This window comes from Microbacterium galbinum, from assembly GCF_023091225.1.
GTDB classification, from domain to species: domain Bacteria; phylum Actinomycetota; class Actinomycetes; order Actinomycetales; family Microbacteriaceae; genus Microbacterium; species Microbacterium galbinum.
On record NZ_JAHWXM010000001.1, the window covers coordinates 2,480,473 to 2,706,821 of the forward strand.

Genomic DNA, 226,349 nt, shown 5'->3' on the forward strand with positions numbered 1-226,349 from the left:
CTTGCCCTGCGTCGGGGCGATGACGACCTCGGCGGGGATGCCCGGTGCGATCACCGCGGCGGGGATGCCGGTGAGCACGCCCGCCTTCGTCGCGCTGGTGGTGAACGCCTTGAGCGCCTTCTTATCGAGGCTCGTGACGTAGGTCTGGAACTGCAGGGCGATCGCGTCGAAGCTCTCGTCGGGGATGCTCGGGTGCGAGATCAGCACGGTGTCGACCGTCTGGTTGCCGTTCTTGACCTGCAGCCCGGTGTAGCGCTGCTTGCCGACCCAGCCGCGCGACTGGAAGTCGGTGAAGAGGTTCGCGCCCGCGTTCTTGCGCGTCGCGAAGTGCACGATCAGCAGGATGATGCCGAGCGGCACGAGGATGAGCGGGGCGAAGGAGTAGACGTACGACCACACCTCGCTGCGTCCGCTCGAGTACTCGAAGAGGTCGGGGCGGAAGAGCAGCTGCGGGATGTACTCCCACGCCCAGTCCACGGCCTGACCGGTCGAGAAGAGGTTGAACGCGAACGCCGCGGCGCCGAGCCCGAGGCTCGTCCAGCCGAGGCTCGAGACGGTGCGTTTGCCGTCGACCGCCTTCGCGAAACCTTCGGGCGTGGACAGTTGGTGTTGGACGGTAGCCAGGGTCATGCGCCCGAGCATAGCGAAACCTGTGCGGCCGCTATGGCAGTGGACATGGGGAGTAATCCCCACCGGGGTGGCCGGCATCCGCATGCAAGAGATGCCGGCCACCTGCGGTGGACGACACCCCCATGCCGCCCACCTGTGGCCTCGATATTCCCGGATCGAGGGCGGAAGCGAAGACCGAGACTCCGCTTCCACATCTATTGACGGATGGAGTGCAGGAATCTGTCGCAGATTCCGGAAATCAACCGACGGCGGATTCGAGCTGCCAGCGGATCTGCTCGAGCGCGGCGGCGTTCTTCTCGGCGTCGTGCGGGCTGAACGGGCGGTCGGGCGCGACGTCGAGCGAGATCTGCACCTCGCACCCGCGGCGCATCGGGGTCGAGGTCACGCCGACCTCCATCTCCCAGTTCCAGATCGTGCGCTTCGTGCGGAATCGCAGATGCTGTCGCGAATCGTCGACCTGCAGATCGGTGTGCTCGCCGCCGATCACGATCTGTTCGACGGCGGCGGCCACGGCATCCGCGTCGGCGTGCACGTGGAAGCGCGCGTGCGCGGCGGAGTCGGGCGCGGTCAGCGAACCCGGTGACCAGAGAGGGATTCCCTCGCTCATGTCGTCGTTCCTTTCCCCGGTTCGAACGATGCGGGCGCGATGCCCCCTTAGGAGACGAGCGAGGGGGCGATTTCTTACGCGGGTGCTCGAAATCGAGCCGGATGGGACGGAGTGCGACCGATCGCGAGGCCGATCTCGTCATGTGGATGAGGGGGCGTGCGTGTGAGGCGACGCCGGCGCGATGCGAGGGGGAACGGTCATGGATCAGTGGAAGTGGAATCTCGGGCAGGCGGGGATCCTGTTCGTCGGCGCGATGGTGTTCTCGCTCGTCATCGCGGCGGTCGGCGCCAGTTGGTGGGTGGCACTCGTCGTGCCCGCGGCGTTCCTGTCATCGGGGATCATGCTCACCCGGGCGCTGCGCGAGCGCCGTCGTGAGCGTCGGGTGACCCACACGGAACGGCGCCCGTGATGACGACGTTGGCGTATCTGCTGCAGGGGCTCGTGTTCCTGGTCGTCGGCGGCATGCTCCTGCTCGCCTGCGACGATCGGCACGTCATCGAGGCGATCCTCACGCTGATCCTGGTGTTCTCGATCTCGGCGCTGGGGTTCTCGCTCGCGCTGCGCGAGCGGGCGCGCGAACGCGCGACGCCGCGCCGACCGAGCAGTCGCCGGTATTGGGCGGTGGCCGCGGCATCCGATTCCGTGCGGGGCGAGGGCTGAGGGGCGGGCGGATGCCGCGCTGGCGCTGGTTCTTGGTGCAGGGCGTGCTGTTCCTCGCCGCTGGGGTGCTGTTCGGGCTCGCGCTCGTGGTCGGATCCGCGGGGGTATGGGTGGGGGTCGCCGCGCTCGTCAGTCTCGTGATCGCCTCGGTCGCCCTGTTCCTGGGGTGGCGGGAGCGGCGGCGGATGCTCGACGAGGAGGCGCGGTCACGGCGACGACGCCGGGCGTGAGGGGCCGGGCGGCCGCGTCAGGTAGCCGGGTCGAACCGGCGGCCCTCTCGCTTGGCGGGCTGCAGCATGAGCACGAGCAGGAAGAGACCGCCGACGGCCGGGAGGAACGACAGGAAGAACCACGCCCCGGCGAGGCCCGCGTCGTGCAGGCGGCGCCAGGTCAGGCCGAGCCACGGCACCACGAGCGCGAGGGCGATGACGCCGCCGATCGCGGCCCCGAGCGGGATGAGCAGTGCGGCCGTCGGGTCGTCGAGGATCGCCGCGCCCGTCGTGCCGACCGGCATCGCGGAGTCGAGGTCGGTGCCGGCCGAGACCGTGAGCTGGCTGGTGATCGAGTGCGTGATGCCGGAGGTGAGGCCCACGGTCAGGAGGGCGTTCGGCACGAGCGTCACGAGGAAAACGAACAGCGCCACCCACCAGAACTCGCTCTTCGAGGCCCGCCCGGTGAACGTCGCGAACTGACGGAAGAACCGGCTCACCGCCTGCGCGAACGTCGCGCGGTACAGCGGCTGGGACAGGGGAGCGGATGCTGCGGACATGGGTCTCCTCGAGGGTGGGCCGAGACCATCCTCTCGCGGAACAGGGAGATCAGGGCGGCGACGGCTCAGGGCTCCCGGTGTCGACGGACCACCGCGTGGATGCCGTAGCCGATCAGCGCCGGGAGGATGCAGAGCAGCGCGATCTGCAGGACCGGATCGAAGAGGGGGCGATTCCAGAGGAACACGATGCCTCCGGGCATCGCGGCGGAGAAGAAGATCATCGCGCCGAGGTTGCAGGGTCGCGCCGGGCCGCGCGCTTCCCGCTTGTGGCGACGGAGGCGGCCGAGGGTGAGGCCATACGCCAGTGAAACGAGTGCCAGTGCGATCGCGACGGCGATGCTGATGGTCGTGGCGAGCTGGTCGGTCATCGCGCTCCCTCCGAGATCGAGCGATCCTCGTGAGGAGCGGTCGAGCGGCTGGCCCGCACATGGCCGATGATCCCCGCGACGCCGGCCCCCACGACCGCGGGCAGCGCGATCAGGAGCAGGTATTGCAGCCAGAGGGGCTCGATCGCCGGGTACTTCCACAACCAGAGAGCGCCGATCATCACCCACATCGGAACCAGCATCGCGATGGTTCGCCTGTTGCGGTCGAGCCTGCCGCGGCATCGTGACGCGATGAGCGTCCCGGCGATGAACATCCAGAAAGCCAGCATGATCGCGTAGAGGGCAGGAACAACGGTCTCCCACATGGGGATCCCCTTTCGCTCGTCGACCCTCCCCAGGATGGACAGCGAGTCGGCGACGATACGGACTGATTCTGGACGGCGCCTGAGTGGCGGCATCCGCTCATCGAGACGCGTGCGAGCGTCGGCGGCACAGAGAAGAGGGAGGGCGTTGGGGCGCCCTCCCTCGGGATCCGGTCGTGGGGACCTGGATCGGATGCCGGCGGGGAGGCCGGCTGCCGGCGGGGAGGCCGGCGAAGGCAAGAAGCCCTTCACTGGTTAAGACGCCGTATATCGGTTTTCGTGACGCGACCACCGGGGTGAGTTTTCGGCGGGTCCGGGGTGAGAAGCCGATGCCGGGGACTACGCCGAGACGGGCAGCGACCGGGCGGCGTCGTGCAGGCAGTCGATGAACGCGGTGAGAACGGGGCTCCCGGCCCGGGCCTGGCGAACGGCGAGCAGCTGGGTCGTCGGTGAGCCGGCGAGCGGCACGACGGCGATCGACGGCGGCACGAGCTGGCGCACCGACTCGGGCAGGATGCTCGCACCCATGCCCGCGGCGACGAAGCCGAGCGCGGTCTCCTGGTGGGCGACCTCTTCGATCACTCGGGGCGTGCGGCCGCTCGCCCCGAGCACCTCGGCGACGCGATCGACGAAGCCCGGCATGAGCGCGCGGGGGTAGGTGATCATCGGTACACCGGTGATCTGCTCGGCCGTGACCTCGGAGAGGCCGGCCAACGGATGGTCGACGGGCAGGCAGGCGACGAGGCGCTCCTCGAAGACGACCTCGCAGGTCAGGGGAACGGATGCCGGCCCCTGCGGCGGCACCTCGTCACGCACGATGCCGACATCGAGCGTGCCCTCGCGCAGCCGGGCGAACTGCTCGCCCGAGGTGAGCGGAACGAGGCTGAGCGTGACCTTCTCGCGGCGGGCGCGGAAGAGCTGCACGACGCCGGGGAGCAGGGTGTAGTTCGCCGAGCTGACGAAGCCCGCGGTGAGGTGACCGGCGAGGCCATCGACGTAGTCGCGCATGTCGGAGCGCACCGATTCGACCTCGTCGAGGATGCGGCGGGCGCGCTCCTGCAGATGCCGGCCGGCCGGGGTGAGCGAGACGCGACGGGTGCTGCGCTCGAACAGCGCGGTGCCGACCTCCTGCTCGAGCCTGCCCACCTGCACGCTCAGCGGGGGTTGCGACATGTGCAGCCGCTGGGCCGCGCGGCCGAAGTGGAGCTCGTCGGCGACGGCCATGAAATAGCGCAGTTGACGGAGCTCCATGAGGGCACGATACGTGTCTCGTATTACCGCTCCGTTACGGGAAGATTGCGAGCGAAAAGGTATCAATAACGCATTTGACCTGGGGTTATTCGCACGGTTTCCTGGTGCTGGAGGAGTACCCATGACCGAGGCATCCGCATGACCGCCCCGCACGTCGCTCTCTTCCATGTGCGCACCCACCGGCCCCGCGCCGCCGCCGGGTACCAGGCCCTCCTCGACTCGCTCAACGAGGCGGCCGTCGCCGCCGTCGAGGGGCTCGGATGGACCGCCTCGCTGCACGCCGCGGCCGAAGACCCCGAGCCCGAGCTGCGGCAGGCCTCGCGCGAGGCCGATGTGGTCGTGATCCTCGGCGGCGACGACATCGAACCCGGACTCTACGGTCAGGAGGACCGTCGGCCGCGAAGGTCGCCGTACGAACGCCGCGCAGACCGGCTGCAGATCGCCGTGATCATGGATGCCGTGGGCGCCGGGCGCCCGCTGCTCGGACTGTGCCGGGGACATCAGTTGCTCAACGTCGCCCTCGGCGGGAGCCTGTTGCAGCACGTTCCCGGGCACCGGGGGCCGGGGGCGGAGCCGTTCATCGCCACGACGCTCGACTTCGCGGCCGTCGCGCCGGGGCTCGCGCCGCCCGCGCTGTGCACACACCATCAGGCCATCGACGAACTCGGCGAGGGGTTGATGGCGCTCACGCGATCCGACGACGGCGTGATCGAGGCCATCGCCCACGAGACCCTGCCCCTGCTGGGGGTGCAGTGGCATCCTGAGCATCCGCTCACCGCTGCGACGCAGTTCGGCGCGCTGCTGCGGGCGGTGCATGCGGGGGAGTTGGTGGCGTAGGAGTCCCGCCCCGTGTTACGGAGGAGTTCTCGCGTAACGGAGGAGCGTTTGCGGCATCCGATCCTGCGTTGCGTGTGATCTCCTGCGGAGCGGGGCCCTTCGTCTCGCTGCGCTCGCTCAGGAGCCGGGTGTGTCGTGGGGCGCTTCGACAGGCTCAGCGACCCGGTAGGTGGCTCAGCGACCCGGTTCGGGACGGGTCTAGACGCCGGTGCGGACGACCGTGACGCCGCGCTCTTCGATGCCGGCGGCGGTGGCGTCGCTCAGGCCCGCATCGGTGACGATCACGTCGAGGTCTTCGAGGTCGAACACCCGGTAGCGGCCGAACGAGCCGTACTTCGAGCTGCCGGCGACGAGCACCGTCTCGCTCGCGCTCTCGATCGCCGCGGTCTTCGGTGCGATCTTCGACTCGGTCGGGGTCGTGACGCCGCGGCGCAGATCCCACGACGACGACGAGAGGAACGCGATGTCGATCGACAGTTCGTGCAGTGTGAGAGCGGCGAGGCGCCCGGTGGTCGACTGGTTGGCCTTCTCGACGCGTCCGCCGATGGCGATGATGTCGGCGGTGGGGTGGTCGAGGAACGCGGCGATGATGGCGAGGTCGTTGGTCACGACCGTGAGGTCCTGCACCGTCTCGAGGTGCGGGCGCATCGCCTGGATGGTCGTGCCGGCGTCGAGGTAGATGGTCATCGACTCGGTGACGAGGGATGCCGCGTGGCGGGCCATCGCGTCCTTCTCGGCGACGTCCTGACGAGCCTTCTCGAACCGCGACGGCTCGGTGACCAGGCGCGAGGCGATCTTCGCCCCGCCGGGGGTCGCGAGCACGCGGCCGGCCTCTTCGAGCACGGCGATGTCGCGCCGGATCGTCATGTGGCTGACGCCGAGGATGCCGGTGAGCTGGCGGTAGCTGAGCACGCCCTCGCGGCGCAGGTGCTTGACGATCAGCTCGCGCCGCTGCTCGGGGATGAGCGGCGTGGCGGTGGCGTCGTCGGAGGGGGTCATGTCGTCGTCAGCCTAGCGAACGAGGGTGGATTCCTCGGTCCAGGGAGTGCCCCAGCGATCGGCGAGGGCGCGCACGTCTTCCGGCGGCAACAGGCGGCGGGGCTTGCCGTCGGTGAGCAGCGCGATGCGGCACGCCTCCTCCAGCTCGATCGCCGCTTCGACGGCGGCATCGAGGCCGGGTGCCGAGACGATCTGACCGTGGTTCGCGAGCAGTGCGGCGCGGAACGGGCCGGGCAGCGCGAGCATCTGCGCGGCGAGGTCGGGGTCGCCCGGCACGCGGAACGGCACCAGCGGCGTCTGGCCGACGCGCATCACGAAGTAGGGGGTGAGGGGCGGGATGGCGCTGTACTCGGACCATGGCTCGAGGCAGCTCGCGGCGACCGCGAACGGCGAGTGCAGGTGCACGACGGCGGTGTGCTCGACGTTCTTGGCGTAGAACCCGAGGTGCAGGCTCAGCTCTTTCGACGGCTTCGCGCCGCGCAGGTGCTCACCGCCACGGGTGACGACCGCGATGTCGGCGTCGGTGAGGCGGCCGAGGTCGGTGCCGGTGCCGGTCATGTACACGACGTCGTCGACGCGGATGCTGACGTTGCCGCTGCTGCCGGGGCTGATGCCGGCGGCGGCGACGCGTGCGCCGGCCGCGATGAGTGCGTCAGTGGGAGTGGTCATCGAGCGCCCTCCAGGCGGTGGTGAACATGTCGTCGGCGCCGAAGTTGCCCGACTTGAGAGCGATGGTGACGGGGCCGTGCGCGGTTTCGGCGCCGCTCCAGCACACGCCGGGGGCGATGCGCGGTCCGATCAGCAGGCGCTGGATGCCGAGGCGCTGCACGACCGCGCCCGAGGTCTCGCCGCCGGCGACGATCACCTGGGTGACGCCGAGTTCGGCGGTGGCGCGGTCGACGATCGCCGAAAGCACTTCTTCGATCCGGCCGGAGACGGTGTTGCCCTCGGGGCCGCGACGGATGTCGTCGAGCGACCCGACGGTGTAGACCAGCGGGATGCTGTCGGCGTCGAGCGTCTCGAGCCACGAGACCGTGTCGGCCACGACCTGCTCGGGATCGTCTGCGATCGCCTCGATGTCGAGCTTGCGGCTGGGGAGCGTGTGAGCGGCGTGCGCGATCTGCGCGCGGGTCTTCGCCGAGGCGCTGCCGCACACGATCAAGCGGCGGCCGGGGGTGACCTCGATCTGGGAGAGGGTGCCGGGGCGCGGTCCGGTCATCCCGAGGGCGAGACCCGCCCCGCCGGTGACGACGCGCCAGTCCGAGACGGCGGTCGCGATGGTCTCGAGATCGGCGTCGGTCATCGCGTCGACGACGGTGTAGCCGGCCGGCTCGGAGCCGAGGGTGCTGCGCAGGGCCGCGGGGCCCGCCCACACGGCATCCGCCCCCACCTCGTGGATCGGGCGCGCGGTCTGAGGGGTGAGGATGTCGCGCAGGCGCGACTGCGTCATCGGTGTGAGCGGATGCTGTCGCATGGGGGAGTGCTCGAGGAGCTCGTCGTGCACGAACAGGTGTCCGCGGTAGACGGTGCGGCCGTTGTCGGGGAACGAGGGCACGACGATCGTGCGGGTCTCGCCGAGTTCGTCGAGCACGGCGTCGAGGATCGGGCCGATGTTGCCCTCGGGTGTGGAGTCGAAGGTCGAGCAGTACTTCACGTAGTAGCGGCGGGAGCCGAGGGCCTCGAGGGCGCGCACGGCGCGGAGGGACTGGGCGACCGCGTCTCCGACCGGGGCGGTGCGGGTCTTGAGGGCGACGACGACGGCATCCGCATCGCCGAGCTCGGCCGGGTCGAGCGGGGCGTCCTCGATCGAGACGATCGCGCGGAACCCGCGCTGGCGCAGCGCGATGGCGAGGTCGGTCGCGCCGGTGAAGTCGTCTGCGACGGCGCCGATGTCGATCACGGTTCCTCCTCGGGAGTGGGTGCCCCCATTCCATCACGTGTGAACTGTTGTGAACAAATTTGAGAAATGTTTACGACTGTGAAACAGTGTTCGAGGCCGCAGGGAGAACCCGCTCCCGCTGCACTCGTACGACCGCACGGAACGTCCCGTGCAGAGGGGACCACCGATGACCCGCGCTCCTATCCGCGTCGCTCTCACCGGCGCACGCGGAGGTTTCGGCCGCACGTTCCTCTCCCAGCTGCGCTCGATCGACCGTATGACGGCCACGCAGCTCATCGACCCCGATGTCGACGGCGTGCGCACCCTCATCGCCGACCTCGGCGGACTCCCCGACGCCGAGCCGATCCCCGGCCACGATGACATCCGTTGGGACGAGATCGACGTGCTCGTCGAGGCTTCCGGTCGCGTCGAGGCGGGCTACCGCTACGCCGCCGAGGCCATCGAGCGCGGCATCCACGTCGTCATGGTCAGCAAGGAGATCGAGAGCGTCGCCGGTGTCTCGCTCTCGCGCGCCGCCCGCGCCCAGGGCGTCGGCTACCTGCCCGGCGACGGCGACCAGCCCGCCAACCTGCTGCGCCTGCTCGACTGGGTCGAGCGCGTCGGCCTCGAGGTCGTCGCCCTCGGCAAGTCCGGCGAGTACGATCTCGTCTTCGACCCCGCCACCGGAGTGCTCGAGCAGCAGGGCGAGCGGATCGAGGCATCCGCCCTCACCGACCACCTGTTCCTCGGCGACGACATCGACAAGACGCTCGCCGCCCGGGCATCCGTCGTCGCACCGCTCAAGCGCGCCGCCGCCGCCGACTCCTGCGAGATGGCCGTCGTCTCGCTCTACGCCGGCGCCACCGCCGACACCGAGCGCATGCACTACCCCGTCGCCCGCCCCAGCGAGCTGGCCGACATCTACGCCCGCCGGGCGGACGGCGGCATCATCGGCACCGACCGCACGGTCGACGTGTTCTCGGCATTGCGCCTGCCCGGCGAGACGAGCTTCGCCGGCGGCGTGTTCGCGATCGTCACCACCGGTGACCCCGAGACCTGGGACCTGCTCGCCGGCAAGGGTCACATCGTCTCGCGCTCGGGTCGTTACGCCTGCATCTACTGGCCGTACCACTTCATGGGCGTCGAGACCCCGCTCACGATCGACGCTCTGGTCGAGGGCACCTCGACTTTCGCCGAGCCCCGGCACCACACGGTGCTCGCCGCCCGCGCCGCCCGCGCGCTCGCCGCGGGAGAGTCGTTCGAGGTGCGTGGTCACCACCACGAGATCGACGGCGTCGCACCCGTCATCATCGATCGGGCGGATGCCGTCACCGACGCCGATGACACCCTCGCGGCCGCGTACTACCTGCTCTCCGGCGCACGCCTCGTGCGCGACATCGCCGAGGGCGAGCTCATCCGCCTCGCCGACCTCGCGGGCGTGGCCGACGACGTGCGCACCGCCTTCGTGGAGGGCGTGCGGCTGTGAGCATCGAGACAGCTCGCCGGATCCAGGACACGCGCCTCCCCGAGGGGCACGATCTGCGCATCATCGACGCCCACCACCACTTCTGGGACCTCGACGGCGACGGCCACTGGCCCTGGATCCAGGACGAGTACAACGAGCAGTTCTTCCTCGGCGACTACAACGCCATGCGCCGCACCTTCCTGCCGCGCGAGTACCTCGCCGAGACCGCGGGCTGGACCATCCTCGGCACCGTGCACTGCGAGGCCGAGCGCAGCCGGAGCGAACAGGTCGCGGAGGACGACTTCCTGCAGGGGCTCAGCGACGCCACCGGCGGACGCTTCCCGATCGCCGCCGTTGCTCACGTCGGATTCCTGCAGCCCGACCGCGATGAGGTGCTCGCCGGGCACGCGCAGCGCTCCATCGTGCGCGGCATCCGCTCGAAGCCCGTCATCGCCGCACGAGCCGACGAGACCGCGACCGGCCCCGGCACCCTCCACGACCCCGCGTGGGTCGAGGGCATCGCGGCGCTGGCGGCGCACGGGTTCTCGTGGGACCTGCGCGTGCCGTACTACCACCTCGCCGAAGCAGCCGACGTACTCGCGGACTTCCCCGAGTTGACCGTCGTGATCAACCACTGCGGCCTGCCGCTCGACCGCGACGCCGACGCCCTGCGCGTCTGGCGCGACGGCATGGAACGCCTCGCCGCGCTGCCCGGCACCGCCGTCAAGGTGTCGGAGCTCGGCCTGTACCGCAACCGCTGGGACCGCTCCTCCAACGAGGAGGTCGTGCGCGACACCCTCGCGATCTTCGGCGCCGACCGCGCGTTGTTCGCCTCCAACATGCCGGTCGCGACCCTGACCGCCCCCGACTTCGACGAGGTGATGGACACGATGCTCACCGGCGCCGCCGGCCTCGACGCCGCGGGACTCGACGCCCTCTTCCACGGCACCGCCGCGCGGGTCTACCGACTCGACGTACCCGCCGTCTGACCCGTTACCGCTCACCCGAAACCCTCTGACACCCCCCTGAACCGACGAAGGACCCTCATGACGACCGTCAACGACGACAAGCTCTTCCGGAAGGTGATGCTGCGCGTGCTCCCGCTCGCGATGCTCGGCTTCTTCCTCTCGTACCTCGACCGTGTGAACATCGGCTACGCGCAGGCCACCATGAGCGCCGACCTCGGCTTCTCGAACGTGGTCTACGGTCTCGGTGCCGGACTGTTCTTCATCGGTTACTTCATCTTCGAGATCCCCTCGAACCTCATCCTCGCCAAGGTCGGCGCGCGCAAGTGGATCGCCCGCATCATGATCACCTGGGGCCTGATCTCGGGCCTCATGTTCATCGTCGACAGCGAGTGGATGTTCTACCTGCTGCGCTTCCTGCTCGGTGTCGCCGAGGCCGGCTTCATCCCCGGCATCCTCTTCTACATGGCGCACTGGTTCCCCGCCAGCCGCCGCGGACGCGCCTGGGGCATCTTCTACATCGCGCTCGCCTCGTCGGGCCTCATCGGCGGCCCCGTCTCGGGCTTCATCCTCAGCGGCATGGACGGCGTCTGGGGCCACACCGGCTGGCAGTGGCTGTTCGTGATCGAGGCGATCCCCACCGTGCTCCTCGGTGTCGTCATCCTCTTCTGCCTGCAGGAGGACTATCGCAAGGTCACCTGGCTCACCGAACCCGAGCGCGATCGCCTCGGCTCCCTCCTCTCCGCCGAACGCGTCGACGAGGCCGAGACCCCTCTGCGCAAGGTCTTCACCAGCAAGCTGATCTGGCTGCTCACCGCCGTGTACTTCTCGTACAACTTCGCCCTGTACGGCATCAGCTTCTGGCTGCCGACCCTCATCGGCGACCTGGGCATCACCGACACCGTGCAGATCGGCTTCCTCAGCGCGCTGCCCAGCCTCGCGGCGATCATCTCGATGGTCACGTTCGGCTACCTGTCGGACCGCGCCGGCGAGCGCCGCAAGTTCATCGCCGCAGCCTTCCTGCTCAGCGCCACCGGCTTCGCGATCTGCATCATCGCGGGCACCGACCCGGTCTGGGGAATCATCGGCCTGTGCCTCGCCAACGCGGGTGCCCTGTCGATCCCGGCGATCTTCTGGAGCTTCCAGACCTCGATGCTCGCCGGCACCGCCCTCGCCGGCGGTATCGCGCTCATCAACTCGACCGGTAACCTCGCGGGCTTCGCCGCACCGTACCTGATCGGCTTCGTGAAGGACACGACCGGCGTCGCGACCGTCGCCCTGTACATCACGGGCGGCATCATGATCGTCGGCGCGATCCTCACGATGACCGTGCGGCAGCATCGCGCCGTCGCCACGGCGAAGGACCTCCCGTCGGAGCTCGTCTCGAAGTAGACCCCCCGCTACCGAGACCGGCCGAGCCCCCGCAGACAGCGTGTCTGCGGGGGCTTCGTCGTGGGCGGCGGCCCGGTTTCGAGGAGTGGGTCCCTGAGCTTGTCGAAGGGCCCCTCCCCGCGGAGCTGCGTCTCGTGGGGGACGCTTCGACAGGCTCAGCGACCCAGCGGTGCGGCTCAGCGACCCAGCGGTGCTGCTCAGCGACTCGGTGGCGCGGCTCGGTGACCCGGTCGGGGACTGGGCCCCTGAGCCTGTCGAAGGGCCCTGCCCGACGAGACTTATCCCCAGGCGGGCGAACGCGCCGTTCACGGCATCCGACAATTGCCCATGGCCTGGACGTACATCCTCCGCTGCAACGACGGATGCTTCTACACCGGAAGCACGAACGGCGATCTCGACGCACGCGTGTGGCAGCACAACCACGATGACGAGCTCGCGGCGCACTTCACTCGTGTCCGCCGACCCGTCGTGGTCGTCTACGCGGAGAAGTTCGACACCGTGGACGCCGCGTTCTTCAGGGAGAAGCAGATCCAGGGCTGGAGCCGGGCGAAGAAGATCGCGCTCATCGAGCAGCGGGGCGAAGATCTGCCGAGGCTGTCCCGTTCCTCGGGGAGGGACGCTTCGACAGGCTCAGCGACCCAGTAGTGCGGCTCAGCGACCCAGCCTCTGCAACTGGGTCCCTGAGCTTGTCGAAGGGGCCCGCCGCTGCACCCGAAACGCGCCGGAAACACCTTCTGCCCACGCCTGTCATCTGCGGGGTCGGACGCGTATCGAAGGCACATTCCTGTGCGGACAACATGGGACATCGCCCCATAGCAACGGCCCCGCGGCGGCATCCACACTGAACGACAACAGGCCGGTGGTGTGCACCGTCCGCGGAAGAGACGGAGCATCATGGAGTCGTTCGAGGTCGCAGTCGTCGGGATGGGAGCGCTCGGCAGCGCCGCCACCTACCACCTGGCCCGTCGTGGAGCGAAGGTGGTCGCGCTCGAGCAGTACGAGCTCGGTCACGTGCGGGGAGCCTCGCACGACACCTCGCGCATCGTGCGGACCTCGTACGGATCCACCGCCTACGTGCGCCTCGCCCAGTCCGCGTACCGCGACTGGGCCGATCTCGAGGCCGAGTCGGGCGAGCGCCTGCTCACCATCACCGGCGGGGTGATCCTCATCCCCTCCGACGGCCCGTACTCGGCATCCGATTTCACCACCGCCCTCACCGAGTGCGACGTCGCGCACGAACTGCTCTCGCCCGCCGAGGTGCAGGCGCGCTGGCCGCAGTTCCGCGTGCCCGAGAACGTCGAGACGGTCTACACGGCCGACACCGGCATCGCCCATGCCTCCCGCACGGTCGCGACGCTGCAGATGCGCGCCCGCGTGCACGGCGCCGACATCCGCGACCGCACCGCCGTCGAGCGCCTCACGCCCGACGGCGACGGCGTGATCGTGCACACGTCGAACGGCGACATCCGCGCCGGCAAGGTGATCCTCGCGACGGATGCCTGGACGAACACGCTCCTCGACCCGCTCGGTGCGACGATCCCGCTCGACATCATGCAGGAGCAGGTCAGCTACTTCCGCCCCGCCGAGCCCGAGAACTACGATCGCTCGGTCTTCCCCGTGTGGATCTGGGAGGACGACGAGTGCTACTACGGGTTCCCGACCTACGGCGAGCCGACCATCAAGGCCGCCCGCGACGTGTCGGAGAACCGGATGACGCCCGAGAACCGGTCGTTCGTCCCCTCGCCCGAGCTCATCGAACAGCTCACCGGATTCATGCACGACGTGATCCCCGGATCCGGCCCCGAACTGCGCACGGTCACCTGCCAGTACGCGCTCACCAAGGACCGCCGGTTCGTGCTCAGCGCGCTGCCGCAGCACCCCGACATCATCGTCGGCCTCGCTGCGGGTCACGGCTTCAAGTTCACGCCGGCCCTCGGTCGGGTGCTCGCCGAGCTCGCCCTGGACGGCGAGTCGACCGACGACCTGAGCGAGTTCGCCGCGGCGGACTCGATGGTCGTCTGACCCGCCTGCCCGCGGCATCCCGATCGCCGCGCCCTTCTTCCGCCCCTGCTATGGAGGTTTCGCCCATCATGCGACCGTTCCCCTGGGCCGCCGCACCGTACAGACGCCCTCGCGCGCTGGGTAGCGTGACCGCCATGTCATCGACGACACCCTCCGTTCTCGGACCCCGCACGCACGCGACAGCGGGCGCACGCGACCGCGTGATGAGCACGGGGGAGTGACACGACGGTGACCCGCTATATCATCCAGCGCATCCTCTCGTCGCTGTTCGTGCTCTTCATCCTCTCGATCATCGTGTTCTCGATGGTGAGGATCATCCCCGGCGACCCGCTCGCCGCGTTCGTCGACCCGGCCAACCCCGACCCCGCGAAGCTCGAGGCCCTGCGCGCCGAGCTCGGTCTCGACCAGCCGTGGATCACGCAGTACTTCTCCTGGCTGCTGGGCGTCGTGCAGGGAGACTTCGGCCGCGCGATCACCGTGCCGGGCGAGGTGTCGACCCTCATCGCGACGCGCCTGCCGCTCAGCCTCACCCTCGCGGTGATGGCGACCGTGTTCGGCACCGTGCTCGGCATCCCGGCCGGTGTGCTGGCCGCGACCCGCTGGCGCCGCCTGCCCGACCACGTCGTGCGCGGTCTGTCGTTCGTGCTGCTGGCCACGCCGCCGTTCGTGCTCGGCACCGTGCTCATCCTGGTGAACTCGCTCACCCTCCGACTCCCGCTCGTGGGATACGCGGGGGCGGCGAACGATCCCCTGCGGGCGATCGGAGTGCTGATCCTGCCCGCCCTGTTGATCGGCATCGTGCTCGCCGCGATCGTCGCCCGGTACACGCGCGGCACCCTGCTCGACACCCTCGGTCAGGACTTCGTGCGCACCGCCCGCGCCAAGGGCGCCTCGCCCGGACGACTGGTCGGCCGGCACGCGCTGCGCAACGCGCTCATCCCGGTGACGACCGTCATCGGCATCGAGCTCGCGGCGCTCGTCGGCGGCACCGTCGTCATCGAGGCGGTGTTCTCGCTGCCGGGGATGGGCTCACTGCTGCTGACCGGCATCCGCTCCTCCGACTATCCGATCATCCAGGCCACCGTGCTGCTGATCGGTGTCGTCTACGTGGTGATCAACTTCGTGGTCGACCTGCTGTATCCGTTGATCGATCCCCGAGTGAGGGTGCACACGCGATGACCGTCACAAGAGAACTCGCCCTCGCCGAGGTCGCCGGCAAGCGCCCGGCCCGCCGCAAGTTCGGCCCCGCGTTCTGGAGCGGCGCCGGCATCCTCGGCGTCATCCTGATCCTCGCCGGCTGGATGACGGTCGCGCCGCTCTACGATCCGTTCGTCGCCTCGGGCCCTGCGCTCGCCGCGCCGAGCCTCGACCACATCCTCGGCACCGACAACCTCGGCCGTGACACGTTCACCCGCCTCGCGCTCGCCGCCCGCACCAGCCTCATCATCTCGGGGGCGGCCGCGCTGCTCGGCGCGGTGATCGGCACCTTCTTCGGTCTGGTGGCCGGGTACGTCGGCGGATGGGTGGATGCCGTCATCATGCGCGTCGTCGACGCGGTGCTCGCCCTGCCGGCGATCCTCGTCGCCCTCGTCGTCGGCGTCGTGATCGGCAACGGGCCGTGGCCGCTGATCCTCGCTCTCGGGCTCGTGTTCGCCCCCGGTTTCGCCCGGGTGATGCGGGCTCCGGTGATCGCCCTCCGCGAGCGGGACTTCGTGCTCGCGGCGACCCTCAGCGGCGTGCGCCCGGCGCGCGTGATCGTCGAGCACCTGCTGCCCAACGTGCTCACCCCGCTGTTCGTGCAGTTCGCCTCGGTGGCCTCGCAGGTCGTGCTGATCGAGGCGGCGCTGAGCTACCTCGGCCAGGGCGTGCAGGCGCCCGAGCCCTCGGCCGGCCGCATGATCAGCGAGTTCACCCGCTTCATGCAGCTGCAGCCGCTGCTGATCATCCTGCCCTCGCTGGTGATCATCCTGCTGTCCGCCGCGTGGAACCTCCTCGCCGACGGAATGCAGGACTACCTCGCCCCGCGGCGCGAGCCCGCCTTCTCGCTCGGGCGGCGCACGAAGCGCCGCGGCCCGGCGAACCCCGACCGCACCACCACATCCACGCAGCACACCCGAACGGAGTAGAGGTATGAACAGACGACACTGGGCAGGGGTGGCGGCACTCGCCGTCGCGACCCTGGCGATCGCCGGATGCACGTCCGGCGGCGGTACCGGCACCGGCGGAGAGGATGCCGGTGACCCGGTCGCCGGCGGAACCCTCACGTGGGGCGTGCCCGCCGAGCCCTCGGCCGGCGGCATCGACCCGATGGTGGCCTCGGCCATCGCCGCCGAGGTCATCTACTCGATGGCCTACGACACCCTCCTCACCCGAGACGACGACGGCACCATCGAGCCGGCCCTCGCCACCGAGTGGGAGCAGACCGACGAGACGACGTGGGTCTTCCAGCTGCGCGACGACGTCACGTTCGCCGACGGCACCCCGTTCGACGCGGGTGACGTCGTCTACTCGTTCGAGACCCGCAAGGACGGCGGCACGAACGCCACCTACCTCAGCCTGATGGACAGCGTCGAGGCCACCGGCGACTACGAGGTGACGTTCCACTTCAGCGCCCCGGACGGCACGTTCCTCGACGCGGTCTCCGCGCGGCAGACCTTCCTCATCGTCAGCGAAGAGGCCTACGGCAACGCCACCGAGGAAGAGCGTCAGACCACGAGCGTCGGCACGGGCGCCTACCAGGTGACCGAGTGGAACCAGGGCGTCTCGGTGACGATGGAGAAGAACGAGAACTACTGGGGCGAGGAGCCCTACATCGACACGATCGTGTTCGAGCTGTACCCCGACGAGAACACCCTGCTCGCCGCCGTGCAGCAGGGCAGCGTGCAGGCCGCGTCGTTCATCGACGGCAGCCTCGCGCAGCAGGCCGCCTCGTCGGGCTTCACGCTCGGTGAGGCCGCGTTCCGTCAGAACCTCGCCGTCTACGTGAACCCGGAGTCGGGTCCGCTGGCCGACGTCGACGTGCGCCGCGCCTTCTCGCTCGCGCTCGACCGACAGGCGATCGTCGACACCGCCATGCTCGGCAACGCCGGCATCTCGTTCGTGCCGCCCGCCGGAGACCCCGGCGCCACCGACGCCACGAAGCTCCCGTACCACGAGCGCGACGTCGACGAGGCGAAGCGTCTGCTCGAAGAGGCCGGTCAGCCCAACCCCGAGATCACCCTCAGCTACATGGGTGACGTCGCCGCGGCGCACCACCCGGTCTACGAGATGATGCAGCAGCAGCTGGCCGAGGCGGGGATCACCCTCAACCTCAAGGCCACGCCGCTCGCCGAGATCTCGCCGATCTTCACCACCGGCGAGTCCTGGACCGACCTCGTCGCGATCCCGGGCAGCCCGCGCGCCTCGGCGGCCTACTACCTCGAGCCGGTGCTGCTCGAGGGCGGCTATTACAACCACTGGGACGGCAACCCCGACGCCGAGAAGGCCCGCGAATTGCTCGTGCAGGCGAAGTCGGCGGCCACCCCCGAGGAGTACAACGAGCTCGTGGCGGAACTCGCGACCGAGGCGGCCGACAAGGCGCTCGAGTTCGTGCCCGCCGCGGTGCCGGTGTACTTCGAGGTCTGGGACAGCAACAAGCTGCACGACTACGAGAACGACGCGTTCTACGCGCGCTCGGCTCTCGACCACGCCTGGTTGACGCAGTGACACCCCGCCCCGGCGCCTCTTCCCCCCCGGAGGCGCCGGGGCACCCCTCCCCGCTTTCTCTCCCGTATCGATCACAGAAGCGAGTCGCGCATGACCGACGCCACCGACGCCCTCCGCGTCGAAGACCTCAGCATCGCCTACGGCAGCGCCCCGCCGTCGGTCTCCGGCGTCTCGCTGCGCGTGCGCAAGGGCGAGATCGTCGGCGTGATCGGCGAATCCGGCAGTGGCAAGTCGAGCATCGCGCTCGCCATGATGGGGCTGCTGCCCGACTCGGCCCGCGTCACCGCCGCGAGCATCGACGTCGCCGGCTCCGACATGAACGACGCCACCGAGCGCGACTGGGCCCAGGTGCGCGGGGTGAAGGCATCCATGGTCTTCCAGGAGCCGATGTCGGCGCTCAACCCCTGCATGCGCATCGGCGCCCAGATCGCCGAGGTGCTGCAGATCCACGGCAAGGCCGACAAGAAGCAGGCGCGCGCCCGGGCCCTCGAGATCCTCCGGCTCGTGCAGATGCCGGATGCCGAGAAGCGCCTGAACTACTACCCCCACCAGCTCTCCGGCGGTCAGCGCCAGCGCGTCGTCATCGCGATCGCCGTCGCCGCCGGCCCCGACCTGCTGGTCGCCGACGAACCCACCACCGCGCTCGACGTGACCGTGCAGGCGCAGATCCTCGACCTCATCAAGAGCCTCCGCGACGAGACCGGCATGGGCGTGCTGTTCATCAGCCACGACCTCGGCGTCATCGGCCAGCTCTGCGAGAGGGTCGCCGTGATGTACCGCGGACGCGTGGTCGAGACCGGTTCGGCCCGACGCGTGCTCGAGGACCCGCGGCATCCGTACACCCGGGCGCTGCTCGAGAGCATCCCGCGGCCCTCGGTGCCCGTGCGCTCGCCGCTCGCCGTCATCCCCGCCGTGAACGACTTCGACAGCGTTCCCGCCGTGCTCGAGGAGGCATCGTGACCGACGCCCTGCAGACCCCCGCAGCCCTTCCCGACGACGTGCTGCAGGTGAAGAACATCACCCAGCGATTCGGGCACGGCGACAACGTCATGACCGCCCTCGACGACGTGAGCCTCAACGTGCCCCGCGGCGAGACGCTCGGTCTCGTCGGCGAATCCGGGTCGGGCAAGAGCACGCTCGCCCGCGCCATCCTGCTCATGCGCAAGCCCACGCTCGGCACGATCGAGTTCGACGGCGCCGACGTCACCGGTATCCGCGGTCGCGCCCTGCGCACGCACCGCCGCCGCATCCAGATGGTCTTCCAGGACCCCAACGACTCCCTCGACCCGCGTTTCACGGTCGCCCGGTCGATCGCCGAGCCGCTCGTGGCGGCGGGCATCGGCCAGAAGGAGCGCCGCCGCCGGATCGCCGACTCGCTCGACCGCGTGGGACTGCCGATGGATTCCGCCGGACGCTACCCGCACGAGTTCTCGGGTGGACAGCGCCAGCGCATCGCGATCGCACGGGCCATGGCCGCCGAACCCGAGTTCGTGGTGCTCGACGAGCCCACCTCGGCGCTCGACGTGTCGGTGCAGGCGCAGGTGCTCAACCTGCTCGTGCAGCTGCAGAAGGACACCGGCGTCACCTACCTCTTCATCACCCACAACCTCTCGGTCGTGCACCACATCGCCCATCGGGTGGCCGTGATGCACCAGGGGCGGGTCGTCGAGGAGGGCACCGGCGAGCAGGTCATGAACGCTCCGCAGCATCCGTACACCCAGAAGCTCCTCGAATCGATGCCGGTGCTGTACCGGAGCTGAGGGTCTCTTCGAAAGGGGTCGCACATGCGCGTGCAGAGACGCGGCGACAACGAGCACGACTGGGAGCTGTACCACGGCGAGGGCCGGATCGGCATCGAGTGGTACTTCCGGCAATCGACGTCGCTGCCCACGTCGGTCATGATGTACCGGCTCGAGCCGGGGGCCGAGGAGGGGCAGCACCATCACCTCGACGACGACCCCACGAGCTGCTCGCCGAACAGCTCCGACGAGATGTACATCGTCACGCGCGGAGAGGTCGTGATCACGGCGGGTTCCGATCGCCGGGTTCTGCGGGTGGGTGACGCCTTCTACGCCCCCGAGGGCATGCGGCACGGGGTGCGCAACGAGTCGGATGCCGTCGCCGAGCTGGTGCTCGTGTTCGGGCCTCGCGGCCCGCATCCGTTCCCGCAGACCGGGGTCGAGGCGTTCGACGCGGAGGGTGAGCGGTAGGAGGAGCTGGGTCCCTGAGCTTGTCGAAGGGCCCCACCGCGCGGCATCCGTGCGGGATCCGTTCGGGAGGAGTTCGCGGCCTCGGCAGGATCGGAACGGCGGATGCTTCCTGCGGAGGCTGTGTTCTCCTCCGTTGGTGAGGGCCGTCAGCCGACGACGCTCCCGGCCATGAGCAGCACGACCGCGGCCATCGCGACCACCGGCACGCGCGCCCGCCAACCGGAGACGCGGGGTAGCACGAGAACGGTGAGTACCGCGTATCCGATCGCGGCGATCGAGGCGATCACCGGGAGTCCGCCGGCCGCCAGCGGTGCGCCGTGGGAGTGCCCGGTCGGGGCGAGCTGAGTGCCCTCGCCGGTCGGGATCGACGCGATCTGCAGCACGGCCACGAGCAGCAGCCCGAGAGCGGTGTGATGCGCCGACCACCCGCTCCGGGATGCCCGCGACGCCCGCGCGCGCAGCGCGGTCAGCACGAGCGCCCCGACGATCATCAGCGCTGCCCAGAACACCGGCGCGAGCCACAGTCCGAGCCACGTGTCGATGACCCCGATGAGCGCGACGACGCATGCCGCGACCTCCGCTGTACGTGGGTGCGCGGGGGTGGAAGCGTCCGGGGTCACGTGCTCACATCCCGGGCGGCGCGGGCTCGACCTCGGACCCGCGCGGTGCGACGGGTGCGGCCTTCGCGTCGGGCGCGAGCCGGCGTCGAACCGCGATCGAGAGCACGGCGGCGATCACGCACAGCGCCGCGCCGCCCCACCAGGCGTAGGTGTAGGTGCCGAGACCGTCGCGGATGAGGCCCGCCGAGAGGGCGGCGATCGCCGCGCCGATCTGATGCGAGGCGAACACCCATCCGAAGACGATCGTGCCGCGGTCGCCGAAGATCTCGCGGCAGAGTTTGGCGGTCGGGGGCACGGTCGCCACCCAGTCGAGGCCGTAGATCACGATGAACAGCACCATGCTCGGGTGCACGGCGTCGGAGAGCAGCCAGGGCAGCAGGGCGAGGGCCGCGCCGCGGAAGGCGTAGTACGCGACGAGCAGTTTGCGCGGATCGAACTTGTCGGTGAGCCAGCCCGAGGCGATCGTGCCCGCGATATCGAACACGCCGACGACGGCGAGCAGCCCGGCGGCGGTGGTCGTCGGCATGCCGTGGTCGTGCGCCGACGGGATGAAGTGGATGCCGATGAGTCCGTTCGTCGTCGCACCGCAGATCGCGAACGCCGCTGCGAGCGCCCAGAACGACCGGTGCTTCGAGGCGAACACGAGGCCCTCGATCGCCCGCTTCGCCGCGCCCCCGGTCGCGCGCACCGCGGGCACGTGGGTGTCGGGGTCGGCGCCGTAGGGGAGTACCCCGCGGTCTTCGGGGTGGTCGCGCAGGACGAACCAGACGATCGGCACGGCGAGCAATGCGGCGGCGGCGATGACGAGGGATGCCGGGCGCCAGCCGCTGCTCTCGGCGAGGGCGGCGACGGGTGGGAGGAAGATCAGCTGGCCGGTCGCGGAGCCGGCGGTGAGGATGCCCATCACCAGGCCGTTGCGCTTGACGAACCACCGGTTGGCGATCGTGGCGGCGAAGACGAGCGCCATCGATCCGGTGCCGAGTCCGATGAGGAGGCCCCAGAAGATCAGCAACTGCCAGGAGGCGGTCATCAGGATGCTGCCGCCAGCGCCGAGCGACACGAGCAGCAGCGCGATCGCGACGACCTGGCGCACGCCGAAGCGGTCCATGAGGGCGGCGGCGAACGGGGCGGTGAGGCCGTAGAGCAGCAGGTTGACGCTCACGGCGAGCGACATCACGCTCGTCGACCAGCCGAAGTCCTCGTTCAGCGGCACCATCAGGGCGCCGGGTGCGGCGCGGAACCCGGCCGCGGCCAGCAGCGCCACGAACGCGACGGCGGCGACCCACCACGCCGGGTGGATGCGGTGTCGTCGGCGCGGGGCGGGAGCATCGGTCTCGGGAATCGTCATCAGTTTACTTTCTTGAACGAAGTAGTAGCCTGGACCCATGAAAGCACACGGCAGGGGCGGAGGTCGAGCACATGGCGTTGCGATCTGACTGGTCGGAGGAGTTCTGCCCGATCCGGCGGTCGCTCGACGTGATCGGCGACCCGTGGGTGATGCTGATCATCCGCGACGTGATGCAGGGACCGCGGCGTTTCGACACCCTGCGCGACAACCTGAGTGTGTCGGAGGCGGTGCTCGCCCGGCGCCTGCGCGACCTCGTCGAGGCGGGGATGCTCACCCGCGTCGAGCAGGACGACCCCGACGGGCGCACGCGTCAGGGCTACGCCGCCACGGATGCCGCGACCGAGCTGCTGCCGGTCCTGCAGCAGCTCGCGATCTGGGGAGAGCGGCACACGGTCACCCCGGTCGGCGGCGGCCACATGGCGCTCATCCACACGGTCTGCGGCGAGGAGACGACCCAGGGTCAGATCTGCAGCGCCTGCGGCGAGGAGTTGACGGCCGACCGCATGATCTGGGACCGTCCCTGGCGCCCCGAGGCTCCGGCCCTCGACCCCGCCGGCCGGCTCGTCTGAGTCGCCGTTCCCCGCACGACTTCGGAGATTCGAGACGACACGCCGGGGCGAAGCATCCGTTTCCGGGGTGTCGCGGCCGGAACCCCGAAGTTGTGCGTGGGGGACGCTTCGACAGGCTCAGCGACCCAGTGGGGTGGGCTCAGCGACCCAGTGTCTGGAGCTGGGTCCCTGAGCTTGTCGAAGGGCCCACCCCCCGAGCATCCGTTCGGGAGGAGTTCTCGCGTTCGGCAGGATCGGAACGGCGGATGCTTCCTGCGGAGGGTGCGTTCTCCTTCGTTGGTGAGGGTGGGGGCCCTTCGTCTCGCTGCGCTCGCTCAGGAACCGGTCGACGACGGGTCGCTCGATGGCATCCGTGATGGGCGGAGTTCTCGTCGTTGGGCGGAGTTCTCGGGCCGATGCTTCCGCCCGACGGGGAGTTCTCCGCCGGAGTCGCGCGTGGGGACGCTTCGACGGGCTCAGCGACCCAGTGGGGTGGGCTCAGCGACCCCGTGTCTGGAGCTGGGTCCCTGAGCTTGTCGAAGGGCCCACCCCCGGGCATCCGTTCGGGAGGAGTTCTCGCGTTCAGCAGGATCGGAACGGCGGATGCTTCCTGCGGAGGCTGTGTTCTCCTCCGTTGGTGAGGGTGGGGGCCCTTCGTCTCGCTGCGCTCTTCGCTCAGGAACCGGTTCCTGAGCGAGGAGCGCAGCGACGAGACGAAGGGCGCCCCAGGCACTGGGTCCCTGAGCTTGTCGAAGGGCCCCGCCCCGCGGCATCCGCGCTATGGATGCACCGATCGGTCATAGAAGCCGCTTTTCATGCCTCAGAACCGGCATTCATGACCGATCGGTGCACACAGGGGCGCAACGCTATGCGGCGGGGCCCTGCAGGCGCTCGCGCAGTTCGTCGAGGCGCACGGCGATGCCGATGCGGAACATCCGCTCGTCGTCGCGCCATCCGGCACCGAGCACGTGGTCGAGGCGGTCGAGGCGCTGCAGGATCGTGTTCGTGTGGAAGTTGAGGGCGCGCGCCGTGCGGGTGGGGCTGGCGTTGTTGCGCACGAACGCCCGCAGCGTGCCGAGCAGATCGGCGTTGCGTTCGGCGTCGTACTGGCGCACCGCCCCGATCGTGTCGCGCAGGAACGCCGACAGCCCCTGCGCATCGGTGTCGAGCACGGCCGAGTAGGGCAGGAAGTCCTCGACGCGCGCGGTGAGATCGGCGAGCTCGAGCGCGGCGAGCAGGCGCGCGGTGCGCCGGGCGGCGAGGAACGCCGAGGGCAGCGGACCCTTCGCGGGCGGCGGTACGACGACGGTCACCGCCTCCTGGATCGCGGAGGCGACCTCCCTCCGCAGGCGCTCGGGATCGACGGGGCCGCGGTCGCTCGCGAGGGCGGCGACCACGAATCCGCGGTACTCGCCGACCAGCGCACGGTCGTCGAGCGAGCGCACGACGGCGCGCGCCGCGGCGGTCTGCTGATCGCCCGGCACCGCCAGCAGCAGCAGGGAGTCGAGGGTCGCGAGGTCGACGCCGAGGCGCCGCGCACGCCGCTCGACGTCGGAGCGCCGCTCGGGCACGTCGTCGAGCAGGTCGGCGATCAGTTCGCTGCGCACGCGGTGGTCGGCTCCGGATGCCGCCTCCTGCTGCAGCTCGAGCAGCGCCCCGACCTGGGCCGCACGCTCGACGGTGCGGAAGTCGACGGCGCCGAGTTCGAAGGCCCCGTCGCCGAGCAGGAGCGCCCCGAAGTGGCGGTTGCCGGCGGTGAGGGCCGAGACGGCGCGCACGCCCGCGCCCGCGACCGGTACGCAGTGTCCGTTGCGGCGGCTCTCGGCGAGGGCGTCGCGCACGGGCTCGTCGAGCGACAGCATCCCGGGGGCGAGCGGCAGCCCCGCGGCGGCGATCACGTTCTCCTGCGCATCGATGATCGCGACCGCCCGGCCGAGGGCCGAGGCGAGGGTCTCGGCCACCGGGCCGAACCCGCCGCCGGCGAGCACCGCCTGCACGAGCTCCTGATGCACGGTGTTGGCGCGGTCGCGCTCGACGAGGTGCGCGGTGAGGCTCTCGAGGGTGCGGCGGCTGGCATCCTCCGACAGCTGCAGCTCGCGCAGCGTCTGCGTCGTCTGCAGGATGACCGAGGCGTGGTCGGCGAGCGCCGACAGCAGCGCGACCTCGTCGGGGGAGAACTCCTTCGTCTCGCGGTTGCCGACGAACAGCACACCGAGCACGTCGTCGCTGCTGAGCATCGGCACGCCGAGCATCGACACCAGGCCCTCGGCCGAGACGGCGTCGTCGATGCCGGTGTCGTGGCGGTCCTCGGTGTAGGCGGTGTAGTCGGCGACCCACTGAGCGGTGCGCGACTCGACCACGACGCTCGCGAGGCCGCGACCCGGGGGCACGCGCAACTGCTGGAACGAGGCGCTCACCGAACCGCTGGTCTCGCGCACCCGCAGCTCGGAGGTGTCGGGATCGAACTCCGACAGGTAGGCCAGGTCGACGCCCATCATCTCGCGGGCGCGCTGCACGAGGCGGGCGAGCACGGCGTCGCTGTCGCGCAGCTCGGCCAGCTCGCGAGCGCTGGAGAAGAGGGCGGTGAGCTCGTGCTCGCGGCGGCGCAGACGCGACAGCTCGCGCTGGATGCGGGCGACGCGCTCGGCGAGGAGCGCGGCATCCGCTTCGCTGGCCCCGAGCGCGCGGAGGGCGTCGCTGACACCGGTGGGGCCGACGAGTTCGGGGTCGTGGGCCGCATCGAGGAGCGAGGCGATGGCGTCGTCGTGCTCGGGCATCTTCGTCCCTTCGGGGGAGGGCGGCGCCGACAGGCGCGTGACTTCAGTGTCGAGCATGAGCGCGGTCGCCCTCAAATCAGGTCTTTCAGCTGCGACCCTCGGCGCGCGCGGCGGTGCGCAGGAGTCCGGCCGCGAGTTCGGGCCACAGCTCGTGGGGGATGAGGTGCCCCATGTCGGGGTGCACCTGCAGTTCGGCGCCGGGGATCGCCTCGGCGATGTCGACGGCGGATGCCCAGTGCAGCACGTCGTCGTCGCGGCCGTGGAAGACGAACGTGGGCGCGGTCACCGACCGCAGGGCGTCGAGGCGCTCGGGCGCGCGCGTGAGCGCCGCCCACTGCCGGGAGAAGCCCTCCGGGTAGTAGCCGCGGTCGTAGGCCTCGCCGGTCGCGCGCACGTGCCACTCGACCTGGTGGTCGAAGCGTCCGACCGGTGCGGCCTCGAGGGCTGTGCGCGTGAACGCCACGGCCTGCTCGCGCGTGACGCGCACGGGCGCCTCGGCGAGCTCGGGGCGCTCGCCGTGCGCGACCCAGCGGCGTGACTGGCCCGGGATGGTCGACAGCAGCCCGAGGCTGAGGATGCGCTCGGGGTGGTGGATCGCGAGCATCTGCGCCATCATGCCGCCCATCGAGTGCCCGGCGACGTGCGCCTTCGCGACGCCCAGATCGTCGAGCACGCGCAGCACGTCCTCGGCCAGATCGATGAGGTCGTAGCCGCCGTCGACGTCGTCGGCCCCGCCGAAGAGCTGCGAGAGTCCGGTGTCGCGGTTGTCGAAGCGCACCACCCGCAGGCCGCCGGCGGTGAGGATGCCGATGAACTCCTCGTCCCAGCTGAGCAGCTGGGCGCCGCCGCCCGAGACGAGCACGAGCACGGGGGCGTCGGCGGGGGCATCGGCCCCGGCGAACACCTCGTAGTACAGGCGCACATCGGCGGAATCGGTGTAGGGCATGCGTACTCCTCGCGCTCGGGGGACCCGCGGTCCGCGCTCCGGGTGATGGTGCGAGTCTAGGTTCCGCGATCGGGCGGGGTGATGTGTCGACCGCATACAGCGGGGCCCCGAGGATGAGTGTTCCACCCATCGTCCCCCCTGCCGCCCGCTCCTAGTGTCTTCCTTGACCACAGCGCCGATGACCCGGTCGCTGTCCCGAAGGAAGGTGGCCGATGTCGATCAACAGCCGAATCTCCGGACTCCGCGATCACACCCCGGATGAGCGCCTCGCGCTCGTCGCGCAGGGTGCGGAGCTGGATGCGGATGCTCTGGGGGCGCTGCGCCCCGACAGCGGTCTCTCGCTCGCTCAGGCCGACCACATGGTCGAGAACGTCGTGGGTCTCATCGCGGTGCCGGTCGGTGTCGCCACGAACTTCACGATCGACGGACGCGACCGCCTGATCCCGATGGCCACCGAAGAGCCGAGCGTCGTCGCCGCCGCCTCGAACGCCGCCCGCATGGCCCGCGGTCACGGCGGCTTCACGACCTCGTACACGGGCGATGTGATGATCGCCCAGATCCAGGTGCTCGACGCGATCGACCCGCACGGCGCGCGCTTCGCCCTGCTCGAGGCGAAGGACGAGCTGCTCGAGCTCGCCAACCAGCAGGACCCGATGCTGGTCTCGCTCGGCGGCGGGGCGTTCGACATCTCGGTGCGCGTGCTCCCCACCCGCGCCGGAGTGCAGGTCATCGTGCACCTGCACGTCGACGTGCGCGATGCGATGGGCGCGAACGCGGTCAACACGATGGCCGAGGCGATCGCCCCGCGTATCGCCGAGCTCGCCGGCACCCGCACACTGCTGCGCATCCTCACCAACAAGGCCGAGCTGCGCCTCACCCGCGCCCGTGCCGTGTTCGACGCCGAGCTGCTGGGCGGTCCCCAGGTCGTCGACGACATCGTCGCCGCGAGCGCGTTCGCCGAGGCCGACCCCTACCGTGCCGCCACGCACAACAAGGGCATCATGAACGGCATCACCGCGGTCGTGCTCGCCACCGGCAACGACACCCGCGCGGTCGAGTCGGGCTGCCACTCGCACGCCGCCCGCGCCGGCGGATACACGGCGCTGTCGCAGTTCGAGAAGGATGCCGACGGCAACCTCGTCGGCACGATCGAGGTGCCCCTCGCCGTCGGGCTCGTCGGCGGTGCCACCCGCGCGCACCCCACCGCGCAGGCGTCCGTGAAGCTGCTCGGCGTCGAGACCGCCCGCGAGCTGGCGAGCGTCATCGCCGCCGTCGGCCTCGCCCAGAACCTCGCCGCCTGCCGGGCGCTCGCCGCCGAGGGCATCCAGCGCGGACACATGACCCTGCACGCGCGCACGATCGCGGCATCCGCGGGTGCCGACGTCGACGAGATCGGCGCGGTCGCCGCCCGGATCGTCGCCGACCGCCGCATCCGCGTGGAGTACGCCCGCGAGGTGCTCGCCGAACTGCGCGGGGGCGGGGCCGGCGCATGACCGCCACGGTCCCGGCGCCCCGGGTGATCCGCGAGGACGGGCTCCCCGCGCGCGTCACCGTGTTCGAGGTGGGTCCGCGCGACGGCCTGCAGGCCGAGACCGACATCATCCCCGCCGCCGTCAAGATCCAGCTCTGCCGTCGGCTGTACGCGGCCGGTAGCCGTGACCTCGAGGTCACGAGCTTCGTGCCGCCGACCTGGATCCCCCAGCTCGCCGACGCCGAGCAGGTCGTCTCCGGCCTCGAGGTGCCCGCGGGCGCCCGCGCCGTCGGGCTCGTGCCGAACCTCCGTGGCCTGCAGCGCGCGATCGACGCCGGCATCCGCGAGGTGTCGGTGGTCGTCAGCGCCACCGAGTCGTTCGCGAAGGCCAACCTCAACACCACTCGCGCAGGCGCCATCGACCGCGCGGTCGAGGTGATCGCCGCGGCGACCGCGCAGGGCATCCCCGTGCGCGGCTACGTCTCGATGGCCTTCGGCGACCCCTGGGAGGGGAGCGTCGACACGGATGCCGTCACCGAAGCCGCCCGCGCCCTGCACGAGGCCGGTGCCCGGAAGATCGCGATCAGCGACACGATCGGCGTCGCCACGCCCGGTCATACGATCGCGGTCATCGAGGAGGCGCTCGACGCCGGTATCCCCGTCGAGGCGATCGCCCTGCACCTGCACGACACCTACGGGCAGTCGCTCGCGAACGTGCACGCCGCCCTGCGACTGGGCGTTGCCGAGTTCGACGCGTCGGTCGGCGGGCTCGGCCGTTGCCCCTACGCCAAGGGCGCGACCGGTAATCTCGCGACGGAGGACCTCGTGTGGATGCTGCACGGCCTCGGCATCGAGACCGGACTCGATCTCGAAGCCCTGGCCGCCACCACGCTCTGGCTCTCCCGCATCCGCACCGTGCGGCCCGCGTCGAACGTGGCCCGCGCGTTCGCGGCCGCCGGACTCGACACCCCCGAACCCGCACAGGAGGTCACTCCCGCATGATCGACACCACCCTCCCCGCCCCCGGCGCGCTCGCCGGAGTCACCGTGATCGACCTGTCGCGCGTGCTCGCCGGCCCCTACGCCTCGCAGACCCTCGCCGACCTCGGCGCGACGGTCATCAAGGTCGAGAACCCGCGCGACCCCGACGTGTCGCGCGGCTTCCCGCCGTACCTCACCGACGGCGAGGAGGAGTTCAGCGCGTACTACGCCCAGTACAACCGCGGAAAGCTCGGCGTCGGTCTCGACCTCGCGACCCCCGAGGGCAAGGAGGTGTTGAAGGACCTCGTGCGCGGCGCCGACGTGCTCGTCGAGAACTTCCGCCCCGGCACCATGGAGAAGCTCGGTGTGGGCTACGAGGTGCTGCGCGAGATCAACCCGCGCCTGGTCTACACCGCCATCTCCGGCTACGGCCGCACGGGGTCCCGCAGCAAGCGCCCCGCCTTCGACAACACGGCCCAGGCCGCGGGCGGCATCTGGTCGATGAACGGCTACGCCGAGCATCCGCCGGTGCGCGTCGGCGTCACGATCGGCGACCTCTCGGCGACCCTGTTCGCCGTGATCGGCACGCTCGCCGCGCTGCGTCACGCCGAGGCCACCGGCGTCGGCCAGGTCGTCGACGTCGCGCAGGTCGACAGCATCGTCGCCCTCACCGAAACCGCTGTGGTCGACTACACGGTCACGGGCAACGTCGCGTCGCCGCAGGGCAACGCGCACGCCTGGGTGCGGCCCTACGAGCTGTTCGACTGCGCCGACGGTCAGGTCTTCTTCGGCGCGTACACCGACAAGCTCTGGAACGCGAGCTGCGACCTGTTCGGCACCCCCGAGCTCAAGGACGACCCCGAGATCGACACCATGCGCAAGCGGTTCGAGACCGATGTGTACGAGCGCCGCGTCAAGCCGATCGTGGCGGGCTGGCTCGCCTCGCGCACCAAGCAGGAGCTCGAGGACCTCGCGGGCGACGTCGTGCCGCTCACCGCCGTGAAGACGATCGGCGAGGTGGTCGATGACCCCGGCACGGCCGAGCGCGACATGATCGTCGAGGCCGACTACGGCGACCTGGGCGTGCTGCGCATGTTCGGTCAGCCGATCAAACTGTCGGAGACGCCCGCGACCCCCGCCCGCACCGCCAACCGCTTCGCCGAGCACGCCGACGAGGTGCTGGCGCGGTTCGCCGGGTACGACGCCGCGCGCATCGCCGAGCTGCGTGCCGCCGGGGCACTGCCGTGAGCACCCCCGCGCCCGTCGTGCGCACCGCGCCCATCACCACCGACACCGTCGAGGCGTACCGCGGCACGTTCGCGGCAGCCGATCCGGCGCTCGCCGCGGGCGACCTGCTGCCCACCGCCTGGGAGGGCGTGTTCTTCCCGTTCGCGGTGCCGCTCGCCGACCTGCGCCCCGACGGCACCCCGGCGCGTGACGGCGTCGTGCCCGAGATCGATCTGCCCCGCCGCATGTACGCGGGCGAGACGACCGAGTTCCTGCGACCGATCCGCCTCGGCGACGAGGTCGTGCAGACCACGTCCCTGGGCTCGGTGGTCGACAAGACCGGTTCGCGCGGGCGTCTGACCTTCGTGGACATCGTGCGCGAGTATGCGGTCGCTGGCGAGGTGGCGGTGCGCAGCGTGTGGCACGACGTCTTCCTCGAGGCGGCGGATCCGGATGCCCCTGCCCGCGCCCCGCGCCCCGACCCGTCGATCGCGGCGGAGGGGGAGTGGGTCGAGGAGCTCACGCCCGACGCCCGCCAACTGTTCCGGTTCTCGGCGCTCACGTTCAACACGCACCTCATCCACTACGACCGGGCCTGGGCGCGCAACGTGGAGGGCCTGCCCGACCTGCTCGTGCACGGGCCGTTGACGCGCATCCTGCTGATGGACGCCGCCCGACGGCACACGCCCGAGCGCGTCCCCGCGCGTCTCGACGTGCGGGCGATCGCACCGGTGCTCGTCGACCGGCCGCTGCGTCTGGTCGGACACACCGCGCCCGACGGCATCCGCGTCACCGCCGTCGACGCCGACGATGTCGTGCTGGCCACCGCCGACATCACCTGGGCCTGACGGCCACCCCACCCCCCCACCTGGAGACACCGTGAGGCACAACCCCGATTACGCCCTCGACGACGTCGAGACCGTGCGCGCGCTCGTGCGCGAGAACCCGTGGGCGACGATCGTCAGCCACGTGCCCGGCGAGGGTCTCGTCGCCTCGCACTACCCGGTGCTGCTCGAAGAGGATGCCGAGGGCATCTCGATCGTGAGCCACGTCGGTCGCCCCGACGAGCGCCTGCACCAGCTCGGCCGGCACGAGACGATGGTGATCGTCTACGGACCCCAGGGCTACGTCTCGCCGAGCTGGTACGGCACCTCGCCGGCCGTGCCCACGTGGGACTTCGCCGTCGCGCACCTGTTCGGCACCCCCGAGATCCTCTCCGACGACGAGAACCTCGCGGTGCTCGACCGCCTCGTGAGCTGGTTCGAGAGCCCGCTGCCCGACCCGTACCTGATGCATCGCACGCTCGAGAACACCGCCTACGCCGAGCGCATCGTGCACGGCACCGTGGGCTTCCGCCTGCGGGCCACCCGCATCGAGGCCAAGGAGAAGATGCACCAGGACAAGTCCCCCGAGGTGATCGCGCGCGTCGTCGAGGCGCTGCGCAACCCCGGCCCCTATGAGAACCCGAAGCTCGCCGATCGCATCGCGGATGTGAACCGCGACGTCCTCGATGGAAAGGAAGTGACCGCATGACCGCGTTCGTCGGAGTGGGTGACATGGTCGAGTGGATCTCGCGCCGCGGAGCCGAGACGATCATGACCGAGATGGCCGACACGATCGAGGCGGACTTCCGCCGGTGGGAGTCGTTCGACAAGAGCGAGCGCGTCGCCAATCACACGCCGTTCGGCGTGATCGAGCTCATGCCGATCAGCGACCCCGACGTGTACGCGTTCAAGTACGTCAACGGCCACCCGTTCAATCCGGGTCGCGGGTATCAGACGGTGACGGCGTTCGGTGTGCTCGCCGATGTGCACAACGGTTACCCGGTGTTCCTCGCCGAGATGACGATGCTCACGGCGCTGCGCACGGCGGCGACGTCGGCGATGGTCGCCCGCAGGCTCGCGCGCCCCGACTCCACCACCATGGCGATGATCGGGGCGGGCAGCCAGGCCGAGTTCCAGGCTCTCGCGTTCCGCGAGGTGCTGGGTGTCTCGCGGTTGCGGATCTACGACGTCGACCCTGCGGCGTCGGCGAAGTTCGTGCGCAACCTCGCCCCGCGCGGGTTCGACATCACGGTGTGCGCGTCGGCGTCGGAGGCCGCCGCCGGCGCCGACATCGTCACGACGTGCACGGCCGACAAGGCGGTCGCGCAGGTGCTGACGGATGCCGATGTCGCCCCGGGCATGCACATCAACACGATCGGCGGCGACTGCCCGGGCAAGACCGAGCTCGACCCGCGGATCCTCGATCGCGGTCCGGTGTTCGTGGAGTACACGCCGCAGACGCGCGTCGAGGGCGAGATCCAGAACGTCGCCGCCGACTTCCCGGTCACGGAGTTCTGGCAGGTGCTGAACGGGACGGCTGCGGGACGCACCTCGCCCGAGCAGGTGACGATCTTCGACTCGGTCGGCTTCGCGATCGAGGACTTCTCGGCGCTGCGCCACCTGCGCGCCGACCTCGTGGGCACGGGGCTGGACACCGAGATCGACCTCGTCGCCGCCCCCGAGGACCCGAAGGACCTCTTCGGCTTCGCGACCTCGCCCGTCCCCGTCGCCTGACCGGCGGCCCCGCCCGCCGACCCCGACCATCCCCGCGCGTGCCGCGCGCCGAGAGGAGCAGCATGACCGAGTCCCTCACCCTGCGGGACGTGCGCCCGTACGACGGCGGTGAGCCGGTCGACGTGCTCGTGCGCGACGGAGTGATCGCCGAGATCGGCCCCGCCGGAACGGTCGTACCCGCGGGCGAGGTCGTCGAGGCGGGTGGTCGCTGGATCGGCCCGGGGTTCTGGGACGCGCACGTGCACTTCACGCAGCACGTGATCCGTCGCCGGCGCCTCGACCTCACCGAGACCCGCACCGCCGACGACGTGCTCGACATCGTGCGGCGGGCGCGCGCCGAGGGCGCCCCGCTGAGCGACGGGATGCTGATGGGCTACGGGTTCCGCGACGGGCTGTGGCCCGTGCCCGCCTCGCTCGCGGCCCTCGAGGCCACGGTCAGCGACATCCCGGTCGTGCTCGTGAGCGGCGATCTGCACTGCGGCTGGATGAACCGTGCCGCGGCCGCGCGCCTGGGTGTCGAGCTCGACGAGACGGGGCTGCTGCGCGAGGGGCCGTGGATCGGCATCCTGCATGATTTCGACGAGGCCGCGCAGCTGCCGGCGGATGCCTATGCGGATGCCGCGTCGGCCGCCGCCGCCCGCGGCGTCGTGGGAATCGTCGAGTACGAGAAGACCGACAATATCGCCGAATGGTCGGCGCGCACGGCGGGTGGGCTCACGAGCCTGCGCACCGACATCGCGGTGTGGCCCGACCTGCTCGAACAGGTGATCGCCACGGGCGTCCGCACCGGCGACATCGTCGACGAGGCGGGTCTGGTCACCTTCGGCCGGCTCAAGGTCGTCGTCGACGGCTCGCTGAACACCCGCACCGCCTGGTGCTGGGACCCGTACCCCGGCATGGACCCCGGCCACCCGCACGCCTGCGGCATGGAGAGCGTGCCGATCCCCGAGCTGCGCCGCCTGCTCGAACGCGCCCGCGGCGCCGGTATCGAGGCCGCCGTGCACGCGATCGGCGACCGCGCGAACACCGAGGTGCTCGACACGTTCCAGGCCCTCGACATGAAGGGCGTGATCGAGCACGCCCAGCTCGTGCGAGACGACGACTTCGCCCGCTTCGCCGCGCTCGGCCAGATCGCCAGCGTGCAGCCCGAGCACGCCATGGACGACCGCGACGTCGCCGACCACCACTGGGCGGGCCGCACCGGTCGCGCCTTCGCGTTCGGTTCGCTGCACCGCTCGGGCGCGACCCTGCGCCTGGGCTCGGATGCCCCGGTCGCCCCGCTCGACCCGTGGATCTCGCTCAGCGCGGCCACCGCGCGCAGCCGCGGCGACCGCGACGCCTGGCACCCCGAACAGCGTCTTCCGCTCGACGTGGCGCTCGCGGCATCCGTTCGTACCTCGTTCGCCGTCGGGCAGCCCGCCGACCTCGTGATCGGCGACCGCGACCCCTACGCGAGCGACCGCGACGAACTGCGGTCCATGCCCGTCGCCGCCACCCTGCTCGGCGGCCGCTTCACCCACCGGGAGCTGTGATGACCACTTTCACCAACGGCCGTGTGTTCACGGGCGAGAGCGAGACCGCGTTCGCCTCGGCGTTCCGCGTCGTCGACGGGATCGTCGACTGGGTCGGCGATGCGGCGGACGTGACCGATGCGGATGCCGTCGACCTCGGCGGCCGCACCGTGCTGCCCGGACTGCTCGACAGTCACACGCACCCCGCGCTGCTCGCCGGAACCGCGGCGGCCGCGGAGTGCTTCCCGCCCGCCGTGCTCAGCGCCGACGACCTCGTGCGCGTGCTCGACGCGCACGCCGCGACGATCAGCGGGGCGGATGCCTGGGTGCTGGGGCGCGGATTCGACGACACCAAATTCCCGGAGGGGCGGATGCCGACGGCCGCCGACCTCGACCGCATCGCCACCGATCGCCCGGCGCTGGTCTGGCGCTGCGACGCGCACTCGGCCGTCTGCAACACCCGCGCGCTCGAGATCGCCGGCATCACCGCCACGACGGTCGACCCCGAGGGGGCGCGGTTCGAACGCGACGCCGACGGCAACCCGAACGGGGTGCTCACCGAGATCGCGGCGGTCAACGTGGTGGCAGCCTTCATCCCGGCGCAGAGCCGCGACGAGCAGATCGATGCGATCGTGGCGATCGGCGACGAGCTCGCCTCACGCGGCATCGTGGCGGTCTGCGACCTGCTGTCGTCGCGCATCGACCGCCCGCTCGAGACCTTCCGCGCCGCCGCCGAGCGCGGCCTGCGCACCCGCGTCGCTCTGTACCCGGGGTGGGACCCGGAGGCGCCCCTCGGGGAGCTGACCGACGACGACCGCACCGGGCCGATCCGCATCGCGGGCGTGAAGGTCGTGCTCGACGGCGCGTACTCCAACCGCACCGCCTGGGTGCACGAGGCCTACCCCGACTCCTGCGACCACGGCCTGCGTCTCGTCGACGACGCCGACGTGCTCGCGGCCGGCGACTGGGCCCGCCGCAACGGCGTGCAGCTCGCCGTGCACGCGATGGGCGACCGGGCGCTCGACCGCGTCGTGGAGCTGTTCGAGGATCAGGAGCCGTGGCTCGACGGCATCCCCTCGGTGCGCATCGAGCACGCGACGATCGTGAGCGACGCGTATCTCGCGCGACTGGGATCGGGGCGGATGTCGTTCGGCATCGCCACGCACACGGTGTTCTTCTTCGCCGAGTACGACGGGTACGAGAAGGCGCTGCGCGTCGAGCAGGTGCCGGATGCCTACCCGATCGCGCGCCTGTACGCGGGGCTCGAGCCGCTGGCACTGTCGTCGGACCGGCCGGCCACCGCGTGGAGCGGAGCCGACGATGTGATGCTCTCGGTCGAGGCCGCCGTGCGGCGCCGCACCTACAACGGCATCGAGTTCGGCGCCGAGGCGGCGATCACCGTGCCGCAGGCGCTGCTGCTGTACACCTCGCGGGCGGCTTCGCTGTCGCCGCTGGAGGGTGTCGGGCGCCTCGTACCGGGGCTCGACGGCAGCTTCGCCGTGCTCGACCGCGACGTCTTCACGGTGCCCGACGACGAGATCGCCTCCGTGCGCGTGGCCGAGACCTGGATCCGCGGCGAGCGGGTGTTCGTGCGCTGAGGCTGGTGGGGATTCCTGCGACGCTTCGACAGGCTCAGCGACCCAGGAATCGGTTCCTGCCCGGAAACCGGGTCCCTGAGCCTGTCGAAGGGCCCACCCCGCGCCCCGTTCGGTGTGCGCAGCACCCATCGCCGACGGCATCCGCTCGTCGATAACCTCGCTCGGGAGCGAAGGGGCGACGATGACTGACGGAGATTTCCGGCCGCTCGAGGGCGTGCGCGTGATCGACTTCACCCGGCTGCTCGCCGGGCCGTACGCGACCATGACCCTCGCCGAGCTCGGCGCCGACGTGATCAAGGTCGAGCAGCCGGGCATCGGCGACGAGACCCGGCACTGGGGTCCGCCGTTCGTGCACGGGGCGAGCGCGTACTTCCACGCGATCAACCGCGGCAAGCGCAGCATCGCGCTCGACCTGGCCGACCCCGCCGATCGCGAAACGGCGCACGCGCTGATCGGCACGGCGGATGTCGTGGTCGAGAGCTTCCGCCCGGGCGTCGCCGACCGACTGGGGATCGGTGCCGACGCGATGCGCGAACGGTTCCCGCGGCTGGTCTACGCCTCGATCAGCGGCTTCTCGCAGGAGGGCCCGCTCGCGGCCGAACCGGGCACCGCGGTGGCGGTCGAGGCCGAGTCCGGGCTCATGCACGTGACCGGGTACGAGGGAGCCGATCCCGTGCGTTCCGGGGTGGCGATGGTCGACATCGCGACCGGGATGTCGATGATCAACGGCGTGCTCGCCGCTCTTCTCGAACGCGGGCGCACCGGTGTCGGCCGTCGGCTGGAGTTCTCGCTGTTCGCGACCGCGCTGAGTTCGCTGGGCACGGTGATCGCCGCGACATCGGCCGGCGGACCCCCCTCGAAGCCGTGGGGCAGTTCGCACCCGTCGATCGTGCCGTACCGCGCGTTCGCGGCATCCGATGGTCATGTCGTGCTCGGCGCGACCAACGACGCGATGTTCGCGCGTCTCGTGGCGGCGCTCGACCTCGGTGCCGTGCTCGGTGGGCCGGAGTGGGCGGGCAACCGGGCACGGGTGGAGGGGCGCGACGAGCTCGAGCGCATCCTGGCCGCGCGGGTGGGATCGTTGCCGCTCGAGACGGTGGTCGGATGCCTGCAGGCGGCGCGTGTGCTCGTGGCGCGCGTGCGCACCCCCGAGGCGGCGGCCCGCGGCCCGCAGGCGGATGCTCTCGGCTTGATCGAGCACGACGACGGGGTGTCGATAGCCCGGTCGGCGCTCGGCACCAACGGCACGGTGCGGCTGGCACGCGCGCCCGGTCTCGACGCCGACGGCCCGGCGCTCCGCGCGGAGCTCGGTCGCTGACCGGGAGACGGGGCTACCCGGCGCCGAGCAACCTCACGCGGCAGGCGAGCTCGACGGCGAAGCGGGCGTCGGGATCGGCGAGATCGATGCCGAGCAGCTCGCGGATGCGCCGCATCCGGTACCCCACGCCGTTCGGGTGCAGCATGAGCTCGCGGCCGGCGTGCACGAGCGACCCCTCGTGGGCGAGGTACACGAGCAGGGTGCGCACCGACTGCAGCGCGCGCTCGGGGCCGAGGTCGTCGAGCGGACGCAGGATGTCGTGCAGCAGTTCGCGGCTGATCGGCGAGGCGTAGACGTCGAGCAGCACCCGCCGCAGGCCCGTGACATCGGTGAGCTCGACCCCGCCGAGGCGCCCGGCGGCGATCGCCGACTCGGCCGCGATGCGCGCCTCGGCCGCCGACTGCCGCAGTCCCAGCGCGCCGACCTGCGGGGTGCCGAGCCCGAGCGTGTAGGCCCAGTCGGAGCCGGCGATCTCCTGCGCCCGCTCCTGGATGAGCATCGCGACCTCGCGCACGCGGCGCTGATGGTCGCCGGCCCCGTGCTCCTCGGTGCACACGAGCAGCAGGTCGTCCTGCAGGAAGGCGACGTGCCACATCTCCTCTCGCGCCTCGACGAGCTGCAGCGCGAACAGTTCGAGCGCGGGTTGCACACTGCGCGGCGCCCGGGCGTCGGGGTCGGTCGTGCCCGTCGGGGCGAGCCAGGCGACCGCGTGCGACTGGGGGAGGGGCAGCCCGAGACGCGCGGCCTGGGCGACGAAGCCCTCGGCGCGCGAGGGCTCGGCGAGTACGAGTTCGACGAGCAGGTCGGCGCGCGACTGCGTGGGGGCGAACCGGTCGCGGCTCTGCCGTTGCGCGACGCGCGAGAGCAGCGAGGCGATCACGGGCAGCGACACCTCGGTCGCGCCGTCGGTGCGATCCGCCACGAGGCGCCCGATGAGCACCTCGCCGATGAACACCGCATCCGCATCGGTCCACGCCACGGCCTGGTCGGGGGCGATCGACAGGGCGACCCCGAGAGCGCCGCCGGCGACCGACAGGATGCTCTCGGTCGTGCTGTCTGCGGATGCCGCGGCCTCGGTCGCGAGGGCGATCGCGTGCGCGCCGCGCATCATCGCCTCCGACGCCCCGCCCGAGATGGCCCGGTCGATGGTCTTCGCGAGGTCGGCGGCGCCCACGCCCACGGCCGAGAACACGGGTACGCCGGCACGCTCGGCGAGCACGCGCGCGGTCTCGGCGAGTGTGAGCGGGGCGGTGAAGACGAGGCCGGCGAGGCCGCGGGCGCTGGCCTGCCGCAGGGCGACGTCGATGCGGAAGGGCGGTGGCTGCTCCTCGCCGTCGATGATCGCGAGGGTGCCGGTGGCGAGGGCGTCGAGGCGGTCGACGGCGGCGAGGTCGACGCGCACGATCTGCCGGTCGTCGACGGGGCCGGCGTGCGAGCGCAGCCCGAGTCGGTCGGCGTCATCACGCAGATCCCGCAGTGTGTACTGTGCCATGCGCACAGTATGCCCGGAATCACTGGATGCAGGAAACATTGCCGGGAGGTGAACGGCTCCGTACCGTGAACACATGGCCCAGACTTCCTCCGTCGCACGCACCGCGGCTCCGATCACCGAGATCACGGCAGACGACATCGCCGCGCTCGGCGTCGGCACTGCGATCTTCGGCACCGGCGGCGGTGGCGCCGTCTACACCTCGCAGATCATGGTCGAGACCGCGCTGCGCGAGCACGGCCCCGTGCGCCTGGTGCAGGTCGACGACCTCGGCGCCGCCGACGTCGTCATCCTGATGTCGGGCATCGGCGCCCCGACGGTCGGCATCGAGATGCTGGCCGCGAAGGACCAGATCCACGCGCTGCTCGCCGAGGCCGAGAGGCTGCTCGGCCGCAAGGTCACGACACTCATGGCGGCCGAGATCGGGGGAAGCAACGGCGTGCAGCCGATCGGCTGGGCCGCCCGCCTCGGCCTGCAGATCCTCGACGCCGACGGCATGGGCCGCGCGTTCCCGGATGCCGCGATGGTGGCGATGAACGTCGCCGGCGTCCCCTGCGCATGGGCCGTGCAGAGCGACGTCGTCGGGAACATCTCGGTCATGAAGACGGTCGACCTGCACTGGCTCGAGCGTCACGCCCGCGCCCTCACCGTCGCGAGCGGCTCGATCTGCATCGGCGCGCACTACCCGATGACCGCCGACCAGGTGAAGGGCTCGGTCATCGAGGGCACGGTGAGCGCCGCTATCCGCGTCGGCCACGCCCTGATGTCGTCGTCCGATCCGGTCGCCGCCGTCGCGGCCGAGCTCGACGCCCGGGTGCTCATGACCGGCAAGATCACCGACCTCGACCGCCGCACCGTCGGCGGGTTCGTGCGCGGCTCGGTGACGATCACCGGCACCGGCGCCGACCGGGGCCGCCTGCAGCGCCTCGAGCTGCAGAACGAGAACCTGCTCGTGCTCGAAGACGGCGAGGTGCTGGTGAGCGTCCCCGACCTCATCACGATCATCGACGCCGAGACCGGCCACGCGATCACCACCGAGATGCTGCGCTTCGGCCAGCGCGTCTCGGTGCTCGCGTGGGCCTGCGACCCGATCTGGCGCACGCCCCGCGGCCTCGAGCTCGCCGGGCCCCTGGCCTTCGGCTACGACTTGCCGTACGTCCCGTTCGAAGGAGCGACCCGATGACCGCCCGCGACCTCTCCATCGGCGTCGACGTCGGCGGCACGAACACCGACGCGGTCGTGCTCGACGGCGACGGCCGGGTGCTCGCGTGGACCAAGCGCGCCACGACCGATGACATCACCGGCGGCATCCGCGCCGGCATCCGCGACGTGCTCGCCGCGATCGGCGACGACCGCTCCCGTGTCTCGCGCGTCATGCTCGGCACGACCCACGCGACCAACGCGATCGTGCAGCGCCGCCAGCTCGACCGGGTCGCGATGATCCGCCTCGGTGCGCCGGCCGCGACCGAGTACCCGCCGCTGACCGGCTGGCCCGACGACCTCGTGCGCATGGTGCTCGCCGGCGCCACGATGCTCGGCGGCGGCCACATGGTCGACGGCACCCCGATCGCCCCGCTCGACCGCGACGGCATCCTGCGCTTCGTCGACGGCCTCGACGACTTCGATGCGATCGCCGTGGCGGGCATCTTCAGCCCCTCGTCGCCCGAGCAGGAGCTCGAGGTCGCCGACCTTCTGCGCGGCCACCTGGGGCAGGACACCCGGGTGTTCCTCAGCCAGGACATCGGCCCGACGGGTCTGCTCGAGCGTGAGAACGCGACGCTCCTCAACGCCGCGCTCTACAGCGTCGCCCGGTCGGTGACCGAAGCGCTGGTGACGGTCGTCGCCGAGGAGGGTCTCGACGCGACCACCTTCTTCGCCCAGAACGACGGCACCCTGATGTCGCTCGACTACGCCGCGCAGTACCCCGTGCTCACGATCGGATCGGGCCCCGCGAACTCCATCCGCGGCGCCGCGTACCTCTCGGGCCACGACGACGCGATCGTGATCGACGTGGGCGGCACGACCTCCGACCTCGGGGTGGTCGTGGGCGGTTTCCCCCGTGAGTCGACGCTGCCGCGCGAGATCGGCGGGGTGCGCACGAACTTCCGGATGCCCGACATCCTCAGCGTCGGCATCGGCGGCGGCACGATCGTCGACGTCGCCTCGGGCCGCGTCGGCCCGGACTCGGTCGGCTACCGCATCGACCGGGAGGGCCTGCTGTTCGGCGGCTCCACCCCGACGCTGACGGATGCCGCGGCACTCGCCGGCAGCCCCGTCGCCGGTCGTACGCTGCCCGGGCTGTCGTCGCAGGTGACCGAGGCGCTCGAGCAGGCGCTCGCGAAGGTCGCCGATCGTCTGGAGGAGGCCGTCGAACGCCTCTCCCTCGGCCGCATGGACATCCCCCTCGTCGTCGTCGGCGGCGGCGGATTCCTCGTTCCCGACAGCCTCGCGAGCGCCGGCAGCATCCTGCGTCCCGACCACGGCGGCGTCGCCAACGCCGTCGGCGCGGCGATCTCGCTCGCCGGCGGCCGAGCCGATCAGATGGCCCCGATGGGCGATCGCGACCAGGCGATCGAGCAGGCATCCGAAGCCGCCATCGCGAAGGCGATCCAGGCCGGCGCCGACCCGCTGCAGGTGTCGATCGTCGAGGTCCTCGAGACGCACGTTCCCTACACCGCCCAGCCCACCGTCAACGTGACGGTCAAGGCCGCAGGCCCGCTCGCGCGGCTCTCGGCCGAGGTTCCGGTCCGCTGACCGGAAGAAGAAGACCACAGCATCCGCAGCTCCACCCCCTCACCCGAAATCAGGAGATCGCTATGAAACGCAGTACCGCAGTACCCGTGGCCGCCGTTCTCTCTGCGCTTGCGCTGACACTGACGTCCTGCGCGGGCTCGAACGATCAGTCCGCGCCCGCCGAGGGCGACTACGTCTCCGGCGGCACCTTCGTGACCGCCGTCGGCGACGACCCGGGCGACCTGAATCCGCTCAAGGCCGTCTCGCCCGACACGTTCGCGGTCGTCAGCCTCGCCTACGAATCGCTGATCGCCGTCACCGACGAGGGAGACCTCGTGCCCTGGCTCGCCGAAAGCTGGGAGGAGACGGGCACCGAGGTCGTCTTCACCCTCAAGGACGGCATCACCTGCACCGACGGGTCGGAGTTCACAGCGCAGACCGTCGCCGACAACCTCAACTACAACGCCGACCCCGCCAACGCGACCTTCTCGTACGGCTCGGTCATCGACGAGACGATCTCGGCCACCGCCGACGGTAACGTCGTGACGGTGACGAGCACCGAGAACAACCCGTTCCTGGCCGTCAACGTCGGCACGATCATGCTCGTCTGCGACGCCGGCCTCGCCGACCCGACCACGCTGTCGGACGCGACCGACGGCACCGGACTCTTCGGCCTGAGCGACGTCAAGCCGGGCGACACCTACACGTTCACCAAGCGCGACGACTACACGTGGGGCCCCGACGACGTCACGAGCGAGACCGTCGGTCTGCCCGACACGATCCAGGCGCGCGTCGTCACCGATGAGAGCACGGCCGCCAACCTGCTCGTCTCCGGCGAGATCAACGCGGCGACGATCTCGGGCGCGGACCGTGCCCGTCTCGACGGCGCCGGACTCACCCACTCGGGTGTGCGCAACCCCGTCGGAATGATCCTCTTCAACGAGAAGGAGGGTCGTCCGTTCTCCGACCCGCTCGTGCGCGAGGCGCTGTCGATCGCGATCGACCGCGACGAGGTCGGCACGGTGATCGCCGACGGCGAGGCACTGGAGTCCGTCTCGCTGGTGACCAAGAACCCGCTGCTCTGCGTCGCCGACGGTCCGAAGTGGGAGCTGCCCGACACCGACCTCGACCGGGCGGCCGAGCTGCTCGACGAGGCCGGCTGGACGGTCGGCTCCGACGGCACGCGCACCAAGGACGGCCAGCCGCTGACCATCAAGTTCGTCTACAACGCCCCCACCTCGACGCACGCGGCCGCGGCCGAGCTCGTCAAGGAGACGTGGGACGAGCTGGGCGTGACGACCGAGCTGTTCGCGAACGACGCGGCGGCCTGGTCGGAGCAGCTCTGGTCGACCTTCGACTGGGACACCGGCTGGGTGCAGGTGGCACCGGGCGGCCCGGTCGTGCTGTCGACGTTCTTCGACGGCGCCACCCCCGACCAGGGCGGTCTGAACTTCATGTGGGTCGACAACCCCGAGTACTCCGCTCTCGCCGCCGAGGCCTCGAGCGCGAGCCCCGAGGAGACCTGCGGCATCTGGCAGGACGCCGAGGCCGAGCTCATCAACCGCTTCGACGTGTTCCCGGTGACCGACAACATCCTGCCGACCTACCAGTCGGGCGCGGTGTTCGAGCAGCCGAACTTCATCCAGCCGACCTCGATCCGGATGCTGGGCTGACATGACGACGACTCCTCCTCCCGCGACCGCCGAGGTGGTCGACACCACCACGGCCGCCTTGGCGGCGCGGGTGGAGGAGCGCCGCCTGCGTCGGGGTCTCTCCCCGCGCACCGCGTTCCTGCTCCGCCGCCTCGGCCGGCTCGTGATCTCCCTGGCCGTGGTGATCGTCGCGTCGTTCCTGCTCATGTACCTCGTGCCCGGCGACCCCGTGCGCGCGGCGCTGGGTCAGAGCGCGACGCCGCAGCTCGTCGAGGCGACCCGCACCCAGCTCGGCCTCGACCGGCCGATGTGGGAGCAGTTCTTCCGCTTCATCGGCGGTCTCTTCACGGGCGACCTCGGCACCTCGGTGCGGTTGCAGCGACCGGTGGCGGACGTGCTCGCGCAGCGCTTCCCGACCACGCTGCTCCTCGCGGTGCTCGCCTTCATCATCGCCGTGATCGGGGCGCTGCCCGCGGGCATCGGTGCGGCGGTGCTCGCCCGCTCCGGCCGTCGCCGCGGCCTGTCGATGACGCTGTCGGCCGTGCTCGGCATCCTGATCGCCGTCCCGAGCTTCCTCGTGGCGGTCGGTCTCATCTCGCTGTTCGCGGTGCAGCTCGGCTGGCTGCCGGCGGCGGGATGGGGAAAGCCGGCGGATGCCGTGCTGCCGGTCATCGCCCTCGCGATCGGCCCGATGGCGTACCTCGTGCGCATCGTGCAGGTCGAGATGCTGGCGGTGCTCGACACCACCTACATGACCACCGCCCGGGCCAAGCGCCTGCCGCGGCACCTGATCCACCTGCGGCACGCGCTGCCGAACATCGTCACCGCGTCGCTCACCGTCGGCGGGCTCATCCTCGCCGGCCTCACCGCCGCGACCGTGCTCATCGAGACCGTGTTCGCGATCCCCGGACTCGGAACCATCATGGTCTCGTCGGTCGGGGCCAAGGACTACCCGATGGTGCAGGGCGTCGTCATCGTCTACGCGCTCATCGTGCTGGGCGTGAACCTCGTCGTCGACGTCATCCTCGCCACCATCGATCCGCGCTCGTCGATCACGGAGGGCTGAGACATGTCCGTGCGCAAGAAACTCCTCAACGCCACCGCGATCTCCGCCCTCGCCGGCAGTGCGCTCCTGGTGTTCCTCGCCGTCGCCGGTCCCACGATCTGGGGCCCGGGCGCCGACACCACCGACGTCTCCTCGCGTCTGCTCGGCGCGAGCGCGGTGCACCCGTTCGGCACCGACGAGCTGGGTCGCGACATACTCGCCCGCGTGCTCACCGCGACGCGCCTCACGCTGCTGCTCACGCTCGGCGCCACGGCGATCGCGCTCGCCGGCGGCATCGTGTTCGGTCTCGTCGCGAGCATCCTGCCCAAGTACCCGCGGCGCTGGTTCACGGGCCTCCTCGACATCCTGCTCGCGTTCCCCTGGCTGCTGATGGTGCTGTTCTTCACCGTCATCTGGGGCGCGACGGCGACCGGGGCGATGCTCGCGATCGGCTTTGCGGGCATCCCCTCGTTCGCCCGTCTCGTGTACAACCTCGCCTCCTCCGTGTCGGGCCGCGACTACGTGCGGGCCGCCCGCGTGGTGGGCGTCGGGCCGGTCGGCATCCTGCTGCGGCACGTGCTGCCGAACATCGCCAACCCGTTCTTCGTGAACGCCGCCGCGACCGCGAGCGTCACGCTGCTGTCGTTCGCCGGTCTCTCGTTCCTCGGCCTCGGGGTGCAGGCGCCCGCGTACGACTGGGGGCGGATGCTGCAGGAGGGCATCCTGCGCATCTACGTGAACCCGCTCGCGGCGATCGGCCCCGGCATCGCCATCGTGCTCGCCGGTCTCGTCTTCACGCTGCTCAGCGAAGCCGTCGCCGGCACCCGCGGCTCGGGCTTCCGCGCCGTCGCCGCCCGGGCCGCCGGCGGGGTGACGATCACCTCGCGCCGACGAAACCCGGCCCCGGCCGCCGCGGCGCCCGAGAGCGACGTGGTCGCCGAGATCACCGACCTGCACATCGCCTTCCCCACCGCCGACGGCGGCGTGGTCGAGCGGGTGCGCGGCGTCGACCTGCGGGTCGCCCGGGGAGAGATCGTCGGCATCGTCGGCGAATCCGGGTCGGGCAAGTCGCTCACCGCGATGGCGCTCGCCGGGCTCCTCGGTGACGACGCGATCATCACGACCTCGGCGCACCGCTTCGACGACCTCGACATGACCGGGCAGCTGACGGCATCCGATCGTGCCCGCCTGGGCGTCGAGCTCGGCATGATCTTCCAGGACCCGCTCACCTCGCTGAACCCCGCGCTCACCATCGGGCGCCAGCTCACCGAGGTGCCCGAGGTGCACATGGGCATGCGCCCGAAGGAGGCGCGCGTGCGCGCCGCCGACGCGCTGACCGCCGTCGGGATCCCGGATGCCGCGAACCGGCTGAAGCAGTACCCGCACGAGTTCTCGGGCGGCATGCGTCAGCGGGCCATGATCGGCATGGCGCTCACCGGCAAGCCGCGGCTGATCATCGCCGACGAGCCCACCACCGCGCTCGATGTGACCGTGCAGCGCCAGGTGATGGGCGTGCTGCACCGGGCGCAGGAGGAGACGGGAGCGGCGATCGTGTTCATCTCGCACGACATCGCCCTCGTCTCGGCGTTCTGCGACCGGGTCATCGTGATGAAGGACGGGCGGGTCGTCGAGGCGCTCTTGGCCGGCCGCATCCGGCAGGACGCGCAGCATCCGTACACGCAGGCGCTCATCGCGTGCCTCCCCGACATGACGAGCGACCGAACGCAGCCGCTGCCGGTGATCCCGCCGGAACTGATGCCCGAGGCGTTGGACGACTCCGCGCCGACGGAGGAGCCGTCGGATGCCCGCGAGGGCTCCCACGACGGTGCCCACGAGAAGGAGGTGCCGGTGTGAACGCGCTCGAGATCACGGACCTGAGCGTCCGCTACGGCCGTACCCGCGTGGTCGAACGGGTGAGTCTGTCGGTGCCGAAGGGCCGCACGGTCGGACTCGTCGGCGAATCCGGGTCGGGCAAGAGCACGATCGCGGCCGCCGCCGTCGGGCTCGTGCGCCCCGAGTCCGGATCGATCCGCGTCGACGGCGTCGAGACGGCGACCGGTGGTGCGGCCGCACGCCGCGCACGCCGCCGTATGCAGCTCGTCTTCCAGGACCCGTTCTCGGCTCTCGACCCGCTCATGCCCATCGGCGACTCGATCGCCGAGGCCCTGCGCGCCACCGGCCGCCGCTGGACCCGCGCCGAGCGCATCGCCCGCGTGCGCGAACTGCTCGCCCAGGTGCACCTCGACCCCGACCGCGCGGGCGAGCGGCCCGGTGCATTCTCGGGCGGCCAGCGTCAGCGCATCACGATCGCGCGCGCCCTCGCGGGCGAGCCCTCGGTGCTCATCGCCGACGAGGTCACCAGCGCCCTCGACGTCTCGGTGCAGGGCGCGATCCTCAACCTGCTGCGCGAGGTTCAGCAGGAACTGGGGCTGTCGATGCTGTTCATCTCGCACAACCTCGCGGTCGTGCGGTACATCAGCGACGAGGTGTGCGTGATGCGACATGGCAAGCTGGTCGAGGCCGGGCCGACCGAAGCACTGCTCGCGAACCCCGCCGACCCCTACACGGTGGACCTGCTCGACGCAGTCCCCGTTCTCGGCGAGAGGATGCAGTTCTGATGGGTTCCGGTTCGGACGCGGGTTCTGGTTTCGACGGCGGGTTCGGGGGTGCGGCGGAAGAACTGCGCGCGCACCTCACGGCCGTGCGGCGCGAGCTGCACGGGGCGGTCGAGATCGGACTCGACCTGCCGAACACGCAGGCGATTTTGCTGCGTGAGCTCGAGGGTCTCGGACTCGAGATCACCGTCGGGCAGTCGCTGTCGTCGATCACCGCTGTGCTGCGCGGCGGGCGTCCGGGCCCGGTGGTGCTGCTGCGGGGCGACATGGACGGACTGCCCATCACCGAGGCATCCGGTCTGCCGTTCGCCGCGACCTCGGGCGCGATGCACGCCTGCGGCCACGACCTGCACATGGCCGGAGTGCTCGGTGCCGTGCGGCTGCTGGCCGCCCGCCGCGACGAACTCCCCGGCACGGTCGTGTTCATGTTCCAGCCCGGTGAGGAGGGGCAGGCCGGCGGTCGCATCATGATCGAGGAGGGCGTGCTCGACGCCGCCGGGGCGCGGCCGGTCGCGGCGTACGCGATCCACGTCGACAGCGCCACCCCGCGCGGACAGCTCGTCACCCGCGAGGGCGCGATGATGGCGAGCGCCAGCGCGCTGCGCCTGACCCTGCACGGCACCGGCGGCCACGCCGCCTTCCCGCAGCTCGGCATCGACCCGGTGCCGGTGGCGGCGCAGCTCATCCTCGCGGTGCAGACCTTCGCCGCACGCCGCCTGCCCGCCACCGACCAGGCCGTGATCTCGATCACGCGCCTGAGCAGCGACTCCGAGGCGAGCAACGTGCTGGCGGCGACCGTCTCGCTCGAGGCCAACATCCGCACCCTGTCGATGCAGACCCTCGACACGGTGCGCGAGCAGCTGCCGGTGATGCTGGCGGGGATCGCCGAGTCCAACGGATGCCGGTTGGAGTCGGAGTTCATCGCCTCGTACCCCGTGACCTACAACGACCCCGCCGAGACTCGCGAGGTGCTGGAGGTGCTCGACGAGCTCGTCGGGGAGGAGCGCGTGATCCGGCTCGCGGCGCCGTCGATGGCATCCGAGGACTTCTCTTACGTGCTGCAGGAAGTGCCCGGCGCCCTCGTGTTCGTCGGTGCCGCCCCCGACTCGGGTCCGATGCCGCTGCACTCCGAGCAGGCCATCTTCGACGACGAGGTGCTTCCGCTGCAGGCATCCGTCCTCGCCGAGCTCACCTGGCGCCGGTTGCTGCGCGGCTGAGGCCGCCCGTCTCGCGGTCGTGCGCGTAACGGAGGAGATCTCGCGCAACGCAGGATCGAATCCAGCGGATGCTCCTGCGGAACGCGAGATCTCCTCCGTCGTGCGCGGCCCTTCGTCTCGCTCCGCTCGCTCAGGGACCGGTTCCTGAGCGAGGAGCGCAGCGACGAGACGAAGGGCCCGCGGATGCCGTGGCGCGGAGAGCCATACCGAGACCACAGGTGTATGCGCCTGAGACATAGGCCCGTGCCTCCCGCCCTGACAGGCTGATCCCTGGCCGGCGTCAGCGGAGACGCCGCGGAAAGGGAACCCCATGACCTCGGCATCCACCGCCCGGCGCGACGCGCCTCCCGCGGAGCGCTCGCAGATCCGTACGATCGTCGCATCGAGCGTCGTCGGCACGACCGTCGAGTGGTTCGACTTCTTCGCCTACTCGACGGCGGCGGCGCTGATCCTCAACAGCCTGTTCTTCCCCGACTACGACCCGCTCGTCGGCACGATCCTGGCGTTCGGCGGTATCGCTGTCGGGTACTTCGGCCGCCCGCTCGGGTCGATCGTGTTCGGGCACTTCGGCGATCGCATCGGACGCAAGCGGATGCTCGTCATCTCGCTCGTCCTCATGGGTGTCGCCACCTTCCTCATCGGTCTCCTGCCGACCTACACCGCGATCGGGGTCGCCGCCCCGATCCTGTTGATGGTGCTGCGTTTCGTGCAGGGCTTCGCTCTCGGCGGCGAGTGGGGCGGTGCGGTCCTGCTCGTCGTCGAGCACGCCGAGCCGCGTCGTCGCGCGTTCCTCGGCAGCTTCCCGCAGGTGGGACTCGCGCTGGGGCTGACGCTGTCGACCCTGGTGTTCCTGCCGCTGGTCGCGCTCCCCGGCGACGCCTTCCAGGCGTGGGGCTGGCGGGTGCCGTTCCTCATCAGCGCGGTGCTGGTGCTGGTGGGCCTGTTCATCCGTCTGAGGATCAGTGAGACCCCCGAGTTCGAGAAGATGCGCGATGCCGGTAAGGCCGCCCGCGTGCCGCTCTGGGAGACCCTCAAGACCCACCCGGGCCAGGTCGTCTTCGCGGCCCTCAGCTTCGCCGTCATCGGTGCGGTCTTCTACATGCTGTTCACGTTCAGCCTCACCTACGGCACCCAGTTCGTCGGGCACACGCAGCCCGAGATGCTCACGATCGCGACGATCTGCTCCCTGCTGGCGCTGGTCGGACTCCCGCTCGCCGGGTGGCTCGCCGACCGCTTCGGCGTCGCGAAGGTCTTCGCCTCCGGCACGATCCTCTCGGTGCTCCTGGCGTTCCCGGCGTTCTGGCTGATCGACACCGGCAGCCTCGCCGCCGCATACGTCGCCTACATCGCGACGACGATCGGCTTCTGCGCGACCTACGGCACCCTCGGCGTGCTCTACGCACAGGCGTTCGACGTGCGCATCCGCTACACGGGCATGTCGCTCGCGCTCGGCATCGGCACGATCGTGGGCTCGGCGTTCGTGCCGATCATCTACCTCGAGCTGCTCGACGTGTTCGGCGGCTCGTGGGCGATCGCCCTCTACATGGTCGTCGCGGGCATCGTCACCCTCGTCTCGGTCACCCTGCTCCACCGCCTCTCGCGTCGCGCCGCTGCGCGTGCCGCCGCTCCCGCCCCGGAAGGATCCTCTCGATGATCGATGACGCCACCCGCGCCCTGCTCGCCGGACTCGGAGGAGTGGATGCCGCTCCCGGCTCACTCGCGGGGGTGGTGGTGGTCGACGTCACACGCGTCGTCGCCGGGCCCTACTGCTCGATGATCCTGGCCGACCTGGGCGCGACGGTCATCAAGGTCGAGAACCCCGGCGACCCCGACTACACGCGCACCTTCCCGCCGATGCTGCCGCGCGAGGATGCGGAGCCGCTGAGCGGATTCTTCGCGCAGTACAACCGCAACAAGCTGGGCGTCACGCTGAACCTGAAGAGCCCGGGTGCCGCCGAGGTGCTCGACCGGCTCGTCGAGCGCGCCGACGTGCTCGTCGAGAACTTCCGCCCCGGCACGATGGACCGTCTCGGGCACGGCTACGAGCGTCTGCGTCGGGTGAACCCGAAGCTCGTGTACGCGGCGCTCAGCGGCTACGGCCAGTCGGGTCCGTACCGGCTGCGCCCCGCCTACGACAACAGCGCGCAGGCCACCGGCGGACTGTGGTCGATGAACGGTGAGGCCGGTGGGCCGCCCACCCGTGTGGGCACGATCATCGGCGACCTCGCCGCCAGCCTCTACGGCGTGATCGGGGTGCTCGCGGCGCTCCGGCACGCCGAGCAGACGGGCGAGGGGCAGCTCGTCGACATCTCGCAGCAGGACTCCGTCCTCACCCTCACCGAGAACGCCGTCGTGTCGTACACGGTCGACGGTGTCGTGCCGAAGCCCCTCGGCAACCAGCATCCGTTCGTGCGCCCCTACGAGCTGTTCCCGTGCGCCGACGGCTTCGTGTTCTTCGGCGGGTACACCGACAAGTTCTGGCGCATCTCGTGCGAGACGTTCGGCAGCCCGGCCGACTGGAACGACAATCCCGACCTGCACGGCATGGCCACCCGCTTCGATGCCGAGGTCTACCAGGAGAGGGTCAAGCCGATGGTCGTGCGCTGGTTCGCCGACCGCACCAAGGCCGAGCTCGAGGCGCTCGCCGGAGACCTCGTGCCGCTGAGCGCGGTGAAGGACATCGGCGAGGTGGTCGAGGATCCGCAGATCGCCGCGCGCGGCATGATCGTCGACAACGACTACCCGGGCCACGGGTCGCTGCGCACCTTCGGGTCGCCGGTGAAGCTCGATCGCACACCCGCGCAGACCGCGGGGCTCGCGCCCGACATGGGTGAGCACACCGATCGGGTGCTGGGGGAGTTCCTCGGCTACTCGGCCGACGAGGTCGCCGCGCTGCGCACGGGAGGCACGATCTGATGGGCATCCGTCTCGACCGCACGGGTGGCATCGGCGTCATCACGATCGACCGCCCCGAGAAGCTCAACGCGTTGACGCTCGCGATGTACGACGAACTCGGCGCCGCGTTCGCGGAGGTGCAGGGCGACCCGCGCATCGGCGTCGCGGTGCTGACGGGGGCGGGGGAGCGCGCGTTCTGCGTCGGCGCCGATCTGGGCGAATCGATCCCGGCGCTCACCGAGGAGCGCTTCGACATCAGTGAATGGGATGCCGCGCACCAGAAGCACTCGACGCTCGAGAAGCCGGTGGTCGCCGCGATCAACGGACTGTGCCTCGGCGGCGGGTTCGAGATCATGCTGTCGACCGACATCCGCCTCGCCTCGGCGGATGCCCAGTTCGCGCTGCCCGAGACCGGTGTCGGCGTCGTGCCGGCCGGGGGTACCCTCGTGCGGCTCATCCGGCAGATCCCCTACGCGTTCGCGATGGACCTCATGCTGCGCGGCGACCGCATCGACGCCGAGACCGCGCTGCGGTACGGGCTCGTGAACCGGGTGGTCGAGGCATCCGCTCTGCACGACGAAGCGATCGCCGTCGCCGAGCAGCTGCTCACGAAGAGCGCCACAGCGCTCGCGACCGTGAAGCGGGCCGTGCGTGCGCTCGCCGACCTGCCCGAGTCCGAGGCGTTCCGCCTCGAAGCGGTGCTGGGCCAGCAGGCGTTCGCGAGCGACGACGCCCGCGAGGGCCTCGCCGCCTTCGCCGAGCGCCGCCCCCCGCGGTTCCCGTCGCGGGGCTAGCTGGTCCCTGAGCCCGTCGAAGGGCCCTTCCGTGTGACTGGGTCCCTGAGCCTGTCGAAGGGCCCCGCCCGCATGACTGGGTCCCTGAGCCTGTCGAAGGGTCCCACCCCGGGCGAGTGGGCGTGGGAAGGTGGGGGTGAGAGGAGCCTCATGGCCGAGAACACCGCGTCCGCGCTCGTGCGCGAGGTCGTCGCGGCTGCGCGCGCCGAGCCGGGGGAGCGGATGCTCGCGCTCACGCAGTTGCTCACCGAGGCGGATGCCGCGGTATCCGATGTCGAGGAGATCCTCGCCGCGGTGCAGGAGTCGCAGCAGCAGACCGCACGGCTGCGGAGGCGCACCGTCGAACTCGAGGCGCTCTTCTCGACCGCGCGCGAACTCGTGCGACTGCAGGACGTGACCGACGTGCTGCGCCGCCTCGTTCAGCGCGCGCACGAACTCATGGGCACCGACGTCACGTACCTCTCGGAGGTCGACAACGCGCAGGGCGATCTGCGCGTGCGGTACTCGGCGGGCACGGTGACACCGGAGTTCCGCGACCTGCTCGTGCCCGCCGGGTTCGGCCTCGCGAGCCTGGTCGCCGACTCCCGCGAACCGGTCTGGGTGCGCGAGTACACGCGCATGGCGGATGCTCCGCACGACCCCTCCATCGACGATGCGGTCGCGCGCGAGGGGCTCGTCTCGTTCCTCGGCGTGCCGCTGGCCGTCGGCGACGAGGTGCTCGGAGCGCTGTTCGCCTGCAACCGGTTCGCCCACGACTTCACGCCCGACCAGGTGCTGCTGCTCTCGGCGTTCGCCGATCATGCCGCCGCCGTGCTGCACAGCGCCCGCGTGCTGGCCGAGAGCGCGGCTGCTCGCGCCCGCGCCGAAGAGGCGTACGGCGAGCTGGAGCGCCACCTCGCCGCGACGCAGATCGTCGGCGGCATCCATGAAGAGCTCACCGCCGCCGTCGTCTCGGGCGCGACCCTGATCGACCTCGTCGCGACGGTGTCGGATCGCCTCGGGCGGCGCGTGCGCGCGGTCGACGAGACGGGGCTTCCCCTCGATACGGGAGCGGACGCCCGTGCGGGCCTGCCGCGCCGCAGGCCCCTCACCGATGCGATCCGGGAGAGCCGGGCGAGCGGGCATGCGGTCGCGGTGGTCGACGGGGAGCTCCGGTGGCTGGTGGTCGCGATCCTCGGTGCCGACCGGGTGCTCGGTGCGATGGTCGCCGATGACGAGGACGCCGTGCCCGACGACGTCGCCCGCCCCACGCTCGAGCGCGCCGCGCAGGTCGCCGCTCTCGTCTCCTTCAAACGCGATGCCGTCTCGGCGATCCGCGCCGAACGCCGTGCACGTGTGCTCGGTGCGGTGCTCGACGGTTCGGCCGAGGCATCCGTTCTCTCCGCCGAGGTCGTGCACCCGCTCGTGGGCGCGGCGGCGATCGATGTGCGCGGGCGCGAGGGTGCGCTGACGGTGGCCGCGGATGCCGTCGGCGACCACGGCCTCGTCACGGTGCGCGAACACGGGCTCGTGGTCGCGTGGACGGCATCCGTCGACGGGCCCGGGGCCGGGGCCGGTCTCGTGGCCGCGACCGAGCGGGTGCGGCGGATCCTCGCCGAGAAGCTCGACGATCCGTCGGTCACCGCGGTCGTCGGCGCGACGGTCGACGGGGTGCCGGCGCTACGCGCGTCGGTCGAGCGTGCCGTGCGCGATCTGCGGTTCCTGGGGCCGCTCGGGGTGTCGGGGGAGACCGTGCGGTCGGACGACTTCGCGCCGTATCACGTGCTCTCCTCGGGGGAGCCGGAGGCGGCCGCCCGATTCGTCGACGGGGTGCTCGGGCCGGTGCACGCGTGGGACGAACGGCGCGGCACGGCGCTCGTCGACACCCTCGTCGCCTACTTCGACGCGGGGGAGAGCCGCCAGGGGGCGGCGACGGCGCTGCGCGTGCACACGAACACGGTGCAGCAGCGGCTCGACCGGATCTGGACGCTGCTCGACGGCGACCCCGCGGATGCCGAGTACCGGTTCCGCCTGCAGGCCGCCGTGCGACTCGAGCGCCTCCGGCGGGAGTTGCTCGGGCTTCCCGGTTCCTGAGCGAGGAGCGAAGCGACGAGACGAAGGGCGCCGACCCTAGCCCACTCGCCCTCGCAACTCACCCGTGTGACGCAATCTGACGCACGGTGTCGCCCTGTGTAGCCCGGGGCGACCGGCATCCGCAGGCCTGGATAGCGTCGGAAGCCCGTGCCGACCCGAGAGGACCCATCGTGGCATCCGGAATCCCCCGTCGCCTCGGCGCTGCCGTCGCAGCAGCCGTCGTCACCGCTCTGACCCTGACCGCCTGCGCCTCGGCCGCCCCCGAGTCCTCGGGTGAGAACGGCGAGCCCGTCACCGGCGGCGACCTCGTCGTCGCGGCTCGCTCCGAACCGCCGCAGCTCAACCCGCTCGTCGACCAGATGGGCGGCGCGCACGTGCTGACCCCGGTCGTCGACTCCCTCGTGTGGGACAACGGCGACGGCACCTACGGCACGTGGCTCGCGACCGACTGGGAGGTGTCCGACGACGCCCGCGTGTACACGTTCACGCTGCGCGACGACGTGACCTTCCACGACGGCACCCCGTTCGACGCCGAGGCCGTGAAGGTCAACTTCGACTACGTCGCCGACCCGGCCAACAAGTCCACGGGTTCGGTCGCGAAGCTGGGCCCGACGGCCGAGGTGCTCGACGAGTACACCGTGCGCATCACGCTCGAGCAGCCGGAGTCGAGCTTCCTCACGCTGATCGCCGCCCCGTACTTCGGCATCGTGTCGCCGACACAGCTGCTCGACGACCCCGACTCGCTCGCGTCGACCGTGGTCGGTACCGGTCCGTTCGTCTTCGACGAGTGGGTCAAGGGCCAGAGCATCAGTTACGTGCGCAACGACGACTACGACTGGGGCCCCGAGGGCACCCACGAGGGCGCCGCGTACCTCGACAAGATCACCTACCGCTTCCTGCCCGAGGACCAGACGCGCTACAACGCGCTGCTCACGGGCGAGGCCGACATCGTCGACTACATCGCTCCCGAGTACGCCGAAGAGGTCAAGGCCGACGACCGCTACGAGTCCGACGAGTTCCTGCTGCCGGGTGTCGGCTTCACGCTGCACCTGAACACGCGCACCGCCCCGTTCGACGACGTGAACGTGCGCCGTGCGTTGCTCACCGGCATCGACCGCGAGGCGATCGTCAAGAGCGCCACCTTCGGCGCGTACCCCGTGCAGGAGTACCTGGCGACCACGACGCCCGACTACAAGACCGACCTCGAGAACGTCATCGAGTTCGACGCGGATGCCGCGGGCGCGCTGCTCGACGAGGCCGGCTGGACGGGAACGGATGCCGACGGCTACCGCACCAAGGACGGCGAGCGCCTGAGCACCACCGTGCCCTACGCCGACAACGACCAGCTCGCCCAGCGCACGCTGGAGCAGGTGCAGATCGACGCGAAGGAGCTCGGCTTCGAGCTCGTGCTGCAGCCTGTCCCGGCGGCGGACTTCTCGCAGCGCCTGTACACCGGCGAGTACGGCATCATGCCGTCGTTCCAGTCGGAGGCGACCGGCATGCAGCTGTGGCGCCTCTACGGCGGCGACAACGTGTCGGACGGTTCGTCGATCGGCTCGAACGCGTCGTTCCTGGCGGATGCCGAGCTCGACGGCATCCTGGCCCAGGCGCGCGCCAGCGCCGACCCGGCCGCCCGCGCCGACTTCTACGGCCAGGCGCAGGAGCTGCTGCCCTCGCTCGCCCCGTCGATCCCGCTGTACTCGCGGGCCCGCGTGGTGGCGTGGCAGCCGAACGTGCACGGCGTCGCGTGGGACTACGCGTGGCCGCAGCCGTACCTGTTCGACGCCTGGAAGAACTGAGTCGCGCGGGGTGACCGCCCTGGGATGCTTCGACAGGCTCAGCAACCCAGGGCGGTCGCTCTCCCTGAGCCTGTCGAAGGGTCCCGCCCCGGTACTGGGTCCCTGAGCCTGTCGAAGGGTCCCGCCCCGGTGCTGGGTCCCTGAGCTTGTCGAAGGGTCCCGCCCCGAGACGCACACGGAGGAGGAACGACATGAGCACGGTCTGGCGAGTACTGCGCCGTCTCGGCGTGAGCCTGATCACGCTGTGGGGTGCGGCGACCCTCACGTTCTTCGCGCTGCGGCTCGTGCCGGTCGACCCGGCGTTCGCGATCCTCGGCGCCGGTCAGCAGCAGGTCGACATCAGCCCCGAGGTTCTCGCCGTCGTGCGGCAGGAGTACCACCTCGACGAGCCGCTGATCGTGCAGTACTTCCTCTACCTCGGTCGTCTGCTGCGCGGAGACCTCGGCATGTCGTACGTGCAGGAGCAACCGGTCGCCCCGCTGCTCGCCGCGCAGGCGGGTCCGACGATCGCCCTGGCGCTCGCCGCGATCGTGCTCGCCGTCGTGATCTCGCTCGCCGGCGGTGTGCTGACCGCCGGTCGCCGCCTGCCCAGCTGGATCTCCTCGGGCGTCGAACTCGTGCTCGCGTCGACCCCGGTGTTCTGGCTCGGCTTCGTGCTGATGCTCGTGTTCGCCGTGTGGCTGCGCGCGCTCCCCATCCTCGACAGCGGTGATCTGCGCTCGCTCGTCCTCCCCGCCCTCACCCTCGCGCTGCCGACGGCCGCCCTGCTGCTGCAGGTGCTGCGGCAGTCGCTCGACGATGCGCTCGAGCAGCCCTTCATCCTCTCGGCCCGTGCGCGCGGTCTCGGGTCGCTCGCCGTGACCGTGCGGCACGCGCTCCGTCACGCCGCGGTGCCGTACCTGACCATGCTCGGGTTCTCGTTCGGGGCCCTGCTCGGTGGCGCCGCGATCACCGAGACCCTGTTCAGCCGTCCGGGGCTCGGGCGGCTGCTCGTCGACTCGGTGGCCTCGCAGGACATCCCGGTCGTGATCGGCGTCGTGCTCGTCGGCACCGCCGTGTTCATCCTCGTGAACACGCTCGTCGACCTGTCGTACGCGCTCGTCGATCCGCGGGTGCGCGACGCCGACCGCGTGATCGCCCCGTCGAAGGACGACGCCGCCGCTGCGGCATCCGACCCTACGGGCGCCGACCGAACGGAGGCCACCGCATGAGCGGGGGAGTCGTCGCCGAGGCCGTCACCGCCCGGCAGCACGTGCGCTGGCGCGGCTGGGTGCGCCTGGCCGCAGACATCGGCACACTGCTGTGCGCGCTGGTGCTGGTGCTGTTCGTGCTCGCCGCGCTGTGGCCGCAGCTGCTCACCGGGCAGGACCCGCTCGCCGCCGATCGGGCGTTGATCCTCGCGCCTCCGGGGCCGGGGCATCCGCTCGGCACCGACGAGATCGGACGCGACGTCTACGCCCGCATCGTCTTCGGTGCGCGCAGCTCGCTCGTGCTCGGGTTCGGCGCCGTCGTCATCTCGCTCTTCTTCGGGACGATCCTCGGCCTCGTCGCCGGGCTGTCGAACCGGGTGATCTCGACGGTGACGCTGCGGCTCACCGACATCGGAGCGGCGTTCCCCGAGCTCGTGCTCGCGATCCTCATCCTGGCGCTCTTCGGTGGAGGGCTCGCCACCGCCACCATCGCGATCGGCATCGCCGGCATCCCGTACTACGTGCGCGTCGTGCGCGGGGAGACGCTGCGCGTGCGCACCTCGACCTTCATCGAGGCCTCCCGAGGCATGGGGCTGTCGCGCGCCCGCGTGCTCGGGCGACACCTGCTGCCGAACGCCGTGCGCCCGGTCGTCGTGATCGCCACGATCGGCCTCGGCGGTGCGACGCTCGCCGGCGCCGCCCTGTCGTTCCTCGGTCTCGGCAGCCCGCCGCCCACTCCCGAATGGGGTTCGATGCTCTCGAACGCGCGCAACTTCCTCACGCTGGGGTGGTGGGCCGCGGTGTTCCCCGGTCTCGCGATCACCCTCTTCGTCATCAGCACGACCGTGCTCGGTCGTCGCCTGCAGGCACGTCTGGAGGGTCGCGGATGAACGCGCTGATCCGGGTCGAGGGCCTGACCGTGTCGTTCGGAGGTCGCACGGCCGTCGAGGGCGTCGGTTTCGAGATCGGCCCCGGCGAGTGCGTCGCGCTGGTCGGTGAGTCGGGATCGGGCAAGTCGGTCAGCGCGCGCAGCCTGCTCGGACTCGTCGGCACGGGATCCCGGGTGGATGCCGAGGTGCTCGAGATCGACGGCGTCGACGCGCGACGGTTCTCCGAACGCCGCTGGCGCCGCATCCGTGGCCGCCGCATCGGGTACATCCTGCAGGACGCCCTCTCGTCGCTCGACCCGCTGCGCACGGTGGGCAAGGAGGTGCGCGAGGCGATCGCCGCGACCGGCGGACCGCGTGGACGGGCCGGCCGCGAACGTGCGCTCGACCTGCTGCGCCGCACTCACGTGCCCGATCCCGCGACGCGCATCGACGAGCGTCCGGCGCAGCTCTCCGGCGGTCAGCGCCAGCGCGCGCTCATCGCCACCGCGCTCGCCGGAGACCCCGCCGTGCTCATCGCCGACGAGCCGACGACCGCGCTCGACGTGTCGGTGCAGAAGCAGATCCTCGCCCTGTTCAGCGAGCTCAAGCAGCAGGGCATCGCGCTGCTGCTCATCAGTCACGACCTCGCCGTGGTGTCGCAGCTCGCCGACCGCGTGCTGGTGCTGCAGGGCGGCGCCGTGGTCGAGAAGGGCGAGACCGCCGACGTCCTGTCGAACCCCGAGCATCCGTACACCCGCTCCCTCATCGACGCCGCCCCGCGGTTCGACAGCGGGCCGGCCCCGCACGACTTCGGAGATTCGACCGGACACGCCGGGGCCCAGCATCCGACCACCGGGGTGTCGCCCCAGATCTCCGAAGATGTGCAGGCAGTGGAGGCCTCCGGGGCATCCGACGTCGTCCTCGCCGCCGAGCACGTGAGCAAGACCTTCCGCCTGCCGGGTGGCGCGACGCGCCCCGCGGTGAAGGACGTCTCGATCGCCGTGCGCCGCGGGCGGTCGCTCGGCGTCGTGGGCGAATCCGGGTCGGGCAAGACGACGGTCGCGCGCATCCTGGCCGGGTTCGAGACCGCGGATGCCGGAACCGTGCGCCGTGCGAGCGACGACCCGCGCGACGTGCAGTTCGTCTACCAGGATCCGGGGTCGTCGTTCGACCCGCGCTGGACCGCGGGACGCCTTCTCGACGAGGCGATCGGGCTGCGGCATCCGTCCCTGTCGCGCACGGAGCGCGGTGCGCGCGTGCGGGACTGGCTCGAGCGAGTCGGACTCCCGGCGGACTTCGCCGACCGGCGGCCCTCGTCGCTGTCGGGCGGTCAGCGTCAGCGGCTCGGCATCGCCCGGGCGCTCGCCGTGGAGCCCGCGGTGGTCGTGCTCGACGAGCCGGTGTCGGCGCTCGACGTGGCGGTGCAGAAGCAGATCCTCGAGCTCATCGCGCGTCTGCAGGCCGAGACCGGTGTCGGATACCTCTTCATCTCGCACGATCTCGGTGTGATCCAGAAGGTCTGCGACGAGGTCGTGGTGCTGCAGGGCGGCGTGGTGCGCGAGCAGGGTCTCACCTCGCAGGTGATGCGTGCCCCGGCCGACGCGTACACGCGCCTGCTGATCGACGCGGTTCCCTCGCTCCCCGCCGTCTGAGGCGCCGTCTGACGCGTAGCTTCCCCGCCGTCTGACCCACCGCTTCGGGAGGAGATCTCGGCGTGGGGAGGAGGAATCCCTCCTGTTTCTCCTCCCGAGACGGAGATCTCCTCCCGAAGCGCGCCTCGCGCGACCGAGCGCCGTCGCGGCATCCACGGGGTAAACCGGTTCTTGACGCGCCCGCGACGTGCGGGTTACTGTTGCTCCACCCCGTTCTGACAGCGTTGTCATTCCGAATCTTCCGATGTGACTCCTGTCGATCCGCACGCGGCGCCGCCGAAGCCCGCTGAATCCAGGAGACACCCCATGGCCCGCTCCGGCCCCGCCCGCCCCCACCGCGCGACCGCCCGCGCCGCCCGCGCGACCGCCCGCCCCCGTCGCCTCGGCATCCTGAAGCGCACCGTCACCCTCGCCCTCGCCGCGACCCTCGCCGCCCCGATCGCCGCCCTCGCGCCCGCGGCGCAGGCATCCGCCGCTCCGGTCGTGAAGACCGCGGCCTTCGGCGCCCCCGACGACATCGCCGCCGACTACTACGCGGCCCTGCTGCGCCACACGCGCTGGGTGAACACCGTCTGGGATCCGGCCATCGGCGCCTATCAGTTCAAGGACTTCAACTTCGCCGTCGTGCTCGGCAACGCCGTGATCCTCACGCACGGCGAGTACGACGCCTCCGTCACGGGCATCTCGAAGGAGCAGCTGCAGCAGCGCACGGTCGACACGATCCGTTACTACGCCGCGAAGAACCGCTTCGTCGATCCGAACGGCAGCTGGGGCAAGAAGCTCTTCTGGGACTCGACGTTCCAGTCGTACTTCCTCGACGCCGGGCGCGTGCTCTGGGATCAGCTCGACGTCACGACGCAGAAGAACCTCGAGACCATCGCGGTCGGGCAGTCCGCGTACACCTCCGATCTGAACTACGGCAACGACCCGCTCTCGGGCTCGTGGACCGCCGATTGGCCGACCGGCAAGCACGAGGGCGACACCGCGCAGGAGGAGGCCGGTGTCTACACGCAGGCCCTCGCCCCGGGGCTGGCCTGGGCGCCCGATCACGCGGATGCCGCGCGCTGGGACGAGCAGCTCGGTGACTGGGCGCGCAACGCCGCCGGCCAGCCGACCGCCGACCTCAACAACCCGGCGATCGTCGCCGGCAAGCCCGTGTCGACGAACACGATGCAGACGATCTACGACACGTACCTGGTCGAGAACCACGGGTCCTTCGGGCCGCACTACCAGTCCGACATCTGGCGCTCGGGCGGTCGCAACGCGATCCAGTTCGTGCTCAACGGCCAGCCGATCCCCGAATACCTGAAGCACCAGCCCAACTCGGCGGAGCTCTGGGAGTCGATCAAGATGGTGATGTCGAACCAGGGCGAGCCGTTCATGCCCATGGTCAACGACCGCGAGTACCTGTACGGGCGCGATGTGATCCCGATGGCGTTCCTCGGTCAGGTGCTGCGCGACCCCGACGCCGTGCGGGCCGAGGCGAACATGGCCGCCTCGCTCGAGGCGTATCAGGCCTACGCCCCGGTCGATCGCCTGGCGAAGTTCTCGGGCGAGCCGAAGTACGAGCCCGAGGCGCGGGCCGAGATCGCGATCTCGTACCTCCTGCACGTCGCGGCCGCCGAGTCCGAGGAGGGGCCGGTCGCCCCGACCCCGCAGGACGAGTTCTTCGCCCGGCTCGCGGGCGTGCGCGACTTCGGCGCCGGTCCCGGGCTATCGGTTCAGCAGACGGCGGATGCCTGGGCCGCGGCATCCAGCAAGAAGGGGTTCCTGAAGTTCCCGTGGGTGCCGAGCCACGACTCGTGGCTGTTCGCCCTCTCCGGCGCGACTCCGTACCTCTACCCGAACTCGGCCGCCACGGTCGACGACCGGCGCACGAGCACCTTCACGACCCCGCGCGACGGCTTCGAGGGCACCTCCTCGGTGTTCCGCATCGGCGACGGCTACGCCGGGCAGGTCACCCTGCCGAACGGCGCAGCGCTCTACGCGTCGACGGGGGCGGGCTGGCAGGACGGCTCGGTGTCGGTGCGCAACCTCGACATGGGCGGGTACAACGGCCTCGACGGCTCGCGCACATACGTCACGGCCGAGGGCTCGGCGACCGACACCCTCCCCGTCGTGACGCCGCCGGATCCCGCAGATGCGAACGCCGCGCGCGTCGACGACCTGTCGTTCGATCCGGTGCCGGCGCGCTACGTGCGCATGCAGGGCCAGCAGGGCAACGCGCAGTTCGGCTATTCGCTGTACTCGTTCCACGCCTACGGTGCGGATGCCGAGGCCACGACCGACCTCGCCGCCGGCCGCCCCGCGACCGCATCGAGCGAGGACCCGGCGCGCCTGGCCGCGACCGTCACCGACGCGAACCCGACGACCCGGTGGGCGGTGGTGCGCGCGGATCGCACGCGTGCCGACTCGTGGATCCAGGTCGATCTCGGCAGCGAGCGCACCGTCTCCGCGGTCCGTCTGGCCTGGGAGGCGAGCGCGGGTGAGCGCTACCTCGTGCAGACCTCGGTCGACGGCCAGACCTGGACCACTCAGACCGCTCGCACCGGCGGCGTCGACGCGAACGTCGCCCGCCTCGACACGGTCGACCTGACGCCCGCCGGCGCGACCGCGCCCGCACCCGTCGAGACCCGCTTCGTGCGCATGCAGGGCGTGCAGGGCGACCCCGCCTACGGCTACTCGCTGTACACGATGCGCGCGCTGACCGCGGCTGGCGTCGATGCGGCGGCGGGCAAGCCGGCCACGGCATCCAGCGCCGACACGGGCCGTGCGCCCTCGAGCGTCACCGACAACGACGCGGCCTCGCGTTGGGCGGTGTCGCGCGCCGACCGCACGCGCACCGATTCCTGGATCCAGGTCGACCTCGGCGCCCCGACGGCGATCGCCCAGGTGCAGCTGGGGTGGGAGGCCTCGGCCGGTCGCGAGTACCGCATCCAGACCTCCGCCGATGGCGTGACGTGGACGGACGCCGCGAGCTTCCGGTACACCGGCGACGAGGTGACCTCGACGGAGGGGTCGTGGATCAACGTCGAGGATCGGGCCGGGTTCGTCGTGCGCGGCGGCCAGGCTCCGATCACGGTGTCGGCCGAGAAGCCCGGCCTCAACGCGCTCCGGCTCGGCGGCGGCGATCGCCCGCTGCTCGTCGAGATGGTGCCGGGCGACGCTGCGGCGACGGCGGCTCAGGACGCCGCGCCGCAGCCGTCGGCCGAGGGGTTGCTGGTCAGCTCGCTGGGCGGCTACCTCAGCGCGTTCAACCTGTCCGGCACCGAGGTGACGACCGACGTCACGATCCCGTACGTCGGCGACACGGTGTCGCTGTTCGCGGGGGAGCAGACGCTCGGCGAGGATGCCTCGACCCTCCGGGTCACGGTCCCGGCCGGGCAGGCGGTCGTGCTCGCTCCGCGCGCCACGGTCCCCACCGGCGTCGCGCGATCCGCGGGCGTCGGAGTCTCGGTGGTCGACGGGCGCACGATCCGAATCGCGGATGCCGCCGCCGATGCGCGAGCGGAAGCATCCGCCGCGGCACCGACCCTCGAGGTGACGAACGCCGAGACGGGCGAGACACGGGCGCTGCCGGTGGGCGAGCCCGTCGTGGCCGCCGCCGCGAGCTTCCCCGGTGCGACGCCGTTCCCCGTGCCCGACCGGGCGCTGAGCACGCTGACGTTCCCGGCATCCGTCCTGCCCGAGGGCATGACCTCGCCGCAGGGTGCGGTCGACGGCGACGAGACGACGTCGTGGACGCCGGGCGTCGACGGCCGCATGGTGACCGATCTCGGGTCCGCGCAGCCGATCGGCACCGTCACGACGCTGTGGGACGGATCGGATGCCCCCGCCGCCGTCGTGTCGGTGAGCGACGACGGCGTCACGTTCCGCGATGTCGGCACGATCGAGGCGGGAACGACCCACGGTGCCGTGCCCGTCGATGCGACCGCGCGCTACGTGGCGTTGAGCACCGCGTGGAAGACCGGGGACCCGGGCCTCACGGCACTCCGCGTGCTCGCTCCGGGTGCCGTCGACGACGCCGACCCGGGCGCGATCCGGGGCGAGGTCCCCGCGCTCGTGGTCGGTGCGACCGTGAGCGGCGCCCTGCAGGCATCCGGTGTTCCGGCCCCGACGTATGCGGTCGTGGCCGGGGCCCTGCCCGACGGCGTGACCCTCGATCCCGCCACCGGTGCGCTCGCGGGCGCGCCGACGACGGTCGGTGCGTACGCCTTCACGGTCGCCGCCGACAACGGGATCGGCGAGGCATCGACCCGTGCCTTCGCCGGGGAGGTCACCGCGGTGCCGGTGGATCCAGGTGAGCCCGGAGAACCTGGGGAGCCCGGGGAGCCCGGCACTCCCGGCGGTGGCTCGGACGGGGGCGCCGGCGGAGGCGGCTCGGGATCCGACGGCGATCTCGCCGCGACCGGTCTGGTGCTGGGGTGGTCGCTCGCGGCCGCACTGCTGCTGCTGGCCGCCGGCGGACTGCTCGTCGCACGACGCCGCGGGCTCGCTGTGTCGTCCGAGGACTGACGCTCCGACACCCGAGGGGTCGAGACACGCCGCAACCGCGCTCGCGCGCGCGGCGTGTCTCGACCCCTCAGTGCGTGCGGGCGCTCCATTCGCGCATCGAATATATACATCGGATGTTTATGTTGGCATCGATGCCAAAGTGTGACACACTATCTCCACGGCTCCTCTCTGAGCCGCGGAACGACGAAGTCTCACACCCGATCACGACAGCACCGGGCTGCACGCTCGCCCGGTCGATGATCATGCAGAAACCCGAGAGGACCCCCGTGAAGAAGAAGACCATCGCAGGCGCGGTCGCCATGATCGCCAGCGTCTCGCTCATCGCCGGTTGCAGCGGTGCCGGAGGGCAGGACGCCGATTCCGGCGACACGCTCAAGGTCGCCGCGTTCGAAGGCGGCTACGGTGCCGAGATGTACGCCGACGTCGTCGCCGCGTTCGAGAAGGCGAACCCCGACATCGACGTCGAGCTCGTCACCAGCAAGACCCTCGCTCAGGAGCTCACCCCTCAGGTGGCCGCGGGCGACTATCCCGACGTCGTCGTGCTCGGACAGGGCGCCAAGGAGGGCTTCACCGAGGGCTTCATCCGCGACCGCGGTCTCGAGGACCTCTCCGACGTGCTCGACCTCACCGTCCCGGGTGAAGACGTCACGGTCGGCGAGAAGCTCACCGAGGGCATCGTCGGCAACCTCAACACCAACCCCTACGGCGACGACAGCGTCTACCTCCTGCCGATGTTCGCCTCCCCGACGGGGCTCGTCTACGACCAGGGCCTCCTCGACGCGCACGGCTGGGACGTGCCGACGGACTTCGACGAGTTCTTCGCACTCGGTGAGGCCGCGAAGGCCGAGGGCATCTCGCTCTTCACCTACCCGACCGCCGGATACCTCGACTCCTACTTCTTCTCGCTCCTCGCGGCAGCGGGCGGCGAGGACTTCTACTCCGACGTCATGACCTACGAGGAAGACGTCTGGATGCAGCCGGAGGCTCGCGAGGTGCTCGAGCTCACGACCGAACTGCTCACCGAGTACACCGCGCCCACGACCGTCGGCTACGCCAACGGCCAGGACTTCACCAAGAACCAGCAGACGATCCTCGACGGCACCGCGATCTTCATGCCCAACGGCACCTGGATCGCGAACGAGATGGCGGACGCTCCGCGCAGCGACGGGTTCACCTGGGGTCTCACCGCGGTGCCGGCCCCCGAAGCCGGCGGCGAGCGCTACCTCACGACCTTCGTCGAGTCGGCGTGGGTGCCGGCCGAGGCGACGCACAAGGAGGAGGCGAAGACCTTCCTCGCGTTCCTCTACTCCGATGAGGCGGCTGAGATCTTCGCCGCGACCGGTGCCATCCAGCCGATCGTAGGACTCGCCGATGGACTCACGGGCGACTCGGCGGAGTTCTACGCCGGGTACTCCGGCGATGGTGTCAAGGCGCTCGTCGGCAGCTTCGCCGCGACCACCCCGGTGCCGGGCGTCGACCTCAAGGCGACGCTCTTCGATTCGGCCAACAGCGTGATCTCGGGCACCATGAGCCTGGACGAGTGGCAGGCCGCGGTGAACGACGCCAGCAACAAGCTCGGCGCCGCCGCACAGTGACACCCCGCGGGGCCGCCGATCCGTCGGCGGCCCCGCTTCCATCCCCACGCCCGAAGGACACCCCCGTGGCCCACACCCGCTCCGCGATGCACCGAGGTCGCGGTCGTTTCATCCTGTTCTCGCTGCTCCCGGCGTTCGTCCTCTACGTCGTCTTCATGGTCGTGCCGACCATCGACGTCTTCCGCATGTCGCTGTTCCAGTGGACCGGCTTCGGAGGCTCGCAGACGTTCATCGGCTTCGACAACTTCACAGCCCTCCTCGGCGACATGCAGTTCGTGCGTTCGTTCCAGAACACGATCCTGCTGCTCGTGATCGTGACGATCGTGACGATGGCCGGGGCGCTGGGCATCGCGGCGATCATGGTGAACCCGCGCATCCGCGCCCGCAACTTCTACCGCTTCGTGCTGTACCTGCCCAGCGTGCTCTCGATCGTCGTCGTCGCGGCGATCTTCTCCGCCGTCTACGACCAGAAGAACGGTCTGATCAACGGCTCGCTCAGCACCGTGGGCCTCGAGAACCTCGCCCAGGTGTGGCTGGGTGACGAGAAGATCATCATGTACAGCATCGCGCTCGCGATGCTGTGGCAGTCGCTCGGCTACTACGTGCTGCTCTACATGGGCGGGATGAGCTCGATCCCCGCCGACGTCTACGAGGCGGCCGCGCTCGACGGTGCCGGTGCCTTCCGCCGTTTCTTCGATGTGACGCTGCCGCTGGTGTGGGGCACCCTGCGCACCACGCTCACGTTCTTCATCATCTCGTCGGTCAACCTCGCGTTCGTGCTCGTGCGGGCGATGACCGACGGCGGCCCCAACGGCTCCTCCGACGTGCTGCTCAACTACATGTACAAGCAGGCGTACACGAACTCCAGCTACGGGTACGGCATGGCGATCGGCGTCGTGATCTTCCTCTTCTCGTTCGCCCTGGCGCTCATCATCAACCGGTCAACCAAGCGAGAGGTGCAGCAGTTCTGATGGCCTTCCTCACCCCGACCCGAGGCCGCGCGGCGAGCGATCGCACCTACCGCGTGCTGGTCAACATCCTGCTCGGCGCGATCTCCCTCGCCATCCTCATCCCGGTCGCCTGGGTCTTCATGGCCTCGATCAAGACCAAGCCCGAGTTCTACGAGAGCCCCTGGGCGATCCCGCTCGGCGTGCACTGGGAGAACTTCGTGCAGGCGTTCGTCAACGCGCGCATCGGCGAGTACTTCGTCAACTCGGTGCTCGTGACGGCGCTCGCCCTCGCGATCTGCCTGGTCGTGGCGGTGCCCGCCGCCTATGTAATGGCCCGCTTCGACTTCCGCGGCAAGTCGGTCGTCGAGGTGCTGATGCTCGCCGGTCTGTTCATCAACGTCAACTACATCGTCATCCCGATCTTCCTCATGCTGCTCGGCTGGGATCGCGCCCTGAAGGACGTCCTCCGCGGCGGTTTCTTCATCGACAACCTCGCGGTGCTGGCGCTCGTCTACGCGGCCACCTCGCTGCCGTTCACGATCTACCTGCTGACGTCGTTCTTCCGCACCATCCCGGTCGAGTACGAAGAGGCGGCGACGCTCGACGGCAGCTCCCGGCTGCGCACGATGGTGTCGGTGATGCTCCCGCTCGCCTCACCCGTGATCAACACCGCGCTGCTGTTCAACTTCCTGGCGTACTGGAACGACTTCATCATCTCGCTCACCCTCATGCCGGGCGAGAACAAGACGGTCCAGGTCGGGCTCCTCAACCTGTTCCAGGCGCAGCGCGCGGCGGCGGACTACGGCCAGCTCTACGCGGGCATGGTCATCGTCATGGTGCCCGTCATCGTCTTCTATCTCATCGTCCAGCGCCGACTGCTGCAGTCCGTCGGCGGGGGAGGCATCAAATGACCGGTCGTCCTACTCCCCGTCGTGTGATCGACGTGCAGGCGCTCGTCGTCGGCATCCTCCACGCCGTCGTCTTCGTCGCCGCGATCACGACCATCATCGTGGCCCAGCAGACGACCGGCTGGCCGCAACTGCTGACGATGCTCGGCGCCCTCGCCGTGCTCATCGCGCAGCTCGCGATCTTCAACAGGAGGCACCGTTGACCTCGGCATCCGCCCGTCCGACCGAGGCCGCCCGTCTGGCCGAGGCCGCCGCCGTCGTGCCCACCGAACGCCAGCTCGCCTGGCAGCGTCGGGAGTTCTACGGATTCCTGCACTTCGGGATGAACACGATGACCGATCGCGAGTGGGGACTCGGGCACGAGGACCCCGCGCTGTTCGACCCGGCCGATGTGGATGCGCGCGCCTGGGTGCGCGACCTCGCCGCCGCCGGGATGACCGCGGTGATCCTCACCTGCAAGCACCACGACGGCTTCGCCCTGTGGCCGAGCGCGCACTCCGCGCACACGGTCGCGGCGAGCCCCTGGCGCGGCGGCTCGGGCGATCTCGTGCGCGAGGTCGCCGATGCCTGCGCCGCCGAGAGGCTCGCGTTCGGGGTGTACCTCTCTCCGTGGGACCGCACCGAGGCGACCTACGGCACCGGCACGCCGTACGACGACTTCTTCGTCGCCCAGCTCACCGAGCTGCTCACCGGCTACGGGCCGATCTTCTCGGTGTGGCTCGACGGTGCGAACGGCGAGGGTGCGGACGGGCGACGCCAGTACTACGACTGGGACCGCTACTACGCACTCGTGCGTCGCCTGCAGCCCCAGGCCGTCATCAGCGTGTGCGGTCCGGACGTGCGGTGGTGCGGGAACGAGGCCGGCGATACCCGCCCCGAGGAATGGAGCGTCGTCCCGGCATCGCTCCGCGAGGCGGAGTCGACCGCGTCGCGTTCGCAGCAGGTCGACGACGGTCTCTTCTCGCGCCTGGTGCGCAGCGATGAGGAGGACCTCGGTGGCCGCGACGCGCTCCTCGCGTCGACGGATCCGCTGGTCTGGTACCCGGCGGAGGTGAACACCTCGACGCGACCGGGATGGTTCCACCACCCCGCCGAGGACGACGCGGTGCGTTCGCCCGAGGAGCTCTTCGAGATCTACCGTCGCAGCGTCGGCGGCAACGCGACGTTCCTGCTCAATGTGCCGCCCGCGGCCACCGGCCACATCGCCGAGTCCGACCGCGTGATGCTCGCGCGACTCGGCGAGCTCATCCGCTCGCTCGACGAGAGCGACATCGCCGCGACGGCCGTGGCCGAGTTCTCGGCGTCGCCGCTGTCGGCGGCGCCCGGGCCCGGCGGGGTATGGCGGGTCGAGGCCGACGACGTGCCGGCATCCGTGGTGCTGCGCTTCGAGACGGATGCCGACATCGCCGGCGTCGCTCTGCGGGAGGACATCGTGCAGGGTCAGCGGATCGACGGCTTCGTCGTGCGCTTCCGCGGCGCCGACGGCACCGTGCTCGCGGAACGAAGCGGCGCGTCGGTGGGTGCCCAGCGCATCGTCGATGCCGCGGTCGACGGAGTGCGCGCGGTCGAGGTCGAGATCGTCGGATGCCGCGGTCCCGTGGCCCTTTCGGAGGTGCGGGTGTTCCGTCGGACGGGTGCCTGGTGACCTCCGCGGCGGCACCGATCACATCCGCTAACATGAGGCAACACGCCACCAGGGGCGCTGTCGATCCCACCGGAACGGATATGCCGAAGACCACCAGCGCGGGCCGCGTCCGCCCTCCGACCATGGCGGATGTCGCCGCCCTGGCGGGAGTGTCTCCGCAGACCGTCTCGCGCGTGCTCCGCGATCACCCCAACGTCTCGGAGGTGACCCGACTGCAGGTCGAGAACGCCGTGGAAAGCACGGGGTACCGCCGCACGGGTCTTGCGCGCGCCCTCGTCACGGGTCGCAGCATGACCATCGGCGTGCTCACCCACGAATCCGATCAGTACGCGGCGAGCTCGATCATGCTCGGCATCCATCGCGCCGCGCGCGCCCGCGGCTACTTCGTCTCCTCTGCCGGCACGACCTCGGTCTCGGCCGCGGCGATCGCCGGCGGCATCGGGCGGTTGCGCGACCAGGGCGTCGACGCCCTCGTGATCGCCGTCCCGATCTGGGACGAGCCCGCACTCGCGAAGGCCGTCCACGGCATCCCGACGGCGGTCATCGACGCCGACACCTCCGCGGCCGACGTCGTGGTCGACCTCGATCAGGAGGCCGCCGGGCGACTCGCCACGCAGCACCTCATCGATCTGGGGCACGAGACCGTGTGGCACATCGCCGGTCCGGCGAACTGGAAGGACGCCTCGGGTCGCACCCAGGGGTGGGCCGCGGCGCTCGCGGAGGCCGGCAAGACCGCGCCCCCCGTGCTCAACGGGGACTGGACCCCGGCATCCGGTTATCAGCTCGGGCTCGTGCTCGGCCGGGTGGCCGACGCGACGGCCGTGTTCGTGTCGTCCGACGAGATGGCGATCGGCGTGATCCACGCGCTGCGCGAGCTGGGGCGCGACGTGCCCGGCGACATCTCGGTGGTCGCCATGGACGACATCCCGGTCGCCCAGTACCTGTCGCCGCCGCTCACGACGGTGCGCCAGCCGTTCGAGCGCATGGGCGAACTCGCCGTCGAGCGGGTGATCGCCGAACTCGACGGCGACGCCGACGAGCAGCGCAACGCCCACATCGCGCCCGAGTTGATCGTGCGCGGCAGCACGGCGCCGCCCGCGCGCTGACGCTCAGAACTCCTCGACGTACTCCTCTTCGGGGCCGAGCTCGGCCGTCGCCCGCAACTCAAGCGCCCCGCCGCGGCGGCGCAGCTCGAGGAGTACGATCTCGTTCGTGCCGGCGCGCAGCAGGGGTGCGGGCACGTACTGCGTCTGCTGCGGTCCGACCTCGGAGTAGCGGCCCAGCAGGAACCCGTTGACCCAGACGAGTCCCGTGCCCCAGCCCGGGAGGGCGAGGTGGGTGTCGCGCACGGCGCCGATGATCTCGAAGGATGCCGTGGCGAGACCGGGTCGTTGAGTGTCGGGCTGTGCGGTGTCGGGCTGTGCGGGTGCACGCAGGGCTTCGAGGTCGAAGGTCGTGGGGTCGACGGCGGATGCCTCCCAGTGCTGCACGATCCGGCGATCGACCAGGACGGGGCCGAGCATCCCCTTGCGCTCGCCGATCGACGATCCGTAGTTCACGCGTCCGCGGTTCTCGACCAGCACGACGATGCGGGCGCGCGCGCCGTGACCGCGGACGACGATCTCGCCGCGCTCCTCGATCTCGCCGACGGGCTCTCCGTCGACGAAGACGAAGGCGCGGTCGGCGATGCGCTCGAAGACCAGGCGCAGCTCGCGATCGGGCAGGAGCGTGTCGGCCGTGTAACGGACGAAGCCGTCGTCGGTGCCGAGCTCCTCGAAGCTGCTCGTGGCCGCGACTCGGCGGGGCCCCGTGGCGGCGGCATCCAGGACCGACAGCAGGTCGGCACCGCGCGCGACGTCGATCCGCTGGGGCGCGAGGAACTCGGGCTGGGCGCTGCGCACCGGCTCGGTGGCCCCGAGCACCTCGCGCATCGCGAAGAACTTCGGCGTCAGCGTGCCGTCCTCGGCGATGGGCGCGTCGGAGTCGTAGCTCGTCGTCGTCGCCATCAGTGTTCCGTCGACACGGTTCGCGCCCGACCAGAGGCCGAAGTTGGTGCCGCCGTGGGCCATGTAGATGCTGACGCTGCCGCCGTCCTCGATGATGCCGGCGAGCGTGCCGGCCGCGCTCGCGGTGCCGCGCACGTGGTGGGCCGTGCCCCAATGGTCGAACCATCCGTTCCAGAACTCCGCCACGAAGAAGGGTTCATCGGGGCGGCGACGGCGGATCAGCTCGCGCGCGGCGCCGGGCTGCGAGCCGAGCGTGAGAGCGGCGAGCGTGTCGGGCAGCATGCCGGCGTCGAGCATGAGGTCGGTCGGACCGTCGGCCGTGTAGAGCATCTCGGTGATGCCGTGCGCGCGCAGGAGCCGCGCGACCTCGGCCACGTACGACGGGTCGTCGCCGTAGCTGCCGAACTCGTTCTCGACCTGCACGGCGATCACCGGGCCGCCGACGTTGGCCTGCAGGTCGGTGAGGCGGGGGAGCAGAGCGGCGAACCAGGCGTCGACCGCGTCGAGGAAGCGCGGGTCGGCGGTGCGCAGGGGGATGCCGGATGCCGTGAGCCACGTGGGCAGGCCGCCGTTGGTCCACTCCGCGCAGATGTAGGGTCCGGGGCGCACGATCGCGTCGAGCCCGACCTCGGCCGCGATCCGCAGGAACGCGGCGATGTCACGCCATCCGGTGAAGTCGGGTGCGTCGTCGGGGCCCGGCTGGTGGAAGTTCCAGGGCACGTAGGTGTCGACCGTGTTCAGGCCGAGGTCGCGCAGCCGCTGGAGGCGGTCGCGCCACTGGTCGGGATGCACGCGGAAGTAGTGCAGCGACCCGGCGAGGATGCGGGTGCGCGTGCCCTCGCGCAGGAGGCGGTTCCCGGCCCAGGAGAGCGTCGGCGCGGCGGGCGCCGGAACGGTCGCGTCAGACGCGGGAGTGACGAGTGCAGAAGGCATGAGATCCATTATGGGGGCAAATTGGCATCGATATCACTCTTGAGATTCCGAGGAATCATGGATTCTGAGGAGAGTCGTCTGCAACGGTTGTGATCCATCACAATCTGTGCCATCCTCCTGAACACGGATCCGACGAGGGAGACAGCGTGGACAGACGGCAGCATCGGCGGCGACTCGCCGCCTGGGGTGCGGGTGTGCTCGCTCTCGCGGCGGTCGCCGCGGTGGCGATTCCGTTGGCCGTGTCATCGCCGGCCCGCGCCGAGATCGACGGGATCGTGCTCACCGATGACGAGCTCGCGATCGGCATCGATCGTGCCGGCCGCGCGGCCGAGCAGGCCGGCGGCGATGACGCCGATGTGCGCGCGGCGGCGATCGACTCCCTCCGCGACGACCTGGCGCTCCTCGAGATCGCCCGCGCGGTCGGGGCGACCGACCTCGAGCGCCCGGCCGACATCCTCGATGCGCTCGACGAGGTCAACGCCGCACGCGCCGAGGCGCAACGCGCGGGCGAGGTCGTCTACGGCCCGATCTCCTACAGCGCCCGCACGTTCTACTCCAAGAGCCTCACCGACATCCGCGAGGCGACCGCCCGCGCGCTCCTCTCCTCCGATGACCCCCGCTTCGCCGTCGGCGACGATGAGGTGCGCTCGCGCTTCGATGCCGAATCGTCGGAGTGGGCATCCGCCGCGACGACCCACACCCTCACCCGCCTCCGCACCGATGCGGCCGACCCGGCCGCGGCGCAGGCGATCCTCGAACGCGCACTGGCCACGGGCGACACCGCAGACGTGCAGGTCGAGACGATCACCGTCGCGGATGCCGAGCTCGTCGACGGCCCGTGGAACCCCGAGACCGCCGCCGCGATCCGCGCCGCCGACATCGGCGGAACGGCGGGTCCCGAACCCTCGCGATCCGGCTGGGCGGCCTACCGCGTCGATGCCCGCGAGGTCGATGCCGACGCCGCCTACGAGCGCTACCGCGAACGCATCCGCAGCGTCCTGCTCGACGAGAAGCTCACCGCGGCGATCGCCGAGGCCCGGGCCCACCAGAACGTCTCCGACTGACGGCCCCCGCCGTCCTGCCCCCGCAGCAACCTCCGAAGAAGGGACCCGCAATGACACGACACCGCCCCCCGAGACATCGAGGTCGACGCTTCGGCGCCTTCGCCCTCACGAGCATCCTCGCGACGACCGCCCTCGCCGGCGTCGCCGCGGCCCCCGCCGTCGCCGACGTCACCGACGCCGGCTGGGCGGGCGCCACGGCCAACCCCTACGGCGGCACCGACTACTTCCTCGACGCCACGGGCGGCGACGATGCGGCATCCGGAACCTCCGAGGCGACCGCCTGGAAGTCGCTCGCCAAGGCCAACGACACCACCTTCCTTCCCGGCGACCGCATCCTGCTCAAGGGCGGCGAGACGTGGAGCGACCAGCAGCTCTGGCCCAAGGGATCGGGCGAGGCGGGCAAGCCCATCGTCATCGACGCCTACGGCGACCCGGAGGACGGCCTGCCCTACATCGCCACCAACGGCAACGTGCCCAGCCCCTTCACCTCGGGCACGACCAAGAACGTCCAGACCGTCGGCCTCACGGGAGCGGTGAACCTGCGCAACCAGGAGTACGTGCACATCGCGAACCTGGAGCTCAGCAACGACGACGACTTCGCCACCGACATCACGCGCGGCTCCTACGTGCGCGACGGGGTCTCGGTCTCGATCAACGCCGATCTGCTCCCCGCCGGTGCCGACACGATCATGGACGGCATCGTCATCCGCGACCTCCACGTGCACGACATCGACGGCCCGAGCATCTGGCAGCGCATCCACTACGGCGGCGTGAATTTCCAGGTGTTCGGCTCGCAGCAGTACGGCGCGTACGCGACCGGCGGCCACTACTTCCGCGACATCGAGATCGTGAACAACACGTTCGAGCGCGTCGAGCTGCACGCCATCCAGTTCGGCTTCAACTGGTTCGGAGACCAGGTCGGGTACAACGACGAGACCGGCAAGTTCCACGAAGGATGGGAACAGCTCTGGGTGCGTGACCGCGACCTCTACAGCCGCAACGTGCACATCGCCCACAACTACGCCGAGAGCATCGGCCAGGGGCCGTACCAGTTCGCGAACACGAAGAACCTGCTCGCCGAGTACAACGAGGCCAACGGCTGGCTGCAGCGCTACGAGCAGGTCTCGGCCGGGCTCTACCTCTGGGCCGGCGCCGAGTCGGTCATGCGGTTCAACGAGATCTACGACGGGCCGGCCAACCAGTACGACGCCACCCCGTGGGACCTCGAGTTCACCAACTTCGACGTGACCTACGAGTACAACTACTCGCACGACAACAAGGGCGGCTGGATGGCGTACATGGGCAACAGCGGAAACTCCGTCGCCCGGTACAACCTCAGCGTCAACGACAACGGCGTGATCTGGAAGAACATGCTGTCGAGCAACTACTCGCCGACGTACGTGCTCAACAACGTGTTCGTCTACGACGGGTCGATCCTCGAGTCGGTGCACGACGAGGTGCTGAAGGACCGCGTCTACTTCGCGAACAACATCTTCTACAACACCTCCACGACCGACACGACCACGTGGGCGGCGAAGCCGGGCGGCCTCGACCGCGCGGTGTTCTCGAACAACGCCTACTACGAGGCGAGCGGGGAGTACTCGACGCAGCAGCCGAAGGACGACCGGGCCGTCATCGGCGACCCTCTCTTCGTCGGTGACCCCGCCGACTATGCGCAGGGCGCCGGTGTCGAGAACATCCGGCAGTCGGCGAGCATCTTCCGCCTCGACGACGCATCGCCGCTGGTCGACGCCGGCCGCTACAACGAGCGCATCGGCGAGTTCGACTTCTTCGGAGACCCCTCGTACCGCGGCGACGCCCCCGACATCGGTCTGCACGAGACGGCGAACGGCCCGGTGGTGACGAACCCCGTCGACGACGACCCGATCGAGGAGGAGGGCGTCGACACCCGCGTCGACCTGGCCCTCGGCAAGACCGCGACGGCGAGCTCGACGCATCCGCACCAGAACTTCGTGCTCTCGGCCGACAAGCTCGTCGACGGCGACCCGACCACCCGCTGGGCGGCCGCGGACGACGCCACGTTCCCGCTGACGATCGACATCGACTTCGGCGCCGAGACCGCGTTCGACGAGGTCGTGCTCGACGAATTCACGGACTCCGGAACGGGGCTGCGCGTGAAGGACTTCACGCTGCAGAGCTGGAACGCCGAGACCGAGCAGTGGGAGGCGTTCGTCACCCGCGACTCGGGCATCGGTCGCGACGCCGTGATCGACGGCTTCGGCACGGTCACCTCGTCGAAGCTGCGCCTCTCGATCACGAGCATGCTGCCCGGCGAGGTCTACAAGCCCACGCTCACGCGCATCTCGGTCTACCGCAACGCCGACAACGCCCAGCCGGTCGTCACGCCCGCGATCGGCGTGTTCGACCGCAACCCCGCGCAGGCCGACAATCCGAACAACGTGGTGGAGTTCACCGCGGACGCCGACGGTGCCACGCTCGACGCGATCCGCTACGTCACGACGTCGGGAGCGGTCGTCGGATCGCTCGACGCCGACGACTACACCGTCACCGCCGGTGCGGAGGGCGTCAGCGTCTACCGGCTGACCCAGTCCTTCTACGCCGACAAGATGCTCGGGACGTCGGGGCTGATCTTCGAGTTCAGCGCAGGCAACCCCGTGCGGGTCACGGTGGAGATCGTCGATACGAGCGAGATCGAGGCGTTGATCGCCGAGGGCGATGCGCTCGCCGCGTCGGTGTCGGATGCCGCGCTCGATGCCGCCCTCGACGACGCTCGGGCGCTCGTCGCGAAGGTGAACCGCACCACCCCCGGCTCCGGCAATGCCGAGGTCACCCAAGTGGCGGTGGAAGAGGTCGCGGGAGTGCTCTCGACCGCGATCGCCGAGGTGGATCCGGGCGAGGGCGAGACCCCCGCGCGGAGCATCTCGGTGGAGGGGGGTGCGCTGCGGATCGGCGTGCCGACGACGATCGACATCGCCGGATTCGTCGCGGGTGAGGAGGTCGAGCTGGTGCTGCACTCCGAGCCCGTCCTCCTCGCCACCCTCACGATCGGCGCCGACGGCACGGCCGCCGCGATCGTCACCATTCCGGACTCGGTCGATGTCGGAGAGCACACGCTCACCGCCACCGGCCCCTCGGGGCTTGCGTCGCTCGCGGTCACCGTGACGGCAGCACCGACCGAAGGTGGGCCGGGCGGTGGGTCGAACGGTGGCCCCGCCGGTGGAGCGGCTGCGGCCGGCCCCGATGGCCTGGCGTCGACCGGCTCCGATTTCCCCGTGGTGCCCGTCGGCATCGCCGCAGCGCTTCTCCTCGCGCTCGGTGTGCTGATGGTGTGGCGTCGTCGGTCCGTCCTGGCCGACGCGTCGGAGGCGGATGCCTCCTGACCGGAGGGGATGAAAGAGGGGCGGGGTCGTGGGTGCGACCCCGCCCCTGTCATTCCCGCACACGGCTGGGGGGTCGAGACACGCCGCGCGCGCGAGGGCGGTTGGGGCGTGTCTCGACCCCTCAGGGGACGGTCAGTCCTCGTCGGGCTCTTCCGGCGCGCCGCCCGAAGCCGTGTCGGCCTCCTCGTCGGCGCCGGGCGTGCCCTGCGTGTTCTGGTGATCGGCGTCGTGCAGGTCGTTGCTCACGGGATCGCTCATGTCGTCCTCCTTCGGTGTGAGTGGACATGCACCGTACGTCCGCTCCGACGCGTGCGCGCAGGGGGTTGACTCCCTCGTTCCCCATGCCCGTTCTCCTACACCGATCGGTGCAGAATGCCGCTTCTGGGGCTCCGTTGCCGGCGTTTCGCACCGATCAGTGCGTTACGTCACACATTCCAGCCGCGCAGCGCATGGATCACCGCGGTCTTCGGGTACTCGCCTCCCGGCTCCCCGAGCTCGAACAGGTCGATCATGAGGAACATCGGATGCCGTGGCGCCTGGGCCGCGTGGAACACCACGACGCCGTCGCAGCCGATGACCGTCTCGCCGTCTCCCCAGATCGCGGTCCAGGTGTGCGGGGTGCGGGCGTCGTGATCGAGCGCGACCTCGACCATGTCGGTCACGAGCCGGTCGTCGCCGTGCGCCTTGATGCCGCAGCGCGCCGTCCACCCCGTCGCGCCCGGCCGCGCATCGATCTCGAAGATGCAGACCTCTCCGCGGTCGTGCTCCGACTCGTGCTCGGTGCCCACGAGCCAGGCCGCGAGCATGCATCCGGGATCGTCGCTCGCGCTCACCGTGATGTCGACGCGCCCGCGGCGGGGCGCCCACGACAGCCGCGTCGGAACGGCGGTGCGCACGGTGAGCCCGTCGGGGCGATGCCGGTGCGTGCCTCGGGTCGATCCGACGGGTCCGCTGAACGATCCGGTCTGCAGGTTCGACACCCGCATCGGGGCGTCCTCCGGCCGCCAGTCGGGTTGGTCGGCGCCGATCCGCAGCACCAACCCCTCTGGCGCGGTCGCGTATCGCGCCTCCGCGCGCTCCGGCGTGGTCCAGTGGGCGAGGTAACTCGTCACCCACAGGTCGGGGTCGGGGCCGTCGGCGAAGTCGTCGACGACGTCGGGCTCGCGGTCGGGCGGGGGAGGGAGCAGCTCGGGCACCCCCTCATCCTCCCCGGCTGGACCGAAATTCGCTGACGCGCGATCGGTGAAATCGGATGCTCATGCTCACCGGTTCGCCCGGGCGTCGTCGATCCCGCGGGCGAACCGGTCGAGCGCGGCGGCGACCTCGGCGGGGTGGGTGAGAGCCGCATAGTGCCCGCCGGGCACCTCGACGGGGTCGCGCCCCACGCGTTCGCGCACGACCCGGCGCATGAACGGCGCGGGGAAGAAGTTGTCGTCGGCGCACACGATCCCGATCGTCGGGATCGCCGGCAGACGATCGCCGGGCCACGGCTTCGACAGCCACGCGCCCTGCTGGTCCCGTTCGCGTCGACGCGCTTCGTCGGCCAGTTCCCGCGGCACACCGTTGTAGAACGAGACCTCGGGGTCGTCGTCGATGCTCTCGCGGTCGTGGCCGGTGTTCGTCCACCAGTCCATGAACGTCTCGCCCGGCTGCGGGATCATCGCCGAGAAGAACACGAGTCCGTCCGCCTCGAGCGCCTCCGCCGCGAGGGGCGCCGTGAAGCCGCCGAGCGAATGGCCGACGACGATCACGTGATCGCGGGTGCCCACGGCCTCGACGACCGTGCGCACGTAGTCGGAGAGCTCGGCATCCGATCGTTCGGTCGGGAGGTCGACCGCCACCGCCTCGTGCCCGGCGCGCTCGAGGTGCGGCGCGACCAGGTGCCAGTCCCAGCCCGTCGATCCGCCGCCGTGGATGAGCGCGAAGGTCGCCATGGGGTCACGGTAGTCCGGCGCGCGGCATCCGCACCAGGCCTTCCGGTTCGCCCGCCCCGGCGAGGGCGAACCCCCGTAGCCTGGACGCATGTCGACCCCCGCATCGCGCACCGCCCTCGAAGTCGCCGACTGGCGACGCCGTGTCTTCGCCCTCTACGCCGCCGTGCGCGAGGCCGATTCGCCCGAAGACGCCCACGAACTGTGGCGCATCGAACGAGACGACCTCATGCTGCACCATCCCGCCACGGCGTTGCTGCCCGAGGACCGCGTGATGTTCGAGGGGCTGCCGATCGCCTCGTACGACGCGCAGTGGCGGTTCGAGCTGCCGATCCTCGAGGCCGAGCCCGGCGGATTCGACTTCGCGACCGGCACCGACGGCGTCGTGCCCTTCGAGCGCATCGGTCGGGTCGAGGTGCCGGATGCCGGGTCGCTCGACGTGTGGCGGTTGACGACGTACGGCGGCGGGCTCTTCATCCCGGTGCGCGATGCGCTTGCCGGCAAGCCCGGCGGCACCTACGGCGGCGGCCGCTACCTCGTCGACACGATCAAGGGCGCCGACCTCGGATCGGATGCCGCGGGCGGCACGATCGTGCTCGACTTCAACTTCGCCTACAACCCGTCGTGCGCCTACGACCCGGCGTGGGCCTGCCCGCTCGCCCAGCCCGGCAACGTGCTCCCCGTCGCGGTGCCGGTGGGGGAGATGTACGCGGGCTGAGCTCTCCTCGCAGACCTCATCTCGTGGAGACCGACTCGTCGGCCGTGTCGACCGGAGCAGCGGCATCCGCCCGGTGCAGCGTCTCGGGCAGCACGGAGATGCCGATCAGTCCGATGACGCTCAGGCCGACGAGGTAGCCGGCGACCAGCCAGGGAGCACCCTCGGAGAGGCGGACGAGCGCGGTGGCGACCAGCGGGGCGGTGCCGCCGACGAGGGCGGCCGGGATCTCGCGCGAGATCGCGATGCCGCTCCAGCGCATGCGGGTGGGGAAGAGCTCCGCCAGCATCGCCGCGGACACGCCGATCGTCGCCCCCTGCACGATCGCCAGACCGAGGATCAGGCCGAGCGCGACCAGCACCGAGTTCTCGGTCTGGAAGAGCATGAACATCGGGAACGCGAAGGCGATCGCGAAGATCGCCGCGCCGATCAGCACGGGCTTGCGGCCGATGCGGTCGGCGAGACGCCCGAACCCGAGGGTGGCGGGGATGGTGAGCAACTCCGCGACGATGAGGCCGATGAGAGCGTGCGTGGGGTTCACCGAGAGCGTGCCGGTCGTGTACGAGATCGAGAACGTCTGCACGACGTAGACCCAGGGCAGGGCGAACACGAACAGCGCCATGCCGGCGAGCAGGGTGCGCCAGTGCGAGCGCACCGCCGTGACCAGCGGCGCACGCGTCACCTCGCCATCGCGCTCGGCGGCCTCGAACGCCGCGGTCTCCTTGACGCGCAGGCGGAAGTACAGTGCGAACGCCACGATCACGATGCTCGCGATGAACGGGATGCGCCATCCCCACGCCTGGAACTGCTCGACCGGCAGCAGGCTGATGAGGGCGAAGGTGGCGGTGGCGAGTGCCATGCCCACGTAGACGGATGCTCCGGGGAAACCCGCGATGAAGGCGCGGTTGCGCGTGTCGGACGACTCGCTCGCCATCGTCATCGCGCCGGCGAACTCCGCACCCGCGCCGGCGCCCTGGAAGAGGCGCAGGACGATCAACAGGATGGGTGCCCAGATGCCGATGGTCTCGGCGGTCGGCAGCAGGCCGATGAGGGTCGTCGCGATGCCCATCATGAGGAGCGTGGCCAGGAGGGTGCCCTTGCGGCCGATCCGGTCTCCGAAGTGCGCGAACACGAGGCCGCCGATCGGGCGGGCGCCGAAGCCGACGGCGAACGTCGCGAATGCACCCAGCAGCCCGGCGAAGTCGCCGCCGCCCGGGAAGAACAGCGGCGCGAAGACCAGAGCCGATGCGAGTCCGTAGAGGGTGAAGTCGTACCACTCGATGATGGTTCCGACCGAGCTTCCGATGACGGCCCGTCGGCGTTGTGCGCGGGGGTCCAGTCCGGGGCGATCGATGTCGTCGGCGATGTCGATGTCCATGGCACTCCTGTGTGTCGAGGTGGAGGTCCGCGCGCCGACGTCCGTCGGTGGGCGCGCGAACCTCACTCAGGCTAGACAGATCGTCCACAGGTCTTCATGTGCCCAGGACACAGGGTCGGACGCTCGAAATGAGTGCACCGCACATGCGCGGCGTCCAGCGCGGCCGCTCGGTGATAGCAGCTTTCAGTCGTGCGTTCAATGGCTCCCGGGAGATCGCGCCGGGGTGGAACCATCGGAGCATGGATGCCGCAGTCGTGGTCGAGGTCCCCGCGGGACATGACGAGGCGCTGCTGCGGAAGCTCGTAGAGGCTGCGGCAGGCGGGGATCAGGAGGCCATCGCGCAGGTGTACGACCTCACCTGCGTACCGGTTCTGCGTCTCATCCGTGACGTCGTCGACGACCCGACGGTCAGCGACGACGCCCTTCAGGCGACATACCTCGAGATATGGCGTCGCGCGCACGAGGGCGCTTCGACGCGGGGGTCCGTGATCGGGTGGATCTCGGAGATCGCCTACGCGGAGTCGGTGGGCCGGCGCGCTCCGGGGGCCTGGCGCCCATTGCCGGACGAGCAGCGCCGATGCCTCGCGCTCGCACACTACTTCGGTCTCTCCCAGGTCGAGATCGCATCGGTGACCGGCACGACCCTCGCGATCGTTCGCGCGCTGACGCGCGCCGCGCTCACGAACATTCGGGGCGAGTCCGGCCCCGAGCGCATCGCCGACCTCGCCAGCTGACGGTCTCCCGGACCGACCGACCGACCGACGAGGGACTCGTTACCGCGCCGTCTCGCTCACCCGGGGCCGCGTGAGACGCGGCACCAGCACCGGCGTGCTGTCGCGGTAGGCGATGTAGTCGGCGCGATCGCCCCACTTCTTCTCGGCGCGAGCCTCGAGCAGCGGGATGCCGCTCACCCGCGTGAGCAGCAGGATCACGAACAGCGGCGAGAGCACGGCGACCCACTGCCACCCGGTGAGCACGGGCGCCGCGGTGATGAAGACTCCCACCCAGATCACGATCTCGCCGAAGTAGTTGGGGTGGCGCGACCGCGACCACAGGCCGGTGCGGATGAACTCGTCCCGATTGCGCGGGTCCTTCCGGAACGCCGACTTCTGGGCGTCGGCGACGATCTCGACCACCATGCCGAGAGCCCACACGACGACCCCGACGATGCTCAGCCATCCGAGGGGCGGCCGGGCCGCGGCATCCGTGCTGATCGCGATCCACGCGGCCGCCGCCGTCAACGACACCCATGCGCCCTGGATCACCCACACCTGCAGGAAGCGCAGTGGCGAGCCCTTGATCTCGTCGAATCGGCCGTCCGATCCCGCCTTGTGCACGCGCATGGCGAGGAACGAGCCGAGGCGCGCGGCCCACAGCATCACCATGCCCGCGAGGATCCAGCTGCGCGCGTCGGGCATCGGCGTCAGCAGCACGAGAACCACGGAGATCACGAAGAAGGTAGCGCTGCCGGTGAGGTCGAAGAAGCGCTCGGTGCGCAGGAGGAATGCGGGGATGAAAGCGAGGATCTGGATGACGAACGCCGCCGCGACCGCGAGAGCGAACAGGGGGATGCCGCCGACGGATGCGCCGTTCTGACTGCCGGCGAGTGCGACGAGCCCGCCGATGACGAGGGCGGCGACGATCGCGATGAGCGAGGTGCGGGAGGAGCGGGTGTTCGTGGGCGTCGGCGACGACATGGCGTTCTTTCCGTTTCTCAGGGGGTTTCAGAGGTAGAGGTCGTTGACGGTGACGGCGGCGCGATCGAGCACGACGTTCCGCTTGAGCTTCATGGTGGGGGTGACGAGTTCGCGGTCGTCGAGGTCGGCCAGCACGACGCTGAAGCGGCGCACCTGCTCGCTGTGCGCCACGAGTGCGTTGGCGGCGTCGACGGCGCGCTGCAGGTGGGCGCGCAGCGCTGGATCGGCGACCGTGCGGATGTCGTCGATCGGACCCGAGGGGAGCGCGATGCCTTCGGCGGAGGCCCAGGCCCGCGTCTGCTCGGGATCGAGGAGCAGCAGCGCCGACAGGTAGGGCTTTCCCTCGCCGACCATCACCGCGTGCGAGACCAGCGGATCGGCTTCGACCGTGCTCTCCCAGCGGGTCGGCACGACGGTCTTGCCGTTCGAGGTGACGATCACGTCTTTGAGCCGGCCCTCCAGGAACAGTCGGCCCTGGTCGTCGAGTCGCCCGAGGTCGCCGGTGCGGAAGAACCCGTCGATGAAGGCATCCGCGTCGTGCGCCGGATTGCGGTACCCGTCGAAGACGCCGACACCGCGGGCGAGGACCTCGCCCTCGTCGCTGATGCGCACGGTGAGCCCGGGCAGGGGCGTGCCGACGCTGCCCGAGGCGATGAGACCCGGCAGGTTGCCGGTGAGCGGCGCCGTCGTCTCGGTCAGCCCGTACCCCTCGATGACGGGCACGCCGAGGCCGCGGAAGAAGAGCGAGAGCTCGGGGTCGAGCGCGGCTCCGCCCGAGAGGATGTAGCCGACCCGCCCGCCCATCACGGTGCGGAGGCGGCGGTAGAAGAGGGCGTCGAAGAAGCGGTGGCGCAGACGGAGCCCGCGGCGGTTCGGGATTCTCCGACGCGCGTCGATCCGCTCGGCGCGGCGGCCCCAGGCGACGGCCGTCTCGTGAGCCTTCGCCCAGACACGACTCAGGCCCTTGTCCGCAGCCTTCGTGGCCGCGGCCGCCTGGATCTTCTCCAGCACGCGCGGCACGACGACCAGGAACGTCGGGCGCAGCGTGTCGAGGGTCGACACCACCGTGGACGGGTCGGAGAGGTGCGCGATGCGCATGCCGCTGGCCAGGCAGATCAGCTGGAGTCCGCGGGCCAGCACGTGGGCGAGCGGCAGGAAGATGACGGTGTTGCCGTTCTCGTTCACGATCTCGCGGTACGCGGCGGCGATGTTGAGCACCTGGCCGAGGAAGTTCCGATGCGTGAGCACGACGCCCTTGGGCTCGCCCGTGGTTCCCGAGGTGTAGACGATGGTCGCGGGGTCGTCCTGCGTGGCGTGCGTTCGGCGTGCCTCGACTGCGTCGTCGGCGATGTCGGAGCCCCGCGCGACGAGGTCGTCGAGGGTTCCGGATGCCGCGGCTCCGGGGTTGTCGTCAGCATCCATCGTCCACGCGCCGAGCGTCGGAGCGTCGGCGTGCGCGAGAGCCGCCTGAAGGAGCTCGGCGTGCGCCGTGGTGCCGCCGATCGCCAGGCGCACGCCGGCGTCGGCGACGATCGCGTTCACCTGCGAGGGCGACGACGTCTCGTAGATCGGCACGACGACGGCGCCGGCGAACCAGGCGGCGAGATCGGCGACGGCCCACTCGTAGCGCGTCGGCGCCATGATCGCGATCGGATCGCCGGTGCGGATGCCGCAGGCGATGAACCCCTTCGCGAGGGCCCGTACCTCGTTCGCGAACTCCCGGGTGGTGACCGGCTGCCAGCCGCCGTCCCGGTCGACCTCGAAGGCGACGTGATCGGGGGCGGTGGCCTCACGCCGGACCAGCAGGTCGGTGACGTTGCGGTAGCCGTCGAGGGCGGCGAGGGGTGGGGTCGACGACTCGATCATCGGGGCTCCTCTCGGTCTGTGGGCGCGCCAGAGCCGCCCAATGGGTGCTGTTCGGAGCCGGTGGGAATTCGGATGGGAAGGAAAAACCCCCGGGTGTGTCCCGGGGGTTCGAGTGGAGGGGCTGACGGGAATCGAACCCGCGCTGTCTGCTTGGGAAGCAGAAGTTCTACCATTGAACTACAGCCCCGAACCCCGCATCCTCGCGGAACGGGGTGACGCCAGCCTACCTGCCGCCCGGCCCGCGACCAAAGCGCTCACGCGGCTCGTCGGATCCGCGCCATGATGTCGGTATGGGCAGTGTCATCGGGGAGCTTCTCCCGTTCGCGCTCGGCATCGCGATCAGTCCGCTGCCGATCATCGTCGTCATCCTCACCCTGCTGAGCCCGAAGGCGCGCAAGAGCAGCCTCGGTTTCCTGATCGGGTGGGTCGTCGGCATCCTGGTGGTGATCGGCGTGCTCACGGCGCTGTCGACGTTCCTGCCCGACCGCGACGATTCTGAACCCGGAGTTGCGGCGGGCCTCGCCAAGCTGGTGGTCGGTGTGCTGCTCGTGGCGCTCGCCATCGGTCAGTGGCGCAAGCGCCCGAAGCCCGGGGAAGAGCCGAAGCTGCCGGGATGGATGCAGAAGGTCGACGCGTTCGACTTCGCCGCGGCGCTGCGGTTCGGCCTCTTCCTCTCGGCCGTGAATCCCAAGACCTACATCTTCAGCCTCAGCGTGGCGATCGACCTCGGCGTCTCCGACCTCGAGGGCACCGAGCTGCTCCTCCCGCTGCTTGTGTTCTCGGTGATCGCGGCATCCACCGTGCTCGTCCCCGTCGTCGCCTACGCGATCGCCGCCGACCGCCTGCGTGCACCGCTCGCGGCGCTGCACGTCTGGCTCAGCCGAGAGAACAACACCATCATGTGCGTGCTGTTCCTGGTGCTCGGCTTCTCGGCGGTCGGCAGCGGCATCGGCATCCTCTGGCCGTAGCGGATGCTGGGCGTCGTCGTTTCAACCCGAGAGGCGCACCCCCCCGGCTGACGCCGGAGGCGCACCTCTCGGGTTGGCCTCGACGCACCCGGGGGAGCGCGTCATAAGTCCAGACGGTCGAGATTCCCGTTTCGGTCGTCGAATACGGGCATACTTCGTGAGCACGAACCATGCGGCAACTAGGCTGAACCCGTGCTTCTCAGCGATCGCGACATCAGGGCAGAACTCGCTTCCGGCAAGATCGGGCTCTCGCCGCACGACCCGGCGATGGTGCAGCCGTCGAGCGTCGACGTGCGGCTCGACCGGTACTTCCGGCTGTTCGACAACCACAAGTACCCCTTCATCGATCCCTCGGTCGATCAGCCCGAGCTCACCCGGCTGATCGAGGTCGACCCCGACGAGCCGTTCATCCTGCACCCGGGCGAGTTCGCGCTCGGAGCGACGTTCGAGCAGGTCAGCCTGGCCGACGACGTCGCCGCCCGCCTCGAGGGCAAGTCGTCGCTCGGACGCCTCGGCCTCATCACCCACTCCACCGCCGGGTTCATCGACCCGGGTTTCACCGGACACGTCACGCTCGAACTCGCCAACGTCGCGACGCTGCCGATCAAGCTGTGGCCGGGCATGAAGATCGGGCAGCTCTGCTTCTTCCGCCTGACCTCGCCCGCCGAGAACCCCTACGGCTCCGGCCCCTACGGCAATCGGTACCAGGGACAGCGGGGGCCGACGGCATCCCGTTCCTTCCAGAATTTCCATCGCACAGACGTCGGCGTCACAGACGTCGGAGCCCTCGGAGGCTGACATGACCAGCGACAGCACCACCCCGCCCGACTCCGACAAGCGCGAGAACGGCGAGGCGGATGCCGTCGTCCCGCCGCCTCCCGTCTTCGACGATGCCGCGGCCGCCGCGGTCGTGCCGCCGCCCCCGGTCTTCGACGACAATCGGGCCGACCTCGTCGTGCCCCCGCCGCCCGCGTTCGACGGTCCGCTGACCGGTTCGGTTCCACCGTTGTCGGCGTCCACCGACGACATCGTGCCGCCGCCTCCCGCTTTCGAGGGAACGACCGGTGACGCTGTGGTCCCTCCGCCGCCGGCGTTCGACGGAGATGCCGCGGGTGCTCCGGCATCCGCATCGCTGCGTCGTCGTACCCCGCCCGCATCGGTGCCCGCCGTCGTTCTCGACGCCCCGTCGACCGCGCCCGAACCCGACCCGGCATTCGTGGCACCCGAGGTTCCGGCATCCGGCGGTTACCGGGCCTGGACCGTCGCGATCTTCAGCATTCTCGTGCTGCTGCTCGCGGGCGCGATCGCCCTCGTCATCTACCTCGCGACGAGCACGACCCTGAACATCCCGGGCTTCGACGATGCCTCGTCCGCCCACGGATCGAGCACCCTCGTGGCCGCGGCGCCGGTGTCCGGCTCCGACGCTCTGCCGATCTGAGCGGTGTGAACGGGGAGCGTGGCACTAACTCAGGACGAATGCCGAGAACCGGCGCCGTTTCGGCCGATTCGACGGTGTGAGCGCCGTTTTTCCTGAGTTGGGTACAGGGGCACGACGAGAAGAGGGGCGGATGCCGAAGCATCCGCCCCTCTCTCGATGGGGTGACTCGGGTCAGGCGTCGTGTCCGCGGCTGAAGCCGGCGTCGAAGCCGCGCTCGTAGGCGTGCTGCGCCAGGCGAGCGGCGCGGTGCGGACCGTGCCCGCGGTGGTCACCGTGGGCGTGCGGACCGTGCCCGCGCTCGCCGTGGGAGCCGCGGCCGCAGTCCGCGTCGTGGCCGAAGCCACGACCGGGGCCGAAGCCGTGACGGGGTCCGAAGTCGCGCTCGCCGTCGGCATCCGGTCCGAAGCCGTGCTCCGGTCCGAAGCCGCGACCGGGGCCGAAGCCGCGACCCGGACCGAAGCCGGGGCCGAAACCGTGACGGCGGCCGAAGCCGTGCCGCGGGCCGGCGTGCTTTCCGAAGCGTCCGTGGGGGCCGAAGCTGTGGCGGCGCGACCGGGGGAGAGGAGTCTCCTCGTCCCACCCGAAGGCGCGGGCGATCTTCTCGAGCGAGGCGAGGGTGGTGGCGAGCTCGTCTTCGGAGACGGCTCCCATGACCTTCGCGCGGATGCCGTCGACGATCGCGCCGAGGCGGTCCTTCGCTGCGCGTCCGTCGTCGGTGAGCGTCCAGCCGTCGCCGTTGGCGATGACCCAGCCGCGCTCGACGAGGCGGTGCAGCTTGTGCTCGTTGAGGGGGCGTCGCGCCGGCATCGTGCCATCGACGACGTTGAGGAGGCGCCAGTCACGGCGACCGACCTCATCGCCCTCGCGGTCGAAGGCGGAGGCGAACTCGGCCGCCATGAGGCGGTCGACGGCCTTCAGCCAGTAGCCGAAGGGGCGGGCGGTGTTCTCGGGGTTCTGTTCAGAGGTGTTCATGGGTTGCGTCCTTTTGCATGTCAGGGTGCACGTGTATGTCATTGTGCATGTACATGTAGTGTGACATGCGATATGAATGCATGTCAAGTCGCATGTAAAATCGATGTGTGAGCACCGAAGAGATCGACCCCGCCGAAGCGATCGCCCAGGCCCTGTCCCGTCTGCGCGGACGTCGACCTGGCGACCGCGGCGACCGCGCTGACCGCGGGCCCCACGATCACGGTCACGGCGGTCCGCACGGCTGGCACGGCGGACCGCGCGGCGGAGAGCGCGGGGGACCCTTCGGCCACGGGCACCCCGGCATGCCCCCGTGGATGGGCGATCCCTCCGGCCGCCTCGGCGGCCCCGCGCGCATGCGGATGCTCGAAGCCCTCGCCGCGGCATCCGCACCGCTCAGCGTGAGCGAGCTCGGCGCGGCGATCGGCGTCGACCAGCCGCGCGCCTCGCGGCTCGTGCAACAGGGTGTCGACCACGGATTCCTGCGGCGCGAAGCCGATCCCGATGACGCCCGTCGCACGCGCATCGCACTCACCGACGAGGGACGCAGCCTCGCCCGCGGCGTGCGGGGCGAGCGGCGTCAGATGCTCAGTGGCGCGCTCGCCGCATTCACCGACGAGGAGCGTACCGAGCTGGCCCGTCTTCTCAACAAGCTCGCCGACAACTGGCAGCGCTAGACCGCGGGGCTCCGATCAGCGCGGCGCCTTGACCGGCAGCAGCAGCAGGAAGCCGAGGATCAGCACGATCATGATGCCCAGGATGCCGAAGGCGGTCTGCGCCGTCAGCACGATGAGCAGCGTCCAGGCCCCCGAGGCCATCCAGCTCGCCGCGCGGCCGGTCGTCGCGTAGAGGCCGAAGATCTCGCCCTCGCGTCCGGCCGGGGTGACCCGGGCGAGGAACGAACGCGCGGCGGCCTGCGCCGGTCCGACGAACGCGCAGAGGATGAGTCCGCCGATCCAGAACACCATCGCTCCGCCGTCGCGCAGCAGGAAGACCGCGAGTCCGGCGACGATCATCGAGCCGATCGACACGAGGATGATGCGCTTCGGGCCGACGCGGTCGTCGAGGCGCCCGGCGAGGATCGTCGAGACCCCGGCGATGAGGTTCGCGGCGATGCCGAAGATGATGATGTCGTCGGTCTCGAAGCGGAAGACCGCGGTGCCGATGATCGCCCCGAACGCGAACACTCCGCCGAGGCCGTCGCGGAAGACGGCGCTCGAGAGCAGATACCAGAACGTCGGGCGCGTCTCGGGGTCGCGGTAGAGACCGGCGACGTCCTTCACGAGCAGCACGTAGGAGCGGAAGAATCCGACCTTGCGCTCGGGGCGGCCGAGCGAGGGCTCGGGCACGTTGAGGAAGATCGGGATGCTGAACACGATCGCCCACACCGCGCAGCCGACCGCGATCAGGCGGTAGACGAGACCGTTGTCGGTCGGCATCCCGAACCAGTCGACCGCATTCAACGCCACCACGATCGCGAGGGCGATGATGCCGCCGAGATATCCGAAGCCCCAGCCGAGACCCGAGATGCGTCCGACGTTCTTCGGGTTCGCGATGCCGATGAGCATCGCGTTGGAGTTGACCGCCGCGATCTCCTGGAACACCGTCGCCGCCGAGATCAGCGCGACGCCCAGCCAGAACAGGCTCGGCGTCGGCTCGACGAACCACAGCCCCAGCATGCACAGGATGAGGGCGCCGGTGCCGATGCCCAACCAGAGCTTCTGCCGCCCCGCGGCATCCGCTCGCTGGCCCAGCACGGGCGCGAGCAGCAGGATGCCGAACGCCGCGATCGTCGATCCCAGGCCGAGGCCCGAGGTCAGGTCGGCCTCGGCCGTCAGCCGCACCGGGTCGTTCTCGTCGAGCGCGGCGATGTCGGCGGGCAGGAACCCCTCGCCCACGAGATAGAGGGCGGTGAAGACGAAGGTCAGGATGACGGTGTTGAAGGGCTGCGTCGCCCAATCCCACAGCGCCCACGAGAAGACCTGCTTCTTGGGGGCCGGTGTCTCGCCGCGCAACTCGAGGCCGATGACGGCGACGGCGCCGCTGTTCGCCGTGGCGACCGGCTCGGGGACGCCGGGCTGGGATTCGGGTGCGATCATGAGTCGAAGTCTGGCCGCACCCGGTGAACGGGCGGTGACGGCGCGCCGTGCCGCAGGCCCCGGACGATCGGTCGGATGCCGTGGACGCGCGGTCGGGCGCGCTGCATCCGTGTGCACCAGGCTGAAGGCATGACGATCACCTCCCCCGTGCCCACCACCGCATCCGCCCCGGCCGGACGGATGCGCTACGGCGGGCTCATCGTCGTCATGCTCATGAGCTTCCTGCTCGTGACGGCGGAGTTCCTGCCCAACGGCGTGCTCACCGAGATGGCCACCGCGCTCGGCGTGACGCCCGGGCAGGCCGGTCAGACCGTGACGGTCACCGCGCTCGTCGGATTCATCGTCGCGCCGACCATCGGGCTCGTCTTCCCGCGCCTCGACCGCCGGTCGCTGCTGGTGTGGATGGCGCTCGCCGCCGCCGTCTCGAACCTCATCGTGTCGATCGCCCCCAACCTGATCATCGTGCTGCTCGCCCGGTTCCTGCTGGGGGCGGCGATCAGCGCCTTCTGGTCGATGTCGATCACCGTCGCGGCGCGCATCGCGGGCCCCGAGCGCCTCGGCCGCGCCGTGATGTTCACTGCCGCCGGCACCTCGCTCGCAACCGTCGCGGGTGTGCCGCTCGGCGTCATGCTCGCCGAGATCGTCGACTGGCGCACGGTGTTCGCGATCGCGGGCGTCGCCACCGGACTCCTCGCGATCGCCCTGCGCGCACTGCTGCCCTCGGTGCCCGCGGCGCAGGCGTCGAGCATCCGTCTGCTGGTCGATACGGTCCGTCAGCCCGGTATCGGACTCGGTCTGATCGGTCACGTCTTCGTCGTTCTCGGGCACTTCCTCGCCTACACGTACGTGCGGCTCGCGCTCGAGCGCATTCCCGATGCGGATGCCACGACCATCGTCGTGCTGCTCGCGCTGTTCGGCGCCGGAGGTCTGATCGGCAACCTCGTCATCGGTTTCGTGATCGACAAGACCTTCGCGTTCTTCGCCGTGCTCGCGCCCCTGGTGATCGCCGTGTCGGTCGCCTCGATGCTGCTGCTCTCGGGCTCGGTCGTCGGCATCGCGGTCGTCGTGTTCGTGTGGGGCTTCTTCTTCGCCTCGTGGCTGATCGTGGTGAACACGTGGGTCGGGCATCGGATGCCGTCGCGACTGGAGGCCGGCGGAAGCCTGGTGGTCGTCGGGTTCCAGGGTGCCATCATGCTCGCGGCCGGACTCGGCGGATTCCTCGTCGACGGAGCCGGGGTCGAGGTCGCCTACGTGCTGGGGGCGTCACTCCTGGTCGTCGGCGCCGTGCTCTTCGGGCTCTCTAACCGCGTACGCGGCTGAGCCCCGGACGAAAACCCAGACCGGTCGAGTCTCCCTCGGCGTGTCCGAGGGGGACACGCCGAGCCTCGGCCGTGACGTCTCCGTTTTCGCGCGCGAGAGGCTACGCCGAGACGGGCGTGCGGTGGGCCAGGCGCCAGGACGACGGCGTCATGCCGGTGCGTCGGCGGAAGGCGCGGCTGAACCCCTCGTCGGAGGCGTAGCCGAGCGCGCGCGAGATGTCGGAGACCGACCGCCCGGCGTCGAGCATCCGCTTCGCTTGATCGACGCGCACCTCGGTGACGTACTCGGCGGGGGAGCGTCCGATCGCGCTGCGGAACCGCTCCGCGAAGGCCGAGCGCGACATCGCGCCGACGCTCGCGAGGCGCTCGACGGTCCAGTCGCGGCCGGGCTCGTCGTGGATCGCGTCGATCACGCGGTCGAGGAACGGGTCGCTCGACGTCTGCAGCCATCCGGCGGGCGCGCAGCCGTTCTCGGCCCACGCACGGATCACCGACAGGAACACGGTGGTCGCCATGAGCTTGCAGATCACCGGGTCGGTGCGCCGGAGCGGGAACTGCGTCGGGTCGACGAGTCCCATGCTGGCGGCGAGCGTGGCGGCGGCGGGTTCGAGAGCGTCGAAGCCGGTGACGGTCACGAGATCGGGCAGCAGGGCGAGCAGCGGGGATGCCGCGTCGGCGAGTTCGATGTCGAGCACGATGAGAGTGGTGTCGCCGTCGGCCTCGAGAGCGAAGGGGGAGCCGCCACGTGTGAGGAAGGCGTCGCCGGAGACCAGGAGATCGCGCGGTGCGCCGGCATCGACCGACACCTCCTGCGAGGAGCGATCGACGTCGAGGCGGCATCCGGCCTGGAGCGGCGGATGCCCCGCCACCCCGCCCTCGGCGACGTAGACGAGCGTCATGGCGTCGGGCATCATCGGCAGCAGCTCGCCCGAGGAGATGGGGACGCGGCGGGCGAAGCCCACGCGGAGGTCGACGCTCGCGAGCACGCGCGCCAGAGCATCCGCATCCACAGTCATGCTTTCGGAAACGCGGTCGTGCCCGGCCTTATTCCGCTCATAGGAGCCGCCGATACCCTGGAACCACCCCCACCCGAGGAGTCCCGTGTTTCGAACGCCCGACCGCCTGTACCGAGTTCTCGCGATCGCGGAGGCGATCACCTGGACCCTCCTGATCGGCGCGATCATCGCCCGCGCCCTCGGCGCCCCGGGCATCGTGGTGACGATCGGCGGAGGCATCCACGGGTTCGTGTTCCTCGCCTACGGGGCGACCGCGCTGCTCGTCGCCGTCAATCAGCGCTGGCACGTCGGGGTCGCGATCCTCGCGGTCGCGAGCGCCGTGGTGCCGTACGCGACGATCCCCATGGAGATCTGGCTGCACCGCACCGGCCGCCTCGCGGGAGTCTGGCGCCTCGAGGCCACCGACGACCCGCGCGACCGCCGCTGGTACGACCGCCTCATGCGCTGGTTCCTGCGCCGGCCGGTCGTGCTCGTGCTCCTGCTGGCCGTGGCGATCGTCGCCCTCTACGTGATCCTGCTGATCGCGGGTCCTCCCGGCGGCAAGTGAGCGCGTCCGCAGCCCTCAGGGCGTGACGACGACCGAGTTGGTGTCGGCGATCTCGGCGAGCACCGCGGCGGGGTCGCCGGTCGTGCAGTCGACGATGACGTACAGCCCGACCCCGACCTCGCTGAACGCACGAGCCGCCATGATCCAGGTGCGGCCGGTGTCCTGGCCGACTACCTGGCGGTTCTCGACCGCGTCGTTGCCGCCGACCTGATAGCTGAACGCGCCCGTCGTCGCGTTCGGGGTGATGTCTTCGGGAGATCCTCCGAGGACGGCGGCGATGACAGCATCCGACGTGGCGCTGTCGTCGCCGGCGACCTGCATGTCGGCACCGATCGTGCCCTGCCAGAAGTGCGCGGTGCAGGAGCCGTCGACCGTGGCGTAGCTCCAGTTGCCCTGCCCGTCGTCGGGGGAGGCCATCTCCCACCCCTCGTCGACGAGCAGTCCGTCGCCCCACTGGATGTAGGCGGTCGACGGGAGGGAGAGACCGTCGTCGAACGACAGCGTGGTCGGGATGCCGTCGGCGGTCGACGTCTCCTCCGGCGCGGGGGTGGTCGTGTCCTCCGCTGCGGGCGCGTCGGCGGGGATCTGGGCGTAGATGCAGCCGCTCAGCGGAAGGAGGGCCGCGGTCACGACGAGGGCGGCGGCGAGACGGGGGAGGGGCATCGAGGGCATACGGGGAGCCTAATCACTCGCGTTCACCTCGCACAGGGGCAGGACTGCCCATGCGGCGTCAGTGCGAGGTCGCGATCCCGAGCCCGTCGTGCACGATGACCGCCGCGACCCGCGCGCCCGCTCCCGCCGCCACGATCAACTGCTGGGGGCCGGGCGCCGCCGCATCGCCCGCCGCGTACAACCCCGCGACGTCGGTGCGCCCGGAGCGATCGGTGAGCAGGTGGCCCGCGGCGTCGCGCGCCGGGTCGATGCCGTCGAGGAAGGGCAGAGAGGCATCCCACTCCGGGCGGACGAACCCGCCCTCGATCGCGACGGAGGTGCCGTCGGCGAGCCGCACGGCCTCGAGCTGCCCGCGGTCGCCGACGAGCTCGACGATCGGATGCCGCTGCACCACCGCTCCGGCGGCGGCGAGTTCGGCCTCCTCCTGCGCGCTCACGACCGAGGCTCCGTTCGTGAACACCGTGAGGCTCTCGGTCCAGCGCGAGATCAGGCGGGCGCGGTCGGCGAGGTCCGCCGTCTCGCCGATCAGGGCGAGCGTGCGCCCCTGCAGCTCCCATGCATCGCAGGCGGCGCAGCTGAACAGGCTCATGCCGTAGAAGCCGCGCAGATCCGGCACCGCGGGGAGCGTCTCGCGCAGGCCGGTCGCGATCAGCACCGCCGGGGCGGATGCCGTTCCCGCGGGCTCGCGGCGGCCGATCTCGGCGGTGAACCCGGCATCCGTCCGTCGCAGCGAGACCACCCGCACCCGTGAGCGGATCTCGACGTTCGGATATGCCGCGAGCTCCGCGCGGGCGAGCCGGCGCAGCTCGTGCGGCGGGATGCCGTCGCGCGTCAGAAATCCGTGCGAGGCGAGTGTGGCGGCGTTGCGCGGCCGGTCGGCGTCGACGACGAGCACCCGGGCGAGGGAACGGCCGAGGTTGAGGGCGGCCGAGAGCCCGGCGGGGCCGCCGCCGATGATGATCACGTCGTACTCGGTGTGGTCCACAGCATCCTCCTGACCTGCGTTCGTCGCGCACGCGGTCTCGGATGGGATGCGGCTGCGCCGCCCGGGCGACGCCGCCGCGAGCCGCATCGGGTAAGGCTCGCCTTACTTTGATTCTGCCATGCGGTGCGGGCACGGCGGTGTCCTAACTCAGGAAAACCGAGGGCGCGGAGGACATTGCCACGTGGAAACCGGGGGTGCGGGCGGCATCCGTCCTGAAACAGTGCCGACCCTGCCGTCCGCAACTCCTCAGACACTCGTGATTCCGGACCATTGCGTGCCGCATTCGCGTCATCCGGGCCATATCGGAGGAGTTGTGAACAGGGCGACGACGGCGACCCGACGGCGTCACGGAGTGATGACGACCGAGCTCTTCGCGAGGAGTGCGCCGAACGCGTCGGTGATGTCGTCCTCGTCCGGGCAGCTCGCGAAGGCGATCACCGTGATCCCCGGGACGTCGAAGGAGCGGCCGGCAAAGACGCCGGACTCGCCGTCCTGCGCGAACGTGACCTGGCGCATCGCGACCGAGTTCCCGAGGTCGCCCTCGAGGGGGAACTTCCCGGTCGTCGGCGGCGCGGTCTGAAAGTCGATGACGAGGTTCATCACGCCGTTCGAGGCGTCGAGATCGTCATCCTCGGCGAAAGGCGTGCCGTAGTTCATGTCGTCGGTCACGGAGTATCCGGCGATGCAGTCGTCGGCGATCCGACGGTAACTCCGACCGCTTTCGCCCTGGCCCGTCTCCTGCTCCTCCCACTCGGTGTCGCCCTGAAGACCGTCGTTCCAGTCCACCTTCGTGTCTTCGTCGAGCGTCTGCCCGTCGACGAAGGTGAAGGTGTAGGGACCCGGTGCGCATCCGGCCAGGGCGAGCAGCGACAGGGCAGCGACGGATGCCGCGACGGTTCGAGTGGGCATGGCGGTGCGGTTCATTCCGCACATCGTAGGGGGATGCGTGCGGATGGCCGGAAAGTTATCCACAGCTGCCAAGGAACTTCGAGTGAAGCGGCGCCACCACGTCAGTGCCGCCACGAGTTGGGGGGCCTGTGACGGAGGGGTGGGGGCGGTGATGGGTGCGTGCCGGGGTGGCGTTCGTGCGCCAAGGCGAGGAGGGCGTCGATGTTGTCGGCTCGTCGAACTCGCGCGGCCGCAACTGTCAATCAAAGTTGAGCCAGTTCATATCAAGTTTGTTTGACAGTCATCTCGCGTCGATGTACAGTTGAGCCATCGCGACTCAGGTTTCCTGATCGCCGCAGATTTTCAGACCAACCATCGTCAGCAACACAAAGGAGAACAACATGGCACGTGCTGTGGGAATCGACCTCGGTACGACGAACTCCGTCGTCAGCGTCCTCGAGGGCGGCGAGCCGAAGGTCATCGCCAACGCCGAGGGCTTCCGCACCACCCCGTCGGTGGTCGCCTTCACCAAGGACGGCGAGGTGCTCGTCGGTGAGACCGCCAAGCGCCAGGCCGTCACGAACGTCGACCGCACCATCGCGTCGGTCAAGCGTCACATCGGAACCGACTGGACCTTCGACGTCGACGGCAAGAAGTGGACGCCGCAGGAGATCTCCGCGCGCATCCTCATGAAGCTCAAGCGCGACGCCGAGTCGTACCTGGGCGACACGGTGACCGACGCGGTCATCACCGTCCCCGCGTACTTCAACGACGCCGAGCGCCAGGCCACCAAGGAGGCCGGCGAGATCGCGGGCCTCAACGTCCTGCGCATCATCAACGAGCCCACCGCCGCGGCCCTCGCGTACGGTCTCGACAAGGGCAAGGAAGACGAGCTCATCCTGGTCTTCGACCTCGGTGGTGGAACGTTCGACGTCTCCCTGCTCGAAGTGGGCAAGGACGACGACTTCTCGACCATCCAGGTGCGCTCGACGGCCGGTGACAACCGCCTCGGTGGAGACGACTGGGACCAGCGCCTCGTCGACTACCTGATCTCGCAGTTCAAGTCCACGACCGGTGTCGACGTCTCGGGTGACAAGATCGCCCTGCAGCGCCTCAAGGAGGCTGCGGAGCAGGCGAAGAAGGAACTCTCGTCCTCGACGAGCACCTCGATCAACCTCCCATACCTCTCGCTCACCGACTCGGGCCCCGTCTCGCTCAGCGAGACCATCACCCGCGCGAAGTTCGAGGACCTCACGAAGGACCTGCTCGACCGCACCAAGAAGCCCTTCGAGGACGTCATCCGCGAAGCCGGCATCAAGGTCGCCGACATCGACCACATCGTGCTCGTCGGTGGATCGACGCGTATGCCCGCCGTCGCCGAGCTCGTCAAGCGCGAGACCGGCAAGGAAGCCAACAAGGGCGTCAACCCGGACGAGGTCGTCGCCGTCGGCGCCGCTCTGCAGGCCGGTGTCCTGAAGGGCGAGCGCAAGGACGTCCTCCTCATCGACGTCACCCCGCTGAGCCTCGGCATCGAGACCAAGGGCGGCATGATGACGAAGCTCATCGACCGCAACACCGCGATCCCGACCAAGCGCAGCGAGACCTTCACCACGGCCGACGACAACCAGCCGTCCGTCGCGATCCAGGTCTTCCAGGGCGAGCGCGAGTTCACCCGCGACAACAAGCCGCTCGGAACCTTCGAGCTCACCGGAATCGCCCCGGCCCCCCGCGGCATCCCGCAGGTCGAGGTGACCTTCGACATCGACGCCAACGGCATCGTGCACGTGTCCGCCAAGGACAAGGGCACGGGCAAGGAGCAGTCGATGACGATCACCGGCGGCTCGTCGCTGTCGAAGGACGACATCGAGCGCATGGTGCGCGAGGCCGAGGAGAACGCTGCCGAGGACAAGAAGCGCCGTGAGGCCGCCGAGGTCCGCAACCAGGCCGAGACCCTCGCGTACTCGATCGACAAGCTGATCAAGGACAACGAGGACAAGCTCCCCGCCGACGTCAAGGAGTCGGTCCAGGCCGACGTCGACGCCCTCAAGACGGCTCTCGCCGGCGAGGACGACGACGCCGTGAAGACCGCGTTCGACAAGCTCAACGAGTCGCAGACGAAGCTGGGCGAGGCGATCTACGCGCAGTCGCAGGCGGATGCCGCTCCCGAGGGCGACGTTCCTCAGGGTGATGCATCCTCGTCCGACGAGGATGTCATCGACGCCGAGGTCGTCGACGACGAGGACGAGAAGAAGTAATCATGGCTGACAAGGACTTCGAAGAGAACAACGGAGTCGCAGGCGAGGGGTCGGATGCTCAGGCATCCGGCCCCGCGCCGCAGAATCCGGACTCCACCGAGGCCGCAGCGGCCGAGGGCTCGGACGAGACGCCGGTCGACGCGATGGATTCGGTTCCTGAGCCTGTCGAAGGGCTCACGGTCGACGACATCCTCGGCGCGACGCAGACCGGTGAGGCCGCGGCGGAGGACGCCGTGCTCGCCGACCTCGAGTCGACGCTGCTCAACGACCTCAAGCGCCTGCAGGCCGAGTACGCGAACTACCGTCGCCGCACGGAGGAGTCGCGCCAGGTCGAGATCGAGCGCGCGAAGGGCGAGGCCGTCAAGGGCCTGATCCCGGTGCTCGACGATCTCGACCGCGCCAGCCAGCACGGCGACCTCGTCGACGGCACTCCCTTCGCCGTGATCGCCGAGAAGGTGCGCGCGGTCGTGGAGCGGCTCGGCGTCGTCTCGTACGGCGAGAAGGGCGAGGAGTTCGACCCGCAGCGCCACGAGGCCATCTTCCAGCAGCCGACGCCCGGCGTCGACAAGACCACGATCCTCGAGGTCGTCGAGGTGGGATACCGCCTCGGAGACGTCGAGCTGCGTCCTGCGAAGGTCGTCGTCGCCGTCCCCGCGGAGTAGGTGATGCATGGCTAGCCAGGATTGGTTCGACAAGGACTTCTACAAGACCCTCGGGGTCTCGAAGGACGTGAGCGAGGCCGACCTCAAGAAGGCCTACCGCAAGCTCGCACGGAAGTACCACCCGGATTCAAACCAGGGTGATGCCAAGGCAGAGGCGACCTTCAAGGAGATCAGCGAGGCGTACTCGGTGCTCTCCGACGCCGAGCAGCGCAAGGAGTACGACGAGATCCGCGCCATGGGCTCGGGCGCCCGCTTCACGGCGGGCGGCTCGGGTGCCGGCGGGTTCGAAGACGTCTTCAGTCGCTTCGGCCAGGGAGGGCGCGGGCAGTCCGCCGACTTCGAGGACATCTTCGCGATGTTCAACCAGGGTCAGGGCGGAGGAGGCTTCGGCAACGGACGCTTCGGGCAGACGAGCGGCGGATTCCGCGGCTTCGGCGGCCCGCAGCGCGGTGCCGATGTCACGGCCCGCACCACCCTCGACTTCGTCACCGCCGTGCAGGGGGAGACGATCTCGCTGCAGGGTGACGACGGCAAGCCGTTCAAGGTGAAGATCCCGGCCGGGGTCGCCGACGGGCAGAAGATCCGTCTGCGCGGCCGCGGTCGGCCTTCGCCGGACGGGGGCGAGAGCGGTGACATCGTGGTGCAGATCACGGTGCGCCCGCATCCCGTCTTCACCCGTGACGGCCTCAACCTGCGCGTCGTCGTGCCGGTGACCTTCACCGAGGCGACGCTCGGCGCGACCATCGAGGTCCCCACGCTGAGCGGAGACGTCGTCAAGCTCCGGGTCGCTCCCGGCACCCCCTCCGGGCGGGTGCTGCGGGTCAAGGGTCGCGGCGTGACGACCGGCAAGGGCACCGGCGATCTGCTCGCCGAGCTGCAGGTGGCCGTGCCGACGCACCTCGACGAGGCGGCGCGCGAGGCGCTCGAGAAGTTCCAGGCTCTGGAGCCGACCGAGAACCCCCGCGCCGAGCTCATGGCGAAGGCGCGGCGATGACGTCCTTCGTCTCGGGGCGTCCTTCGTCTCGTCGCTTCGCTCCTCGCTCAGGAACCGGTTCCAGCCCGGTCCCTGAGCGAGCGGAGCGAGGCGAAGGGCGCTCAGGAACCGGAGAAGAGGCCTGCCATGGACGCTGACACCCCGGTCTTCGCGATCGCCGTCGCGGCCGAGCTCGCGGGCATGCACCCGCAGACGCTGCGCCAGTACGACCGCATCGGCCTGGTCACCCCCGGCCGCACGCGCGGCGGTTCTCGCCGGTACTCGCATCGCGACATCGAGCAGCTCCGTGAGGTCGCCCAGCTGTCGTCCGAGGGGATGAGCCTGCCGGCGATCGCCCGACTGCTCGACCTCGAGGACGAGAATCGGATGCTCCGCCGCCGCATCGCCGACCTCGAGGCCTCTCTGCGTTCCGAGCGCGAGAATCGACCCGGAGTGCGCGTGTTCGCGGCGGGTTCATCCGGTGTGGTGCCGATGCCGTCGGGACGACGTCTGCGTCGTTCGACCGAAGTGGTGCTCTGGAGCCCGCGCGACGGGCGCAACTGACCTCTCCCCACCGACCGGTGTGTATCCTGTCAACTGTTAACAGGAGGTCGGCGTGACACAGATCGTCAAGCGGGCAGAGTCGCTCGGAGCCCAGGTGGCACGCGTGCTGCGTCAGCGCATCGTGCGCGGGGACCTCGCGCCCGGCACCCGCATCACCGAGGAGGCGCTCGCCGAGGAGTTCGACGTGAGTCGCGGTCCGATCCGCGACGCCCTCACGCAGCTCAGCTTCGAGAACCTCGTCGAGGTGCAGCGCCCGCGCGGCGTGTACATCACCGGACTCACGAAAGACGACGTCGACCAGCTCTACAGCCTGCGCGGTGCCCTCGAGCAGCTCGCCCTGTCGCGGGCGATGCGCGTCGACGACGCCTCGCGATGGGCGCCGATGGCGGCGGCCGTCGGGCGCATGGGTGCCGCTGCGGATGCCGGTGATCACGCGGCTTTCGTGACCGCCGACCTCGACTTCCACTCGCAGATCTATGCGCTCGCCGACCACCCGCGGCTCGAGGGGGCGTGGAGCCAGTACCTCCCGACCTTCGCCGCGCTGCTCGAGGTCACGATCAACCACGACGAAGACCTCCACGAGTCCTCGGGCGACCACTTCACGCTCATGGACGTCATGCGCACCGGCACCCCCGCCGAGGCATCCGCTGTTCTGGCCGCCCATCTCAACGGCGCCCGCGACCGGATGCTCGCCGAGATCTCCGACCGAGTCTGACCCGCGGCATCCGCTGTTCCCGACGGGCGCCGGAGCCCGTTCCTCGCGCCCAGTGTTGACTGTTAACAGTCAACACTGTTAGCCTCACGGTGTCGACAACACGGTCGACCCACGTAGAGGAGCAAAGATGCCCCGCAAGCGCATCACCCGGGCGGCCGCCGCACTCGCCGCCCTCGCAGCCACCGCTCTCGTCGTCTCGGCCTGCACCAAGGTCGAAGAGGGCGAAGATGCCGCGTCGGCATTCCCCGAGAAGGACATCCGCCTGATCATCCAGGCCAACCCCGGCGGCGGATCCGACCTGTCGTCGCGCGCCCTCGCGACCGAGCTCGAGAAGATCCTCGGCGTCAGCGTCATCCCCGAGAACATGCCCGGTGCGGCCGGAGCCCTGGCCATGGAGTACGTCGGCTCCCAGAACGCCGACGGCTACGTCATCGGCTTCGCCCCGGTCGAGATCGCCATGCTCAACACCACGCAGGGCGCCAACGTGCTGCCGGAGGACTTCGACCTCCTCGGCCAGATCATGCTCGCTCCCGGCGTCATCACGGTCGGCGCGAACAGCGGCATCGAGACCCTCGAAGACCTCGTCGCGCAGGCGAAGTCCGGCCCCGTGACCGTCGCCAACTCCGGCGCCGGCTCGATCTGGGAGGCCGCGACCGTCGGCCTCGGCACCGCGACCGATGCCGACTTCACCCCGGTCCCGTACGACGGTGGCGCGACCGCCGTCGCCGCTGCGGCATCCGGTGAGACCGTCGCCGCCGTCTCCGGACTCGGCGAAGCGCTCGCGCAGGGCGACGCCGTGCGCATCCTCGCCGTGATGAACGACGAGCGCCACCCCGACGCCGAAGACGTCGAGACGGTCGAAGAGGCCATCGGCGACGACGTCGTGTTCGGTGGGTGGGGCGGAATCTACGCGCCGAAGGGTCTGCCCGACGACGTGAAGGAGACGCTCGAGGCCGCGGTCAAGGAGGCCGTCGAGTCCGACACCTACCAGCAGTTCCAGGCGGATGCCGGCAACCTCGTCGTCTACCGCGACTCGGCCGAGTGGACGACCTTCGTCGACGACCAGTTCACGCTGTTCCAGGACCTCCTGGGCTGAGAGCACTCCTGCGGGGCCGGCGTCCGTCGGCCCCGCAGCGCACCCCTCCAACGAAGGAGAACCCATGTCGACCCCCGACATCGCCGCCGACGCGGCATCCGAGGACGAGTACGAGGGCGCACCCGCCTCGCGGGGCCTCGAGATCGCGTTCGGGGTGGTCGCCCTCGCCTTCACCGCGGGCTACCTCTTCCTCTCCACGCAGATCCCGCTGCGCCGCGAGGCCGCTCCCGGGCAGATCGACGCCCGATTCTGGCCCCTCGTCATCGGCGTCACCGGCGTGGTCATCGCGATCGCGATCCTCGCCGTCGCCCTCACCCGGCCGGCACCCACCCGTGAAGACCTCGAGCGCATCCAGCCCGGCGGCTACCTGCGCGTCATCGCCACGCTCGTGATCACCGGCGCCTTCATCGCGCTCTGGTCGCTCGGCACGGTCATCCTGTTCGGCTACCGCATCGAGGTGTTCCCGGTCGCGGCCGCCCTGCTCATGGCCGCCCTCATGCTCCTCTACGGCCACCGCCGCTGGCTGAGCCTCGTCATCTACTCCGCCTCCGTCACGGCGTTCGTCTACGTCGTGTTCGGGATGCTCCTGAGGATTCCCCTGTGAACGCGCTCATGGAGGGGCTGAACTCGCTCCTCGACATCTCGATTCTGCTGTACATGCTGGTCGGCCTCGTGCTCGGCTTCATGGTCGGCGCCTTCCCCGGCATCACCGCGACCATGGCCGTCGCCCTCGCCGCCGGCTTCACGATGACCCTCGAGCCCGTGCAGGGCCTCGCGGTGCTGCTCACCATCTACGTCGCCGCCAACTTCGGCGACCGCGTGCCGTCGATCCTCATCAACACCCCCGGCACCCCGGCATCCATCGCCACCACCCTCGACGGGTACCCGATGGCGAAGCAGGGCAGGGCCGGACTCGCGCTCACGATCTCGGCGATCGTCTCGGCCGTCGGCATCCTCGCCTCGCTCGTGCTGTTCTCGGTGGCCGCCGTGCCGATCGCGAGCTTCGCCCGTGACTACTTCAAGTCGCCCGAGCTGTTCGCGCTCGTCGTCTTCGGCATCTCGATCATGATCGGCATCTCGTCGAAGTCGATGCTCAAGGGCATCCTCGCCGGGCTCTTCGGTCTCATGCTCGGCAGCGTCGGCACGTACGCCGCGACCGCCGACCAGCGCTTCACCTTCGGGGTGCTCGAACTCGTCGAGGGCGTCAACTTCATCGCCGTGATCATCGGCCTGTTCGGCATCGCCGAGCTGTTCGACCAGCTGCTCACGCACAAGAAGTCGCACGTGCGGCCGATCTCGAGCCTCGGCCGCTGGTGGCCGAACAGGTCCGAGCTCAAGCAGTCGGGCCGCGCCACCGCGGTCGGCGGCGCCGTCGGCCTCGGGGTCGGACTCATCCCGGCCGCGGGCGGCGACATCGCCGGCCTCATCGGATGGGAGCGGGCGCGCAAGGCGTCGAAGCACCCCGAGATGTTCGGCAAGGGGTCGATCGAGGGCGTCGCGGCATCCGACACCGCCTCCAGTGCCACGCTCGGCGGATCGCTGACCACCACGATGGCCCTCGGCATCCCCGGCGACTCCGTGATGGCCGTCATGATCGGCTCGATGATCATCTGGGGCATCACCCCCGGACCCACGCTGTTCACCAACCGCCCCGACCTCGTCGTCTCGATCGTCGGCATCATGCTCGTCGCGACCATCCTGTCGCTCGTGCTCAGCCTCATCCGCATGAAGGGAATGGTGAAGCTGCTCGACGTGCCGCAGCCGTACCTGTGGAGCGGCATCCTGATCTTCTGCATCATCGGCACCTACGCGACCTCGAACAGCCTGTCGACGGTCGTCACGATGCTCGTGTTTGGCGTCGTGGGCGTGCTGCTCAAGCGCATGCAGGTGCCGGCCGGCCCCGTCGTGCTCGGTCTGCTGCTCGGCCCGCTCGCCGAGGAGAACCTCGCCCGCACCCTCGCGATCCTCCCGACGCGCCCGTTCTTCGAGGTCGTCAGCCCGATCGCGATCGTGCTGCTCGCCCTCGCCGTGCTCTCGATCGTGATGCCCGCGATCCGTGCAGCCCGCAAGCCGCGCGCCGAGCGCAAGTCGCTCGAGGACTCGATCCTCGACGACGAGAGCCGCGAGCAGATCGAGAAGGCGCACGACGAACTCGCCGCGAACCCCGACCTGCTCACGTCGACCGTGCGCAACGTCGACACATCCCCCCGCGCGCTCCGCAAGGCGCGCAAGAACTCCAAGGAGAACGAGAAGTGACCCGCTACGACATCCTGACCGCCGTCCCCACCGCGTTCCACCGCGACGGCAGCCTCGACCTGGAGGGGTCGCGCGCGATCTTCCGCTTCGTCGGGCAGTCGGGCAACGAGGGCGCGTTCATCCTGGGCACGACGGGGGAGTTCCCCGCGGTCGACGTCGAGGAGTTCCGCTCCCTCGTCGGCGCCGCGATCGCCGAACTCGCCGACCGCATGCGCGTGATCGTGCACGTCGGCCAGCCCAGCACCTTCGAGGCCGTGCGCCTGGTCGAGATCGCCCGCGGACTCGGCGCGACCGAGTTCGCCGCCCTCACCCCGTACTACCTGAAGTCGACCGATGACGCGATCTTCGACTACTTCCAGGCGGTGTCGGATGCCGTGGGCGACGGGCGCCTGTACGTCTACATCTACCCGGCGCGCAGCGGCAACACCGTCTCGCCCGAGCTGCTCGTGCGCCTCGCGGGGCTGCCGAACGTCGTCGGCGCGAAGCTCAGCGAGCTGTCACTCGACGAGATCGCCGCGTACCGCGCGGTCGTGCCCGCCGATTTCGACCTGTACACGGGAGCCGACCGCGACCTGATCGCCGCCGTCGGTGCCGGCGCGCAGGGCGTCGTCTCGGGCGTCTCGTCGGTCACGCCGAAGCCGTTCCGGGCGCTCGCGGACGCCGGGCGCTCGGGCGATGCGGGAGCGATCGCCGCCGCCCAGACCGCCGTCGACGACGTCGTGTCCCTGATCGGCGGAGACATGGCGCGCATGAAGGAGGCGTACCGCGTGCTCGACGTGGTCGACGCGTACTGCCGCATGGCGATCGCGGAGCCGACCGAGGCCGAGCGCACCGCCGTCGCCGAGGTGGTCGCCGCGCACCGCTGAGTATCTCGTGTGGGGGCGCTTCGACAGGCTCAGTGACCCAGCCGTATGGGTCCCTGAGCCTTGCCTGCGGGCCCCGCCCACAGGAAACCGAAAGGTGGCCTTCCTAGCGTCGAAGACGGGTTCCCCCGCCCGCTCCGCGCCTGGCGCGCGGTGTCCTGCCACGAAGGAAGGCCTCCTCATGACGAACACCACCGCCCACACCTCCGCCGCGACCGCGTGGGGGCTCCTCGTCCTCCGCGTCGTCGTCGGCGGCATCTTCTTCGCCCACGGCGCGCAGAAGATCTTCGAGTACACGCTCGCCGGAACCACGCAGAGCTTCGCCGGGATGGGCGTGCCGCTGCCCGAGATCGCTGCCCCCTTCGTCGCCTTCCTCGAGCTGATCGGCGGGGCGATGCTGGTGCTCGGCCTCTTCTCGCGCCTCGCCGGCATCCTTCTGGCTGTCGACATGGTGGTGGCGCTCGTGCTGGTGCACCTGCCCGCGGGCTTCTGGGTCGGCGAGGGTGGCTACGAGTTCGTCGCCCTGCTCGGCGCCTCCGCGCTGGCGATCGCCTTCACGGGTGCCGGACGCTTCTCGGTCGACCGTGGCGTGCTCCGCGGGCGCGCCCCGGCCTGGCTCGCCTGACCTCAGGAGACGGAACGACGGATGCCGCGGGGCTCAGCCCCCGCGGCATCCGTCGTTTTCCGGAGATCTTTGCACGCGCGAGGTTGCGTAACCATTTGGTGCTTGACAGGGAGAAGACTACGAAGTTATCTTTATGAAACCGATTTCACGCATCCCGAGCGAGGAGTCGGCTGCACCGTCGCAGAGAACTTGCTGGCCAAAGGAGTGAACAGTGAAGTCGAACCCCCTACACCCGTCCCGCAACGCACGCGCGCTGCGGATCACCGGCCTCGCCGCCGTCGCCGCCATCGCCCTCGCGGGCTGCGCATCGGGCGGAGAGAGCGATGCCGGAAGCGCCGGAGGAGAGCTGACGTTCTCGAACTGGCAGTTCCTCGAAGATGGCAAGGGTCCCATCATCTGGGACGCCGTCAAGGGATACACCGGACCGAACGACGACATCGAGCTCACCAAGGTCGAGATCCCGTTCGCGAACTACGCCGACAAGCTCAGCACCGAGCTCGGTGCCGGTGGCGGCCCCGACGTCATGGTGCTGCAGGACAGCCAGTTCGCCTCGCTGGTGGATGCCGGCGTGCTCGAGCCCCTCGACGACATCGCCGACGAGCTCGGCGACGACCTCAACAACACCAACGAGGCGGGCGTGTTCGACGGCGGGCAGTACGGCTTCAACTGGGAGCGCCCGACCTACAGCACCGTCATCTACAACAAGGACATCTTCGCGCAGCTCGGACTCGAGGTGCCGACCACGTTCGACGAGTTCCTCACCACCGCGCAGACCATCAAGGACGAGCTGGGCATCGCCGGCTGGGCGGGTCGTCACCAGACCGCCGAGATCGACGGCTGGACCCTCGAGATGGCCAACTGGATCTACGGGTTCGGCGGCGAGCTGAGCGACGGCGATGCACTCACGATCGACCGCGCCGAGAACGTCGAGGCCGTCGAGGCGTTCCTCGAGACCTTCGCCTCGGGCGTCGCGCCCATCGGCGACGACGCGTCGACGTTCCGCGCGAAGTTCGGCCAGGGCCAGGTCGGGATGCTGTTCGAGAACTCGGGCGTCGCGACCACCATCACGAGCAACCCCGACAACGCCGTGAACGGTCAGAACATGGGCGCGGCCCCGCTGCCGCTGGCGAACCCCGGCTCGAACTCGCAGCTGATCATCGCCGTCAACGCGAACAGCGACAACAAGGAGGCCGCGAAGGACTTCGTGCGCTGGGTGCTCGGCGAGGAGGGGCAGACCGCGATCCGTGCGGGCCTCGGCGCCTCGGCCATGGCGACCGACGTCGAGCCGGATGCCGCGTTCCTCGAGGCGAACCCCTGGGCGACGCAGTTCCTCGAGGCCGCCAAGACCTCGAAGTCGACGCTCGTCGAGGGCTTCGAGACCGAGAGCAAGGTCATCTGGCGCGAGGTGCTCACGGCGGTCGAGGACCTGCGGGTCAACGGCGGCGACGTGAAGGCCAAGCTCGCCGAGGTGCAGGAGACCCTCGAAGCCGAACTCGGCTGAGCACTCCGAGGGGCGGGCGGTTCTTCCCCCGGCCGCCCGCCCCTCGGCCACTCCTGCGACACGCGAAAGGACACCCGGCCATGGCCACCCCCACGCTCGAGGCGCCGCAGACCGCGCCCCCTGCCTTGCCGCCGAGGCGTCGCCGCGACAGCGGTGCGATCTCACGCTTCATCGAGCGCAACGGCGCCTACCTCTTCCTCTTCCCGGCGATCGCCTACCTGGCGATCTTCACGGTCTTCCCCCTGATCCGCGGCGTGCTGCTGTCGTTCACGGCCACCAAGCTCGTGAACCCCTCGGGTGGGCGCCCGGTCGGTCTCGAGAACTACGACTACCTGCTCTCGAGCGACAAGTTCTGGACCTCGGTCGCCACGACCCTCCTCTACACGCTCTTCACCGTCGTGTTCTCGGTGGCTATCGGCACCGCCGGCGCCCTGCTGCTCAACACCGCGTTCAAGGGCCGGGGCATCATCCGCGCGATCGCGACGATCCCGTGGGCCGTGCCCACCGTCGCCGCCGCCCTCATCTTCGTGTGGATCTACAACAACGAGCAGGGCATCCTGAACCGCACCACCAGCGCACTGGGGCTCGGAGAGCACGGCTGGCTCGTCGATCCGCAGTACGGGCTCTTCGCCGTCACGCTCGCGACGGTCTGGAAGCTCACCCCGCTCGTCATGCTCGTGATGCTCAGCGCCCTGCAGAGCGTGCCGCACGAGCTGCGCGAGGCGACCTGGGTCGACGGCGCGACGCGCTTCCAGTCGTTCCGCGCCGTCACCCTCCCGCACATCATGCCGACCATCCGCGTCATCACGCTGCTCATGACGATCTGGTCGATCCGGCGCTTCGAGATCATCTTCCTCATCACCGGCGGCGGACCGCTCGACGTCACCAACACGCTCGTGGTGAACGTCTACCGCACCGCCTTCCAGGACCAGAACCTCGGGCGGGCCGCCGCGATCGGCGCCCTCGGCCTCGTGCTCTCGCTGCTGGTCACGGTCGTCTACTTCATCGTCGAGCAGATCCAGGAACGTCAGGAGAGCCAGCGATGACCACCGTGCGCATTCCCACCGACCTCCCGCGCCGCCGCGGCGTCGCCGCCAAGTTCGGCAGCCTCGGCAAGGCCGCGCTGATCACCCTGCTCGTCGTGTTCGCCGGCTTCCCCGTCTACTGGATGCTGTCGACCTCGCTCGGCACGGAGGCCTCACTGTACGGCGGATCGCAGCCGCTCGTGCCCGAGGTGCAGAACATCGGGCAGTGGGGCGGGTTCCTCGCCGACATCCCGATCTTCCGCTGGCTCGGCAACTCCTTCGTGATCGCCGCGGGCACCACGATCCTCAGCCTGGTGCTGGCGACCATGGCCGCCTACGCGCTCAGCCGCTACAAGTTCCACGGCCGCGGTGTCGCCGGGTTCATCTTCTTCAGCACCCAGATGCTGCCCGAAGCACTGATCATCGTGCCGCTGTACGCGATCTTCGCCGGGGCCGGGCTGCTCAACAGCCATTGGGGCCTCGTGCTCGCCGACACCGCGTTCGTGATGCCGGTGGCGATGTTCATCATCAAGAGCGGCATCGACAAGATCCCCTACGAGATCGAGGAGTCGGCGCGCATCGACGGATGCTCCCGCCTGCGCATCCTCACCACCATCGTGCTGCCACTGGTCATGCCGAGCATCGCGGCCGCCTCGGTCATCGCGTTCTTCGACGGCTGGAACGAGTTCATGTTCGCGAACACGTTCATCTCGTCGAGCGATCTGTGGCCGGCATCCGTGGGTCTGTCGTCGTTCCTCGGCCAGTTCTACACGCCGATGAACGTCGTGATGTTCTGCGCCCTGCTGTTCGCCCTGCCCGCCATCATCTTCTTCCTGTGGGCGCAGCGCGGCATCGTGTCGGGGCTGACCGCCGGATCCGTCAAGGGCTGAGCGCCCTGCAACCTGGAGTATCGAAAGACATGTCTGAAGGATTCGACCCGCTGTTCTCCGTGCGCGACAAGGTGGTGGTCGTCACCGGCGGCTTCGGCCAGATCGGCGCCGAGTTCGTGCGCGAACTGCACGGGCGCGGTGCCCGCGTCGCCGTCACCTCGCGCCGCGAGGTGGCCGACCCGTCGGCGGAGCTCGGCATCGCCGACCCCGACGGACGGCTGCTCGCGGTCGCGATGGACATCACCGACCAGCAGAGCGTGGATGCCGGATTCGACCGGGTGCTGGAGACCTGGGGCGTGCCGACCGTCGTGGTCAACAACGCGGGCCTCGACACCCAGCCCAGCGCGCCGCCCGAGGTCTCGGGCCCGTTCGAGCAGTTCCCCGCCGAGGTGTTCCGCGAGGTGGTCGACACGAACCTCGTCGGCACCTTCCTCGTCACCCAGGCGGCCGGTCGTCGGATGCGCGACGCCGGACTCGGCGGCTCGATCGTCAACGTCGGATCGATCTACGGCATGGTCTCGCCGGTGCAGGACATCTACGCCTACAAGGCCGAGCAGACCGGCATCCCGTTCATCAAGCCGGTCGCGTACTCGGCCGCGAAGTCGGGCCTCTACAACCTCACCCGCTACTGCGCGACGTACTGGGGGCGCGCCGGCATCCGCGTCAACACGCTCACGCCCTCGGGTGTGCGCCGCGACACGCAGGACGCGACCTTCCAGGCCAACTACACCGCGCGCATGCCGATCGGACGGATGGCCGAGGCGAACGAGTTCAACGGCGCCCTGGTCTTCCTCGCCTCCGACGCTTCGACCTACATGACCGGCTCGAACGTCGTCGTCGACGGAGGGTGGACGGCGTGGTGAACGACCTGCTGGGCACGCGGCTCTTCATGGCCGCCGTCACCCCGATGCGCTCCGACGAGAGCGTCGACCATCAGGCGCTCGCCGCGATGCTCGACGGCGACATCCGCCGGGGCGTCGAGGGCGTCTACGTGTGCGGCTCGTCGGGGGAGGGCGTGCTGCTCTCGGAGGCCGAGCGCATCGCGGTGGCCGAGACCGCCGTCGCCGCCGCCGCGGGTCGCGTGCCCGTCGTCTCGCACGTGGGTGCGATGTCGACCGGTGAGGCGGTGCGCATCGCGCAGGCCGCGAAGGATGCCGGGGTCGGCGCGATCTCGATGATCCCGCCGCTCTACTACGGCTACTCCACCGACGACGTCGTGAGGCACTTCCGCACCGTGATCGACGCCGTCGACCTGCCGTTCGTGCTCTACAACATCCCGCAGTTCACCGGCCGCGACATCTCGGAGGGCGGCTTCGACGAACTGCTCGCCCTGCCGCAGGTGATCGGCGTCAAGCACACCTCGCGCAACCTCTACGGCGCCGAGCGCATCCTGCACCGCTACCCGCACCAGACGCTCATCAACGGGTTCGACGAGTTCTACCTGCCGGCGCTGTCGATCGGTGCGCGAGGAGCGATCGGCACCACCGTCGCGCTGCAGATCGAGCTCTTCCTGTCGCTGCGCCGCCGGTTCGAGGCGGGCGACCTCGCCGGGGCGCGCGCCGTGCAGGTGCGCATCAACGACACGGTCGAGGCGATGGTCGAGGTCGGCGTCTTCGGCGCCGCGAAGTACCTCGGCGGCAAGGCATCCGCTCTGTCGCTCGGTGACTGCCGTTCGCCGCTGCCGCCCCTCGACGACGCCGCGCGCGCCCGACTCGACGAGGTGCACGCCCGCCTCCAGCACCACATCGCGACGACCGCCGCCGAGGACGCCGCCTGACCCCGCGCGCGTGCATCGACCGGTGCGAAATGACGGTTCTCGCGGGCCATAGTCGACGTTTCACATCGATCGATGCACCGGCGGGGCGGATAGGGTGAAGCATCCGGGCAGCAGAGGGCGGGATATGACCACGATCTACGACGTCGCGTCGCGCGCCGGAGTGTCACCGGCGACCGTCTCGCGCGTGTTCAACGGCACGAAGGTCTCGCCCGAGAAGGTCGAGGCCGTGCGCCGTGCGGCCGCCGATCTCGACTTCACGCCCAACCGTGCCGCCCGCAGCCTGCGCACGCAGACGTCAGAGGTGATCGCGCTCGTCATCCCCGACATCGAGAACCCGTACTTCACCGAGATGGCCCGCGGTGTCGAAGACGTCGCGAGCGAGGCGGGGTACTCGGTCGTGCTCTGCAACTCCGATTCGCAGCCCGACAAGGAGTCGACCTACCTGCAGATCGCCATCGCCGAGCACATGTCGGGCGTCATCATCGCCGCGGCATCCGACGCGACGAACCTCGACAGCATCCTCGCGACCGGTCGCCCCGTTGTCGCGGTCGACCGCGCCACGCGCTACGACCTCGACGGCGTCGTGATGGCGAACCGCGAGGCGGGCATCGCGGCGACCGAGTCGCTGATCGCCGCCGGCTACCGCCGCATCGCCTACATCGGCGGGCCGGAAGACATCGACACCGCCGCCGATCGTGCCGCCGGGTGGCGGCAGGCGCTGACGGATGCCGAGCGCGAAGCCGACATCGCGGCACTGCAGCGGTTCGCGACGTTCCGGGTCGACGGGGCGCGGGCGGCGATGGAGGAGCTGTTGGCGCTCCCCGAACCACCGGATGCCGTCGTCGCCGGTAACAACCTCATCGGCGTGGGGGCGATCCAGGTGCTCACCGAACGCGGGCTGACCCCGCCGCAGATCGGCGTCGCGGTCGTCGGATCGCTCCCGTTCACGACGCTGTCGCCGACGGCCGTGAGCCTCGTGCGTCTGCCGGCGCGGCACATGGGCGTGACGGCCGCCCGCATGCTGCTCGAGCGCATCGCCGGCGACGCGCAGCCCGCCCGCACGGTCGTACTGCGCGGCGAGACCCAGCGCGCGAGCTCGACCCGCTAGTCGCCGGCCCTGCAACTGGGTCCCTGAGCTTGTCGAAGGGTCCCGCCCGGGGATGCTTCGACAGGCTCAGCACCCCAGGGCTGGTGTCTCGGCTGAGGCTGACTACGCAACCACAGATTCCACTTGCGAGCTGAAATCGATTTCACATATCCTGAAACCGAGCGTGATCAAGGAGGACCACCATGCGATGCACCCTCGGGGTCGACGTCGGCACATCCAGCACCAAGGGCGTGCTCACGGCATCCGACGGCACGATCCTCGCCACCGCCACCCGCGCGCACGACGTCTCGCGTCCGCGCACCGGCTGGGTCGAGATGGATGCCGCGATCTGGTGGGACGAGTTCGCCTCGATCGCGCGCGAACTGATCGCCGCCCACCCGGATGCCGAGATCTCCGCCGTCGGCGTCAGCGGCATGGGCCCGTGCATCCTGCTCGCCGACGAGAACGACGAGCCCGTGCGCCCCGCCATCCTCTACGGCGTCGACACCCGCGCGACCGCGCAGATCGAGCGCATCACCTCCGACCTCGGGATCGACGAGATCACCCGCGTCGGCGGTTCGGTGCTCACCTCGCAGGCGGGCGGCCCGAAGATCGCGTGGATCGCCGAGGAGGAGCCGGATGCCTGGGCGCGCGCCCGTCGCCTCTTCATGCCGGCGTCGTGGCTCGCCCGCAAGCTCACGGGCGCCTACGTGCTCGACCACCAGTCGGCCAGCCAGGTCTCGCCGCTCTACGACATCGAGAACGAGCGCTGGCACGCTCCGTTCTGGGGCCGCTACGCGACCGCGATCGTGCAGCCGCGCCTCGCCTGGGCGGGCGACATCGCGGGAACGGTGACGGCGCAGGCATCCGAGATCACCGGTATCCCGGCCGGCACCCCCGTCATCACCGGCACGATCGACGCCTGGACCGAGGCCGTCAGCGTCGGCGCGCACGAGGTCGGCGACCTCATGCTCATGTACGGCACGACGATGTTCCTCGTCGCGACGGGTGAGGAGACCCTCCGCACCCCGTCGATGTGGACCACCGCCGGTGCCTTCCCCGGCACCCGCAATCTCGCGGGCGGCCTCTCGACCTCGGGCGCGCTGACCGCCTGGCTCGCAGACCTGACGGATGCCGACTACCCGCAGCTCCTCGCCGAGGCCGAGGCATCCGGGGCCGGCGCCCGCGGCCTGCTCGTGCTCCCGTACTTCGCGGGGGAGCGCACCCCGATCCAGGACCCCGACGCCCGCGGCGTGATCGCCGGCCTCACCCTCGAGCACACCCGCGGCGACCTGTACCGCGCGGCCCTCGAGGCGACCGCGCTCGGCGTGCGCCATAACGTCGAGACCATGCGCGCGGCCGGCGCCGACATCCGCCGCATCGTCGCGGTCGGCGGCGGCACGCAGGGGCGGCTCTGGCTGCAGGTCGTCTCCGACGTCACCGGTCTCGTGCAGGAGGTTCCGGCGACCACGATCGGTGCGAGCTACGGCGCCGCCTTCCTCGCCGCGGTGGCCACGGCCGACGAGCCGCCGCTGATCACCGACTGGAACCCGGTGACCGACACGATCACCCCGAACGCCGATCTGCGCACGACCTACGACACCCTCTTCGACCGGTACGTGCGCCTGTATTCGGCGACGGCCGACGTCGTCCACGAACTCGCCGCCGACCAGCGCGGCGCCACCCGCTCCACGACCACCGCATCCACCCCCGCATCGGAGGAATCATGACCTACACCCTGCCGACCCCGGCATCCCACCCGGCATCCGCCCCGAAGACCGCGTACCTGATCGCCTCGGGCGACCTGCGCGAAGCCGCCAACACCGGCGGCTGGCCCGTGCAGGTCGAGCTCGAGGCGGGCGTCACCGGCGTCTTCAACGACCTCGGCTGGACCGTCATCCGCGCCAACGACGTCGACCCCGCCACCGGCCACGGTTTCATCTCGAGCCAGCGCATGGGCCTCGAGGTCTTCAAGAACATCCCGACGGATGCTCCGCTCATCGTCGCCGAGGCCGTCTGGCAGTACTCGCACCACGTGCTCGCCGGGCTCCGCACGCACCAGGGGCCGATCCTCACGGTCGCGAACTTCGCGGGCGACTGGCCCGGACTGGTCGGTCTGCTCGGGCTGAACGCCGGACTCACCAAGATGGACAAGCCCTACGCCTCGATCTGGTCGGTCGACTTCACCGACGAGTGGTTCAAGAACGGCATCAAGGAGTGGACCGAGACTGGCGCCATCACCCACGACGCCTCGCACGTGCGCCCGCTGCTCGAGCTGCCCGACAGCCCCGAGAAGCAGCTGGGCGAGGCGCTCGCCGCAGAGCTGCTCGCCGAGAAGGCCATCATCGGCGTCTTCGACGAGGGCTGCATGGGCATGTACAACGCCATCTTCGACGACGAGCTGCTCAACCAGACCGGCATCTACAAGGAGCGCCTGTCGCAGTCGGCGCTCTACGCCGAGATGCTCGAGGTCACCGACGACGAGGCGAACGCCGCCTACGACTGGCTGATCGATGCGGGCATGACCTTCGTCTACGGCGAGGATGCCGCCACCGAGCTCACCCGCGAGCAGGTGCAGTGGCAGCTCAAGATGTACATCGCCGCGCTGCGCATCGCCGACGATTTCGGGCTCGACGCGGTCGGCATCCAGTACCAGCAAGGACTGAAGGACCTGGTTCCGGCGTCCGACCTCGCCGAAGGCATCCTGAACTCCACCGAGCGCCCGCCGGTCACCTCGCGCGATGGCTCGCGCGTGCTGCACGAGGGCCGCGCGTTCCCGCACTTCAACGAGGCCGACGAGGGCGTCGCGGTCGACGCGCTCGTCACCGACCGGGTGTGGCGCGCGATGGGCCTCGTGCCCGACAACACCCTGCACGACGTGCGCTGGGGCGAGGACTACGACGGCCAGTTCGTGTGGGTCTACGAGATCTCGGGCTCGGTCCCCGCCTCGCACCTCGGCGGATGGCAGAACGCCGAGGGCTGGCGCCAGGGCCACGTGTTCTTCCCGGCCGGCGGCGCCACGATCAACGGCGTCTCGAAGCCCGGTGAGCTCGTTCTCTCGCGCGTGTTCATCGCCGACGGCATCCTGCAGGCCGACATCTTCCGGGCATCCGTCGTCGAGCTGCCCGCCGAAGAGACGCAGCGCCGCAAGGACGCCACGAACCCGGAGTGGCCGATCGCCCACGTCGTGCTGCACGGCGTCTCGCGCGACCAGTTCATGGCCCGCCACAAGGCCAACCACGCCCAGACGGTCTACGCGCCCGACGCCGAGACCGCCGACAAGGCGCTCGTCGCCAAGGCCGCGATGTTCGCCGGCATGGGCATCAAGGTCAACCTCGTCGGAGACGTCGCGGTCTGATCCCCGGCCCTTCGTCTCGTCGCTTCGCTCCTCGCTCAGGAACCGGTCTTCTCCGTCGGTTCCTGAGCGGGCGAAGCGAGACGACGGGCGCTCAGACCTCCGTGTTGCGCGACACGTACGCCGTGCGCTCCACCACCGGCCGCACCAGCTCGGTGATGCCGCGCCGTTCCAGAAGCGCCGCGTCGTCGGCATCCTTCGACGTCACGAACGCGGGGTCGGCGCCGGACTCGCAGGCATCGACCCAGGCCTGGAAGATCGAGCCGCCCGGACTCATCGCCCCGCGGCTGATCGGCGTCTCGTCCTCGTCGACCTCGACCACGATGCCGAGCGTGCGCTTCGGCGCCGGGCGGCGTTCGCGCAGCTCGGGGATGAGCTCGGCGAAGCGGCGGCCGATCGGCTTGGCGGTGCCCGTCTGGTCGACGAGGCCGAGCGTGTACTCGAGGTCGGGGAAGTCGGCGAGGTCGCGGCTCACGTCGTGCGAGCACCACCACGTCACGCCCCACAGGTCGTCGGTGCGAGCGACCGAGCGCAGCGTCGCCTCGAGGAAGTCGGGGGTCTGCTCGGGGGTGAGGCAGTTCGACGGCGCCCCGACCTCCTGCAGCCAGATCGGCTTGTGCGGGTCGGTCGCGAACGCGCGCGCGAGCTCGATCATGTACTCGGCATGACGATCGGATGCCGTCGACCGCCCGCCGTACTTCTGCGCGGTGCCGTTGAAGATCCACGAGTGCACGGTGGTCATCGCGCCGAGCCGTGAGGCCAGTGCCGGGGTGAAGCCGTGCCCGTCCATGTACCAGGCGGCGTCGTACTCGCTGTGCACGTGGCGCTGCGCGGGCGCGGATGCCTCGGCTGCATCGAGCAGCGTCGTGATCCAGTTCGCGGCCTCGGCCTCGGTGACCGGCCAGGGCGAGGGATGCGTCTGCGCCGAGAACTGGTTCGTCTCGTTGCCGAGCGTGAAGCCCAGGAAGTTCCGGGCATCCGTCAGTCGCTCGCCCAGGCGTGCGACGAGCTCGGCCTGGCCGCTGAGCGCCTCGGGGTGCGTGAACATGTTCTTGTCGTGCCAGGTGAACAGCCACGACGGGATGAAGTCGAAGCTCGACAGGTGCCCCTGGATCACGTCGACGCTCGCATCGAGTCCGAACTCCGCGGCGACGTCGACCACGGCGCGCACATCGTCGACGGCTTCTTCACGGATGAGCGTTCGGTTGGGCTGCAGCACCGTCCACAGCGGGAAGATGCGCAGGTGGTCGAGGCCGAGATCGGCGAGGGCGGCGAAATCGCGGCGCACCTCGTCGAGGTCGAGCGACATCCACGCGTGCATCCACTTCGATCGCGGCGTGTAGTTGGCGCCGAAGCGCAGGGGGTCGGCGGGGGAGAGGGCGACGTTGTCCATCCGGCCAGCCTAGCCACGGCATCCGCACGATCGCCGACCCCGGTGACGTGCGGTCAGTGAGGAACGCCCGGGGCTACCGCGCGCCGGAGAACGCCGCGAAGTCGGCGTACGACACGTCGGCGTAGGCGCGTGCCCAGTCGAGGATCGCCTCGCCGACCACGCGTCCGCCGCCGATGTAGCCGGCGACCTCGGTGGCGGTGACGCACTGGCTGTGCGCGCGGGCGATCACGGCGGCGCAGGCCTGCGCGTAGGTGACGAAGGGGCCGTCGTCGAGCTCCTCGACCTCGACCCCGCCCTTCATGTCGTGGAACTGCCGCACGTAGTAGTCGGCTGCCGGTCCCCGCAGGTGGCCGAGGAACGGGTCCGACACGGCCTGGAGGATCCGCTGCATCGCGACGACCCGTGCTCCCTCGCCGTGCTCGTCGATGATGTGCTGGAGCCCCGCGGGTTGATCCACCCGTCCGTACTCGACGAGCACGCTCTGTGAGGCCTGCTTCGGCTGCATCAGCAGGGTGCCGCCGGTGCCGTCCTGGAACAGCACCAGGTAGCAGCGCGTACCGACGCTCCCGACCCCCACGACTCGGCGGGCGACGTCGCTGACGTCGAAGTGCTCGAACAGCAGCGCGATGTCGGCGCTGGCGTTGCGGCGGTACTGCATGACGAGCTCGTGCACGATCGCGAGCACCTCGGGGCCGACCGGGCTCGTGGTGGGCTCCTGGTGCACGAAGCGGCGGCGGCCCGCGGCATCCGTCTCGGTCAACCGGCGCACGGCGCGCTCGCCGGTGCGGCGCTGGGCCTGCCGCACGGCCCCGCGGATCGCCTTGCGCGCGGCCGGATCGAGCAGCCCGCGCGAGGATTCGACGTCGAAGTGCGTGAAGTAGCGCGCGGTCGGGGTGAGCCGGGTCGCCCGACGGATGCCGCGGACGTACGACGCGACGGCCGCCCGCACCGCCTCGTCGATGACCTCGTCGCTGCGTCCCGTGGCCCGTCCGCCGACGACGATGCTCGCCGCGAGCCGCTTGACGTCCCATTCCCAGGGCGCCCACGCGGCCTCGTCGAAGTCGTTGAGGTCGAACATCAGGCTGCGCTCGGCCGAGGCGTAGAACCCGAAGTTCGACACGTGGGCATCGCCGCAGGACGCGACGAGGATGCCGGAGTGCGGGGCATCCGCGAGGTCCGCCGCCATGAGCGCCGCCGTGCCGCGGTAGAACGCGAAAGGGCTCGCCGCCATGCGTTCGGTGCGCAGCGGCACCAGTTCGGGGATACGGCTGCGGTTCTGGCGATCGAGGATGCCGAGGGGATCGCGGGGTGTCGTGGCGAGCGCGGCGAGGGCGCGGCGCGGGGTGCGCTTGCGTGAGGCGACGCCCCGGTCGCGCAGTGCATCGCGCGTGATCGGGGGCGTCCAATCCGGGGTCATGGGGTCATTGTGGCAGTCCGGCGGTGCGTACGCGTGAGAGATTTGAGGGATGATCCGTGCCGCCGACCTCCGAGGGGCGGATGCCGTCGCCGTCGGGCGCCTCGTCGAGGACTACCTCCGTCAGACCGAGAGCGAGAAGGTCGCCCACGGTGCGGCGCCGGCCCCGGCATCCGATGCCCTGCCCGACGCCTACCGCCGCGAGGTCGACGACCCGGCGGATGCCTACGGCGACTGCCGCGTGTTCGTCGCCGAGCTCGACGGCGAGGTGGTCGGGGTGGTGGTGCTGCGACCCGATGCCGAGGGCGTCGAGATCAAGCGGCTCTGGGCGTCGCCCGAGGTGCGGGGCCGGGGTGTGGGATCGGGGCTGCTCGACGCGGCGATCGCGGCCGGCTCCGGCGACGTGCGCCTGTCGGTCTGGGACTGGCGGGGCGACGTCATCCGCCTTTACGAGTCGCGCGGGTTCGTGCGCGTGCCCTCGTGGGACGCTCGTCCGGCCCTCGTCTGCATGCGCTTCTCTCCTCGTGAGGGGTCGTGACACGCCGCACCGGAACCTCGACGCGCGGCGTGTGCTGACCCCTCGCGGCACGGGAATCGGGCTTTCGGGCCCGCCGCTGCGGTGGCACGATGGCGCCATGGCCACCGTCGACGATGTCCGCGCGATCGCGCTCGCACTCCCCGGCGCGCTGGAGAGAGTGGGCGGGCATACCGGCGAGCCCGCGTGGCGCGTGTCGTCCGGCCAGTTCGCGTGGATGCGCGGTCCCCGCGCCACCGATCTCGCCCAGCTCGCCGCCCTCGACCGCGCCTGGCCCGACGGCGACGTGCTCGGGGTGCGCGTCGACGGCCTCGACGAGAAGGAGGCGTTGCTCGCGGCCGAGCCCATGGCGCTCTTCACCATCCCGCACTTCGACGGCTATCCCGCCGTGCTCGTGCGCCTCGACAGGATCGACGGTGAGCGTCTGGCCGAACTGATCGCGGATGCCTGGCTCACCCGCGCGCCCGCCCGCATCGCCCGCGCGTGGCTGGCCGAGCGCGGCCTGGAGGCCTGACGCGGCGAGGCACCACTTTCGCCGCGGGACACCACGGGAGACGTGATGTCTCGCGACCGAAGTGGTGTCTCGGCGAGGAGGCGACCAGCTCGCGTCAGGCAGGCGGCAACCGCAGCACGTCGGGGGACTCGCCGCCGGTGAGGTCGTCGGCGATGCGGATGCTGCGCGCCAGATCGTCGAGTGCACCGTCGAGGGTGCCGAAGCGCTCGCGCTCGCTGCAGATCGCGGTGAGGGTGACGAGGTGCGTCCCCGTATCCCATGTGTAGGTCGTGAACGGCGGGGCGCTCGGCGACGGCGGCATCGCGACGACGAGCTTCTCGCCCGCGCCGAGGGCCGTGCGGAACGAGACCGTGTCGTCGTACTCCATCGGCATCGACGCCCGCGCGATGCGCACCTCGGGGGTGAGTTCCTGCGTCGTCGCCATCGCGACGACCAGCTCGGGGTCGGCCTTCCACGTCCACACCAGCACGCGCCCGTCGGCGCGCTTCATGAGCATGGGGGCGGCCTGGCTCATCATCCACGCGCCGAGGCGCGACCCCGGACGCTCGGTCGCGCCGAGGGCCGCGTTCGCCTGGCCCAGCAGCATCCGGATGGCCGCCTTGCGGTGGCGTCGGCCCTTCCAGCCCAGCGAGTCGGTCACGGGGATCCACAGCGAGGGGTCGGCATCCGCAGTCAGGCGCATGTCTCCACGGTAGACGGTGTTGCCGGGAGGATGCCGGTGGGCCTCGAAGCCCCGCCCAGGGGCCTCGGGTAGAGTTGCCAGCGCCCTCCGGGGCACCCCTGGCCGCGAACCGTAAGGCAGCATGTCTGTTTCTCCCACCGACCCGACCAGCGCACCCGACACCGGGGAGCGACCGCTGCGCATCCTGATCGGCGCCGACACGTTCGCGCCCGACATCAACGGCGCCGCCCGCTTCGCCGAGCGTCTGGCCGCCGGTCTCGTGCAGCGCGGCCACGACGTGCACGTCTCGGCTCCGAACCAGGCGTACCGCCGCTCGAAGCCGCACATCGAGATCATCGAGGGCGAGCGCATGACCCTGCACCGGCTGCCGTCGGTGCGCTGGGCGCCGCACGACTGGCTGCGCTTCGTGTGGCCGTGGCGTTCGAAGCACTGGGCGCGCACCGTGCTCGACCGGGTCAACCCCGATGTCGTGCACATCCAGTCGCACATCGTGATCGGTCGTGGCCTCGCCCGCATCGCGCGCCAGCGCGGCATCCCCGTGATCGCCACGAACCACGTCATGGCCGAGAACATCCTCGAGCACACGACGATGCCGGATGCCGTCAACCGCTTCATCACGAAGCACGCGTGGGCCGACGCCAAGCGCACCTTCGACATGACGCGGGCGGTCACCACGCCCACCCGCCGGGCCGCCGACTTCCTCGAGAGCACGGTCGCGGTGCAGAACGTGATCCCGGTGAGCTGCGGCATCGATCGCTCGCAGTACACCCCGGTGATCGCCCCGCGCGAGAAGAACCGGATCGTGTTCGTCGGGCGTCTCACTGCCGAGAAGCAGATCGACGTCATCCTGCAGGCCATGACCAAGCTCGACCCGGCGCTCGACACCACCTTCGACATCGTCGGCGGAGGCGACCAGCGCAAGCAGCTCGAGAACCTCGCGAACCAGCTCGGCCTCGGCGACCGGGTCACCTTCCACGGCCGCACCTCCGACGACGAGCTGCGGATGCTGCTCTCGCGGGCGAGCCTGTTCGTGATCGCCTCGATCGCCGAACTGCAGTCGATCGCGACGATGGAGGCCATGGCCTCGGCGCTGCCGATCGTCGCTGCGGATGCCGTCGCCCTGCCGCACCTCGTGCACCACGGCGAGAACGGCTACCTGTTCGAGCCCGGCGACGCCGACGCGCTCGCCGCGCGCCTGACCGACGTGCTGACCGCCGAGCCGGCCGAGTACGCGCGCATGCAGCAGGCGTCGCTCGACGGCGTCGCGATCCACGACATCAATCGCACCCTCGACACCTTCGAGGCGCTGTACCGCGACGCCCCTCTGCCCGAGTGACGCGCATGCACGTCGTGTTCTTCGGCGACCAGCACCTCGACTCGCTCGGTGGGGCGCAGGTCTCGATGCGACTGCAGCGGGAGTTCCTCGAACGAGCCGGGCACACGGTCACCGTCGTCGCGCCGCGCATGCACGGGGCGCGGGCGGCGGCCGGGGCGACGGATGCCGCGTACCTCGACCTGCCCTCGATGCCGATCACGCTCGACCGCGAGTACTCGATGACCTGGCCGGGGCGTGCGACCGACCGCTTCCTCGACCGTGCCATGACCACGCGTCCGCCCGTCGATCTCGTGCACGTGCAGGCCGATTTCTGGGGCGCGTTCATCGGTCACCGCTATGCGCAGCGCCACGGCATCCCGGTCGTGCACACGATGCACAATCGCGTCGATGTCGGGATCGCCGCCGTCACCCCGTTGCACCGCCCGGTGCTCGGGGCATTGAACCTGTGGCGCCGCGCGGCGCTGCGCGGGATCGGTCGGCCGGTCGGCGGCGGCGACGGCTGGGCGTTCCTGCGCGGGCTCGCGGCCGGGGCATCCGCCGTCACCGCCCCCTCGACGCACTTCGCCCGCCGCCTCGAGCAGCACGACGTGTTCGATGCGGTCGACGTGATCTGGAACGGCATCGACGACGACGTGCGCGCCGCCGCGCTCGCAGACCGCGCGCATTCGGTTGCTGAGCCTGTCGAAGCACGGATGCCGGGACGTCCGCGGTTCGTGTGGCTCGGCCGCATGAGCCCCGAGAAGCGGCTGCTGCCGTTCCTCGAGGCGTGGAACGCGGCGGGAATCGATGCCGACCTCGAGATCATCGGCGGAGGAGGGCAGCGTGCGGCGGCCGAGAAGCTCGTCGCCGGACGCCCGGGCGTGCGTTTCGCCGGGCGCCTCACCTATCCGCAGACCCTCGCCCGCATCGCCGCGGCCGACGCGCTCGTGCAGACGTCGATCGGCTTCGAGACGCAGGGCATGACCCCGTTCGAGGCCGCGACGCTCGGCACGCCCTCGATCATCAGCGACCCCGACATCGCCGCCGAGCTCGGGGGCGGGTTCTGGGCGGTGGCCGACGCCGACGGTGCGGAGCCGACGCGCGTCGCGGCGCTCGCCGAGACGCTGCGGGTCGCGGCATCCGATATCTCCGCCGGCACGGCACCCACCCCGCTGCCCGCGGTGGCCGAGGCGTTCCGCCAGTCGTCGCGCACCGCCGCGATGATCGAGGTCTACGAGCGCGTGCTCGCCGAGGACTGATTCGCCGAAACACCACTTCGGCCCCGGGGCATCACGTCAGGCGTGGTGTCTCGGGGCCGAAATGGTGTCTCGACGCGCGCGCTTACAGGAACGCGTAGAACAGGCTGGAGATCCAGCCGAGGATGATGCCCAGCAGCTGCACGCCGCCGACGCCGATCGCGACACCCGCGAAGACCTGGCCGCCGGGGCGCCGCACCGCGATGAGTCCGAGCACGAGGGCAGCCGCGCTGGCGAGGAACGTGACGACCCCGAACAGCAGGGTGAAGATGCCGTAGCCGCCATCGCCGTAGCCCGAGTAGTAACCGATCGACGACAGCAGGAACGGCTGGATCAGCACCTGCAGCGCGCCGATCGCGGCGACCGCGAGAGCGATGATGAACGCGACGCGCGCGAGGGCGTTCGACGAACCGGCGGCGCGCGCCGGTGCCGGGCTCGCGCCGTATGCGGGCTGCTGCGTGGCGGCGTAGGAGGCCGCGCCCGGGTGCGGGTAGGCGCCCTGCGGGGCGGCCTGACCGTAGGGATGCGCCTGCGGCTGGCCGTATGCCGGTGCCTGCTGCGTGGCCTGCTGCTGCCCGTATGCCGGTGCCTGCTGCGTGGCCTGCTGGCCGTACGGCGGCGCGGCCGGGTACTGCGGGTCGGCGGGAAGAGCGGATGCCGCCGGCGGAGCGCTCGGGAACTGCTGCTGCGGCGGGTTCGTGGCGTTCCCGTTCGGGGGCGTGGGGGGAACGGGAGGCAGCTGCGGGTCGCTCATGGCTCCGAGCGTAGTCGTCCGAGCGGCCCGGCGGGGTGAATGGTTCCGGACGGATGACGCTCGGTGTCAGCGGTAGACGTGGCCGGACTCGGCGCGGCGCAGGGGTTCACGATCGACGACGCGGGTCCAGTCGGTGGGGGTGGCGCGGTATCCGTCGCGGCGCAGTTCGACGACCGTGGCGACGAGAGCCCAGAGGGCGAGGGCGGCGAGGAGGATGAGGAGTACCATGGCAGAAACGCTACGGTCGACGTCGATCCGCCACGAGTGGCAGGATGGACGCATATCGTATGAAATCTGCCATTCGGGAGTGCGCATGAAGACAGTCGCCTGCATCGTCCAGGACGGGTTCGCCCCGTTCGAGTTCGGCCTCGCGTGCGAGGCCTTCGGGCTCGACCGGTCGAACGACGGCGTTCCGAACTTCGACTTCCGCGTCGTCGCCCCGCGTCCCGGCGTCGTGGCCTCCAAGCTCGGCTTCTCGCTGAACGTCGAGCACGACCTCTCCTTCGCCTACGAGGCCGATCTCGTCGTGTTCTGCCCGGTTCCGCGGGAGTACTGGGACCGCATCGATCCGCTGCTGCTCGACGTCGCCCGCGATGCGGTCGCCCGGGGCGCCTGGGTGCTCACGATCTGCAGCGCCTCGTTCATCCTCGGGGCCGCGGGAGTGCTCGACGGTCGTCGCGCCACCACGCACTGGATGTACTCCGAGATCATGGCCTCGATGTACCCGGAGGTCGAGGTCGACCCCGACGTGCTCTTCGTGCAGGACGGTCGCATCATCACCAGCGCCGGCACCGCCGCGGGCATCGACGCGTGCCTCCACCTGCTGCGGCAGGAGCTCGGCGCCGAGCTCACCAACCGCATCGCGCGCCGCATGGTCGTGCCGCCGCAGCGCGACGGCGGGCAGGCGCAGTTCATCGACCGTCCGATCCCGGTCGTGCCGAGCGACTCGCTCGCCGCGGTCGCCGACTGGGCCGTCGAGCATCTGCGCGACGAGCTCGGGGTCGATCAGCTCGCCGCCCGAGCCCTCATGTCGCCGCGCACCTTCGCCCGCCGGTTCAAGGCCGAGTACGGCGCGACTCCGGCGGCCTGGCTCGCGCGCCAGCGCATCATCCACGCCCAGCGGATGCTCGAGCGCACCGACCTCCCGCTCGATCGCATCGCCGACGAGTGCGGGTTCGGCTCGGCGGCCGTGCTGCGTCAGAACTTCGCCCGCGTGCTCGGCCTGACGCCGACCGCCTACCGCGCCCGCTTCTCCTGCGCCGACGACGAGGTGCCGGCCGCCTGAGGTTGCACCCTCGGGAGGAGATCTCGCCTTCGGCAGGATGCATCCGCTGTTCCGGTCCTCCGCAGCGCGTGTTCTCCTGCGCAGCGCGTGCGTGGTGGGGCCCTTCGACAGGCCCAGGGGCCCCGTATTCGATTCTGGGTCGCTGAGCGAGACGAAGGGCCCCGCCAGAGCCCGCGTCAGAGCGCGCGGGTCGTCGACCGCTCGACGAGAGAACACGGCAGCAGCACGTGCGCGGCATCCTGCTCGGGCGAGGCCAGGCGAGAGAGCAGCAGCTCGACCGCGCCGTGCGCCATGTCGAGGATCGGCTGCCGCACCGTCGTGAGGTCGAACGCCTGCCACGACGACATCGCCACGTCGTCGAAGCCGAGGATCGAGACGTCATCGGGCACGGCGACGCCGAGCGCGGTGGCCGCGTTCAGCGCTCCGAAGGCGACGAGGTCGTTGTGGCAGAAGAGCGCGGTGGGCGGCTCGGGCAGCTGCAACAGGCGGGTCGTGGCGTCGAAGGCGCGTGTGTAGTCGAGGTCGGCGACCTCGAGCAGGTCTTCGTCGAAGGAGACACCGGCGGCGGCGAACTCGAGCAGGAAGCCGCGGTGCCGGTCGTTGACGGATGCCGCGCCCAGGGGTCCCGAGATCACGCCGATGCGCCGGTGGCCGAGGTCGAGCAGGTGCCGGGCGGCGATGCGTCCGCCCTCGAAGTTGTCGGGTGAGATGGAATCGGATGCCGGGGCGGCGCCCGGGCCCATCGTGACCGAGGGCACGCCGAGCGAGACGATGCGCCCCTCGTCGTCGGGGGAGAGCAGCGTGGTGGTGAGGATGACGCCGTCGACGTTGGTCTCCCAGAGCGTGCGGGCGAGATCTTCGGTGGTGTCGGCGCGCCCCGAGAGGATGAGCGTGCGGTAGCCGGCGTGGTTGAGCTCGCCGCTGATGGTGTGCAGCAGTTCGGCGTAGTAGCTGTTGCGCGGGTCACCGAGCACGACGCCGATCGTCTGCGTGCGGCTGGTGACGAGGCTGCGGGCGCTGAGGTTGGGGCGGTAGCCGAGCTTCTCGATCGCCGCCTCGACCTTGGCGCGGATGTCGTCGGACACCCCTTCGCGCCCGTTGACGATGCGCGAGACCGTGGTCTGCGAGACTCCGGCCGCTTTGGCGACATCGATGCTCGTGACACCGCGGGACTTCGGCGGCATGGGATCTCCTCTGGGCGTGCCGGGACTCCCATGCTAGACGGCGCGGGGCGAGGATGACTACGCAACCCTCGGTGCGGCCCCCTCCCCCGCCGCGCGAACGCGGCCCGGAATGTCGCCGAACGCCGGTCAGGCGTGCCAATGCGCGGGCGAGGGCAGGGTGTGATCGCGCACGTCCACGCCCGACGGCGCGACGGATGCCGTGGCGTACAGCAGCGACTGCGTGGGATAGCCGTGCGGGCGGTTGTCGCGGATGATCGCGCGGTCGTCTTCGGGGGAGAGTTCAGCACTCTCGGCGAGGAGGGCGGTCCACTCGGCCACCCAGTCCGCGCTCTCGGCGGCCGGAGCGAGCGCGCGGAACCGCGGCAGCCAGGTACGGATGCGCGGGGTGACCGCGTCGTCGAGATCGTCGTGGGCGATCATGTGGGTGCCGGCGGCGACGGGCGTGGTGCGCAGCTCGGCGCCGTCCCACGAGAGCACCCGCGCTCCCTCGGGTCCGACCTCGAGCAGGTTGAAGCCGTGCATCGGCAGAGGGCCCTCGGGTGAGCGGCCCGCGACCGACTCGAGGGCGAGCGATCCGCGCGAGACGGCGCGGTCATCGGGCAGCTCCTGCACGTCGGCGCGGTTGAGCAGCACGGCGAGGCGTCGGCGCTGCGGGTCGACCGCGAGCCAGGCGCCGCCCGCACGACGGTCGCGGATGCCGATCACGCCCGGGTACTGCTCGGGCCACCACGGCCCCAGGGCGTCCCACTCGCGCTGCGGGTCTTCGTCACGCACCGCCAGCAGTCTCACCGACGCGGCATCCTCGACATCAATCACGACCGTGCACACACTCTCGATCCTATGCGCGCCCGTGGGCGGAGTTCTCCCCGTTGGGCGGACTTTTCGGGGCGAAGCATCCGCCCCACGCGGAGTTCTCCGCCCGTTGGGGAGGAGAACTCTCGCTTCGCAGGATCGGGAGGGCGGATGCCTCCTGCGGAAGGCGTGTTCTCCTCCGCTGCGGGCCCTTCGTCTCGCTCCGCTCGCTCAGGGGCGCCGCTCGCTCACGACCAGAGTCTCGGCTCCTGAGCGAGGAGCGCAGCGACGAGACGAAGGCGTCCGGGCGGAGTTCTCGTCGTTGGGCGGACTTTTCGGGGCGAAGCATCCGCCCCACGCGGAGTTCTCCGCCCGTTGGGGAGGAGAACTCTCGCTCCGCAGGATCGGAAGGGCGGATGCTTCCTGCAGAAGGCGTGTTCTCCTCCGCTGGCGCCCCGCACCCCCGGATGCTGCGGCAGAATCGAAAGCGTGAACATCGTCGTCGGAGTCACGGGCGGCATCGCCGCGTACAAGACGGTGCACCTCGTGCGCCTCCTCATCAAGGCCGGTCATGACGTGACCGTCGTGCCCACCGAAGACGCGCTGCGCTTCGTCGGCACCCCCACGTGGGAGGCGATCAGCCGGCATCCCGTCACGACGAGCGTGCACGACGACGTCGCCCGCGTACGTCACGTCGCTCTGGGGCAGGCCGCCGAGCTCGTGATCGTCGCGCCGGCCACCGCGAACACGATCGCGTCGATGACGGCCGGGCTGGCGAGCGACCTGCTCGGCACGACGCTGCTCGCCACCGAGGCTCCCGTGCTGATCGCGCCCGCCATGCACGCCGAGATGTGGCGGCATCCGGCGACGCAGTCGAACATCGCGATCCTCCGCGAGCGAGGAGTGCACCTGGTGGGTCCCGCCGACGGCGAGTTGGCCGGCGGAGACAGCGGGCCGGGGCGGATGTCGGAGCCGGAGGAGATCTTCGCCGCGGCCCAGGCGCTGCTCGCTCCCGGCGATCTCGCGGGCCTTCGTGTCGCCGTCTCGGCGGGCGGCACCCGGGAGCCGATCGACCCCGTGCGCTTCCTCGGCAACCGTTCGAGCGGACGTCAGGGCACCGCGCTCGCCGCGGAGGCCGCCGCCCGCGGTGCCGAGGTCACCCTCGTCGCCGCGCACATCGATGCCGCGATCCTGGCGTCGGCGCGGCATCCGTCGGTCGCGATCGTTCGCGTCGGAACGGCGGCCGAACTCGGAAGCGCGATGAAGGATGCCGCGGCATCGGCGGACGTCGTGATCATGGCAGCCGCGGTCGCCGACTACCGACCCGCGCGCGCCGCTGACCACAAGCTCACGAAGGAGGAGGGCGTGCTCGATCGCGTCGACCTCGTCGAGAACGAGGACGTCGTGGCCGCGCTCGCCGCTCGTCGCGCCGAAGGCCGCGCCCCCGAGGGGCAGACGATCGTGGCGTTCGCCGCCGAGACGCTGACGGATGCCGAGCAGCGCCGTGAGCGCGCTCGCCGCAAGCGCGAGCGCAAGGGCGTCGACCTGCTGGCCGTGAACCTCGCGGATGCCGAGAACGGCTTCGAGCGCACCGACAACGCGGTCGAGATCATCGGTGAGGGCGGAGCGGTCGTGGCCGAGGCATCCGGGACCAAGCGCGAGGTCGCGGGCGCGATCTGGGATGCGGTGCGGATGCTGCGCTGATGAGGGCATTGTCGATGGGGTGCCGTCCTGCTAAACTTGAGTCAATACAACTCAACTTTTGAGTACTCATCGACCAGAAGGAGTCTCCCAGGAGGGACAGATGACCACCCCGCAGACCGGTTCCCAGAACGACCAGCAGTCCGCGCTCGAGCAGTTCGGGATCAACCTCACCGACCGCGCCCGTCAGGGCAAGCTCGACCCCGTGATCGGCCGCGACAGCGAGATCCGCCGCGTGAGCCAGGTGCTCACCCGCCGCACCAAGAACAATCCGGTGCTCATCGGCGAGCCCGGCGTCGGCAAGACCGCCGTCGTCGAGGGCCTCGCCCAGCGCATCGTCGCGGGTGACGTCGCCGAGTCCCTCAAGGACAAGGAGCTGATCACGCTCGACATCTCGGCGCTCGTCGCCGGCGCGATGTACCGCGGGCAGTTCGAGGAGCGGCTGAAGCAGGTCCTCAAGGAGATCACCGAGTCCGACGGGCAGATCATCACGTTCATCGACGAGCTGCACGTGCTCATGGGCGCGGGCGGCGGGGAGGGCTCGGTCGCGGCATCCAACATGCTCAAGCCGATGCTCGCCCGGGGAGAGCTGCGCCTCATCGGCGCCACCACGCTCAACGAGTACCGCGAGTTCATCGAGAAGGATGCCGCGCTCGAGCGCCGCTTCCAGCAGGTCTACGTCGGTGAGCCGACCGTCGAAGACACGATCGCCATCCTCCGTGGGCTCAAGGAGCGCTACGAGGCGCACCACAAGGTCGCCATCTCCGATGGTGCGCTCGTGGCGGCGGCATCCCTGTCGAACCGGTACCTGCCCGCGCGGCAGCTGCCCGACAAGGCGATCGACCTGATCGACGAGGCCGCCTCGCGGCTGCGCATGGAGATCGACTCGGCCCCGGTCGAGATCGACGAGCTGCGCCGCCACGTCGACCGTCTCAAGCTCGAAGAGCTCGCGCTCAAGAAGGAGAAGGACCCGGCATCGAAGGAGCGCCTCGCGACTCTCCGCGCCGACCTCGCCACCGAGCAGGCCAAGCTCGGCGAGCTGCAGGCCCGGTGGGAGCGCGAACGCGCGTCGCTCAACCGCGTCGGCGACCTGAAGACGCGCCTGGATGCCGCCCGCAGCGACGCCGAGCGCGCGCAGCGCGAGGGCAACCTCGAGCGCGCCTCCCGGCTGCTCTACGCCGAGATCCCGGCGCTCGAGCGCGAGGTCATGGAGGCCGAGCGGTCGGAGTCCGTCGACTCCGACGGCGAGCGGCGCATGGTCAACGAGCAGGTCACCGATGAAGACATCGCCGGCGTCATCGCGGCGTGGACCGGCATCCCCGTCGGTCGCCTGCTGCAGGGCGAGACCGAGAAGCTGCTGCACCTCGAGTCCGAGCTGGGCAAGCGCCTGATCGGACAGAAGGATGCCGTCAAGGCCGTGTCGGATGCCGTGCGCCGCTCGCGCGCGGGCATCAGCGATCCCGGTCGCCCCACCGGTTCGTTCCTGTTCCTCGGGCCGACCGGTGTCGGAAAGACCGAACTCGCGAAGGCGCTCGCCCAGTTCCTCTTCGACGACGAGCACGCCATGGTGCGCATCGACATGTCGGAGTACGGCGAGAAGCACTCCGTCTCGCGTCTCGTCGGAGCCCCTCCCGGGTACGTCGGCTACGAGCAGGGCGGTCAGCTGACCGAGGCCGTGCGTCGTCGCCCGTACAGCGTGATCCTGCTCGACGAGGTCGAGAAGGCGCACCCCGAGGTGTTCGACGTGCTGCTGCAGGTGCTCGACGACGGCCGCCTCACCGACGGGCAGGGCCGCACGGTCGACTTCTCGAACGTGATCCTGATCCTCACGTCGAACATCGGCTCGCCGATCCTCATCGACCCGGTCCTCTCGGTCGAGCAGAAGCGCGAGCAGGTGATGGCGCTCGTGCAGCAGGCGTTCCGGCCCGAGTTCCTCAACCGTCTCGACGACATCGTGATGTTCCAGGCGCTCAGCGAAGACGACCTCGCGCAGATCGTGGAGCTGTCGATCGATCAGCTGCACACGCGGTTGCACGATCGCCGGCTCACCCTCGCGGTCACGCCCGACGCGCGATCGTGGCTCGCCGAGCGCGGGTACGACCCGGTGTTCGGTGCGCGCCCGCTGCGCCGCCTCATCCAGAGCGAGGTGCAGAACAAGCTGGCGACCGCGCTGCTCTCGGGCGGCGTGCGCGACGGCGACACGGTGCGCGTCGACGTCGCGGCCGACGGCACGGGTCTCGTGCTCACGGCCGAGGCCCCGGCATCCGTTCCCGACGACGATGACGACGTGATCGAGGCCGAGCTCCTCGACGACTGAGCGGCGGTGGCTGCGACGCTTCGACAGGCTCAGCGACCCAACCACTGGGTTCCGTATCCAGCACTGGGTCCCTGAGCCTGTCGAAGGGCCCGCCCGAAGGACTGGGTCCCTGAGCCTGTCGAAGGGCCTGCCCGCGCTACTTCAGCCGTTCGCTGCGGATGCCGCCCAGAGCGTCCTTCTCGAGCCCCTGCCCGATGATCGAGTGCCGTCGCGAGTAGGCGAAGTAGATGATCATGCCGATCGCGAGCCAGATCGCGAATCGCACCCAGGTCTCGGTGCTGAGGTGGAGCATCAGCCAGAAGCAGGCGAGCGCCGAGATCCACGGCAGCCACGGCGAGAGCGGAACCATGAACGGACGCTCGAGGTCGGGGCGGGTCTTGCGCAGGATCGGCACCCCGATGCTCACGAGGACGAACGCCGACAGCGTGCCGATGTTGATCATGTCGCCGAGCACCTGCACGTCGAAGAATCCGGCGATGATCGCGATGATCACCCCGACGATCAGCTGGATGCGGATCGGGGTGCCGCGCTTCTTGTCGGTGACGCTGAGGGCGCGGGGCAGCAGGCCGTCGCGGCTCATCGCGAACACCACGCGCGCGAGGCCCATGAGCAGCACCATCACGACCGTGGTCAGGCCGACCAGACTGCCGATCGCGATGACCTGCGCCGCCCAGGTCGCGCCGACGAGTTCGAAGGCGCTCGACAGCGACGGTTCGTCGAGCTTCGCGAGCTCGGTGTACGAGACCATTCCGGTGATGACGATCGCGACGAGCACGTAGAGCACGGTCACGATGATGAGGCCCAGGATGATGCCGCGGGGAACCGTGCGCTTCGGGTCCTTGGTCTCCTCGGCGCTGGTGGCGACGACGTCGAAACCGATGAACGCGAAGAACACCAGTGCGGCGCCCGAGAGGATGCCGAACACGCCGTACATCGTCGGGTCGGAGCCGGTCATGAACGAGAACAGCGACTGGGTCCAGGCGCTCTCCGATGCCACGCCCTCCTGCGCCGGGGGAACGAACGGCGAGTAGTTCGCGCCGTTCACGAAGAAGAGTCCGACGACGATCACGAACAGCACGATCGCGACCTTGATGACCGTGAAGACGCTGTTGACGCGGCTCGACAGGCGCGTGCCGAGTGCGAGCAGCAGGGTGAAGATCGCGACGATGACGACGGGACCCCAGTCGAAGCTGACGCCGCCGAGCTGCACCGACATCGGGATGTCGAGGTCGAACAGCGAGACGGTGTCACCGAGGTACACGCCCCAGTACTTCGCGATGACGGCCGAGGCCATGAGCATCTCGAGGATGAGGTCCCAGCCGATGATCCAGGCGAGGAACTCGCCGAGCGTCGAGTACGTGAACGTGTACGCGGAGCCGGCGACCGGGATCGACGACGCGAACTCGGCGTAGCAGAGGATCGCGAGGCCGCACACGGCGGCGGCGATGATGAACGAGATGATGACGGCCGGGCCGGCATGACGGGCGGATGCCTCGGCTCCGACCGAGAAGATGCCGGCGCCGACCGCGACGGCGACGCCCATGACCGCGAGGTCCCAGACGCCGAGCGAGCGTTTGAGGGAGCGTTTCTCGTCGTGCGTCTCCGCCATCGACTGCTCGACCGACTTCACTCTGCGCTGAATCGCCATGCCGACGATTGTAGGTCGCGGTCGTCGCGCTGCACCCCTTACGAAACAGAACGCTCCCGTCGCACTTCCTGTCGGAATGACCGGGTCAGACCGACAGGAAGTGCGACGGGAGCGAAGGATTCCGAGCGGATGCCGGAACGGAGGGGTGGGATCAGGCGCTGAGGATGACCGTCTCGGCGATCGGGCGGCGCACGCGCGGTGCGGTCTCGCGCTGCTGCAGCACCTCGGGGAGGGCGGTCACGTCGCCGAACTCGCCGACGGCGAAGACCGTGACGGCCGAGAAACGGGGCTCGAGGTCGGCGAACTCGCGCACGGCCTCCGGGTCGAATCCGCTCATCTGGTGCACGAGGAGTCCCTCGTGGTGAGCCTGCACCGAGAAGTGCGCGACAGCCTGGCCGAGGTCGTAGAGGGCGTGGGTGATCGGCGTGCCGTCTTCGGTGGCGGTCTCGGCGACGGCGACGACGAGGACGGCGGCGTTCACGGCCCAGGCCTGGTTGAAGCCGACGAGCGCGTCGACGACCTGTGCGTGCAGGGCCGTTCCGCGGCGGGCGACGATGAAGCGCCACGGCTGCGAGTTGTTGGCCGAGGGCGTCCAGCGGGCGGCTTCGAGGGAGGCGGCCAGCTTGGCCTCGTCGATCGCGTTCTCGGCGTCGAAGGCGCGGGGGCTCCAGCGCTCGGCGAGCACCTCGAGGACGGGGTGCTCGGTGGGTGCGGTGCGGACGAGGGTGGGAATGCTCACGGTGATGCCTTTCAGACGGGGTGCCGATCGGACTCCGTCGTCCGCCTACGCGTGTCTGAACGCATGTGCCCGCATGGATATTCCTGTGGATGTGCGGGTTTCGTCGTGTGACGCGAAGGAGGGACGGATGCCGTTGCCCCGGCATCCGTCCCTCTCGCCCAGCGCGCCTCAGCCGCGCAGCGCCTCGGTGAGCTTGACCCGCGAGCCCATGCGCAGCAGCGAGTTCTCGTAGATCTTCGCGCCGATCGCGATCGCGGCGATGCAGCTCACCAGCAGGATCGCCAGCGACAGGATCGGCTCCCACCACTGCGCCTCGCCGACGAACAGGCGCATCGGCATCCCGACCGGGGCCGAGAACGGTACGTACGACATGATCGTCAGCACCAGCGCGTTGTCGTTGAAGACGATGACGAGGATGTACGGCGCCATGATGAGCATCGTGATCGGGGTCGTGGTGGCGCCGATGTCCTCCTGGCGTGACACCATCGAGGCCGCCGCGGCGAACAGCGAGGCCAGCAGCACGAAGCCGAAGAGGAAGAACACCGCGAACCACAGGATCGGGCCGCCGAGCAGCGTCAGCACGTCTCTCTGCCCGGTGACGATGAGTCCGACGGTGGCGATCGCGGCGAGGCCGACGATCTGCGCCATCGCGAGGATCGTGTTGCCGATGACCTTCCCGGCGAGGAGGGTGCGGGCGGGGATCGCCGACAGCAGCAGCTCGACCACGCGGGTCTGCTTCTCTTCGACGACGCTCTGCGCGATCGTGCCGCCGAAGGTCGACGCCGCCATGAGGAAGACGATGCCGAAGGCGAGCGCGATGAAGTACCGCAGCAGCGGGTTGGTGGTCGCAGGTTCGAGGATCTGCACCTCGGGCGTCTGCGAGAGGCCGCTGACAAGGGAGCTCGGGGCGTCCTTGAGCGCGATGACGGTGTACCCGGTGGGCCCGCCGCTCGAGACGACCGCCGCGTCGACCTTCTCCTCGCGCACGAGCTGCTCGGCGGCCGCGTCGTCGGCGACCTCGGTCACCTCGACGTCGGGCAGTGCCGACACCGCGGATGCCGTCTCGGAGGTCGCGGCGACCGGGGTCTTGTCGGTGCCGCTGTTGTTGCTGGCGAACCCGCCGATCAGCACGCCGGCGAGAGCGATGAGCATGAGGATGACGGTCGAGATGACGAACGCCTTGCTGCGCAGCTTCGAACCGATCTCGCGCTCGGCGACGAGCCAGATCCCGCTGGAGCTGCGGATGGGGGAGCCTCCCCCGGGAGTCGACGTGGTCACTGGATGACCTCCTTGAAGATCTGGGCGAGGGACGGATGCTTGGGGGCGAAGCTCGCGACGTCGCCGTGGGCGACGGCGGTGCGCAGCACGCGCTGCGCGGTCTCCGCGCCGTCGGTGTCGAATAGGGCGTAGCCGCCCTCGAAGTCGACGACGGTGACGCCCGGTTCGGTGCGCAGCCATCCGGCGTCACCCGCCGAGACCAGCTCGTAGCGGCTGCCGGCGTGCTGGGCGCGGAGCCCGTCGCGGGAACCGGCGGCGCGGATCGTGCCCCCGGCGAGGATGACGAGGTCGTCGCAGAGGCGCTCGACGACGTCGAGCTGGTGCGAGGAGAACAGGATGGATGCGCCCTGGGCGGCGGTGGCCTGCAGCGTCGAGGCGACGACGTCGACCGCGAGCGGGTCGAGACCCGAGAACGGCTCGTCGAGGATGAGCACCTTCGGGTCGTGCACGAGGGCCGCGGCGATCTGCGCACGCTGCTGGTTTCCGAGCGACAGCGACTCGATCGTGTCGTTCAGGCGCTCCCCGAGGCCGAGGTCGGTGAGGATCGCGGTGGCGCGGGTGGCGGCATCCGTCTTGCTGAATCCGTGCAGCCGGGCGAGGTAGACGATCTGCTCGAGCACCTTCATCTTGGGGTAGAGCCCGCGCTCCTCGGGCATGTACCCGAAGTTGCGGCGGTCGTCGCCGGTGACGGCCGTGCCGTCGAGGGTGACGGTGCCGGAGTCCGACGAGAGGAGTCCGAGCACGATGCGCATGGTCGTGGTCTTGCCCGCACCGTTGCCGCCCACGAAGCCGGTGAGCCGGCCGGGGGCGACGTCGAACGAGACGTCGTCGAGCACGCGCCGCGAGCCGTAGCTCTTGGTGATGCCGTGGAGTTCGAGCTTTCCTGAGGTCATGCCTCCACGTTAGGGACGGGGCCGATGCCACGGCATCCCCCCTGTGGGGGATTGTCGGGCATCCACCGCGCGGATGATCGGCCCGCGCTACCGCCGCGCGCTGTGCAGAACCGTGCGCACGACGAGTCCGGCCACCAGCGCCCAGAACGCGGCGCTGACGCCGAGCACGGAGATGCCGGATGCCGCGACGAGGAAGGTGACCACGGCCGGCAGTCGCTCGCCCGGATCGTCGATGGCCTGCTGCACGGCCGAGCCGAAGGCTGCGAAGAGGGCGAGCCCCGCGACGGCGGGGATGACGGCGGCGGGCGCGAGCAGTACGAGGGCCGCGAACGCGGCGGAGGCGGCGCCGAGCACGAGATACGAGGCCCCGGTCGAGACGCCGGCGACCCAGCGGCGCTTCGGGTCGGGGTCTGCGTCGGGAGAGGCGGCGAGGGCGGCGCTGATCGCGGCGAGGTTGATCGCGTGCCCGCCCGCGGGAGCGCCGATCGCCGTGCCGAGTCCGGTGACGAGCATCGCCGGCCGCCACGGCACCTCGTAGCCGAAGCTGCGCATGATCGCGACGCCCGGAACGTTCTGCGACGCCATCGTGACGATGAAGAGGGGCAGCGCCAGGCCCACGATCGCGCCGACCGTGAAGGTGGGGGCGGTGAGTTCGACGCGGGGGAGCAGGATGCCCGGATCGATCGCCGTGCCCTGACGTACGAGCTCGACGGCCACGACCACCGCCGCGGCGAGGAACGCGACCGGAACCGCCCAGCGCGGCGCGAGCCGGGCGACGATCAGCCAGGTCGTCACGACCGGCACGACGCCCCAGGGGTTCTCGACGATTCCGGTGATGGGGGCGAGGCAGAGCGGCAGCAGCACACCCGCGAGCATCGCCTGCGCGATCGACGCGGGGATGCGCGCGATGAATCCGCCGAGGGCCGGCCACAGCGCGGTGAGCAGGATGAGCGCCGCCGTGACGAGGAACGCGCCGACGGCGGCGGGCCAGCCGCCCTCGATGGCGCCCGCCGTGGTGCCGGTCGCGGCGAGCAGAGCGGCGCCGGGCGTCGACCACGCGACGGTGATCGGCATCCGATAGCGCCAGGCGAGCACGATGCACGCGAGTCCCATGGTGAGGCTGGCGGCGAGCAGGCCGCTGGCGGCCTGGGCGGCGGATGCTCCCACCGCCGAGAGTCCGGTGAGCACGACCGCGAACGAGCTGGTGAAGCCGACGAGCGCCGTGACGATGCCCGCGAGGATCGGGCGCGAGAGCGGGGCAGGGGGCGCGGCGGATGCGGCGGACGCGTCGGCGGACATGGATCCGAGGCTATCGCCCGATGCCGGCACCCGCTGTCGTCAGGAGGGAGCGTTTCAGGCGAGCCCGAGGCGGTGCGCGAGCACCACGGCCTGCACGCGATCCCGGGCACCGAGCTTCTGCAGGATGCGCGACACGTGGGTCTTCACGGTCGCCTCACCGATGAAGAGGGTGGCGGCGATCTCGGCGTTGCTGCGGGCATCGGCGAGGAGGGTCAGCACCTCGGCCTCCCGCTCGGTGAACGGCTCGGCCAGCGCGACGGGCGCGGGGGCGGTGCGCGGGGGCGACGGCTCGGCCATCGCGACCGGCGCCGGCGCCGCGGCGGGCGCCGATCCGGCGAATCGGGCGAGCACGCGACGGGTCACCTCGGGCGCCAGCATCCCGTCGCCCGCGGCCAGCGCGCGCACGGCGGCGATGAGGTCTTCGGGGCCGGCGTTCTTGAGCAGGAACCCGCTCGCTCCGGCATCCAGCGCCTGGTAGAGGTAGTCGTCGCGGTCGAAGGTGGTGACGATCGCGATGGCCGCGGTGATGTCGGGGTCGGCGACGATGCGGCGGGTCGCCTCGATGCCGTCCATGTCGGGCATCTGCACGTCCATCGTGATGACGTCGGGGCGCAGCGCGGCGGCCTGGGCGACGGCATCCGCTCCGGTCGCGGCCTCGCCCACGATCTCGATGTCGGGCTGGGTGCCGAGGATCGTGCGGAATCCCGCGCGCAGCATCGCGTGGTCGTCGACGAGGAGCACGCGGATCGGGGTGTCGGTCATTCGGGCATCCTCACGGCCTTCGCGGTCGGGCGAGATGCGGCGGCGGGTGCGACCTTCAGCGGCACCCGCGCCCGCACGCGGAGTCCGCCGAGGGGGCGCGGCGTCACCTCGATCGTGCCGCCCGAGGCGATCGCGCGCTCGCGCATGCCCAACTGCCCGAGGCCCGGTCGCAACTGGCCGACCATGCGGCCGGTGTTGACGACCTCGACCTCGACGCCCGCGTCGTCGTAGCGCACGCGCACGTCGGCGGTGGCGCCGACTCCGGCGTGACGACGGGCGTTGGTGAGCGACTCCTGGGTGATGCGGTAGAGGTTCACCGCGACGAGGGAGGGCACGTCGACTGGTTCGCCGATCACGGTGTAATCCGTCGGCAGTCCCGCCTCGGTCGACGCCTCGACCAGTTCGCGGATGTCGTCGAGTCCGACCGTCGAGGCGGGGTCGGAGCTCTCGCCGCCCGGGGCGCGCAGGGTCTCGAGCAGCTGGCGCAGCTCGCCGATCGCATCGCGCGCCGATCCCTCCACTCCGGCGAGGAGCTCCTTCGCGCGTTCGGCATCCTGGTCGATCACGAGCCGCGCAGCCCCCGCCTGCACGCCCATGACCGACACGTGATGGGCGACGACGTCGTGCAGTTCGCGGGCGATGCGCACGCGGTCGAGCGCGACGGCCTGCGCCGCCGTCACCTCGCGCTCGCGCTCGAGTTCGGCGGTGCGCTGCTCGAGCACCGAACGCTCGGATGCCGAGATCCACGAGCGCTCGCCGAAGTAATAGGCCCCGCCGAAGTAGAGGAGGTTGAGTAGGATCTGCAGCATCATGAAGGCGACGTAGGGCGACATGGCGCCCGCGATGACCTCGGCTTCGTCGGCCTGGCTGATCGCGTCGCGGTACATCGTGATCAGCAGCCACGCGAACATGCCGACGATGATGCCGATGCGCACGAGCATCGCCGCACGGCGGTTGTTCATCCAGGCGCCCGCCGTGTAGATGCCGATGAACATCGCGATGTTGCCGACGTAGATCTCCGGCACCCGGATGGTGACGGCCGCGAAGTACGCGGCGGAGACGACGATCGCGACCGCGGCCGGGTAGCGCCGCCGGAACGCCAGCGGAGCGGTGATGATCACGGCGTAGACGAGGGCGGTCCACAGCTCGGCCTGCTCGTCGCCGTAGATCTGCGAGATCGACGAGAGCGCGGCGCTGAGGATCGCGCCCACGAACAGCACGGCGGCGAGCAGCAGATCGCTGCGCCGCTCGCGCGCGGTGGGTGTGCGGTGGAACTCGGCGGGCATCCCTCCACCGTAGGGCGCGGCGCGGGGCCCCGGCATCCCCCGTGCGGCGGATGCCGGTCATGCGAGTCGCCCGGCGAGAAAACGGAGACGAAGAGCGGGTGCCGCGGCGCGTCGCGGCCCGACACGCTCACAGTGAACCCCTCCCGTCCGGGTTTTCTCGCGGCTGATGCCGCTTTAGTTGGGTTGCTGAGCCTGTCGAAGCACCCCGCGCGAGAGACTCGTCGCCGGATCAAGAACACCCGTTGACACCGGTTCCTCCGGTTGTATGAGAGGTTTGGGGAGAACTTGACAAGTAAGCAGTACTACGATTTCTTGGTCGAGAATTGCGGGAAATTTCATGTCGGTAGCATTGCGTGGTTGGGGAATAGGTGCCGTTGCGGTTTGCGGCGCGCTAGTGCTTGTTGGCGCCGCGGCGCTTATTGTCGCCCGAGCAACAGGCGAAAGTGAAGGCCCGGGAAGTCAGGTGGTCTTTCCGGCTACGTGGAGCCCAGCGCAAGGCTACTCGAGCGGAGAGTCGGCGCTCGAGGGGTCTTCGATTACTCTCAGTGAGGATCATACGGCCGATCTTTCTCGCGTCTACATTGGGGAGATCGCTAATGTCGACGGCGAGGGCTGCATGTCAACCGGTTATTCGGAGTTCTCCGGTGAGGCTCGCTGGGACGTCGGCCCCGATGAGTCTCTTTTTGTACGTACCGCTAAGGGCGACGCCCTCCTCGTTCCGTACCCTGGTCGGTTCGATGGATACGACTGGAGCTCTCTGGCTCAGCCCGTTTGCGACGGTTCTCCAAACTGGTATGTGCTTCAAACCTCGCGCCGCTGATATTTCGGGCATGCTGAGACTTGTGCAACCGATGCCCTGGGCGCTGTCGATTCTCCTCACGGTGGGCCTTACCGGCTGCGCTTCAGAAGCGAACCCGGTTACTGAAGTCACGGATGCCGACGTGGTGGGAAGCTGGCGAGCCGGAGGTGCCCCTGCTGATTTCGAGCTGGTCGTTCTTGCCGATGGCACGTACCACGCGGAGCAATGGCCTCTCAACCTCGCATGCGGCGTCCCGCAAGCGAAGTCAGCCGCCGATGTGTCGTGGGACGACACCGTTTCGCTGGAAGGGCGATGGGTGCTTCACGAGGGTAGTGGAGCGTCGATGACGATTTTCTTCCCGTCGGAAGTGTGTTCCGGATATAGCCCCTCAGCGTCCCTGTTTATCGAAGGCGACGGTCGGCTCACACTTAACTTCTACCTCGAAGTCCCAGACTTCGTCGACTCGACGACGACTGTCGTGTTCTATCGAGATTCTAGGTGAAAGGGCGCCCGCTTGAAGGAGCTTGACAGATGATGCTCGATGCTGTCGTTGGCACGATATTGGTGTTGTTTGGCGTTGCTTTGATTGCGTATCGCAAGCGCGCGTATCGCGCGATCCACGCGCTTCTCGAGAAGTTCTATGGCGGCGCGGTTGCGGACATGTCTGTATATCCCCGTACTGCTCCGAGGTGGAGCATCTTTGTCGGGGTCGTCGCGATAGGTTTGGGCGTGTTCAATCTGATCGACATCATCGTCTGACGTTCCCTCTGACGATTGGCAAGGCGGTGACGGTGGCGATGCGGCGGCGACAATGCCTCAGAAGCAAGTGAGCGGGCGCGGAGGGTGACTCTTCGAGAGATGGCCGGATGGTGGCTCCTCGGCATCGCTGGGTTCGCGGTGCCGGTAGGTATCGAGATGCTCCTCCGGGGAGCGCCGCGCTGGAATGAGATCCCGCCCGGCAACCTTTCGACTCTGCCCAACGCCCTGGGTTTCGCCATCCTGGGCTGCACATTCTGCTTCGGTCTCGCGCTGCTGACGCGCGGACACGCCACCCTGTCTTCGCTCTGGGCGACCCGCCTGTGGCTCACCTGCGGCGCATTCGGAAGCGTCTGCGGCATCGCCCTGTGGCTCAGTGGTGTCTATAGCGAGCTCGACTTCCCGGGTCCGCAGGAGGGGAGCGCGGTGACTCTGATCCTCGGGTTCGGCGGCCCACTCCTCGCGCTCGGCTCGTTCATCTTTCTTTTCATCAGCATGCTGGGGAAGTCGAACGTCAATCACCTGTCTAGAGGCAGGTTCGAATGAGCATTCGAAGGAGAACACGAGTAGCGGCTGCAATCGGAATCGGTGTCGCGGCCACTCTTGCTCTATCTGGATGCACCGAGCAGAGTCCGTTCGAGGGTAAGTTCGTCTTCCCGATCGTGTGGTCGGCTTCGAACGCTCCCGACATGGCCCCAATTCAGTCGGCTCGGCTGACGGTGCACGAGGACGGCACGGCGATGTTGGAGGACTTTCCCTCGGGCGCCTGGGATGGAGAGTCAGAACCTGGCTGTATCGACTTCGAAGGGGAATCGCTCACTGGGTGGGCCGACTGGGAGTTCCTCAGCGAAGGGGAACTACAGATCTCTTCCGCCGAGGGGTCCTTCAGTATCTATGCGGACTCGGGCCTGTTCGGCAGCATCGGTTGGGGTGACTTCTTCCTCTACGGTTGCGACGGGATGCAGTTCGGCTTCAGTGTGCGTACGCAGGTCATCCTTCCGGGCGAACGCGATGGCGACGAGTCTGGCTGACTAACCTGCTGCCAGCACCCGCTCCACCACCCGCGCAACCCCGTCGTCATCGTTCGAGGCGCCGATCTCGTCGGCGGCATCCTGCACGACGGCATCCGCGTCGGCCATCGCGACGCCGTGCCCGGCCCAGCGCAGCATCTCGACGTCGTTGAGCGCATCGCCGAAAGCCATCACGTCGGCGCGGTCGACGCCGAGGTGGGCGCAGAGACGGGCGAGGCCGGTGGCCTTGGTGACGCCCTCGGCCATCACCTCGACGAACGGTGCACCCGACAGCGTCGCCTCGAACCCGGTGAGGCCCAGCGAGGTCAGCGCGTCGAACAGGACCGACGGCGCGAGCTCCGGATGCCGGATCACGAACTTGAGACTCGGGGCGTCGAGCACCTGATCGAGCGGCACCCCGCCCATGGTCTTCGGGTCGCGCTTGTGGTCGGAGAGGTCGGCGATCGCCGCGTACCCCTCCTGGGCGACGAAGGTCTCGCCGCCCTCGCGCACACTCGCGAACAGCAGCCCGGGCACGCTCGCGCGCAGCGCCTCGGCCAGCGTGCGGATGGTCTCGGCCGGCAGCTCTTCGGCGAACAGCATCCGCCCGTCGGTCAGGTGCGTGGCGTAGGCGCCGTTGCTGCAGAGCGCCCACTCGCGGAAGTCGGCGTCGCCGGCGATCGCACGCAGGCCGATCGGCTGGCGCGCCGTGACCGGAACGACGTGGATGCCGCGGGCCCGCGCCGCGTCGAGCGCCGCCCGCGTGCGGGGCGTGACCGACGAGGTCGAGTCGAGCAGGGTGCCGTCGAGATCGGTGGCGATCAGCCGGAGCGTCATGGGTGGAGCGTCACGAGAAGATCATCGGCAGATCGTCGTCGTCGTCCGCGCCCCCGAGGTCGATGTCGGCGACGACCGGCACATGGTCGCTGGGCTGCTCGCCCTTGCGCTCGTCGCGGTGGATCGAGGCACCCGTGACCGCGTCGGCGAGCGTGCGGGAGCCGAGGATGAAGTCGATGCGGATGCCCTCGTTGCGGGGGAACTTGAGGCGCTGGTAGTCCCAGTAGGTGTAGCCCTCGGGGAGGATCGGGCGCACGACGTCGGTGAGCCCGGCATCCGCCATCGCGAAGAACGCGGCGCGCTCGGCGGGGGAGACGTGGGTGGATACGCCCTCGACGATGTCGGGGTCTCCGTTGTCGGTGTCGAACGGGATGATGTTGAAGTCACCGACCAGCGCGAGCGGCAGGGCGGGGTTCGCCGCGAGCTCGGCCGCGGTCGAGTTCTTCAGCGCCGCGAGCCAGTGCAGCTTGTAGGCGTAGTGCGGGTCGTCGAGCGAGCGACCGTTGGGCACGTAGAGACTCCACACCCGTACGCCGTCGACCATCACGCCCAGCGCGCGCGCCTCGAGCGGGGCATCCGGACCCTCGTGACCCTTCGCGAAGCCGGGCATGCCGTCGAACCCGGTGCGCACGTCGCTCATCGGCAGGCGGCTCGCGATCGCGACGCCGTTCCACTGGTTGAGGCCGTGCACCTCGACCTGGTAGCCGGCCTCTTCGAACGGCCCGTAGGGGAACTGCTCGGGTTTGCACTTGATCTCCTGCATCGCGAGCACGTCGATGTCTTCGCGAACGGCGAATTCGACGGTGCGGGCGACACGGGTACGGATGGAGTTGACGTTCCAGGTGGCCAAGCGCATGCGTCCAGCCTAGTTGCGGCCTCGGACACGCGATCTGCGGCCCGCGACACGCAGATGACGCCCCGACGACATCTGACAGCGCAGTCAGAGCGCGACTCTCCTACACTGGATGCCGTGACCGCACTCGACGCAGACCGCCAGAACCTCCTCGCCCTCATCACGGACGAGGCGGTGTTCCACGGCGACTTCACCCTCTCCAGCGGCAAGAAGGCGACGTACTACGTCGACATGCGCAAGCTCACGCTCGATCATCGCGCCGCCCCCGCCATCGGCCGCATCATGCTCGACCTGATCGCCGACCTCGACGTGGTCGCCGTCGGCGGGCTCACGCTCGGCGCCGACCCGATCGCGAACTCGGTGCTGCACGCCTCCGTCGCGGCCGAGCGTCCTGTCGACGCGTTCGTCGTGCGTAAGGAGCCCAAGGACCACGGTCGCGGTCGTCAGATCGAGGGAGCGGATGTCGCGGGCAAGCGCGTCGTCGTGCTCGAAGACACCTCGACCACCGGCCAGTCGGCACTCAAGGCGGTCGAAGCGCTCCGCAAGGAGGGTGCCGAGGTCGTCGCCGTCGCCGTGATCGTCGACCGCAAGACCGGAGCCCAGGCCGCCATCGAGGCCGAGGGTCTCGAATGGCGCGCCGCCTTCGACCTCGACGACCTCGGACTCGACCCCCAGTGACCCGCTACGCCCTCGCCGTCGACGTCGGCGGCACGAAGATGGAGGCCGCCCTCGTCTCCGAGGACGGCACGCTCGTCGACGGCTCCCGCAGCCGCCAGGCGACCGGACGCGAGGCGACGCCGGAATCGTTCGACGCCGCGGTGGCCGCGATCGTGCAGCACGCCCTCGCCGCTCTCCCCGCCGATGCCGAGCTCGTCGGCGCGGGTGCGGGAAGCGCCGGCCCCGTCGACCGCCCGAGCGGCACGATCGTGCCCGTGAACATGCCCTCGGCGCGCGGCTACGGTCTCGCCGCCGCGGTTCGGCGCGAAGCATCCGCCGTGCTCGGCCGCGACCTGCCGACCGTGCTCGGTCACGACGGCGGCGCGCTCGCGCTCGCCGAATCGTGGCGCGGTGCGACGCAGGATGCCCGGGCCTCGCTCTCGATCGTCGTCTCGACCGGTGTCGGCGGAGGCTTCGTCGTGAACGGCGCGTACATCCCGGGAGCCTCGGGCAACGCAGGGCACCTCGGGCAGATCCGCCGCGAGGGCGGGCTGACGCTCGAGGAGATCGCGTCGGGCCCCGCGAGCGTCACCTGGGCGCAGCAGCAGGGATGGGTCGGGTCGACCGGCGAGGATCTGGCGCGCGACTCGGCCGCCGGAGACGCGATCGCGCGCGCCGCGATCGAGCGCTCGGCGAAGGCCGTCGGTGAGGCACTGGCGGATGCCGCGACCCTCGTCGACCTCGACGTGGTCGCGATCGGCGGTGGCTTCTCGCGCGTCTCCGCCGATTACATCGAGCTGGTGCAGGAGGCGCTCACCGCGAGCGCCGTGCACGAGTACTCCCGTCGCGCGCGCGTCGTGCGCTCGGGACTGGGTGACGAAGGCCCGCTGATCGGCGCCGCGGCGCTCGTGCTGCGCTAGCTTCCGGGCCGGTCAGCGATCGGGGCGTTCGCACGCGCGCCCACCCGAGACGCCACATTCCTTGCGAGACACCACGTGCGCCGTGATGTCTCGCGACGCCTGTGGTGTCTCGACACGCGAGCGGCATCCGTACGCACTCCTAACAAATTCCGCGTACCCTCGTAGCAAGACGACGAAAGGGGCACGCATGCGCGTACTCGGACTGCTCTCGGGTACCTCCCACGACGGGATCGACGTGGTGGTGGTCGACTTTGCCGAGCACGACGGCGCCCTGCGTGGCACCGTGCTCCACGAGGACAGCGTGCCGTACGCTCCCGACCTCCGCGCCCGCCTCGTCGCCGCCCTCCCTCCGGACCAGACGACGCTCGCCGAGGTGTGCGAGCTCGACACCCTCATCGGCCAGGCCTTCGCCGACGTCGCCGCCTCGGCTGCGGCATCCGTCGGGGGAGTGGATGCCGTCTGCACCCATGGCCAGACCGTCTACCACTGGGTCGAGGGCGATCACGCCCGCGGCACCCTGCAGATCGGCCAGCCGGCCTGGATCGCCGAGGCCGTCGGTGCGCCGGTCGTGTCGGACGTGCGCATCCGCGACATCACCGCGGGCGGGCACGGCGCTCCGCTCGTGTCGTTCCTCGACGAGTTGCTGCTGCGCGGCCGGGGTGAGGTCGCCGCGGCCCTCAACCTCGGCGGCATCGCCAACATGACGGTGGTTGCCGACGGACGCGTCTCGGCCTACGACATCGGCCCCGCCAACGCGCTCGTCGATGCGGTCGTGGTCGACCGGGGCCTCAACGTCAAGGGCTACGACGAGGATGCCGCGATCGCCCGCGCCGGAACGATCGACGAGGCGCTGCTCGCCGACCTCCTCGCCGAGCCGTACTACGCGCTGTCGGCGCCGAAGAGCACCGGCAAGGAGCACTTCCACCTCGACTACGTGCGGGCGCACGTCGCCGAGCGCGAGATCAGCGATGCCGACCTCGTGCGCACGCTCACCGAACTCACCGTGCGCACCGTCGCGCAGGACGTCGCGGCCGCCGGCATCCGCTTCCTCGCCGTGTCGGGCGGCGGATGCCACAACCCGGTGATCCTCGACGGCCTGCGCTCCGCCCTGCCCGGCGTCGACGTGGTGCTCGCCGACGAACTCGGAGCCTCGGTCGACAGCAAGGAGGCGATCCTCTTCGCGCTGATCGGCTGGTGCACGATGCACGGCGTCGCCGCGATCGTGCCGGGTGGCACGGGGGCCCGGGCGCCGCGCATCCTCGGCACGATCACGCCGGGTGAGGGGCCGCTGCGGATGCCGGAGCCGGTCGACGCGGTGACGAGCCTGACGCTGACGACGTCGGGCTAGTCGGCGGCGGGCTCTAGCGCCGCTGGTCTTCGTCCCAGGGGCCTTCCCACCAGTTGCCGCCGCGCCCGTCGGAGTCGCCCCCGCGTCGCCGTGATCGCACGAACTGCACGATGACCAGGGTGAGCGAGCTGAGCCCGATCACGATCAGCACCAGGAAGAGCATGTCGCCCTGGTTCACGGTCGCTTCCCCTCCGCGGCATCCGCCACGATCTTGGCGATGCGCGCATCGCGCGTCTCGGCGCGCTTGGCCATCGCGATGTGCGTGAGCCCGAACTTCTTCACCGACTTGGGGAACGCATCCCAGTTCGCGCGCGCGGCCGGCACGGCATCGAGCGCGGTGGTCAGCTCGGGCGGCTCGATCCCGGCCTCGGGGCCGTCGAGCATCGTCCACGATCCGTTCGCCTTGGCGGCGTCGAGCACGCGGATGCCGGCGGGCGCGAGCAGACCTGCCGCTTCGAGTTCCGCGATCCGGGCTTTGTTGGTCGCCGCCCAGCCGCTGCCCGGGCGGCGCGGCGAGAACCACTGCGCGTTGACGCCGTCGAAGGTGCGCACCGGTCCGTCGATCCAGCCGAAGCAGAGCGCGTGCCGCACGGCGTCCTCGTAGCCGAGGCCGTCGCCGGAACTCCCGCGCACGCTCAGCAGCCACACGCCGGCGGTTCGTTCGTGGTTCTCGTCGAGCCACGAGCGCCAGGCCGCAGCATCCGCCGCGGTGAGGCGCTCGCCGTCGTCGAGAACGCCCATGTCAGTCCTCGTCGAGCGTCGGGATCGACGAGGTGACCGTGGGCAGCAGGTCGGCGACCGAGTCGACGATCTCGTCGGGACGGAACGGGTACTTCTCGATCTCGGCCTGGTCGCTGATGCCGGTGAGCACGAGCACGGTGTGCAGGCCCGCCTCGATGCCGGCGACGATGTCGGTGTCCATGCGGTCGCCGATCATGCCGGTCTTCTTCGAGTGCGCGCCGATCTTGTTGAGCGCCGAGCGGAACATCATCGGGTTCGGCTTGCCGACCACGTAGGGCTCCTTGCCGGTGGCCTTCGTGATCAGAGCCGCGATCGCCCCGGTCGCCGGAAGCACGCCGTCGGCGCTGGGGCCGGTCGCGTCGGGGTTGGTGACGATGAAGCGCGAGCCGTTGATGATGTGGCGGATCGCCTTGGTGATCGCCTCGAACGAGTAGTTGCGGGTCTCGCCGACGACGACGAAGTCGGGGTTGGTCTCGGTCATGATGAACCCGGCCTCGTGCAGGGCGGTGAGGATGCCGGCCTCGCCGATCACGAACGCCGAACCGCCGGGCAGCTGCTGGGCGAGGAAGTCGGCCGTCGCGAGCGCCGAGGTCCAGATGCGCTCCTCGGGAACCACCAGGCCGCTCGCGCGCAGACGGGCAGAGAGGTCGCGCGCGGTGAAGATCGAGTTGTTCGTGAGCACGAGGTAGGGGATCTCGTTCTGCTCCCACCCGGCGAGCATCTCGGACGCGCCGGGGATGGCCGTGTTCTCGTGCACGAGAACGCCGTCCATGTCGGTCAGCCAGCATTCGATGTCGTCGCGGTGTTGTCCCATGTGCTCAGCCTAGAGCCAGCGGGTTGCGCGCGCCTGAGCGTGTTGCGCCGGGGTCTCGAGCGCTCAGGGGGTCGGAGTGGGGGATGGCTCACGGACGAACTGGGGGTCGCCGGGGGTGATGCCGAAGAACAGGGGGTCGGACGGGGATTCGGTATCGATCGGTAGATAGCCCTCGCTGAGATACACGCCGCCGAAGAGGAGGTCTGAGAGTTCGTACGAGTCGCCCGGGCGACAGCGGGTGTCGGCGCTGATTCCGATGTTGCCGTTCTTGCGGAACTCAACGAGTAGCATCGCGAAGTCGCCCTCATCGCGGACAACGACCTGGATCAGTTGGCCGTCGTGGTCGTCTGCCCCTAGCGTTCCACGGGCGGGGGAGAAGCCTTGTTCGGCGAGGAACTGTTCCGCGAGGTCGGCGTAGTCCTGACGTTTGTCTCCGTCCAAGACCACGTTGCGGTGCAGACTGAAGTAATAGCCGTTTCCGTTGTCGCAACGCAGCGGCTGCATGCCGTACGAGCCCAGTTGGCCGACCTCCCACGTGCCGTCGTGAAGAGCGAGCTGAAGCTCGTTCACCAGGCCTCGATAGTCGAAATAGGTCTGCTCGGCCTCCGCGTACAACGCATCGCCAGTAGGTATCGGTTCGCTGCCGCATCCGGTCATCGTCATCATTCCCGTCACCGCGAGCAGTGCGCCCGCCGTAATCCTTCGAAGTGGTGAAGTCATGTGGGTCACCACAGCCACCAGTCGTCGCTGCCGTATCCGCCGGACTCTGTGAGAGGTTGACCGCTCGCCATGATGTTCGCAATGTTTGCGAACGACTCCGATCCTTCCTCCAGGTAGCCGCCGGGGAAGCCCGTGAACCCGATCGGCGCGTCGCCTTCACTGTGTGTGCCGTGCCCCGGCGTCTGCAATAGGGGGATGCCGTCGTGATGCTCGGGTGTCGGCTCCGAGCCATCGAGGTTCGGACCGTAGCCCCCGTTCGAGTCAAAGGAGACGGCACCGTCGATGCTGCCTGGATCGATGGCGTGGGAGCCTCCCGGCAACGGGCCGGCAGCATCCGAGATCCAGCGCCCCTTCTTCGCCCACATGTCTTCCGGAGACGTCGAGGCGTAGATATTCGTCCCCGAGTAGTCGACATGAGCATCAGGGTCGTCGCCCAAAGGCCGATCCGTCACTCCGGCCGAGCCTACGGCGATCAGGTTGTCGACCCCGAGATTGTCGATGGCGCTGCCGACGGCGAGGAACGCTGTCGTGCTGCCATACGAATGCCCGACCACGGTGGTGACCGCGTCTCGTGGTGCTGCGTGGTCGAGGCCGCGCAAGAACGTGGTGAGCGATTCGGCCCCGGTGATCGCTTGATCCATGAGTCCCACCGTTTCATAGTTCGGCGTGTCGTAACCGAACCACACGATCGTTGCGCTCCTTCCGCCCTGGTCTCTGATGGCATCGTTGAAGTCGCGAGCCGAGTCTCCCCAGTTTCCAAACTGGCCGAGTTCCGTCAGCATTCCGCCAAGAAGCACATTCACGTTCGTGATCCCTGTCAACGGATCAATGAACTGACTGCGATCGTAGGAAAATCCGTCGACATACAGCATCGCCGCAGTTCCCTGATTCTTGTCGAAGAGGTTAAGGGAGATCGGCACGCCACCGTGGTCTTTGAGTTCGGAGAGCAACGCTGCGATCTCCCCATCCCGAGGCTCGCCCCAGGACGTCTTGCTTGCCTCTTCGAGCACCGCGACGTTGGCGGCGATCCGGTACTCGTACGGAATCCCATCCAGGTTCCCGATGAACTCCGGGTAGGACGCCGCGATGCGTGCGCGCTCCGCCTCGCTCATCGAGTCCCAGATGGCCGCGACCTCTTCCGGGCTGTCGGCATCCGCGAGCGCAGCCAACGAGGGGGCATCTGCGGTGCTGACGTACCCGCCATCCACGCGAGCGAGTGAGGCGACGGCACGCGCATACGCATCGTCCCAGGCCTCGAATTCCTTCTCCCACGCCGTCCAGGCATCCGCGAGGTCCTCGGCAGCGCGATCGCGCGTACCCTGGGCCGTCGTGACGGCTTCGCGAAAGCGGTCGTCGCGCGAGAGCAGAGTGGAAGACGACGTCGCGGTCTCTTCGCCCGCGCTCCATGAACGGTAGTCGTCGCTGCGAGTCCAGGTACTCAACTCGGTCTCAGCGAGAACGACCTCGGTATGCGCGGAATCGAGCGCGGTCTGCGCCGCCGTGACGTCGACCATCAGTTGATTCGCCTTCCCGCCGTGAGCTTCGACGGCCTGGCCGTACCTGAGTACGACTCCCTTAATCCGTCGGATGCGTGCGGTCGGGGGAGTGAACTGCGCGGCGACATCGCTCGCCATGCTCTTCACCCTGTCGAGCGCCTGGCCGTGACCTTCGAGATTGTCGGTCAGGTTTCGCAGCACGAGCTGCATGCTCTCGACCTCGTCGATCGCGTCTTCGAGGTGGCCGTGAAGGGTGTTCATCTGGCCCACGTCGTAGTCGATGCTCTCGAACGGGTAGCCCTTGGGTGACGCGGTCACAGCGGGAGATCCTCCCAGCCTGCACCGAGTCGAAGATCGAGATCGGCCGTCTGCGTCTCGAGCGTCATGATCCGGCCTGCGATGCTCATGATGTCGTCTTGTCCGAGCTGCACGAGGGCGCGTGTTTCACCAACGGCCCCCTCTAACAGCTCGCGAAGAGTCGTACGGCCGAGGGGCGTCCGAACGCCCGTCTCCGATGAGTGTGCTGCCACCATCTTGTTGTCGAGCTCTCGCGCCGACACCTCGAGTTCCGTGCGCTGAGTCGACAGCACGAACTGCGTGACGCTGAAATCCTGTGTCAAAGAACTAACCCCCCGGTTTGCTCGAATCGTACAAGCGTCGAAAGGTTGTTTCGCTCCCTGAACGAAAGTATGTGGAAACTACGTACGCGCCCTAGGCCGCGAGCCAGACCACCTCGGCCGCACCGTCGGGCAGCTCCACTTCGGCGCCGTCGATCTCGACGCCGGATGCCGTCACCCGCACGGTCGACGACACGTCGAGGCCGAGTGATTCGAGGGCGCGCAGCAGCTCCGGGTCGCGGTCGTCGACGCGCAGCACCGTGCCGGTGTGACCGGTCGGGGCATCCGCCAGCAGCACGAACGGCACGCGCTCGACGTGGCCGTCGGCGTCCGGGATCGCATCGCCGTGCGGGTCGAAACGCGGGCGCCCGAGGCGGGCGTCGATGCCCTCGAGCAGCCGGTCGCTGATGGTGTGCTCCAGCACCTCGGCCTCGTCGTGCACCTCGTGCCAGCCGTAGCCGAACTCCTGCACGAGCCACGTCTCGATCAGCCGGTGGCGGCGCACCATCGCGAGGGCGCGGCGGGTTCCGGCATCCGTCAGGCGCACCGCGCCGTAGGGCACGTGCGAGACGAGGCCGGCCGCGGCCAGCTTCTTCACCATCTCGGTGACCGACGAGGGGGCGATGCCGAGCTTGCCGGCGAGCACCGACGGGGTGATCGGGGCGTCCTGCCACTCGGTGTGCGCGTACACCGTCTTCAGGTAGTCGTCTGCTGCCGGGGATGCCACCGCACCAGTTTAGGTGAGGCCACCCCTCCGGGCCGGGCCGGGGTCAGTTGGCGACGGCGACCAGGATGCCGAACGCGGCCTGACCGGCGAAGAAGATCACGAGGAATCCGAGGATCGCCCCGGCCAGCGACAAGCGCCCGTCGTAGTCGGGAACCTCGGCGATGCCGATCTTGCGGGCGCGGAACGCCAGCACCAGCGTCGCGATGCCGAGCGCGAGCTGCACCCACGGGCTGGCCAGGCCGATGACGGTCGGGAAGGCGACCAGCACGCCCCCGAGCAGTCCGGTCGCGAGTCCGATCCAACTGAGGAGACGGACGTTGCGGCGGGCGGTGTCGGCAGACATGACATCGAGCCTATCCGCGCCCCGGGCGCCTGCGGTTCAGGCCCCCGTGAGCACCAGCCAGAGCAGGGCGGCGTTCAGCGCGATCAGCAGCACCGAGGCGACGACCCCGGCGACGGTGGTCCAGGCGCGGTTCGCCCACACTCCCAGCGTGCGCTTCTGCGCCGTGAGCGCCACCAGGGGGATGAGGGCGAACGGGATGCCGAACGACAGCACCACCTGGCTGAGCACCAGCGCGAGCGTCGGATCGACGTTGAGCCCCAGGATCACGAGAGCGGGGATCAGCGTGATCAGTCGGCGCGCGAGCAGCGGGATGCGCACGTGCAGCAGGCCGTGCATGATCTCCGCTCCGGCGTACGCACCGACGGACGTCGAGGCGAGACCGGAGGCGAGCAGCCCCACGGCGAAGAATGTGGCGACCACCGGACCGAGTCCCGCGGCCAGGGCGGCGTGCGCACCCTCGAGCGAGTCGGTGCCCGGAACGCCCGCGAGGTTCGCCGCCGCCAGCAGCAGGATGCCGAGGTTCACCGAGCCCGCGATGATCATCGCGATCGTGACGTCCCAGCGGGTGGCGGTGAGCAGGCGGCGGATGCGCGAGGGCTCGGTGCGCGCGGCCTCGGTCGCGGCATCCGCGGGTGCCAGACGGGGATTGGCGCCGAACCGGTCGCGACTCAGGGCGGAGTGCGCGTAGATGGCGTGCGGCATGATCGTGGCGCCCAGGATGGATGCCGCGAGCAGCACCGATCCGGTTCCCTCGAAGCGGGGGACGAGGCCGCCGACGACACCCGCCGGGTCCGGCGGTGCGACGAAGACACCCGCGACGAAGCCGATCGTGATGATCGCCATGAGCGCGATGATCACGAACTCGAAGGGACGTGCGCCCCGGCGGTTCTGCACCGTGAGCAGGATCATCGAGACCGCGCCGGTGATGAACCCGCCGAGCAGCAGCGGCACGTTGAAGAGGAGGTTGAGGGCGACCGCGCCGCCGATGATCTCGGCGAGGTCGGTCGCCATCGCGACGAGCTCGGCCTGCAACCAGTAGGAGCGCCGGGCCCAGCGGTTGCGCAGGCGGGACCCGAGCACCTCGGGCAGGCTCTGGCCGGTCACGACGCCGAGCTTGGCCGACAGGTACTGGATCAACCAGGCCATCACGTTTCCCGCGACCACGACCCAGACGAGCAGGTAGCCGTACTGGGCGCCCGCGGTCATGTTGCTGGCAACGTTGCCCGGGTCGAGATAGGCGACACCGGCGACGAGCGCGGGGCCGAGCAACCAGAGGCTGCGCGGTGGCGCGGTGCGGGTGGCCGGGGCGTCGATCAGCGAGGAATTTTTAGGCACACCGAAACCCTAGCGGATATTTAGGCACACCGAAATCTCTTCCGGGTGCCGCGACGGATAGCCTGGCGGGATGGACGAGCAGACGCCGGAGCGCACCACCCACGGCGTCGGGCCCTGGCCCGGAGGGGCTTCTGAGTGGCCGACCGGTGAGGAGTACGACCCCGAGCTCCTCGAGCACGGCGACACCCGCAACGTCATCGACCGCTACCGGTACTGGCGGATGGAAGCGATCGTCGCCGAACTCGACACGCATCGGCATCCGTTCCACGTCGCCATCGAGAACTGGCAGCACGACATGAACATCGGGTCGATCGTGCGCAGCGCCAATGCGTTCCTCGCCGACACCGTGCACATCATCGGACGCCGCCGGTGGAACAAGCGCGGCGCCATGGTCACCGACCGCTATCAGCACGTCGTGCACCACGAAGACATCGAGACGTTCGCGGCGTGGGCGGCAGCCGAGGGCATGCCGATCGTCGCCGTCGACAACGTCGAGGGTTCGGTGCCGGTCGACAAGGCCGAACTGACCGAACGCTGCGTGCTGCTCTTCGGTCAGGAAGGTCCGGGGTTGTCGGCGGAGGCGCTCGCCGCGGCATCCGCCCACATCGAGATCACCCAGTACGGGTCGACGCGTTCGATCAACGCGAGCGCCGCGGCGGCCGTGATCATGTACGAGTGGTGCCGCCGGTACGCGGACTGATCACCCCAGTCGAGCGCTGACGCGGATCTCGTCGCCGACCGTCACGCGCAGGTCGTGCAGGCGAAGCCGCATGCCGTCGGCGGTGAGGCTCTCGTTCAGGTTGTGGCGCCGTCCGATCTCGGCGCGGATCGTCTTGCGTGCGGCGCGCAACGCGAGGGCGACGAACGGATTCCTGCTTCCGACCCGCAGATCACGCACGGTGACCACGCCGTCGGGCTCGACACCGATGCGCGCGCGGCCCCGGGCGGACGCCCCGATCAGACGCCAGCGCACGCCGGCGGCGGCATCGATGCGGATGCCGTCGGTGCCGTCCTGCGCGGCGGTGACCGCGAGATGACGCAAGCGCGCGCCCCCGGCCTTCAGCGCCGGGCGGAGGATCGCCGTGAGGAGCGGCGTGAGGTCGTCGGCGGCCATCGAGGCGAGGAACGATCCGCGCATGCCCTCGCCGTCGTCGGCGAGGACGATGGCGTAGCGGCTCTCCGGTCGGCGCGCGACGACGGGCGACGCCGAGACCTGCCATTCGATCGGCGCATCGTCGAGTTGCACATCGATCGTGAGCGGAATGCCCTCGATCTCGACGGGGCGCGCGAGCATCCGCACGGTGCGGGCCGTGCCTCGGCGTCGTTCGACGATCTCGGGGGTCGCGGGCGGAGCGGATGCCGCGGGCCGAGCGGATGCCCCGGGCGCGGAGTCGTGCTTCGGTACCCGCAACCGGAGTGCGACCCCGGTGCCGTCGACGACGAGCCGTTCGAGGTCGTCCCCGTCGACGGTGCTCGAGATGCGCACGTCGTCGATCCCGCGGATCTCGAACTCGGAGGGGTCGGGGCGCAGGGAATCCCGCATCCACCGCTCCACTGTCGTGGAGTCGCCCGGCCACTCGTGCAGATCGTTCACGCCCCGCCTTTCTCCTCGTCGTTCGGGAAGCCTCAGAGTGTCATGCTCAGACGCCGGCCGTCATCCATCGGCCCGAGCGCACGCGCCAGCCGAGCGTGGCGAGTCGTGCGAGCAGATAGACGCCGAAGAAGGCGACGGACAGCCAGATGAGTCCTGCGGATCCATCGACGCCGAGTGCCGAGATGATCCACAGCGCCGGCAGGAACGGCACCAGGGTGAGTCCTCCCGCGAGCGCCAGGTACCGGGCGTCGTTCGCGCCCATGAGCACGCCGTCGAGCACGAACACGACGCCGGCGATCGGCTGCGCGACCGCGAGCACGAGCAGCGCGGGCTGCACGAGGGCGGCGATCTCGGCGTCGCCCGTGAAGACGATCCCCAGCACGCCCGAGAGCGCGGCGATCGCACCGCCCACGATCACCCCGAACCAGGCACCCCACGCGACCGTCCTCCCGAGCACGCGTTGCACCTGCCGCTCGTCACCGGCGCCGAGCTCCTTGCCGATCAGAGCCTGTGCGGCGATGGCGAGCGCGTCGAGTGCGAAGGCGGCGGCCGAGAAGATCGTGAAGACGATCTGCCAACCGGCCAGCTCGTCGGTGCCGACCGCGGTCGCGACGGCGACCGTGGCGAGCAGTGCGACACGCAGGCTCACGGTGCGCAGGAACAGCCATCCGCCCGACTTCGCGGTGCTCGTGAGACCGTCGCGCTGCGCCCGCAGCGAGGCGTCGTGCTTCGCGGCGAGCCGCCGCACGACCAGTACGTAAGCGCCGACCATGCCCCACTGGGCCGTGACCGTGCCCGCGGCGGACCCGGCGATGCCCCACCCGAGCCCGTAGATGAAGAGCACGTTGAGCAGCGCGTTCGCGCCGAAGCCGAGGCCCGCGATCCAGAGCGGCGTCATCGTGTTCTGCAGGCCGCGCAGCAGGCCCGTGGCCGCGAACACGATGAGCATGGCCGGCAGGCCCCACATCGAGATCACGAGGTAGTCGTTGGCCTGCGCGGAGACCGCCTCGCTCGCGCCGAAGAGCGACACCAGCCAGGGGGAGGAGACGGCGCCGACCACCGCGAGCACCGCGCCGAGTCCGAGCGCGAGCCACATGCCGTTGATTCCGACACTGACGGCCTCTCCGGGCTGCCCCGCACCGAACCGCCGGGCGACGGCGGGCGTCGTGGAGTAGGCGAGGAACACCATCAGGCCGACGATCGTCTGCAGCACGGCGCCGGCGATGCCGAGGCCGGCGAGGGGCGTCGTGCCGAGATGGCCGATGAGGGCGGCGTCGACGATGAGGAACGCCGGCTCGGCGATCAGTGCACCGAGCGCGGGGACGGCGAGGCGCAGGATCTCTCGGTTGAGGGAGCGGCGCGCGGTCATCCTCCGAGCCTATTGGCCGCTGCCGACATGGTGACGCCCGGTCGGGGGCGATCCGCGCGAGTGACGGAGGAGAACTCACGGAACGGAGGATCGTTATCGCCGAAGCATCCTGCGTTGCAGGAGATCTCCTCCCGAACGTGCGGTCGCGACGATCCCGCGACCCGGGCGGATGTCGGTCGTAGGCTGGGGGAGATCGGATGCAGCAGATCGGAGCGTCATGACGGATCCCCGCGAGGAGGCCGCACGCTATCGGGCGCGGCAGCAGGCGCGTCGCCACGGTCACGAGATCGACGACGAGGAGGGCGCGGCGCCGGGCATCGCCGCGGCCGTCGATCGCGCCGCCTTCATCGAGACGGCGATCCAGGTCGCCATCCGACGCGGCGACTTCGACGATCTGCCGGGCGCCGGCAAGCCGCTCGAGGGGCTCGGCGACCATCACGATCCCGATTGGTGGATCCGCCGGAAGATCGAGACCGAGAACCTCACCGGTCTCGGACCGCCCGCGCTGCTGCTGCGCACGGAGGATCGGGGATTGGATGCCGAGCTCGATCTGCTCGGGCGCGAAGCCGACGTGCGCTCCGTGCTCGATGACTTCAACCGTCGCGTGCGCGAGGCGCGTCGGCAGCTCCAGGGCGGACCGCCCGTCGTCACCGAGCCACGCGACGTGGAGGTCGAGGTCGAGGCGTGGGCGCGACGCCGTGCCGAGCGGGCGGCGGCCGCGGCGGCGAATGCCTCCGAGACCCCGAGGCGACGCCGATTCGGACTGCGCAGACGCTGACGCGGTGTGACGGAATCGCACCTGCCCTGGACACGATGTCGGGGGTGCGTCCTAGGGTGGAGCGTATGACTGATGCGCTTCCTTCGGGCCTTGCCCTCGACGAGTTCAGCTCCGACATCCGCCCGCAGGACGACCTCTATCGCCACGTCAACGGCGCATGGCTCGACCGCACCGAGATCCCCGGCGACAAGGCTCGCTGGGGGTCGTTCCACCTGCTCGCCGAGCAGGCGGAGAAAGACGTTCGAGCCATCATCGAGGAGTCGCAGGATGCCGAGCCCGGCACCCTCGCGCGCAAGATCGGCGACCTCTTCGCGAGCTTCATGGACACCGAGCGCATCGCCGCCGCCGGCACGGCGCCCCTCGCCGAGACCCTGGCCGAGATCGACGCGATCGACGATGTCGCCTCCTTCCTGCGCACCGTCGGCGCCTACGACCGCGACGGCCGCGCCGCCGTGATCGGGCTCTACGTCGACGGCGATCCCGGCAACCCCGAGCGCTACGTGCCGGTGCTGGTGCAGGCCGGGCTCTCGCTCCCCGACGAGAGCTACTTCCGTCTCGACACCTTCGCCGAGACGCGTGCGGCGTATCGCGCGCACCTCGAGCGCCTGCTGGCGCTGGCGGGAATCACGGATGCCGCGGCGAACGCCGATCGTGCGATCGCTCTCGAGACCGAGCTCGCCGGCCACCACTGGGACAACGTGCGCAGCCGCGACGCGGTCGCCACCTACAACCTCAAGACCTGGAATGAGCTGCAGGAGCTCGCCGGGGTCGATCTGACGCCGTGGCGCGAGGCGGTCACCCCGTCGAACCCGAGTGCCTTCGACGAGGTCGTCGTCTCGCAGCCGAGCTTCTTCGAGGGCCTCGGCACGCTGCTCACCGCCGAGCGCCTCGACGATTGGAAGGCGTGGCTGCGCGCCAAGGTCGTGCACGCCGCCGCGGCGTACCTCACCGACGACCTGGTCGAGGAGAACTTCTCCTTCTACGGCACCCAGCTCACCGGCGTGCCCACCCTCCGCGAGCGGTGGAAGCGCGGCGTCTCGCTCACGGAAGGGGCCCTCGGCGAGGCGATCGGCAAGGTCTACGTCGAGCGGCACTACCCGGCGACGGCCAAGGCCGCGATGGACGAGCTGGTCGCGAACCTCATCGAGGCCTACCGGCAGAGCATCACCGAGCTCGAGTGGATGACAGCCGAGACGCGCGAGCGTGCGCTCGCGAAGCTCGACTCCTTCACCCCGAAGATCGGGCACCCCGAGGTGTGGCGCGACTACTCGACCCTCGAGATCGACCGCGACGACCTCTTCGGCAACGTGCGCCGGGCCTCGACCTTCGAGCACGACCGCAACATCGACAAGGTCGGCAAGCCCATCGACCGCACCGAGTGGCACATGCCGCCGCAGATGGTCAACGCCTACTACAACCCCTCGATGAACGAGATCGTGTTCCCGGCCGCGATCCTGCAGTACCCCTTCTTCGACGCGTCCCGCGACGCGGCCGCCAACTACGGCGGGATCGGCGCCGTGATCGGTCACGAGATCGGGCACGGCTTCGACGACCAGGGCAGCCGTTACGACGGCGACGGTCGCCTCGAGGACTGGTGGACGGATGCCGACCGCTCGGCGTTCGAGGAGCGCACCAAGGCCCTCATCGCGCAGTACGACGCGCTGGTGCCCGAGGGGCTCGATGCCGAGCACCACGTCAACGGCGCTCTCACGATCGGTGAGAACATCGGCGACCTCGGCGGTCTCGGCATCGCACTGAAGGCCTACGAGCTCTCGCTGAACGGGGCCGAGGCACCCGTGATCGACGGGCTCACGGGTGTGCAGCGCCTGCTGCTCTCGTGGGCGCAGGTGTGGCAGCAGAAGAGCCGCGATGCCGAGACGCTGCGCCTGCTCACGATCGACCCGCACTCGCCCAACGAGTTCCGTTGCAACCAGATCGTGCGCAACATCGACGCCTTCTACGAGGCGTTCGACGTGACCTCCGGCGACGCTCTGTGGCTCGCAGAAGACGCACGCGTGACGATCTGGTGACCAATCACCGGAGTCTGTGAGGCCGTCCCACGCGGCGGGGTTACGATAGCCCTGCCGCGGGGGACGAGCCCCTCGGTATCCCGCCATCCATCCCCCCGGTAAGGATCACGCGTGGGCTCCCCCCAACCCTCGATTCCCGAGCCTGTCGACGGCTCGAACGCGGTGCTGCGTCGCTCGCAGCGCCCCAGCAGGCGCAGTCCTCGGCGTGCAGCCGTCGGCCGACGCTCCTTCACCGCGACGCTCGGCGCCCTCGAGAATCTGGTCGATTCCGGAGCCCAGGTGTCGGTGCACGTCGTCGATCTCGACAGCCACGTGCACGTGCTCGCGGGCGACGACCACGTCACCATGCCGGTCGCCGGACTCGGTGTCGTGCCTCTCCTGATCGAGGTCGCCGCCGGCTTCGAGAGCGGTGCCCTCGACCCGCTCGAGATCATCGACCGATCGAGCGTCGACGAGGTCTCGTCCTCGGGGCTGTGGCGGCACCTGCACGCCCCGGCGTTGCCGCTCGAAGATCTCGCCGTGCTCGCTGCCACCGCGGGAGACCCGATCGCCGTCAACGCCCTGCTCCGCAAGGTCGGCCACGACCGGGTGCGCGGACGCATCGAGGCGCTCGGGCTGCGACGCACGGCCGTGCTCGACCGGTTCCGTGACAAGCGCGGCCCCGATGATGCCCCCCAGGTGGCCGTCGGCTCCACCCGCGAGCTCGCGGGTCTCTTCTCGGCCCTCGTCAACTCCGCCGTCGTCGACGCAGCGGTCAGCGCCCGCGTGTCGGAGTGGCTCAGCCTCAACCAGGATCTGAGCCTGGTCGCAGCATCCACCGGTCTCGATCCGTTCGCGCACGACCACGACGCGCACGGCCTCCTCTTCGTCAACAAGACCGGGCGCGACCGCGGCGTGCGCGCCGAGGCAGGCGTGCTCGCCGGCCCCCGCGCAGGGGTGGCCTACTCGCTCATCGTCTGCTTCGACGACCTCTCGATCACCCACCGGCTGCGCGCCCACGATGCGTTCCGGGTGCTCGGAGTCGAACTCATGGAGTACACGCACTGACCCCGCGAAGGGCCCTCGCTAGGCTCGTCGGATGACCCGACCCGACTGGACCCCGCACCGCCGTGACGATGGCGAGCTGCTCGGCTGGATCCACCCGGCGGGCGACGACTGGCTGGCCGTCGATGTGCTCGGGCGCCCGGCGTCCGCTCCCACCGACTGGCTCGACGCCGAGGCCGCCCTCGAAGAGCGGGGCATCGCCTGGCTCGCCGATCCGTGGATGCTCGACGGCGAAGCCGAGCGCCCGATGCGGGTGCGCATCGTCGAAGTGACCCCCGATCGAGGCGGCGTGCCGGGACGCATCGTGGTGAAGGTCGACGACTTCGGCGACGTCACCCGTCCGCCGACCGAGCGGTTCGAGCTGCCGTGGCCGATCCCGAGCCGCCTGCGCCCGCCCCGCGCCGACGACCCCGATCCGCGCACCCTCTGACCGGCTCCCCCGGACAGAAGCCCGCTCAGGGCAGCGACGGATGCTGTTCGGCGGCGCGCTGCTTCGGGATGAAGAGCGACAGCACGAGGGCCACGATGCCGGCGGCGATCGCCAACCAGAAGCACACCTGGAACGCATCGTGCGTCGGCACCGCGACGCCGTCGACGTCGATGCTCATCGCCGCGAGCACCCCGCCCATGACGGCCGAGGCGCTCGACGTGCCCACCGAGCGGAAGAGCGCGTTGAGGCCGTTGGAGGCGCCGGTCTCGTTCGCCGGAACCGAGCGCATGATGATCATCGGCATCGCGGCGAAGGTGAATCCGATGCCGACGCCGATGAGCAGGTTGCCGACGAGGATGTGCCACACCTCGCTCGACAACAGCAGCACGAAGACGTAGGCGAGCACGATCGCCGCGGCACCCACCGTGAAGAGCGGGCGGGGACCGACGGTGCGTTCGAGCCAGCCCGACAGCGGCGAGATCACCATCATCACGAGACCGGCCGGCATGACCACGAGCGAGGCCGAGATCATGTCGAGGCCGAAGCCGGCGCCGGTGCCGGCGGGCATCTCGAGCATCTGCGGGAAGGTCACGTTCGAGGCGAAGAGCGCGAAGCCCATGCCGATCGCGGCGATGTTCGTGAAGAGCACGGCGGGGCGTGCGGCGACGCGCAGGTCGAGCAGGGGATCGGTCGTGCGCAGCTGATACCAGCCCCAGACCAGCAGCACGACGACTCCGCCGATGATGCAGGCGAGGGTCGGGAGCGACGTCCAGCCCCACTCCGCGCCGCGCGACACGAAGAGCAGGATGCCGGTCAGGCCGATCGCGAGTCCGATCGCACCGAGTACGTCGAGACGCCCGGGGGAGCGGAGCACGTCTTCGGGGACGACGAAGAAGATGAGCAGCAGCCCCACCGCGCCGAGGGCGGCGGCGAGCCAGAACAGGGCGTGCCAGTCGGCGTTCACCGCGAGGTACGCGGCGATCGGCATGCCGAGCGCGCCGCCCACGCCCATCGTCGCGCTCATGAGGGCGACCGCGGTGCCGAGGCGCTCGGGAGGGAGCACGTCGCGCATGATCGCGATGCCCAGCGGCACCACACCCGTGACCGCACCCTGCAGTCCGCGCCCGATGATCACGCCGATGATCGAGCCCGACAGGGCGGCGATCAGCGACCCGACGATCAGCAGGGCGAGCAGAACGATCGCCACGCGGCGCTTGCCGTACATGTCGCCGAGGCGGCCCGAGATCGGCGTTGCGACGGCGGCGACGAGCAGCGTGATCGTGACGACCCAGGTGGTGTCTTCACGCGACGAGTTCAGCAGCGCCGGAAGCTCGGCCTGCAGCGGCACCACGAGGGTGAACATGAACGACGAGCACAGGCCCGCGAACGCGAGTACTGCGACGATCGCCCACCGCGGGGTGTTCCGTGAGAGTCGTCGTCTGGCCTTGTCGTCGTTCGCTCCCACCGACTCAGGCTATCGGCGTCTGAGAGGGGCGAGGGTCGTCGGGAGCCGCTTATCGCGGCGGCAGCACGAAATCACCCGTCTCGCCCGGGTTGACCGCGACCTCCCAGCGGAAGCCCTCGGGGTCGGAGAAATACCCGGAGTACCCGCCCCACGCGCGCTCGCGCCCCGCGCTCACCGGCGCACCCAGCAGCGCGACCTCGGCGAGCACCGCGTCGACCTCGGCCGGGGTGGCGAGGTTGTGGGCGAGCGTGATCGGGGCGACGCCGGATGCCGGGGCCTCGCCGATCTCGGCGGTGAAGCCCTCGATCGACCACAGCGACAGCATGAGCCGCTCGCCGATCGGGAGCATCAGTACATCGTCGCCCGAGAACATCGGTTCCCATCCGAGCCCGTCGACGTAGAAGGCGCGGGTGCGCGCGAGGTCGGACACGGCGAGAGTGATGAAGCTGACGCGTTGTTCCATGCGGGCGAGTCTGTCACCGGCATCCGACATCCGGAACGGCGTCTGCGCCCGGCATCCGGAAGCCCGCGCGTCAGCGCACGTCCTTCATGAGCTTCAGCACCGGCTTGATCGACAGCAGCAGTCCGATGCCGACAAGGATCGCGATTCCGCCCAGGATCGAGAAGTACGGAACCTCGTCGTCGGGGTTGTAGAACCCGACGAGCCAGCCCGAGATCGCCGTGCCGAGCGCGACAGAGAGGAAGAACAGCGCCACCATCTGCGTGTGGAAGACCTTCGGGGCGAGCTTCGTCGTCACCGACAGGCCGACGGGCGACAGCAGCAGCTCCGCGACGGTGAACACGAACAGGATGCCGACGATGGCCAGCAGCGGCGTGGAGTTCGGCCCGCCGCCCGCGAACGGGAGGAACAGCAGGAAAGCGACTCCCATGATGATCGCGCTGAGGCCGAACTTCGCCGGCGTCGACGGCTGGCGCTTGCCGAGGCGGGTCCAGATCGCGGCGAAGACGCCCGACAGGATGATGATGAAGACGGGGTTGATGGACTGCACCCACGAGACCGGCATCTCCCAGCCGAAGAGGTCGCGGTTCAGACGCTCGTCGGAGTAGACCGTGAGCACCGTGAACTGCTGCTGGTAGAGCGACCAGAAGGCGACGCTCGTGACGAACAACGGCAGGAAGCCCCACACGCGCGAGCGCTCGGTGGCGTCGATGCGGCGGCTCGAGAGGATCACCGCGAAGTACGCGATCGCGGCGGCGACGGTCACACCGATCACGATCGGCGCGAGGTTGTCGGCGCGGATGACGCCGAGCAGCACCAGCACGACGATGACGGCGACGGCGGCGAGGCCGACGACGGCGACCATCGGATAGCGCGCCGCGGGCAGCGGGTTCGGCACGCGCCGCGCCTCGTCGGGCAGGGCGCGGCGGCCGAAGGCGTACTGCACGAGACCCAGCGTCATGCCGATCGCCGCCAACCCGAATCCGTAGTGGAACCCGAGGGTCGACTGCAGGATGCCGGTGAGGATGGGCCCCAGGAACGCGCCCAGGTTGATGCCGAGGTAGAAGAGCGAGAAGCCGGCATCCCGGCGCACGTCCTCCGGGGCGTAGAGGGTGCCGACCACCGAGGTCGCGTTGGCCTTGAGCCCGCCCGAGCCGAGCGCCACCAGGATCAGGCCGACCCCGACGCCGAGCAGCCCCGGCAACAGGGCGAGGGCGAGGTGCCCGGCGACGATGACCATCGCGCTGACGAAGAGCACGCGCTCCGAGCCGAAGAGACGATCAGCGAGCCAGGCGCCGAGGATGGTCGACAGGTATACCGAGCCGCCGTACGCGCCGACGATTCCGCCGGCGACCGCCTGCGGGATGCCGAGGCCGCCCTCGGTCACGGAGTAGTACAGGTAGATGAGCAGGATGCCCTGCATGCCGTAGAAGCTGAACCGCTCCCACATCTCCACGCCGAACACGTGCACGAGCGCCCACGGTTGCCCGAAGAAGCGGGTGTTCTCGTCGCGGGGCGGGCGGGTCTGGGCGGTCGAACTCATGGTTAGACGGTAGTCCTCGAGGCCTGTGCGCACGAGGGGCAGAAGGCTCCGACCTCGCGCAGACCCGCAGATAGAATGGGGATGCCGCGGCATCCGCGTGCCGCATCCCACTCGCATCCGACCATTGGAGCCACCATGGCCGAACAGTCCCGCCTCGACAAGGTCATCGCCCTCGCCCGCCACCGCGGGTTCGTGTTCCAAGCGGGTGAGATCTACGGCGGTTCGCGCTCGGCCTGGGACTACGGCCCCCTCGGCACGGAGCTCAAGGAGAACATCCGCCGCCAGTGGTGGCAGACGTTCGTGCGCGGTCGCGGCGACATGGTCGGCCTCGACTCGAGCATCATCCTGCCCAAGCGCGTGTGGGAGGCATCCGGCCACGTCGCCACCTTCACCGACCCGCTGGTCGAGTGCCTCCACTGCCACAAGCGCTTCCGTGCCGACACCCTCATCGAGGACTTCGAGGCGCGCAAGGGCCGCAAGGCCGAGAACGGTCTCACCGACATCCCCTGCCCGAACTGCGGCACCAAGGGTCAGTACACCGAGCCCAAGTCGTTCTCGGGTCTGGTGAAGACCTACCTCGGCGTCGTCGACGACGAGTCGGGTCTCTACTACCTGCGCCCCGAGACCGCGCAGGGCATCTTCGTGAACTTCTCGAACGTGCTCACCGCCAGCCGCAAGAAGCCGCCGTTCGGCATCGGCCAGGTCGGCAAGGCGTTCCGCAACGAGATCACCCCCGGTAACTTCATCTTCCGCACCCGTGAGTTCGAGCAGATGGAGATCGAGTTCTTCACGCCGCCGGCGGATGCGCAGGAGTGGTTCGAGCACTGGGTCGAAGCCTGCTGGAACTGGTTCATCGACCTCGGCATCGATCCCGAGAACATGCGCCAGTTCGACGTGCCCGAGGACGACCGTGCGCACTACTCGGCCGGCACGATCGACGTCGAGTACAAGTTCGGGTTCGCGGGCAAGGAGTGGGGCGAGCTCATGGGTGTCGCCAACCGCACCGACTACGACCTGTCGAGCCACAGCGAGGCCTCGGGCCAGAGCCTGACCTACTTCGACCAGGCGACCGGTGAGCGCTACACGCCGTTCGTGATCGAGCCGTCGTTCGGTCTGACGCGCGCCATGATGGCGTTCCTCGTCGACGCGTACCGCGAAGAAGAGGTGCCCAACGCCAAGGGCGGCACCGACGTGCGCACCGTGCTCAAGCTCGACCCGCGCCTCGCGCCGGTCAAGGCCGCGGTGCTGCCGCTGTCGCGCAACGAGCGCCTCTCGCCGCTCGCCCGCGAGGTCGCCGACACGCTGCGCAGCTCGTGGGCGGTCGACTTCGACGACGCCGGCGCGATCGGCCGCCGCTACCGTCGCCAGGACGAGATCGGCACCCCGTTCTGCGTCACGGTCGACTTCGACTCGCTCGACGACCGCGCCGTCACCGTGCGCGACCGCGACACCATGGCGCAGGAGCGCGTCTCGATCGACGAGCTGCACGAGTACCTGGCCGAGCGCCTGAAGGGCGCGTGAGCCGCGGCATCCGTTCTTCCTGATCCCGGGCGGATGCCGAGCCACCCCTCTTCGTCCGACACACCCCTCTGCGCACCGTTCGCAGAGGGGTGTTTCGTCTCTAGAGGGGTGGCTCGGCGCGGGGCTATGCTGACCGCATGATCGAGGAGTGGAGCGAGTTCAACGTCGCGATGGCGGGCGCGACCGCTGCCCTCGCCGGCCTCGTGATCGTCGCCGCGAGCGTCAACATCGCGGAGATCGTGAAGTCGCGCACGCTCACCGCACGTCTTCTCGCGGGCATCGCGGCGCTCGTGCTCGCGCTCGCCGTGTCGGCGATCGGGCTCGTTCCCGGCCTCGACCTCACCTGGTACGGCGTGCTCATCGTCGTGGCGACACTGCTGATGTCGGTATTCCAGGTGAACGTGACGCGTCTCATCGCGGGCGACCCGAACCCGGCCGACCGCGCGCGGCCGCTCAAGTATCTGATCGGCTTCCTGCCCCTGGCCGCCTATCTCGTCGCCGGCGTGCTGGTGGGGGTGGGGCATCCGTCGGGGCTGTACCTCGCCGCCGCCGGATGTCTGCTCGCCATCGTCTCGGCGATCGTCGTGTCGTGGGTGGCGCTGGTCGAAGTGCTGCGCTGAGCGCCGCGCCGCACCGGAACGAGAGGATGCCGCGGCCTCAGCCCGTGACGGTGAGCTGCATCTCGGGGGTGCCGCCCGCCTCGACCCAGGCGAGCGAGCGTTCGAGCACGCCCCGGAGCACGTCGAGGTCGATCTCCTCGAGGTCGGTGATGTAGAGGCATCCGGCGCCCGTGGTGTGCGGGCCGAGTGCCGCCAGGGCCTCCTCGTGCGCGGCGACGCCGTCGAGCAGGTAGATCGTCGTCGCCGCCTTGCGCGGCGCGAAGGCCAGCAGCCCGGAGTCGCCCTCGGTGCCGGTCGGATACCGGTAGTGGCACGACCCGAACCCGATGATCGTGCCCCAGGTCGCGGGCTCGCGGCCGGTGATCTCCTGCATGAGGGCGGTCAGCGTCTCGGCATCCCTCCGGCGCTTCGCGGGGGAGGACCGGGCGATCAGGCCCGCGACGTCGTGGCCGGTGGGCTTCACGAAGGCTCTCCTTCAGAGGCTGCGGGTTCGTGCGCCGCAGCGCGATCCGTGATTCGCAGGAAGTGCCCGTCGGGGTCGAGCAGGCGGAAGTCGGTCAGCCCCCACGCCCGACGCTGCAGGTCATCGACCAGCCCGACTCCGGATGCCGCAACCCTCTCCCGCTCCGCGGCAACGTCATCGACCTCGATGACGATCTCGACGCCCAGCGGAGGGCGGCGGTCGCCGATCGCGTTCGGAGAGGCGAGCAGACCGATCCGCACCGCATCGCGGCGCACCGCCGCATACGGGTTCGCGAGGCCCCGGTCGTCTTGCACGAGTTCGAATCCCAGAACGTCGACGTAGAACGCGAGCGCCCGGTCGAGGTCTCTCGGGAAGAGCTCGATGCGGAGTGCGGCGGGCACGGTCGGCCTACTTCTCGGCCTTCGCGGCGGCCTTCATCGCCTTCTTGTGCTCGCGCACCTTCGTCAGGGATTCGGGCGAGACGATGTCGGCGACGCTGCGGAACGAGCCGTCGACGCCGTAGTCGCCCGCCGCCTCGCGCCAACCGGCGCCGGTGAATCCGTACTGCTTGCCCAGCAGCGCCAGGAAGATCTTCGCCTTCTGCTCGCCGAAGCCCGGCAGCGCCTTCAGGCGCTTGAGCACCTCGGCGCCGTTCGGCTCGCCCTGCGTCCAGAGGGCGGCGGCGTCTCCGCCCCAGTCGTCGACGATCGTCTGGCACAGCGTCTGCACGCGCGTCGCCATCGACCCCGGGAAGCGGTGCACCGCGGGCGTCGTCTTGAACGCCTCGAGGAACTCCTCGGGATCCATGCTCGCGATCGCCGAGGCATCCGTCGCGCCGGTGCGCTGCTCGATCTTCAACGGACCCGCGAACGCGGTCTCCATCGGTACCTGCTGATCCAGCAGCATCCCGACCAGGAGGGCGAGCGGGTTGTCGGTCAGGAGAGCGTCGGCGGCGGTGTCTCCGGTGATGTGAAGGGCCATGCGTTCATTCTCGCATCGGGCGGTTTCCTGTGGGGCGCTGGGCGATGGGTACCCGCCCCCGGCGTCAGGCGGAGGCGGCGTCGTCGAGCGGGTCGATGGCCGAGACGGCGGGCTGCTCGGGCGAGAGGCCGTAGAGCGTCGCGAGGGCCGCGGCGAAGTCGTCGGCGCGGCCGGCGGCGGCGAGCTCGTGCGCACGGGTCGTCGGCTCGTGCAGCAGCACGCCGGCGAGGTGGCGCAGTGCCTGCTCGATCTTGCCGTCCTCGTCGCCGCGCGCGCGGGCGCGGGCGATCTCCGAGTCGAGCAGCGAGAAGATGTGCGAGCGCAGGGCGATCACCGACGGAGTCACGCTCTGGCGGGCGCCCACGACATGGAAGGTGTCCGCGGCCTCGCGAACGACGGTGCGCGCGGCATCCGTGGCCTGCAGCTCTTCGAGCGGAGCGTGCAGGCGGATGGTCTCGAGGTCGAGCAGCGCGACACCCTCGAGGGTGGCGACGGCCGGGTCGACGTTGCGGGGCATGCCGAGGTCGACGACCAGCTGTCCACGCTGGGTCCCTGAGCCTGTCGAAGGGGCGACCGGGCAGCCGGCAGCGGCCGCGGCGAGCCCGGCGGGCGCCTGCAGATGCTGCGGCCCGAGCACCGGCTCGGTGGCGGTGGTGCACGTGATCAGCAGGCTCGACCGGGCGGCGGTGCGAGCGTAGTCGGCTTCGGCGACGGGGCGGATGCCGTGCTTCGCGGCGAAGATCTCGGCGCGGCCCGAGGGCGAGTACACCGAGATGTCGACGGCACCGCGCTCGCGGAGCGTGGCGAGCGTGACGGCGGCGTAGGCACCGGTGCCGACGAGCAGCACGCGCTCGGCCGACCAGTCGGCGATGCGGGAGTCGGCGAGCTCGAGGGCGAGGCGCACCAGCGAGCGGCCGGCGCGGCCGAGGGCCGTGACGTTCTTGACCTTGCGCTGTGCCTGGCTGGCGCGCTGGAACAGGCGCTCGAGCTCGGGGGAGGTCGTGCCCTCCTTGCGGGCGGACTTGAGTGCGCGGCGCACCTGGCCGGCGATCTCGCCCTCGCCGGAGACGACGGATTCGAGGCCGGAGGCCACGGAGAAGAGGTGCTCGGCGACGCGGCGGCCCGAGTGCACGGTGTAGGCGCCGTCGAGTTCATCGGCGGGAACGCCGGTCGCGGCCTCGACCGCTTCGAGCACGGCTTCGACGCCGATCGCGCCGGCTGCAGTGACGGGTTCGTCCATTTCCACGTACGCCTCGAAGCGATTGCACGTCGCGAGAACGACCGCACCCTGCACGCACGGCGTCATGCCCACGAGAGTGGGGGCGACGTCGTCGGGGGTGCGGCTCAGGCGTTCGAGCAGATCGAAGCTGGCGGTCTTGTGACTCGCCGTGACACACAGCAGCACCCTTCGATTGTACCGGAGGCTCCCGACGCCGAGGTCGCCGGGCCCACAGCATCCGCATCGGGGGCGGATGCGAGGATGGAGGCATGGCCCTCTCCGACGCTCCGCTCCTGCGCGCCCTCGCGGGCGAACGCCCCGCTCAGACCCCGGTGTGGTTCATGCGCCAGGCCGGCAGGTCGCTGCCCGAGTACCGCGAGCTGCGGGTGGGCACGCGGATGCTCGACGCCTGCCTCACCCCCGACCTCGCCGCCGAGATCACGCTGCAGCCGGTGCGCCGCCACGGCGTCGACGCGGCCGTCTTCTTCAGCGACATCGTCATCCCGCTGCGCCTGGCCGGAGTCGAGGTCGAGATCGAGCCTGGCCGCGGTCCGGTGTTCGCGAACCCGGTGCGCACGGCATCCGACGTCGACCGCATCACGGCGATCGATCCCGCCTCGCTCGACGCCACCGCGATCTCCGAGGCCGTGCGCCTCACCGTCGCCGAACTCGGCGACACCCCGTTGATCGGCTTCGCCGGAGCGCCCTTCACCCTTGCGGCCTACCTCGTCGAGGGCGGCCCGTCGAAGGAGCACCTGCGCGCGCGGGCCATGATGCACGCCGACCCCGACTCGTGGAACCGCCTCGCCGGATGGCTGGCGCAGGTGTCGCGGGTCTTCCTCTCGGCGCAGCGCGACGCCGGGGCATCCGTCGTGCAGCTCTTCGACTCGTGGGCGGGCGGTCTGAGCCCCGCCGACTACCGCACCTTCGTACGCCCGCACTCGAAGACCGCGCTCGAGGGCATCGGGCTGCCGACCATCCACTTCGGCGTCGGCACCGGACCCTTCCTCGCCGACATGCGTCTCGACGGTGCGGCCGACGGCGTGGGCGTCGACTGGCGGCAGCCGCTCGACGAGGCGGCTGCGATCCTCGGCCCCGACACCACGGTGCAGGGGAACATCGATCCCGCGCTGCTGTCGGCTCCCTGGCCGGTGCTCGAGGCGCACGTGCTCGACGTGCTGTGGCGGGGCCGCACCGCTCGGGCGCACATCGTCAACCTCGGCCACGGCGTGCCGCCCGAGACCGACCCCGATCAGCTCACGCGCATCGTCGAGCTGGTGCACGCGCAGCGCGACTGACGGATGCCGCGAGGGGTCAGGACACGCCGCGTCGGCGGTCTCGCGCGCGGCGTGTTGTGACCCCTCACCCGCTCAGGCGCCCCGCCGCGCCCGCAGCCAGCGCACCGCCCGCAGATCGTCGAGCGTGAACGGACCGTCCGGGAGCGCGGCGCGGATGCGCTCGTCGCTGAACGCGCGCCGCGGTCGGAACTCCTCAGGCGCCTCGGGCGCGTAGGGGGCCGGCTCGGTCACGCCTTCGGCCAGCATCCGAGCCTGCGCCTTCGCCACCAGAGGGGTGACCATCGTCCACTCGGTCAGTTGGGCGAGCATGCGGATCGTCCACAGCGGCACGGGGAAGAAGAGCGGGCTGCGCTCGTCGACCCGAGCGATGCGCCGCAGTGCCTCGCCGAGCGTGACCTCGTCGGCACCCATGACCGCGATCGTGGGCTCGGCGATGCGCCCTTCGAGAGCGGCGACGAGCAGGTCGACCGCGTCGTCGACGGGCACGGGGCGGGCGCGGCGCTCGCGGAACCCGACGGTCCAGAAGAAGGGCAGCGTGCGCACGGCGCGCGACACGTGGTCGACCATGTGGTCGCCGCGACCGTAGATCATGCCGGACTTGAGAATGGTGTGGTCGATGCCGGAGGAGCGGATGATCTCTTCGGCCTCCCACTTGGACTCGTGGTAACCCGAACCGCAGTCGGGCCGGGCGCGAAGGAAACTCACCATCACGATGCGCTTCACACCGGCGCGGCGAGCGGCTTCGACGACGGCGCGTGTGCCCTGGACATGCACGCCCTGGAACGTCTGGTCGCCGATCTCGCGGTTGATGCCGGCGCAGTGCGCGACCGCATCGCATCCGGCGAAGGCTGCGGTGAGCGCGTCGGCATCGTCGAGCGCGACGCCGGTGCGTCGGGACACGACGACGGATGCTTCGGGGCCGAGGCGCTCGGCGAGGTGCCGCCCGACGAATCCGGTGCCTCCGGTGATGGCCACTCTCATGACTGCTCCTTCGCTCATTAGCTTTACGGCTAAATGCTATCTAGCAAGGGTGCTATATTGCAAACATGACAGATAGCGCGACCGACATCTTCGCCGCGCTGGCGCACCCCACCCGGCGGCAGATCCTGCAGGACCTGAAAGAGGGTGAGCTGGCGGCCGGCGAGATCGCCGCGAAGTTCTCATCGAGCGGTCCGACGATCTCCCGGCATCTCGCGGTGCTGCGGCAGGCCGGGCTCGTGACCGAGCGTCGCGACGCCAACCGCATCCTGTACTCGCTGGTCGGTGAGCGCCTCGCCCTCTCGGTCGGCGACTTCCTGTCGACGGTGTGCCCCGAGCAGATCGTTCTGCGCGAGATCCGCAAGCGCGGGGGCGCCGACGAGGGGTTATCCCCGGCCGAGGCCTGAGCGGGGCGATGCGAGGATGGAAGGCATGACCGAGCCCTCCGAACTCGCCGCCCGCGCCGCCGAGAAGCACGTCGTCGTGATCGGCGGTGGGATCGGCGGTCTCATCGCCGCCCGTGAGTGCGCCAAGGTCGGCATGCGCGTGACGGTGCTCGAGGCGTCGGATGCCGTGGGCGGCGCGATCCGTCGGGCCGAGCTCGACGGGGTGGCCCTCGACGCGGGGGCCGAGAGCTTCGCGACCCGGGGCGGACACGTGCGCGCGCTCCTCGCCGAACTCGGCATCGACGACCGCGTCGTCGCACCCGCTCCCGGAGGAGCCTGGCTCGCCGGGGTCCCGGGCATCGGCGCCGCACCGCTCCCCGTCGGCGGGCTGCTCGGCATCCCCGCCAACCCGTTCCAGGACGACGTGCGCCGCATCATCGGCTGGTCGGGTGCCTGGAGGGCGTACCTCGATCGGGTGCGTCCGCCGCTGACCATCGGTCACGAGCACAGCCTCGGCAAGCTCGTCTCGACGCGCATGGGCGACAAGGTGCGTGACCGCCTCGTCGCTCCCGTGACCACGGGGGTGTATTCCGCTTCCCCCTCCGATATCGACGTCGAGATCGCCGCACCGGGGCTCAATGCCGCGCTCACGCGCACCGGTTCGTTGTCGGGTGCAGTGGCCGCGCTGCGCGACGAGGGAGCGGCCCGCGCCGCCGCGAAGAAGCCGGGCGCCGCGGTCGAGGGACTCGACGGCGGGATGACCGTCCTCGTCGATGCCCTGCTCGCCGACCTCGAGAACTTCCGTGTCGAGGTGCGCACGGCATCGCCCGTCCGCGCGATCGCCCGCGACGGAGACGGCTGGATCGTCGTCGCCGATGCGCCCGTCGATCCGGCATCCGAAGACGCCGCGGACTCCGATGACGAGGTCGTCGCGGTCGCGGAGGAGTGGCAGGCGGATGCCGTCGTCGTCGCCGTCGACGAGCGCACCGCTCGTGCGCTGCTCGCCGACGCCGTGCCCGCACTCGTGCCGACCGACGACGTACCGGCACCCGAGATCGAGATCGTCACCCTGCTCCTCGACGCTCCGGCGCTCGACCCGGCGCCGCGCGGTACGGGCGTGCTGACGGTGCCCGGCAGCCATGTCGCGAAGGCGCTCACGCACTCCACCGCGAAGTGGGAGTGGGTGCGCCGGGCGGCCGGTGGTCGTCACGTCGTGCGGGTGTCGTTCGGTGCGCAGGGCGAGCCGGCGGCCACCGCAGGGCTCGACGACGGGACTGCGTCGGACCTCGCGCTGCGCGAGGCATCCGCTCTTCTGGGTATCGATCTGGCACCGTCCGCGCTGGTGGCCGCGCACCGTGCGCGCTACGTGCAGGCACAGCCGGCATCGGTGATCGGATCGGCGGAACGTCGTGCGGCCGCCCGCTCCGCCGTGCAGGCCGTTCCTGGCCTCGCGGCGGTCGGCGCCTGGCTCGCGGGTACGGGTCTCGCGCAGGTGATCCCCGATGCGACCGAGGAAACGGACCGCCTGCGCCGCACCCTGATCTGGGAGTGAGCGCCTCGCGCCTGTCAACCCCCTGCCCTCTCAATGCCGAAATCGGCATATGGGGTTACGCTGGGTACCTGGCCGACGGGGATCGAACGCCTGCGGCTCGACCGGAACAACGTGAGGAGACCCCATGAAGGGGAAGATCGGACTCGTCGTCGGAATCGGCGTGGGATACGTCCTCGGAACGCGCGCCGGACGCGAGCGCTACGAGCAGATCAAGACGCAGTGGCTCAAGGTCTGGCATCTCGACCCCGTGCAGGAGCGCGTGGAACAGGTCAAGGACTTCGTGGGCCAGAAGGCCGCCGCGGTTCCGGGCGCCCTCTGGAACGGCGCCGTCAAGGTCGTCAAGTCGGTCGGCAGCGACGGCACGCCCGGGCAGAAGCTCGACTCGGTGATCGCCGCGGGCAAGGACGTCGCCGAAGACCTCGAGGATGCCGCCGAAGAGGTGAAGGACCGCGTCGAGGAGGCCAAGAAGTCGTCGACGTCGAAGACCTCTTCGTCGAAGACGTCCTCCGCGAACTCGTCGGCCTCGACCGGAGCCGCTCGCAAGCCCGCCGCCAAGAAGCCGGCGACGCGCAAGCCCGCCGCGAAGAAGACCGGGAACTGACCATGCCCCGCGGCTATCGCGACCGCGCCGATGACAGCTTCCTGTCGCTGATCGGCGACCTCCCCGAACTCGTCTCGAACCTCGTCAAGGCCGAGATCAACGCCGCCAAGGCGTGGGTCTCGCGCACCGCGAAGGACGCGGGCGTCGGCGCCGTTTGGTTCGTCGTCGCCCTGTTCTTCCTGTTCTGGGCGATCCCGGTGCTGCTGGTCTTCGCCATCGCGGGCATCGCCTCGTGGTGGCCCGTGTGGCTCTCGGCGCTGGCGGTTTTCGGCATCCTGATCCTGGCCGTGCTGTTCTTCGCGCTGCTCGGTCTTTTCAAGTTCCGCAAGGTGCTGCGCCGGGAGAACCCCGCGCAGGCCGTCGCCACAGACGTTCGCATCGTGAAGGAGGCCGGCGACAATGACGAATTCTGACCTGCCGATCACCGCCGTCCCCGGCGGCATCGTCGACCCCGTCGCCTCGGCGCGGGCAGAGCTCAAGGCGGCGCTCGCCGCGATCGAGATCAAGGGCAACGTGCCGCGTCGTCTCGACAAGGCATCTAAGCGCGCGGCCGTGCGTCTGCGACTGTTCTCCGAGCGCAACCCCGCGGGCGCGATCGCGATCGCCGTGGGCGCGGCGGCCGTCGTCGGCAGCGCCGTCTGGGTGATCGCCCGGGCGATCTCGCGCTGACCACTTCTTTTCGCGACGCCCCGGAACTCCGCTTCCGGGGCGTCGCGTTTTTGCACGCTCGGCCGCATTCGCAGCCGTCCGACAAAAGGGGCAGACTGGGACCATGTCCGATGAGAGCGCAGAGAACCCGTCCGGCTTCACCCTCTGGGCCGTGTGGCGACGCAATCCCGATGTGCCCGTCACCGAGTCCGACTCGACCGAACTCGAGACGATCGTCTCGTACGTCGAGGACTCCGGGGTCACGGTCCGCGGCTTCTACGATGTCTCGGGCCTCAAGGCCGACGCCGACCTCATGGTGTGGCTGCACGGCGACACCGCCGAAGAACTGCAGAAGGCGCTGCGTCGTCTGCGCCGCACCGAGCTGCTGCGCTCGCTCCTGCCCGTCTGGAACGTGATGGGCGTGCACCGCGACGCCGAGTTCAATCGCTCGCACGTGCCCGGCTTCCTCCGGGGGGTCGAGCCCAAGGACTGGCTCTGCCTCTACCCGTTCGTGCGCACGCCCGAGTGGTACCTGGCACCCGAGGCCGACCGTCGCGCGATGCTCGCCGACCACGGCCGTAAGGGCGCCGCGTTCACCGGCGTCGTCGCGAACACCGTCGCCGCGTTCGCCCTCGGTGACTACGAGTGGATCCTCCCGATGGAGGCCGACGACATCACCGATCTCGTCGACATGATGCGCGACCTCCGCTACACCGAGGCGCGTCTGTTCGTGAAGGAGGAGGTGCCCTTCTACACGGGGCGCAGGCTCCGCTTCGACGAGATCGCGGACGTGCTGCAGTAGGCCCGCCGTGAGCTCCCCGATCCGCCTCGGTACTCGCCGCAGCGCTCTCGCGCAGGCCCAGTCCGGTCACGTCGCCGCCGCCCTCGAGAAGGTCGTCGGCCGCCCCGTCGTGCTCGTCCCCATCACGTCCGAGGGCGACACCAATCGCGCCTCGCTGTCGGAGATCGGCGGGCAGGGCATCTTCGCCACGCGTCTGCGCGAGGCGCTGCTCGCGGGGGAGTGCGACTTCCTGGTGCACTCGCTCAAGGACCTCCCCACCGCGGTCCCCGAGGGCCTCGTCATCGCGGCGACGCCCGTCCGCGAGGATGCGCGCGATGTTGCCATCACCCGCGGCGGTACTCCGCTGCACGAGCTGCGCGCCGGCAGCACGGTCGGCACGGGGTCACCCCGCCGCATCGCTCAGGTGCGTCGCCGGGCCCCGCACTCGACGGTCGTCGACCTGCGCGGCAACGTCGACTCGCGTCTCGCGCGCGTCGCATCCGGCGAGCTGGATGCTGTCATCCTCGCGGCCGCGGGGCTCTCGCGGCTCGGCACCGACTCGCCGCTGCACCGGGAGGAGCTGGGGCTGAGCGAGTGGCCGACCGCGCCCGGCCAGGGAGCCCTGGCCGTGGAGACGACGACGGATGCCCCGGCCGAGCTGCGTGAGGCGCTCGCCGTCCTCGACGATGCGCCCACCCGCCTCGCGATCACGCTGGAGCGCGCGATCCTCGAGGGTCTGGACGCCGGATGTCAAGCCCCCATGGCCGCGCATGCGGTCGTCGAAGGCGACGAGATCCGCGTCAGGACGGTCGTGTACGCGGCCGATGGCGGTCGCCGGATCGGGCTCGACGTCACCGAACCCCTGAACGAGGGGTATATTCAACGGAACGGCAGTGGCAATGATGCGGATGCTGCCGATGGTGCAGATCCGATCCAGGCCGTTCGATCGCTGGGATCGGCTGTCGCCCGTCGGCTGCTCGAACAAGGGGCGGCCGAACTCGTCCCCCGAGAGCAATCCTGATGACCACGACACCCGAATCGAAGCACGACAAGCCTCTAGACGGCTGGCGGATCCTCGTCCCCCGCGGAGGCCCGTGGGGCGACGGCGTCGCCGCGAGCCTGCGCCTGCAGGGAGCGGTCCCCGTCGTCGCGCCCCTCATCAACTTCGCCCCCACGACCGACCAGGCGGCCCTCGACGTCGCCCTGGAGCAGCTCGCCGCCGGCGCCTACGACTGGCTCACGGTGACGAGCGCGACCACGGTCGACGTGCTCTTCGCGCACCGCGCGGTGGTGCCGGCCACGACGCGCATCGCGGCGGTCGGCGAGACCACCGCGGCGGCGTTGCAGGCCGTCGGGTACGAGGTCGCGCTGGTGCCCACGCAGGACAACTCCGCCGAGGGCATGGCGCAGCAGATGATCTCGCTCGAGACCGCACCGCGCCGCATCCTCGCTCTCCGCAGCGAGATCGCGAAGCCGGTGCTGAGCGTGCTGCTCACCGAGGCGGGTCACGACGTCGACAGCGTGGTGGCGTACCGCACGGTCGGCGTACCGGTGACGGATCGCATCAAGCGCGACGTCGAGAACGGCCGCATCAACGCGATCCTCATCACGAGCGGTTCGGTCGCCGAGCAGGTGCGCGAGCAGTTCCCCGAGATCCCCGATGACACGCTGCTCGCGGCGATCGGTCCGCGCACGGCGCGCGATGCCCGCAACGCGGGACTGTCGGTCTCGGTGGTCGCGGATCGCCAGACGGTCGACGCGCTCATCGACGCGGTCTCGCACTTCACCCTCCCGCACTCGGCCGACGAGTTCACGCCGTGAGCTTCCCCGAGGTGCGCCTGCGTCGACTGCGCCAGTCGCCGGCCGTCCGCCAGCTCGTGCGCGAGACCAGCCTCCAGCCGCAGCAGCTCGTGCTGCCGACGTTCGTGCGCGAAGGGCTCACCGACCCCGCGCCGATCGGATCGATGCCCGGTGTCGTCCAGCACTCGATGGACTCGCTTCGCGCCGCGGCGGTCGAGGCAGCCGAGGCCGGCGTCGGTGGCGTCATGCTCTTCGGCGTTCCTGCGGTGCGCGATGCCCGCGGCTCCGGTGCAGACGCTCCCCACGGCATCCTCAATCTCGCGACCGAGGCGCTGGCAGCCGAGGTGGGCGACGCCCTCGTCGTGCAGACCGACCTGTGCCTCGACGAGTTCACCGATCACGGACACTGCGGCGTGCTGGCCGCCGACGGTTCCGTCGACAACGACGCGACCCTCGAGCGCTACACCTCGATGGCTCTCGCCCAGGCGCGGGCCGGTTCGCAGCTGCTCGGGCTCTCGGGCATGATGGACGGCCAGGTCGCCGCCATCCGCCGAGCGCTCGACGCCGAGGGGTTCACGCGCACGATCCTGATGTCGTACGCGGCGAAGTACGCGAGCGCGTTCTACGGCCCCTTCCGCGAGGCGGTCGACTCGCAGCTCACCGGCGACCGCCGCACCTACCAGCTCGACCCCGGCAACCGCCGCGAGGGCGTGCGCGAGGCCGTGGTCGACGAGCAGGAGGGCGCCGACATCGTCATGGTCAAGCCGGCGATGGCCTTCCTCGACGTACTGCGCGAGGTGCGAGACACCGTGCATATTCCGGTGTGGGCATACCAGGTGTCCGGCGAGTACGCGATGATCGAGGCCGCCGCCGCGAACGGATGGATCGACCGCCGTGCGGCGATCCTCGAGTCGCTGCTGTCGATCCGGCGCGCCGGTGCCGACGCGGTTCTGACGTACTGGGCGACCGAGGCCGCCCGCTGGCTGCGCGACTGATCGGCCGCCGCCGCATTTCGAGAGGAAGCACCATGTCCGATCGCAACGATGATCTCTTCTCCGCCGCCCGCGCGGTGATCCCCGGCGGCGTGAACTCTCCCGTCCGCGCCTACGGGTCGGTCGGTGGCACGCCGCGGTTCCTCGCCTCCGCGCAGGGTGCGACGGTGACGGATGCCGCGGGCACGACGTACATCGACCTCGTGGCCTCGTGGGGCCCGGCGCTGCTCGGTCACGCGCATCCGGAGGTCGTCCAGGCGGTGCAGGAGGCCGCGACCCGCGGCCTGTCGTTCGGCGCGCCCACCGAGGGCGAGGTCGAGCTCGCGGCACTGATCGCCGACCGCGTGCGGTTCGGCGAGATCCGTCCGATCGAGCGCGTGCGCCTGGTGTCGACGGGCACCGAAGCGACCATGACGGCGATCCGCCTGGCCCGCGGCGCGACCGGGCGCGACCTGCTCGTGAAGTTCGCCGGTCACTACCACGGCCACTCCGACGGGCTGCTCGCCGCGGCGGGCTCGGGCGTCGCGACGCTCGCGCTGCCGGGTTCCGCGGGCGTGCCCGCGCCGATCGCCGCGCAGACGCTCGTGATCGACTACAACGACCCCGAGGCGCTGGCGGCGGTGTTCGCCGAGCACGGCCCGCGCATCGCGGCCGTCATCGTCGAGGCATCCGCGGCGAACATGGGCGTCGTCGCCCCGCTCCCCGGGTTCAACCGCCTCATCGCCGACACGGCCCACGCGCACGGCGCGCTGATGATCCTCGACGAGGTGCTCACCGGGTTCCGCGTGCACCCGGCCGGGTTCTGGGGGCTGCAGGCCGCGGAGGGCGAGGACTACCTCCCCGACATCGTCACCTTCGGCAAGGTCGTCGGCGGGGGGATGCCGCTGGCCGCCCTCGGTGGACGGACCGATGTGATGGACCTCCTGGCGCCGCTGGGGCCGGTCTACCAGGCGGGCACGCTCTCCGGGAACCCGCTCTCGGTCGCCGCGGGCGTCGCCACGCTGCGCCTCGCGACGCCCGAGGTCTACGCGACCATCGACGCGGCGGCCGACCGGCTCTCGCGTGCGCTCGACGCGGCGCTCACGGATGCCGGGGTCGAGCACGCGGTGGCGAAGGCGGGAAACCTCTTCAACGCCTCGTTCCGCCCCTCCGCCCCGCGCGACTACGCCGAGGCCCAGGCGCAGGAGACGTTCCGCTACGCGCCGTTCTTCCACTCGCTGCGGGAGCAGGGGATCGCCCTGCCGCCGAGCGTGTTCGAGGCGTGGTTCCTCACGGCCGCCCACGGCGACGAAGAACTGCTGCGCATCGAGGCGGCGCTGCCCCTCGCGGCCGCCGCCGCGGCATCCGCTCGTCCCTGAGTGAGCGCATTCCCACAACGGATCGTTGTGTTCCTGTGAGCAAGATCCAGACAACTGGGAGGATGCCGCTGGCAGACTGGGTGTCATGGTGACGTTGCTGTTGGATCAGACGCAACTCGAGATCGTGCTCTCGCCGCTGGAACGCGCCGCGAGCTTCCACCGCGACAACCTCCGCATCGTGCGCGAGACGATCACCAAGGTGCAGCTCACCGATGACGCCTGGACCTGGCTGCGCGGCGTGCCCAACCCCGGCACCCACATCCCCGGCATCCTCGCCGCCGGTACGTGGAAGGCCGCGGGCAGCACCGACTTCGTGCTCATCCGCAAGCGCCGGCCGAGCGTCGTGATCGACCTCACGGGCGACGAGCAGTACCGCCGTCTCATCCTGACCACCCGGCACGGCCTCGCCCTGACGCAGGCCCTGCGGCTCGAGGTCTCCGAAGAGCCGGCCGACGTCGAGGAGATCGTCTCGACCGGCTCGATCCCCACGACCAAGCAACCCCGGCGCCCGGTGATCCGGCCGCGGCCCGCCTGAGCCGCCGCGCTCGCAGACCACAGCGAAACGCCCTCCGCGACCATCGGGTCGGGAGGGCGTCTCGCTGTGCGGATCGATCAGTCGCGGGGGCGGTACTCGCCGTGCTCGTGGTGCTGGTCGCCGTCGCCGCTCTGGTCGTAGTGGTCGGCGTTGGCGAGCTCGTCGTCGGTCGCCGTGAGCGGGATCTCCGGGATGATCTCGATCACGGTCGTGCGGGGGGCGCCATCGGCGGGAGCGTCGTCGTCGGATGCTTCGTCGTCGGATGCTTCGTCGGTCGGGGTCTCGTCGGTCGCCGTGTCGGCTTCCGCCTGCGTGTCGGCTTCGTGCTCGGAGTGCGCGGCATCGTCCGTCTCGCTGCCCTCCGACTCGGAGGGCGCCTCGCCGAGGGGGTAGTCCTTCGGCTCGTCCTCGAAGTAGGCGCGCGCGGCGTCGGCGAGCATCGAGCTCACCGCGGCCGAGCGCGGGTCGGCGTCCTCGTCGGCGGCCGCCTCGTCGCTGTCGGAGGATCCAACCGACGATGCGTCGGATGCGCCGTCGGTCGGGCCCAGGTCGTCGAACACCTCGACCCCGGCCTCCTCGCCGATCGGAACACCCGCGGCTTCACCGTCGACGGCGTGGGCGGGAGCTTCGGCATTCGGGAACGAGGTGGCCTCCTCCTCGGCGGCGTCGCCGTTTCCGAAGAGGATGTCGTCGAACGAGGGGAGCCCTGCGGCCGACACCGGGCCCGGTGCGACCTGCGCGGCATCCGCATCGGTGGCCGTACCGTCTGCAGGCGTCTCGTCCGCAGGCGTCTCGTCCGCAGGCGTCTCGTCGTCGGATCCAGCGTCGTCGGATGCAGAGGCGCCGTCGACGGAGACGTCGACCGCCCCCTCGGCATCCGCTTCGTCCGCGACGACGTCGCCGTCGTTCACGATCGCGGCTCCTGCTCCGGAGGCGACCACCGCTGCCGCGACGGGACCGCCGGGCACGGCTGCGGCGGCGTCGGCGGCGATCGCGGAGGCGGTCATCGCCGCCGTGTCGTCCGTCGTGACCTGATCCTCGGCGTCGGCCGGAGCGGTCGCGTGCGCGGGCTCCTCGACGGGAGCCGCCGGCGCGGCGGCGGGAGCGACGAGCTGCGTCGCGAGGAGGCCGGCGTGCGGCTCGAGCCGGCCGCCACGAGTGAGCTGGATGAAGACGTCTTCGAGCGTCGGACCGCGCTGCACGAGAGTGGTGAGGGCGATCCCGGCATCCGCGGCGACCGCACCGACCCGGCGCGCGTCGGTGCCGCGCACCGTGAGCCCGGAGCGGAGGATCTCGATGTCGAACCCGGCGGCGGCGAGGGCGGCGGTGAGCGCGGCACGATCGGCCGCGTCGACGATGACGGCACCGGCCGAGGGGTCGGCGAGTTCCTCGATGCCGCTCGCGAGCACGAGCCGGCCCTTCGAGAGCACGAGCACGTTGTCGGCGACCTGCTCGACCTCGCTGAGCACGTGCGACGACACCAGCACGGTGCGCCCCTCGTCGGCGAGACGGCGCATGAGCAGGCGCATCCAGCGGATGCCTTCGGGGTCGAGCCCGTTGGCCGGCTCGTCGAACACGAGAGCCCCGGGGTCGCCGAGCAGAGCGTGCGCGACGCTCAGACGCTGACGCATGCCGAGCGAGAATCCGCCGATGCGGGCGTCGCCCTCGTTCTCGAGCCCCACCAGGGAGAGCACCTCGGCGACGCGACCGAGCGGGATGTCGTTGGCCTTGGCCGCGATCGTGAGCTGGCGGTTCGCGGTGCGGCGCGGACGGTAGACGGTCTCCTCGAGCACCGAACCGATCACCCGCAGCGGCTGGCGGAGCTCGGCGTACGACTGACCGCCGATCGTCGCGGTGCCGGATGTCGGGCGCACCTGGCCCAGCAGCATCCGCAGCGTCGTCGTCTTGCCGGCCCCGTTGGGGCCGAGGAAGGCGGTGACCGCACCCGGCTCGATCCGAGCAGAGAAGTCGGAAACGGCGGTCACCTCATTGAAGCGCTTCGTCACGCCCGTGAATTCGAGAACCTGTCCGTCGGTCATGCGCGACCTCTCCTTGCTTGGTCAATTCCCCCTATCCTGCCGGAAAACCGTCCGGATCGCGTATTTCCTGTGGATTGCGAGCCCTCGCGGCGACCGGGGTAGCCTGGCTCCCGTGACCGAGACCTCTGCCTCCGACCGCGTCCTCGTCCGCACGGAAGGCGCTCTCGGGCGGCTCACGCTGCAGCGTCCCGAGGCGATCAACGCCCTCGACCTGGGCATGGTGCAGGCGCTCACCGCGGCGCTCGACGCCTGGCGCACCGACACCGACGTGCAGATCGTGCTGCTCGACGGTGCGGGCGACCGCGGCTTCTGCGCCGGGGGAGACGTGCGCGCCCTGCACGCGCAGATCGTGTCGGGGCATCCCGAGTCCACCGCCGAGTTCTTCCGCGCGGAGTACGCGCTCAACGCCATGATCGCCGAGTATCCGAAGCCGATCGTCGCCTTCGCCGACGGCATCACGATGGGCGGCGGCATCGGGCTCGCGGGGCACGCGGCGATCCGCATCGTGACCGAGCGCTCGAAGCTCGCGATGCCCGAGACGCGCATCGGCTTCACTCCCGACGTCGGCGGCACCTGGCTGCTGGGCCGTGCGCCGGGTCGCCTCGGCGAGTACCTCGCTCTGACCGGCGGTTCGTTGAACGGGGCGGATGCCATCGCCCTCGGTTTCGCGGACTACTACGTGCCCTCCGCCAATCTCGACGCCCTGCGCGAGGCCCTCGCGTTCCGCGCCGACCCGACCGGGCCGAGCGAGATCGTGCTGCTGTTCGACGAGACGCCGGAGCCCTCGGAGCTGTCGCCGTCGCCGGAGTGGATCGACGAGGCCTTCTCCGCCGACACGGTCGTCGCGATCGTCGAGCGGTTGCAGGCGCAGGGCACGACGGATGCCACGGCCACGGCCGACCTGCTCGAGGGGCTCGCGCCGACGGGGTTGGTCGTGACGCTCGACGCCGTGCGCGAGGCGCGGGCGGCCTCCGGGCTGCGCGAGGCGCTCGAGGGCGAGTACCGGCGGGTGCTGTGGTTCGTGCACGAGCATCCCGATCTCGTCGAGGGCATCCGCGCTCAGCTGGTCGACAAGGACCGCAACCCGAAGTGGCAGCCCGCCTCGCTCGCCGAGCTGGGGACGGATGTCGGGGCGGATGCCCGTGCGTACGTGCCGGAGACGCCGCTGTTCTGAGTGCCAGCCCGGCTGTCGATGGGTTCGCTGTGAGCGAAGGTTCCGAACTCGGCGGTACGAATGTCGGAGCTTCGTGTCACGCTTTGTTGTGGCCGATCCCGGTCGGCACCTTCCCCCACGCCTGAGTCCACAGCTTCATCTCTCAGAAAGTCCGCCTGTGCTGGGTAAAATTCTCGTTCGGTATCTGTCCCGCTACAAGTGGCTGCTCGTCGCCGTCCTGGTCTTCCAGTTCGCGAGCGCGATCGCCACCCTCTATCTCCCGCGTCTCAACGAAGACATCATCAACAGAGGCGTCGCACAGTCCGACACCGCCTACATCTGGCGCACCGGTCTGCTCATGCTGGCGGTCTCGCTCGGTCAGATCATCGCGTCGATCATCGCCACGTACTTCGCCGCCCGCGCGTCGATGGGCGCCGGCCGCGACATCCGCGCCGACGTGTTCAGCAAGGTGAGCGGATTCTCCGAGCGAGAGGTGTCGCAGTTCGGCGCCGGCTCGCTCATCACGCGCAACACCAACGACGTTCAGCAGGTGCAGATGCTGGCGATGATGGGCGCCACCATGCTCGTCACCGCACCGCTGCTGGCGATCGGCGGCATCATCTTCGCGGTGCAGACCAACATCGGGCTGAGCTGGCTCATCGCCGTCTCCGTCCCCCTCCTGCTGATCGTCGCCGGACTCGTCGTCAGCCGCATGGTCCCCCTGTTCCGCAGCTACCAGGGCAAGCTCGACACCGTGAACCGCGTCATGCGCGAGCAGCTCACGGGCGTGCGCGTCGTGCGCGCGTTCGTGCGCGAGCGCATCGAGGAGGAGCGCTTCCGCGGCGCGAACACCGACATCATGGTCGTCGGGCGCAAGGTGGGTTCGCTGTTCGTGCTGCTGTTCCCGCTCTTCATGCTCATCCTCAACGTCACGGTCGTCGCGGTCGTCTGGTTCGGTGGCGTCGAGGTCAACAGCGGCACGGTGCAGGTCGGCACGATCTTCGCCTTCATGCAGTACATCGGACAGATCATGGGCGGCGTCATCATGGCCAGCTTCATGGCGATCATGATCCCGCGCGCCGCGGTCTCGGCCGAGCGCATCGGCGAGGTGCTCGACACGACGTCGAGCATGGAGCGTCCGGCGAACGGCGTCACCTCGTTCCCGACTCCGGGTTCCGTGGCGTTCGACGACGTCGAGTTCACCTACCCCGGAGCCGACGCCCCCGTGCTCTCCGGCATCAGCTTCGCCGCCGAGCCCGGTGAGACCGTCGCGATCGTCGGATCGACCGGTGCCGGCAAGACCACGCTGGTCTCGCTGATCCCGCGCCTCTTCGACGTCTCGGGCGGAGCCGTCTTCGTCGGAGGCGCCGACGTCCGCACCGCCGATGTCGAATCGCTCTGGGCGACGATCGGACTCGTTCCCCAGCGCCCGTTCCTCTTCACCGGCACGGTCGCGTCGAACCTTCGCTACGGCCGTGAGGACGCCACCGACGACGAGCTCTGGCACGCGCTCGAGATCGCGCAGGGCCGTGATTTCGTCGAGGAGATGCCGCAGGGGCTCGAGTCGCGGATCACCCAGGGCGGAACCAACGTCTCGGGCGGTCAGCGCCAGCGCCTGGCGATCGCCCGCGCGATCGTGCGTCAGCCGCAGATCCTCGTCTTCGACGATTCGTTCTCGGCGCTCGACCTCACCACCGACGCCCGTCTGCGACAGGCGCTGTGGAGGGAGCTGCCCCACGTGACCAAGGTCGTCGTCGCGCAGCGCGTCTCGTCGATCACCGATGCCGACCGCATCGTCGTGCTCGAGGGCGGGACCATGGTCGGCGTCGGAACCCACGAAGAACTCCTCGAGACGAGCACGACGTACCGAGAGATCGTCGAGTCGCAGCTGGGGGTGGACGCATGAGCGAGCAGAACTCCTCACGTACCCGTCGCGGTCGCGGAGCCAAGAGTGCGACCGCGGGCACCGCGGCCGTCGTCGAGCCCGAACTGACCGACGAGGAGAAGTACGAGGCCGAGCTGGCCGAGAAGGCGCGTCAGGACGGCGGTGGCTGGGACAGCGTCGCGCCCGGCAAGGCCGACAACTTCGGCAAGAGCTTCAGCCGCATGATCGGCCTGCTCAAGCCCTCGGCGGTCTGGTTCGTGATCGTGTCGATCCTCGGCGCCATCGGCGTCGTGCTCACGGTGGCGGCTCCGAAGGTGCTCGGCGAGGCGACCAACCTCATCTACAAGGGCTTCATCTCGGTGCAGCTCGGGCAGGCGAACGGCGACTTCCCCGGATTCCCCGCGGGTACCTCGCAGGACGACGTCGTCGACGCGTTGCGGCAGGGCGGCCAGACCGACTTCGCCAACCAGGTCGCCGCGCTCGGTGACTTCCAGGTGGGTGACGGCGTCGACTTCGACGCGCTCCGGTGGGTCATCGCCGCCGTCCTCGCGATCTACGTGGTCGCGGCCTTCCTGAGCTGGATCCAGGGCTACGTCATCAACGTCATCATGGTGCGCACCATGTGGCGTCTGCGCGAATCGGTCGAGGCGAAGATCAACCGACTGCCGCTGTCGTACTTCGACAAGGTGCAGCGCGGTGACCTGATCTCCCGCGTCACCAATGACATCGACAACATCACGCAGACCATGCAGCAGTCGCTGTCGGGCGCGATCACCGCGGTGCTCACGGTCGTGGGCGTGCTCGTGCTCATGTTCTCGATCTCCTGGCAGCTGGCGCTCGTCGCGCTGGTGGCGCTTCCGCTCATGGGAGTGATCTTCGGCGTCATCGGTCCGCGTTCGCAGAAGGCCTTCGGCACGCAGTGGCGCAAGGTCGGACGGCTGAACGCCCGCGTCGAGGAGGCCTTCTCGGGCCACGCGCTGGTCAAGGTCTTCGGCCGCGAGCAGGACGCCCTCGACAAGTTCAAGGACGAGAACGAGGAGCTCTTCCAGGCCGCGTTCAAGGCGCAGTTCCTGTCGGGCATCATCATGCCGGCGATGACCTTCGTCGGCAGCCTCACCTACGTGGGCATAGCGGTGCTCGGCGGCCTCATGGTCGCGAACGGCCAGCTGCGTCTCGGCGACGTGCAGGCGTTCATCCAGTACTCGCAGCAGTTCACGCAGCCGCTGTCGGAGCTGGGCGGAATGGCGGCGGTCGTGCAATCGGGAACCGCCTCGGCCGAGCGCGTGTTCGAGCTGCTCGACACCGAGGAGCAGGAGGCCGACGACGTCGACGCTCCCGCGCTCGACGAGGGCAAGGGCGTCGTCGAGTTCGAGAACGTCGCGTTCTCGTACACGCCCGAGCGTCCGCTCATCACGGATCTCTCCTTCCGGGTCGAACCGGGGCAGACGGTGGCGATCGTCGGACCGACCGGCGCGGGCAAGACCACGCTCGTCAACCTGATCATGCGGTTCTACGAGCTGAACGGCGGGCGCATCCTGCTCGACGGTCAGGACATCTCGGAGGTCACGCGCGACGAGCTGCGTTCCCGCACCGGCATGGTGCTGCAGGACCCGTGGCTGTTCGCGGGCAGCATCCGCGAGAACATCCGATACGGGCGTTCCACCGCGACCGATGACGAGGTGCTCGAGGCCGCGAAGGCGACGTACGTCGATCGCTTCGTGCACGCGTTGCCCGAGGGGTACGACACCGTGCTCGACGAGGACGCGTCGAACGTCTCGGCGGGTGAGCGGCAGCTCATCACGATCGCTCGGGCGTTCGTCGCCCAGCCGTCGATCCTGATCCTCGATGAGGCCACGTCGGCGGTCGATACCCGCACCGAGCTGCTCCTGCAGAACGCGATGGCGGCGCTCCGCGAGGGACGCACGTCGTTCGTGATCGCTCACCGCCTGTCGACGATCCGCGATGCCGACCTCATCCTCGTGATGGAGCACGGCGACATCGTTGAGAAGGGCACGCACGACGAACTCATCGCCGCGCAGGGCGCCTACTGGCGCCTGTACCAGTCGCAGTTCGAGCAGGCGGCGACCGACATCGACGCCGAGGAGGCACTCACCGGCTCGACGCCGACCGTCATCACGGGCGACGCCGACGACGTGGATGCCGCCGAGGCCGCAGCAGCGAATGCCGTCACCGGCGCATCGGTCGGAGCCCAGCAGCCCGCCGCCGAAGCTGCCGCGGCGCAGGCCGTGATCGAGCACCCGTCTCCCGAGGGGGACACCCGCCACGGCTGACCCGTCGCGCTGACCCGCCGCAGTACCCGGGCTCACGCCCACCCGAAGCGCCCCGCTCCGCATCCGCGGGCCGGGGCGCTTCGCGCGGCGCCGTCGTCCCGAGAACCCGCCGCCGCGGCATCCGTCCGATCCCGCTCATCTGCACGGAGCGCGCACGTCTGCACGGCGATCCCGGGGGTCTCGCCGTGCGGACGTGATCCGTCCGTGCAGGCGTGATGGCGCGGCACCACGTGCAGGGAGAAAAGACATCTACAGGGAGGTTCGGCGGGATTCTCCCTGCACGTGTCGTTCTTCCCTGCGGACGAGCGGGCGGCAGAGGGCGACAGCCGCTCGTGGGTAGTCCCGAACCCGAGGGGTCACAATACGCCTCACGGGCGGGCACGATCACGGCGTGTTGTGACCCCTCACGGAGTCGGGAGACCCGGCTCTACTCCGAGTCGAGGCCGAACAGGTTCATCGGATGGGTGAGGCGCCACCAGATGCTGGGGCCCTCGACGTCGTCGTCGAGCACGAGTTCCGTCGTGGTCGCGTCGATCGGGCCGGCCGTGCTCAGCGAGCCCACGGCGTCACCGTCCTCCCGCGCATCCCCGAGCGAGAAGCTCGTCGAGGTCGTCGCCGCGGCACCGTTCCAGAGCAGCACGTCGGCGTCGGCATCCGTCACGATGTCGACCTCCGCGCCCCACTCGGTGCGCACCTGACCGACGACCGTGCCGGCTGGAACGGCGGGTTCCTGGGCGAGGAGCGCCGCTTCGACCTCGGCGAACAGCGAGCGCGTGGCCGCGAGCCGCTGGGCATCGTCGTCCTGATTCAGCACCGCCGCGTAGAGCTGCACGGTGCTGTCGCCCACGGTCACGTTCTTCGCCGTGAGCAGGTTCCACCCGACCAGCGTGCCGGTCTTGATGCCGACGACACCGGGGTCGGCCAGCATGCCGTTCGTGTTGGTCACGAGGCCCGCACCGGGCAGCTCGACGGCCGGGGTGCCGACGATCTCCGCGAACACCGGGTTCTTCATCGCGAGCTCGCCCAGGCGCACCAGGGCGTCGGGTGTCGCGACGTTGCCGATGTCGAAGCCCGACGGTGTGACGACCGTGATGTCGCTGAGGCCGCGCTCGCTCAGCCAGATCTCCGCGGCGGCCGCGAACTCGCTGTTCGATCCCCAGATCTCCCGCGCGAGGCGGTCGATGTAGTTGTTCGCCGACCCGAGCAGCGTGCCCTGCAGCATCTGGTACTCGGTGAGCACTCCGCCGACCGGCACATCGAGCGACGACTGATCCGACATCCGATACGACCAGTACGACTGGCTGTCGGCACGGGTGAACGAGAACTCGGGGCCCTGCTCGCCGAGGGCCAGAGGCATCCGGTCGAGCACCATGAGCGAACTGACCACCTTGGTGATGCTCGCGATGCTCGCCGGATCCACCGAGGATGCCGTCGAGCCGATGCCGCCCACGCCGACGGCTGCACTGCCGACGCCGGGCCACGCCACGGCGGCCGGGGGAGCGGCGACGGTGGTGAACTCGACAGAATGAACGGTCGGGGCGACCTCGTGCAGCGGCCAGAGGATGGTCGTGCCGGCGTATGCGCCGACGAGACCGAGAACCATGCCGATCGGCACGAGCACGCGGGCGCTCGCGATCGCCGGGCGCAGTCGGGCGCCGCGCATGATCGCGACGGCGGGATCCTCGACGTACGGCTCGTCGTAGGTGCGCGCCGCGGAACCTGCGGCGACGGCGGCGGTGTCGATCCAGGTCAGGGCCGTGGCCGGGCGCTTCTCATCTGCCCATGCGGCCTCGGGGGTCTCGCTCTCGCTCGCCTCCGGAGTATCGGATGCCTCGACGCCGGATGCCTCGACGCCGGATGCCTCGACGCCGGCAGTCTCGGCGCCGGCAGCCTCGACATCAGCACCTTCGGGACCAGCCTCCTCGACGCCGGCAGCCTTCGCCTCGTCCGGATCCGCCACGGCGGGCACGGATGCCGTCGCAGGCGGCTCGAGTTCGCCCGGGGCGTCGGTCGCAGCCGCGCCGGAATCGGGCACGGCGGCGGTGGCGGCGTCGGTGGGATGAGCGGCGGTCACTCGATTACGGTACCCAATCCCCGGGCTGATCTGCGGCGATGCGTCACGGGCGGGCGCGGGTGTCGGCGCGCGGGTATGCTGGTCAGCACAACCACGGGAGTCCGGCGAGCCGGGCTGAGAGGGAGCGAATCGCGCTTCGACCGTCGAACCTGATCTGGGTCATGCCAGCGCAGGGAGGAGTTCAGATGAGTACGTCCACGCCCGAATCCGCCGCGAAGAACACCGGCGAAACGGCACCCAACCCGGCATCCGCATCCAACCCGGCATCCGGATCCAACCCGGCATCCGCCGCGAACCCGGCATCCGCGAAGAGCGCACCCGCCACGATCTGGCGTTGGCGCGTCGTCGACATCGTGGTCGCCAGCGTGCTCGGCGTCGCCGCCGGGCTGATCTTCCTCGCGTGGAACGTCGGCTACCTCGGCCCGAAGGCGCTCCTCGAGCCGCTGCTCCCGGGCCTGCAGGGGCTGCTCGACGGACCGTGGCTGTTCGCCGGTGTGCTCGGCGGCCTCATCATCCGCAAGGCGGGCGCCGCGATCTACGTCGAGTTGCTCGCCGCGGTCGTGTCGGCCCTGATCGGCAACCAGTGGGGCGGGTTCCTGACGCTCGAGGCCGGTCTCGTGCAGGGCCTGGGAGCCGAACTGATCTTCCTGCTGTTCTTCTACCGTCGCTGGTCGCTGCCGGTCGCGATCCTCGCCGGAGCGGGGGCGGCCCTCGCCGGCGGCATCAACAACCTCATCCTCTGGTACGCGGGGTCGGGCACCGAGTTCACGGTGATCTATCTGATCAGCACGGTCGTGTCGGGCGCGGTGATCGCCGGGGCCCTGTCGTGGGTGCTGGCGCGCGGCATCGCGGCCACGGGAGCGCTCGATCGCTTCGGCTCGGGCCGTGAGGCGCGCGTCCGCGTCTGATGACGATCGATCAGGCCGGCCCCGCGACGGTCGAGGCGACCGCGTGGGGCTGGCGTCATGCCAGCCGTCTGGCCTGGGCGCTGCAGGACGTCTCGTTCCGGATCGAACCGGGGGAGCGCGTGCTGGTGCTCGGCGCGTCCGGTGCCGGCAAGTCGACGCTGCTGCAGGGACTCGCCGGGGTGCTCGGCGGCGACGAGGAGGGCGAAGCCCAGGGCTCGCTCCTCGTCGACGGCATCCCCGCAGCGTCCACGCGCGGGCGCACGGGGCTCGTGCTCCAGGATCCCGACTCGCAGGTGATCCTCGCCCGGGTCGGTGACGACGTCGCCTTCGGGTGCGAGAACCTCGGCATCCCGCGCGCCGAGATCTGGCCGCGCGTGACGCAGGCGCTCGACGCGGTCGGCCTCGATGTGCCGCTCGATCGACCGACCAAGGCGCTGTCGGGCGGGCAGAAGCAGCGGCTCGCGCTCGCCGGCATCCTCGCGATGCGGCCGGGGCTCGTGCTGCTCGACGAGCCGACGGCCAACCTCGATCCCGAGGGCGTGGTCGAGGTGCGCGACGCGGTCGAGCGGATGCTGCAGGCGCACCCCGCGACCCTGATCGTCGTCGAGCACCGCCTCGATGTATGGCTGCCGCTGATCACGCGGGTGATCGTGGTCGGGCAGGGCGGGGTCGTGGCCGACGGACCGCCCGCGCACGTGCTCGGCGTCGAGGGCGCCCGGCTCGCGGCCGACGGGGTGTGGGTGCCGGGGTTCGCTCCGGATGCTCCGCCCGCTCCGCTGTCGGCGTCCGGCGAGGTGCTGATCTCGGCCCGCGATCTCGCCGTCGCCCGCGTGAAGGGGAAGCCCGTGGCGAGCGGCATCGACCTCGACGTGCGGGCAGGACAGGCGCTCGCGATCACCGGGCCGAACGGTGCCGGCAAGTCGACCCTCGGGCTCACGCTCGCGGGACTCCTGCCACCCGCGGGCGGTGCGGTCGCGGCATCCGCGGCCCTGGCCGCCGGCATCGGATCGACGCCGATCGACTGGGCCTCGCGCGATCTGCTCACCCGTATCGGGATGGTCTTCCAGGAGCCCGAGCATCAGTTGCTGGCGAAGACCGTGCAGGAGGAGCTCGCGGTCGGCCCGCGCGCTCTCGGCATGCCCGAAGACGAGATCGCCGCACGTAGCGAGGAGCTGCTGCACCGGCTGCGCCTCGACCGGCTCGCGCGCGCCAACCCCTACACGCTGTCGGGCGGCGAGAAGCGTCGGCTGACGGTCGCCGCCGCCCTCGCGACCCGGCCCCGGGTGCTCGTGCTCGACGAGCCGACCTTCGGACAGGACGCCCGTACCTGGGCCGAACTCGTCGCGATGCTCGCCGCCCTGCGCGACGAGGGCACCGCGATCGTGACGATCACGCACGACCTCGACGTCGCCCGCGCGCTCCACGCCGAACGCTACGAGCTGGGCGGCATCCGATGACCGTGCTCGACACCACCGCCCGCACCGGACGCATCGCCGGTATCAACCCCGTCGCCAAGCTCGGGGTGAGCGCGCTGATCGCGATCCCGCTGATCCTCACGCTCGATCCGGTGTCGGCTTCCGTCGCCCTCGTGCTCGAGTGCGTGCTGTTCTTCTTCGCCGGCATCGGCTGGCGCGAGTTCTGGCTGCGCACCTGGCCGGTCTGGCTCGCGGCGCCCCTCACCGCCGTCACGATCGCTCTCTACGGCGAGACGAGCGGCACGATCTACGTCGAGTGGTTCGTGCTGCGCATCAGCGACGGGTCGCTCGCGCTCGCTCTCCCGACCTTCCTGCGCGTGCTCGCGATCGCGCTGCCGTCGGTGGTGCTGTTCATCACGGTCGACCCCACCGACCTCGCCGACGGACTCGCTCAGGTGCTGAAGCTCCCCGCCCGGTTCGTGCTGGGCGCGCTCGCCGGGTTGCGCATGATCGGGCTGTTCCTCGATGACTGGCGGGCGCTCGAACTCGCGCGCCGGGCACGTGGAGTCGCCGATCGCGGACGCATCCGCCGGTTCTTCGGTATGGCGTTCGCCCTGCTCGTACTCTCGATCCGCAGGGGCGCGAAGCTCGCCACCGCCATGGAGGCCCGCGGCTTCGGAGCCCCCGGTCGGCGCACGTGGGCGCGCGAGTCGCGGTTCGGGGCGGCCGAATGGATGCTGCTCGCGATCGGGCTCGCGATCTCCGGGGTGGCCGTGGCCGCCGCGATCGCGACCGGCGCGTGGAACTTCATCCTCGGGCCGAGCTCCTAGCGCCGCTCAGGTCTCGTTCCAGAGCCGCATGTAGAACTCGAGTCGCTCGTCGTCGCGTTCGACGCCGTACGCCTCGAGCAGCGGGTCCTCCCAGCCGGGGCCGAAGTTCCACCCGGTGCTCATGGCCGCGGCGGCGAGGTCGGCCCACCGGTCGGCGAGACCGAGGGCGGCGAGATCGACGTGGGCGGCGGGCTCACCCGCGGCGTCGAGGAGCGTGTTGGGCATGCAGGCGTCGCCGTGGCACACGACCAGGCGGTCGATCGGCGGGGCCTCGTGCAGCTCGGGCGGCACGACGACCCCGCGCTCGGCGGCGTTCGAGACGCGCCAGTGCACGCTCCACTCCCACGGGCAGTCGGCGACGGGGAGGGTGTCGTGCAGCATCCGCAGGGCGCGACCGACGGCGGGTACTGCGATCTCAGCCTTGCCATCCCAGCGCGGATCGACGGCGCTGAACGCGTCGATCGCGCGGGTGACGAGCCACTCGTGCGCGTCGTCCTCGCCCTGGGCGAGCACCTCGGGCACCGTGATCCAGCGGCGGGCCCAGCGCATCCGCTCGGCCTCGTCGTGCATGTTCGCCTCGTCGTCGAGCGGACCCCACTTTATGTAACGCCCGTCGTCGGTGCGGAACGTGAGGCCCCCGATGCCGTTGCGCCACACCGGGGTCACGGCGGCGCGGCCGGCGAGGTCGCGCACGCGCGCGGGGATCTCGATGTGGGCGTCGGGGATGCTCATCCCTCCAGTCTGCCGTGCCGACCCCGTAGGCTCGCTGACACAGCCTTCCCCGGGGATCGTGGTGACACCAAGAACCACGTAGGCTGAAACTCAGTCGCACGACGACGTTCGAAGGAGAACACCATGCAGATCAGTGGACAGGGCGCGCTCATCACCGGAGGCGCCTCGGGTCTGGGCCTCGCCACCGCACGTCGGCTCGCCGCCGACGGCGCCCACGTCACGATCATCGACCTCTCGACGTCGAAGGGCGCCGAGATCGCCGACGAACTCGGCGGACTCTTCGTGCCCGCCGACGTCACCAGCGTCGACGAGGTGCAGGATGCCGTCGCCCAGGCGCAGGCCGTCGCCCCGCTGCGCGTCGTGGTCAACTGCGCCGGCATCGCGCCGCCCGCGAAGGTGCTCGACCGAGACGGCAACCCGGCCGTGCTCGCCGACTTCGAGCGCATCGTGCGCATCAACCTCGTCGGCACGTTCAACGTGCTGTCGCAGGCATCCGCCGTCATCGTGAAGAACCCCGTCGACAGCGACACCGACACCCGTGGCGTCATCGTCAACACCGCCAGCGTCGCCGCCTTCGACGGCCAGATCGGCCAGCCCGCGTACGCCGCGTCGAAGGGTGGTGTGCACGCGATGACCCTGCCGGTCGCCCGCGAGCTCGCCCGCTACGGCATCCGCGTGGTCACCATCGCCCCCGGAATCATGGAGACCCCCATGCTCATGGGGCTGCCGCAGGCCGCGCAGGACTCCCTCGGCCAGCAGGTGCCGCACCCCTCACGGCTCGGGCGCCCCGACGAGTACGCCGCCCTCGTGCAGCACATCGTCGAGAACGACTACCTCAACGGCGAGACGATCCGCCTCGACGGCGCGATCCGCATGGCGCCGAAGTAACCCGCCCGCACCGGCATCCGACCCAGAAGGAGACCCATGTCACTCGCAGGAAAGACCATCCTGATGTCCGGCGGCAGCCGCGGGATCGGACTCGCGATCGCGCTGCGCGCCGCAGCCGACGGCGCGAACATCGCCATGCTCGCGAAGACCGACACCCCGCACCCCAAGCTCGAGGGGACGATCCACACCGCGGCCGAGCAGATCCGCGCGGCCGGCGGGCAGGCGCTCGCGATCGTCGGCGACGTGCGCGACGACTCCGACATCACCGAGGCCGTGATGAAGACGCAGGGCGAGTTCGGCGGCATCGACATCGTCGTCAACAACGCCAGCGTCATCGACCTCTCGCGGTCGCTCGACCTCGATCCCAAGAAGTACGACCTGATGCAGGACGTCAACGTGCGCGGCACGTTCATGCTGTCGCGCGCGGCCGTGCCGATGCTGAAGGATGCCGAGAACCCGCACATCCTGTCGCTCTCGCCGCCGCTCAACCCCACGCCGAAGTGGCTCGGTGCGCACACCGGGTACACGCTCGCGAAGTTCGGGATGACGATGGCGACGCTGGGCCTCGCGGCCGAGTTCGCGCGCGACGGCATCGCGGCGAACACGCTCTGGCCGCGTACGACCATCGCGACCGCGGCGGTGCAGAACCTGCTCGGCGGCGACAAGGTCATGGCCGCGAGCCGCACGCCCGACATCTACGCGGATGCCGCGTACCAGGTGCTCCTGCAGCCCGCCGGCTCGTACACGGGGCAGACGCTCATCGTCGAAGACGTACTCGAGGCTGCAGGGGTGACCGACTTCTCGGGCTACGCCGCGATCCCGGGGACCCCGGACGCGGCGCTGTTCCCCGACATCTTCCTCGACTGACCCGGGCCGTCGCGCGGGGGACGCTTCGACAGGCTCAGCGACCCAGTTTCGGGACCGCGCGCCGCCGCTCGTTACTGGGTCCCTGAGCTTGTCGAAGGGCCCCGCCCCGTGACGCTCAGAAGAGCAGGTACACCGCGCCGAGCACCGTGAGCACGATGACGATGCGGTCGAAGAGCCGCTGATCGAGTCGCTTTGCGACGGCGAGCCCGATGAGCGCGCCGATGACGACGAGCGGGGCGAGCGCGGCATCCATCAGCAGCACCTGCCCCTCGAACAGTCCGAGTCCCGCGAGGAACGGCACCTTGACGAGGTTGATGATCGCGAAGAACCACGCCGAGGTGCCGAGAAACACCTGCACCGGGGTGCGCGTCGCGAGGAAGTACATCGACATCACCGGGCCGCCGGCGTTCGCGACCATCGTCGTGAACCCGCCGAGCGTGCCGTAGGTGCCGGCGAGCAGAATGCCGCCGCGGTCGGGGGCCACGGCATCCGCCCTGTTCTGCTGCCACCGTCGCCAGAGCGTCACCGCGATCATGACCAGCAGGATGACGCCGATCGCGCGTCGCACGACGCCGTCACCGGTGAGCGCGAGGAACGCGAAGCCGGCCAGGAGTCCCAGCACGACGGTCGGGGCGAGGCGCAGTAGCGTCGGCCAGTGCGCGTGCCGACGGTAGGCGATGAGCGCGAACACATCGCCGACCATCAGCAGTAGCAGCATGGCCGCGGTCGAGGTGCGCGCCGGCAGCACGGCCGCGAACAGGGTGATCGCGAGGATGCTGCCGCCCGGAAGCGCCGTCTTCGAGATGCCGATCGTCACCGCGGCGAGGGCCAGCGCGGCCCACGCCCACGGGTCGAGGGCGATCACCGAGACGTCAGGCGCGGACGGCCGCGAGGGCGGCGGCGAAGCGAGCGGAGCGCTTCTCGATGTCGGCCCAGTCCTGGGCCTTGAGCGAGGCGCCGTTGGCGAGGTCGCCTCCGGCTCCGACGGCCACGGCACCGGCAGCGAACCAGTCGGCGAGGTTGTCGGGGTTCACACCACCGGTGGGCATGAGGGGAGCCTCGGGGAACGGGCCGCGCAGGGCGCCCAGGTACGAGGGGCCGCCGAGCGACGCGGGGAAGATCTTGACGACGTCGACGCCGAGTTCGAGCGCGCCCATGACCTCGGTGGGGGTCATGGCGCCGGTCATCACGACGCGGCCGGTGTCGAGCATGCTGCGCGTGAGGTGGGGGAGCGTGCCCGGGCTCACGAGGAACTCGGCGCCCGCATCGGCGGCGAGGGCGGCCTGCTCGGCGGTGGTGACGGTGCCGGCGCCGACGTAGGCGGCGTCGCCGTGCCGGGCGATGAGCTCGCGGATGACGGCGGGCGCATCGGGGGTCGAGAACGTGACCTCGATACCGGTCACTCCGCCCCGGATGATGGCCTCGGACGCCTCGAGGGCGAGCTCGGGGGTCGAGGCGCGGAGCACGGCGAGGACTCCGGTGGCGCGGGCACGGGTGAGGCGGTCGGACATCATGCTCCTTGTGGTGGGGGTCGTTCTATTCTCGCCGACGCCAACTTGTCATTACAACGGGCGCGTCCGGGCCCGCTCAGGCACGCCAGGCGTCGATCAGGTCCTTCGACTCCTTGAGGCCGAGGCCGGCCTCCTCACGCAGCAGCTTGATCGCGGCGATCTGCTGCTCGGCGGAGACGAGTCTGTCGATCTCGGCCACCGCCTCGGACGGCAGCGAGGCGCGCAGCGACCCGACGTCGTGGAAGACGGGCGGCTGGATCGGGATCGCGGTCGTCGCGGGGGCGGCGCCGACCCGCCAGTGGTCGATGCGGCGCTTCGCGGACTGCAGGCTCTCGCCGGTGTGCTCGCGCAGGGTCTTGATCGCGACGATCTTGCTGTCGGCGCGCACCAGATCGTCGATCTTCGCGACCACTTCGGGGGCGATCGGCACCGGAACGCCCGGGGTGACCTCGGGCACCTTCGGCCGCATGCCCCGCAGGGCTGCGGCCACGATGGCGATCACGATGATCGCGCCGACGATGATCCCGATGATCCACACGAAGTCCATGCCGGTCAGTCTAGGCAGGGGCCCCGACAGTCCAGCCGTCTCCCACCCGCTCGCCGGTACCCTGGAAGGTATGACCGAGAACCCCCGCACGCGCGAGACGCGCCCCGCAGCATCCGCGTCCGCCCCCGAGGGTCGACCCGCCCAGGGCAAGGTGCGCACCACGGGCCCCACCCAGGTGCGCCCGGCGACCGAGGGCTGGACCCAGCAGAAGGACGCCGAGGGGCGCCCGCTGCTGCAGTTCGCCAGCCCCAAGCGCGGCAAGCCGCCCGTGCACCTCGCCGACCTCACGCCCGAGGAGCGCGTCGAGAAGGTGAAGGAGCTCGGCCTGCCCGGCTTCCGCGCCAAGCAGCTCGCGACCCACTACTTCCGGCACTACACGTCCGACCCCGCGCACATGACCGACCTCCCGGCCGGCATCCGCGACGAGCTGGTCGCCGGCATGCTGCCCCCGCTCATGACCGAGGTGCGCCGTCTCGAGACCGACCGCGGCGACACGATCAAGTTCCTCTGGCGCCTGCACGACGGGGCCCTCGTCGAGTCGGTGCTCATGCGCTACCCCGGCCGCATCACGCTCTGCGTGTCGAGCCAGGCCGGCTGCGGCATGAACTGCCCGTTCTGCGCGACCGGCCAGGCGGGCCTCACGCGCAACATGTCGACGGCCGAGATCGTCGAGCAGATCGTGCGCGCCAACCGCCTGATCGCCGAGGGCGGCCTGGGCGGCAAGAAGTCCGACGACCACAGCATGGAGCGCGTCTCCAACATCGTCTTCATGGGCATGGGCGAGCCGCTCGCCAACTACAAGCGGGTGATGGATGCCGTGCGCATCATGGTCGCCCCGCAGCCCGAGGGGCTCGGCATGAGCGCCCGCGGCATCACCGTCTCGACCGTCGGCCTCGTGCCCGCGATCAGGAAGCTCGCCGACGAGGGCATCCCGGTCACCTTCGCACTGTCGCTGCACGCGCCCGACGACCACCTGCGCGACGAGCTCATCCCGGTGAACTCCCGCTGGAAGGTCGACGAGGCCCTCGACGCCGCCTACAACTACTACGAGAAGACCGGTCGCCGCGTCTCGATCGAGTACGCGCTCATCAAGGACATGAACGACCACGCCTGGCGCGCCGATCTCCTCGCCGAGAAGCTCAACCAGCGCGGTCGCGGATGGGTGCACGTGAACCCCATCCCGCTGAACCCGACGCCGGGGTCGATCTGGACCTCCTCGGAGAAGGACGTCACGGCCGAGTTCGTGCGCCGCCTCAACGATGCCGGCATCCCGACCACCCTCCGCGACACCCGCGGCAAGGAGATCGATGGCGCCTGCGGTCAGCTCGTCGCGACGACCGAGGACGAAGCGGCCTCGGCCGCAATGGCCTGACCGCGCCGCGCATCGCGGCGCCCGTCCGCGGCGCCGAGCCGTTCGGCATCCTCGAGCCAGCGCCCGATCCTCTCGGGTGAGGCGTTCTTGACGCCCAGCATCCGGTGCGCGCGCACCGATCGGATGCCGCAGAACCGCATCGTGTTGCGCACCACCTGGCGCTGCGCCGGCAGTCCCGTGAAGGGTGCCGCGTACCAGGGGGTGTCGGCGAGCAGCAGCAGGCGTCCGTGCGGTGCGGTGAGCAGACCGATCGGCAGCCCCTGCGGCGAGTAGCGGTACTCCTGCTGCGGCAGCAGGGCGCGATCGAAGAAGCCCTTGAGCAGCGCCGGCACCGACCCCCACCACAGCGGTGTCGCGATGACGATCGTCTGCGCCTCGGCGAGGGCCCGCTTGGCGTCGAGCAGGTCGGCTTCGAGGGTCATGCGCTGCCGGTATCCGAAGCGCAGGTGCGGGTCGAAGTCGAGGTCGCGCAGGGCGAGCACGCGGGCATCGCCGTGACCTGTGGCGTAGCGCTGTGCGAGCGAAGCGGTGAGGGATTCGGCGTACGGGTGGCCGTCGATCACGAGAGCGGTCATGCGTCGGTTCCAATCTGGACAGTGTCAAGCAGGTGGACAGTGTCAAGATAGGAGACAATGTTGCGCATGTCAAGTTCGAAGACGGGGTACCACCACGGCGATCTCGCGCGCGCCCTCGAAGACGCCGCGATGCAGTTGCTCGAGCGGATGCCGGCCGCCGACATCAGCCTGCGCGAGGTCGCTCGCGCCGCCGACGTCAGCCACAACGCGCCATACCACCACTTCTCCGATCGCCTCGGTCTGCTCAAGGCGATCGCCGAGCGCAGCATGGCCGATCTGCTCGCCCAGGTGCAGAACGCGACGACGGATGCCGCGACCCCGCGGGCGGCGCTCGCCGCGGGCGGCGAGGCCTACATCCGCTTCGCCGTCGAGCATCCGCATGCCTTCGACGCCGTCTACGACCCCACGGTCTGCGTGCCGGGCTCGCCCACCGCGACGATGGCCCCGCTGATCGATGCGCTCGAAGGAGCGCTCGCCGCAGCGGCCGCCGCCACCGGACTCGACCGCCCCACCGACGTCGTCGCGCTCTGGGGCCTCATCCACGGCCTCGGCACCCTCGCCGCCGCCGGGCACTTCGGCCTCGACGACGCCCTCGCCTCCTACGAGGCTCTTCTGGGCAGGCTGCTGCCCGCCGGGGTGTGATCCGGAGCGCGCCCCTGCCGAACCTGGGAGCCGTCAAAGGCTTCTTCCACCGTGCGCACAGGCGACCTTTCGTAGATTGTCGGGATGCCCTATTCCGCCCACCGACCGGGTCGCTTCGACTCGCAGGGTCGGATCATCATCGACGGCGACCCGAACGCCGCGACGGATGACCTCGACTTCCTGCGCGAGTACGAGCCCACAGGTTCCGCCGACGAGCCGTTCATCACGGACTCCGCCACGCGCGAGACCCCGCGCCCGGAGACCGCCGACGACTCGGCAGAAGCGGATGCCGCGGCATCCGCGCCGTCGAAGCCTGCCCGCGCGCCGCGCCCGCCGCGCGAGCGCAGGCCCCGCGCGCCGCGCACCCCGGGCTCGCGCCTGCGGCAGCTCGCGATCCTCGGCGGGGCCGAGGGCGAGATCCTCGACCGCGTCCCCGGCGAGACGCCGCGCTTCGTGCAGATGTTCTTCGTGCTCGCCGGCACCGCCCTCGTCTCGGCGATCTCGATGCTGTTCGCGCTCACGACCGGTGTTGGGGCCGCGATCTGGCTGGCCGTTCCGCTCGCTCTCGTCTGGGCGCTCATCATCTTCAATCTCGATCGCTTCCTCACCTCGACCATGGCGTCGACGCGCAACGTGTGGCGCCTCATCGGCCTCGCGATCCCCCGAGTGATCATGGCTGCGATCATCGGATTCGTGGTCGCCGAGCCGCTCGTGCTGCAGGTGTTCCACAACGACATCGCCCGCGAGGTCGCCTCGACCAACATCACGCAGTCGCAGACCGACCAGGAGGCCCTCGAGTCCGGCCCCGAGAAGATCGCTCTCGACGCCGCGACCGCCAAGGTCGCCGAGCTCGAGAACCAGGCGGCGACGGGCATCGTGGCGGGAACCGATTCGTCGTCGGCATCCGAATCCGCCGCCCAGGCGACCGTCGACGACCTCACGACCAAGCTCGCGGATCAGCAGACCGTCATCGACCAGGCCCGCGCGCTCTACCAGTGCGAACTCACCGGCGAGGGCGCGGGCACGGTGCCCGGCTGCACCGGGGTGAACGGCGAGGGCGCGAGCTCCGACGCCGCCCAGGCCCAGCTCGCCCAGGCCCAGCAGACCTACGACGGCCTCGCCGAGCAGCTGCGCGTCGCGAACGAGGAGCTCGCCACGGCCGGCACCGCCGCGAAGGAGAACACCTCGACCTCCGAGGCGACGAACCGCCAGACCGCGCAGGACCAGCTGCCCGCCGCACGCGACACCTACGACCAGGCGCTCGCGGCCTACAACGCCCGAGCGGACGCTGTGGCGCAGGGCAACGCCGGAGCGACCGGCCTCCTCAGCCAGATCAGCGGGCTGAACCGCCTGAGCGAGAAGGAGCCCACGATCCTCTGGGCGCACATCCTCATCGCCGCGCTGTTCTTCATGATCGAGCTGCTGCCCGTGCTGGTGAAGGTGCTCACCTCGTACGGCGACCCGAGCCTCTACGAGAAGGCCGCGGCGATCCGGAAGCAGGTCGCGCTCGATAAGGTCACCGCTGAGGGCTTCGCCGATCGCGCCTCGATCGTGCAGACGCAGTCGGCCGCGGTGACCGAGACGGCGGCGCGCACGAGCTGAGGGGTTTCATCCCCCGGTGAGGGGTCAAGACACGCCGCAACGGATGCCGAGTGAGCGGCGTGTCCTGACTCCTCGCGATGGCGGCGGGTTCTCAGACTCGGTCTGAGACCGGTCACGGAAACCGACCCGCGGTGTCGGCGACCGGCGCTAGCGTTAGAACATGGTCAACTATCGCTATCTCGGCAACAGTGGTCTCAAGATCTCTGAGATCACCTACGGCAACTGGGTCACCCACGCCTCTCAGGTCGGCGACGACGCCGCCGTCAAGACGGTGCACGCGGCGCTCGACGCCGGCATCACCACGTTCGACACCGCCGACACCTACGCCAACACCGCGGCCGAGGTCGTGCTCGGCAAGGCCCTCGAGGGGCAGCGGCGCGCAGGCCTCGAGATCTTCACCAAGGTCTACTTCCCGACCGGTCCCAAGGGCCCGAACGACACCGGCCTCAGCCGCAAGCACATCATGGAGTCGATCAACGGCTCGCTGACCCGTCTCGGCACCGACTACGTCGACCTCTACCAGGCGCACCGCTTCGACTACGAGACCCCGCTCGAGGAGACGTTCCAGGCCTTCGCCGATGTCGTCCGCCAGGGCAAGGCGCTCTACATCGGTGTCTCGGAGTGGACGGCCGAGCAGCTGCGCGAGGGCCACGCGCTCGCCCAGCAGCTCGGCATCCAGCTCATCTCGAACCAGCCCCAGTACTCGATGCTGTGGCGCGTCATCGAGGGCAAGGTCGTTCCGGCCTCCGAAGAGCTCGGCATCTCGCAGATCGTCTGGTCGCCGATGGCGCAGGGCGTGCTCAGCGGCAAGTACCTGCCCGGTCAGCCCGTGCCCGAGGGTTCGCGCGCGACCGACCCGCACAGCGGTGCCGACTTCATCAAGAACTTCCTGCAGGACGACATCCTCACCGCGGTCCAGCGCCTCAAGCCGATCGCCGAGCAGGCGGGTCTCACGATGCCGCAGCTCGCGATCGCCTGGGTGCTGCAGAACCCGAACATCGCGGCAGCCCTGGTCGGAGCATCGCGCCCCGAGCAGCTCGCCGACACCGTCAAGGCATCGGGAGTGAAGCTCGACGCCGACACGATGGCGGCGATCGACACCGCCCTCGGCGACACCGTCAACCGCGACGCCGAGCACACCTACTCGACCTCGCCGAAGACCCGCCTGGTCTGAGCATCCGCGTCTGACGCACACGTACGAGGCCCCCTGTCGCACACCGCGGCAGGGGGCCTCGTCGTGTGGGAGGGGCTTCGGGGATTGAAGCCGGGGGCGATGGGTCTCGGCGCCCACAGACGCGGCGACGGTGTTGCGGACGGTCAGCGGATGCCGGCGCGCGCCACGAGCCACGGCACTGCGACATCGACGAACCGCTCGATGTCGGATGCCTCGGTGTAGAGGTGCACCGAGAGCCGCACGTACCCGGCGCCTCCGAAGCTCGTGAATGCGGTCTCGATGCCGGTCGCGGGGAGGATCTCGGCGCGCAGCGCATCCGCCTCTTCCCGGGTCGCCCCCAGCCCGCGCGGCAGGCGGATCAGTCGCATCGACGGGACCGGCGAGGGGACCGGCGTGAGCGGTTCCGCATCGGCGAAGCGACGGAACGCCGCCGCGATCGCCTCGGCCCCGGCATCCGCCATCTCGGTCATGGCCGTGCGCGTGCGCTCCCACCCGATCTCGCGCTCGACGAACTCGATCGCGGTCGGCGTCGCGAGATACCCGGTCGCGTCGATCGTGCCCTGGTAGTCGAAGCGCGAGGGGAAGGGATCGTGCGCGTTCCACGAGTCGATCAGCGGCCAGAGGTCGTCGCGATCCGCGGCGGTCGTCACCAGCAGCGCAGACCCGCGCGGCGCGCACGGCCACTTGTGCAGATTGCCGAACCACCACGTGCCGCCCGCCGCCGACGCGGCATCCGGGAGGAGGCCCGGCGCGTGCGCACCGTCGATCAGCGTGCGCGCACCGTGGTGCGCGGCGATGTCGGCGATGCGTCGCGTCGGCATCAGCCGTGCCGTCGGCGACGTGATCTGATCGACCACGACGAGACGCGCACGATCGCCGATTTCGGCGGCGAATCGGTCGACGACCTCGTCGTCGGAGGCGAGCAGCGGGATCGCCACCGTGCGGACGGTCGCACCCGTGCGGCGCGCCAACCGCTCCGCGCCCATCGTCACCGCGCCGTATCCGTGATCGGTGACGATGATCTCGTCTCCGGGTTCGAGGTGCATCGCGTTGTAGACCACGGTCGCCGCGGCCGAGGCGTTCGGCACGAAGGCGACGTCATCGGCGCGCGCACCCACGAAGGGTGCCGTGCGCTCGCGGGCCTCGCGCGTGCGCTCGCCGAGAGTCGGAAACCACGCGACGGGATTGAGGTCGCCCTGGCGGCGCAGAGCATCCTGATGCTCGATCACGGCGGTCGGCGGAGCGCCGAACGATCCGTGATTGAGGTGCACGATCGCGGGATCGAGGGGCCACGCGTCGCGTGCCCGCGCGAACGAACGCAGCGCCACGGGAGCGGGGAAGGCTGTCATCGCGGGGCTTTCCACATTCTGTTGTCTGCTCCTGCCGGTCATCCGGGCGGCGCGGGCGAGAGGCGCGCGGCGCGCGAACCCGTCAGGCGAGTGTGATGTCGACCTGGATCTCCGCCGCCAGCTTCTCGAGGTCGGTGCGCAGCGCATCGAGATCAGCGGATGCCGGCACCGTCGCCGTGACCGTCGACTCGAACAGGCGCCCACCGGCCATCGCGGCGTCGCGCGTCTCGGTGTCCATGCTCGTGATGCTGAGGGCGTGGGAGGTCAGAACGCCGGAGATCTCGTGGACGATCCCCGCGCGGTCGTTGCCCAGCACCGAGAGCGAGATCGAACTCGCGTCGCGGTGGGCCGCGGCATCCGATCCGGTGTGGATCGTCACCGTGAGCAGTCCGGTCAGGGCGCGCAGCGCGGCCTGCAGTTCGGCGACCCGATCGGCGGCCACCGAGACCTCGATCACCCCGGCGAAGGTGCCCGCGAGCTCGGCGAGGCGGCTGTTCTCCCAGTTGCCCCCGTGGGCATCGACGGCATCGGCGACGGCGGCGACGAGGCCCGGACGGTCTGCACCCGCGACGGTGAGGATCAGAGTAGTCATGGGGTCAGCGTAGTCGGCGGGGCGCGAGCGGCCCGGGCCTAACTCAGGAAGAACGGATGCCGGGGCGCGTGAAACGGCCCGAATCAGCCGATTTCGACACGATGTTCCTGAGTTGGGTACGGGGCGTCTCGGGGTGGGACCCTTCGACAGGCTCAGGGACCCAGTCTCTGGGGCCCTTCGTCGCGCTGCGCTCGCTCAGGAACCGGGTCTGGGCAACGGCCCCTGAGCGAGGAGCGCAGCGACGAGACGAAGGGCGCTCAGTCGGCGAGCTCGGTCCAGAGGCCGGTGTCGAGGAAGCCATCGAGGCGGGCGCGGTGCGGGGCGAGGTCCCAACCCTGCGCCGCGACCCACTCGTCGGAGTAGTAGGTGCCGGCGTAGCGGACTCCGCTGTCGCAGATCAGGGTCACGACGCTCCCGGTCTCACCCGCGGCACGCATGCGCGCGATCAGCTGGAAGGCGCCGTACAGGTTCGTGCCGGTCGACCCGCCCGCCCAGTGCAGGGTGCGCTCGCGCAGCAGACGGATCGCCGCGATCGAGCCGGCGTCGGGCACGCGGATCATCTCGTCGATCACGCTCGGAACGAACGACGGCTCCACGCGCGGTCGACCGATGCCCTCGATGCGGCTCGGGTGCCCGGCCGGAGCATCCGGAGTTCCCGCCCAGCCGTCGTAGAACGCCGAACCCTCGGGATCGACGACCGCGATCTCGGTCGTGTGCCGCCGGTAGCGCACGTACCGGCCGAACGTGGCGCTCGTGCCGCCGGTCCCGGCGCCGACCACGATCCAGCGGGGGATCGGGTGCCGCTCCTGCGACAGCTGGCTGAACACGCTCTCGGCGATGTTGTTGTTGCCGCGCCAGTCGGTCGCGCGCTCGGCGTAGGTGAACTGGTCGAGGTAGTGGCCGTGGCAGTCGGCGGCGAGGCGGCGGGCCTCGGGCGACATGTCCTCGGCGCGGTCGACGAAGTGGCAGGTGCCGCCGTAGAACTCGATGAGGTCGATCTTCTCCTGCACGGTCGAGCGCGGCACGACGGTCACGAACGGGAGCCCGAGCATCCGGGCGAAGTACGCCTCGGAGACGGCAGTCGAACCGCTCGACGATTCGACGAGGGTCGTGTCGCCCCGGATGAGTCCGTTGACGAGGCCGTAGAGGATCAGCGACCGCGCCAGGCGGTGCTTGAGCGACCCGGTCGGATGCACCGACTCGTCCTTCAGGTACAGGTCGATGCCCCACTCGGCGGGCAGCGGGAAGACGTGCAAGTGGGTGTCGGCACTGCGGTTGGCGTCGGCCTCCAGCAGAGCGATCGCGTTGCTGGTCCAGGAATCCACCGTTCGAGCGTACCCGGGCTCAGTTGTCGGTGTAGCCGCCTTCGCCGGTGTCGCCGTCGTAGGTGAACGTGCGGTCCGACAGGACGATCTCGATGTCGGAGCCGAGAGGTTGCTCCGAGAGCAGCAGCTCCTCGAGCTTCGCGGCACGCTGCAGGTACTCCGAGGTGTCGGCCCCGAACGACGCGGCGAGCTTCATGTCGGTCATGAGGTAGAGGTAGGCGCTGACGGCCGTGCGGTTGAACTCGGTGTCGGGGATCCTCTCCCACAGCGACCCGTCGGTGCGCGCGGCCTTGTACTCATCGATCTTGTTCTGCAGGGTGGCCTTGGCCGAGCCTCCGGTGTCGGGCAGAGAGGGCGCGTCGTCGGGCTCTGCGGGTTCGGCCTCGGTGTCGCCGGGATCGGGGGCGGTCTGACCGGAGTCGTCGGAATCGGATGCCGGTGCCGATTCGCCGCGGTCGCCCAGGCCCCGGGGGATGATGCCGATGACCAGGGCCACCAGGACGCCGATGACCGCGATCGCGATGAGGACCACGACGAGCGTGCCGCGCCGGGGAGTCGACGGAGCGGCCGCGGGCGCGCCGTAGGCAGGGCCCACCGGGTAACCGTTCGCCGCCGGGTAGCCGCCCACCGGTGGCGAGGCCCCCGCGGGAGGCTGGGCCGGGTACGTCTGCTGCGGCGGATACGTCTGCGGCGGATGGGCCGGGGCGGATGCCGGAGTCGGAGCCGAAACGGATTCGGGAGACTGAGCGGATGCCGAGGCCGGAGCCGCGGTCGGAGCCGCGGTCGGAGCTGCGGGCGGAGCGGCGGCGGCCGGCTGATACGTCGGAGCCCCGGGGTGCGCGGGAGGAGCCTGGTACGCGGGGGCCGGCTGGTACGCCGGAGTCGGCCGGTAGCTCCCGGGCGGCTGGTAAACGGGTGGCTGGTACGCCGGCGGCTGGTGCGCGGGGCGGTGACCGGGCGGCAGCGGGGCGCCGGCCGGGAGAGTGGGGGCTGCGGCATCCGCTCCTACCGGCGGAGCCAACGGCGGCTGCGCGGGCGGAGGGGGAGAGACGGGCGTGGGCGCCTCCGGCGGGACGACCGCGTCGGCATCCGCTCCCGCTGCGGCGTCGGGCGTCCGGTCGTCGCCCCTCACGGCTGGACCCTCGTGCTGCCGGCGAGGGTCATGCCACCGCGGCCGTCGACGTGCAGGAGGGAGGCCTGCGACTGCTCCTGCTGCAGCTGGAACTCGAAGCGCGAGCGGTCGCCGCGGTGGTAGGCGATGAAGTACTCGATCGGGGTGTCGTCGTCGGTGCGGCTCACGCTGCGCAGGCGCAGCAGGGCGGATCCGGCGCTGACGCCGAGGTGGCCGGCCTGTTCGTGCGTCGCGACCGTGGCCTCGGCCGATCGCACACCGCGGGTGGCGACGATGCCGTGCTCGGCGAGCACCCGGTACAGAGAGGAGTCCGACAGATCGACGCCCAGGGTGACCGCGCCGACGGCATCCGGCATCCACGTGGTCGACAGCGACCAGGGCTCGTCATCGACGTGGCGCAGCCGCTCGAGCACCACGACCCGCGACCCGACCGGGATCTCGAGGGCCGCCGCGATCTCGTCGTCGGCGACGGCGAATTCGTGGCGCAGCACGTCGCTGTGCACGTGGCCGCCACGACGCTCGACGTCGTCGTACAGACCCACGAGCGTGTGCACCAGGCTCTCCGCCGTGCGCGGGCGCGAGACGAAGGTGCCCTTGCCCTTGACGCGCTCGACGAGACCCTCGTGCTCGAGCTGCGCGAGGGCCTGGCGCACGACGGTGCGCGAGACGCCGTAGCGCTCGCAGAGTCCGTGCTCACCCGGGAGGGGATCGCCCGGCTGCAACCCGTCGCGCGCGATGCCGTCGACGATCAGCTGCCGCAACTGGTCGTACATGGGTGCGGCGGAGTGGCGGTCGATCGCGTCGGGAAGCACGGCGGACATGTTAGTACGCCACGCCCGCGTGCAGGATCACATTCGCGTACGGGGTGAACTCGCCGGAGCGCACGAACGCCCGCGCCCCGTGGGTGAGCTTCTTGAAGTCGACGTGCGGCACGAGCTCGATCTCGAAGTCCATGCCGGCGAATCGCTCGCGCAGCGCCTCGAGCACTTCGGGGCTCTTCTCGGCGACCTCGGCCGAGACCGTGGCGCCCTCGACGACGAGCTCGGCGAGCACGGTGTCGAGCACGTCGAAGAAGGCGGGCGCCCCCGGGCGATAGGCGAGATCGATGCGCTCGGACCCCGGGGGGATCGGCAGGCCCGCGTCGGTCACGACGAGCAGGTCGGTGTGCCCGGTCTCGCTGATGACCCGCGACAGCGCGGGGTTGATCGTGGTCGCGGTCTTGCGCATGGCGGCTCCGGTCTCTGTGGTCGGGTGGCGGTGGGGTCAGTTCACGGGCGCCGCTTCGCGCTCCGCGAGGAACGCGTCGACGTCGGCGCGCAGGGGCAGGCTCGGCGAGGCACCCTGCTTCGTGACGGTGAGGGCGCCCGCGGCCGTCGCCAGGCGCACGGCGTCGGCGAGGCTGCTGCCGTTCGCGAGCGCGGCGCCGAGATACCCGGCGTAGGCGTCGCCGGCGGCGGTGGTGTCGACGGCGGTGACGGGGAACGGCAGGATGACGGATGCCCCGTCCGACGTGACCACGCACGACCCCTGTCCGGCGAGGGTGATGACCGCGGCGCCGACGCCCTGGTCGAGGAACCAGCGTCCGGCGCGCTCGGCGGATTCGGCGTCCGTCACCTCGATGCCGCTGATGAGCGTCGCCTCGGTCTCGTTCGGCGTGACGATGTCGATGTTCGCCCACACCTCGACGGGCAGCGTCGCGGCCGGTGCGGGGTCGAGGATCACGGTCATGCCGTGTTCGCGGCCGCGGCCGGTGATGTGCGCCGTGAGGGCCGAGGGCGTCTCGAGCTGGGTGAGCAGCACCGAGGTGGTCGGGGCGAGGGCGGCGAGCGCCTCGTCGATCTGGTCGGTGTTGAGGGAGGCGTTGGCGAGCGGCACCATCACGATGTCGTTCTGCGCCGAGGCGTCGACACGGATGTGCGCGATGCCGGTCGGGCCGGGCACGGTGCGCAGATGCGCCAGGTCGACCCCGGCCTCGCTCAGGCCGTCGACGACGAGGTCGTGGAAGAGGTCGTCGCCCACACATCCGACGAAGCTCGTGCGGGCGCCGGAACGGCCGGCGGCGACGGCCTGGTTGGCGCCCTTGCCGCCCAGCATCAGGGTGAACTGATCGCCCAGGATCGTCTCGCCGCGCGCGGGGAGGCGCTGCGAGAAGGTGGTCACATCGGCGGTGACGCTGCCGACGATCACGACGCCGGAACGGTCTTCGGGGTGTGCGGGGGCCATGTCGCTCCTGGTCGTCTTCGACGGCGATGTACGTCGGCCGGAGCTTTGACATCGCCCCGCGCCTGTCATTACATTAGCCGAAAGCGAACCTGTAACGACAGGTTGTCCCCGAGGAGTCCCGATGACCGTGATCGCCCCCCGCCTGTACGTCGACAGCGCCGACGTCGACCGGGTGTCCCGGCTCCTCGCCGCGGGCGTCGTGCACGGTGTCACCACGAACCCCACGATCCTCGAACGCGGCGGGCGCACCGCCGGCGAGATCCCGGAGCTCTATGCCCGGTGGGAGTCCGAGGGCGCCGCCGAGATCTTCTTCCAGACGTGGGGCGGCGACACCGCCTCGTTCCTGCGCAACGCCGAGCGCATCCGCGAACTCGGGCCGCGCGTCGCCGTGAAGGTGCCGGCGACCGCCGCCGGGTTCGCCGCGGCATCCGCCCTCGTCGCCGACGGCGCCACTGTGCTCGTGACGGCCGTCTACTCCGTCGCCCAGGCGCTCGCGTGTGCGAGCATCGGTGCCCAGTACATCGCGCCCTACCTCGGGCGCATGCGCGACGCCGGTATCGACGGCGACACCGTGATCGCCCGCATGCAGGAGGTCTGCGAGGGCAGCGGATCGAACGTGCTCGCGGCGTCGCTGCGCACGGCCGACGACATCGTCGGGCTGCGCCTTGCGGGAGTGCCCTACTTCACCGCCGCGCCCGACGTGATCGAACAGGCGCTGTTCCACGAGGTCAGCGACAGCTCGGCGGCCGAGTTCGACGCCGCGATGGTGCGCCTCGGCGCGTAGCGGTTCTCGGCGCTGAGGTGAGCGCGAGGGACGGATGCCTAGGCCGAGGCGGCCTGGCGCAGCCACCGCTCCACGCCCGCGATGTGGGCCGTGGCGAGCGAGGTCGCGAGCGCCGGGTCGTGGCGGGCGATGGCATCGGCGATCGCTCGGTGCTCCGACAGGGTGCGCTCGACCGCGCCGCCCTCGGTGAGCCCGCGCCACACGCGGGCACGCACGGTCTGACTGCTGAGGTGCTCGATCAGGCTCGCGAGGTACGCGTTGCCGGCCATGCCGACGATCTCGCGGTGGAAGCGGATGTCGTGCTCGACGAGTTCCTCGATCGTCACCGAGGCGTCGACGCGCTCGACCTCGTCGACGAGGGCCGCGACCTGCTCGTCATCGCCGAGGGTCGCGGCGAGGCCGGTGGCCTGCGACTCCAGCATCCGCCGTACGGCGAAGATCTCGAGCATCGAGTCGTCGTCGTGCATGTCGACCACGAACGAGATCGCCTCGAGCAGCAGGTGCGGTTCGAGGCTCGTCACGTAGGTGCCGTCGCCGCGGCGCACGTCGAGCACGCGGATGACCTCGAGGGCCTTCACCGCCTCGCGCATCGAGTTGCGCGACAGGCCGAGACGCTCCGACAGCTCCTTCTCGGGGGGAAGCCGATCGCCCGGCGACAGCTCGCCCGACACGATCATCGCCTTGATCTTCTCGATCGCCTCATCGGTGACTGCCATGGCCGTCATCCTAGCCAGTGATCCGATGTCTGAGGCAGGATGGGCGTATGCGAGTCCTCGATACGCACCTGCACATGTGGGACGAAGAAGTCCTCACCTACACCTGGCTGGAGGGTCCCTACGCCTACCGCTTCGCCGAGACGGAGGTCGAGCACGATCGCCTCGACGTCGAGCGCGAGGAGGCGGTGTTCGTCCAGGCCGAGACGACCGAGGGCGATTACATCGGAGAGGTGCGGTGGGTGCAGTCCCTCGCCGGGCGCCTCGGGATCGCCGGGATCGTCGCCGGAGCGCAGCTGCACCGCGGCGTCGACACGGTGACGCATCTCGAGGAGTTGGCGACGCATCCGCTCGTCGTCGGTGTGCGCCACAACCTGCAGAACGATCCTGACGGCCTCGCCGTGTCGAGCGCTTTCGTGACCGGAGCGCGCGAGGTCGCCGGCCGCGGGTGGACGTTCGACGTGTGCGTGCGGGCCGCGCAGCTGCCCGACATCGCCCGCCTCGCCGGCGCCGTGCCGGAGCTGCGGATGGTGCTCGACCACCTCGGCAAGCCCGCCGTCGGCACGGCGGATGCTCCGCTCGCCCCGTCCGCGGAATGGGTGCGCGACATCGAGGAGGTGGCGAAGCATCCGGAGGCGTTCTGCAAGCTCTCGGGTCTGCCCGCTGAATCCGGGGGCGTGTGGAGCGCCGAGCAGCTCGTGCCGTTCCTCGACGCCGCCGCGGATGCCTTCGGCGTCGAGCGCCTGATGTGGGGGAGCGACTGGCCGGTGTCCTCGATCGGCCCGGCCGAGGAGGGCGACCCGCACGCGCCGGCCGACGGCTCGGCGACGTACCAGCCGCACGCGCGGCAGCGCTGGCTCGACACCGTGGTCGAGTGGGCCGAGACGCGCGGGCACGACATCGACGCGATCCTGTGGGCGAACGGGCGGCGGTTCTATCGATTGGACGACCCGCGGGTGGAGTCGGCGGATGCTCCCCGCCGGGGGTTCTTCGGGCGGTTGTTCGGGGGCTGATCAAGGCGGCGTACGGGTGATCCACTCGGGAGTCGCGGACGGACCGACTGAGGACCGGCGATGGGTTCGGGCTCGCATTCTCGTACCCGATCGAGGGCGAGCCGATATATCTCTCGGTCGGAAGCGACTGCTTCCCCTGGAGGAGTGGCCGAGAGACGAACCGGACGACTCCGGGCCCTGACACCGCACACACAACGAAGGAGATCTCGCCTTCCGCAGGAGCATCCGAACCATCTGCTCCTGCGCAACGCGAGATCTCCTCCGTGGCGTGCGACCCGCGACGTGCGACCCGCGTCTACTCCGACCGCAGGCGCAGCTGGGCCATGCCGCCGTCGACCTCGATGAACGTGCCGGTCGTCGAACCGGCCGCCGGCGAGACGAGGTAGGTGACGGCCGCCGCGACCTCGGCCGGGCTCACGAGTCGGCCGTGCGGCTGGCGGGCTTCGAGGGCCGCGCGCTCGGCGTCGGGATCGGATGCCGCGCCCAGCAGTCGCCCGACCCAGGGGGTGTCGGCGGTGCCCGGGTTGACGGCGTTCACGCGGATGCCTTCACGCAGGTGATCCGCCGCCATCGCGCGGGTGAGGGCCGAGACGGCGCCCTTCGATGCGGTGTACAGCGCGCGTTGCGGGAGCCCGGTCGTGGAGGCGATGGATGCCGTGTTGCAGACCGCCGCGGCCGGCGACTCGCGCAGCCAGGGGAGAGCGGCCGAGGTCACGCGGGCGATACCGGTGACGTTGATCGACAGCACACGGGCCCATTCGTCGTCGTCATTGGCGGTGATGTCGCCGGTCGCGCCGATCCCGGCGTTGTTGACGACGATGTCGAGGCGGCCGAACTTCTCGCCGACGGCGGCGATCGCCGCATCGACGCTCGCCCGGTCGGAGATGTCGGCCGTGAACGCGGCGAAACGAGCATCCGCTCCGGAGGTGTCACGGTCGAGGATGGCGACCTGCGCGCCGTCCTCGTGCAGCCGCGCGGCGATCGCCGCGCCGATGCCCGAGGCGCCGCCGGTGACGATCGCGACCAGGCCGTCGAGCGCGCCGGTCACTTCGCCGCCTCCCAGGCCACGAACTCCTGGCGCTGGTGGCCCAGGCCGTCGATCTCGACCTCGACCACGTCGCCCGGGGCGATGTAGGGGAAGTTGCCCGAGAGCGCGACGCCCTGCGGGGTGCCGGTGAGGATGAGGTCGCCCGGCTCGAGCGTCACGTACTGCGACAGGTGGTGCACGATGTGCTCGACCGAGAAGATCATGTCGCTCGTGTTCGAGTCCTGACGCGGCTCGCCGTTGACGAAGCTGCGCAGGCCGAGCGCGTGGTGGTCGACCTCGTCGGGGGTGACGAGCCACGGGCCGGTCGGGTTGAAGCCCGCCGCGATCTTGCCCTTCGACCACTGCCCGCCCGAGACGGCCATCTGGAAGTCGCGCTCCGAGACGTCGTTCGCGAGTACGAAGCCGGCGACGTGGGCCATCGACTCGTCCGGCGAGTCGAGGTACGCGGCGCGGGTGCCGATGACGATGCCGAGCTCGACCTCCCAGTCGGTCTTGCTGCTACCGCGGGGGATCGTGACGGTGTCGTTCGGGCCGACCACGGTGTTCGGGGTCTTCAGGAACAGGATCGGGATGGTCGGCGGTTCGGAGCCGGACTCGGCGGCGTGCGCGGCGTAGTTCATGCCGATGCAGATCACCGCGCTCGGACGCGCGATGGGGGCGCCGATGCGGAGGGCCGCGGCATCCTCGAGCTCGGGGAGCTCACCGGCGTCGCGGGCGACGGCGACGCGGGAGGCGAAGTCGCTCTTGAGGAAATCGCCGTTCACATCGGATGTCACCGAGCGGAGGTCGAGGTAGCGATCACCCTCGACGAGGACGGGGATCTCTGTACCTGGGGTGCCGAGCCGCGCGAACTTCATGATTCTCCTGATCCTTCGGGTGGCCGCCCAGCGACGGCCGTCGTCGTTGACAGTATAGACATCGGATGTTTACACTCCAAGGGATTGCATGGGATTTCTCCATGCCCCGAGAGGAACCGTACCCGTGAGCCGTATCGTCGCACTCGACACCACCGACATCCGCTTCCCCACATCGCTCAGCCTCGACGGCTCCGACGCGATGAACCCCGACCCCGACTACTCGGCCGCGTACGTGGTCGTGCGCACCGATGCCGAGGACGGCATCGAGGGCCATGCGTTCGTGTTCACCATCGGCCGCGGCAACGACGTGCAGGTCGCGGCGATCGACGCGCTCGCGGGGCATCTCGTCGGACGCGAGATCGAACCGCTGCTCGACGACATGGGCGGAACCTTCCGCGAGATCATCGGCGACTCGCAGCTGCGCTGGCTCGGCCCCGAGAAGGGCGTCATGCACATGGCCATCGGCGCCGCGATCAACGCGCTGTGGGACATCAAGGCCAAGCGTGCGGGGATGCCCCTCTGGCAGCTGCTCGCGCGGATGACGCCCGAGGAGCTCGTCGACCTCGTCGACTTCCGCTACCTCACCAACGCCCTGACCCGCGACGAGGCCCTCGAGATCCTCCGTGCCGCCGAGCCGGGCCGCATCGAGCGCGAGCGCGAGCTGCTCGCCACCGGCTACCCGGGATACACGACCAGCCCCGGCTGGCTCGGCTACTCGGACGAGAAGCTCGAGCGTCTCGCCCGCGAGGCCATGGCCGACGGCTTCACCCAGATCAAGCTCAAGGTCGGCGCCGACCTCGACGACGACATCCGCCGCTTCCGCAAGGCCCGCGAGGTGTGCGGCCCCGACTTCCCCATCGCGATCGACGCGAACCAGCGCTGGGAGGTGTCGGAGGCGATCGAGTGGGTGAACGCGCTCGCCGAGTTCCACCCCGCCTGGATCGAGGAGCCCACCAGCCCCGACGACATCCTCGGCCACGCCGAGATCGCCCGCGGCGTCGCCCCGATCCGGGTCGCCACCGGCGAGCACGCGCAGAACCGCATGATCTTCAAGCAGCTGCTGCAGGCCGACGCGATCTCGGTGATGCAGATCGACGCCGTACGCGTCGCCGGCGTCAACGAGAACATCGCCAACCTGCTGCTCGCCGCCAAGTTCGGGGTCCCCGTCTGCCCGCACGCCGGCGGAGTGGGGCTCTGCGAGGCCGTGCAGCACCTGTCGATGTTCGACTTCGTCGCCGTCACCGGCACCCGCGAAGGCCGGATGATCGAGTTCGTCGACCATCTGCACGAGCACTTCGTCGTGCCCACCGACATCCAGGGCGGGTCGTACATGGCACCCACCGCACCCGGGTCGGGCATGGAGATGAAGGCCGACAGCATCCGCACCTACACGTGGACCGGCGCGCATGTCGTCGCCTGATCGCGTGCTCGACATCCCCGCCCTCGGCTACGGTGCGGCGAACGTCGGCAACCTCTTCCGCGCGCTGAGCGACGACGACGCCTGGGCGGTGCTGGATGCCGCGTGGGAGAGCGGCATCCGCTACTACGACACCGCCCCGCACTACGGCCTCGGCCTGTCGGAGCGGCGCCTCGGCGCCTTCCTGCAGACGAAGCCCCGCGACGAGTTCGTGCTGTCGACCAAGGCCGGACGACTCCTGCGCCCGAACCCCGAGCACACGGGCGGCCTCGACACGGCCAACGACTTCCACGTGCCCGACGACCTGCAGCGGGTGTGGGACTTCTCGGCCGACGGCATCCGTCGGTGCCTCGACGAATCGCGCGAGCGCCTCGGCATCGAGCGCATCGACCTGCTCTATCTGCACGACCCCGAGCGGCACGACCTCGACCTCGCGCTCGCCGAGGCCCTGCCCGCCATGGAGAAGCTGCGCGCCGACGGAGAGGTGGCGGCGATCGGCATCGGATCGATGGTGTCGGATGCCCTGGCGGCCGCCGTGCGCTCCGCCGACCTCGACCTCATCATGGTCGCGGGGCGCTACACGCTGCTCGAGCAGCCCGCCGCCGCCGACGTGCTGCCGGCGTGCCAGGAGACCGGAACGGGGATCGTCGCGGCATCCGTCTTCAACTCCGGACTGCTCGCGGCGAGCGAACCGCGCCGCGACGGTCGGTACGAGTACGGTCAGCTGCCCGACGACCTGTGGGATCGCCTCGTGCGCATCGCCGCGGTCTGCGCCGACCACGGTGTGCCGCTGCCGGCCGCCGCGATCCAGTTCCCGCTGCAGGCGGCCGAGGTGCGCTCGGTCGTCGTCGGCGGCAGCCGCCCCGCGCAGCTCGAGCAGAACGCCGAGTACGCCGCGCTGGCGATCCCCGCCGAGCTCTGGCAGAACCTGGCCGCCGAGGGGCTCATCCCGGCGCGCTGACCGCCGCTGCCCCGTGGCCGTAAAGACCCGTGGCCGCGCGGACCCGAACCGCGCGGTCACGCACCACCCCGATCGAAGGAACCCCGTGCTCGAAGGCATCCATCCCCTGCTCACCGGTGAACTGTTGCTGCACCTCGATCGGATGGGGCACTCCGATTCGGTCGTGATCGCCGACGCGCACTTCCCCGCCTGGGGGCTCGGCGCACGGGTGATCGACCTGCCCGGAACGACCACGCCCGAGGTCGTCGCGGCGATCCGCACCGTGCTGCCGCTCGACGACGCCCCCGGCCTCGACCTGATGACCTCGGCCGATGGCGAGGTGCTCGAGGTGCAGCGCGAGCTGATGGTCGCCGCGGGTACCGAGCGCGAGACCACGCGGTTCGTCGAGCGCTTCGCGTACTACGAGGTCGCGGCATCCGCGTATCTGATGGTGCGCACGGGCGAGACGCGCAAATACGGCAACGCGCTGCTGCGCAAGGGCGTCGTCGGGCACGCGTCGGCCTGAGACCTCGGGCGCTCGCGGTTCATAACTCCGGAGATTCGGGGAGGGGGAGCCCGGAATGGGTCGATCCGGTGGCACCCGGACGCACTTCTCCGGATCTCTGCGCGCGGCAAGGCGTACCCAACTCAGGACGAACGGGCCGAAGCGGGCCGAATCGCCCCGCAAGCGGGGGTTCCGGGCAGTCTGTCCTGAGTTAGGTACGTCCGGCAGCTGGCAAGCGCCCGACGGTCGACTCGCGCACCACGAGCTCGGCGGCGAACGGTGTCATAGCGGGTGGCGGAGCGGCGGGGTCGGCGAGCTGCTGCAGCAGCACCGCCCCGGCAGCGCGACCGATGTCGTAGCCGGGCTGCCGCACGCTCGTGAGTGGCACCACGCCCTGATGCGCCGGGGCGACATCGTCGAAGCCGATGATTGCGACGTCGTCGGGCACGCGGATGCCGTGGCGCACGAGTTGCGTGAGCACCCCGAGGGCGACCATGTCGTTCGCGGCGAAGATCGCGTCGGGCAGCTCGGCGGCGGGTAGTGCGGCGATCCGCGCCCCGGCGGCCATTCCGTCCTCCGTGGTGAGGTGATCGACGTCGATCACCTCGATCGCGGCATCCGATCCCTCGACCGCCTGGCGGAGTCCGGCGAGGCGGTCGTTCGACTGACTGACGGTCGGGCTGCCGAGGAACAGCAGCCGCCGGCGCCCGATCGCGAGCAGATGCTCGCCCGCGAGGCGTCCCCCGCCGACGTCGTCGAAGAGCACCGAGGCGACCTTCGTGGAGGGCGGGATGGGGCCGACGACGACCGAGCGGATGCCGCGATCGGCGAGCGTCTCGAGCCGCGGCACGACATCGCCGAAGGGGTAGATGATGATGCCCTGCACGCGGTGCGCCTCGAACATGTCGAGGTTGCGGCTCTCCTGCGCGCCGTCGCGGTTGCTGTTGCTGAAGAACAGCGACCAGCCGGCCTCGCGGGTGATGTCTTCGACGCCGCGGGAGAGCTCGTGGAAGTAGGGGAGCCACGCGTCGAGCAGGATCAGGGCGAGCGCGGTGCTCGACCCCGCACGCAGTTGGCGGGCCGACTCGTTGGGCACGTAGCCGAGCTCCTCGATGGCCGCCCGCACCTTCTCGCGGCTGGAGGCGCGGAGCACGTGCGGGTGGTTGAGGTAGTTCGACACCGTCGACGACGAAACGCCGGCGAGGGCGGCGACGTCTTTGACGCTCGCGGGCATCGATCCTCCGTGATCACCGTGCGGCGCACCGTGCGCCGATGGGTGGCATCAGCGTAACCGACGTTATTGGCACGTTACAAGAAAGTTCTTGACATCGATCGGGCGCGGCGCATAGCGTGACCTGCACATCGCTTTGGCACGTGCCAATCGATGGAGGCGACGGTGCCGCACACCCGCCTCCGAGGGATCGCATGAACATCGGCTGTCACGGGCTCGTCTGGACCGGGAACTTCGATGCCGACGGCATCCGTCTGTCGGTCGAGAAGACCAAAGAGGCCGGCTTCGACCTGATCGAGTTCCCCCTCATGGATCCGTTCTCGTTCGACGTCGCCGCTGCGAAAGATGCTCTGGAAGAGCACGATCTCGCCGTCAGCGCTTCGCTCGGCTTGTCGGAGGCGACCGATGTGACGAGCTCCGACCCGGCGATCGTCGCCGCGGGCGAGGCCCTGCTGCTCCGCGCCGTCGACGTGCTCGCCGACCTCGGCGGCACCCACTTCTGCGGCGTCATCTACAGCGCCATGAAGAAGTACATGGAGCCGGTCACCGCCGAGGGGCTCGAGAGCAGCCGCCGCGCGATCGCGAAGGTCTCCGACCACGCCGCCGAGCGGGGCGTTACGGTCGCCCTCGAGGTCGTCAACCGCTACGAGACGAACGTGCTGAACACCGCGCGGCAGGCGATCGACTTCGTCGGCCGGATCGACCGACCGAACCTCGGCATCCACCTCGACACCTACCACATGAACATCGAGGAGTCGGATATGTTCGCGCCGGTGCTCGACGCCGCTCCGCAGTTGCAGTACGTGCACATCGGCGAGAGCCATCGCGGCTACCTCGGCACCGGATCGGTCGACTTCGACACGTTCTTCAAAGCGCTGGGGCGCATCGGTTACGACGGCCCGATCGTGTTCGAGTCGTTCTCGTCGGCGGTCGTCGCGCCCGATCTGAGCCGGATGCTGGGGATCTGGCGCAATCTGTGGACCGACAACGTCGAGCTGGGCGCGCACGCGAACGCGTTCATCCGCGACAAGCTCATCGCGGTCGACTCGATCCGTCTGCACTAGCCGGATCGGTCGGGCGGGGAAAGCTGTGACCAAGTTGTTATTACAGGTCTTCCCCTCCCGGACTTCATTAGATACATTTAGGTACAACTTGCGCGGGAGACCGCGGAGCGTCAGAATTGATCCGATGTTTAACCCCATCGGGTGAACGCAGCAACGAAGCAGCAGTGAACAAGAACCTTCAAGGAAGCAGGTGAGGCACGTGAGTGATCCCATCCTCAAAGTGGAGGGCATCAGCAAGGGATTCCCCGGTGTCCAGGCGCTCAAGGACGTGCATCTCGAGGTGCGCGCCGGGGAGGTTCTCGTCCTCGTCGGAGAGAACGGCGCCGGCAAGTCGACCCTCATGAAGATCCTCTCCGGGATCTACGCCAAGGACGAGGGAACGATCGTGTTCGAGGGCAGGGAGGTCGAGCTCACGAGCCCGCTCCAGGCGCAGGAGCTCGGCATCACGATCATCCACCAGGAGCTCAACATGATGCCCGACCTCACGGTCGCGCAGAACATCTTCGTCGGGCGCGAGCCGCGCACCGGTCCGTTCCTGTCGGAGCGCAAGCTCAACCAGCAGACGGCCGAGCTGCTCCAGCGGCTCAACATCCACCTCGACCCCAAGGCCCGCGTCGGCGACCTGACCGTGGCTGAGCAGCAGATGGTCGAGATCGCCAAGGCCCTCTCGTTCAACGCCAAGGTCCTCATCATGGACGAGCCCACCTCGGCGCTCACCGACTCCGAGGTCGAGACGCTGTTCGTGCTGATCGAGCAGCTCAAGGCATCCGGCACCGGCATCGTCTACATCTCGCACCGCATGGACGAGCTGCGCCGCCTCGCCGACCGCGTCAGCGTGCTGCGCGACGGTGCATACATCGGATCACTCGACAAGGCCGAGGTCAGCATCCCGAAGATCATCGAGATGATGGTCGGACGTGCGATCGACGAGGGCACCCGCCCCACCGCCCGCGATCACATCAACGACCCGGTCGTGCTCGAGGTGCAGGACCTGTCGACCAAGAGCCTGCTCAAGGACATCTCGTTCCAGCTGCACAAGGGCGAGATCCTCGGGTTCGCCGGTCTCATGGGCGCGGGGCGCACCGAGACCGCTCGCGCGATCATCGGTGCCGACCCCAGCGACGGCGGCACGGTGACCATCTCGGGTCGGCCGGCGAAGATCGGGCAGCCCGCGGATGCCGTCAAGCACGGCGTCGGCTACCTCTCGGAGGACCGCAAGCTCCTCGGGCTCATGCTCGAACAGGACGTCACCTTCAACACCGTGCTCGCCTCGCTCGGCTCCTACGCCAACGGGATCGGCTGGATGGGCGACGGCAAGGCGAAGAACCGCACCAAGGAGTACGTCCAGCAACTGCGGGTCAAGACCCCCTCCGTCAACCAGGTCGTCAAGCTGCTCTCGGGCGGCAACCAGCAGAAGGTCGTCATCGCCCGGTGGCTGATGCGCGACTGCGACATCCTCATCTTCGACGAGCCGACCCGCGGCATCGACGTCGGAGCGAAGGAAGAGATCTACCGCCTGATGCAGCAGCTCGCTGACCAGGGAAAGTCCATCATCGTCATCTCGTCGGAACTGCCCGAGATCCTCCGCGTCGCGAACCGCATCGCCGTGTTCGCGAACGGCCGGATCACCGGGACGCTCCGCAACGAGGAAGCCAGCCAGGAGAAGATCATGCAACTCGCAGCCCATGGGGAGGAAGACTGATGAGCACCCCGCAGAACGGGTCGTCGACGACGACGATCATCCAGACCGCCGTCAACGAGAACACCGACAAGCGCGACATCGGCGGCTTCCTCCGACGCCAGGTTCAGCAGTCGCTGGCGTTCGGCACGCTCGTCGTGCTGTTCATCTTCTTCTCGGTCGCCAGCCCGAACTTCCTCACGTGGAGCAACGTCTCCGGCATCCTGCTCTCGACCGCGGTCATCGGCATCCTCGCCCTCGGCACCACGTTCGTGATCATCACCGGCGGCATCGACCTGTCGCTCGGCACCGGCATGGCGCTCTGCTCGGTCATGACCGGTGTCTTCATCACCAACATGGGGCTGCCGGTGTTCGTCGGCGTCATCGGCGGTATCGCCACCGGTGTGCTGATGGGCCTCGTCAACGGCGTGAACATCACGTTCCTGCGGCTGCCCCCGTTCATCGCGACCCTCGCGATGATGATGATCGCCGGTGGCCTCGCCCTCGTGATCTCGGGCGTCGCGCCGATCTACTTCTCGTCGTCCGCTCCGGACTTCAAGCAGATCGCCCTGGGCACCCTCATCCCGGGCCTCCCGAACGCCGTGCTCATCACGCTCGTGCTCGCGGTCATCGCGTACCTCGTGCTGTCGAAGACGCTGCTCGGCCGCTACACCTTCGCGATCGGGTCGAACGAAGAGGCCACCCGCCTCTCGGGCGTCAACACGCGCCGCTGGACGATCTTCGTCTACATGTTCGCCGGAGCGTTCACCGGCATCGCCGGCGTCATCATCGCCTCGCGCCTCGACTCGGCCCAGCCGCAGATCGGTACGGGCTACGAGCTGCAGGCGATCGCGGCCGTCATCATCGGCGGCACCTCGCTGCTCGGCGGACGCGGCTCGATCCTCGGCACCGTGATCGGTGCGCTCATCATGAGCGTGCTCGTCAACGGCCTCCGGATCATGTCGATCCAGTCCGAGTGGCAGAACATCGTCGTCGGCGTCGTGATCCTGATCGCGGTGTTCTTCGACTCCCTGCGCAACCGCGCACGCACCTGACCCCGGAGACGGCGCTGTGCCCGCCGCCTCCGATCGGCGACCCGGCCGACACCGCGGAGCGATCCGCACCGGCACACCGCACCACGAATGTCCCACTCCGGCTCCCGGGCCGGCACACACACAAACAACGGAGTTTCCATGAAGTTCGGAAAGAAGGCCGCGTTCGCGGCTCTGATCGCCTCGGCGGCGATCGTCGTGGCAGGCTGCTCGAGCAACGCGGGCGGCGGCGACGCCGGTGGCGACGCCGGCAGTGGTGACGAGATGTACATCGCCCTCGTCTCGAAGGGCTTCCAGCACCAGTTCTGGCAGGCCGTCAAGAAGGGCGCGGAGGAGAAGGCCGCCGAGCTCGGCGTCACCATCACCTTCGAGGGCCCCGCCGCCGAGACCGAGGTCGACGCGCAGCTGCAGATGCTGCAGACCGCCATCGACAAGAAGCCGGCGGCGATCGCGTACGCCGCGCTCGACCCCGAGGCCTGCGTGCCCTACCTCGACAAGGCCAAGGCCGCCGACATCCCCGTCGTGTACTTCGACGCACCGTGCGACGGCGACGTGGGCCTGAGCCTCGCCGCGACCGACAGCAAGGTCGCCGGAGCCCTGGCTGCCGAGCACATGGCCGAGCTCATCGGCGGTGAGGGCGAGGTCGCCATCGTCGGCCACTCGCAGATCAACTCGACCGGTGTCGAGCGTCGTGACGGCTTCGTCGAGAAGATCGAGTCGGACTACCCCGACATCGAGATCGTCGACATCCAGTACGGCGACGGCGACCACCTGAAGTCGGCCGACATCGCCAAGGCAATGATCGCCGCGCACCCCGACCTCAAGGGCATCTACGGCACCAACGAGGGCTCCGCCATCGGCGTCGTGAACGCGGTCAACGAGCTCGGCCTCGAGAAGGGCAAGCTCACCATCGTCGGATTCGACTCCGGTGCGGCCCAGATCAACGCGATCAAGGACGGCACGATGGCCGGCGCCATCACGCAGGACCCGATCGGCATCGGTGCGCAGGTCGTGCAGGCCGCGTACGACGCCGCCAACGGCGAGACGGTCGACGAGTTCTACGACACGGGTTCGTACTGGTACGACAAGACGAACCTCGAGGACGACAAGATCGCCGCGGTTCTCTACCAGTGATCTGATCTCCGGATCGAGAGGCCCCTCACCTTCGGGTGGGGGGCCTCTTCGCGTCTCGAGGAGGGACGCTTCGACAGGCTCAGCGACCCAGTTCCGGAGGGACGCACGGATGTACTGGGTCCCTGAGCCTGTCGAAGGGCCCTCCCTGCGGCATCCGTTCGGGAGGAGATCTCGCGTTCGGGAGGACCGGAGGAGCGGATGCTTCCTGCGGAAGGCGAGTTCTCCTCCGTTGTTGCGCGTACGGGACGCTTCGACAGGCTCAGCGACCCAGTTTCGGAGCGATGCACGGAGATTCTGGGTCCCTGCGCCTGTCGAAGGGCCCCGCCACGAGAGGGCCCCGGACGCCGGAAAGGCCCGGTATCCGAGGGGGACACACCGGGCCTTTCCCAACCGGAGAGAGGGGGGGATCCTCCGGTTGCATCCGCCGTCAGAGACGGCGGAGGAATGTGAGCTGCGAAGAGGGTTCCACGATCAGTTCCTGCAGCGCCGCATTGAACGGCACACCGGCCGGGGCCGAGATGTGCGCCTGGAACGCTGCGTGATCGCGATAGACCTCGTACACGAAGAAGCGATCGGGATCGTCGACGAGTCGCGTGGCATCGAAGACCACGTTACCTGTTTCTGCTTGTACTTCCACGGAAAACTCGCGCAGAAGTTCGGCGACGCGATCGCCCTCGCCGGGGCGGGCGGTGAAGGTGGCGTGCAGGATGGTGGGTTCGGATTCAGATGCGGATGCGTCGGACAACGGTGTCTCCAGAGGTCGGTCGGTTCAGCGCGAGAGTGCGAGCAGGCGGGCGGGGTTGGCGACGAGCATCCGATCCACGGCCTCGTCTCCGATGAGGGCGCGCAGGCGCGGCACGTAGCGTTCGCCGAGGTAGGCGAGCCCGGGCATCCCGCCGTAGGCGAGGTAGCGGGTGCGGCGCGCGACGTCGCCGCCGAGCAGCACCCGGTCGCCGGCGCCGCGTTCGACGACCGCGGCGGTGAGGGCGAGCAGCTCGGCATCCGATCGGGTGCGCGGCCGGGCCATGCCGTCGTAACCGAGGTAGGCGCCACGCTCGGCGAGCGAGGCGTGCAGGCCCGGGTCGGGGTCGCGGTCGGCGTGCGCGAGGACGATCCGATCGGATGCCGCGCCCGCCGCCGCGAGCAGATCGAGCACCTCGTGGGCCGCCGTGCAGAACTCGAGGTGCACCATGATCGGCGCCCCGGTCTCGCGATGCGCGGCCGCGAGGGCGTCGAGGGTCGTGCGCTCGAAGTCGCTGATGCGCCAGTAGTCGATCCCGCCCTTGAGGATTCCGGCGCGCACCGGGGCTCCGTCGGGAGCGTGCGCGGTGCGCGGGGTCGGCGAGGTGAGAACCTCGGCGTCGTCGACCGGCATCCCCTCCACGATGTCGCGCACGAACAGCGCGGTCAGGGCGTCGACGCCCCAGGTGCGGGTGGGATGCTCCGTCGCGTAGTGCGCCTCTCGGTGACGCCCGGTCGTGGCGACGATGTGCAGTCCGGTCGCGGCGCTGATGCGTGCGACGGCCTCGGAGTCGCGTCCGATCCCGAACGGGGTCGCGTCGACCATCGCGGCGAACCCGCTGTCGCGCAGACCCTCGGCCTCGGCGCCCGAGAGCGCCTCGCCGTCGAGCTCGTCACCGGGCAGCAGCGGACTCACCTGGAACAGGTGCTCGTGATAGTTCGTCGCCCCGAGCAGCGCCGGGTCGATGTCGCCGAGGACCGTGCGGATCATCGGCGCGCGAACTCCGCCGCCTCGGCGAGCTGCTCGACGATCTCGGGAGTCAGATCGAGTTCGAACACGTCGGCGACCACCTGCGACCAGCCGTGGATGAAGTAGCGCCAGCCGTCGACGACGACGAGCGATCGCGCCTGCTCCTGAGCGCGGGCCTGGTGCAGGAACTCGAGCGATCCGCGGTAGTTGAACTCCCACACGTACGCGTTCTCGGGGAAGACGACGTCGTCGGGCAGGGGCGAGCCGGGTCGATCCTTGCCGAGGCCGGTGGCGTTCACGATCACGGAACCCGCGGGCGCCGCCGCCACCAGGGCCGCCGCCTCGGCGGGGGTGTCGGTGCGCACGTACCGGATCAGTCCCTCCGCGGTGCCGTGCTGCGCGTGGACGGCGCGCAGGTGCTCCAGCGCCTCGTCGCTGCGCGCCGTCACGGTCACCCGCGTCGGGGCATCCGCTCGTTCGGCGAGGGCCCAGCTGAGCGCCGTGCCCGATCCGCCCGCACCGAGGATGACGACCTCGGCTCCCGTGCGGGCGAAGTGATCGGCGGGCAGGAAGTCGTTCAGGGCGAGGTCGACGGTGATCGGGTCCTTCGCGCGTCCGATGAGGCGGTCGCCGCGCTTCGAGATGCTCGAGATCTCGCTGCACGAGACCGCGAACGGGTCGAGTTCGTCGAAGAGATCGGATGCCGCGGCGTACACGTTCATCTTGTGGGTCGTGACGAGCGCTCCCCGGTGGTTCGGGTCATCGCGGATCTGCTCGACCATCGCGACGTACTGCGCAGGCGTGGCATCCATCGGGAGGTCGTGCCCGACCAGCTCGCGGGTCGGGAGGCCCAGCACATCGGCCCAGCGGGGGAACACCTGCATGATCGACGACGATCCGGTGCTCACGCCGACGAAGCCCATGTACCCGGCGCCGGTATCCGCGTCGACGGGGAGGGAAGCGGGAAGGGAAGTGGTCATCGGGTTCTCCTACGGGGCGGTCACGGGGAAGCGGGGGTCGGAGCCCTTCAGCACGGCGATCACGTCGTCGAGCGAAAGGGAGCCCATGTTGTCGACGGCCTGGGTCGTCTGGGCGCCGAGGTGCGGGGTGACGATCACCCGATCGGCGAGGGCATCGGCGAGCAGGGGGCTGTTCTTCGCAGCCGTGTCGCCGTCGAGGGTGTCGGCCGCGTAGCCGGCGAGGATGCCGTCGTGCAGGGCGTCGGCGACCGCGGCCTCGTCGATCAGGTCGCCACGGGCGGTGTTGACGATGACGCTGCCGCGACGCATGCGGGCGAGTCGGCCGGCATCGACGAGCAGCTGGCCGCCCGGCGCATGCAGCGAGATCAGATCGGCCGTCTCGAACAGCTCGTCGAGCACCGTGGGCACGGCGCCCGCGGCGCGCACGACCTCGGCGGGGAGGAACGGGTCGGCGGCGAGGATGCGGCATCCGAATCCGCTCAACCGCTTCGCGACCCCCTGGCCGATGCGGCCGAAGCCCACGATCCCCACGGTCGCCGCTCCCAGCTCACGGCCCCGGCGCACTCCCCAGTCGCCCGCCCGCACCCGGCGATCGCCGTCGGGCACGAACCGCAGGGCGGCGAGCATCAGGCCGACCGCGTGATCGGCGACGGCATCCGCATTCGCGCCGGGAGTGTTCGACACCGGGATGCCGCGGCTCCGGGCCGCGGCCAGATCAACCGCCTCGGTGCCGACGCCGTAGCGCGCGATGATCTTGAGCTTCGGCGCCGCGGCGAGATGCGCGCCGGTGACGGGGCCGGTGCCGGCGATCCAGGCATCCGCCCCGTGCAGCAGCACGCGCAGCTCGTCGAGGTCGTGGTGCGCGGGGCCGCGGAGGATGCGGTGCCCGGCGACCGCCGCCCGCTCGACCAGGTCGAGGTCGCCGTCGGAGAACGAACGGCTGGTGACGAGGATGACGCCCATCAGTTCGTCGTTTCGACGCTCGGTCGCCCGGCGAACCAGGGGGCGAGGGCCGTGTACGCCTCGGTGAAGCGCGCGTGGCGCTGGGCGTAGACCGCGTGGCGGGCGGGGTCGGGCGTGAACTCGGCGGTGACCTCGCTGAGCGCGCGGGCGGCCGAGAACTCGGCGAGGCCCAGGCCGACGGCACCCGTGACCGCGGCGCCGAGGCTGTTCGCCTCTTCGACGATGGTGCGACGGCGCACCGGCACGCCCCACACATCGGCGAGCACCGAGAGGTACACATCGCTCTGCGCGCCGCCGCCGACCGCGTCGATGCGGTCGATCGTGGCGCCCGAGGCGCGGAACGCCTGGATGCACGTGAGCAGGTTGAACGCGGTGCCCTCGAGCACCGAGCGCACGAGGTGCGCACGGGTGTGGTGACGGGCGAGACCCACGAAGGCGCCGCGGGCGTCCGGGTCCCACAGGGGGGAGCGCTCGCCGAGCAGGTAGGGCAGGAAATAGAGGTCGTCGGTGTCGAGGCCGGCGGATGCCTCGGCGGTGAGCCGCCCCGTGTCGGGGTGCGCCGGGTCGGCCGAGAGCGCCTCGGCGATCCACTGGACGGATGCTCCGCCCGCCTGCATCGTGGCGGTGGGCACGAACGATCCCGGCACGACGTTGTCGAACGTGAAGGTGCGCATCGCCGGGTCGTGCAGCGGCGCATCCGCGGCGAACGAGATCCACGACGAGGTGCCCAGGCACACGTAGGCGCCGTCCTCCGGCGCGACCACGCCCGAGCCGACCGCGGCCAGCGGGCCGTCGCCGCCGCCCATCACCACGCGCACGCCCGTGTGCAGGCCGAGGGCCTCGGCTGCGGCATCCGTCAGCGGGCCCGCGATCGCGGTGGAGTCGAGGATCTCGGGGAACAGTGCGGGGTCGAGACGTGCCGCCTGCAGCACCTCGCTCGACCACGTGCCGGTGCGCTGGTCGTAGGCGTTGGTGCCCGAGGCGTCGGAGCGGTCGGTCGCGAGGCGACCGGTGAGGCGCAGCACGATGAAGTCCTTCGCGATGCAGAACCGGCGCACACGCGCCCAGACGTCGGGCTCGTTGTCGCGCACCCACATGATCTTCTCGACCGAGTAGGTGGGGTTCAGCCGGTGGCCCAGGATGCCGTAGGCGTGCTCGGCGCCGAGCGCCTGCTCGAGCTCGCGCTGCTGCGCGCCCGAGCGGGTGTCGGCCCAGATGATCGCCGGGCGGGCGGGCTCGCCGTCGGCGTCGAGCAGCACGGCGCCCATCATCTGACCGCCCACGACGAGACCCGCGACCTCGGTGGGGAGGGTGCCGGTCTTCGCGAGCAGGGTGCGGGTCGCCTCGACGACCGCGTTCCACCAGTCGAGCGGGTTCTGCTCGGCGACACCGCCCGCGGCGAAGTGCGCGGGGTAGGGCACCGTGACCGATGAGACCAGGCGCCCGTCGTCGTGGTGCAGCGAAGCCTTGTTCCCCGTGGTGCCGAGGTCGTGGGCGATCAGCATGGCCGGCTCAGCTCGCGGTCGTGTACGGGCGCAGGTCGGCCGAGCCGTCGGTGCCGCGGTAGGCGCGGGATCCCATGCCGTGTTCGAGCACCCAGCCGTAGTCGTGACCGGCGCCGCCGGGGTACACCGCGAGGAACGCGTAGGGCTCGTCGCCGGTGTTGATCGAGCGGTGGGCCCAACCCGGCGGGATGTACCCGATGGTGCCGGGCAGCATGTCGAGCCATTCGGTGCGCTCGCCGTCGAACATGAGCAGCCCGCCGCGACCCTTGAGCGCGAGGTAGATCTCGCCCTGGTGGTTCGGGTGCTGGTGGCCCTTGGTCATCCAGAGCTCGCCGGAGGTGTCGCCGGGCATGATCGTGGTGATCGACTGGGGCAGCTCGCGATCGGTCTCGGGCACGGGCGAGCTGACGACGGTGTAGACGACGGGGTTGTCGCCCTCGGCTGCGGCCTTCCAGGCGTCGTGGTCGAGGAAGAGTCCCTCGAGGTCCGACATCCGCCGGGTGAGAGTGGGGCCCTCGGGCGAGAGGGTCAGCTTCTCGGCGTCGAAGGCGATCGCCATCGGCTGGATCGGCGGGGTGTGGAAGGTGGGCATCGGTGCTCCTCGTCGCGCAGCGTCATTGCTGGTCGGGCATCGCGCCACAACCTGTCATTACAGGTGAGCATACCTGTTACTACAGGTTGGCGTCTACATCCATCTGCGCGTGGTCTGCTGCGCAGGTGCGCAGCTATCCCTCCGCCTGCCGGGCGCGGTACGCGGCCACCGCGTTGCGGTTGGCGCAGGTGGGGGAGCAGTAGCGCTTGGACCGGTTGCGGCTGAGGTCGAGGGCGATCGCCTCGCAGGTCTCGTCGTCGCAGATCGAGAGGCGGGAGCCCTCGTCCTGCCGGATCACGTCGACCAGGGCCATCGCGGTCTCGATCAGCACGCGTTCGGCGAGAGGCCGTTCGTCGCCGACGGCGTGCAGGTGCCAGTCGGTGTCGCCGTGGCGCACGAGCTGCGGCGCGACGGGGGTGTCGGTGAGCACGTCGTTCACGCGTTCGGCCATCTCGT

Annotated in this window: 216 protein-coding genes, 1 tRNA gene and 1 riboswitch (2 of these 218 only partly in view); of the genes, 129 read left to right on the forward strand and 88 right to left on the reverse strand. The window is 70.1% G+C overall.

The features are described from left to right. Together KZC52_RS11895 and KZC52_RS11900 are read right to left on the reverse strand one after the other, a co-directional pair. Window positions 1-630: the 5' portion of a hypothetical protein gene (locus KZC52_RS11895; protein WP_247624249.1), read on the reverse strand. It extends 75 nt beyond the left edge of the window; the window shows 630 of its 705 coding nt (coding positions 1-630); it begins with the start codon at window positions 628-630; its stop codon lies off the left edge, out of view. Between the two features lie 238 nt (window positions 631-868). After that, complete coding sequence (locus KZC52_RS11900; RefSeq protein WP_247624250.1) at window positions 869-1,237, reverse strand: hypothetical protein; 369 nt, start codon at window positions 1,235-1,237, stop codon at window positions 869-871. A gap of 199 nt (window positions 1,238-1,436) precedes the next feature. On the opposite strand from KZC52_RS11900, the gene KZC52_RS11905 reads away from it, so the two are divergent. Genes KZC52_RS11905 through KZC52_RS11915 form a run of 3 tightly spaced genes read left to right on the forward strand, consistent with a single transcriptional unit; the run spans window position 1,437 to window position 2,127 of the window. Then, window positions 1,437-1,646, forward strand: coding sequence for a hypothetical protein (locus KZC52_RS11905; protein ID WP_247624251.1), 210 nt, complete (start codon window positions 1,437-1,439; stop codon window positions 1,644-1,646). Further along, window positions 1,646-1,897: a hypothetical protein gene (locus KZC52_RS11910; protein ID WP_247624252.1), complete on the forward strand. Its 252-nt coding sequence runs from the start codon at window positions 1,646-1,648 to the stop codon at window positions 1,895-1,897. The genes KZC52_RS11905 and KZC52_RS11910 overlap by 1 nt, the downstream gene beginning before the upstream one ends. Window positions 1,898-1,908: 11 nt before the next feature. Then, window positions 1,909-2,127, forward strand: coding sequence for a hypothetical protein (locus KZC52_RS11915; protein ID WP_247624253.1), 219 nt, complete (start codon window positions 1,909-1,911; stop codon window positions 2,125-2,127). Window positions 2,128-2,144: 17 nt separating this feature from the next. Here the strand turns inward: KZC52_RS11915 and KZC52_RS11920 are convergent, their stop codons facing one another. The 4 genes from KZC52_RS11920 to KZC52_RS11935 all read right to left on the reverse strand — a co-directional run bounded on the left by KZC52_RS11920 (window position 2,145) and on the right by KZC52_RS11935 (window position 4,605). After that, complete coding sequence (locus KZC52_RS11920; RefSeq protein ID WP_247624254.1) at window positions 2,145-2,666, reverse strand: DUF805 domain-containing protein; 522 nt, start codon at window positions 2,664-2,666, stop codon at window positions 2,145-2,147. Window positions 2,667-2,731: 65 nt separating this feature from the next. Continuing rightward, window positions 2,732-3,034 (reverse strand): hypothetical protein, encoded by a 303-nt coding sequence (locus tag KZC52_RS11925; RefSeq protein ID WP_247624255.1) that lies wholly within the window; start codon window positions 3,032-3,034, stop codon window positions 2,732-2,734. Beyond that, window positions 3,031-3,357 carry a hypothetical protein gene (locus KZC52_RS11930; protein WP_247624256.1) on the reverse strand — a complete coding sequence of 109 codons (327 nt, stop codon included), beginning with the start codon at window positions 3,355-3,357 and terminating at the stop codon, window positions 3,031-3,033. Before KZC52_RS11930 ends, KZC52_RS11925 begins: the two co-directional genes overlap by 4 nt. Window positions 3,358-3,693: 336 nt before the next feature. Beyond that, entirely contained in the window at window positions 3,694-4,605 is a 912-nt protein-coding gene (locus KZC52_RS11935; protein ID WP_247624257.1) for a LysR substrate-binding domain-containing protein, read from the reverse strand. A 138-nt stretch (window positions 4,606-4,743) separates the two neighbouring features. Between KZC52_RS11935 and KZC52_RS11940 the strand changes: the two genes are divergently transcribed. Beyond that, window positions 4,744-5,442, forward strand: coding sequence for a gamma-glutamyl-gamma-aminobutyrate hydrolase family protein (locus KZC52_RS11940; protein WP_247624258.1), 699 nt, complete (start codon window positions 4,744-4,746; stop codon window positions 5,440-5,442). Between the two features lie 198 nt (window positions 5,443-5,640). Here KZC52_RS11940 and KZC52_RS11945 read toward each other — a convergent pair whose 3' ends face one another. From KZC52_RS11945 to otnK, 3 genes are read right to left on the reverse strand one after another with little or no spacing between them, the layout of a single operon-like run. Continuing rightward, complete coding sequence (locus KZC52_RS11945; RefSeq protein WP_247624259.1) at window positions 5,641-6,441, reverse strand: DeoR/GlpR family DNA-binding transcription regulator; 801 nt, start codon at window positions 6,439-6,441, stop codon at window positions 5,641-5,643. A 12-nt stretch (window positions 6,442-6,453) separates the two neighbouring features. Further along, on the reverse strand, window positions 6,454-7,110 hold the full coding sequence (locus KZC52_RS11950) for a class II aldolase/adducin family protein (protein WP_247624260.1): 657 nt from the start codon (window positions 7,108-7,110) through the stop codon (window positions 6,454-6,456). Then, window positions 7,094-8,341 (reverse strand): 3-oxo-tetronate kinase, encoded by a 1,248-nt coding sequence (gene otnK, locus KZC52_RS17590; protein ID WP_247624261.1) that lies wholly within the window; start codon window positions 8,339-8,341, stop codon window positions 7,094-7,096. The genes KZC52_RS11950 and otnK overlap by 17 nt, the downstream gene beginning before the upstream one ends. A gap of 166 nt (window positions 8,342-8,507) precedes the next feature. Between otnK and KZC52_RS11960 the strand changes: the two genes are divergently transcribed. The 11 genes from KZC52_RS11960 to KZC52_RS12010 all read left to right on the forward strand — a co-directional run bounded on the left by KZC52_RS11960 (window position 8,508) and on the right by KZC52_RS12010 (window position 20,079). Beyond that, the gene (locus tag KZC52_RS11960) at window positions 8,508-9,806 is read left to right on the forward strand and encodes a homoserine dehydrogenase (RefSeq protein ID WP_247624262.1); all 1,299 of its coding nucleotides are present in this window, start codon (window positions 8,508-8,510) and stop codon (window positions 9,804-9,806) included. Further along, window positions 9,803-10,774 (forward strand): amidohydrolase family protein, encoded by a 972-nt coding sequence (locus tag KZC52_RS11965; protein WP_247624263.1) that lies wholly within the window; start codon window positions 9,803-9,805, stop codon window positions 10,772-10,774. Before KZC52_RS11960 ends, KZC52_RS11965 begins: the two co-directional genes overlap by 4 nt. A gap of 57 nt (window positions 10,775-10,831) precedes the next feature. Next, the gene (locus KZC52_RS11970) at window positions 10,832-12,142 is read left to right on the forward strand and encodes an MFS transporter (RefSeq protein WP_247624264.1); all 1,311 of its coding nucleotides are present in this window, start codon (window positions 10,832-10,834) and stop codon (window positions 12,140-12,142) included. Window positions 12,143-12,469: 327 nt separating this feature from the next. Further along, a complete protein-coding gene (locus KZC52_RS11975; RefSeq protein ID WP_247624265.1) occupies window positions 12,470-12,787 on the forward strand; it encodes a GIY-YIG nuclease family protein in 318 nt (105 codons plus the stop codon). A 249-nt stretch (window positions 12,788-13,036) separates the two neighbouring features. Beyond that, complete coding sequence (solA, locus tag KZC52_RS11980) at window positions 13,037-14,164, forward strand: N-methyl-L-tryptophan oxidase (RefSeq protein ID WP_247624266.1); 1,128 nt, start codon at window positions 13,037-13,039, stop codon at window positions 14,162-14,164. Window positions 14,165-14,392: 228 nt separating this feature from the next. Then, window positions 14,393-15,343 carry an ABC transporter permease gene (locus KZC52_RS11985; RefSeq protein WP_247624267.1) on the forward strand — a complete coding sequence of 317 codons (951 nt, stop codon included), beginning with the start codon at window positions 14,393-14,395 and terminating at the stop codon, window positions 15,341-15,343. Further along, window positions 15,340-16,290, forward strand: a complete 951-nt coding sequence (locus tag KZC52_RS11990) for an ABC transporter permease (RefSeq protein WP_247624268.1) — start codon at window positions 15,340-15,342, stop codon at window positions 16,288-16,290. The genes KZC52_RS11985 and KZC52_RS11990 overlap by 4 nt, the downstream gene beginning before the upstream one ends. Window positions 16,291-16,294: 4 nt before the next feature. Beyond that, window positions 16,295-17,869 (forward strand): ABC transporter substrate-binding protein, encoded by a 1,575-nt coding sequence (locus KZC52_RS11995; RefSeq protein WP_247624269.1) that lies wholly within the window; start codon window positions 16,295-16,297, stop codon window positions 17,867-17,869. Between the two features lie 90 nt (window positions 17,870-17,959). Continuing rightward, window positions 17,960-18,829, forward strand: a complete 870-nt coding sequence (locus KZC52_RS12000; protein ID WP_247624270.1) for an ABC transporter ATP-binding protein — start codon at window positions 17,960-17,962, stop codon at window positions 18,827-18,829. Then, a complete protein-coding gene (locus KZC52_RS12005; RefSeq protein WP_247624271.1) occupies window positions 18,826-19,629 on the forward strand; it encodes an ATP-binding cassette domain-containing protein in 804 nt (267 codons plus the stop codon). Before KZC52_RS12000 ends, KZC52_RS12005 begins: the two co-directional genes overlap by 4 nt. 24 nt (window positions 19,630-19,653) lie before the next feature. Beyond that, the gene (locus KZC52_RS12010; RefSeq protein WP_247624272.1) at window positions 19,654-20,079 is read left to right on the forward strand and encodes a cupin domain-containing protein; all 426 of its coding nucleotides are present in this window, start codon (window positions 19,654-19,656) and stop codon (window positions 20,077-20,079) included. Window positions 20,080-20,225: 146 nt separating this feature from the next. Here KZC52_RS12010 and KZC52_RS12015 read toward each other — a convergent pair whose 3' ends face one another. Both KZC52_RS12015 and KZC52_RS12020 read right to left on the reverse strand, forming a co-directional pair. Beyond that, window positions 20,226-20,699 (reverse strand): hypothetical protein, encoded by a 474-nt coding sequence (locus tag KZC52_RS12015; protein WP_247624273.1) that lies wholly within the window; start codon window positions 20,697-20,699, stop codon window positions 20,226-20,228. Between the two features lie 4 nt (window positions 20,700-20,703). Continuing rightward, complete coding sequence (locus tag KZC52_RS12020) at window positions 20,704-22,047, reverse strand: MFS transporter (RefSeq protein ID WP_247624274.1); 1,344 nt, start codon at window positions 22,045-22,047, stop codon at window positions 20,704-20,706. Between the two features lie 71 nt (window positions 22,048-22,118). Between KZC52_RS12020 and KZC52_RS12025 the strand changes: the two genes are divergently transcribed. Then, on the forward strand, window positions 22,119-22,616 hold the full coding sequence (locus tag KZC52_RS12025) for a winged helix-turn-helix transcriptional regulator (RefSeq protein WP_247624275.1): 498 nt from the start codon (window positions 22,119-22,121) through the stop codon (window positions 22,614-22,616). Between the two features lie 845 nt (window positions 22,617-23,461). Here the strand turns inward: KZC52_RS12025 and KZC52_RS12030 are convergent. Further along, complete coding sequence (locus tag KZC52_RS12030; RefSeq protein ID WP_247624276.1) at window positions 23,462-25,429, reverse strand: helix-turn-helix domain-containing protein; 1,968 nt, start codon at window positions 25,427-25,429, stop codon at window positions 23,462-23,464. 28 nt (window positions 25,430-25,457) lie between these two features. Further along, the gene (locus KZC52_RS12035; RefSeq protein ID WP_247624277.1) at window positions 25,458-26,318 is read right to left on the reverse strand and encodes an alpha/beta fold hydrolase; all 861 of its coding nucleotides are present in this window, start codon (window positions 26,316-26,318) and stop codon (window positions 25,458-25,460) included. Window positions 26,319-26,530: 212 nt separating this feature from the next. Between KZC52_RS12035 and KZC52_RS12040 the strand changes: the two genes are divergently transcribed. The 9 genes from KZC52_RS12040 to KZC52_RS12080 all read left to right on the forward strand — a co-directional run bounded on the left by KZC52_RS12040 (window position 26,531) and on the right by KZC52_RS12080 (window position 36,981). Further along, entirely contained in the window at window positions 26,531-27,811 is a 1,281-nt protein-coding gene (locus KZC52_RS12040) for a hydroxymethylglutaryl-CoA reductase, degradative (protein WP_247624278.1), read from the forward strand. Continuing rightward, complete coding sequence (locus tag KZC52_RS12045) at window positions 27,808-28,791, forward strand: hydroxymethylglutaryl-CoA lyase (RefSeq protein WP_247624279.1); 984 nt, start codon at window positions 27,808-27,810, stop codon at window positions 28,789-28,791. Before KZC52_RS12040 ends, KZC52_RS12045 begins: the two co-directional genes overlap by 4 nt. After that, window positions 28,788-30,017, forward strand: coding sequence for a CaiB/BaiF CoA transferase family protein (locus KZC52_RS12050; RefSeq protein WP_247624280.1), 1,230 nt, complete (start codon window positions 28,788-28,790; stop codon window positions 30,015-30,017). Before KZC52_RS12045 ends, KZC52_RS12050 begins: the two co-directional genes overlap by 4 nt. Continuing rightward, a complete protein-coding gene (locus KZC52_RS12055) occupies window positions 30,014-30,844 on the forward strand; it encodes an FAS1-like dehydratase domain-containing protein (RefSeq protein WP_247624281.1) in 831 nt (276 codons plus the stop codon). Before KZC52_RS12050 ends, KZC52_RS12055 begins: the two co-directional genes overlap by 4 nt. 31 nt (window positions 30,845-30,875) lie before the next feature. Continuing rightward, window positions 30,876-31,529 (forward strand): FMN-binding negative transcriptional regulator, encoded by a 654-nt coding sequence (locus tag KZC52_RS12060; RefSeq protein ID WP_247624282.1) that lies wholly within the window; start codon window positions 30,876-30,878, stop codon window positions 31,527-31,529. Continuing rightward, window positions 31,526-32,554, forward strand: coding sequence for an ornithine cyclodeaminase (gene ocd / locus KZC52_RS12065; protein ID WP_247624283.1), 1,029 nt, complete (start codon window positions 31,526-31,528; stop codon window positions 32,552-32,554). The genes KZC52_RS12060 and ocd overlap by 4 nt, the downstream gene beginning before the upstream one ends. A gap of 62 nt (window positions 32,555-32,616) precedes the next feature. Beyond that, window positions 32,617-34,086: an amidohydrolase gene (locus KZC52_RS12070; RefSeq protein ID WP_247624284.1), complete on the forward strand. Its 1,470-nt coding sequence runs from the start codon at window positions 32,617-32,619 to the stop codon at window positions 34,084-34,086. Then, window positions 34,086-35,663, forward strand: coding sequence for an amidohydrolase (locus tag KZC52_RS12075; RefSeq protein ID WP_247624285.1), 1,578 nt, complete (start codon window positions 34,086-34,088; stop codon window positions 35,661-35,663). The genes KZC52_RS12070 and KZC52_RS12075 overlap by 1 nt, the downstream gene beginning before the upstream one ends. 181 nt (window positions 35,664-35,844) lie before the next feature. Continuing rightward, window positions 35,845-36,981, forward strand: a complete 1,137-nt coding sequence (locus KZC52_RS12080; RefSeq protein ID WP_247624286.1) for a CaiB/BaiF CoA transferase family protein — start codon at window positions 35,845-35,847, stop codon at window positions 36,979-36,981. 13 nt (window positions 36,982-36,994) lie between these two features. On the opposite strand, the gene KZC52_RS12085 is transcribed toward KZC52_RS12080, so the two are convergent. Further along, window positions 36,995-38,473: a PucR family transcriptional regulator gene (locus tag KZC52_RS12085; RefSeq protein ID WP_247624287.1), complete on the reverse strand. Its 1,479-nt coding sequence runs from the start codon at window positions 38,471-38,473 to the stop codon at window positions 36,995-36,997. Window positions 38,474-38,546: 73 nt separating this feature from the next. On the opposite strand from KZC52_RS12085, the gene KZC52_RS12090 reads away from it, so the two are divergent. The 22 genes from KZC52_RS12090 (at window position 38,547) to KZC52_RS12195 (ending at window position 69,723) form a co-directional block, all read left to right on the forward strand. Then, window positions 38,547-39,653 carry an S-methyl thiohydantoin desulfurase family protein gene (locus tag KZC52_RS12090; protein WP_247624288.1) on the forward strand — a complete coding sequence of 369 codons (1,107 nt, stop codon included), beginning with the start codon at window positions 38,547-38,549 and terminating at the stop codon, window positions 39,651-39,653. Next, on the forward strand, window positions 39,650-41,224 hold the full coding sequence (locus KZC52_RS12095; protein ID WP_247624289.1) for a hydantoinase/oxoprolinase N-terminal domain-containing protein: 1,575 nt from the start codon (window positions 39,650-39,652) through the stop codon (window positions 41,222-41,224). The genes KZC52_RS12090 and KZC52_RS12095 overlap by 4 nt, the downstream gene beginning before the upstream one ends. 62 nt (window positions 41,225-41,286) lie before the next feature. Next, window positions 41,287-42,876, forward strand: coding sequence for an ABC transporter substrate-binding protein (locus KZC52_RS12100; protein ID WP_247624290.1), 1,590 nt, complete (start codon window positions 41,287-41,289; stop codon window positions 42,874-42,876). 1 nt (window position 42,877) lies between these two features. Then, complete coding sequence (locus tag KZC52_RS12105; protein WP_247624291.1) at window positions 42,878-43,921, forward strand: ABC transporter permease; 1,044 nt, start codon at window positions 42,878-42,880, stop codon at window positions 43,919-43,921. A gap of 3 nt (window positions 43,922-43,924) precedes the next feature. Next, a complete protein-coding gene (locus tag KZC52_RS12110; protein ID WP_247624292.1) occupies window positions 43,925-45,754 on the forward strand; it encodes a dipeptide/oligopeptide/nickel ABC transporter permease/ATP-binding protein in 1,830 nt (609 codons plus the stop codon). Further along, window positions 45,751-46,518: an ABC transporter ATP-binding protein gene (locus KZC52_RS12115; RefSeq protein WP_247624293.1), complete on the forward strand. Its 768-nt coding sequence runs from the start codon at window positions 45,751-45,753 to the stop codon at window positions 46,516-46,518. The genes KZC52_RS12110 and KZC52_RS12115 overlap by 4 nt, the downstream gene beginning before the upstream one ends. Continuing rightward, window positions 46,518-47,732, forward strand: coding sequence for a M20 metallopeptidase family protein (locus KZC52_RS12120; protein WP_247624294.1), 1,215 nt, complete (start codon window positions 46,518-46,520; stop codon window positions 47,730-47,732). Before KZC52_RS12115 ends, KZC52_RS12120 begins: the two co-directional genes overlap by 1 nt. Window positions 47,733-48,042: 310 nt before the next feature. Beyond that, window positions 48,043-49,386, forward strand: a complete 1,344-nt coding sequence (locus tag KZC52_RS12125; RefSeq protein ID WP_247624295.1) for an MFS transporter — start codon at window positions 48,043-48,045, stop codon at window positions 49,384-49,386. Then, window positions 49,383-50,648 (forward strand): CaiB/BaiF CoA transferase family protein, encoded by a 1,266-nt coding sequence (locus KZC52_RS12130; protein ID WP_247624296.1) that lies wholly within the window; start codon window positions 49,383-49,385, stop codon window positions 50,646-50,648. Before KZC52_RS12125 ends, KZC52_RS12130 begins: the two co-directional genes overlap by 4 nt. Beyond that, window positions 50,648-51,421: an enoyl-CoA hydratase/isomerase family protein gene (locus tag KZC52_RS12135; RefSeq protein ID WP_247624297.1), complete on the forward strand. Its 774-nt coding sequence runs from the start codon at window positions 50,648-50,650 to the stop codon at window positions 51,419-51,421. Before KZC52_RS12130 ends, KZC52_RS12135 begins: the two co-directional genes overlap by 1 nt. A 150-nt stretch (window positions 51,422-51,571) precedes the next feature. Further along, window positions 51,572-53,494 carry a helix-turn-helix domain-containing protein gene (locus tag KZC52_RS12140; protein WP_247624298.1) on the forward strand — a complete coding sequence of 641 codons (1,923 nt, stop codon included), beginning with the start codon at window positions 51,572-51,574 and terminating at the stop codon, window positions 53,492-53,494. 170 nt (window positions 53,495-53,664) lie between these two features. Further along, window positions 53,665-55,293, forward strand: coding sequence for an ABC transporter substrate-binding protein (locus tag KZC52_RS12145; protein WP_247624299.1), 1,629 nt, complete (start codon window positions 53,665-53,667; stop codon window positions 55,291-55,293). A 191-nt stretch (window positions 55,294-55,484) separates the two neighbouring features. Then, window positions 55,485-56,504: an ABC transporter permease gene (locus KZC52_RS12150; protein ID WP_247624300.1), complete on the forward strand. Its 1,020-nt coding sequence runs from the start codon at window positions 55,485-55,487 to the stop codon at window positions 56,502-56,504. Continuing rightward, entirely contained in the window at window positions 56,501-57,373 is an 873-nt protein-coding gene (locus KZC52_RS12155) for an ABC transporter permease (protein WP_247624301.1), read from the forward strand. Before KZC52_RS12150 ends, KZC52_RS12155 begins: the two co-directional genes overlap by 4 nt. Then, on the forward strand, window positions 57,370-59,004 hold the full coding sequence (locus KZC52_RS12160; RefSeq protein WP_247624302.1) for an ATP-binding cassette domain-containing protein: 1,635 nt from the start codon (window positions 57,370-57,372) through the stop codon (window positions 59,002-59,004). Before KZC52_RS12155 ends, KZC52_RS12160 begins: the two co-directional genes overlap by 4 nt. 306 nt (window positions 59,005-59,310) lie before the next feature. Beyond that, entirely contained in the window at window positions 59,311-63,519 is a 4,209-nt protein-coding gene (locus tag KZC52_RS12165) for a discoidin domain-containing protein (RefSeq protein ID WP_247624303.1), read from the forward strand. Between the two features lie 266 nt (window positions 63,520-63,785). Further along, window positions 63,786-65,114, forward strand: a complete 1,329-nt coding sequence (locus tag KZC52_RS12170; RefSeq protein WP_247624304.1) for a carbohydrate ABC transporter substrate-binding protein — start codon at window positions 63,786-63,788, stop codon at window positions 65,112-65,114. Window positions 65,115-65,179: 65 nt separating this feature from the next. Then, window positions 65,180-66,085: a carbohydrate ABC transporter permease gene (locus KZC52_RS12175; RefSeq protein WP_247624305.1), complete on the forward strand. Its 906-nt coding sequence runs from the start codon at window positions 65,180-65,182 to the stop codon at window positions 66,083-66,085. Beyond that, entirely contained in the window at window positions 66,085-66,975 is an 891-nt protein-coding gene (locus KZC52_RS12180) for a carbohydrate ABC transporter permease (protein ID WP_247624306.1), read from the forward strand. The genes KZC52_RS12175 and KZC52_RS12180 overlap by 1 nt, the downstream gene beginning before the upstream one ends. Continuing rightward, on the forward strand, window positions 66,972-67,175 hold the full coding sequence (locus tag KZC52_RS12185) for a DUF6903 family protein (RefSeq protein WP_247624307.1): 204 nt from the start codon (window positions 66,972-66,974) through the stop codon (window positions 67,173-67,175). The genes KZC52_RS12180 and KZC52_RS12185 overlap by 4 nt, the downstream gene beginning before the upstream one ends. Then, a complete protein-coding gene (locus KZC52_RS12190; RefSeq protein WP_247624308.1) occupies window positions 67,172-68,617 on the forward strand; it encodes an alpha-L-fucosidase in 1,446 nt (481 codons plus the stop codon). Before KZC52_RS12185 ends, KZC52_RS12190 begins: the two co-directional genes overlap by 4 nt. Before the next feature lie 80 nt (window positions 68,618-68,697). Beyond that, window positions 68,698-69,723: a LacI family DNA-binding transcriptional regulator gene (locus KZC52_RS12195; protein WP_247624309.1), complete on the forward strand. Its 1,026-nt coding sequence runs from the start codon at window positions 68,698-68,700 to the stop codon at window positions 69,721-69,723. Between the two features lie 3 nt (window positions 69,724-69,726). Here KZC52_RS12195 and KZC52_RS12200 read toward each other — a convergent pair whose 3' ends face one another. Continuing rightward, window positions 69,727-71,556, reverse strand: a complete 1,830-nt coding sequence (locus tag KZC52_RS12200; RefSeq protein WP_247624310.1) for a glycoside hydrolase family 35 protein — start codon at window positions 71,554-71,556, stop codon at window positions 69,727-69,729. Between the two features lie 146 nt (window positions 71,557-71,702). On the opposite strand from KZC52_RS12200, the gene KZC52_RS12205 reads away from it, so the two are divergent. Together KZC52_RS12205 and KZC52_RS12210 are read left to right on the forward strand one after the other, a co-directional pair. Further along, entirely contained in the window at window positions 71,703-72,620 is a 918-nt protein-coding gene (locus tag KZC52_RS12205; protein WP_247624311.1) for a peptidyl-prolyl cis-trans isomerase, read from the forward strand. A gap of 50 nt (window positions 72,621-72,670) precedes the next feature. Beyond that, window positions 72,671-75,982 carry a discoidin domain-containing protein gene (locus tag KZC52_RS12210; RefSeq protein WP_247624312.1) on the forward strand — a complete coding sequence of 1,104 codons (3,312 nt, stop codon included), beginning with the start codon at window positions 72,671-72,673 and terminating at the stop codon, window positions 75,980-75,982. Window positions 75,983-76,114: 132 nt separating this feature from the next. Here KZC52_RS12210 and KZC52_RS17405 read toward each other — a convergent pair whose 3' ends face one another. The 3 genes from KZC52_RS17405 to KZC52_RS12220 form a co-directional block, all read right to left on the reverse strand. Beyond that, window positions 76,115-76,240, reverse strand: coding sequence for a hypothetical protein (locus KZC52_RS17405; protein ID WP_281731258.1), 126 nt, complete (start codon window positions 76,238-76,240; stop codon window positions 76,115-76,117). A gap of 167 nt (window positions 76,241-76,407) precedes the next feature. Beyond that, on the reverse strand, window positions 76,408-77,178 hold the full coding sequence (locus tag KZC52_RS12215) for a hypothetical protein (RefSeq protein WP_247624313.1): 771 nt from the start codon (window positions 77,176-77,178) through the stop codon (window positions 76,408-76,410). Between the two features lie 66 nt (window positions 77,179-77,244). Continuing rightward, the gene (locus tag KZC52_RS12220; protein ID WP_247624314.1) at window positions 77,245-77,916 is read right to left on the reverse strand and encodes an alpha/beta fold hydrolase; all 672 of its coding nucleotides are present in this window, start codon (window positions 77,914-77,916) and stop codon (window positions 77,245-77,247) included. A gap of 88 nt (window positions 77,917-78,004) precedes the next feature. On the opposite strand from KZC52_RS12220, the gene KZC52_RS12225 reads away from it, so the two are divergent. After that, window positions 78,005-78,631: a DUF1684 domain-containing protein gene (locus KZC52_RS12225; RefSeq protein ID WP_247624315.1), complete on the forward strand. Its 627-nt coding sequence runs from the start codon at window positions 78,005-78,007 to the stop codon at window positions 78,629-78,631. Between the two features lie 16 nt (window positions 78,632-78,647). Here KZC52_RS12225 and KZC52_RS12230 read toward each other — a convergent pair whose 3' ends face one another. Beyond that, window positions 78,648-80,006 carry an MFS transporter gene (locus tag KZC52_RS12230; RefSeq protein ID WP_247624316.1) on the reverse strand — a complete coding sequence of 453 codons (1,359 nt, stop codon included), beginning with the start codon at window positions 80,004-80,006 and terminating at the stop codon, window positions 78,648-78,650. Window positions 80,007-80,245: 239 nt separating this feature from the next. On the opposite strand from KZC52_RS12230, the gene KZC52_RS12235 reads away from it, so the two are divergent. Beyond that, window positions 80,246-80,740 (forward strand): sigma factor-like helix-turn-helix DNA-binding protein, encoded by a 495-nt coding sequence (locus tag KZC52_RS12235; protein WP_247624317.1) that lies wholly within the window; start codon window positions 80,246-80,248, stop codon window positions 80,738-80,740. Between the two features lie 39 nt (window positions 80,741-80,779). Here KZC52_RS12235 and KZC52_RS12240 read toward each other — a convergent pair whose 3' ends face one another. From KZC52_RS12240 to KZC52_RS12250, 3 genes are all read right to left on the reverse strand, one after another. Beyond that, the gene (locus tag KZC52_RS12240; RefSeq protein ID WP_247624318.1) at window positions 80,780-81,703 is read right to left on the reverse strand and encodes a DUF1295 domain-containing protein; all 924 of its coding nucleotides are present in this window, start codon (window positions 81,701-81,703) and stop codon (window positions 80,780-80,782) included. A 27-nt stretch (window positions 81,704-81,730) separates the two neighbouring features. Beyond that, entirely contained in the window at window positions 81,731-83,569 is a 1,839-nt protein-coding gene (locus tag KZC52_RS12245; protein ID WP_247624319.1) for an AMP-dependent synthetase/ligase, read from the reverse strand. A 113-nt stretch (window positions 83,570-83,682) separates the two neighbouring features. After that, a tRNA-Gly gene (locus KZC52_RS12250) sits at window positions 83,683-83,756 on the reverse strand. Between the two features lie 103 nt (window positions 83,757-83,859). On the opposite strand from KZC52_RS12250, the gene KZC52_RS12255 reads away from it, so the two are divergent. The 3 genes from KZC52_RS12255 (at window position 83,860) to KZC52_RS12265 (ending at window position 85,975) form a co-directional block, all read left to right on the forward strand. Next, the gene (locus KZC52_RS12255) at window positions 83,860-84,537 is read left to right on the forward strand and encodes a GAP family protein (protein WP_247624320.1); all 678 of its coding nucleotides are present in this window, start codon (window positions 83,860-83,862) and stop codon (window positions 84,535-84,537) included. Between the two features lie 192 nt (window positions 84,538-84,729). Next, window positions 84,730-85,335: a dCTP deaminase gene (gene dcd, locus KZC52_RS12260; RefSeq protein ID WP_247624321.1), complete on the forward strand. Its 606-nt coding sequence runs from the start codon at window positions 84,730-84,732 to the stop codon at window positions 85,333-85,335. A 1-nt stretch (window position 85,336) separates the two neighbouring features. Next, window positions 85,337-85,975, forward strand: a complete 639-nt coding sequence (locus tag KZC52_RS12265; RefSeq protein ID WP_247624322.1) for a hypothetical protein — start codon at window positions 85,337-85,339, stop codon at window positions 85,973-85,975. A gap of 171 nt (window positions 85,976-86,146) precedes the next feature. On the opposite strand, the gene KZC52_RS12270 is transcribed toward KZC52_RS12265, so the two are convergent. Beyond that, the gene (locus tag KZC52_RS12270; RefSeq protein ID WP_247624323.1) at window positions 86,147-86,947 is read right to left on the reverse strand and encodes a winged helix DNA-binding protein; all 801 of its coding nucleotides are present in this window, start codon (window positions 86,945-86,947) and stop codon (window positions 86,147-86,149) included. Window positions 86,948-87,054: 107 nt separating this feature from the next. Here KZC52_RS12270 and KZC52_RS12275 point away from each other — a divergent pair, with 107 nt between their 5' ends. Continuing rightward, window positions 87,055-87,621, forward strand: coding sequence for a MarR family winged helix-turn-helix transcriptional regulator (locus KZC52_RS12275; RefSeq protein ID WP_247624324.1), 567 nt, complete (start codon window positions 87,055-87,057; stop codon window positions 87,619-87,621). A gap of 15 nt (window positions 87,622-87,636) precedes the next feature. Here the strand turns inward: KZC52_RS12275 and KZC52_RS12280 are convergent, their stop codons facing one another. Continuing rightward, complete coding sequence (locus KZC52_RS12280) at window positions 87,637-89,043, reverse strand: MFS transporter (protein ID WP_247624325.1); 1,407 nt, start codon at window positions 89,041-89,043, stop codon at window positions 87,637-87,639. Between the two features lie 129 nt (window positions 89,044-89,172). Between KZC52_RS12280 and KZC52_RS12285 the strand changes: the two genes are divergently transcribed. Continuing rightward, window positions 89,173-90,363: an MFS transporter gene (locus tag KZC52_RS12285; RefSeq protein ID WP_247624326.1), complete on the forward strand. Its 1,191-nt coding sequence runs from the start codon at window positions 89,173-89,175 to the stop codon at window positions 90,361-90,363. 100 nt (window positions 90,364-90,463) lie between these two features. On the opposite strand, the gene KZC52_RS12290 is transcribed toward KZC52_RS12285, so the two are convergent. Continuing rightward, window positions 90,464-91,378, reverse strand: coding sequence for a helix-turn-helix domain-containing protein (locus tag KZC52_RS12290; protein WP_247624327.1), 915 nt, complete (start codon window positions 91,376-91,378; stop codon window positions 90,464-90,466). Window positions 91,379-91,463: 85 nt separating this feature from the next. Between KZC52_RS12290 and KZC52_RS12295 the strand changes: the two genes are divergently transcribed. Continuing rightward, window positions 91,464-91,925, forward strand: a complete 462-nt coding sequence (locus tag KZC52_RS12295) for a DUF3817 domain-containing protein (protein ID WP_247624328.1) — start codon at window positions 91,464-91,466, stop codon at window positions 91,923-91,925. A gap of 15 nt (window positions 91,926-91,940) precedes the next feature. Here KZC52_RS12295 and KZC52_RS12300 read toward each other — a convergent pair whose 3' ends face one another. From KZC52_RS12300 to KZC52_RS12310, 3 genes are all read right to left on the reverse strand, one after another. Beyond that, the gene (locus KZC52_RS12300; RefSeq protein ID WP_247624329.1) at window positions 91,941-92,597 is read right to left on the reverse strand and encodes a hypothetical protein; all 657 of its coding nucleotides are present in this window, start codon (window positions 92,595-92,597) and stop codon (window positions 91,941-91,943) included. 58 nt (window positions 92,598-92,655) lie between these two features. After that, window positions 92,656-93,582 (reverse strand): NAD(P)/FAD-dependent oxidoreductase, encoded by a 927-nt coding sequence (locus KZC52_RS12305; RefSeq protein ID WP_247624330.1) that lies wholly within the window; start codon window positions 93,580-93,582, stop codon window positions 92,656-92,658. Window positions 93,583-93,927: 345 nt separating this feature from the next. Then, on the reverse strand, window positions 93,928-94,506 hold the full coding sequence (locus KZC52_RS12310) for a hypothetical protein (protein ID WP_247624331.1): 579 nt from the start codon (window positions 94,504-94,506) through the stop codon (window positions 93,928-93,930). 365 nt (window positions 94,507-94,871) lie between these two features. On the opposite strand from KZC52_RS12310, the gene dnaK reads away from it, so the two are divergent. The 18 genes from dnaK (at window position 94,872) to KZC52_RS12400 (ending at window position 114,117) form a co-directional block, all read left to right on the forward strand. Continuing rightward, window positions 94,872-96,725: a molecular chaperone DnaK gene (dnaK, locus tag KZC52_RS12315; RefSeq protein ID WP_247624332.1), complete on the forward strand. Its 1,854-nt coding sequence runs from the start codon at window positions 94,872-94,874 to the stop codon at window positions 96,723-96,725. A 2-nt stretch (window positions 96,726-96,727) separates the two neighbouring features. Beyond that, window positions 96,728-97,387, forward strand: a complete 660-nt coding sequence (locus KZC52_RS12320) for a nucleotide exchange factor GrpE (protein ID WP_247624333.1) — start codon at window positions 96,728-96,730, stop codon at window positions 97,385-97,387. A gap of 7 nt (window positions 97,388-97,394) precedes the next feature. Next, window positions 97,395-98,381 (forward strand): DnaJ C-terminal domain-containing protein, encoded by a 987-nt coding sequence (locus tag KZC52_RS12325; protein ID WP_247624334.1) that lies wholly within the window; start codon window positions 97,395-97,397, stop codon window positions 98,379-98,381. 126 nt (window positions 98,382-98,507) lie between these two features. Further along, window positions 98,508-98,924 (forward strand): heat shock protein transcriptional repressor HspR, encoded by a 417-nt coding sequence (locus KZC52_RS12330; protein WP_247624335.1) that lies wholly within the window; start codon window positions 98,508-98,510, stop codon window positions 98,922-98,924. Between the two features lie 52 nt (window positions 98,925-98,976). Continuing rightward, a complete protein-coding gene (locus KZC52_RS17595; protein ID WP_247624336.1) occupies window positions 98,977-99,639 on the forward strand; it encodes a GntR family transcriptional regulator in 663 nt (220 codons plus the stop codon). 127 nt (window positions 99,640-99,766) lie between these two features. Next, window positions 99,767-100,735, forward strand: coding sequence for a tripartite tricarboxylate transporter substrate binding protein (locus tag KZC52_RS12340; protein WP_247624337.1), 969 nt, complete (start codon window positions 99,767-99,769; stop codon window positions 100,733-100,735). A gap of 64 nt (window positions 100,736-100,799) precedes the next feature. Then, on the forward strand, window positions 100,800-101,339 hold the full coding sequence (locus tag KZC52_RS12345; RefSeq protein ID WP_247624338.1) for a tripartite tricarboxylate transporter TctB family protein: 540 nt from the start codon (window positions 100,800-100,802) through the stop codon (window positions 101,337-101,339). Next, window positions 101,336-102,991, forward strand: a complete 1,656-nt coding sequence (locus tag KZC52_RS12350; RefSeq protein ID WP_247624339.1) for a tripartite tricarboxylate transporter permease — start codon at window positions 101,336-101,338, stop codon at window positions 102,989-102,991. The genes KZC52_RS12345 and KZC52_RS12350 overlap by 4 nt, the downstream gene beginning before the upstream one ends. Then, complete coding sequence (locus KZC52_RS12355) at window positions 102,988-103,857, forward strand: dihydrodipicolinate synthase family protein (protein ID WP_247624340.1); 870 nt, start codon at window positions 102,988-102,990, stop codon at window positions 103,855-103,857. The genes KZC52_RS12350 and KZC52_RS12355 overlap by 4 nt, the downstream gene beginning before the upstream one ends. A gap of 178 nt (window positions 103,858-104,035) precedes the next feature. Continuing rightward, window positions 104,036-104,479 (forward strand): DoxX family protein, encoded by a 444-nt coding sequence (locus KZC52_RS12360; protein ID WP_247624341.1) that lies wholly within the window; start codon window positions 104,036-104,038, stop codon window positions 104,477-104,479. A 211-nt stretch (window positions 104,480-104,690) separates the two neighbouring features. Next, entirely contained in the window at window positions 104,691-105,980 is a 1,290-nt protein-coding gene (locus KZC52_RS12365; RefSeq protein WP_247624342.1) for an ABC transporter substrate-binding protein, read from the forward strand. A gap of 80 nt (window positions 105,981-106,060) precedes the next feature. Continuing rightward, window positions 106,061-107,026 carry a carbohydrate ABC transporter permease gene (locus tag KZC52_RS12370; RefSeq protein WP_247624343.1) on the forward strand — a complete coding sequence of 322 codons (966 nt, stop codon included), beginning with the start codon at window positions 106,061-106,063 and terminating at the stop codon, window positions 107,024-107,026. Further along, window positions 107,023-107,895, forward strand: coding sequence for a carbohydrate ABC transporter permease (locus KZC52_RS12375; protein WP_247624344.1), 873 nt, complete (start codon window positions 107,023-107,025; stop codon window positions 107,893-107,895). Before KZC52_RS12370 ends, KZC52_RS12375 begins: the two co-directional genes overlap by 4 nt. A 29-nt stretch (window positions 107,896-107,924) precedes the next feature. Then, window positions 107,925-108,758 (forward strand): SDR family oxidoreductase, encoded by an 834-nt coding sequence (locus KZC52_RS12380; protein WP_247624345.1) that lies wholly within the window; start codon window positions 107,925-107,927, stop codon window positions 108,756-108,758. Then, on the forward strand, window positions 108,752-109,672 hold the full coding sequence (locus KZC52_RS12385; protein WP_247624346.1) for a dihydrodipicolinate synthase family protein: 921 nt from the start codon (window positions 108,752-108,754) through the stop codon (window positions 109,670-109,672). Before KZC52_RS12380 ends, KZC52_RS12385 begins: the two co-directional genes overlap by 7 nt. Window positions 109,673-109,796: 124 nt before the next feature. Beyond that, entirely contained in the window at window positions 109,797-110,780 is a 984-nt protein-coding gene (locus KZC52_RS12390; protein ID WP_247624347.1) for a LacI family DNA-binding transcriptional regulator, read from the forward strand. A gap of 182 nt (window positions 110,781-110,962) precedes the next feature. Continuing rightward, complete coding sequence (locus tag KZC52_RS12395) at window positions 110,963-112,489, forward strand: FGGY-family carbohydrate kinase (RefSeq protein ID WP_247624348.1); 1,527 nt, start codon at window positions 110,963-110,965, stop codon at window positions 112,487-112,489. Next, a complete protein-coding gene (locus tag KZC52_RS12400; RefSeq protein ID WP_247624349.1) occupies window positions 112,486-114,117 on the forward strand; it encodes a fucose isomerase in 1,632 nt (543 codons plus the stop codon). The genes KZC52_RS12395 and KZC52_RS12400 overlap by 4 nt, the downstream gene beginning before the upstream one ends. A 91-nt stretch (window positions 114,118-114,208) precedes the next feature. Here KZC52_RS12400 and KZC52_RS12405 read toward each other — a convergent pair whose 3' ends face one another. Together KZC52_RS12405 and KZC52_RS12410 are read right to left on the reverse strand one after the other, a co-directional pair. Next, window positions 114,209-115,507 carry a glycoside hydrolase 5 family protein gene (locus tag KZC52_RS12405; protein WP_247624350.1) on the reverse strand — a complete coding sequence of 433 codons (1,299 nt, stop codon included), beginning with the start codon at window positions 115,505-115,507 and terminating at the stop codon, window positions 114,209-114,211. 73 nt (window positions 115,508-115,580) lie between these two features. Continuing rightward, a complete protein-coding gene (locus KZC52_RS12410) occupies window positions 115,581-116,924 on the reverse strand; it encodes a DUF2252 domain-containing protein (RefSeq protein WP_247624351.1) in 1,344 nt (447 codons plus the stop codon). Window positions 116,925-116,973: 49 nt separating this feature from the next. Between KZC52_RS12410 and KZC52_RS12415 the strand changes: the two genes are divergently transcribed. After that, a complete protein-coding gene (locus KZC52_RS12415; protein ID WP_247624352.1) occupies window positions 116,974-117,459 on the forward strand; it encodes a GNAT family N-acetyltransferase in 486 nt (161 codons plus the stop codon). A gap of 97 nt (window positions 117,460-117,556) precedes the next feature. After that, a complete protein-coding gene (locus KZC52_RS12420) occupies window positions 117,557-117,970 on the forward strand; it encodes an MmcQ/YjbR family DNA-binding protein (protein WP_247624353.1) in 414 nt (137 codons plus the stop codon). 94 nt (window positions 117,971-118,064) lie between these two features. Here the strand turns inward: KZC52_RS12420 and KZC52_RS12425 are convergent, their stop codons facing one another. Then, complete coding sequence (locus KZC52_RS12425) at window positions 118,065-118,652, reverse strand: hypothetical protein (protein ID WP_247624354.1); 588 nt, start codon at window positions 118,650-118,652, stop codon at window positions 118,065-118,067. A 121-nt stretch (window positions 118,653-118,773) separates the two neighbouring features. Here KZC52_RS12425 and KZC52_RS12430 point away from each other — a divergent pair, with 121 nt between their 5' ends. Further along, a complete protein-coding gene (locus KZC52_RS12430; RefSeq protein ID WP_247624355.1) occupies window positions 118,774-119,988 on the forward strand; it encodes a glycosyltransferase in 1,215 nt (404 codons plus the stop codon). A gap of 5 nt (window positions 119,989-119,993) precedes the next feature. Beyond that, entirely contained in the window at window positions 119,994-121,226 is a 1,233-nt protein-coding gene (locus KZC52_RS12435) for a glycosyltransferase (RefSeq protein WP_247624759.1), read from the forward strand. A gap of 82 nt (window positions 121,227-121,308) precedes the next feature. Here KZC52_RS12435 and KZC52_RS12440 read toward each other — a convergent pair whose 3' ends face one another. After that, window positions 121,309-121,977 (reverse strand): hypothetical protein, encoded by a 669-nt coding sequence (locus KZC52_RS12440; protein ID WP_247624356.1) that lies wholly within the window; start codon window positions 121,975-121,977, stop codon window positions 121,309-121,311. Window positions 121,978-122,043: 66 nt separating this feature from the next. Then, window positions 122,044-122,205, reverse strand: coding sequence for a hypothetical protein (locus tag KZC52_RS12445; protein WP_247624357.1), 162 nt, complete (start codon window positions 122,203-122,205; stop codon window positions 122,044-122,046). Between the two features lie 85 nt (window positions 122,206-122,290). Between KZC52_RS12445 and KZC52_RS12450 the strand changes: the two genes are divergently transcribed. Continuing rightward, complete coding sequence (locus KZC52_RS12450; RefSeq protein ID WP_247624358.1) at window positions 122,291-123,262, forward strand: GlxA family transcriptional regulator; 972 nt, start codon at window positions 122,291-122,293, stop codon at window positions 123,260-123,262. Window positions 123,263-123,438: 176 nt separating this feature from the next. On the opposite strand, the gene KZC52_RS12455 is transcribed toward KZC52_RS12450, so the two are convergent. Together KZC52_RS12455 and KZC52_RS12460 are read right to left on the reverse strand one after the other, a co-directional pair. Continuing rightward, window positions 123,439-124,446 carry a LacI family DNA-binding transcriptional regulator gene (locus KZC52_RS12455; protein WP_247624359.1) on the reverse strand — a complete coding sequence of 336 codons (1,008 nt, stop codon included), beginning with the start codon at window positions 124,444-124,446 and terminating at the stop codon, window positions 123,439-123,441. Between the two features lie 126 nt (window positions 124,447-124,572). Continuing rightward, on the reverse strand, window positions 124,573-125,274 hold the full coding sequence (locus KZC52_RS12460; protein WP_247624360.1) for an NRDE family protein: 702 nt from the start codon (window positions 125,272-125,274) through the stop codon (window positions 124,573-124,575). A 453-nt stretch (window positions 125,275-125,727) separates the two neighbouring features. Between KZC52_RS12460 and coaBC the strand changes: the two genes are divergently transcribed. Together coaBC and KZC52_RS12470 are read left to right on the forward strand one after the other, a co-directional pair. Continuing rightward, window positions 125,728-126,942, forward strand: coding sequence for a bifunctional phosphopantothenoylcysteine decarboxylase/phosphopantothenate--cysteine ligase CoaBC (coaBC, locus tag KZC52_RS12465; protein WP_247624361.1), 1,215 nt, complete (start codon window positions 125,728-125,730; stop codon window positions 126,940-126,942). Between the two features lie 100 nt (window positions 126,943-127,042). After that, a complete protein-coding gene (locus KZC52_RS12470; RefSeq protein WP_247624362.1) occupies window positions 127,043-129,256 on the forward strand; it encodes an ATP-dependent Clp protease ATP-binding subunit in 2,214 nt (737 codons plus the stop codon). Window positions 129,257-129,392: 136 nt separating this feature from the next. On the opposite strand, the gene KZC52_RS12475 is transcribed toward KZC52_RS12470, so the two are convergent. From KZC52_RS12475 to KZC52_RS12505, 7 genes are all read right to left on the reverse strand, one after another. After that, complete coding sequence (locus KZC52_RS12475; protein WP_247624363.1) at window positions 129,393-130,904, reverse strand: APC family permease; 1,512 nt, start codon at window positions 130,902-130,904, stop codon at window positions 129,393-129,395. Window positions 130,905-131,055: 151 nt separating this feature from the next. Beyond that, window positions 131,056-131,643, reverse strand: a complete 588-nt coding sequence (locus KZC52_RS12480; RefSeq protein WP_247624364.1) for a nitroreductase family protein — start codon at window positions 131,641-131,643, stop codon at window positions 131,056-131,058. A gap of 168 nt (window positions 131,644-131,811) precedes the next feature. Continuing rightward, the gene (locus tag KZC52_RS12485) at window positions 131,812-132,921 is read right to left on the reverse strand and encodes an ABC transporter permease (protein WP_247624365.1); all 1,110 of its coding nucleotides are present in this window, start codon (window positions 132,919-132,921) and stop codon (window positions 131,812-131,814) included. Next, a complete protein-coding gene (locus tag KZC52_RS12490) occupies window positions 132,918-133,814 on the reverse strand; it encodes an ABC transporter ATP-binding protein (RefSeq protein ID WP_247624366.1) in 897 nt (298 codons plus the stop codon). Before KZC52_RS12490 ends, KZC52_RS12485 begins: the two co-directional genes overlap by 4 nt. Before the next feature lie 87 nt (window positions 133,815-133,901). After that, window positions 133,902-135,113, reverse strand: coding sequence for a benzoate/H(+) symporter BenE family transporter (locus KZC52_RS12495; RefSeq protein ID WP_247624367.1), 1,212 nt, complete (start codon window positions 135,111-135,113; stop codon window positions 133,902-133,904). A 54-nt stretch (window positions 135,114-135,167) separates the two neighbouring features. Beyond that, on the reverse strand, window positions 135,168-135,875 hold the full coding sequence (locus tag KZC52_RS12500) for a response regulator (protein WP_247624368.1): 708 nt from the start codon (window positions 135,873-135,875) through the stop codon (window positions 135,168-135,170). After that, the gene (locus tag KZC52_RS12505) at window positions 135,872-137,161 is read right to left on the reverse strand and encodes a sensor histidine kinase (RefSeq protein ID WP_247624369.1); all 1,290 of its coding nucleotides are present in this window, start codon (window positions 137,159-137,161) and stop codon (window positions 135,872-135,874) included. Before KZC52_RS12505 ends, KZC52_RS12500 begins: the two co-directional genes overlap by 4 nt. A gap of 737 nt (window positions 137,162-137,898) precedes the next feature. Between KZC52_RS12505 and KZC52_RS12510 the strand changes: the two genes are divergently transcribed. The 4 genes from KZC52_RS12510 (at window position 137,899) to KZC52_RS12525 (ending at window position 139,747) form a co-directional block, all read left to right on the forward strand. After that, window positions 137,899-138,462 carry a hypothetical protein gene (locus KZC52_RS12510; RefSeq protein WP_247624370.1) on the forward strand — a complete coding sequence of 188 codons (564 nt, stop codon included), beginning with the start codon at window positions 137,899-137,901 and terminating at the stop codon, window positions 138,460-138,462. Between the two features lie 29 nt (window positions 138,463-138,491). Continuing rightward, window positions 138,492-138,719 (forward strand): hypothetical protein, encoded by a 228-nt coding sequence (locus KZC52_RS12515; protein WP_247624371.1) that lies wholly within the window; start codon window positions 138,492-138,494, stop codon window positions 138,717-138,719. A gap of 99 nt (window positions 138,720-138,818) precedes the next feature. Continuing rightward, window positions 138,819-139,262, forward strand: a complete 444-nt coding sequence (locus KZC52_RS12520) for a hypothetical protein (protein WP_247624372.1) — start codon at window positions 138,819-138,821, stop codon at window positions 139,260-139,262. After that, complete coding sequence (locus KZC52_RS12525) at window positions 139,259-139,747, forward strand: hypothetical protein (protein WP_247624373.1); 489 nt, start codon at window positions 139,259-139,261, stop codon at window positions 139,745-139,747. The genes KZC52_RS12520 and KZC52_RS12525 overlap by 4 nt, the downstream gene beginning before the upstream one ends. Here the strand turns inward: KZC52_RS12525 and KZC52_RS12530 are convergent, their stop codons facing one another. Both KZC52_RS12530 and KZC52_RS12535 read right to left on the reverse strand, forming a co-directional pair. Continuing rightward, complete coding sequence (locus tag KZC52_RS12530) at window positions 139,748-140,563, reverse strand: Cof-type HAD-IIB family hydrolase (protein WP_247624374.1); 816 nt, start codon at window positions 140,561-140,563, stop codon at window positions 139,748-139,750. 10 nt (window positions 140,564-140,573) lie between these two features. After that, complete coding sequence (locus KZC52_RS12535; RefSeq protein ID WP_247624375.1) at window positions 140,574-141,419, reverse strand: exodeoxyribonuclease III; 846 nt, start codon at window positions 141,417-141,419, stop codon at window positions 140,574-140,576. Window positions 141,420-141,533: 114 nt separating this feature from the next. On the opposite strand from KZC52_RS12535, the gene pyrE reads away from it, so the two are divergent. The 3 genes from pyrE to KZC52_RS12550 all read left to right on the forward strand — a co-directional run bounded on the left by pyrE (window position 141,534) and on the right by KZC52_RS12550 (window position 144,341). Next, window positions 141,534-142,094, forward strand: coding sequence for an orotate phosphoribosyltransferase (gene pyrE / locus KZC52_RS12540; RefSeq protein WP_247624376.1), 561 nt, complete (start codon window positions 141,534-141,536; stop codon window positions 142,092-142,094). Next, on the forward strand, window positions 142,091-142,993 hold the full coding sequence (locus KZC52_RS12545; RefSeq protein WP_247624377.1) for an ROK family protein: 903 nt from the start codon (window positions 142,091-142,093) through the stop codon (window positions 142,991-142,993). The genes pyrE and KZC52_RS12545 overlap by 4 nt, the downstream gene beginning before the upstream one ends. A gap of 187 nt (window positions 142,994-143,180) precedes the next feature. Continuing rightward, window positions 143,181-144,341, forward strand: coding sequence for an anhydro-N-acetylmuramic acid kinase (locus KZC52_RS12550; RefSeq protein ID WP_247624378.1), 1,161 nt, complete (start codon window positions 143,181-143,183; stop codon window positions 144,339-144,341). 13 nt (window positions 144,342-144,354) lie between these two features. On the opposite strand, the gene KZC52_RS12555 is transcribed toward KZC52_RS12550, so the two are convergent. From KZC52_RS12555 to KZC52_RS12595, 9 genes are all read right to left on the reverse strand, one after another. Then, the gene (locus KZC52_RS12555) at window positions 144,355-144,519 is read right to left on the reverse strand and encodes a hypothetical protein (RefSeq protein ID WP_247624379.1); all 165 of its coding nucleotides are present in this window, start codon (window positions 144,517-144,519) and stop codon (window positions 144,355-144,357) included. Then, window positions 144,516-145,082, reverse strand: coding sequence for a YdeI/OmpD-associated family protein (locus KZC52_RS12560; protein WP_247624380.1), 567 nt, complete (start codon window positions 145,080-145,082; stop codon window positions 144,516-144,518). The genes KZC52_RS12555 and KZC52_RS12560 overlap by 4 nt, the downstream gene beginning before the upstream one ends. Window position 145,083: 1 nt before the next feature. After that, window positions 145,084-145,896, reverse strand: a complete 813-nt coding sequence (locus tag KZC52_RS12565; protein ID WP_247624381.1) for an HAD-IIA family hydrolase — start codon at window positions 145,894-145,896, stop codon at window positions 145,084-145,086. A gap of 63 nt (window positions 145,897-145,959) precedes the next feature. Next, window positions 145,960-146,634, reverse strand: a complete 675-nt coding sequence (locus tag KZC52_RS12570; RefSeq protein WP_247624382.1) for a hypothetical protein — start codon at window positions 146,632-146,634, stop codon at window positions 145,960-145,962. Next, window positions 146,622-148,430 carry an alpha/beta hydrolase gene (locus KZC52_RS17600; RefSeq protein ID WP_247624383.1) on the reverse strand — a complete coding sequence of 603 codons (1,809 nt, stop codon included), beginning with the start codon at window positions 148,428-148,430 and terminating at the stop codon, window positions 146,622-146,624. The genes KZC52_RS12570 and KZC52_RS17600 overlap by 13 nt, the downstream gene beginning before the upstream one ends. After that, window positions 148,427-148,732, reverse strand: a complete 306-nt coding sequence (locus KZC52_RS12580) for a hypothetical protein (protein WP_247624384.1) — start codon at window positions 148,730-148,732, stop codon at window positions 148,427-148,429. The genes KZC52_RS17600 and KZC52_RS12580 overlap by 4 nt, the downstream gene beginning before the upstream one ends. A gap of 91 nt (window positions 148,733-148,823) precedes the next feature. Continuing rightward, window positions 148,824-149,456 carry a metal-dependent transcriptional regulator gene (locus KZC52_RS12585; protein WP_247624385.1) on the reverse strand — a complete coding sequence of 211 codons (633 nt, stop codon included), beginning with the start codon at window positions 149,454-149,456 and terminating at the stop codon, window positions 148,824-148,826. 43 nt (window positions 149,457-149,499) lie between these two features. After that, window positions 149,500-149,799: a hypothetical protein gene (locus KZC52_RS12590; RefSeq protein WP_247624386.1), complete on the reverse strand. Its 300-nt coding sequence runs from the start codon at window positions 149,797-149,799 to the stop codon at window positions 149,500-149,502. Window positions 149,800-149,835: 36 nt separating this feature from the next. Beyond that, window positions 149,836-151,134, reverse strand: coding sequence for an Nramp family divalent metal transporter (locus KZC52_RS12595; RefSeq protein ID WP_247624387.1), 1,299 nt, complete (start codon window positions 151,132-151,134; stop codon window positions 149,836-149,838). A 70-nt stretch (window positions 151,135-151,204) separates the two neighbouring features. Between KZC52_RS12595 and KZC52_RS12600 the strand changes: the two genes are divergently transcribed. Then, entirely contained in the window at window positions 151,205-151,834 is a 630-nt protein-coding gene (locus KZC52_RS12600; protein WP_247624388.1) for a TrmH family RNA methyltransferase, read from the forward strand. Here the strand turns inward: KZC52_RS12600 and KZC52_RS12605 are convergent, their stop codons facing one another. Both KZC52_RS12605 and KZC52_RS12610 read right to left on the reverse strand, forming a co-directional pair. After that, entirely contained in the window at window positions 151,835-152,728 is an 894-nt protein-coding gene (locus tag KZC52_RS12605; protein WP_247624389.1) for a hypothetical protein, read from the reverse strand. A 46-nt stretch (window positions 152,729-152,774) separates the two neighbouring features. Continuing rightward, a complete protein-coding gene (locus tag KZC52_RS12610; protein WP_247624390.1) occupies window positions 152,775-154,097 on the reverse strand; it encodes an MATE family efflux transporter in 1,323 nt (440 codons plus the stop codon). 217 nt (window positions 154,098-154,314) lie between these two features. On the opposite strand from KZC52_RS12610, the gene KZC52_RS12615 reads away from it, so the two are divergent. The 4 genes from KZC52_RS12615 to KZC52_RS12630 all read left to right on the forward strand — a co-directional run bounded on the left by KZC52_RS12615 (window position 154,315) and on the right by KZC52_RS12630 (window position 158,379). Continuing rightward, window positions 154,315-154,875, forward strand: coding sequence for a DnaJ family domain-containing protein (locus KZC52_RS12615; protein ID WP_247624391.1), 561 nt, complete (start codon window positions 154,315-154,317; stop codon window positions 154,873-154,875). A 65-nt stretch (window positions 154,876-154,940) separates the two neighbouring features. Further along, window positions 154,941-156,905: a M13 family metallopeptidase gene (locus tag KZC52_RS12620; RefSeq protein ID WP_247624392.1), complete on the forward strand. Its 1,965-nt coding sequence runs from the start codon at window positions 154,941-154,943 to the stop codon at window positions 156,903-156,905. A gap of 111 nt (window positions 156,906-157,016) precedes the next feature. Beyond that, window positions 157,017-157,952 (forward strand): serine hydrolase, encoded by a 936-nt coding sequence (locus KZC52_RS12625; RefSeq protein ID WP_247624393.1) that lies wholly within the window; start codon window positions 157,017-157,019, stop codon window positions 157,950-157,952. A gap of 31 nt (window positions 157,953-157,983) precedes the next feature. Next, window positions 157,984-158,379, forward strand: a complete 396-nt coding sequence (locus KZC52_RS12630) for a hypothetical protein (RefSeq protein ID WP_247624394.1) — start codon at window positions 157,984-157,986, stop codon at window positions 158,377-158,379. A gap of 25 nt (window positions 158,380-158,404) precedes the next feature. Here KZC52_RS12630 and KZC52_RS12635 read toward each other — a convergent pair whose 3' ends face one another. From KZC52_RS12635 to KZC52_RS12645, 3 genes are all read right to left on the reverse strand, one after another. Next, entirely contained in the window at window positions 158,405-159,844 is a 1,440-nt protein-coding gene (locus KZC52_RS12635; protein WP_247624395.1) for an MFS transporter, read from the reverse strand. Between the two features lie 49 nt (window positions 159,845-159,893). Further along, the gene (locus tag KZC52_RS12640) at window positions 159,894-160,307 is read right to left on the reverse strand and encodes a VOC family protein (RefSeq protein WP_247624396.1); all 414 of its coding nucleotides are present in this window, start codon (window positions 160,305-160,307) and stop codon (window positions 159,894-159,896) included. A 70-nt stretch (window positions 160,308-160,377) separates the two neighbouring features. Then, window positions 160,378-161,847, reverse strand: a complete 1,470-nt coding sequence (locus tag KZC52_RS12645; RefSeq protein ID WP_247624397.1) for a peptide MFS transporter — start codon at window positions 161,845-161,847, stop codon at window positions 160,378-160,380. A 135-nt stretch (window positions 161,848-161,982) separates the two neighbouring features. Between KZC52_RS12645 and KZC52_RS12650 the strand changes: the two genes are divergently transcribed. Together KZC52_RS12650 and KZC52_RS12655 are read left to right on the forward strand one after the other, a co-directional pair. Then, the gene (locus tag KZC52_RS12650; RefSeq protein ID WP_247624398.1) at window positions 161,983-163,368 is read left to right on the forward strand and encodes a glycine--tRNA ligase; all 1,386 of its coding nucleotides are present in this window, start codon (window positions 161,983-161,985) and stop codon (window positions 163,366-163,368) included. Between the two features lie 137 nt (window positions 163,369-163,505). Further along, the gene (locus KZC52_RS12655; protein ID WP_247624399.1) at window positions 163,506-163,988 is read left to right on the forward strand and encodes a hypothetical protein; all 483 of its coding nucleotides are present in this window, start codon (window positions 163,506-163,508) and stop codon (window positions 163,986-163,988) included. 37 nt (window positions 163,989-164,025) lie between these two features. Here KZC52_RS12655 and KZC52_RS12660 read toward each other — a convergent pair whose 3' ends face one another. The 4 genes from KZC52_RS12660 to KZC52_RS12675 all read right to left on the reverse strand — a co-directional run bounded on the left by KZC52_RS12660 (window position 164,026) and on the right by KZC52_RS12675 (window position 166,837). Continuing rightward, window positions 164,026-164,451 carry a DUF1801 domain-containing protein gene (locus tag KZC52_RS12660; RefSeq protein WP_247624400.1) on the reverse strand — a complete coding sequence of 142 codons (426 nt, stop codon included), beginning with the start codon at window positions 164,449-164,451 and terminating at the stop codon, window positions 164,026-164,028. Next, a complete protein-coding gene (locus KZC52_RS12665; RefSeq protein ID WP_247624401.1) occupies window positions 164,448-164,852 on the reverse strand; it encodes a VOC family protein in 405 nt (134 codons plus the stop codon). Before KZC52_RS12665 ends, KZC52_RS12660 begins: the two co-directional genes overlap by 4 nt. 7 nt (window positions 164,853-164,859) lie before the next feature. Continuing rightward, the gene (locus KZC52_RS12670) at window positions 164,860-165,432 is read right to left on the reverse strand and encodes an HhH-GPD-type base excision DNA repair protein (protein WP_247624402.1); all 573 of its coding nucleotides are present in this window, start codon (window positions 165,430-165,432) and stop codon (window positions 164,860-164,862) included. Window positions 165,433-165,496: 64 nt separating this feature from the next. After that, window positions 165,497-166,837: a glutamyl-tRNA reductase gene (locus tag KZC52_RS12675; RefSeq protein WP_247624403.1), complete on the reverse strand. Its 1,341-nt coding sequence runs from the start codon at window positions 166,835-166,837 to the stop codon at window positions 165,497-165,499. Between the two features lie 83 nt (window positions 166,838-166,920). Between KZC52_RS12675 and hemE the strand changes: the two genes are divergently transcribed. Then, the gene (gene hemE / locus KZC52_RS12680; RefSeq protein ID WP_247624404.1) at window positions 166,921-167,949 is read left to right on the forward strand and encodes a uroporphyrinogen decarboxylase; all 1,029 of its coding nucleotides are present in this window, start codon (window positions 166,921-166,923) and stop codon (window positions 167,947-167,949) included. Between the two features lie 72 nt (window positions 167,950-168,021). Here the strand turns inward: hemE and KZC52_RS12685 are convergent, their stop codons facing one another. Continuing rightward, the gene (locus KZC52_RS12685) at window positions 168,022-168,930 is read right to left on the reverse strand and encodes an NAD(P)H-binding protein (protein WP_247624405.1); all 909 of its coding nucleotides are present in this window, start codon (window positions 168,928-168,930) and stop codon (window positions 168,022-168,024) included. Window positions 168,931-168,995: 65 nt separating this feature from the next. On the opposite strand from KZC52_RS12685, the gene KZC52_RS12690 reads away from it, so the two are divergent. From KZC52_RS12690 to KZC52_RS12740, 11 genes are all read left to right on the forward strand, one after another. Then, window positions 168,996-169,334, forward strand: a complete 339-nt coding sequence (locus tag KZC52_RS12690; protein ID WP_247624406.1) for a metalloregulator ArsR/SmtB family transcription factor — start codon at window positions 168,996-168,998, stop codon at window positions 169,332-169,334. Window positions 169,335-169,359: 25 nt separating this feature from the next. After that, complete coding sequence (hemG, locus tag KZC52_RS12695; RefSeq protein WP_247624407.1) at window positions 169,360-170,865, forward strand: protoporphyrinogen oxidase; 1,506 nt, start codon at window positions 169,360-169,362, stop codon at window positions 170,863-170,865. Window positions 170,866-170,989: 124 nt separating this feature from the next. Next, on the forward strand, window positions 170,990-171,466 hold the full coding sequence (locus KZC52_RS12700) for a hypothetical protein (protein ID WP_247624408.1): 477 nt from the start codon (window positions 170,990-170,992) through the stop codon (window positions 171,464-171,466). Window positions 171,467-171,468: 2 nt separating this feature from the next. Beyond that, the gene (locus tag KZC52_RS12705) at window positions 171,469-171,879 is read left to right on the forward strand and encodes a phage holin family protein (protein ID WP_247624409.1); all 411 of its coding nucleotides are present in this window, start codon (window positions 171,469-171,471) and stop codon (window positions 171,877-171,879) included. Further along, window positions 171,866-172,135, forward strand: a complete 270-nt coding sequence (locus tag KZC52_RS12710) for a hypothetical protein (RefSeq protein ID WP_247624410.1) — start codon at window positions 171,866-171,868, stop codon at window positions 172,133-172,135. Before KZC52_RS12705 ends, KZC52_RS12710 begins: the two co-directional genes overlap by 14 nt. Window positions 172,136-172,238: 103 nt before the next feature. Beyond that, on the forward strand, window positions 172,239-172,916 hold the full coding sequence (gene hemQ, locus KZC52_RS12715; protein WP_247624411.1) for a hydrogen peroxide-dependent heme synthase: 678 nt from the start codon (window positions 172,239-172,241) through the stop codon (window positions 172,914-172,916). A 7-nt stretch (window positions 172,917-172,923) separates the two neighbouring features. Then, the gene (hemC, locus tag KZC52_RS12720; RefSeq protein WP_247624412.1) at window positions 172,924-173,916 is read left to right on the forward strand and encodes a hydroxymethylbilane synthase; all 993 of its coding nucleotides are present in this window, start codon (window positions 172,924-172,926) and stop codon (window positions 173,914-173,916) included. Further along, the gene (locus KZC52_RS12725; RefSeq protein WP_247624413.1) at window positions 173,916-174,716 is read left to right on the forward strand and encodes a uroporphyrinogen-III synthase; all 801 of its coding nucleotides are present in this window, start codon (window positions 173,916-173,918) and stop codon (window positions 174,714-174,716) included. Before hemC ends, KZC52_RS12725 begins: the two co-directional genes overlap by 1 nt. Continuing rightward, the gene (gene hemB, locus KZC52_RS12730) at window positions 174,713-175,690 is read left to right on the forward strand and encodes a porphobilinogen synthase (protein WP_247624414.1); all 978 of its coding nucleotides are present in this window, start codon (window positions 174,713-174,715) and stop codon (window positions 175,688-175,690) included. The genes KZC52_RS12725 and hemB overlap by 4 nt, the downstream gene beginning before the upstream one ends. 32 nt (window positions 175,691-175,722) lie before the next feature. Further along, window positions 175,723-177,045 (forward strand): glutamate-1-semialdehyde 2,1-aminomutase, encoded by a 1,323-nt coding sequence (gene hemL, locus KZC52_RS12735; RefSeq protein WP_247624415.1) that lies wholly within the window; start codon window positions 175,723-175,725, stop codon window positions 177,043-177,045. Between the two features lie 85 nt (window positions 177,046-177,130). Further along, a complete protein-coding gene (locus KZC52_RS12740; protein ID WP_247624416.1) occupies window positions 177,131-177,580 on the forward strand; it encodes a hypothetical protein in 450 nt (149 codons plus the stop codon). 77 nt (window positions 177,581-177,657) lie between these two features. On the opposite strand, the gene KZC52_RS12745 is transcribed toward KZC52_RS12740, so the two are convergent. Next, on the reverse strand, window positions 177,658-179,619 hold the full coding sequence (locus KZC52_RS12745) for an ATP-binding cassette domain-containing protein (protein ID WP_247624417.1): 1,962 nt from the start codon (window positions 179,617-179,619) through the stop codon (window positions 177,658-177,660). A gap of 112 nt (window positions 179,620-179,731) precedes the next feature. On the opposite strand from KZC52_RS12745, the gene KZC52_RS12750 reads away from it, so the two are divergent. The 3 genes from KZC52_RS12750 (at window position 179,732) to KZC52_RS12760 (ending at window position 184,948) form a co-directional block, all read left to right on the forward strand. Next, window positions 179,732-180,793: an enoyl-CoA hydratase/isomerase family protein gene (locus KZC52_RS12750; RefSeq protein WP_247624418.1), complete on the forward strand. Its 1,062-nt coding sequence runs from the start codon at window positions 179,732-179,734 to the stop codon at window positions 180,791-180,793. Between the two features lie 157 nt (window positions 180,794-180,950). Continuing rightward, window positions 180,951-182,678, forward strand: coding sequence for an ABC transporter ATP-binding protein (locus KZC52_RS12755; RefSeq protein WP_247624419.1), 1,728 nt, complete (start codon window positions 180,951-180,953; stop codon window positions 182,676-182,678). Next, the gene (locus tag KZC52_RS12760; RefSeq protein ID WP_247624420.1) at window positions 182,675-184,948 is read left to right on the forward strand and encodes an ABC transporter ATP-binding protein; all 2,274 of its coding nucleotides are present in this window, start codon (window positions 182,675-182,677) and stop codon (window positions 184,946-184,948) included. Before KZC52_RS12755 ends, KZC52_RS12760 begins: the two co-directional genes overlap by 4 nt. Before the next feature lie 427 nt (window positions 184,949-185,375). Here the strand turns inward: KZC52_RS12760 and KZC52_RS12765 are convergent, their stop codons facing one another. Beyond that, the gene (locus KZC52_RS12765) at window positions 185,376-187,022 is read right to left on the reverse strand and encodes a D-alanyl-D-alanine carboxypeptidase family protein (protein ID WP_308194259.1); all 1,647 of its coding nucleotides are present in this window, start codon (window positions 187,020-187,022) and stop codon (window positions 185,376-185,378) included. 83 nt (window positions 187,023-187,105) lie between these two features. Next, a riboswitch (TPP riboswitch) is annotated at window positions 187,106-187,217 on the forward strand. Between KZC52_RS12765 and KZC52_RS12775 the strand changes: the two genes are divergently transcribed. The 3 genes from KZC52_RS12775 (at window position 187,208) to KZC52_RS12785 (ending at window position 190,175) form a co-directional block, all read left to right on the forward strand. Next, window positions 187,208-187,930 (forward strand): ECF transporter S component, encoded by a 723-nt coding sequence (locus tag KZC52_RS12775; RefSeq protein ID WP_247624421.1) that lies wholly within the window; start codon window positions 187,208-187,210, stop codon window positions 187,928-187,930. (Overlaps the previous riboswitch by 10 nt.) Next, complete coding sequence (locus KZC52_RS12780) at window positions 187,930-189,387, forward strand: ABC transporter ATP-binding protein (protein WP_247624422.1); 1,458 nt, start codon at window positions 187,930-187,932, stop codon at window positions 189,385-189,387. Before KZC52_RS12775 ends, KZC52_RS12780 begins: the two co-directional genes overlap by 1 nt. After that, window positions 189,384-190,175, forward strand: coding sequence for an energy-coupling factor transporter transmembrane component T family protein (locus tag KZC52_RS12785; protein WP_247624423.1), 792 nt, complete (start codon window positions 189,384-189,386; stop codon window positions 190,173-190,175). Before KZC52_RS12780 ends, KZC52_RS12785 begins: the two co-directional genes overlap by 4 nt. A 6-nt stretch (window positions 190,176-190,181) precedes the next feature. Here the strand turns inward: KZC52_RS12785 and KZC52_RS12790 are convergent, their stop codons facing one another. Continuing rightward, window positions 190,182-190,907 (reverse strand): aminoglycoside 3'-phosphotransferase, encoded by a 726-nt coding sequence (locus tag KZC52_RS12790; RefSeq protein ID WP_247624424.1) that lies wholly within the window; start codon window positions 190,905-190,907, stop codon window positions 190,182-190,184. A 123-nt stretch (window positions 190,908-191,030) separates the two neighbouring features. On the opposite strand from KZC52_RS12790, the gene KZC52_RS12795 reads away from it, so the two are divergent. Both KZC52_RS12795 and KZC52_RS12800 read left to right on the forward strand, forming a co-directional pair. Next, a complete protein-coding gene (locus tag KZC52_RS12795; RefSeq protein WP_247624425.1) occupies window positions 191,031-191,795 on the forward strand; it encodes an SDR family NAD(P)-dependent oxidoreductase in 765 nt (254 codons plus the stop codon). Between the two features lie 36 nt (window positions 191,796-191,831). After that, window positions 191,832-192,662, forward strand: coding sequence for an SDR family oxidoreductase (locus KZC52_RS12800; RefSeq protein WP_247624426.1), 831 nt, complete (start codon window positions 191,832-191,834; stop codon window positions 192,660-192,662). Window positions 192,663-192,777: 115 nt separating this feature from the next. Here KZC52_RS12800 and KZC52_RS12805 read toward each other — a convergent pair whose 3' ends face one another. The 3 genes from KZC52_RS12805 to KZC52_RS12815 all read right to left on the reverse strand — a co-directional run bounded on the left by KZC52_RS12805 (window position 192,778) and on the right by KZC52_RS12815 (window position 194,720). Further along, complete coding sequence (locus tag KZC52_RS12805; protein ID WP_247624427.1) at window positions 192,778-193,527, reverse strand: sulfite exporter TauE/SafE family protein; 750 nt, start codon at window positions 193,525-193,527, stop codon at window positions 192,778-192,780. A 7-nt stretch (window positions 193,528-193,534) separates the two neighbouring features. After that, window positions 193,535-194,173: a bifunctional 4-hydroxy-2-oxoglutarate aldolase/2-dehydro-3-deoxy-phosphogluconate aldolase gene (locus KZC52_RS12810; RefSeq protein WP_247624428.1), complete on the reverse strand. Its 639-nt coding sequence runs from the start codon at window positions 194,171-194,173 to the stop codon at window positions 193,535-193,537. 76 nt (window positions 194,174-194,249) lie between these two features. Further along, entirely contained in the window at window positions 194,250-194,720 is a 471-nt protein-coding gene (locus KZC52_RS12815) for a hypothetical protein (RefSeq protein WP_247624429.1), read from the reverse strand. 70 nt (window positions 194,721-194,790) lie between these two features. Between KZC52_RS12815 and rlmN the strand changes: the two genes are divergently transcribed. Further along, window positions 194,791-196,092, forward strand: coding sequence for a dual-specificity RNA methyltransferase RlmN (gene rlmN, locus KZC52_RS12820; RefSeq protein WP_247624430.1), 1,302 nt, complete (start codon window positions 194,791-194,793; stop codon window positions 196,090-196,092). On the opposite strand, the gene KZC52_RS12825 is transcribed toward rlmN, so the two are convergent. Next, a complete protein-coding gene (locus KZC52_RS12825) occupies window positions 196,041-196,667 on the reverse strand; it encodes an NAD(P)H-dependent oxidoreductase (RefSeq protein ID WP_247624431.1) in 627 nt (208 codons plus the stop codon). The genes rlmN and KZC52_RS12825 overlap by 52 nt on opposite strands. 66 nt (window positions 196,668-196,733) lie before the next feature. On the opposite strand from KZC52_RS12825, the gene KZC52_RS12830 reads away from it, so the two are divergent. From KZC52_RS12830 to KZC52_RS12840, 3 genes are all read left to right on the forward strand, one after another. Further along, on the forward strand, window positions 196,734-197,309 hold the full coding sequence (locus KZC52_RS12830) for a TetR/AcrR family transcriptional regulator (RefSeq protein ID WP_247624432.1): 576 nt from the start codon (window positions 196,734-196,736) through the stop codon (window positions 197,307-197,309). Window positions 197,310-197,393: 84 nt separating this feature from the next. Then, window positions 197,394-198,911 (forward strand): DUF4407 domain-containing protein, encoded by a 1,518-nt coding sequence (locus KZC52_RS12835; protein ID WP_247624433.1) that lies wholly within the window; start codon window positions 197,394-197,396, stop codon window positions 198,909-198,911. Between the two features lie 160 nt (window positions 198,912-199,071). Then, window positions 199,072-200,085, forward strand: coding sequence for an aldo/keto reductase family protein (locus KZC52_RS12840; RefSeq protein WP_247624434.1), 1,014 nt, complete (start codon window positions 199,072-199,074; stop codon window positions 200,083-200,085). A gap of 143 nt (window positions 200,086-200,228) precedes the next feature. Here the strand turns inward: KZC52_RS12840 and KZC52_RS12845 are convergent, their stop codons facing one another. From KZC52_RS12845 to KZC52_RS12875, 7 genes are all read right to left on the reverse strand, one after another. Beyond that, complete coding sequence (locus KZC52_RS12845) at window positions 200,229-201,434, reverse strand: aminotransferase class V-fold PLP-dependent enzyme (RefSeq protein WP_247624435.1); 1,206 nt, start codon at window positions 201,432-201,434, stop codon at window positions 200,229-200,231. 82 nt (window positions 201,435-201,516) lie between these two features. Beyond that, window positions 201,517-202,026, reverse strand: coding sequence for a glycine cleavage system transcriptional repressor (locus tag KZC52_RS12850; protein WP_247624436.1), 510 nt, complete (start codon window positions 202,024-202,026; stop codon window positions 201,517-201,519). Window positions 202,027-202,283: 257 nt separating this feature from the next. Then, a complete protein-coding gene (locus tag KZC52_RS12855) occupies window positions 202,284-203,351 on the reverse strand; it encodes a PLP-dependent cysteine synthase family protein (protein WP_247624437.1) in 1,068 nt (355 codons plus the stop codon). A gap of 19 nt (window positions 203,352-203,370) precedes the next feature. Beyond that, window positions 203,371-204,483, reverse strand: a complete 1,113-nt coding sequence (locus tag KZC52_RS12860; RefSeq protein WP_247624438.1) for a hypothetical protein — start codon at window positions 204,481-204,483, stop codon at window positions 203,371-203,373. Then, a complete protein-coding gene (locus KZC52_RS12865) occupies window positions 204,480-205,304 on the reverse strand; it encodes a GntR family transcriptional regulator (RefSeq protein WP_247624439.1) in 825 nt (274 codons plus the stop codon). The genes KZC52_RS12860 and KZC52_RS12865 overlap by 4 nt, the downstream gene beginning before the upstream one ends. A gap of 1 nt (window position 205,305) precedes the next feature. Continuing rightward, window positions 205,306-205,710: a D-ribose pyranase gene (gene rbsD / locus KZC52_RS12870; protein ID WP_247624440.1), complete on the reverse strand. Its 405-nt coding sequence runs from the start codon at window positions 205,708-205,710 to the stop codon at window positions 205,306-205,308. A 36-nt stretch (window positions 205,711-205,746) separates the two neighbouring features. Beyond that, window positions 205,747-206,706, reverse strand: a complete 960-nt coding sequence (locus KZC52_RS12875; RefSeq protein WP_247624441.1) for a ribokinase — start codon at window positions 206,704-206,706, stop codon at window positions 205,747-205,749. A 121-nt stretch (window positions 206,707-206,827) separates the two neighbouring features. Between KZC52_RS12875 and KZC52_RS12880 the strand changes: the two genes are divergently transcribed. Further along, entirely contained in the window at window positions 206,828-207,490 is a 663-nt protein-coding gene (locus KZC52_RS12880; protein WP_247624442.1) for a transaldolase family protein, read from the forward strand. A 38-nt stretch (window positions 207,491-207,528) separates the two neighbouring features. On the opposite strand, the gene KZC52_RS12885 is transcribed toward KZC52_RS12880, so the two are convergent. After that, on the reverse strand, window positions 207,529-208,206 hold the full coding sequence (locus KZC52_RS12885; protein ID WP_247624443.1) for a FadR/GntR family transcriptional regulator: 678 nt from the start codon (window positions 208,204-208,206) through the stop codon (window positions 207,529-207,531). Between the two features lie 47 nt (window positions 208,207-208,253). Between KZC52_RS12885 and KZC52_RS12890 the strand changes: the two genes are divergently transcribed. Then, the gene (locus tag KZC52_RS12890; RefSeq protein ID WP_247624444.1) at window positions 208,254-209,216 is read left to right on the forward strand and encodes an amidohydrolase family protein; all 963 of its coding nucleotides are present in this window, start codon (window positions 208,254-208,256) and stop codon (window positions 209,214-209,216) included. A gap of 295 nt (window positions 209,217-209,511) precedes the next feature. Here KZC52_RS12890 and KZC52_RS12895 read toward each other — a convergent pair whose 3' ends face one another. Together KZC52_RS12895 and KZC52_RS12900 are read right to left on the reverse strand one after the other, a co-directional pair. Further along, a complete protein-coding gene (locus KZC52_RS12895; protein ID WP_247624445.1) occupies window positions 209,512-210,264 on the reverse strand; it encodes an SDR family NAD(P)-dependent oxidoreductase in 753 nt (250 codons plus the stop codon). Beyond that, window positions 210,261-211,121 (reverse strand): fumarylacetoacetate hydrolase family protein, encoded by an 861-nt coding sequence (locus KZC52_RS12900; protein ID WP_247624446.1) that lies wholly within the window; start codon window positions 211,119-211,121, stop codon window positions 210,261-210,263. The genes KZC52_RS12895 and KZC52_RS12900 overlap by 4 nt, the downstream gene beginning before the upstream one ends. A gap of 124 nt (window positions 211,122-211,245) precedes the next feature. Here KZC52_RS12900 and KZC52_RS12905 point away from each other — a divergent pair, with 124 nt between their 5' ends. From KZC52_RS12905 to KZC52_RS12915, 3 genes are all read left to right on the forward strand, one after another. Then, the gene (locus KZC52_RS12905) at window positions 211,246-212,541 is read left to right on the forward strand and encodes an L-fuconate dehydratase (RefSeq protein ID WP_247624447.1); all 1,296 of its coding nucleotides are present in this window, start codon (window positions 211,246-211,248) and stop codon (window positions 212,539-212,541) included. Next, entirely contained in the window at window positions 212,528-213,499 is a 972-nt protein-coding gene (locus KZC52_RS12910) for an aldo/keto reductase (protein ID WP_247624448.1), read from the forward strand. Before KZC52_RS12905 ends, KZC52_RS12910 begins: the two co-directional genes overlap by 14 nt. Window positions 213,500-213,584: 85 nt before the next feature. Continuing rightward, window positions 213,585-214,004, forward strand: a complete 420-nt coding sequence (locus tag KZC52_RS12915; protein ID WP_247624449.1) for an RbsD/FucU family protein — start codon at window positions 213,585-213,587, stop codon at window positions 214,002-214,004. Between the two features lie 190 nt (window positions 214,005-214,194). Here KZC52_RS12915 and KZC52_RS12920 read toward each other — a convergent pair whose 3' ends face one another. Further along, window positions 214,195-215,217 carry a LacI family DNA-binding transcriptional regulator gene (locus KZC52_RS12920; protein ID WP_247624450.1) on the reverse strand — a complete coding sequence of 341 codons (1,023 nt, stop codon included), beginning with the start codon at window positions 215,215-215,217 and terminating at the stop codon, window positions 214,195-214,197. Between the two features lie 191 nt (window positions 215,218-215,408). On the opposite strand from KZC52_RS12920, the gene KZC52_RS12925 reads away from it, so the two are divergent. The 4 genes from KZC52_RS12925 to KZC52_RS12940 all read left to right on the forward strand — a co-directional run bounded on the left by KZC52_RS12925 (window position 215,409) and on the right by KZC52_RS12940 (window position 220,142). After that, the gene (locus KZC52_RS12925) at window positions 215,409-216,278 is read left to right on the forward strand and encodes a sugar phosphate isomerase/epimerase family protein (RefSeq protein ID WP_247624451.1); all 870 of its coding nucleotides are present in this window, start codon (window positions 215,409-215,411) and stop codon (window positions 216,276-216,278) included. A 199-nt stretch (window positions 216,279-216,477) separates the two neighbouring features. Continuing rightward, window positions 216,478-217,980: a sugar ABC transporter ATP-binding protein gene (locus KZC52_RS17605; RefSeq protein ID WP_247624452.1), complete on the forward strand. Its 1,503-nt coding sequence runs from the start codon at window positions 216,478-216,480 to the stop codon at window positions 217,978-217,980. Further along, the gene (locus tag KZC52_RS12935) at window positions 217,980-219,011 is read left to right on the forward strand and encodes an ABC transporter permease (RefSeq protein WP_247624453.1); all 1,032 of its coding nucleotides are present in this window, start codon (window positions 217,980-217,982) and stop codon (window positions 219,009-219,011) included. Before KZC52_RS17605 ends, KZC52_RS12935 begins: the two co-directional genes overlap by 1 nt. Before the next feature lie 138 nt (window positions 219,012-219,149). After that, window positions 219,150-220,142, forward strand: a complete 993-nt coding sequence (locus tag KZC52_RS12940; RefSeq protein ID WP_247624454.1) for an ABC transporter substrate-binding protein — start codon at window positions 219,150-219,152, stop codon at window positions 220,140-220,142. A gap of 427 nt (window positions 220,143-220,569) precedes the next feature. On the opposite strand, the gene KZC52_RS12945 is transcribed toward KZC52_RS12940, so the two are convergent. The 7 genes from KZC52_RS12945 to KZC52_RS12975 form a co-directional block, all read right to left on the reverse strand. Beyond that, a complete protein-coding gene (locus KZC52_RS12945) occupies window positions 220,570-220,887 on the reverse strand; it encodes a putative quinol monooxygenase (RefSeq protein ID WP_247624455.1) in 318 nt (105 codons plus the stop codon). A gap of 24 nt (window positions 220,888-220,911) precedes the next feature. Continuing rightward, on the reverse strand, window positions 220,912-221,874 hold the full coding sequence (locus KZC52_RS12950; protein ID WP_247624456.1) for a phosphotriesterase family protein: 963 nt from the start codon (window positions 221,872-221,874) through the stop codon (window positions 220,912-220,914). After that, window positions 221,871-222,833: a shikimate dehydrogenase family protein gene (locus KZC52_RS12955; protein WP_247624457.1), complete on the reverse strand. Its 963-nt coding sequence runs from the start codon at window positions 222,831-222,833 to the stop codon at window positions 221,871-221,873. Before KZC52_RS12955 ends, KZC52_RS12950 begins: the two co-directional genes overlap by 4 nt. Window positions 222,834-222,842: 9 nt before the next feature. Continuing rightward, window positions 222,843-223,796, reverse strand: coding sequence for a phosphoglycerate dehydrogenase (locus tag KZC52_RS12960; protein WP_247624458.1), 954 nt, complete (start codon window positions 223,794-223,796; stop codon window positions 222,843-222,845). Beyond that, window positions 223,796-225,301 (reverse strand): xylulokinase, encoded by a 1,506-nt coding sequence (xylB, locus tag KZC52_RS12965; protein ID WP_247624459.1) that lies wholly within the window; start codon window positions 225,299-225,301, stop codon window positions 223,796-223,798. The genes KZC52_RS12960 and xylB overlap by 1 nt, the downstream gene beginning before the upstream one ends. 7 nt (window positions 225,302-225,308) lie before the next feature. Beyond that, window positions 225,309-225,893, reverse strand: a complete 585-nt coding sequence (locus KZC52_RS12970; protein ID WP_247624460.1) for a glucose-6-phosphate isomerase family protein — start codon at window positions 225,891-225,893, stop codon at window positions 225,309-225,311. 133 nt (window positions 225,894-226,026) lie between these two features. Further along, window positions 226,027-226,349, reverse strand: the 3' portion of a protein-coding gene (locus tag KZC52_RS12975; protein WP_247624461.1) for a CGNR zinc finger domain-containing protein. It continues 214 nt past the right edge of the window; 323 of the gene's 537 nt are visible here — the last part of the coding sequence; the start codon falls outside the window, past its right edge — the gene reads right to left on this strand; it ends in the stop codon at window positions 226,027-226,029.

Bases quoted from the DNA above. Each gene is read 5' to 3' on its own strand.
- KZC52_RS11900 (WP_247624250.1), bottom strand. From the start codon at position 1,237: ATGAGCGAGGGAATCCCTCTCTGGTCACCGGGTTCGCTGACCGCGCCC.
- KZC52_RS11905 (WP_247624251.1), top strand. From the start codon at position 1,437: ATGGATCAGTGGAAGTGGAATCTCGGGCAGGCGGGGATCCTGTTCGTC.
- KZC52_RS11910 (WP_247624252.1), top strand. From the start codon at position 1,646: ATGACGACGTTGGCGTATCTGCTGCAGGGGCTCGTGTTCCTGGTCGTC.
- KZC52_RS11915 (WP_247624253.1), top strand. From the start codon at position 1,909: ATGCCGCGCTGGCGCTGGTTCTTGGTGCAGGGCGTGCTGTTCCTCGCC.
- KZC52_RS11920 (WP_247624254.1), bottom strand. From the start codon at position 2,666: ATGTCCGCAGCATCCGCTCCCCTGTCCCAGCCGCTGTACCGCGCGACG.
- KZC52_RS11925 (WP_247624255.1), bottom strand. From the start codon at position 3,034: ATGACCGACCAGCTCGCCACGACCATCAGCATCGCCGTCGCGATCGCA.
- KZC52_RS11930 (WP_247624256.1), bottom strand. From the start codon at position 3,357: ATGTGGGAGACCGTTGTTCCTGCCCTCTACGCGATCATGCTGGCTTTC.
- KZC52_RS11935 (WP_247624257.1), bottom strand. From the start codon at position 4,605: ATGGAGCTCCGTCAACTGCGCTATTTCATGGCCGTCGCCGACGAGCTC.
- KZC52_RS11940 (WP_247624258.1), top strand. From the start codon at position 4,744: ATGACCGCCCCGCACGTCGCTCTCTTCCATGTGCGCACCCACCGGCCC.
- KZC52_RS11945 (WP_247624259.1), bottom strand. From the start codon at position 6,441: ATGACCCCCTCCGACGACGCCACCGCCACGCCGCTCATCCCCGAGCAG.
- KZC52_RS11950 (WP_247624260.1), bottom strand. From the start codon at position 7,110: ATGACCACTCCCACTGACGCACTCATCGCGGCCGGCGCACGCGTCGCC.
- KZC52_RS11960 (WP_247624262.1), top strand. From the start codon at position 8,508: ATGACCCGCGCTCCTATCCGCGTCGCTCTCACCGGCGCACGCGGAGGT.
- KZC52_RS11970 (WP_247624264.1), top strand. From the start codon at position 10,832: ATGACGACCGTCAACGACGACAAGCTCTTCCGGAAGGTGATGCTGCGC.
- KZC52_RS11975 (WP_247624265.1), top strand. From the start codon at position 12,470: ATGGCCTGGACGTACATCCTCCGCTGCAACGACGGATGCTTCTACACC.
- solA (WP_247624266.1), top strand. From the start codon at position 13,037: ATGGAGTCGTTCGAGGTCGCAGTCGTCGGGATGGGAGCGCTCGGCAGC.
- KZC52_RS11990 (WP_247624268.1), top strand. From the start codon at position 15,340: ATGACCGTCACAAGAGAACTCGCCCTCGCCGAGGTCGCCGGCAAGCGC.
- KZC52_RS11995 (WP_247624269.1), top strand. From the start codon at position 16,295: ATGAACAGACGACACTGGGCAGGGGTGGCGGCACTCGCCGTCGCGACC.
- KZC52_RS12000 (WP_247624270.1), top strand. From the start codon at position 17,960: ATGACCGACGCCACCGACGCCCTCCGCGTCGAAGACCTCAGCATCGCC.
- KZC52_RS12010 (WP_247624272.1), top strand. From the start codon at position 19,654: ATGCGCGTGCAGAGACGCGGCGACAACGAGCACGACTGGGAGCTGTAC.
- KZC52_RS12020 (WP_247624274.1), bottom strand. From the start codon at position 22,047: ATGACGATTCCCGAGACCGATGCTCCCGCCCCGCGCCGACGACACCGC.
- KZC52_RS12025 (WP_247624275.1), top strand. From the start codon at position 22,119: ATGGCGTTGCGATCTGACTGGTCGGAGGAGTTCTGCCCGATCCGGCGG.
- KZC52_RS12030 (WP_247624276.1), bottom strand. From the start codon at position 25,429: ATGCTCGACACTGAAGTCACGCGCCTGTCGGCGCCGCCCTCCCCCGAA.
- KZC52_RS12035 (WP_247624277.1), bottom strand. From the start codon at position 26,318: ATGCCCTACACCGATTCCGCCGATGTGCGCCTGTACTACGAGGTGTTC.
- KZC52_RS12040 (WP_247624278.1), top strand. From the start codon at position 26,531: ATGTCGATCAACAGCCGAATCTCCGGACTCCGCGATCACACCCCGGAT.
- KZC52_RS12045 (WP_247624279.1), top strand. From the start codon at position 27,808: ATGACCGCCACGGTCCCGGCGCCCCGGGTGATCCGCGAGGACGGGCTC.
- KZC52_RS12050 (WP_247624280.1), top strand. From the start codon at position 28,788: ATGATCGACACCACCCTCCCCGCCCCCGGCGCGCTCGCCGGAGTCACC.
- ocd (WP_247624283.1), top strand. From the start codon at position 31,526: ATGACCGCGTTCGTCGGAGTGGGTGACATGGTCGAGTGGATCTCGCGC.
- KZC52_RS12070 (WP_247624284.1), top strand. From the start codon at position 32,617: ATGACCGAGTCCCTCACCCTGCGGGACGTGCGCCCGTACGACGGCGGT.
- KZC52_RS12075 (WP_247624285.1), top strand. From the start codon at position 34,086: ATGACCACTTTCACCAACGGCCGTGTGTTCACGGGCGAGAGCGAGACC.
- KZC52_RS12080 (WP_247624286.1), top strand. From the start codon at position 35,845: ATGACTGACGGAGATTTCCGGCCGCTCGAGGGCGTGCGCGTGATCGAC.
- KZC52_RS12085 (WP_247624287.1), bottom strand. From the start codon at position 38,473: ATGGCACAGTACACACTGCGGGATCTGCGTGATGACGCCGACCGACTC.
- KZC52_RS12090 (WP_247624288.1), top strand. From the start codon at position 38,547: ATGGCCCAGACTTCCTCCGTCGCACGCACCGCGGCTCCGATCACCGAG.
- KZC52_RS12095 (WP_247624289.1), top strand. From the start codon at position 39,650: ATGACCGCCCGCGACCTCTCCATCGGCGTCGACGTCGGCGGCACGAAC.
- KZC52_RS12100 (WP_247624290.1), top strand. From the start codon at position 41,287: ATGAAACGCAGTACCGCAGTACCCGTGGCCGCCGTTCTCTCTGCGCTT.
- KZC52_RS12105 (WP_247624291.1), top strand. From the start codon at position 42,878: ATGACGACGACTCCTCCTCCCGCGACCGCCGAGGTGGTCGACACCACC.
- KZC52_RS12110 (WP_247624292.1), top strand. From the start codon at position 43,925: ATGTCCGTGCGCAAGAAACTCCTCAACGCCACCGCGATCTCCGCCCTC.
- KZC52_RS12120 (WP_247624294.1), top strand. From the start codon at position 46,518: ATGGGTTCCGGTTCGGACGCGGGTTCTGGTTTCGACGGCGGGTTCGGG.
- KZC52_RS12125 (WP_247624295.1), top strand. From the start codon at position 48,043: ATGACCTCGGCATCCACCGCCCGGCGCGACGCGCCTCCCGCGGAGCGC.
- KZC52_RS12130 (WP_247624296.1), top strand. From the start codon at position 49,383: ATGATCGATGACGCCACCCGCGCCCTGCTCGCCGGACTCGGAGGAGTG.
- KZC52_RS12135 (WP_247624297.1), top strand. From the start codon at position 50,648: ATGGGCATCCGTCTCGACCGCACGGGTGGCATCGGCGTCATCACGATC.
- KZC52_RS12140 (WP_247624298.1), top strand. From the start codon at position 51,572: ATGGCCGAGAACACCGCGTCCGCGCTCGTGCGCGAGGTCGTCGCGGCT.
- KZC52_RS12150 (WP_247624300.1), top strand. From the start codon at position 55,485: ATGAGCACGGTCTGGCGAGTACTGCGCCGTCTCGGCGTGAGCCTGATC.
- KZC52_RS12155 (WP_247624301.1), top strand. From the start codon at position 56,501: ATGAGCGGGGGAGTCGTCGCCGAGGCCGTCACCGCCCGGCAGCACGTG.
- KZC52_RS12160 (WP_247624302.1), top strand. From the start codon at position 57,370: ATGAACGCGCTGATCCGGGTCGAGGGCCTGACCGTGTCGTTCGGAGGT.
- KZC52_RS12165 (WP_247624303.1), top strand. From the start codon at position 59,311: ATGGCCCGCTCCGGCCCCGCCCGCCCCCACCGCGCGACCGCCCGCGCC.
- KZC52_RS12180 (WP_247624306.1), top strand. From the start codon at position 66,085: ATGGCCTTCCTCACCCCGACCCGAGGCCGCGCGGCGAGCGATCGCACC.
- KZC52_RS12185 (WP_247624307.1), top strand. From the start codon at position 66,972: ATGACCGGTCGTCCTACTCCCCGTCGTGTGATCGACGTGCAGGCGCTC.
- KZC52_RS12195 (WP_247624309.1), top strand. From the start codon at position 68,698: ATGCCGAAGACCACCAGCGCGGGCCGCGTCCGCCCTCCGACCATGGCG.
- KZC52_RS12200 (WP_247624310.1), bottom strand. From the start codon at position 71,556: ATGCCTTCTGCACTCGTCACTCCCGCGTCTGACGCGACCGTTCCGGCG.
- KZC52_RS12210 (WP_247624312.1), top strand. From the start codon at position 72,671: ATGACACGACACCGCCCCCCGAGACATCGAGGTCGACGCTTCGGCGCC.
- KZC52_RS17405 (WP_281731258.1), bottom strand. From the start codon at position 76,240: ATGAGCGATCCCGTGAGCAACGACCTGCACGACGCCGATCACCAGAAC.
- KZC52_RS12220 (WP_247624314.1), bottom strand. From the start codon at position 77,916: ATGGCGACCTTCGCGCTCATCCACGGCGGCGGATCGACGGGCTGGGAC.
- KZC52_RS12225 (WP_247624315.1), top strand. From the start codon at position 78,005: ATGTCGACCCCCGCATCGCGCACCGCCCTCGAAGTCGCCGACTGGCGA.
- KZC52_RS12230 (WP_247624316.1), bottom strand. From the start codon at position 80,006: ATGGACATCGACATCGCCGACGACATCGATCGCCCCGGACTGGACCCC.
- KZC52_RS12235 (WP_247624317.1), top strand. From the start codon at position 80,246: ATGGATGCCGCAGTCGTGGTCGAGGTCCCCGCGGGACATGACGAGGCG.
- KZC52_RS12240 (WP_247624318.1), bottom strand. From the start codon at position 81,703: ATGTCGTCGCCGACGCCCACGAACACCCGCTCCTCCCGCACCTCGCTC.
- KZC52_RS12245 (WP_247624319.1), bottom strand. From the start codon at position 83,569: ATGATCGAGTCGTCGACCCCACCCCTCGCCGCCCTCGACGGCTACCGC.
- KZC52_RS12255 (WP_247624320.1), top strand. From the start codon at position 83,860: ATGGGCAGTGTCATCGGGGAGCTTCTCCCGTTCGCGCTCGGCATCGCG.
- KZC52_RS12265 (WP_247624322.1), top strand. From the start codon at position 85,337: ATGACCAGCGACAGCACCACCCCGCCCGACTCCGACAAGCGCGAGAAC.
- KZC52_RS12270 (WP_247624323.1), bottom strand. From the start codon at position 86,947: ATGAACACCTCTGAACAGAACCCCGAGAACACCGCCCGCCCCTTCGGC.
- KZC52_RS12280 (WP_247624325.1), bottom strand. From the start codon at position 89,043: ATGATCGCACCCGAATCCCAGCCCGGCGTCCCCGAGCCGGTCGCCACG.
- KZC52_RS12285 (WP_247624326.1), top strand. From the start codon at position 89,173: ATGACGATCACCTCCCCCGTGCCCACCACCGCATCCGCCCCGGCCGGA.
- KZC52_RS12290 (WP_247624327.1), bottom strand. From the start codon at position 91,378: ATGACTGTGGATGCGGATGCTCTGGCGCGCGTGCTCGCGAGCGTCGAC.
- KZC52_RS12300 (WP_247624329.1), bottom strand. From the start codon at position 92,597: ATGCCCTCGATGCCCCTCCCCCGTCTCGCCGCCGCCCTCGTCGTGACC.
- KZC52_RS12310 (WP_247624331.1), bottom strand. From the start codon at position 94,506: ATGAACCGCACCGCCATGCCCACTCGAACCGTCGCGGCATCCGTCGCT.
- dnaK (WP_247624332.1), top strand. From the start codon at position 94,872: ATGGCACGTGCTGTGGGAATCGACCTCGGTACGACGAACTCCGTCGTC.
- KZC52_RS12320 (WP_247624333.1), top strand. From the start codon at position 96,728: ATGGCTGACAAGGACTTCGAAGAGAACAACGGAGTCGCAGGCGAGGGG.
- KZC52_RS12325 (WP_247624334.1), top strand. From the start codon at position 97,395: ATGGCTAGCCAGGATTGGTTCGACAAGGACTTCTACAAGACCCTCGGG.
- KZC52_RS12330 (WP_247624335.1), top strand. From the start codon at position 98,508: ATGGACGCTGACACCCCGGTCTTCGCGATCGCCGTCGCGGCCGAGCTC.
- KZC52_RS12340 (WP_247624337.1), top strand. From the start codon at position 99,767: ATGCCCCGCAAGCGCATCACCCGGGCGGCCGCCGCACTCGCCGCCCTC.
- KZC52_RS12345 (WP_247624338.1), top strand. From the start codon at position 100,800: ATGTCGACCCCCGACATCGCCGCCGACGCGGCATCCGAGGACGAGTAC.
- KZC52_RS12360 (WP_247624341.1), top strand. From the start codon at position 104,036: ATGACGAACACCACCGCCCACACCTCCGCCGCGACCGCGTGGGGGCTC.
- KZC52_RS12370 (WP_247624343.1), top strand. From the start codon at position 106,061: ATGGCCACCCCCACGCTCGAGGCGCCGCAGACCGCGCCCCCTGCCTTG.
- KZC52_RS12375 (WP_247624344.1), top strand. From the start codon at position 107,023: ATGACCACCGTGCGCATTCCCACCGACCTCCCGCGCCGCCGCGGCGTC.
- KZC52_RS12380 (WP_247624345.1), top strand. From the start codon at position 107,925: ATGTCTGAAGGATTCGACCCGCTGTTCTCCGTGCGCGACAAGGTGGTG.
- KZC52_RS12390 (WP_247624347.1), top strand. From the start codon at position 109,797: ATGACCACGATCTACGACGTCGCGTCGCGCGCCGGAGTGTCACCGGCG.
- KZC52_RS12395 (WP_247624348.1), top strand. From the start codon at position 110,963: ATGCGATGCACCCTCGGGGTCGACGTCGGCACATCCAGCACCAAGGGC.
- KZC52_RS12400 (WP_247624349.1), top strand. From the start codon at position 112,486: ATGACCTACACCCTGCCGACCCCGGCATCCCACCCGGCATCCGCCCCG.
- KZC52_RS12405 (WP_247624350.1), bottom strand. From the start codon at position 115,507: ATGGACAACGTCGCCCTCTCCCCCGCCGACCCCCTGCGCTTCGGCGCC.
- KZC52_RS12410 (WP_247624351.1), bottom strand. From the start codon at position 116,924: ATGACCCCGGATTGGACGCCCCCGATCACGCGCGATGCACTGCGCGAC.
- KZC52_RS12415 (WP_247624352.1), top strand. From the start codon at position 116,974: ATGATCCGTGCCGCCGACCTCCGAGGGGCGGATGCCGTCGCCGTCGGG.
- KZC52_RS12420 (WP_247624353.1), top strand. From the start codon at position 117,557: ATGGCCACCGTCGACGATGTCCGCGCGATCGCGCTCGCACTCCCCGGC.
- KZC52_RS12425 (WP_247624354.1), bottom strand. From the start codon at position 118,652: ATGCGCCTGACTGCGGATGCCGACCCCTCGCTGTGGATCCCCGTGACC.
- KZC52_RS12430 (WP_247624355.1), top strand. From the start codon at position 118,774: ATGTCTGTTTCTCCCACCGACCCGACCAGCGCACCCGACACCGGGGAG.
- KZC52_RS12435 (WP_247624759.1), top strand. From the start codon at position 119,994: ATGCACGTCGTGTTCTTCGGCGACCAGCACCTCGACTCGCTCGGTGGG.
- KZC52_RS12440 (WP_247624356.1), bottom strand. From the start codon at position 121,977: ATGAGCGACCCGCAGCTGCCTCCCGTTCCCCCCACGCCCCCGAACGGG.
- KZC52_RS12445 (WP_247624357.1), bottom strand. From the start codon at position 122,205: ATGGTACTCCTCATCCTCCTCGCCGCCCTCGCCCTCTGGGCTCTCGTC.
- KZC52_RS12450 (WP_247624358.1), top strand. From the start codon at position 122,291: ATGAAGACAGTCGCCTGCATCGTCCAGGACGGGTTCGCCCCGTTCGAG.
- KZC52_RS12455 (WP_247624359.1), bottom strand. From the start codon at position 124,446: ATGCCGCCGAAGTCCCGCGGTGTCACGAGCATCGATGTCGCCAAAGCG.
- KZC52_RS12470 (WP_247624362.1), top strand. From the start codon at position 127,043: ATGACCACCCCGCAGACCGGTTCCCAGAACGACCAGCAGTCCGCGCTC.
- KZC52_RS12475 (WP_247624363.1), bottom strand. From the start codon at position 130,904: ATGGCGATTCAGCGCAGAGTGAAGTCGGTCGAGCAGTCGATGGCGGAG.
- KZC52_RS12490 (WP_247624366.1), bottom strand. From the start codon at position 133,814: ATGACCTCAGGAAAGCTCGAACTCCACGGCATCACCAAGAGCTACGGC.
- KZC52_RS12495 (WP_247624367.1), bottom strand. From the start codon at position 135,113: ATGTCCGCCGACGCGTCCGCCGCATCCGCCGCGCCCCCTGCCCCGCTC.
- KZC52_RS12500 (WP_247624368.1), bottom strand. From the start codon at position 135,875: ATGACCGACACCCCGATCCGCGTGCTCCTCGTCGACGACCACGCGATG.
- KZC52_RS12505 (WP_247624369.1), bottom strand. From the start codon at position 137,161: ATGCCCGCCGAGTTCCACCGCACACCCACCGCGCGCGAGCGGCGCAGC.
- KZC52_RS12510 (WP_247624370.1), top strand. From the start codon at position 137,899: ATGGATACGACTGGAGCTCTCTGGCTCAGCCCGTTTGCGACGGTTCTC.
- KZC52_RS12515 (WP_247624371.1), top strand. From the start codon at position 138,492: ATGATGCTCGATGCTGTCGTTGGCACGATATTGGTGTTGTTTGGCGTT.
- KZC52_RS12520 (WP_247624372.1), top strand. From the start codon at position 138,819: ATGGCCGGATGGTGGCTCCTCGGCATCGCTGGGTTCGCGGTGCCGGTA.
- KZC52_RS12525 (WP_247624373.1), top strand. From the start codon at position 139,259: ATGAGCATTCGAAGGAGAACACGAGTAGCGGCTGCAATCGGAATCGGT.
- KZC52_RS12530 (WP_247624374.1), bottom strand. From the start codon at position 140,563: ATGACGCTCCGGCTGATCGCCACCGATCTCGACGGCACCCTGCTCGAC.
- KZC52_RS12535 (WP_247624375.1), bottom strand. From the start codon at position 141,419: ATGCGCTTGGCCACCTGGAACGTCAACTCCATCCGTACCCGTGTCGCC.
- KZC52_RS12550 (WP_247624378.1), top strand. From the start codon at position 143,181: ATGCGCGTACTCGGACTGCTCTCGGGTACCTCCCACGACGGGATCGAC.
- KZC52_RS12560 (WP_247624380.1), bottom strand. From the start codon at position 145,082: ATGGGCGTTCTCGACGACGGCGAGCGCCTCACCGCGGCGGATGCTGCG.
- KZC52_RS12565 (WP_247624381.1), bottom strand. From the start codon at position 145,896: ATGGGACAACACCGCGACGACATCGAATGCTGGCTGACCGACATGGAC.
- KZC52_RS12590 (WP_247624386.1), bottom strand. From the start codon at position 149,799: ATGTCTGCCGACACCGCCCGCCGCAACGTCCGTCTCCTCAGTTGGATC.
- KZC52_RS12600 (WP_247624388.1), top strand. From the start codon at position 151,205: ATGGACGAGCAGACGCCGGAGCGCACCACCCACGGCGTCGGGCCCTGG.
- KZC52_RS12610 (WP_247624390.1), bottom strand. From the start codon at position 154,097: ATGACCGCGCGCCGCTCCCTCAACCGAGAGATCCTGCGCCTCGCCGTC.
- KZC52_RS12615 (WP_247624391.1), top strand. From the start codon at position 154,315: ATGACGGATCCCCGCGAGGAGGCCGCACGCTATCGGGCGCGGCAGCAG.
- KZC52_RS12620 (WP_247624392.1), top strand. From the start codon at position 154,941: ATGACTGATGCGCTTCCTTCGGGCCTTGCCCTCGACGAGTTCAGCTCC.
- KZC52_RS12630 (WP_247624394.1), top strand. From the start codon at position 157,984: ATGACCCGACCCGACTGGACCCCGCACCGCCGTGACGATGGCGAGCTG.
- KZC52_RS12640 (WP_247624396.1), bottom strand. From the start codon at position 160,307: ATGGAACAACGCGTCAGCTTCATCACTCTCGCCGTGTCCGACCTCGCG.
- KZC52_RS12645 (WP_247624397.1), bottom strand. From the start codon at position 161,847: ATGAGTTCGACCGCCCAGACCCGCCCGCCCCGCGACGAGAACACCCGC.
- KZC52_RS12650 (WP_247624398.1), top strand. From the start codon at position 161,983: ATGGCCGAACAGTCCCGCCTCGACAAGGTCATCGCCCTCGCCCGCCAC.
- KZC52_RS12655 (WP_247624399.1), top strand. From the start codon at position 163,506: ATGATCGAGGAGTGGAGCGAGTTCAACGTCGCGATGGCGGGCGCGACC.
- KZC52_RS12670 (WP_247624402.1), bottom strand. From the start codon at position 165,432: ATGGCCCTTCACATCACCGGAGACACCGCCGCCGACGCTCTCCTGACC.
- hemE (WP_247624404.1), top strand. From the start codon at position 166,921: ATGGCCCTCTCCGACGCTCCGCTCCTGCGCGCCCTCGCGGGCGAACGC.
- KZC52_RS12685 (WP_247624405.1), bottom strand. From the start codon at position 168,930: ATGAGAGTGGCCATCACCGGAGGCACCGGATTCGTCGGGCGGCACCTC.
- KZC52_RS12690 (WP_247624406.1), top strand. From the start codon at position 168,996: ATGACAGATAGCGCGACCGACATCTTCGCCGCGCTGGCGCACCCCACC.
- hemG (WP_247624407.1), top strand. From the start codon at position 169,360: ATGACCGAGCCCTCCGAACTCGCCGCCCGCGCCGCCGAGAAGCACGTC.
- KZC52_RS12700 (WP_247624408.1), top strand. From the start codon at position 170,990: ATGAAGGGGAAGATCGGACTCGTCGTCGGAATCGGCGTGGGATACGTC.
- KZC52_RS12705 (WP_247624409.1), top strand. From the start codon at position 171,469: ATGCCCCGCGGCTATCGCGACCGCGCCGATGACAGCTTCCTGTCGCTG.
- KZC52_RS12710 (WP_247624410.1), top strand. From the start codon at position 171,866: ATGACGAATTCTGACCTGCCGATCACCGCCGTCCCCGGCGGCATCGTC.
- hemQ (WP_247624411.1), top strand. From the start codon at position 172,239: ATGTCCGATGAGAGCGCAGAGAACCCGTCCGGCTTCACCCTCTGGGCC.
- KZC52_RS12725 (WP_247624413.1), top strand. From the start codon at position 173,916: ATGACCACGACACCCGAATCGAAGCACGACAAGCCTCTAGACGGCTGG.
- hemL (WP_247624415.1), top strand. From the start codon at position 175,723: ATGTCCGATCGCAACGATGATCTCTTCTCCGCCGCCCGCGCGGTGATC.
- KZC52_RS12740 (WP_247624416.1), top strand. From the start codon at position 177,131: ATGGTGACGTTGCTGTTGGATCAGACGCAACTCGAGATCGTGCTCTCG.
- KZC52_RS12745 (WP_247624417.1), bottom strand. From the start codon at position 179,619: ATGACCGACGGACAGGTTCTCGAATTCACGGGCGTGACGAAGCGCTTC.
- KZC52_RS12760 (WP_247624420.1), top strand. From the start codon at position 182,675: ATGAGCGAGCAGAACTCCTCACGTACCCGTCGCGGTCGCGGAGCCAAG.
- KZC52_RS12775 (WP_247624421.1), top strand. From the start codon at position 187,208: ATGAGTACGTCCACGCCCGAATCCGCCGCGAAGAACACCGGCGAAACG.
- KZC52_RS12780 (WP_247624422.1), top strand. From the start codon at position 187,930: ATGACGATCGATCAGGCCGGCCCCGCGACGGTCGAGGCGACCGCGTGG.
- KZC52_RS12785 (WP_247624423.1), top strand. From the start codon at position 189,384: ATGACCGTGCTCGACACCACCGCCCGCACCGGACGCATCGCCGGTATC.
- KZC52_RS12790 (WP_247624424.1), bottom strand. From the start codon at position 190,907: ATGAGCATCCCCGACGCCCACATCGAGATCCCCGCGCGCGTGCGCGAC.
- KZC52_RS12795 (WP_247624425.1), top strand. From the start codon at position 191,031: ATGCAGATCAGTGGACAGGGCGCGCTCATCACCGGAGGCGCCTCGGGT.
- KZC52_RS12800 (WP_247624426.1), top strand. From the start codon at position 191,832: ATGTCACTCGCAGGAAAGACCATCCTGATGTCCGGCGGCAGCCGCGGG.
- KZC52_RS12810 (WP_247624428.1), bottom strand. From the start codon at position 194,173: ATGTCCGACCGCCTCACCCGTGCCCGCGCCACCGGAGTCCTCGCCGTG.
- KZC52_RS12815 (WP_247624429.1), bottom strand. From the start codon at position 194,720: ATGGACTTCGTGTGGATCATCGGGATCATCGTCGGCGCGATCATCGTG.
- rlmN (WP_247624430.1), top strand. From the start codon at position 194,791: ATGACCGAGAACCCCCGCACGCGCGAGACGCGCCCCGCAGCATCCGCG.
- KZC52_RS12825 (WP_247624431.1), bottom strand. From the start codon at position 196,667: ATGACCGCTCTCGTGATCGACGGCCACCCGTACGCCGAATCCCTCACC.
- KZC52_RS12830 (WP_247624432.1), top strand. From the start codon at position 196,734: ATGTCAAGTTCGAAGACGGGGTACCACCACGGCGATCTCGCGCGCGCC.
- KZC52_RS12835 (WP_247624433.1), top strand. From the start codon at position 197,394: ATGCCCTATTCCGCCCACCGACCGGGTCGCTTCGACTCGCAGGGTCGG.
- KZC52_RS12840 (WP_247624434.1), top strand. From the start codon at position 199,072: ATGGTCAACTATCGCTATCTCGGCAACAGTGGTCTCAAGATCTCTGAG.
- KZC52_RS12845 (WP_247624435.1), bottom strand. From the start codon at position 201,434: ATGACAGCCTTCCCCGCTCCCGTGGCGCTGCGTTCGTTCGCGCGGGCA.
- KZC52_RS12850 (WP_247624436.1), bottom strand. From the start codon at position 202,026: ATGACTACTCTGATCCTCACCGTCGCGGGTGCAGACCGTCCGGGCCTC.
- KZC52_RS12865 (WP_247624439.1), bottom strand. From the start codon at position 205,304: ATGTCCGCCGTGCTTCCCGACGCGATCGACCGCCACTCCGCCGCACCC.
- rbsD (WP_247624440.1), bottom strand. From the start codon at position 205,710: ATGCGCAAGACCGCGACCACGATCAACCCCGCGCTGTCGCGGGTCATC.
- KZC52_RS12875 (WP_247624441.1), bottom strand. From the start codon at position 206,706: ATGGCCCCCGCACACCCCGAAGACCGTTCCGGCGTCGTGATCGTCGGC.
- KZC52_RS12880 (WP_247624442.1), top strand. From the start codon at position 206,828: ATGACCGTGATCGCCCCCCGCCTGTACGTCGACAGCGCCGACGTCGAC.
- KZC52_RS12885 (WP_247624443.1), bottom strand. From the start codon at position 208,206: ATGGCAGTCACCGATGAGGCGATCGAGAAGATCAAGGCGATGATCGTG.
- KZC52_RS12890 (WP_247624444.1), top strand. From the start codon at position 208,254: ATGCGAGTCCTCGATACGCACCTGCACATGTGGGACGAAGAAGTCCTC.
- KZC52_RS12900 (WP_247624446.1), bottom strand. From the start codon at position 211,121: ATGAAGTTCGCGCGGCTCGGCACCCCAGGTACAGAGATCCCCGTCCTC.
- KZC52_RS12910 (WP_247624448.1), top strand. From the start codon at position 212,528: ATGTCGTCGCCTGATCGCGTGCTCGACATCCCCGCCCTCGGCTACGGT.
- KZC52_RS12920 (WP_247624450.1), bottom strand. From the start codon at position 215,217: ATGCCCGCGAGCGTCAAAGACGTCGCCGCCCTCGCCGGCGTTTCGTCG.
- KZC52_RS12925 (WP_247624451.1), top strand. From the start codon at position 215,409: ATGAACATCGGCTGTCACGGGCTCGTCTGGACCGGGAACTTCGATGCC.
- KZC52_RS12935 (WP_247624453.1), top strand. From the start codon at position 217,980: ATGAGCACCCCGCAGAACGGGTCGTCGACGACGACGATCATCCAGACC.
- KZC52_RS12940 (WP_247624454.1), top strand. From the start codon at position 219,150: ATGAAGTTCGGAAAGAAGGCCGCGTTCGCGGCTCTGATCGCCTCGGCG.
- KZC52_RS12950 (WP_247624456.1), bottom strand. From the start codon at position 221,874: ATGATCCGCACGGTCCTCGGCGACATCGACCCGGCGCTGCTCGGGGCG.
- KZC52_RS12955 (WP_247624457.1), bottom strand. From the start codon at position 222,833: ATGACCACTTCCCTTCCCGCTTCCCTCCCCGTCGACGCGGATACCGGC.
- KZC52_RS12960 (WP_247624458.1), bottom strand. From the start codon at position 223,796: ATGGGCGTCATCCTCGTCACCAGCCGTTCGTTCTCCGACGGCGACCTC.
- xylB (WP_247624459.1), bottom strand. From the start codon at position 225,301: ATGCTGATCGCCCACGACCTCGGCACCACGGGGAACAAGGCTTCGCTG.
- KZC52_RS12970 (WP_247624460.1), bottom strand. From the start codon at position 225,893: ATGCCCACCTTCCACACCCCGCCGATCCAGCCGATGGCGATCGCCTTC.